Source organism: Pyrococcus horikoshii OT3 (assembly GCF_000011105.1).
In the GTDB taxonomy this organism is placed as follows: Archaea; Methanobacteriota_B; Thermococci; order Thermococcales; family Thermococcaceae; genus Pyrococcus; species Pyrococcus horikoshii.
Genome location: NC_000961.1, coordinates 1,414,846 through 1,636,262, shown reverse-complemented (window position 1 = coordinate 1,636,262; position 221,417 = coordinate 1,414,846). Strand labels below are relative to the sequence as shown.

At 40.9% G+C, this 221,417-nt stretch carries 266 protein-coding genes, 6 tRNA genes, 1 rRNA gene, 2 other RNA genes and 2 pseudogenes (2 of these 277 only partly in view); 175 read left to right on the top strand and 102 right to left on the bottom strand.

What is annotated here, in order from left to right; genetic code table 11:
• Nucleotides 1-120 carry the 5' portion of a Gfo/Idh/MocA family protein gene (locus tag PH_RS08875; protein WP_048053503.1) on the bottom strand. Its footprint begins 906 nt before the window's first position, so only the first 120 of its 1,026 coding nucleotides appear in the window; its start codon is at nt 118-120; its stop codon lies beyond the left edge, outside the window.
• A gap of 166 nt (nt 121-286) precedes the next feature.
• Here PH_RS08875 and PH_RS08870 point away from each other — a divergent pair, with 166 nt between their 5' ends.
• Complete coding sequence (locus PH_RS08870) at nt 287-1,435, top strand: glycosyltransferase (protein ID WP_010885941.1); 1,149 nt, start codon at nt 287-289, stop codon at nt 1,433-1,435.
• Here PH_RS08870 and PH_RS08865 read toward each other — a convergent pair whose 3' ends face one another.
• From PH_RS08865 to PH_RS08850, 4 genes are read right to left on the bottom strand one after another with little or no spacing between them, the layout of a single operon-like run.
• Entirely contained in the window at nt 1,436-2,629 is a 1,194-nt protein-coding gene (locus PH_RS08865; protein ID WP_010885940.1) for a hypothetical protein, read from the bottom strand.
• 45 nt (nt 2,630-2,674) lie between these two features.
• Nucleotides 2,675-3,313, bottom strand: coding sequence for a Ribonuclease P protein component 3 (locus tag PH_RS08860; RefSeq protein WP_010885939.1), 639 nt, complete (start codon nt 3,311-3,313; stop codon nt 2,675-2,677).
• Nucleotides 3,292-3,756, bottom strand: coding sequence for an RNA-binding protein (locus tag PH_RS08855; RefSeq protein ID WP_010885938.1), 465 nt, complete (start codon nt 3,754-3,756; stop codon nt 3,292-3,294). Before PH_RS08855 ends, PH_RS08860 begins: the two co-directional genes overlap by 22 nt.
• Before the next feature lie 42 nt (nt 3,757-3,798).
• Entirely contained in the window at nt 3,799-5,076 is a 1,278-nt protein-coding gene (locus PH_RS08850; protein WP_048053502.1) for a tRNA (N(6)-L-threonylcarbamoyladenosine(37)-C(2))-methylthiotransferase, read from the bottom strand.
• 128 nt (nt 5,077-5,204) lie between these two features.
• Here PH_RS08850 and PH_RS08845 point away from each other — a divergent pair, with 128 nt between their 5' ends.
• The 3 genes from PH_RS08845 (at nt 5,205) to PH_RS08835 (ending at nt 7,899) form a co-directional block, all read left to right on the top strand.
• Entirely contained in the window at nt 5,205-6,074 is an 870-nt protein-coding gene (locus PH_RS08845; RefSeq protein WP_010885936.1) for a sulfide/dihydroorotate dehydrogenase-like FAD/NAD-binding protein, read from the top strand.
• The gene (gltA, locus tag PH_RS08840; RefSeq protein WP_010885935.1) at nt 6,075-7,505 is read left to right on the top strand and encodes an NADPH-dependent glutamate synthase; all 1,431 of its coding nucleotides are present in this window, start codon (nt 6,075-6,077) and stop codon (nt 7,503-7,505) included.
• A gap of 190 nt (nt 7,506-7,695) precedes the next feature.
• Entirely contained in the window at nt 7,696-7,899 is a 204-nt protein-coding gene (locus PH_RS08835; RefSeq protein ID WP_048053501.1) for a ferredoxin, read from the top strand.
• 66 nt (nt 7,900-7,965) lie between these two features.
• Here the strand turns inward: PH_RS08835 and PH_RS08830 are convergent, their stop codons facing one another.
• From PH_RS08830 to PH_RS08810, 6 genes are all read right to left on the bottom strand, one after another.
• On the bottom strand, nt 7,966-8,823 hold the full coding sequence (locus PH_RS08830) for a hypothetical protein (protein WP_048053500.1): 858 nt from the start codon (nt 8,821-8,823) through the stop codon (nt 7,966-7,968).
• Nucleotides 8,824-8,836: 13 nt separating this feature from the next.
• Nucleotides 8,837-9,361 carry a hypothetical protein gene (locus tag PH_RS08825; RefSeq protein WP_010885931.1) on the bottom strand — a complete coding sequence of 175 codons (525 nt, stop codon included), beginning with the start codon at nt 9,359-9,361 and terminating at the stop codon, nt 8,837-8,839.
• A gap of 715 nt (nt 9,362-10,076) precedes the next feature.
• Nucleotides 10,077-10,295 (bottom strand): hypothetical protein, encoded by a 219-nt coding sequence (locus PH_RS10045; RefSeq protein ID WP_231833701.1) that lies wholly within the window; start codon nt 10,293-10,295, stop codon nt 10,077-10,079.
• A gap of 13 nt (nt 10,296-10,308) precedes the next feature.
• Nucleotides 10,309-10,824 carry a hypothetical protein gene (locus tag PH_RS10040; protein ID WP_010885929.1) on the bottom strand — a complete coding sequence of 172 codons (516 nt, stop codon included), beginning with the start codon at nt 10,822-10,824 and terminating at the stop codon, nt 10,309-10,311.
• Between the two features lie 691 nt (nt 10,825-11,515).
• Nucleotides 11,516-11,752, bottom strand: a complete 237-nt coding sequence (locus PH_RS10035) for a hypothetical protein (protein WP_231833700.1) — start codon at nt 11,750-11,752, stop codon at nt 11,516-11,518.
• A gap of 195 nt (nt 11,753-11,947) precedes the next feature.
• Entirely contained in the window at nt 11,948-13,117 is a 1,170-nt protein-coding gene (locus PH_RS08810) for a nicotinate phosphoribosyltransferase (RefSeq protein ID WP_048053499.1), read from the bottom strand.
• Nucleotides 13,118-13,333: 216 nt separating this feature from the next.
• Here PH_RS08810 and PH_RS08805 point away from each other — a divergent pair, with 216 nt between their 5' ends.
• The 3 genes from PH_RS08805 to PH_RS08795 all read left to right on the top strand — a co-directional run bounded on the left by PH_RS08805 (nt 13,334) and on the right by PH_RS08795 (nt 16,522).
• A complete protein-coding gene (locus PH_RS08805; protein ID WP_143522670.1) occupies nt 13,334-15,094 on the top strand; it encodes a tRNA uridine(34) 5-carboxymethylaminomethyl modification radical SAM/GNAT enzyme Elp3 in 1,761 nt (586 codons plus the stop codon).
• Nucleotides 15,095-15,262: 168 nt separating this feature from the next.
• Nucleotides 15,263-15,976, top strand: coding sequence for a DUF257 family protein (locus PH_RS08800; protein WP_010885924.1), 714 nt, complete (start codon nt 15,263-15,265; stop codon nt 15,974-15,976).
• A 42-nt stretch (nt 15,977-16,018) separates the two neighbouring features.
• The gene (locus tag PH_RS08795; protein WP_048053498.1) at nt 16,019-16,522 is read left to right on the top strand and encodes a YkgJ family cysteine cluster protein; all 504 of its coding nucleotides are present in this window, start codon (nt 16,019-16,021) and stop codon (nt 16,520-16,522) included.
• On the opposite strand, the gene PH_RS09725 is transcribed toward PH_RS08795, so the two are convergent.
• Nucleotides 16,475-16,663: a winged helix-turn-helix transcriptional regulator gene (locus PH_RS09725; protein WP_231833699.1), complete on the bottom strand. Its 189-nt coding sequence runs from the start codon at nt 16,661-16,663 to the stop codon at nt 16,475-16,477. The two genes, PH_RS08795 and PH_RS09725, sit on opposite strands and share 48 nt — an antisense overlap.
• A gap of 178 nt (nt 16,664-16,841) precedes the next feature.
• Here PH_RS09725 and PH_RS08790 point away from each other — a divergent pair, with 178 nt between their 5' ends.
• From PH_RS08790 to PH_RS08780, 3 genes are all read left to right on the top strand, one after another.
• Entirely contained in the window at nt 16,842-17,849 is a 1,008-nt protein-coding gene (locus tag PH_RS08790) for an integrase (RefSeq protein ID WP_010885922.1), read from the top strand.
• A gap of 129 nt (nt 17,850-17,978) precedes the next feature.
• Entirely contained in the window at nt 17,979-19,169 is a 1,191-nt protein-coding gene (locus tag PH_RS08785) for a hypothetical protein (RefSeq protein WP_143522669.1), read from the top strand.
• Between the two features lie 850 nt (nt 19,170-20,019).
• Nucleotides 20,020-20,556, top strand: coding sequence for a hypothetical protein (locus tag PH_RS08780; protein WP_010885919.1), 537 nt, complete (start codon nt 20,020-20,022; stop codon nt 20,554-20,556).
• A gap of 297 nt (nt 20,557-20,853) precedes the next feature.
• On the opposite strand, the gene PH_RS08775 is transcribed toward PH_RS08780, so the two are convergent.
• From PH_RS08775 to PH_RS08765, 3 genes are all read right to left on the bottom strand, one after another.
• Nucleotides 20,854-20,930, bottom strand: a tRNA-Val gene (locus tag PH_RS08775).
• A gap of 117 nt (nt 20,931-21,047) precedes the next feature.
• Nucleotides 21,048-21,809, bottom strand: a complete 762-nt coding sequence (locus PH_RS08770; protein WP_010885917.1) for a tRNA (adenine-N1)-methyltransferase — start codon at nt 21,807-21,809, stop codon at nt 21,048-21,050.
• The gene (locus tag PH_RS08765; RefSeq protein ID WP_010885916.1) at nt 21,806-22,420 is read right to left on the bottom strand and encodes a DUF257 family protein; all 615 of its coding nucleotides are present in this window, start codon (nt 22,418-22,420) and stop codon (nt 21,806-21,808) included. The genes PH_RS08770 and PH_RS08765 overlap by 4 nt, the downstream gene beginning before the upstream one ends.
• Nucleotides 22,421-22,482: 62 nt before the next feature.
• Between PH_RS08765 and PH_RS08760 the strand changes: the two genes are divergently transcribed.
• Nucleotides 22,483-22,782, top strand: a complete 300-nt coding sequence (locus PH_RS08760) for a signal recognition particle protein Srp19 (RefSeq protein ID WP_010885915.1) — start codon at nt 22,483-22,485, stop codon at nt 22,780-22,782.
• Here the strand turns inward: PH_RS08760 and PH_RS08755 are convergent.
• The gene (locus PH_RS08755; protein ID WP_010885914.1) at nt 22,779-23,021 is read right to left on the bottom strand and encodes an Lrp/AsnC family transcriptional regulator; all 243 of its coding nucleotides are present in this window, start codon (nt 23,019-23,021) and stop codon (nt 22,779-22,781) included. The two genes, PH_RS08760 and PH_RS08755, sit on opposite strands and share 4 nt — an antisense overlap.
• Nucleotides 23,022-23,137: 116 nt before the next feature.
• Between PH_RS08755 and PH_RS08750 the strand changes: the two genes are divergently transcribed.
• The 9 genes from PH_RS08750 to PH_RS08710 all read left to right on the top strand — a co-directional run bounded on the left by PH_RS08750 (nt 23,138) and on the right by PH_RS08710 (nt 31,435).
• A complete protein-coding gene (locus tag PH_RS08750) occupies nt 23,138-24,367 on the top strand; it encodes an Nre family DNA repair protein (RefSeq protein ID WP_010885913.1) in 1,230 nt (409 codons plus the stop codon).
• A complete protein-coding gene (locus PH_RS08745; RefSeq protein WP_010885912.1) occupies nt 24,364-24,882 on the top strand; it encodes a CBS domain-containing protein in 519 nt (172 codons plus the stop codon). Before PH_RS08750 ends, PH_RS08745 begins: the two co-directional genes overlap by 4 nt.
• A gap of 296 nt (nt 24,883-25,178) precedes the next feature.
• Nucleotides 25,179-25,601 (top strand): IS1/IS1595 family N-terminal zinc-binding domain-containing protein, encoded by a 423-nt coding sequence (locus tag PH_RS08740; protein WP_010885911.1) that lies wholly within the window; start codon nt 25,179-25,181, stop codon nt 25,599-25,601.
• Nucleotides 25,602-25,857: 256 nt separating this feature from the next.
• Entirely contained in the window at nt 25,858-26,508 is a 651-nt protein-coding gene (locus PH_RS08735) for a DUF257 family protein (protein WP_048053614.1), read from the top strand.
• A gap of 10 nt (nt 26,509-26,518) precedes the next feature.
• Nucleotides 26,519-28,033, top strand: a complete 1,515-nt coding sequence (locus PH_RS08730) for a methyl-accepting chemotaxis protein (RefSeq protein ID WP_048053497.1) — start codon at nt 26,519-26,521, stop codon at nt 28,031-28,033.
• Nucleotides 28,034-28,041: 8 nt separating this feature from the next.
• Nucleotides 28,042-28,836 (top strand): RAD55 family ATPase, encoded by a 795-nt coding sequence (locus PH_RS08725; protein WP_010885908.1) that lies wholly within the window; start codon nt 28,042-28,044, stop codon nt 28,834-28,836.
• 34 nt (nt 28,837-28,870) lie between these two features.
• Complete coding sequence (locus PH_RS08720; protein ID WP_010885907.1) at nt 28,871-29,827, top strand: daunorubicin resistance protein DrrA family ABC transporter ATP-binding protein; 957 nt, start codon at nt 28,871-28,873, stop codon at nt 29,825-29,827.
• Between the two features lie 32 nt (nt 29,828-29,859).
• On the top strand, nt 29,860-30,627 hold the full coding sequence (locus PH_RS08715) for an ABC transporter permease (protein ID WP_010885906.1): 768 nt from the start codon (nt 29,860-29,862) through the stop codon (nt 30,625-30,627).
• Nucleotides 30,614-31,435, top strand: a complete 822-nt coding sequence (locus PH_RS08710) for an ABC transporter permease (protein WP_010885905.1) — start codon at nt 30,614-30,616, stop codon at nt 31,433-31,435. Before PH_RS08715 ends, PH_RS08710 begins: the two co-directional genes overlap by 14 nt.
• Here PH_RS08710 and PH_RS08705 read toward each other — a convergent pair.
• From PH_RS08705 to PH_RS08695, 3 genes are read right to left on the bottom strand one after another with little or no spacing between them, the layout of a single operon-like run.
• The gene (locus PH_RS08705) at nt 31,422-32,312 is read right to left on the bottom strand and encodes an ADP-dependent ribose-1-phosphate kinase (RefSeq protein WP_010885904.1); all 891 of its coding nucleotides are present in this window, start codon (nt 32,310-32,312) and stop codon (nt 31,422-31,424) included. The two genes, PH_RS08710 and PH_RS08705, sit on opposite strands and share 14 nt — an antisense overlap.
• Before the next feature lie 31 nt (nt 32,313-32,343).
• Nucleotides 32,344-33,480 carry a glycosyltransferase family 4 protein gene (locus PH_RS08700; protein ID WP_048053496.1) on the bottom strand — a complete coding sequence of 379 codons (1,137 nt, stop codon included), beginning with the start codon at nt 33,478-33,480 and terminating at the stop codon, nt 32,344-32,346.
• On the bottom strand, nt 33,461-34,384 hold the full coding sequence (locus tag PH_RS08695; protein ID WP_048053495.1) for a lysylphosphatidylglycerol synthase domain-containing protein: 924 nt from the start codon (nt 34,382-34,384) through the stop codon (nt 33,461-33,463). The genes PH_RS08700 and PH_RS08695 overlap by 20 nt, the downstream gene beginning before the upstream one ends.
• A gap of 210 nt (nt 34,385-34,594) precedes the next feature.
• On the opposite strand from PH_RS08695, the gene PH_RS08690 reads away from it, so the two are divergent.
• The 3 genes from PH_RS08690 to albA all read left to right on the top strand — a co-directional run bounded on the left by PH_RS08690 (nt 34,595) and on the right by albA (nt 37,988).
• A complete protein-coding gene (locus tag PH_RS08690; RefSeq protein ID WP_048053494.1) occupies nt 34,595-35,095 on the top strand; it encodes an Hsp20/alpha crystallin family protein in 501 nt (166 codons plus the stop codon).
• Between the two features lie 91 nt (nt 35,096-35,186).
• Nucleotides 35,187-37,574, top strand: a complete 2,388-nt coding sequence (locus tag PH_RS08685) for a CDC48 family AAA ATPase (protein WP_048053493.1) — start codon at nt 35,187-35,189, stop codon at nt 37,572-37,574.
• Between the two features lie 132 nt (nt 37,575-37,706).
• A complete protein-coding gene (gene albA / locus PH_RS08680) occupies nt 37,707-37,988 on the top strand; it encodes a DNA-binding protein Alba (protein ID WP_010885899.1) in 282 nt (93 codons plus the stop codon).
• 3 nt (nt 37,989-37,991) lie between these two features.
• Here albA and PH_RS08675 read toward each other — a convergent pair whose 3' ends face one another.
• A complete protein-coding gene (locus PH_RS08675; RefSeq protein ID WP_048053492.1) occupies nt 37,992-38,606 on the bottom strand; it encodes an RNA ligase partner protein in 615 nt (204 codons plus the stop codon).
• 346 nt (nt 38,607-38,952) lie between these two features.
• On the opposite strand from PH_RS08675, the gene PH_RS08670 reads away from it, so the two are divergent.
• Entirely contained in the window at nt 38,953-39,489 is a 537-nt protein-coding gene (locus tag PH_RS08670) for a hypothetical protein (RefSeq protein WP_010885897.1), read from the top strand.
• Nucleotides 39,490-39,494: 5 nt separating this feature from the next.
• Nucleotides 39,495-40,364, top strand: a complete 870-nt coding sequence (locus tag PH_RS08665; protein ID WP_048053491.1) for a hypothetical protein — start codon at nt 39,495-39,497, stop codon at nt 40,362-40,364.
• On the opposite strand, the gene PH_RS08660 is transcribed toward PH_RS08665, so the two are convergent.
• The 3 genes from PH_RS08660 to PH_RS08650 are packed head-to-tail and all read right to left on the bottom strand — an operon-like array spanning nt 40,361 to nt 42,790.
• Nucleotides 40,361-41,377: a tetratricopeptide repeat protein gene (locus PH_RS08660; protein WP_010885895.1), complete on the bottom strand. Its 1,017-nt coding sequence runs from the start codon at nt 41,375-41,377 to the stop codon at nt 40,361-40,363. The genes PH_RS08665 and PH_RS08660 overlap by 4 nt on opposite strands.
• On the bottom strand, nt 41,365-41,883 hold the full coding sequence (otg, locus tag PH_RS08655; protein WP_048053490.1) for a methylated-DNA--protein-cysteine methyltransferase: 519 nt from the start codon (nt 41,881-41,883) through the stop codon (nt 41,365-41,367). Before otg ends, PH_RS08660 begins: the two co-directional genes overlap by 13 nt.
• Nucleotides 41,870-42,790, bottom strand: coding sequence for a thiamine-phosphate kinase (locus tag PH_RS08650; protein WP_048053489.1), 921 nt, complete (start codon nt 42,788-42,790; stop codon nt 41,870-41,872). Before PH_RS08650 ends, otg begins: the two co-directional genes overlap by 14 nt.
• Nucleotides 42,791-42,860: 70 nt before the next feature.
• Here PH_RS08650 and PH_RS08645 point away from each other — a divergent pair, with 70 nt between their 5' ends.
• A complete protein-coding gene (locus PH_RS08645) occupies nt 42,861-43,460 on the top strand; it encodes an ECF transporter S component (RefSeq protein WP_048053488.1) in 600 nt (199 codons plus the stop codon).
• On the opposite strand, the gene PH_RS08640 is transcribed toward PH_RS08645, so the two are convergent.
• Nucleotides 43,452-43,778: a family 4B encapsulin nanocompartment shell protein gene (locus PH_RS08640; RefSeq protein WP_010885891.1), complete on the bottom strand. Its 327-nt coding sequence runs from the start codon at nt 43,776-43,778 to the stop codon at nt 43,452-43,454. The genes PH_RS08645 and PH_RS08640 overlap by 9 nt on opposite strands.
• Before the next feature lie 64 nt (nt 43,779-43,842).
• A complete protein-coding gene (locus tag PH_RS08635) occupies nt 43,843-44,847 on the bottom strand; it encodes a phosphorylating glyceraldehyde-3-phosphate dehydrogenase (RefSeq protein ID WP_010885890.1) in 1,005 nt (334 codons plus the stop codon).
• Nucleotides 44,848-44,947: 100 nt separating this feature from the next.
• On the opposite strand from PH_RS08635, the gene PH_RS08630 reads away from it, so the two are divergent.
• The gene (locus PH_RS08630; protein ID WP_010885889.1) at nt 44,948-45,211 is read left to right on the top strand and encodes a 50S ribosomal protein L35ae; all 264 of its coding nucleotides are present in this window, start codon (nt 44,948-44,950) and stop codon (nt 45,209-45,211) included.
• A gap of 27 nt (nt 45,212-45,238) precedes the next feature.
• Nucleotides 45,239-46,375 (top strand): tRNA (guanine(10)-N(2))-dimethyltransferase, encoded by a 1,137-nt coding sequence (locus PH_RS08625; protein ID WP_048053487.1) that lies wholly within the window; start codon nt 45,239-45,241, stop codon nt 46,373-46,375.
• On the opposite strand, the gene PH_RS08620 is transcribed toward PH_RS08625, so the two are convergent.
• Genes PH_RS08620 through PH_RS08605 form a run of 4 tightly spaced genes read right to left on the bottom strand, consistent with a single transcriptional unit; the run spans nt 46,372 to nt 49,195 of the window.
• The gene (locus PH_RS08620) at nt 46,372-46,590 is read right to left on the bottom strand and encodes a hypothetical protein (RefSeq protein WP_010885887.1); all 219 of its coding nucleotides are present in this window, start codon (nt 46,588-46,590) and stop codon (nt 46,372-46,374) included. The genes PH_RS08625 and PH_RS08620 overlap by 4 nt on opposite strands.
• On the bottom strand, nt 46,583-47,488 hold the full coding sequence (locus tag PH_RS08615) for a pantoate kinase (RefSeq protein ID WP_010885886.1): 906 nt from the start codon (nt 47,486-47,488) through the stop codon (nt 46,583-46,585). Before PH_RS08615 ends, PH_RS08620 begins: the two co-directional genes overlap by 8 nt.
• A gap of 5 nt (nt 47,489-47,493) precedes the next feature.
• Nucleotides 47,494-48,351, bottom strand: coding sequence for a site-specific tyrosine recombinase/integron integrase (gene xerA / locus PH_RS08610; protein WP_010885885.1), 858 nt, complete (start codon nt 48,349-48,351; stop codon nt 47,494-47,496).
• Nucleotides 48,320-49,195: a toprim domain-containing protein gene (locus PH_RS08605; protein ID WP_010885884.1), complete on the bottom strand. Its 876-nt coding sequence runs from the start codon at nt 49,193-49,195 to the stop codon at nt 48,320-48,322. The genes xerA and PH_RS08605 overlap by 32 nt, the downstream gene beginning before the upstream one ends.
• A 137-nt stretch (nt 49,196-49,332) precedes the next feature.
• Here PH_RS08605 and PH_RS08600 point away from each other — a divergent pair, with 137 nt between their 5' ends.
• Nucleotides 49,333-50,538, top strand: coding sequence for a methionine adenosyltransferase (locus PH_RS08600; protein WP_048053486.1), 1,206 nt, complete (start codon nt 49,333-49,335; stop codon nt 50,536-50,538).
• Here PH_RS08600 and rsmA read toward each other — a convergent pair.
• Entirely contained in the window at nt 50,535-51,341 is an 807-nt protein-coding gene (rsmA, locus tag PH_RS08595) for a 16S rRNA (adenine(1518)-N(6)/adenine(1519)-N(6))-dimethyltransferase RsmA (protein WP_048053485.1), read from the bottom strand. The two genes, PH_RS08600 and rsmA, sit on opposite strands and share 4 nt — an antisense overlap.
• A 1-nt stretch (nt 51,342) precedes the next feature.
• Complete coding sequence (locus PH_RS08590) at nt 51,343-51,960, bottom strand: DUF655 domain-containing protein (RefSeq protein ID WP_010885881.1); 618 nt, start codon at nt 51,958-51,960, stop codon at nt 51,343-51,345.
• A gap of 118 nt (nt 51,961-52,078) precedes the next feature.
• On the opposite strand from PH_RS08590, the gene PH_RS08585 reads away from it, so the two are divergent.
• The 3 genes and pseudogenes from PH_RS08585 (at nt 52,079) to cyaB (ending at nt 54,226) form a co-directional block, all read left to right on the top strand.
• Nucleotides 52,079-53,119, top strand: coding sequence for a lysyl aminopeptidase (locus PH_RS08585; protein ID WP_048053484.1), 1,041 nt, complete (start codon nt 52,079-52,081; stop codon nt 53,117-53,119).
• A 6-nt stretch (nt 53,120-53,125) separates the two neighbouring features.
• Nucleotides 53,126-53,682, top strand: a pseudogene (locus PH_RS08580) (archaemetzincin family Zn-dependent metalloprotease).
• Nucleotides 53,675-54,226 carry a class IV adenylate cyclase gene (gene cyaB / locus PH_RS08575; protein WP_010885878.1) on the top strand — a complete coding sequence of 184 codons (552 nt, stop codon included), beginning with the start codon at nt 53,675-53,677 and terminating at the stop codon, nt 54,224-54,226. Before PH_RS08580 ends, cyaB begins: the two are co-directional and overlap by 8 nt.
• 10 nt (nt 54,227-54,236) lie before the next feature.
• Here cyaB and PH_RS08570 read toward each other — a convergent pair whose 3' ends face one another.
• From PH_RS08570 to tiaS, 6 genes are read right to left on the bottom strand one after another with little or no spacing between them, the layout of a single operon-like run.
• Entirely contained in the window at nt 54,237-54,431 is a 195-nt protein-coding gene (locus PH_RS08570) for a hypothetical protein (protein ID WP_010885877.1), read from the bottom strand.
• A 6-nt stretch (nt 54,432-54,437) separates the two neighbouring features.
• Nucleotides 54,438-55,634 (bottom strand): ABC transporter permease, encoded by a 1,197-nt coding sequence (locus PH_RS08565; protein ID WP_010885876.1) that lies wholly within the window; start codon nt 55,632-55,634, stop codon nt 54,438-54,440.
• Nucleotide 55,635: 1 nt separating this feature from the next.
• Complete coding sequence (locus tag PH_RS08560) at nt 55,636-56,625, bottom strand: ABC transporter permease subunit (protein WP_010885875.1); 990 nt, start codon at nt 56,623-56,625, stop codon at nt 55,636-55,638.
• Nucleotides 56,598-57,452 carry an energy-coupling factor ABC transporter ATP-binding protein gene (locus tag PH_RS08555; protein ID WP_010885874.1) on the bottom strand — a complete coding sequence of 285 codons (855 nt, stop codon included), beginning with the start codon at nt 57,450-57,452 and terminating at the stop codon, nt 56,598-56,600. The genes PH_RS08560 and PH_RS08555 overlap by 28 nt, the downstream gene beginning before the upstream one ends.
• Complete coding sequence (locus PH_RS08550; protein ID WP_048053483.1) at nt 57,452-58,930, bottom strand: TrkH family potassium uptake protein; 1,479 nt, start codon at nt 58,928-58,930, stop codon at nt 57,452-57,454. Before PH_RS08550 ends, PH_RS08555 begins: the two co-directional genes overlap by 1 nt.
• Before the next feature lie 45 nt (nt 58,931-58,975).
• On the bottom strand, nt 58,976-60,250 hold the full coding sequence (gene tiaS, locus PH_RS08545) for a tRNA(Ile2) 2-agmatinylcytidine synthetase TiaS (protein ID WP_010885872.1): 1,275 nt from the start codon (nt 60,248-60,250) through the stop codon (nt 58,976-58,978).
• A gap of 84 nt (nt 60,251-60,334) precedes the next feature.
• Between tiaS and moaC the strand changes: the two genes are divergently transcribed.
• A complete protein-coding gene (gene moaC / locus PH_RS08540; protein ID WP_010885871.1) occupies nt 60,335-60,814 on the top strand; it encodes a cyclic pyranopterin monophosphate synthase MoaC in 480 nt (159 codons plus the stop codon).
• Here moaC and PH_RS08535 read toward each other — a convergent pair.
• Nucleotides 60,792-61,268 carry a hypothetical protein gene (locus PH_RS08535; RefSeq protein ID WP_010885870.1) on the bottom strand — a complete coding sequence of 159 codons (477 nt, stop codon included), beginning with the start codon at nt 61,266-61,268 and terminating at the stop codon, nt 60,792-60,794. The genes moaC and PH_RS08535 overlap by 23 nt on opposite strands.
• Nucleotides 61,265-62,044, bottom strand: a complete 780-nt coding sequence (locus PH_RS08530; protein WP_048053482.1) for an SDR family oxidoreductase — start codon at nt 62,042-62,044, stop codon at nt 61,265-61,267. Before PH_RS08530 ends, PH_RS08535 begins: the two co-directional genes overlap by 4 nt.
• A gap of 85 nt (nt 62,045-62,129) precedes the next feature.
• Between PH_RS08530 and PH_RS08525 the strand changes: the two genes are divergently transcribed.
• Nucleotides 62,130-63,077, top strand: coding sequence for a transcriptional regulator (locus tag PH_RS08525; protein ID WP_048053613.1), 948 nt, complete (start codon nt 62,130-62,132; stop codon nt 63,075-63,077).
• Here the strand turns inward: PH_RS08525 and PH_RS08520 are convergent.
• Nucleotides 63,067-64,458, bottom strand: a complete 1,392-nt coding sequence (locus tag PH_RS08520) for an MATE family efflux transporter (protein WP_010885867.1) — start codon at nt 64,456-64,458, stop codon at nt 63,067-63,069. The two genes, PH_RS08525 and PH_RS08520, sit on opposite strands and share 11 nt — an antisense overlap.
• A 164-nt stretch (nt 64,459-64,622) precedes the next feature.
• Between PH_RS08520 and PH_RS08515 the strand changes: the two genes are divergently transcribed.
• The 3 genes from PH_RS08515 to PH_RS08505 all read left to right on the top strand — a co-directional run bounded on the left by PH_RS08515 (nt 64,623) and on the right by PH_RS08505 (nt 68,028).
• Nucleotides 64,623-65,381, top strand: coding sequence for a MinD/ParA family ATP-binding protein (locus PH_RS08515; RefSeq protein ID WP_010885866.1), 759 nt, complete (start codon nt 64,623-64,625; stop codon nt 65,379-65,381).
• Between the two features lie 11 nt (nt 65,382-65,392).
• Nucleotides 65,393-66,619 (top strand): hydroxymethylglutaryl-CoA reductase (NADPH), encoded by a 1,227-nt coding sequence (gene hmgA, locus PH_RS08510; protein WP_010885865.1) that lies wholly within the window; start codon nt 65,393-65,395, stop codon nt 66,617-66,619.
• Nucleotides 66,620-66,702: 83 nt separating this feature from the next.
• Nucleotides 66,703-68,028 carry a RuvB-like helicase gene (locus PH_RS08505; RefSeq protein ID WP_010885864.1) on the top strand — a complete coding sequence of 442 codons (1,326 nt, stop codon included), beginning with the start codon at nt 66,703-66,705 and terminating at the stop codon, nt 68,026-68,028.
• Here PH_RS08505 and mrtA read toward each other — a convergent pair.
• From mrtA to PH_RS08490, 3 genes are read right to left on the bottom strand one after another with little or no spacing between them, the layout of a single operon-like run.
• Nucleotides 68,021-68,605, bottom strand: coding sequence for a CPBP family archaeomyxosortase MrtA (mrtA, locus tag PH_RS08500; protein WP_048053481.1), 585 nt, complete (start codon nt 68,603-68,605; stop codon nt 68,021-68,023). The genes PH_RS08505 and mrtA overlap by 8 nt on opposite strands.
• Entirely contained in the window at nt 68,602-69,276 is a 675-nt protein-coding gene (locus PH_RS08495) for a CidB/LrgB family autolysis modulator (RefSeq protein ID WP_010885862.1), read from the bottom strand. Before PH_RS08495 ends, mrtA begins: the two co-directional genes overlap by 4 nt.
• The gene (locus PH_RS08490; RefSeq protein WP_010885861.1) at nt 69,273-69,602 is read right to left on the bottom strand and encodes a CidA/LrgA family protein; all 330 of its coding nucleotides are present in this window, start codon (nt 69,600-69,602) and stop codon (nt 69,273-69,275) included. Before PH_RS08490 ends, PH_RS08495 begins: the two co-directional genes overlap by 4 nt.
• Nucleotides 69,603-69,664: 62 nt before the next feature.
• On the opposite strand from PH_RS08490, the gene smc reads away from it, so the two are divergent.
• From smc to PH_RS08475, 4 genes are all read left to right on the top strand, one after another.
• Nucleotides 69,665-73,204, top strand: a complete 3,540-nt coding sequence (gene smc / locus PH_RS08485) for a chromosome segregation protein SMC (RefSeq protein WP_010885860.1) — start codon at nt 69,665-69,667, stop codon at nt 73,202-73,204.
• On the top strand, nt 73,182-73,817 hold the full coding sequence (locus PH_RS08480) for a segregation and condensation protein A (protein WP_048053480.1): 636 nt from the start codon (nt 73,182-73,184) through the stop codon (nt 73,815-73,817). Before smc ends, PH_RS08480 begins: the two co-directional genes overlap by 23 nt.
• 70 nt (nt 73,818-73,887) lie before the next feature.
• A complete protein-coding gene (locus tag PH_RS09775) occupies nt 73,888-74,493 on the top strand; it encodes a hypothetical protein (RefSeq protein WP_010885858.1) in 606 nt (201 codons plus the stop codon).
• Nucleotides 74,494-74,511: 18 nt separating this feature from the next.
• Nucleotides 74,512-74,883, top strand: coding sequence for a hypothetical protein (locus PH_RS08475; protein WP_010885857.1), 372 nt, complete (start codon nt 74,512-74,514; stop codon nt 74,881-74,883).
• On the opposite strand, the gene PH_RS08470 is transcribed toward PH_RS08475, so the two are convergent.
• Both PH_RS08470 and pyrG read right to left on the bottom strand, forming a co-directional pair.
• The gene (locus tag PH_RS08470) at nt 74,866-75,300 is read right to left on the bottom strand and encodes a hypothetical protein (RefSeq protein ID WP_010885856.1); all 435 of its coding nucleotides are present in this window, start codon (nt 75,298-75,300) and stop codon (nt 74,866-74,868) included. The two genes, PH_RS08475 and PH_RS08470, sit on opposite strands and share 18 nt — an antisense overlap.
• The gene (gene pyrG / locus PH_RS08465; RefSeq protein ID WP_010885855.1) at nt 75,287-76,900 is read right to left on the bottom strand and encodes a glutamine hydrolyzing CTP synthase; all 1,614 of its coding nucleotides are present in this window, start codon (nt 76,898-76,900) and stop codon (nt 75,287-75,289) included. Before pyrG ends, PH_RS08470 begins: the two co-directional genes overlap by 14 nt.
• A gap of 134 nt (nt 76,901-77,034) precedes the next feature.
• Here pyrG and PH_RS08460 point away from each other — a divergent pair, with 134 nt between their 5' ends.
• Together PH_RS08460 and PH_RS08455 are read left to right on the top strand one after the other, a co-directional pair.
• Nucleotides 77,035-78,453, top strand: coding sequence for an acetate--CoA ligase family protein (locus PH_RS08460; protein ID WP_010885854.1), 1,419 nt, complete (start codon nt 77,035-77,037; stop codon nt 78,451-78,453).
• Entirely contained in the window at nt 78,450-79,166 is a 717-nt protein-coding gene (locus PH_RS08455) for an acetate--CoA ligase family protein (protein ID WP_010885853.1), read from the top strand. Before PH_RS08460 ends, PH_RS08455 begins: the two co-directional genes overlap by 4 nt.
• On the opposite strand, the gene PH_RS08450 is transcribed toward PH_RS08455, so the two are convergent.
• The 3 genes from PH_RS08450 to PH_RS08440 are packed head-to-tail and all read right to left on the bottom strand — an operon-like array spanning nt 79,156 to nt 80,538.
• Entirely contained in the window at nt 79,156-79,467 is a 312-nt protein-coding gene (locus tag PH_RS08450; RefSeq protein ID WP_010885852.1) for a hypothetical protein, read from the bottom strand. The genes PH_RS08455 and PH_RS08450 overlap by 11 nt on opposite strands.
• A 7-nt stretch (nt 79,468-79,474) precedes the next feature.
• A complete protein-coding gene (locus PH_RS08445) occupies nt 79,475-80,071 on the bottom strand; it encodes a 7-cyano-7-deazaguanine synthase (RefSeq protein ID WP_048053479.1) in 597 nt (198 codons plus the stop codon).
• Nucleotides 80,068-80,538: a DUF998 domain-containing protein gene (locus tag PH_RS08440; RefSeq protein WP_010885850.1), complete on the bottom strand. Its 471-nt coding sequence runs from the start codon at nt 80,536-80,538 to the stop codon at nt 80,068-80,070. The genes PH_RS08445 and PH_RS08440 overlap by 4 nt, the downstream gene beginning before the upstream one ends.
• A gap of 57 nt (nt 80,539-80,595) precedes the next feature.
• On the opposite strand from PH_RS08440, the gene PH_RS08435 reads away from it, so the two are divergent.
• On the top strand, nt 80,596-81,234 hold the full coding sequence (locus PH_RS08435; RefSeq protein WP_010885849.1) for a peptidase: 639 nt from the start codon (nt 80,596-80,598) through the stop codon (nt 81,232-81,234).
• Here PH_RS08435 and PH_RS08430 read toward each other — a convergent pair.
• Nucleotides 81,182-81,982: a GTP cyclohydrolase IV gene (locus tag PH_RS08430; protein WP_173026600.1), complete on the bottom strand. Its 801-nt coding sequence runs from the start codon at nt 81,980-81,982 to the stop codon at nt 81,182-81,184. The two genes, PH_RS08435 and PH_RS08430, sit on opposite strands and share 53 nt — an antisense overlap.
• Nucleotides 81,983-82,060: 78 nt before the next feature.
• Nucleotides 82,061-82,264 carry an archaeal histone A gene (locus PH_RS08425; protein ID WP_048053612.1) on the bottom strand — a complete coding sequence of 68 codons (204 nt, stop codon included), beginning with the start codon at nt 82,262-82,264 and terminating at the stop codon, nt 82,061-82,063.
• A gap of 348 nt (nt 82,265-82,612) precedes the next feature.
• On the opposite strand from PH_RS08425, the gene PH_RS08420 reads away from it, so the two are divergent.
• The 31 genes from PH_RS08420 (at nt 82,613) to PH_RS08270 (ending at nt 100,669) form a co-directional block, all read left to right on the top strand.
• Entirely contained in the window at nt 82,613-83,812 is a 1,200-nt protein-coding gene (locus PH_RS08420; protein WP_010885846.1) for an HD domain-containing protein, read from the top strand.
• A 54-nt stretch (nt 83,813-83,866) separates the two neighbouring features.
• Nucleotides 83,867-84,271 (top strand): cell division protein SepF, encoded by a 405-nt coding sequence (sepF, locus tag PH_RS08415; protein WP_010885845.1) that lies wholly within the window; start codon nt 83,867-83,869, stop codon nt 84,269-84,271.
• Nucleotides 84,272-84,395: 124 nt separating this feature from the next.
• Nucleotides 84,396-85,244 (top strand): CBS domain-containing protein, encoded by an 849-nt coding sequence (locus PH_RS08410; protein ID WP_048053476.1) that lies wholly within the window; start codon nt 84,396-84,398, stop codon nt 85,242-85,244.
• Between the two features lie 139 nt (nt 85,245-85,383).
• Entirely contained in the window at nt 85,384-86,160 is a 777-nt protein-coding gene (locus PH_RS08405; protein ID WP_010885843.1) for a putative RNA uridine N3 methyltransferase, read from the top strand.
• Between the two features lies 1 nt (nt 86,161).
• Nucleotides 86,162-87,250, top strand: coding sequence for a 50S ribosomal protein L3 (locus PH_RS08400; protein ID WP_010885842.1), 1,089 nt, complete (start codon nt 86,162-86,164; stop codon nt 87,248-87,250).
• Between the two features lie 10 nt (nt 87,251-87,260).
• Nucleotides 87,261-88,028, top strand: coding sequence for a 50S ribosomal protein L4 (gene rpl4p, locus PH_RS08395; RefSeq protein ID WP_010885841.1), 768 nt, complete (start codon nt 87,261-87,263; stop codon nt 88,026-88,028).
• Between the two features lie 6 nt (nt 88,029-88,034).
• Entirely contained in the window at nt 88,035-88,295 is a 261-nt protein-coding gene (locus tag PH_RS08390) for a 50S ribosomal protein L23 (RefSeq protein WP_010885839.1), read from the top strand.
• A gap of 11 nt (nt 88,296-88,306) precedes the next feature.
• Entirely contained in the window at nt 88,307-89,026 is a 720-nt protein-coding gene (locus PH_RS08385) for a 50S ribosomal protein L2 (RefSeq protein ID WP_010885838.1), read from the top strand.
• Nucleotides 89,027-89,036: 10 nt separating this feature from the next.
• Nucleotides 89,037-89,435, top strand: coding sequence for a 30S ribosomal protein S19 (rpsS, locus tag PH_RS08380; protein ID WP_010885837.1), 399 nt, complete (start codon nt 89,037-89,039; stop codon nt 89,433-89,435).
• 10 nt (nt 89,436-89,445) lie between these two features.
• Nucleotides 89,446-89,913: a 50S ribosomal protein L22 gene (gene rplV / locus PH_RS08375; RefSeq protein ID WP_010885836.1), complete on the top strand. Its 468-nt coding sequence runs from the start codon at nt 89,446-89,448 to the stop codon at nt 89,911-89,913.
• A gap of 4 nt (nt 89,914-89,917) precedes the next feature.
• A complete protein-coding gene (rpsC, locus tag PH_RS08370; protein ID WP_010885835.1) occupies nt 89,918-90,550 on the top strand; it encodes a 30S ribosomal protein S3 in 633 nt (210 codons plus the stop codon).
• Complete coding sequence (gene rpmC / locus PH_RS08365) at nt 90,537-90,743, top strand: 50S ribosomal protein L29 (RefSeq protein ID WP_010885834.1); 207 nt, start codon at nt 90,537-90,539, stop codon at nt 90,741-90,743. The genes rpsC and rpmC overlap by 14 nt, the downstream gene beginning before the upstream one ends.
• Before the next feature lie 9 nt (nt 90,744-90,752).
• Nucleotides 90,753-91,052, top strand: a complete 300-nt coding sequence (yciH, locus tag PH_RS08360; protein WP_010885833.1) for a stress response translation initiation inhibitor YciH — start codon at nt 90,753-90,755, stop codon at nt 91,050-91,052.
• Nucleotides 90,938-91,321, top strand: a complete 384-nt coding sequence (rnp1, locus tag PH_RS08355; RefSeq protein ID WP_010885832.1) for a ribonuclease P protein component 1 — start codon at nt 90,938-90,940, stop codon at nt 91,319-91,321. Before yciH ends, rnp1 begins: the two co-directional genes overlap by 115 nt.
• A complete protein-coding gene (locus PH_RS08350; protein WP_010885831.1) occupies nt 91,315-91,656 on the top strand; it encodes a 30S ribosomal protein S17 in 342 nt (113 codons plus the stop codon). Before rnp1 ends, PH_RS08350 begins: the two co-directional genes overlap by 7 nt.
• 5 nt (nt 91,657-91,661) lie before the next feature.
• Nucleotides 91,662-92,087, top strand: coding sequence for a 50S ribosomal protein L14 (locus tag PH_RS08345; protein ID WP_010885830.1), 426 nt, complete (start codon nt 91,662-91,664; stop codon nt 92,085-92,087).
• Nucleotides 92,088-92,097: 10 nt separating this feature from the next.
• Complete coding sequence (rplX, locus tag PH_RS08340; protein ID WP_048053474.1) at nt 92,098-92,463, top strand: 50S ribosomal protein L24; 366 nt, start codon at nt 92,098-92,100, stop codon at nt 92,461-92,463.
• Nucleotides 92,463-93,194, top strand: a complete 732-nt coding sequence (locus PH_RS08335) for a 30S ribosomal protein S4e (protein WP_010885828.1) — start codon at nt 92,463-92,465, stop codon at nt 93,192-93,194. Before rplX ends, PH_RS08335 begins: the two co-directional genes overlap by 1 nt.
• A gap of 10 nt (nt 93,195-93,204) precedes the next feature.
• On the top strand, nt 93,205-93,771 hold the full coding sequence (locus tag PH_RS08330) for a 50S ribosomal protein L5 (protein WP_010885827.1): 567 nt from the start codon (nt 93,205-93,207) through the stop codon (nt 93,769-93,771).
• Between the two features lie 5 nt (nt 93,772-93,776).
• Nucleotides 93,777-93,947 (top strand): 30S ribosomal protein S14, encoded by a 171-nt coding sequence (locus PH_RS08325; RefSeq protein WP_010867449.1) that lies wholly within the window; start codon nt 93,777-93,779, stop codon nt 93,945-93,947.
• 9 nt (nt 93,948-93,956) lie between these two features.
• Nucleotides 93,957-94,349, top strand: a complete 393-nt coding sequence (locus PH_RS08320; protein ID WP_010885826.1) for a 30S ribosomal protein S8 — start codon at nt 93,957-93,959, stop codon at nt 94,347-94,349.
• Nucleotides 94,350-94,359: 10 nt separating this feature from the next.
• Nucleotides 94,360-94,914: a 50S ribosomal protein L6 gene (locus tag PH_RS08315; RefSeq protein ID WP_010885825.1), complete on the top strand. Its 555-nt coding sequence runs from the start codon at nt 94,360-94,362 to the stop codon at nt 94,912-94,914.
• Nucleotides 94,915-94,924: 10 nt separating this feature from the next.
• Nucleotides 94,925-95,317, top strand: a complete 393-nt coding sequence (locus tag PH_RS08310; protein WP_010885824.1) for a 50S ribosomal protein L32e — start codon at nt 94,925-94,927, stop codon at nt 95,315-95,317.
• Nucleotides 95,318-95,326: 9 nt separating this feature from the next.
• The gene (locus PH_RS08305) at nt 95,327-95,779 is read left to right on the top strand and encodes a 50S ribosomal protein L19e (protein ID WP_010885823.1); all 453 of its coding nucleotides are present in this window, start codon (nt 95,327-95,329) and stop codon (nt 95,777-95,779) included.
• 10 nt (nt 95,780-95,789) lie between these two features.
• Nucleotides 95,790-96,401: a 50S ribosomal protein L18 gene (locus PH_RS08300; RefSeq protein ID WP_010885822.1), complete on the top strand. Its 612-nt coding sequence runs from the start codon at nt 95,790-95,792 to the stop codon at nt 96,399-96,401.
• Entirely contained in the window at nt 96,398-97,108 is a 711-nt protein-coding gene (gene rpsE / locus PH_RS08295; protein WP_010885821.1) for a 30S ribosomal protein S5, read from the top strand. The genes PH_RS08300 and rpsE overlap by 4 nt, the downstream gene beginning before the upstream one ends.
• Before the next feature lie 11 nt (nt 97,109-97,119).
• Nucleotides 97,120-97,587 (top strand): 50S ribosomal protein L30, encoded by a 468-nt coding sequence (locus PH_RS08290; RefSeq protein ID WP_010885820.1) that lies wholly within the window; start codon nt 97,120-97,122, stop codon nt 97,585-97,587.
• 10 nt (nt 97,588-97,597) lie between these two features.
• Nucleotides 97,598-98,041, top strand: coding sequence for an uL15m family ribosomal protein (locus PH_RS08285; protein ID WP_010885819.1), 444 nt, complete (start codon nt 97,598-97,600; stop codon nt 98,039-98,041).
• Nucleotides 98,042-98,074: 33 nt separating this feature from the next.
• Nucleotides 98,075-99,481, top strand: a complete 1,407-nt coding sequence (gene secY, locus PH_RS08280; RefSeq protein WP_010885818.1) for a preprotein translocase subunit SecY — start codon at nt 98,075-98,077, stop codon at nt 99,479-99,481.
• Between the two features lie 77 nt (nt 99,482-99,558).
• Nucleotides 99,559-100,149 (top strand): adenylate kinase, encoded by a 591-nt coding sequence (locus PH_RS08275; RefSeq protein ID WP_010885817.1) that lies wholly within the window; start codon nt 99,559-99,561, stop codon nt 100,147-100,149.
• Nucleotides 100,142-100,669 (top strand): EMC3/TMCO1 family protein, encoded by a 528-nt coding sequence (locus PH_RS08270; RefSeq protein WP_010885816.1) that lies wholly within the window; start codon nt 100,142-100,144, stop codon nt 100,667-100,669. The genes PH_RS08275 and PH_RS08270 overlap by 8 nt, the downstream gene beginning before the upstream one ends.
• 4 nt (nt 100,670-100,673) lie before the next feature.
• On the opposite strand, the gene PH_RS08265 is transcribed toward PH_RS08270, so the two are convergent.
• From PH_RS08265 to PH_RS08245, 5 genes are read right to left on the bottom strand one after another with little or no spacing between them, the layout of a single operon-like run.
• A complete protein-coding gene (locus PH_RS08265) occupies nt 100,674-101,807 on the bottom strand; it encodes an NAD(P)/FAD-dependent oxidoreductase (RefSeq protein WP_010885815.1) in 1,134 nt (377 codons plus the stop codon).
• The gene (locus tag PH_RS08260) at nt 101,804-102,070 is read right to left on the bottom strand and encodes a (2Fe-2S)-binding protein (RefSeq protein WP_010885814.1); all 267 of its coding nucleotides are present in this window, start codon (nt 102,068-102,070) and stop codon (nt 101,804-101,806) included. The genes PH_RS08265 and PH_RS08260 overlap by 4 nt, the downstream gene beginning before the upstream one ends.
• Nucleotides 102,067-102,573: a 4Fe-4S dicluster domain-containing protein gene (locus tag PH_RS08255; protein WP_010885813.1), complete on the bottom strand. Its 507-nt coding sequence runs from the start codon at nt 102,571-102,573 to the stop codon at nt 102,067-102,069. Before PH_RS08255 ends, PH_RS08260 begins: the two co-directional genes overlap by 4 nt.
• Nucleotides 102,570-104,009, bottom strand: a complete 1,440-nt coding sequence (locus PH_RS08250) for an FAD-dependent oxidoreductase (protein ID WP_048053473.1) — start codon at nt 104,007-104,009, stop codon at nt 102,570-102,572. Before PH_RS08250 ends, PH_RS08255 begins: the two co-directional genes overlap by 4 nt.
• 59 nt (nt 104,010-104,068) lie before the next feature.
• Nucleotides 104,069-104,647, bottom strand: coding sequence for a helix-turn-helix domain-containing protein (locus PH_RS08245; protein WP_010885811.1), 579 nt, complete (start codon nt 104,645-104,647; stop codon nt 104,069-104,071).
• 241 nt (nt 104,648-104,888) lie between these two features.
• Here PH_RS08245 and PH_RS09625 point away from each other — a divergent pair.
• Both PH_RS09625 and cas4 read left to right on the top strand, forming a co-directional pair.
• An RNA gene (locus PH_RS09625) (C/D box small nucleolar RNA) lies at nt 104,889-104,944 on the top strand.
• Nucleotides 104,945-104,963: 19 nt separating this feature from the next.
• Nucleotides 104,964-105,572: a CRISPR-associated protein Cas4 gene (gene cas4 / locus PH_RS08240; RefSeq protein WP_048053472.1), complete on the top strand. Its 609-nt coding sequence runs from the start codon at nt 104,964-104,966 to the stop codon at nt 105,570-105,572.
• Here cas4 and PH_RS08235 read toward each other — a convergent pair.
• From PH_RS08235 to PH_RS08225, 3 genes are read right to left on the bottom strand one after another with little or no spacing between them, the layout of a single operon-like run.
• Nucleotides 105,569-106,060, bottom strand: a complete 492-nt coding sequence (locus tag PH_RS08235; RefSeq protein WP_010885809.1) for a metallophosphoesterase — start codon at nt 106,058-106,060, stop codon at nt 105,569-105,571. The two genes, cas4 and PH_RS08235, sit on opposite strands and share 4 nt — an antisense overlap.
• Before the next feature lie 25 nt (nt 106,061-106,085).
• Nucleotides 106,086-106,364 (bottom strand): Gar1/Naf1 family protein, encoded by a 279-nt coding sequence (locus PH_RS08230; RefSeq protein ID WP_048053471.1) that lies wholly within the window; start codon nt 106,362-106,364, stop codon nt 106,086-106,088.
• A gap of 20 nt (nt 106,365-106,384) precedes the next feature.
• Entirely contained in the window at nt 106,385-106,990 is a 606-nt protein-coding gene (locus PH_RS08225; protein ID WP_048053470.1) for an ArsR/SmtB family transcription factor, read from the bottom strand.
• 88 nt (nt 106,991-107,078) lie between these two features.
• Here PH_RS08225 and PH_RS08220 point away from each other — a divergent pair, with 88 nt between their 5' ends.
• Nucleotides 107,079-107,348, top strand: a complete 270-nt coding sequence (locus PH_RS08220) for a hypothetical protein (protein ID WP_048053469.1) — start codon at nt 107,079-107,081, stop codon at nt 107,346-107,348.
• Here PH_RS08220 and PH_RS08215 read toward each other — a convergent pair.
• Complete coding sequence (locus tag PH_RS08215; RefSeq protein ID WP_010885805.1) at nt 107,329-107,985, bottom strand: HAD family hydrolase; 657 nt, start codon at nt 107,983-107,985, stop codon at nt 107,329-107,331. The genes PH_RS08220 and PH_RS08215 overlap by 20 nt on opposite strands.
• Before the next feature lie 55 nt (nt 107,986-108,040).
• On the opposite strand from PH_RS08215, the gene PH_RS08210 reads away from it, so the two are divergent.
• Nucleotides 108,041-108,961: an SDR family oxidoreductase gene (locus PH_RS08210; RefSeq protein ID WP_010885804.1), complete on the top strand. Its 921-nt coding sequence runs from the start codon at nt 108,041-108,043 to the stop codon at nt 108,959-108,961.
• Here PH_RS08210 and PH_RS08205 read toward each other — a convergent pair.
• Nucleotides 108,942-110,189, bottom strand: a complete 1,248-nt coding sequence (locus tag PH_RS08205) for a hypothetical protein (RefSeq protein ID WP_010885802.1) — start codon at nt 110,187-110,189, stop codon at nt 108,942-108,944. The genes PH_RS08210 and PH_RS08205 overlap by 20 nt on opposite strands.
• Nucleotides 110,190-110,302: 113 nt before the next feature.
• Between PH_RS08205 and PH_RS08200 the strand changes: the two are divergent.
• The 5 genes and pseudogenes from PH_RS08200 (at nt 110,303) to PH_RS08180 (ending at nt 115,813) form a co-directional block, all read left to right on the top strand.
• A pseudogene (locus PH_RS08200) lies at nt 110,303-111,000 on the top strand (acetate--CoA ligase family protein).
• 84 nt (nt 111,001-111,084) lie between these two features.
• A complete protein-coding gene (locus PH_RS08195; RefSeq protein WP_010885800.1) occupies nt 111,085-111,420 on the top strand; it encodes a hypothetical protein in 336 nt (111 codons plus the stop codon).
• A gap of 92 nt (nt 111,421-111,512) precedes the next feature.
• The gene (locus PH_RS08190) at nt 111,513-112,271 is read left to right on the top strand and encodes a DUF835 domain-containing protein (RefSeq protein ID WP_231833698.1); all 759 of its coding nucleotides are present in this window, start codon (nt 111,513-111,515) and stop codon (nt 112,269-112,271) included.
• Nucleotides 112,272-112,341: 70 nt separating this feature from the next.
• The gene (locus tag PH_RS08185; RefSeq protein ID WP_010885798.1) at nt 112,342-114,084 is read left to right on the top strand and encodes an ABC transporter ATP-binding protein; all 1,743 of its coding nucleotides are present in this window, start codon (nt 112,342-112,344) and stop codon (nt 114,082-114,084) included.
• Nucleotides 114,074-115,813 (top strand): ABC transporter ATP-binding protein, encoded by a 1,740-nt coding sequence (locus tag PH_RS08180; protein ID WP_048053468.1) that lies wholly within the window; start codon nt 114,074-114,076, stop codon nt 115,811-115,813. The genes PH_RS08185 and PH_RS08180 overlap by 11 nt, the downstream gene beginning before the upstream one ends.
• A gap of 14 nt (nt 115,814-115,827) precedes the next feature.
• On the opposite strand, the gene PH_RS08175 is transcribed toward PH_RS08180, so the two are convergent.
• The 3 genes from PH_RS08175 to PH_RS08170 form a co-directional block, all read right to left on the bottom strand.
• Nucleotides 115,828-116,133 (bottom strand): ferritin family protein, encoded by a 306-nt coding sequence (locus PH_RS08175; protein WP_010885796.1) that lies wholly within the window; start codon nt 116,131-116,133, stop codon nt 115,828-115,830.
• A gap of 24 nt (nt 116,134-116,157) precedes the next feature.
• Nucleotides 116,158-116,213: C/D box small nucleolar RNA (locus PH_RS09620), an RNA gene on the bottom strand.
• On the bottom strand, nt 116,206-116,886 hold the full coding sequence (locus PH_RS08170) for an aspartate/glutamate racemase family protein (protein ID WP_010885795.1): 681 nt from the start codon (nt 116,884-116,886) through the stop codon (nt 116,206-116,208). The genes PH_RS09620 and PH_RS08170 overlap by 8 nt, the downstream gene beginning before the upstream one ends.
• A gap of 71 nt (nt 116,887-116,957) precedes the next feature.
• Here PH_RS08170 and PH_RS08165 point away from each other — a divergent pair, with 71 nt between their 5' ends.
• The 4 genes from PH_RS08165 (at nt 116,958) to PH_RS08150 (ending at nt 118,303) form a co-directional block, all read left to right on the top strand.
• Nucleotides 116,958-117,398 carry a protein-tyrosine phosphatase family protein gene (locus tag PH_RS08165; RefSeq protein WP_010885794.1) on the top strand — a complete coding sequence of 147 codons (441 nt, stop codon included), beginning with the start codon at nt 116,958-116,960 and terminating at the stop codon, nt 117,396-117,398.
• Between the two features lie 69 nt (nt 117,399-117,467).
• A 5S ribosomal RNA gene (gene rrf, locus PH_RS08160) occupies nt 117,468-117,589 on the top strand.
• Nucleotides 117,590-117,601: 12 nt separating this feature from the next.
• Nucleotides 117,602-117,679, top strand: a tRNA-Asp gene (locus PH_RS08155).
• A 27-nt stretch (nt 117,680-117,706) separates the two neighbouring features.
• On the top strand, nt 117,707-118,303 hold the full coding sequence (locus PH_RS08150; protein ID WP_010885793.1) for a HemK2/MTQ2 family protein methyltransferase: 597 nt from the start codon (nt 117,707-117,709) through the stop codon (nt 118,301-118,303).
• Here the strand turns inward: PH_RS08150 and PH_RS09840 are convergent.
• Nucleotides 118,272-118,409 carry a hypothetical protein gene (locus tag PH_RS09840; protein ID WP_158298165.1) on the bottom strand — a complete coding sequence of 46 codons (138 nt, stop codon included), beginning with the start codon at nt 118,407-118,409 and terminating at the stop codon, nt 118,272-118,274. The genes PH_RS08150 and PH_RS09840 overlap by 32 nt on opposite strands.
• A gap of 20 nt (nt 118,410-118,429) precedes the next feature.
• Nucleotides 118,430-119,089 (bottom strand): DUF434 domain-containing protein, encoded by a 660-nt coding sequence (locus PH_RS08145; protein ID WP_010885792.1) that lies wholly within the window; start codon nt 119,087-119,089, stop codon nt 118,430-118,432.
• 49 nt (nt 119,090-119,138) lie between these two features.
• Between PH_RS08145 and PH_RS08140 the strand changes: the two genes are divergently transcribed.
• From PH_RS08140 to PH_RS08065, 16 genes are all read left to right on the top strand, one after another.
• A complete protein-coding gene (locus PH_RS08140) occupies nt 119,139-120,002 on the top strand; it encodes a DMT family transporter (protein ID WP_048053467.1) in 864 nt (287 codons plus the stop codon).
• A 215-nt stretch (nt 120,003-120,217) separates the two neighbouring features.
• Nucleotides 120,218-121,303: a homocitrate synthase gene (gene lysS / locus PH_RS08135; RefSeq protein ID WP_010885790.1), complete on the top strand. Its 1,086-nt coding sequence runs from the start codon at nt 120,218-120,220 to the stop codon at nt 121,301-121,303.
• Nucleotides 121,300-122,442: a 3-isopropylmalate dehydratase large subunit gene (locus PH_RS08130; RefSeq protein ID WP_010885789.1), complete on the top strand. Its 1,143-nt coding sequence runs from the start codon at nt 121,300-121,302 to the stop codon at nt 122,440-122,442. Before lysS ends, PH_RS08130 begins: the two co-directional genes overlap by 4 nt.
• A complete protein-coding gene (locus tag PH_RS08125) occupies nt 122,439-122,930 on the top strand; it encodes a 3-isopropylmalate dehydratase small subunit (RefSeq protein ID WP_010885788.1) in 492 nt (163 codons plus the stop codon). Before PH_RS08130 ends, PH_RS08125 begins: the two co-directional genes overlap by 4 nt.
• Nucleotides 122,918-123,955 (top strand): isocitrate--homoisocitrate dehydrogenase, encoded by a 1,038-nt coding sequence (locus tag PH_RS08120; protein WP_010885787.1) that lies wholly within the window; start codon nt 122,918-122,920, stop codon nt 123,953-123,955. Before PH_RS08125 ends, PH_RS08120 begins: the two co-directional genes overlap by 13 nt.
• Nucleotides 123,956-123,971: 16 nt before the next feature.
• The gene (gene lysW / locus PH_RS08115; protein ID WP_010885786.1) at nt 123,972-124,136 is read left to right on the top strand and encodes a lysine biosynthesis protein LysW; all 165 of its coding nucleotides are present in this window, start codon (nt 123,972-123,974) and stop codon (nt 124,134-124,136) included.
• A 34-nt stretch (nt 124,137-124,170) separates the two neighbouring features.
• The gene (lysX, locus tag PH_RS08110; protein WP_010885785.1) at nt 124,171-124,992 is read left to right on the top strand and encodes a lysine biosynthesis protein LysX; all 822 of its coding nucleotides are present in this window, start codon (nt 124,171-124,173) and stop codon (nt 124,990-124,992) included.
• Entirely contained in the window at nt 124,989-125,981 is a 993-nt protein-coding gene (gene argC, locus PH_RS08105; protein WP_010885784.1) for an N-acetyl-gamma-glutamyl-phosphate reductase, read from the top strand. The genes lysX and argC overlap by 4 nt, the downstream gene beginning before the upstream one ends.
• 11 nt (nt 125,982-125,992) lie before the next feature.
• Nucleotides 125,993-126,727, top strand: coding sequence for a [LysW]-aminoadipate/[LysW]-glutamate kinase (locus PH_RS08100; RefSeq protein ID WP_048053466.1), 735 nt, complete (start codon nt 125,993-125,995; stop codon nt 126,725-126,727).
• 5 nt (nt 126,728-126,732) lie between these two features.
• Nucleotides 126,733-127,833 carry an acetylornithine/succinylornithine family transaminase gene (locus PH_RS08095; RefSeq protein ID WP_010885782.1) on the top strand — a complete coding sequence of 367 codons (1,101 nt, stop codon included), beginning with the start codon at nt 126,733-126,735 and terminating at the stop codon, nt 127,831-127,833.
• Nucleotides 127,808-128,785 carry a [LysW]-lysine hydrolase gene (locus tag PH_RS08090; RefSeq protein ID WP_010885781.1) on the top strand — a complete coding sequence of 326 codons (978 nt, stop codon included), beginning with the start codon at nt 127,808-127,810 and terminating at the stop codon, nt 128,783-128,785. Before PH_RS08095 ends, PH_RS08090 begins: the two co-directional genes overlap by 26 nt.
• A gap of 14 nt (nt 128,786-128,799) precedes the next feature.
• Nucleotides 128,800-129,087, top strand: coding sequence for a hypothetical protein (locus PH_RS08085; protein WP_010885780.1), 288 nt, complete (start codon nt 128,800-128,802; stop codon nt 129,085-129,087).
• A 51-nt stretch (nt 129,088-129,138) separates the two neighbouring features.
• On the top strand, nt 129,139-130,356 hold the full coding sequence (locus tag PH_RS08080) for a BMP family lipoprotein (protein ID WP_010885779.1): 1,218 nt from the start codon (nt 129,139-129,141) through the stop codon (nt 130,354-130,356).
• A gap of 45 nt (nt 130,357-130,401) precedes the next feature.
• A complete protein-coding gene (locus PH_RS08075) occupies nt 130,402-131,898 on the top strand; it encodes an ABC transporter ATP-binding protein (protein ID WP_010885778.1) in 1,497 nt (498 codons plus the stop codon).
• On the top strand, nt 131,891-132,904 hold the full coding sequence (locus tag PH_RS08070; RefSeq protein WP_010885777.1) for an ABC transporter permease: 1,014 nt from the start codon (nt 131,891-131,893) through the stop codon (nt 132,902-132,904). The genes PH_RS08075 and PH_RS08070 overlap by 8 nt, the downstream gene beginning before the upstream one ends.
• Nucleotides 132,901-133,809, top strand: coding sequence for an ABC transporter permease (locus PH_RS08065; RefSeq protein WP_010885776.1), 909 nt, complete (start codon nt 132,901-132,903; stop codon nt 133,807-133,809). Before PH_RS08070 ends, PH_RS08065 begins: the two co-directional genes overlap by 4 nt.
• Before the next feature lies 1 nt (nt 133,810).
• Here PH_RS08065 and PH_RS08060 read toward each other — a convergent pair whose 3' ends face one another.
• The 4 genes from PH_RS08060 to twy1 form a co-directional block, all read right to left on the bottom strand.
• Nucleotides 133,811-134,227 (bottom strand): PIN domain-containing protein, encoded by a 417-nt coding sequence (locus PH_RS08060; protein WP_010885775.1) that lies wholly within the window; start codon nt 134,225-134,227, stop codon nt 133,811-133,813.
• A gap of 46 nt (nt 134,228-134,273) precedes the next feature.
• On the bottom strand, nt 134,274-135,377 hold the full coding sequence (locus tag PH_RS08055; protein ID WP_010885773.1) for a hypothetical protein: 1,104 nt from the start codon (nt 135,375-135,377) through the stop codon (nt 134,274-134,276).
• 90 nt (nt 135,378-135,467) lie between these two features.
• Complete coding sequence (gene eif2g, locus PH_RS08050) at nt 135,468-136,703, bottom strand: translation initiation factor IF-2 subunit gamma (protein ID WP_010885772.1); 1,236 nt, start codon at nt 136,701-136,703, stop codon at nt 135,468-135,470.
• 76 nt (nt 136,704-136,779) lie between these two features.
• A complete protein-coding gene (twy1, locus tag PH_RS08045; protein ID WP_173026584.1) occupies nt 136,780-137,799 on the bottom strand; it encodes a 4-demethylwyosine synthase TYW1 in 1,020 nt (339 codons plus the stop codon).
• Between the two features lie 473 nt (nt 137,800-138,272).
• On the opposite strand from twy1, the gene pfpI reads away from it, so the two are divergent.
• The 14 genes from pfpI (at nt 138,273) to PH_RS07975 (ending at nt 149,032) form a co-directional block, all read left to right on the top strand.
• Nucleotides 138,273-138,773: a deglycase PfpI gene (gene pfpI / locus PH_RS08040; protein ID WP_010885770.1), complete on the top strand. Its 501-nt coding sequence runs from the start codon at nt 138,273-138,275 to the stop codon at nt 138,771-138,773.
• 51 nt (nt 138,774-138,824) lie between these two features.
• Complete coding sequence (locus tag PH_RS08035; RefSeq protein ID WP_048053462.1) at nt 138,825-139,523, top strand: hypothetical protein; 699 nt, start codon at nt 138,825-138,827, stop codon at nt 139,521-139,523.
• Complete coding sequence (locus PH_RS08030) at nt 139,516-140,427, top strand: triphosphoribosyl-dephospho-CoA synthase (protein ID WP_010885768.1); 912 nt, start codon at nt 139,516-139,518, stop codon at nt 140,425-140,427. Before PH_RS08035 ends, PH_RS08030 begins: the two co-directional genes overlap by 8 nt.
• A 233-nt stretch (nt 140,428-140,660) precedes the next feature.
• Complete coding sequence (gene hpkB, locus PH_RS08025; protein ID WP_048053461.1) at nt 140,661-140,864, top strand: archaeal histone HpkB; 204 nt, start codon at nt 140,661-140,663, stop codon at nt 140,862-140,864.
• A gap of 55 nt (nt 140,865-140,919) precedes the next feature.
• Complete coding sequence (locus PH_RS08020) at nt 140,920-142,191, top strand: TIGR04013 family B12-binding domain/radical SAM domain-containing protein (RefSeq protein ID WP_143522667.1); 1,272 nt, start codon at nt 140,920-140,922, stop codon at nt 142,189-142,191.
• A 70-nt stretch (nt 142,192-142,261) separates the two neighbouring features.
• Nucleotides 142,262-142,660 carry a toprim domain-containing protein gene (locus PH_RS08015; RefSeq protein ID WP_010885765.1) on the top strand — a complete coding sequence of 133 codons (399 nt, stop codon included), beginning with the start codon at nt 142,262-142,264 and terminating at the stop codon, nt 142,658-142,660.
• Entirely contained in the window at nt 142,660-144,003 is a 1,344-nt protein-coding gene (dnaG, locus tag PH_RS08010) for a DNA primase DnaG (protein WP_010885764.1), read from the top strand. Before PH_RS08015 ends, dnaG begins: the two co-directional genes overlap by 1 nt.
• 59 nt (nt 144,004-144,062) lie before the next feature.
• Nucleotides 144,063-145,148, top strand: coding sequence for a sugar phosphate nucleotidyltransferase (locus PH_RS08005; protein WP_010885762.1), 1,086 nt, complete (start codon nt 144,063-144,065; stop codon nt 145,146-145,148).
• Nucleotides 145,149-145,160: 12 nt separating this feature from the next.
• Nucleotides 145,161-145,874, top strand: a complete 714-nt coding sequence (locus PH_RS08000; protein WP_048053460.1) for a phospho-sugar mutase — start codon at nt 145,161-145,163, stop codon at nt 145,872-145,874.
• 4 nt (nt 145,875-145,878) lie between these two features.
• The gene (tmk, locus tag PH_RS07995) at nt 145,879-146,496 is read left to right on the top strand and encodes a dTMP kinase (RefSeq protein ID WP_010885760.1); all 618 of its coding nucleotides are present in this window, start codon (nt 145,879-145,881) and stop codon (nt 146,494-146,496) included.
• 37 nt (nt 146,497-146,533) lie between these two features.
• The gene (locus PH_RS07990) at nt 146,534-147,865 is read left to right on the top strand and encodes a signal recognition particle protein Srp54 (RefSeq protein ID WP_048053459.1); all 1,332 of its coding nucleotides are present in this window, start codon (nt 146,534-146,536) and stop codon (nt 147,863-147,865) included.
• Nucleotides 147,865-148,095 (top strand): Lrp/AsnC family transcriptional regulator, encoded by a 231-nt coding sequence (locus PH_RS07985; RefSeq protein WP_048053458.1) that lies wholly within the window; start codon nt 147,865-147,867, stop codon nt 148,093-148,095. The genes PH_RS07990 and PH_RS07985 overlap by 1 nt, the downstream gene beginning before the upstream one ends.
• A 12-nt stretch (nt 148,096-148,107) precedes the next feature.
• The gene (locus PH_RS07980) at nt 148,108-148,533 is read left to right on the top strand and encodes a YkgJ family cysteine cluster protein (protein ID WP_010885757.1); all 426 of its coding nucleotides are present in this window, start codon (nt 148,108-148,110) and stop codon (nt 148,531-148,533) included.
• 52 nt (nt 148,534-148,585) lie between these two features.
• Nucleotides 148,586-149,032 carry an Lrp/AsnC family transcriptional regulator gene (locus PH_RS07975; RefSeq protein ID WP_048053457.1) on the top strand — a complete coding sequence of 149 codons (447 nt, stop codon included), beginning with the start codon at nt 148,586-148,588 and terminating at the stop codon, nt 149,030-149,032.
• Here PH_RS07975 and PH_RS07970 read toward each other — a convergent pair.
• On the bottom strand, nt 149,029-149,742 hold the full coding sequence (locus PH_RS07970) for a phosphoribosyltransferase family protein (RefSeq protein ID WP_048053456.1): 714 nt from the start codon (nt 149,740-149,742) through the stop codon (nt 149,029-149,031). The two genes, PH_RS07975 and PH_RS07970, sit on opposite strands and share 4 nt — an antisense overlap.
• 146 nt (nt 149,743-149,888) lie before the next feature.
• Between PH_RS07970 and PH_RS07965 the strand changes: the two genes are divergently transcribed.
• The 4 genes from PH_RS07965 (at nt 149,889) to PH_RS07950 (ending at nt 153,237) form a co-directional block, all read left to right on the top strand.
• Nucleotides 149,889-149,966 (top strand) — tRNA-Val (locus PH_RS07965).
• Between the two features lie 52 nt (nt 149,967-150,018).
• Nucleotides 150,019-151,068: a saccharopine dehydrogenase family protein gene (locus tag PH_RS07960; RefSeq protein ID WP_048053455.1), complete on the top strand. Its 1,050-nt coding sequence runs from the start codon at nt 150,019-150,021 to the stop codon at nt 151,066-151,068.
• 10 nt (nt 151,069-151,078) lie between these two features.
• The gene (locus PH_RS07955) at nt 151,079-151,348 is read left to right on the top strand and encodes a hypothetical protein (protein ID WP_010885752.1); all 270 of its coding nucleotides are present in this window, start codon (nt 151,079-151,081) and stop codon (nt 151,346-151,348) included.
• Between the two features lie 176 nt (nt 151,349-151,524).
• Nucleotides 151,525-153,237, top strand: a complete 1,713-nt coding sequence (locus PH_RS07950; protein WP_010885751.1) for a glutamate--tRNA ligase — start codon at nt 151,525-151,527, stop codon at nt 153,235-153,237.
• A 29-nt stretch (nt 153,238-153,266) separates the two neighbouring features.
• On the opposite strand, the gene PH_RS07945 is transcribed toward PH_RS07950, so the two are convergent.
• From PH_RS07945 to PH_RS07930, 4 genes are read right to left on the bottom strand one after another with little or no spacing between them, the layout of a single operon-like run.
• Complete coding sequence (locus PH_RS07945; RefSeq protein WP_231833697.1) at nt 153,267-154,091, bottom strand: hypothetical protein; 825 nt, start codon at nt 154,089-154,091, stop codon at nt 153,267-153,269.
• On the bottom strand, nt 154,078-154,578 hold the full coding sequence (locus PH_RS07940) for a FumA C-terminus/TtdB family hydratase beta subunit (RefSeq protein ID WP_010885749.1): 501 nt from the start codon (nt 154,576-154,578) through the stop codon (nt 154,078-154,080). Before PH_RS07940 ends, PH_RS07945 begins: the two co-directional genes overlap by 14 nt.
• The gene (locus PH_RS07935) at nt 154,569-155,387 is read right to left on the bottom strand and encodes a fumarate hydratase (protein WP_010885748.1); all 819 of its coding nucleotides are present in this window, start codon (nt 155,385-155,387) and stop codon (nt 154,569-154,571) included. The genes PH_RS07940 and PH_RS07935 overlap by 10 nt, the downstream gene beginning before the upstream one ends.
• A gap of 50 nt (nt 155,388-155,437) precedes the next feature.
• Nucleotides 155,438-155,632: a TIGR04140 family protein gene (locus PH_RS07930; RefSeq protein ID WP_010885747.1), complete on the bottom strand. Its 195-nt coding sequence runs from the start codon at nt 155,630-155,632 to the stop codon at nt 155,438-155,440.
• Between the two features lie 67 nt (nt 155,633-155,699).
• On the opposite strand from PH_RS07930, the gene PH_RS07925 reads away from it, so the two are divergent.
• Nucleotides 155,700-156,044, top strand: a complete 345-nt coding sequence (locus PH_RS07925; RefSeq protein ID WP_048053454.1) for a YbjQ family protein — start codon at nt 155,700-155,702, stop codon at nt 156,042-156,044.
• The gene (locus tag PH_RS07920; RefSeq protein WP_010885745.1) at nt 156,041-156,682 is read left to right on the top strand and encodes a hypothetical protein; all 642 of its coding nucleotides are present in this window, start codon (nt 156,041-156,043) and stop codon (nt 156,680-156,682) included. The genes PH_RS07925 and PH_RS07920 overlap by 4 nt, the downstream gene beginning before the upstream one ends.
• Before the next feature lie 31 nt (nt 156,683-156,713).
• On the opposite strand, the gene PH_RS07915 is transcribed toward PH_RS07920, so the two are convergent.
• Nucleotides 156,714-157,676 (bottom strand): TIGR00269 family protein, encoded by a 963-nt coding sequence (locus PH_RS07915; RefSeq protein WP_010885744.1) that lies wholly within the window; start codon nt 157,674-157,676, stop codon nt 156,714-156,716.
• A gap of 149 nt (nt 157,677-157,825) precedes the next feature.
• Here PH_RS07915 and PH_RS07910 point away from each other — a divergent pair, with 149 nt between their 5' ends.
• The 5 genes from PH_RS07910 to PH_RS07890 all read left to right on the top strand — a co-directional run bounded on the left by PH_RS07910 (nt 157,826) and on the right by PH_RS07890 (nt 163,504).
• The gene (locus PH_RS07910; RefSeq protein ID WP_010885743.1) at nt 157,826-158,605 is read left to right on the top strand and encodes a TrkA C-terminal domain-containing protein; all 780 of its coding nucleotides are present in this window, start codon (nt 157,826-157,828) and stop codon (nt 158,603-158,605) included.
• Nucleotides 158,598-160,043, top strand: a complete 1,446-nt coding sequence (locus tag PH_RS07905; protein WP_010885742.1) for a potassium channel family protein — start codon at nt 158,598-158,600, stop codon at nt 160,041-160,043. Before PH_RS07910 ends, PH_RS07905 begins: the two co-directional genes overlap by 8 nt.
• 6 nt (nt 160,044-160,049) lie before the next feature.
• Nucleotides 160,050-161,183 carry an ATP-NAD kinase family protein gene (locus tag PH_RS07900; protein ID WP_010885741.1) on the top strand — a complete coding sequence of 378 codons (1,134 nt, stop codon included), beginning with the start codon at nt 160,050-160,052 and terminating at the stop codon, nt 161,181-161,183.
• Between the two features lie 115 nt (nt 161,184-161,298).
• A complete protein-coding gene (locus PH_RS07895; RefSeq protein WP_010885740.1) occupies nt 161,299-162,402 on the top strand; it encodes a cell wall-binding repeat-containing protein in 1,104 nt (367 codons plus the stop codon).
• Nucleotides 162,403-162,406: 4 nt separating this feature from the next.
• On the top strand, nt 162,407-163,504 hold the full coding sequence (locus PH_RS07890) for a cell wall-binding repeat-containing protein (protein WP_010885739.1): 1,098 nt from the start codon (nt 162,407-162,409) through the stop codon (nt 163,502-163,504).
• On the opposite strand, the gene PH_RS07885 is transcribed toward PH_RS07890, so the two are convergent.
• Nucleotides 163,505-164,668, bottom strand: a complete 1,164-nt coding sequence (locus tag PH_RS07885; protein WP_010885738.1) for an OBG GTPase family GTP-binding protein — start codon at nt 164,666-164,668, stop codon at nt 163,505-163,507.
• Nucleotides 164,669-164,759: 91 nt separating this feature from the next.
• On the opposite strand from PH_RS07885, the gene PH_RS07880 reads away from it, so the two are divergent.
• Entirely contained in the window at nt 164,760-165,437 is a 678-nt protein-coding gene (locus PH_RS07880) for a metal-dependent hydrolase (protein WP_048053453.1), read from the top strand.
• Here PH_RS07880 and PH_RS07875 read toward each other — a convergent pair.
• Both PH_RS07875 and ftsY read right to left on the bottom strand, forming a co-directional pair.
• Nucleotides 165,426-165,704 carry a DUF167 domain-containing protein gene (locus tag PH_RS07875; protein WP_048053452.1) on the bottom strand — a complete coding sequence of 93 codons (279 nt, stop codon included), beginning with the start codon at nt 165,702-165,704 and terminating at the stop codon, nt 165,426-165,428. The two genes, PH_RS07880 and PH_RS07875, sit on opposite strands and share 12 nt — an antisense overlap.
• Complete coding sequence (gene ftsY / locus PH_RS07870; RefSeq protein ID WP_048053451.1) at nt 165,697-166,665, bottom strand: signal recognition particle-docking protein FtsY; 969 nt, start codon at nt 166,663-166,665, stop codon at nt 165,697-165,699. The genes PH_RS07875 and ftsY overlap by 8 nt, the downstream gene beginning before the upstream one ends.
• A gap of 194 nt (nt 166,666-166,859) precedes the next feature.
• Between ftsY and PH_RS07865 the strand changes: the two genes are divergently transcribed.
• The 8 genes from PH_RS07865 to PH_RS07830 all read left to right on the top strand — a co-directional run bounded on the left by PH_RS07865 (nt 166,860) and on the right by PH_RS07830 (nt 173,346).
• Complete coding sequence (locus PH_RS07865; protein WP_010885733.1) at nt 166,860-167,129, top strand: 2-oxoglutarate ferredoxin oxidoreductase subunit delta; 270 nt, start codon at nt 166,860-166,862, stop codon at nt 167,127-167,129.
• Between the two features lie 2 nt (nt 167,130-167,131).
• Nucleotides 167,132-168,322, top strand: coding sequence for a 2-oxoacid:acceptor oxidoreductase subunit alpha (locus tag PH_RS07860; RefSeq protein WP_010885732.1), 1,191 nt, complete (start codon nt 167,132-167,134; stop codon nt 168,320-168,322).
• The gene (locus tag PH_RS07855; protein ID WP_010885731.1) at nt 168,319-169,173 is read left to right on the top strand and encodes a 2-oxoacid:ferredoxin oxidoreductase subunit beta; all 855 of its coding nucleotides are present in this window, start codon (nt 168,319-168,321) and stop codon (nt 169,171-169,173) included. Before PH_RS07860 ends, PH_RS07855 begins: the two co-directional genes overlap by 4 nt.
• 3 nt (nt 169,174-169,176) lie before the next feature.
• Entirely contained in the window at nt 169,177-169,689 is a 513-nt protein-coding gene (locus PH_RS07850) for a 2-oxoacid:ferredoxin oxidoreductase subunit gamma (protein WP_010885730.1), read from the top strand.
• Nucleotides 169,686-170,843 carry a 2-oxoacid:acceptor oxidoreductase subunit alpha gene (locus PH_RS07845; RefSeq protein WP_010885729.1) on the top strand — a complete coding sequence of 386 codons (1,158 nt, stop codon included), beginning with the start codon at nt 169,686-169,688 and terminating at the stop codon, nt 170,841-170,843. The genes PH_RS07850 and PH_RS07845 overlap by 4 nt, the downstream gene beginning before the upstream one ends.
• Entirely contained in the window at nt 170,840-171,685 is an 846-nt protein-coding gene (locus tag PH_RS07840) for a 2-oxoacid:ferredoxin oxidoreductase subunit beta (protein WP_010885728.1), read from the top strand. Before PH_RS07845 ends, PH_RS07840 begins: the two co-directional genes overlap by 4 nt.
• The gene (locus PH_RS07835) at nt 171,682-172,230 is read left to right on the top strand and encodes a 2-oxoacid:ferredoxin oxidoreductase subunit gamma (RefSeq protein ID WP_048053450.1); all 549 of its coding nucleotides are present in this window, start codon (nt 171,682-171,684) and stop codon (nt 172,228-172,230) included. Before PH_RS07840 ends, PH_RS07835 begins: the two co-directional genes overlap by 4 nt.
• Before the next feature lie 78 nt (nt 172,231-172,308).
• Entirely contained in the window at nt 172,309-173,346 is a 1,038-nt protein-coding gene (locus tag PH_RS07830) for an ABC transporter substrate-binding protein (RefSeq protein ID WP_010885726.1), read from the top strand.
• A 2-nt stretch (nt 173,347-173,348) separates the two neighbouring features.
• Here the strand turns inward: PH_RS07830 and PH_RS07825 are convergent, their stop codons facing one another.
• From PH_RS07825 to glyA, 5 genes are read right to left on the bottom strand one after another with little or no spacing between them, the layout of a single operon-like run.
• Nucleotides 173,349-173,810 (bottom strand): COG2426 family protein, encoded by a 462-nt coding sequence (locus tag PH_RS07825; RefSeq protein WP_048053449.1) that lies wholly within the window; start codon nt 173,808-173,810, stop codon nt 173,349-173,351.
• A complete protein-coding gene (locus PH_RS07820; protein WP_010885724.1) occupies nt 173,807-174,361 on the bottom strand; it encodes a phosphatase PAP2 family protein in 555 nt (184 codons plus the stop codon). Before PH_RS07820 ends, PH_RS07825 begins: the two co-directional genes overlap by 4 nt.
• Nucleotides 174,358-174,933: an ASCH domain-containing protein gene (locus tag PH_RS07815; protein WP_010885723.1), complete on the bottom strand. Its 576-nt coding sequence runs from the start codon at nt 174,931-174,933 to the stop codon at nt 174,358-174,360. The genes PH_RS07820 and PH_RS07815 overlap by 4 nt, the downstream gene beginning before the upstream one ends.
• Nucleotides 174,884-175,609 carry a TIGR02253 family HAD-type hydrolase gene (locus PH_RS07810; RefSeq protein ID WP_010885722.1) on the bottom strand — a complete coding sequence of 242 codons (726 nt, stop codon included), beginning with the start codon at nt 175,607-175,609 and terminating at the stop codon, nt 174,884-174,886. Before PH_RS07810 ends, PH_RS07815 begins: the two co-directional genes overlap by 50 nt.
• A gap of 60 nt (nt 175,610-175,669) precedes the next feature.
• Nucleotides 175,670-176,953: a serine hydroxymethyltransferase gene (gene glyA, locus PH_RS07805; protein ID WP_010885721.1), complete on the bottom strand. Its 1,284-nt coding sequence runs from the start codon at nt 176,951-176,953 to the stop codon at nt 175,670-175,672.
• Nucleotides 176,954-177,138: 185 nt separating this feature from the next.
• Here glyA and PH_RS07800 point away from each other — a divergent pair, with 185 nt between their 5' ends.
• Genes PH_RS07800 through rnhB form a run of 3 tightly spaced genes read left to right on the top strand, consistent with a single transcriptional unit; the run spans nt 177,139 to nt 179,411 of the window.
• Entirely contained in the window at nt 177,139-177,921 is a 783-nt protein-coding gene (locus tag PH_RS07800) for a metal ABC transporter ATP-binding protein (RefSeq protein WP_010885720.1), read from the top strand.
• Nucleotides 177,922-178,752 (top strand): metal ABC transporter permease, encoded by an 831-nt coding sequence (locus tag PH_RS07795; protein WP_010885719.1) that lies wholly within the window; start codon nt 177,922-177,924, stop codon nt 178,750-178,752.
• Complete coding sequence (gene rnhB, locus PH_RS07790; protein ID WP_010885718.1) at nt 178,749-179,411, top strand: ribonuclease HII; 663 nt, start codon at nt 178,749-178,751, stop codon at nt 179,409-179,411. Before PH_RS07795 ends, rnhB begins: the two co-directional genes overlap by 4 nt.
• Here rnhB and PH_RS07785 read toward each other — a convergent pair.
• The 3 genes from PH_RS07785 to pfkC all read right to left on the bottom strand — a co-directional run bounded on the left by PH_RS07785 (nt 179,385) and on the right by pfkC (nt 183,453).
• Nucleotides 179,385-180,806 carry a hypothetical protein gene (locus PH_RS07785; protein ID WP_010885716.1) on the bottom strand — a complete coding sequence of 474 codons (1,422 nt, stop codon included), beginning with the start codon at nt 180,804-180,806 and terminating at the stop codon, nt 179,385-179,387. The two genes, rnhB and PH_RS07785, sit on opposite strands and share 27 nt — an antisense overlap.
• 68 nt (nt 180,807-180,874) lie before the next feature.
• Nucleotides 180,875-182,062 (bottom strand): molybdopterin molybdotransferase MoeA, encoded by a 1,188-nt coding sequence (glp, locus tag PH_RS07780; RefSeq protein WP_048053447.1) that lies wholly within the window; start codon nt 182,060-182,062, stop codon nt 180,875-180,877.
• A gap of 38 nt (nt 182,063-182,100) precedes the next feature.
• Nucleotides 182,101-183,453 carry an ADP-specific phosphofructokinase gene (pfkC, locus tag PH_RS07775; RefSeq protein ID WP_010885713.1) on the bottom strand — a complete coding sequence of 451 codons (1,353 nt, stop codon included), beginning with the start codon at nt 183,451-183,453 and terminating at the stop codon, nt 182,101-182,103.
• Nucleotides 183,454-183,565: 112 nt separating this feature from the next.
• Here pfkC and PH_RS07770 point away from each other — a divergent pair, with 112 nt between their 5' ends.
• A complete protein-coding gene (locus tag PH_RS07770) occupies nt 183,566-184,570 on the top strand; it encodes an RNA-guided pseudouridylation complex pseudouridine synthase subunit Cbf5 (RefSeq protein WP_010885712.1) in 1,005 nt (334 codons plus the stop codon).
• 59 nt (nt 184,571-184,629) lie between these two features.
• Here the strand turns inward: PH_RS07770 and PH_RS07765 are convergent, their stop codons facing one another.
• A complete protein-coding gene (locus PH_RS07765; protein WP_010885711.1) occupies nt 184,630-185,115 on the bottom strand; it encodes a hypothetical protein in 486 nt (161 codons plus the stop codon).
• 63 nt (nt 185,116-185,178) lie between these two features.
• Between PH_RS07765 and PH_RS09615 the strand changes: the two genes are divergently transcribed.
• The 19 genes from PH_RS09615 to PH_RS07675 all read left to right on the top strand — a co-directional run bounded on the left by PH_RS09615 (nt 185,179) and on the right by PH_RS07675 (nt 195,434).
• Nucleotides 185,179-185,766 (top strand): class I SAM-dependent methyltransferase, encoded by a 588-nt coding sequence (locus PH_RS09615; RefSeq protein ID WP_070099042.1) that lies wholly within the window; start codon nt 185,179-185,181, stop codon nt 185,764-185,766.
• A tRNA-Ser gene (locus tag PH_RS07760) sits at nt 185,752-185,838 on the top strand. The genes PH_RS09615 and PH_RS07760 overlap by 15 nt, the downstream gene beginning before the upstream one ends.
• A gap of 29 nt (nt 185,839-185,867) precedes the next feature.
• Nucleotides 185,868-186,314, top strand: coding sequence for a 30S ribosomal protein S13 (locus PH_RS07755; RefSeq protein WP_010885709.1), 447 nt, complete (start codon nt 185,868-185,870; stop codon nt 186,312-186,314).
• Nucleotides 186,315-186,324: 10 nt separating this feature from the next.
• Nucleotides 186,325-186,867, top strand: a complete 543-nt coding sequence (locus PH_RS07750; protein WP_010885708.1) for a 30S ribosomal protein S4 — start codon at nt 186,325-186,327, stop codon at nt 186,865-186,867.
• Nucleotides 186,864-187,277, top strand: a complete 414-nt coding sequence (locus tag PH_RS07745; RefSeq protein ID WP_010867653.1) for a 30S ribosomal protein S11 — start codon at nt 186,864-186,866, stop codon at nt 187,275-187,277. Before PH_RS07750 ends, PH_RS07745 begins: the two co-directional genes overlap by 4 nt.
• A gap of 32 nt (nt 187,278-187,309) precedes the next feature.
• Nucleotides 187,310-188,089 (top strand): DNA-directed RNA polymerase subunit D, encoded by a 780-nt coding sequence (locus tag PH_RS07740; protein ID WP_394295099.1) that lies wholly within the window; start codon nt 187,310-187,312, stop codon nt 188,087-188,089.
• A 5-nt stretch (nt 188,090-188,094) separates the two neighbouring features.
• A tRNA-Leu gene (locus tag PH_RS07735) sits at nt 188,095-188,182 on the top strand.
• Between the two features lie 62 nt (nt 188,183-188,244).
• Complete coding sequence (locus tag PH_RS07730; RefSeq protein ID WP_010885706.1) at nt 188,245-188,607, top strand: 50S ribosomal protein L18e; 363 nt, start codon at nt 188,245-188,247, stop codon at nt 188,605-188,607.
• A 6-nt stretch (nt 188,608-188,613) separates the two neighbouring features.
• Complete coding sequence (gene rplM / locus PH_RS07725) at nt 188,614-189,042, top strand: 50S ribosomal protein L13 (protein WP_010885705.1); 429 nt, start codon at nt 188,614-188,616, stop codon at nt 189,040-189,042.
• A gap of 10 nt (nt 189,043-189,052) precedes the next feature.
• Nucleotides 189,053-189,460, top strand: a complete 408-nt coding sequence (locus PH_RS07720; protein WP_010885704.1) for a 30S ribosomal protein S9 — start codon at nt 189,053-189,055, stop codon at nt 189,458-189,460.
• A 58-nt stretch (nt 189,461-189,518) separates the two neighbouring features.
• A complete protein-coding gene (locus tag PH_RS07715) occupies nt 189,519-189,716 on the top strand; it encodes a DNA-directed RNA polymerase subunit N (RefSeq protein ID WP_048053446.1) in 198 nt (65 codons plus the stop codon).
• A gap of 23 nt (nt 189,717-189,739) precedes the next feature.
• Nucleotides 189,740-189,816, top strand: a tRNA-Pro gene (locus tag PH_RS07710).
• 21 nt (nt 189,817-189,837) lie between these two features.
• Nucleotides 189,838-190,011 (top strand): DNA-directed RNA polymerase subunit K, encoded by a 174-nt coding sequence (locus tag PH_RS07705; RefSeq protein ID WP_010867659.1) that lies wholly within the window; start codon nt 189,838-189,840, stop codon nt 190,009-190,011.
• Nucleotides 190,012-190,017: 6 nt separating this feature from the next.
• The gene (locus tag PH_RS07700; protein WP_010885702.1) at nt 190,018-191,043 is read left to right on the top strand and encodes a hypothetical protein; all 1,026 of its coding nucleotides are present in this window, start codon (nt 190,018-190,020) and stop codon (nt 191,041-191,043) included.
• A 12-nt stretch (nt 191,044-191,055) separates the two neighbouring features.
• Nucleotides 191,056-191,664: a 30S ribosomal protein S2 gene (gene rpsB, locus PH_RS07695; protein WP_048053445.1), complete on the top strand. Its 609-nt coding sequence runs from the start codon at nt 191,056-191,058 to the stop codon at nt 191,662-191,664.
• A 31-nt stretch (nt 191,665-191,695) separates the two neighbouring features.
• The gene (locus PH_RS07690) at nt 191,696-192,727 is read left to right on the top strand and encodes a pyridoxal-phosphate dependent enzyme (RefSeq protein WP_048053444.1); all 1,032 of its coding nucleotides are present in this window, start codon (nt 191,696-191,698) and stop codon (nt 192,725-192,727) included.
• Between the two features lie 32 nt (nt 192,728-192,759).
• On the top strand, nt 192,760-193,635 hold the full coding sequence (locus PH_RS07685) for an MEMO1 family protein (RefSeq protein WP_048053443.1): 876 nt from the start codon (nt 192,760-192,762) through the stop codon (nt 193,633-193,635).
• A gap of 30 nt (nt 193,636-193,665) precedes the next feature.
• A complete protein-coding gene (locus tag PH_RS07680; RefSeq protein ID WP_010885698.1) occupies nt 193,666-194,673 on the top strand; it encodes a mevalonate kinase in 1,008 nt (335 codons plus the stop codon).
• Nucleotides 194,670-195,434, top strand: coding sequence for an isopentenyl phosphate kinase (locus PH_RS07675; protein ID WP_010885697.1), 765 nt, complete (start codon nt 194,670-194,672; stop codon nt 195,432-195,434). The genes PH_RS07680 and PH_RS07675 overlap by 4 nt, the downstream gene beginning before the upstream one ends.
• Here PH_RS07675 and PH_RS07670 read toward each other — a convergent pair.
• Together PH_RS07670 and PH_RS07665 are read right to left on the bottom strand one after the other, a co-directional pair.
• On the bottom strand, nt 195,431-197,110 hold the full coding sequence (locus PH_RS07670) for an ATP-dependent DNA ligase (RefSeq protein ID WP_010885696.1): 1,680 nt from the start codon (nt 197,108-197,110) through the stop codon (nt 195,431-195,433). The genes PH_RS07675 and PH_RS07670 overlap by 4 nt on opposite strands.
• Nucleotides 197,111-197,158: 48 nt before the next feature.
• Nucleotides 197,159-197,590, bottom strand: a complete 432-nt coding sequence (locus PH_RS07665) for an OsmC family protein (protein ID WP_010885695.1) — start codon at nt 197,588-197,590, stop codon at nt 197,159-197,161.
• Nucleotides 197,591-197,712: 122 nt separating this feature from the next.
• On the opposite strand from PH_RS07665, the gene PH_RS07660 reads away from it, so the two are divergent.
• Both PH_RS07660 and PH_RS09720 read left to right on the top strand, forming a co-directional pair.
• A complete protein-coding gene (locus PH_RS07660; protein ID WP_010885694.1) occupies nt 197,713-197,994 on the top strand; it encodes a lipoate protein ligase C-terminal domain-containing protein in 282 nt (93 codons plus the stop codon).
• Entirely contained in the window at nt 197,991-198,548 is a 558-nt protein-coding gene (locus PH_RS09720; RefSeq protein WP_010885693.1) for a stage II sporulation protein M, read from the top strand. The genes PH_RS07660 and PH_RS09720 overlap by 4 nt, the downstream gene beginning before the upstream one ends.
• Here the strand turns inward: PH_RS09720 and PH_RS07655 are convergent.
• Nucleotides 198,459-199,571: a DUF354 domain-containing protein gene (locus PH_RS07655; RefSeq protein ID WP_010885692.1), complete on the bottom strand. Its 1,113-nt coding sequence runs from the start codon at nt 199,569-199,571 to the stop codon at nt 198,459-198,461. The two genes, PH_RS09720 and PH_RS07655, sit on opposite strands and share 90 nt — an antisense overlap.
• 246 nt (nt 199,572-199,817) lie before the next feature.
• Between PH_RS07655 and PH_RS07650 the strand changes: the two genes are divergently transcribed.
• Together PH_RS07650 and wecB are read left to right on the top strand one after the other, a co-directional pair.
• Complete coding sequence (locus PH_RS07650; protein ID WP_010885691.1) at nt 199,818-201,074, top strand: UDP-N-acetyl-D-mannosamine dehydrogenase; 1,257 nt, start codon at nt 199,818-199,820, stop codon at nt 201,072-201,074.
• A complete protein-coding gene (wecB, locus tag PH_RS07645; RefSeq protein ID WP_048053442.1) occupies nt 201,071-202,207 on the top strand; it encodes a non-hydrolyzing UDP-N-acetylglucosamine 2-epimerase in 1,137 nt (378 codons plus the stop codon). The genes PH_RS07650 and wecB overlap by 4 nt, the downstream gene beginning before the upstream one ends.
• On the opposite strand, the gene PH_RS07640 is transcribed toward wecB, so the two are convergent.
• Both PH_RS07640 and PH_RS07635 read right to left on the bottom strand, forming a co-directional pair.
• Nucleotides 202,202-202,894: a metallophosphoesterase family protein gene (locus tag PH_RS07640; protein WP_048053441.1), complete on the bottom strand. Its 693-nt coding sequence runs from the start codon at nt 202,892-202,894 to the stop codon at nt 202,202-202,204. The genes wecB and PH_RS07640 overlap by 6 nt on opposite strands.
• Before the next feature lie 116 nt (nt 202,895-203,010).
• Nucleotides 203,011-204,273, bottom strand: a complete 1,263-nt coding sequence (locus PH_RS07635; RefSeq protein ID WP_010885688.1) for a radical SAM protein — start codon at nt 204,271-204,273, stop codon at nt 203,011-203,013.
• A 61-nt stretch (nt 204,274-204,334) separates the two neighbouring features.
• On the opposite strand from PH_RS07635, the gene glyS reads away from it, so the two are divergent.
• Both glyS and PH_RS07625 read left to right on the top strand, forming a co-directional pair.
• Nucleotides 204,335-206,047: a glycine--tRNA ligase gene (glyS, locus tag PH_RS07630; RefSeq protein ID WP_010885687.1), complete on the top strand. Its 1,713-nt coding sequence runs from the start codon at nt 204,335-204,337 to the stop codon at nt 206,045-206,047.
• A gap of 6 nt (nt 206,048-206,053) precedes the next feature.
• Entirely contained in the window at nt 206,054-206,554 is a 501-nt protein-coding gene (locus PH_RS07625; protein WP_010885686.1) for a DUF402 domain-containing protein, read from the top strand.
• Here PH_RS07625 and PH_RS07620 read toward each other — a convergent pair.
• Nucleotides 206,546-206,932 carry a DUF356 domain-containing protein gene (locus tag PH_RS07620; RefSeq protein ID WP_010885685.1) on the bottom strand — a complete coding sequence of 129 codons (387 nt, stop codon included), beginning with the start codon at nt 206,930-206,932 and terminating at the stop codon, nt 206,546-206,548. The two genes, PH_RS07625 and PH_RS07620, sit on opposite strands and share 9 nt — an antisense overlap.
• A 172-nt stretch (nt 206,933-207,104) precedes the next feature.
• On the opposite strand from PH_RS07620, the gene PH_RS07615 reads away from it, so the two are divergent.
• Nucleotides 207,105-208,082: a hypothetical protein gene (locus tag PH_RS07615; RefSeq protein WP_010885684.1), complete on the top strand. Its 978-nt coding sequence runs from the start codon at nt 207,105-207,107 to the stop codon at nt 208,080-208,082.
• On the opposite strand, the gene PH_RS07610 is transcribed toward PH_RS07615, so the two are convergent.
• Nucleotides 208,054-208,605: a DUF998 domain-containing protein gene (locus PH_RS07610; protein ID WP_010885683.1), complete on the bottom strand. Its 552-nt coding sequence runs from the start codon at nt 208,603-208,605 to the stop codon at nt 208,054-208,056. The two genes, PH_RS07615 and PH_RS07610, sit on opposite strands and share 29 nt — an antisense overlap.
• A gap of 103 nt (nt 208,606-208,708) precedes the next feature.
• Here PH_RS07610 and PH_RS07605 point away from each other — a divergent pair, with 103 nt between their 5' ends.
• The gene (locus PH_RS07605) at nt 208,709-209,185 is read left to right on the top strand and encodes a pyruvoyl-dependent arginine decarboxylase (protein ID WP_010885682.1); all 477 of its coding nucleotides are present in this window, start codon (nt 208,709-208,711) and stop codon (nt 209,183-209,185) included.
• Here PH_RS07605 and PH_RS07600 read toward each other — a convergent pair.
• The 4 genes from PH_RS07600 to PH_RS07585 all read right to left on the bottom strand — a co-directional run bounded on the left by PH_RS07600 (nt 209,166) and on the right by PH_RS07585 (nt 213,411).
• Nucleotides 209,166-209,951, bottom strand: coding sequence for a 7-cyano-7-deazaguanine synthase (locus PH_RS07600; protein WP_048053440.1), 786 nt, complete (start codon nt 209,949-209,951; stop codon nt 209,166-209,168). The two genes, PH_RS07605 and PH_RS07600, sit on opposite strands and share 20 nt — an antisense overlap.
• Nucleotides 209,952-210,097: 146 nt before the next feature.
• Nucleotides 210,098-210,847: an MBL fold metallo-hydrolase gene (locus PH_RS07595; RefSeq protein ID WP_010885680.1), complete on the bottom strand. Its 750-nt coding sequence runs from the start codon at nt 210,845-210,847 to the stop codon at nt 210,098-210,100.
• A gap of 25 nt (nt 210,848-210,872) precedes the next feature.
• Nucleotides 210,873-212,216, bottom strand: coding sequence for a DUF2079 domain-containing protein (locus PH_RS07590; protein ID WP_010885679.1), 1,344 nt, complete (start codon nt 212,214-212,216; stop codon nt 210,873-210,875).
• Nucleotides 212,217-212,259: 43 nt separating this feature from the next.
• Nucleotides 212,260-213,411 (bottom strand): inositol-3-phosphate synthase, encoded by a 1,152-nt coding sequence (locus tag PH_RS07585; RefSeq protein WP_048053439.1) that lies wholly within the window; start codon nt 213,409-213,411, stop codon nt 212,260-212,262.
• A gap of 266 nt (nt 213,412-213,677) precedes the next feature.
• On the opposite strand from PH_RS07585, the gene PH_RS07580 reads away from it, so the two are divergent.
• Together PH_RS07580 and PH_RS07575 are read left to right on the top strand one after the other, a co-directional pair.
• A complete protein-coding gene (locus tag PH_RS07580) occupies nt 213,678-216,293 on the top strand; it encodes an RtcB family protein (RefSeq protein WP_010885677.1) in 2,616 nt (871 codons plus the stop codon).
• Nucleotides 216,294-216,318: 25 nt separating this feature from the next.
• Nucleotides 216,319-216,681 carry a ribonuclease P protein component 4 gene (locus PH_RS07575; protein WP_010885676.1) on the top strand — a complete coding sequence of 121 codons (363 nt, stop codon included), beginning with the start codon at nt 216,319-216,321 and terminating at the stop codon, nt 216,679-216,681.
• Here PH_RS07575 and PH_RS07570 read toward each other — a convergent pair.
• Both PH_RS07570 and minD read right to left on the bottom strand, forming a co-directional pair.
• The gene (locus tag PH_RS07570; RefSeq protein WP_010885675.1) at nt 216,674-216,922 is read right to left on the bottom strand and encodes a hypothetical protein; all 249 of its coding nucleotides are present in this window, start codon (nt 216,920-216,922) and stop codon (nt 216,674-216,676) included. The genes PH_RS07575 and PH_RS07570 overlap by 8 nt on opposite strands.
• Complete coding sequence (minD, locus tag PH_RS07565; protein ID WP_048053438.1) at nt 216,919-217,701, bottom strand: cell division ATPase MinD; 783 nt, start codon at nt 217,699-217,701, stop codon at nt 216,919-216,921. The genes PH_RS07570 and minD overlap by 4 nt, the downstream gene beginning before the upstream one ends.
• 161 nt (nt 217,702-217,862) lie before the next feature.
• Here minD and PH_RS07560 point away from each other — a divergent pair, with 161 nt between their 5' ends.
• On the top strand, nt 217,863-218,258 hold the full coding sequence (locus PH_RS07560; RefSeq protein WP_048053607.1) for a DUF2095 family protein: 396 nt from the start codon (nt 217,863-217,865) through the stop codon (nt 218,256-218,258).
• On the opposite strand, the gene PH_RS07555 is transcribed toward PH_RS07560, so the two are convergent.
• Together PH_RS07555 and PH_RS07550 are read right to left on the bottom strand one after the other, a co-directional pair.
• Complete coding sequence (locus PH_RS07555) at nt 218,255-219,766, bottom strand: AMP phosphorylase (protein ID WP_010885672.1); 1,512 nt, start codon at nt 219,764-219,766, stop codon at nt 218,255-218,257. The two genes, PH_RS07560 and PH_RS07555, sit on opposite strands and share 4 nt — an antisense overlap.
• Before the next feature lie 12 nt (nt 219,767-219,778).
• Nucleotides 219,779-220,426, bottom strand: coding sequence for a glycosyltransferase family 2 protein (locus PH_RS07550; RefSeq protein WP_010885671.1), 648 nt, complete (start codon nt 220,424-220,426; stop codon nt 219,779-219,781).
• Between the two features lie 48 nt (nt 220,427-220,474).
• On the opposite strand from PH_RS07550, the gene PH_RS07545 reads away from it, so the two are divergent.
• The 3 genes in view from PH_RS07545 to PH_RS07535 are tightly spaced (at most 5 nt apart) and all read left to right on the top strand, a layout consistent with a single transcriptional unit that may run on beyond the window.
• Nucleotides 220,475-220,702: a MoaD/ThiS family protein gene (locus PH_RS07545; RefSeq protein WP_010885670.1), complete on the top strand. Its 228-nt coding sequence runs from the start codon at nt 220,475-220,477 to the stop codon at nt 220,700-220,702.
• A 5-nt stretch (nt 220,703-220,707) separates the two neighbouring features.
• Nucleotides 220,708-221,217, top strand: a complete 510-nt coding sequence (locus PH_RS07540; protein ID WP_048053437.1) for a CBS domain-containing protein — start codon at nt 220,708-220,710, stop codon at nt 221,215-221,217.
• Nucleotides 221,187-221,417 carry the 5' end (the start) of a cation:proton antiporter gene (locus PH_RS07535; RefSeq protein WP_010885668.1) on the top strand. 1,047 nt of this gene lie beyond the right edge of the window, so 231 of the gene's 1,278 nt are visible here — the first part of the coding sequence; the start codon lies at nt 221,187-221,189; its stop codon lies beyond the right edge, outside the window. The genes PH_RS07540 and PH_RS07535 overlap by 31 nt, the downstream gene beginning before the upstream one ends.

Sequence of the window (221,417 nt, the reverse complement as noted above, 5' to 3'; positions counted from 1 at the left end):
GTTGATATCCATAACTGCTACTACCTTTGCTATCGTCCGTAGAGATCGTAGGGCCGGCTTATGTGCTAAGTTGAAGATGTTACCGCAACCGATAACGCCTACCTTTAATCTCTCGGACATGTTACCCTCACCTGGGTTTATCTTAGGGCTAAAACTATTAAAAAAGTGACGGTGTAGGTTTAAATTCTGAGAATGTAAACATTTGCCCACAACTTAGGTTTATTTCCATTTTCTAGAACCTTATCTTTAAAAAAGGTTCCCTTAGATTTTTGATTGGGGGTGTAAGATGAAGGTTGTGGTGGGAATCCCTAGTTATAACAATGCTGATACGATAGGTTACGTGGTTAAGCAGGTTGCTGAGGGCTTAAAAAAATATTTTGGAGGAGGAATAATAGTTAACTCAGATGGTGGTAGTACCGATGGAACAAGAGATGTTGTGCTATCAACGAAGGTTCCAGAGGGAGTTGAAGTCTATAGCTTCGTTTATAAATGGCCAATTCCTGGAAAGGGAAGTGCAATGAAGGAAGTAATGGAGTTCGCAAAGGAAAAAGATGCAGATGTAATAGTTTTCGTTGATAGTGACTTGAGGAGCATAACCCCTGAGTGGATATACAAGTTTGCGAAGCCGATTGAAGAGGGTTATGATTTCGTAGCTCCACTTTATCTTAGACATAAGTGGGATGGTACGATAACTAACAATATAGCCTATCCTATGACTGCTTCCCTTTATGGTCTGGATATAAGGCAACCAATTGGGGGAGACTTCGGAATAAGTGCTAAGATGATTGATATTTACCTCGAGGATGAAGAAGTTTGGAAGACAGATGTTGCTAGGTTTGGTGTTGATATCTTCCTTACAACGACTGCAATAGCAAATAAGAAAAGGGTAATCCAAGTAAGCCTTGGAATGAAGATTCACAATCCAAAAGATCCAGCAGCATCCTTGGGTCCAATGTTCAATCAGGTCGTTGGAACTCTATTTATGTTAATGGATAAGTACGAAAACGTATGGAAGGATGTTAAAGAGATAAAACCCGTAAAGACTTGGGGAGAAGAAGTAGAGGGAGAGCCTGAGGAAGTTAAAGTTAATCTTGAATTATTAAAGCAAAGATCCCAGGAACTTTTTAAGAAAGAAGAAGAAACGCTAAAGCGGGTATTAAGTAGGGAAGTTTTTGATGATGTGAAGGAAGCTCTGAAGACGTTTGACTTCCCGGATGAGCTGTGGGCTAAGGTACTATTTGATGGGGCAATAGCCTACAGGAATGGGATAATAAAGAATGCGGAGTCATTGATCCCACTATACTTTGCAAAAACCGCTGACTTTGTGATCAAAACGTTAGATCTACCAACGGTTGAGGCCGAGAAGCTCGTTAGAAAAAGGGCTAAGGTATTTCTCCAGGAGAAGGATTACCTAATCGAGAGGTGGTTTGGTTGACTATTCTTCAGGAAATACTATACCCTCTGCTTTGTAGATCTCCCTTAGTATTTCCTCTCCTCCTTCATATTTCCTTATAGCATTCTCAGCTAGCTCTATAGCATCTAAGAATTTTGCATTCCTTATCAAAAATTGGATCGTGTCAAGGGCTCTTAACATGTTCAAATCCTGCTCTTTTGCGGCTAAGTACTTTATCACACTGATCCTAATCCTGGCCCTAAGATCGATCAGCCCCCCGCTTTCATCAAGGGCCTCCTTGTAAACTTTCATTGCATTTTCTATTTTTCCTAAAGCGATCAGCGCTTCTGCAAATTCCATTAATTTTTCTCCAACTTTATCGAAAAGTCCCTCGCTTCTTAAATTATTTACCACCTGGTTGAGCATCTTAATCAAATTCAAACCAATGAGATTTGCTCTATTAAAGTTTCTAGCTAGTAAATACGAATATTGAGCTTTAAGGAGTAACCTTGTCAAATTTTCAAGATCACCTTCAGCGTATGCCAATTTGCTTGCCTTTTCATAGTGTTTTCCAGCGGTTTCCATTAACTCTTTGTACTTTTCATCGTATCCGAATATTGTCTTCACGTAATTTGCAACCTTTTCAAATGCCTCTCCGCTGTCTTCATACCTCTCCTCTGAGATGGCTTCTTCAGCTATTCTACCAAATATCTCGATTAACTTACCTGCTATTTTCTTAATCCCCTCTTTATCTCCTATTAGGTCATAGTACCTATATGCAGATTCGTAGGATACAATTGCTGAGTCAACTTCGTTGGCCTCTAAATAATTCGTTCCCAAATCTTCAAACATCTTTGCAAATTCTCTTGCATATTTCTTGAGGTTATTGTCATCTTCGAGGAGTGTGAAAGCCTCTATTACGGAAAGACAAGAATTGGTAAGCTTCACAAGGTTTACCTCATTCTTATCAACTTCTCTCTCTATTAACTTAATATGAAGGTATGCAACCCTCCTTATTAGGGGTTTTGCTTGCTCATGTAGTCTTAACCTATCTTTAAGTAGAAGGCCGGCTTCCTTGTATAGACTAGCAGCTTTTTTTAATTCACCGGACTCCTCATATTTCTTCGCAGCCCTCACGAGCATCTTTATTCCATCTTTGAGGTTACCTTCCTTGATATTCTTGTATCCTTCCCCTTCGAGTTCTTCAGGGGAAGACAAAAGCATATCAATGTCCAATCTTCTACCCCCTCCTTAGTTTAACTTGGTAATGATAACTTTTTCTTAATATTTAAGCCTTTTTAGAATGATCTCTGGGTACATAGAAATGGAAGCCTTAGCTTGAGGGATTTCCATTCCTATTACTACCCCTAAACTTATTAAGTCCCTTGGGTATCTTACATCCCATTTTTCCTGGGCCGAGCTCGTTAGAAATCTTCTGACTTTATATTTTTCGACCAATTTCCATGCCTTCATCATGAATCTCAATAAATTTGCTCTCTCATAAGGGTTTGAGTATAACAGGGGTCTTAATGAGAATCCCAAGGCTACGTTCTTCTTAACCATTAGCTTTGCAAGAACATGATCTATCCCGGGATCCTTCCTATTTACCCAGGGGGAAATTATTGCGTCAACTCCCTTCTCAATTGAGTACCTTATTACCCTAAGGTCGTTGCTTTCAACGTATATTAGATAGCTTTTAAACTTCTGAACTGTATCCCTCACAAGTGAAGGCTTGGGGTTGGAAAGTAGTATCGCAACTTTTCCATATTCCTTCCTGGCTTCTCTTAGCTTTTCTTTATCTACTTCCTCGTTAAATTTTATTGAGACCACAACTTCATCAAACCACTCCTTTGCGAGTTCGTAAGCCTCCTTATCCCTGATATCCATTTCAATGAACTTCACTCCTCCCCCTCCAACCACTTCTTTACCGCGTTCACGACGGCTTCTTTTCTCATTGGAAAGGCTTTAACTTTGATTCTAACGTGAATAACATCCTGCCCTTCACTTACCTTTATTTCTCCCAAGTAAGCTTTTTGTTTATCAAATCTTATGTAAAACGTTCCAGTTTCATCAACTTTTTCCTCTGCATGCTCTAAGAGATACTTTCTGTCTTCTTCACTAAGTGAATTCCTTAGATTCTCCAGGAATTTTCTTACATTCCGTGAGTGTCTTATTTCGGCATCGACGACAAGTATTGGATTTCCAAAGTATCCCTCAGTTTCTATTACTTCAAAGTCTACATCCTTGGGCGATATATCCTCAGGAAATAAAGTTTCCAGGGCTTCTAATACCTTTTCTGGATCTTCAGTAGCATGAATAAACGTTCTAATTTTCACATTATGAGCCTGAAGTCTCTTTCCCATGATTACCCCCTAGTTAAGATTGGAATTGTTATTTAAAAAATATTACGTGATAATTTCGCCGAGTAGATAGGTTGAGGCTGCGTTTTTAACTCTAGCTTCTCTAAATTCACCTTTTCTACCTTCCGGTAGGATTATGTGCTTGTAGTTCATAGTTACGGCATCCACATTTCCTTTTTTCCCCTCTCCATGAATGAGGACTTTGACTTTCTTACCTATGTATTTTCTGTTTATCTCGTAACTTATCTGTAGTCTGATTCTATGTAAGAGTCTCGATCTCTCTTTAACTACCCAACCAGGTAGCTGTTTCCACTTTGCTGCTATTGTTCCCGGCCTGGGGGAGTATCTAGAAACGTTAACTTTGTCAGGTCTTATCCTCTTTATGAGCTCAACACTTCTTTGAAACGCTTCCTCGCTCTCACCCGGAAATCCAACTATTATGTCAGTGTGAAGATTTAATTCTGGAAATTCCCTCCTAAATGCTTTAACTATCTCTTCAAACTCTTCAACCGTATACATCCTTCCCATTTTCCTAAGTATCTCGTTGTCCCCACTTTGAACTGGTAGGTGAAGAAACTTATACACTTTCTCATCTTTGTAGGCATCTATAAGTTCATCTAAAAATTTGAGAACATGATTAGGATTCATCATCCCAACTCTTATCCTAAATTCACCCTCTATAGCAGTTATCTCATCAATTAGTTTCGCTAAATTGGTCCCAATGTCAAAACCATAACATCCCGTATCTTCTGCGGATAACCAGATCTCCTTGTATCCCTGCTTAATGGCCCATTTTACCCATCCAATGATTTTCTCTGGGGAGTAACTCTTTAAGACCCCTCTAGCTAGCCGCGTGGCACAATATGTACATGCATTCAGACACCCTTCGGCTATGGGGAGTATGAAGTATACATTCCTGGGGGACAGTCTGGGAAAATCTAATTTATCAAGGTTTCTCTTTTTCCAATCTGGAACAGAGATTAGTTTTTCCCCTCTCATAGCATATTCAACGGCCTGAACTATCCTATCTATGCTTTTAACGCCTAAAATTGCTGAAACCCTTTCATCTATAACGTCTGGATTAACGTGTGGAAGGCAACCAGTAACTATGACCTTTTTCCCATTGTCAAGTAATTCCCTAATCCTTCTCGCTATCTTCCTCTCTGTCGGGTCTTTTACTGCACAACTATTTACAACAACAATCTCACTCTCCTCTGGACTCTCAACTATCTCGTGGCCGGATAGGTAAAGTAGGGCCGCCATTATCTCTCCATCGGCCCTATTTCTTGCGCAACCGTAATTTTCAATGTAGACCTTGACCATCACTCGATACACTCCTCGCATCCTTTTATTTATTATCCAACCAATAGTTTACAATAAGTTTATAAAAACAAAATGTTCAGAACCTAGTGTAATGTCCAAAAATGTTCACGAACTCGGGGGTGTTCATTATGTACAAGATCCTTGAGAAAAAAGAGATTGCAATGAGAAACACCTGGTATAAAATTTACGCCCCTCATGTAGCTAAAAAAGTCCAGCCAGGCCAGTTTGTAATAGTTAGGGCATTTCCAAATGGTGAGAGGATTCCCTTGACTCCAATAATGTGGGACAGGGAAGAGGGATGGATAGTTCTAGTTGCATTCACGAAGGGAAAAACGACAATGAAAATGGCCATGGAGCTGAAAGAGGGTGATGAAATATTAAATGTTGCAGGACCTCTAGGAAATCCAGCTCCAATGGAGAAATTCGGTAAAATATTGGCGATAGGTGCTTATGTGGGAATCGCGGAGGTATATCCGATAGCTAAGGCCTGGCAGGAGATTGGAAATGACGTGACGACGCTACACGTGACCTTTGAGCCAATGGTAATACTAAAGGATTACTTTGAAAAGGCCGTTTCAAGGCATATTGTGGAGCCCGTTAAAATAGATCAAGAGAAGAGCTTTCAAGAAAATACAAAAAACGTTACAAAGGCCTTAACGGCCAAAGTGAAGGAGTTGCTCGACAATGAGAACTGGGATCTAGTTTTTATGGTAGGTCCTCCAGGAGATCAAAAAGCTGTTTTCGAAGTTGTGAAGAAATATGGAATTCCAATGAAGGTTGATCTTCATCCGATCATGGTTGATGGTACAGGGATGTGTGGGGCCTGTAGAGTTACCGTTGGGGGTGAGGTAAAATTTGCATGCGTAGATGGCCCAGAATTCGATGCATACCTTGTAGATTGGGATGAGTTGATTCATAGGGTTGGCTTCTATTCTAAGCTTGAGAAGCTGGCGTTGGAGAAATATATGGAAGAGCTGAAGGCTAAGGGGGTGATTTGAATGCCTAAGCTTATTAAGGAGAGAGTTCCAACTCCCGAGAGGCCCGTTGAGGAGAGAATAAAAGATTTTGATGAAGTTAATCTTGGTTACACCTGGGAGCTAGCTTTAAAGGAGGCCGAGCGTTGCCTCCAATGTCCGGTTGAGTACGCTCCCTGTATTAAGGGGTGCCCCGTAAATATTAACATTCCTGGGTTTATCAAAGCCTTGAGGGAGAACAAAGATAATCCAAGAAAGGCCGTGAAGGAAGCCTTAAGAGTTATTTGGGCTTGCAATTCTCTTCCTGCTATTACTGGTAGGGTTTGTCCGCAGGAGGATCAGTGTGAGGGTGCTTGTGTAGTTGGTAAGGTTGGTGATCCCGTAAACATCGGAAAACTAGAGAGGTTCGTAGCAGACTACGCAAGACAACATGGGATTGATGATGAACTGTTAATGGAGGAGATTAAGAATATCAAGAAGAATGGAAAGAAAGTTGCCGTTATTGGGGCCGGGCCCGCTGGCTTAACATGTGCCGCTGAATTGGCTAAAATGGGTTACGATGTTACCATTTATGAAGCCCTTCATGAACCAGGAGGAGTTTTAGCATATGGAATTCCAGAATTCAGGTTACCAAAAGAAATACTAAGAAAAGAACTCAAGAAGCTTAGCATTTTGGGAGTTAAAATAAAGACCGATCATATAGTGGGTAGAACTGTCACGATTCCTGAGTTATTAAAGGAGTACGATGCCATTTTCATAGGAACTGGAGCAGGAACACCAAAGCTATTAAAGATACCCGGTATAAACTTGAATGGAATTTATTCAGCAAATGAATTTCTGACCAGAATTAATCTAATGAAAGCTTACAAGTTCCCAGAGTACGATACCCCAATAATCGTAGGTAAGAGAGTTATTGTGATAGGGGCTGGAAACACTGCAATGGATGCCGCTAGATCAGCATTAAGGCTTGGAGCAGAGGTTATAATCGCATATAGAAGAGGAGAAGAAGACATGACAGCAAGAATAGAGGAGGTTCAGCATGCCAAGGAGGAAGGAGTGAAGTTCATGTTCTTTGTGAATCCCGTCGAATTCATTGGGGATGAGAACGGAAGGGTCAAAGCTGTAAAGTTCGAAAAGATGAAGCCATTAGAAGAGCGTGATAGCAGAGGAAAGAGGAAGATAATCGGAACTGGTGAATATGTAACGGTTGAGACGGATACCGTTGTCATAGCTATAGGTCAGACCCCCAACAGGATAATCTGGAAAACCACCCCAGGACTCAAGGTAAGGGAGAACGGTACTATCGTTGTTGATGAAAATCTTATGACTTCTATTCCTGGGGTTTTTGCTGGTGGTGATGCAATTAGGGGAGAAGCCACGGTAATCCTAGCAATGGGAGACGGAAGGAAAGCAGCTAAAGCAATCCATGAATACCTAAGCAAAAAGAGTGCCTGATTATTCCTTTAATTTTTTTATATTGCAAGGAATTTTATATAACTAGAAAAGTTTTCTAATTATTTAAGTTCGAATAAGTAACCATTTTCTGAGCTTTTTACCACCCTAAGAGTTTCCAACTTTAGGGATATCTAAAAAATGAGACGAAAGATTTATATCTATTCATGAAAAGGTAAAGGCGGTGATGCCCATGGCGTGGAAGGTTTCTGTTGACCAGGACACCTGTATTGGAGACGCTATCTGTGCAAGCCTCTGTCCAGACATCTTCGAAATGAACGACGAAGGAAAGGCCCAACCAAAGGTCGAGATCATCGAGGACGAGGAGCTCTACAACTGTGCAAAGGAAGCTATGGAATCCTGTCCAGTTGGTGCTATTACGGTTGAAGAGGCCTGATTTCTTTTTCCCATATATTTTTATACATTGGCTTGGCATAAAGAAGAGAAAGAAAGTTAAATACACTCATTCTTTAAGTTGCTCTGGAGTCGGAATCGGCACAATCTCGTAAGTGTACAATAGTGGGATTGAATAGACTTTGTCTCCTGTTTTGTATAATATCTTTAATCTAATTGCCGCTGGCTTTTTTGGATACCTAAAATCCCCCTCTTTAAAGTGGACTATTATAACTTTACTTTCGTTAGGTTCAAGCAGTAGACCTTCTGCTGGGAATATAGCCTCTTCTTTATCCTTTCCAACTTCGTCTAAATTCGATGAATTAACATATGATATCTTGCCAATTTGAAGATTAGAGACGTTGTATTGAACTCCTAGTATAATTAGTGGTTGCTCTCCTATATTTTTCACTGCAAACATACACTCGGGAGAAACATTTCTCCCAAAAAAGCCCACTTCTAGTTCAATCATATCAGTTATCTTTAGAGAATGATTCTGCTTAGGAGAAACTTCAAAGATCCATTTCGCACTGAGTTCTTTATGATACCTTTCTTTTTTATTCTCTATTATCAGGGTTACATTTCTCTCATGGATGCCCATTTTATTTAATGTAAGGTATATTCCAAATGTTAACTCTCTTATCATTGGATCATGGTACTTTAGTGTCTCCTTTATCCCTACTTTTTTAAGTGTCGCAAAGCCATCTAAACCTATAATGCTTAAATTAGAGTTCTTTATAATGTTATATTCTTTGGAATCTGTTCCAATCCAGTAGACCCTAATTAGCACTGTGTCATTGAGTTCACCATAAATATAAGTATCAGGAACTAGAAATATACTTTTATTTGGAATGTAATAGTGAACGTAACCCGCTCCAATAAGGAAAACAGAGAGGAGCAGAAAGATACTTATTCCTTTTGTCTTCATAACATTCACCTTTTTAATTTAAAGGTTTAGCTCGTACTTGATAGAGTAAGAACTTTTTAACCCATGCTTTTTCTCTTTCTTCAGTTGGATAATCTTGTCCATCAATATGAATGTATTTTCTTTGGGTGACCTCATATTCCTCATACTTTGGTCTTATTTGGAAAGCTATAACCTGTCCATCATGCTCAAACTTTCCGCTAATAGTCACTTTAACAACTCCTGTAGCAGTTACATCAAAGCCAAGAGTTGCAGAAAGCATGCTGTATGCTACCATTACACTACCACTAATTTTATGTGACCATGCTATCCAACTGCTAAAGGAATATTCTTGACCGGCATACCCATAAACTTCCTTTAGAGTTTTCCAGGGTCCATAAGTTACTCCAAGATATTTCACATTTTCTACTTTCCAGAACTCCCAATATCCGGCTGCATCTTGTGGAGCAACTTTTCTACTACTTATTGTTTGGGCAACTACCACTTGTGTTATTGTCCCAACAACTAACAATACAACAAATAATATGTATAACTTTTTCATATTCTATGCCTCCTACTAAATTATTGTGTTAATTATTTTTAACATTATTTTATTTATGTTTTTTTAATTTATACTTGTCAATATTATGAGACATAAATCAAAAATAAAGACAAAATCTGACATATTGTCAAAATCTTGATTCTATTTTTTAAACTTAGGCAAATAAGTTGAGGTTATGAATAGGCCTTACTAAATAATGACCTCGATCTCATTCCACTCAACTTCACCGTTTCCGTCTAAATCTTCCCATTTAAGTAGTGTAATCTTTCTTGGCTTTCTTACTTTATATAATAAAGTAGACAAGCCTCGGTTCCAAACCTATGTGTTCCTAGCATGAATATTCTCCTATCTTTAGGCTGAATTAGACAATAGTCTTTCTTCGCCAAATGCTTTTGTAAATGGTTCCATTAAACTTCATTGTATCTCTAGTGAATGTTGCGTTAACAAATTTTGTTGCGGCTTTTCCAAGCACAATCTGGAGATCTAGCGTTTTGTTGGCAAATATTTTTCCTCGCTATATTCTTGTCAACATCCGTAATAGTCACAGATGGTTCGAAGGTGAAGAAATATATTATTTTAGAATCAGTTATCACTGCGTTTAAGTTGGAAACTCTAGCATGCTTAGCATTAATTAAATAGCTTCCTGGAACTCCATCTTTTGAGATAAAATATACCCTATTGGAAGTTATTGCAATGGCTAGGAAATTAGAGGTTACTAGTTTTGTAATATTTCCACTAGTTTAAAACTCCATAATAGAGTTCCATTGATATCGTACAGCATAATCTTGTTGTCTATAGCAACTAGCAACTTATCTCCTAAAAATCCCAAATCAGCATATAGGGGTGAGAGATACATTGCATAAGCGCATTCATACCTCCTAGCCCAATTAAATTCAATGTTCCTGCTCCAAATTTCCTTTATGCCATTCATCATGAGTAATGTTCTATTATTTAGCAAGACTGCAGTAAAAATTATTGTATACATCAAAACTTCGTGGGAAAATGCATATTGGGAAATCGATCATCCATTTTCGCTTTTCTCTGAATTTGTAAATATTGTTAAAACTCCACACATAAATTGACTTATTCTTGACCCTTATTTCTTTTACAGCCATAGCATATCTCAATTTCCATGCTATCCCATGCTTGTCGAGTATATAAAAGGTGGGATTTCCCATGGGTTCAAAATCAAGAACCACTACGTATTTCTCTCCTTTTGCGATAATCCATGGAGGAAAGTTCTTAATCTTTATAGTGTATGAGGTTGATGATTTATTCACCAGGTTTATCCAAGTGACATGAATGGTCTTACTAACATTTTTGAGTATTACTAGATTTTTATGTATAAGTCCAGCCCACAGAGGGGCTGGCATTTCTAGGATTCTATTTCCGACCTTATCGAATAAATATAGGGCGTCTGAGATTACCAGGACATAATCTTTAGAAACATCAATGCTTTTCACTTGGGTGTTTAGGCTCCATAGGGGATTTACTGGGGCATATGCTACAACTAGCTCAGGAGAAAGGAGAATAAAAACATGAAAGTGACTTTAGAAATTCTTCTCATACTTCTTCACCTCACCCGGTTATTAACTCTACTCCGAGATTATTAAGGACGTCATCAATGGATAGATACGTGGACGTTCCTTCATTAGGATCCCCCTATAGAGTAGTTCGTAGATTTGTACATATTTATAGGCCTGTCCTTGCCACCAATAGAATACTGGAGAGCCACTATCTCCAGGAGCTACCTCCATGGTTGTACGGATTTCTAAACTGTTCGAGATATCGAGTATAATGCCACCAGGTAGTCCTGTAGTTCTTCCGCTCTTCAAAACAGTGGAGCCAACATACTAATATTTATAAGATTTGTATCCTTTAATAATGAAGTAAGGATAAACTTTAGGAGTGACTTCCACTGTTGTTTTTATCCACGCCATGTCTCCTTTGGCTGGAGACCAAAGTTTTTATCTCAACATTTCCGATATAGTAACTTGGGTCGGAAGTGTCTGACCGATACACGGAACCTACCTTCATCGGTACAATGGCCTGGAGTGACCATTCCGGTTATTCCATTTCTTTCTCCAGGAAAACCTAAAGTACAATAATTATGACCTAGAACTTGGAACTGTGTCCCTCTCATTAGAGGCCGTATCACATCATTCCTAGAAAGAGGTTGTATTGATGATTCTTAGATAATTTTCCGTGAAGCTCGTTAATTCCTACTAAATCAGTTAACTCCCTTGCAGCCTGATGTAATATCATTGGATCTGGTTTCTTGAATAATTCGTAGGGTTTTTCTTTGAATGCGAATCCTTCAAAATTCTTAATTTTCTCGGGTTCTTGACAGTACCACCACTCTGGGCCCGCTCTTCTCAACTCACTATCCACCCTCAAAAACCCAGTAATTCACGGGCTGACAAGCCTTATCATTACTCGCACTACCAAAAGAACCCAAAATTAACAAACCAAGTAACAAATAATATATAATATTAAACAAAGAAGAAAGTATGTAGCTCATTTTCGTTGCAAACAAAGATTACACAGGGGTATTTTAGCCGTGAATATGTGGAAAAATAAAGAAAGTCAAATCTCAAGGTTAAATTTCTTAGCTTGCTCGAGCACATATTCCCTAATATCTCTAGCCTTCGGAAACTCAACCACAATCTCTCCGTTCTCTATAATTGGCTTTAATAATGGTTCAACCTTTGCATTACAAACTGGACATCTCTCGAGCTTTTTATCAGCAGGTACTACATGGTAGTGTCCGTTTTCACATCTATACACTTGCTTCCTACCACTTAGCTTCCCTCTCTTTGCAATTGGTTTTCCTTCAACTTCTACAATGTCTAAAGCGAAATCTATTGGCTTTGCACTTGCTATGGCACTTCCAACTCCAAAAGCATCTGCTACATCAACTATCTCCTTAATTTTCTCTTCATCTAGACCTCCGGAGATAAGTATCTTTACCCAATCATATCCCCTAATCTTTAGCTCCCACTTAACCTCCTCGATTATCCTTCTGAAGTTACCTCTCCTTGAGCTTGGGGTGTCTAACCTTACAGCAGATAACTTCTTACCAAGAGCTTCAGCTGCCATTACCGCTTCAATTTTTTCATCGTAGAAGGTGTCTACTAGAGCTATCCTGGGAACTTCCTTCTCAATTACCTCGTCAAAGTACTTCCAGGCCTTGACTTGGTCACCTACGGTTATTATCAATGCGTGGGGCATAGTTCCAACGGCCTTTTCTCCCATCATCTCTGCTCCCAGCACTCCGGAAACTCCATCGCACCCTCCAATGAATGCGGCCCTATCAATCATTGGAGCTATTGCGGGATGCATATGTCTAATTCCAAAGGAATAAACCGGTTTAAACTTGGCCGCTATCTTGATCCTCAACGCTGCAGTGGCTATCCCACTAGCTTGACTTAGCATTCCAAGTAAAGCTGTTTCATAAATTCCGAAGTCTGCGTAATCTCCTTCTATCTGCAGTACCGGCTCGTAGGGATGGAATATTGTCCCTTCTGGCATGGCATAGACGTTAACTGGAATTCCCTCTAGGAGTTTTGCTACCTCCTCAACACCGACCAGAACTCCCCATTTCCAGTTTTCAGGGAGAGAAGTAGTTGTTACATCTGCTAGCACTTTTTTTCTTATGTTTTTTGTTTCTAGGATTTTCCTAGTCCTTAGAAAATATATATCAGTAGTTTTCCCTGTTTTTATTTCCTCTTCACTAGCTATGTAAAATCTTTTCATTTTCCTCACCTTTTATTTATGTAAACTCCAAGATAGAAAAATGTTAGCGTTATTGAATCAGTTTACCTTCCAAGAGATAAAAGCTTAAGCTTAAAATGGTGTAGAATACTATACCTCTTTGACGTGATGAGGAATCGGGGAGCTGAAGCTATGATGAGATCCGCCAACGCTGATTTTCCAAATATTTATAAGCAAATTTATAGAGAGGCTGGGAAGATGAGAGAAGCAATAGTTGAGATTGTGGAAGCTCTGCTCTCTGGAAAGGTGAAAAGTAGGGAGGAGTTAAACAAATTAAAAATAGAGGTGGCCAGGAAGTATCATCTTCCTAAGCTCCCTAAGAATTCCGATATATGGAAGGCCCTACCAAAGGACAAGAGGGAAAAATTTAGAGATCTATTGAAGAAGAAGCCTGCTAGAACTATAAGTGGAGTTGCAGTCGTTGCAATGATGACGAAGCCTTTCCCTTGCCCTCATGGAAGGTGTATATATTGCCCAGGTGGCCCAAGCGTTGGTTCTCCACAGAGCTACACCGGAAAGGAACCCTCAGCGTTAAGGGCTTCCCAGTATGGTTACCATCCCTATATAATCATGATGGCCAGACTTAAGCAATTATACGACATAGGTCATCCAATAGATAAGGTTGAGGTTATAATCCAGGGAGGAACTTTTCCTGCGGTGGACTTGGATTATCAGGAGTGGTTCGTTAAGTGTGCATTCAAGGCCATGAACGACTTTCACTACTTTAAGGATATTGATAACTTGGAGGAAAAGCTCGTTAGACTGATATTAAAGGGTGATAAATCAGTTTTCAAAGAGGATCCTGAATTTAAAAGGGCCTGGGAGAGAACCCACAGGAAGCCTTATTACTACCTTGAAGATGAGCAAAGGAAAAATGAGAAAGCTAAAGTTAGGATGGTTGGATTAACAATAGAGACGAGACCGGATTGGGCCTTTGAAAGACAAATTGATAGGATGTTAAGCTTTGGAACAACAAGAGTGGAACTTGGGGTTCAAACAATATTCAACTTTATACACGAGAGAACCAAGCGTGGCCATGGAGTTGAGGAAATTATTAAGGCTACCCAGTTATTAAAAGACGCTGGACTTAAGGTGAATTATCATATAATGCCTGGCCTCCCTGGGAGCAACTTCGATAGGGATCTTTATACCTTTAGAACGATATTTGAAGATCCTAGGTTTAGGCCTGACATGCTTAAAATATACCCCACCCTAGTCACCAGGGATGCTCCCCTTTATGCCTGGTACAAGGCGGGTCTTTATAGGCCATACACAACTGAAGAAGCTCTTGAGCTTCTAGTTGAGGCTTATAAGATTTTTCCAAAGTGGGTTAGGGTTATGAGAATTCAAAGGGATATACCTGCTCACCTAATAGTCGCTGGAGTGAAGCACTCGAATCTTGGTCAGCTCGTTTTCAACGAGCTGGTGAGGCGGGGAATAAGGCCAAGGGAGATAAGGTTTAGGGAAGTTGGACATCAGATGCAGAAGTTCGGTAAAATCCCCGAGGTAGAGCATATAAAATTGCTAAGGGAGGACTATGAAGCTTCCGAGGGTCAAGAAATATTCTTAAGCTTTGAAGATGTCAAAAATGACATTTTAATAGGCTTTTTAAGGCTTAGGATTCCAAGTGAGAAGGCCCACAGAAAAGAGATAAACTGTTGTCCATCCGCTATAGTCAGAGAACTTCACGTTTATGGTCCCCTAGTTCCAATAGGGGAGAAGCCTAAGTATGAATGGCAACATAGAGGTTATGGGAGGGAGTTACTATCTGAGGCCGAAAGGATAGCTAGGGAGGAATTTGATGCAAAGAAGATCCTAGTTATTAGCGGAGTTGGCGTTAGGGAGTACTACAGGAAGTTTGGCTATAGGAAAGATGGACCTTATGTTAGTAAAAGGCTAGATAAAAGTTATGCCGACTACGAGAGGGTAAATAAGTTCGACGCTCACCTTAATACTTGACATACATCGCTATTAGTAATTCTACAGTCTACCCTTTATATTTCCAAAATTTATACAATAATACTAATGGTCATTGTATTTCTTGCATTGTCAACAATTATCATTTGTTATAATTCCAAAAGCTTTATATCCTCTTATGCAGTACTAAGGGCGTAAAGGTGAGGCACAATGGAAGCCGCTCAGAGATTTGAATCAGGATTATTTGAGTACCTAGGTGGTATTCATCCGGGAGAGCTATATTTAATAACCTATACGTCGGAAGAACCTGTTCATCTCGCATTCTATATTTTAGTTAAGAACCTTGCGGAGAGTAACATCCCCTTTGCAGTAATCGATGTCCTTGACCACTTACACCTCATTAAGGTTAACCTAAAGCTAGCTGGAATTGACACAAGCATTATAGATAAGGCCAAGGTCATTAAGGTAGGAGGGTTCATCGAGACTGGCGAGATTGTTAAGAGAATAAGCTTTGACTCGGAGATATTGGTATTTGGGAAGCAATTAAATGAAATGATAATGCGGTTGGGAGCTTCCAAGGGTAGGCCCATAATCATAATTGGAGTTGGGGCCGAGAAGATAGTGAGGATGTTTGAGGGATCTCCAAGTGAACTTGAAACCTTCTTTGCATTGTTGGGAAGAGCCCCTCTGGGGAATGAGAGCTTTTCCAGAATAGTTTTCCTAAACACATCACTATTGCAGAAGGAAGCATTATACGAGTTTATTGAACTTGCCACTAGAGTTTTTGAGCTGAAGTTGGAGGGTGAGGCAGGAATTGACAAGAGGCTTTCGTTCAAGATCGTTAAATCTATGAAGTTCGAGGAGTATGGGGAGGAGCTTAAGGTATCTGCAAGCACACTTCAAAACCACCTAAAAACTCTCTAATTCTTTAAAATTTTTAAGGTTAGCACTCAATAGGTGGAACAAATGAGATTTAAGCCAAGGCCCTTTGTTAAGCCGGTAAAGTTTAAATGCAAGTTTTGCCTCGACTGTTGTAAGGGTAGACATGTCTATTTAACTCTAAATGATATAAAAAGGCTAATTGATGCTGGTTACGATCCTCAAGATTTCTTAACGATATCGATTGAAGATGGGAAGATTAGATTCGTACTCTCGGTTAGGGAATGGGACTTAGGTTGCGTTTTTCAGGATCCTGAAACTGGGTTATGTAAAGTTCATCCTCATCGACCTTTAATTTGTAGAATATATCCTTTCATGGTTTCTAAGAAACCTTTGGGAATTAAGGGTGAGAAGAAATTCGAAATCAATGGTAAGAGCTTTTGGCTTTACTATGATGAGAATTGTCCTGGGATAAATGATGAAGATGGGGATACTATAACTCCTGAAGAGATTCTCAAGCTTGGTATAAAATTTGAGGAAGAGTTAGAAGCTACTGATCTCGATGGCTTTCTCAAGATCCTCAGATCTTAAATTCGTCGCATATACTCGTTTCCTTGCATCTTTGAGCAGAAATATCTCTTTTACGATCCCGTAACTCTTCAGGATCTTTAACGCATATCTCACGGTTCTTTCAGAAAGGTTGGTTACTTCCGCTATCTCTTTTGAGGACATTGGGCCATAGCTTAAAGCACTAAGAACGGAGATTGCTGATTTAGGAAGTTTAGCAAACTCGATCCCTCCCCATTTTTACCCCTCATAGAATATTTTTCTTACCTAATAAAAGTCTTTCTAAAGAGGCAACGATGGTGGGCCCGCGGGGATTCGAACCCCGGACCTCCGCCTCGTAAGGATGCCAAACGGATATATGGTCAGTCTAAATGAAAAATTTTACTCTATAAACTTCGAATTACCTAAAAGCAACTTTCTAACGATTTCTGATTATCATATATACAGTTCTCGTATATACGATAATAATGGACTCGGATTCTTTAATATAAGTAGAACAGGAATTATCGAAAGAATCGTATATAAAGAGATTAGAGGAGGCTTTGAAAGATGGATTAAGAGTAAAGTGAGTGCGAAGGTTGCCAAGGATTATCTGAGTTATTTGGACAGGTATATTGGGGATAGAGTAATAAGGAACTCAAGTGACGTTGCAGAGATAATGTTCAATATTAAACGGGGCAAAGACAAATTCGCGAAGGCATTTAGAAACCTGATCAATTATTGTGTTGAGTTTGGGATTATAAGTGAGGAGTTTGCGAATAGGCTAAGAAGGACAGTAAAGTTCGATTATTCGATAGGAGTGGATTTATATGTGCCAAGCGATGAAGAAGTCAGGGAATGGATCGAGAGGATCGATCGAGAAGATGCAAAGTTAGCCACTCTGCTTATCGCTTTTAGTGGATTGAGAATTAAAGAAGCTGTCAGGATTCTGCAGAATTTTGACGAAAAACGATTAAAGCTTGAAAAGATTAATGGAGTTGAAATAGCGTATTATGAGCTGGGATGGGCAAGAAAAACAAAGATGGCAAATTATGCATTTATGCCAGGATGGCTTGGGCGAAGATTTAGAAAGATGGACACGACATATTATAGGATTCAGGCATATGCTGTTAAACGGGGAGTAAAGTTAAAGTATCTGCGAAAATGGCTTATTAATAAGCTGGTGGAGTTTGGGGTTCCCGAAAGTGTTGTGAAATTCATAATCGGCCACAGTCAAGGACATAATATAATGGGAATCCACTATTTGGATTTATTGAAACAGGCAAAAAGGTATTATGGGAAGGTTCTTCATAGTCTTGAAGAGGCCCTTAGAATAAGAGAAGTAATAAGGAAAGGTGACTTTAATGGGTGAGAAGGAAAACGAAAAAATTGAAGAAGTGGGGAAAAAGTAGAGTTCAACCTAGATAATAATGATAGGGAAAAGAAAAGAGGAAGAAGAAAGAAGACTCCCTCCTGGCTTATTGATATGATTATGAAGGTGTTGCCTGAGGATGACATAGAGAGTATTGAAGATGAGATTAGGATGTTACTCATGGAATCTCTCATTAAGATAATTAAGGAAAGCAATTCTGTAGAGGAGACCAAGCAAAGGATTATCGAGTGGCTTGACTTAATCAAAGAGAGCTTTGGAATTCCAGGTGATTCTATTAATCAAATAAAAAAGGAAATAGAAGAGATGAAAAGCGAAACAATTAAAAAAAGGTTTATAGGAGCCATTAAAAGCGAAAGAGAAGTGGAAATTCATAAGATTGAAAAAGTAATAAGTGAACATATAGAAACGTCAAAAGAATATGAAGAATATGCAAGACTCGTAGGAAAAATTGCTGAGGATCTAGTATTAATGGCACTTGCATTTGAATTATATCGGAAAAGGAGGAGGTATATACTAATCCCGTATTTTAGAGCCCACAAGCAAAAGCGTGGGAAGAGAGGAAGACCAAGCAAAGGTAGTAAATATGTTGATGTAGGCTTAATTGACCTTGATAGGAGGAATATTGTGCTTATAGAAATAAAAAATTGGATAAGTGTCAATAGGGGATTTTATTCAATAAAAATGTATGAGGAAAATGATAGAAGGAAATGGTCTGAGAGCGAAAAAGATATCTTAACATTTTTAGAGGAAATAGGAAAAGTAGCTGGTGGCAAGAAAACTAAAAGAAGGAAGAAAAGGAAGAGTTTAGCGTTTAGGTTATTTGAGGAGACCATTGATTACATAAACTATAATTTTAAGACACTTGAGGAGTTAAACAAACATTCCAGCATAGGAATGGGTAAAATTGACATCTTAGAATTTTTAGTAGAATTCTGGGAGCAGGAAACAAGAGATTTTAACGAGAGAGATTATGAAGTCAATGAGAAGATAATGATAGAAATGTTAAATGGAGCACGGTTTTTGGAAGTTTCTCCTGATGTATACATAGAGTACATTGAACACGCGCATAGAGAGAAACCGGAAGAGAAGAGCTTATTTGATAACGGAGAGTTTAGAGTCCTGAGAGTATTTTTAGTGTTTAGTGAAATTGAAAGGATAAGTGAGGAATTGCAAAAACAGATGAGTGAGGATGAAGTTATTCCTTTGGAACAAAGCGGTGGATTGAAGAATCCGAAAAACGTAAAATATTGGAAAGAAGCGAAAGAAGCTGTTAACAAAATATTAGAGCTAATAAGTTAAAAATCACACTCAACAGTTGTTAAGACTGAAGGGGTAATTAGGTTTAAAGTATGTGCAAGTAAAAAAGGAACAATATAGTTTGAATAGCAAATCAGCGAATTTAGAAAGTAGAAATCAAGGAAAAAACGCATCTTAACATCTAAATGCACGAAAACTCCTTTTATTGAATTTTGGATTATCATATTAATTAAGTTTGAAGGGATGGAAGTTCTAATAAAAAGGGAGAGTAGAGGGAAGAAAGTAACAAGAGAGTAAAAAGATATAAGTGTGAAGAATATTGGGGTTGAAAAAGAATTAAAAGTGACCTTAGGGAAGAGGAAGTAAAGGATGTGCATTCATCAGGCATGAATGCGGGGATAATGTTCAATAGTTCAATAAGATAAATATAGTTGTGAACATAGTTTGAGTACCTTGGTTTTGGTTTTCAAGATGTTTGCAATATTATAATTTAATGAAGAATTATTTTAATGAAGAGGGGGATGGAGGTAGCCGACAAAGAAAGTGATAAATGTTATAGGATTGTAAGTGGTGATAAAGAAGGTGTGGTTTGAAAATTGTCAGCCTCCAGGTGGCGTATGGGAGATCTATCTTCATTAATGATAGGATTAAAAGTATAAAAAGCAGGAAATATTAGTGATTTAAATGCTAGAGTGTCCATATTGTGGAAGAGAAGAAGGGATTATTATACTTCAAGGGAGAAGGAGAATTATAATTAGGTAACTTAGGTTGGATAAAGGCTAAATTTACCTTGACTATGACCAGAACACGGTATATATGGAAAACAATGAAAAATATTAAGATTGGAAATTAAAAGATTTAGAGCGTTTCCAGAGTCTTACGGGGGGAAGGTATGAGGGAGAATGAAAAGGTGTTGCGTGAGAAGATAAAGGAATTTGGTCAAAAACTTGGATTTGAAGTCGAAGAAGAATGGACTCCAGAGGGGTTGAGGGAAGAGGACAGACGTGAAGTGTATATTCCCAAGATTGACGTAGTTTGGTACAAAAGAGCAGATCCAAGGTTTGTCAATTTTTTAATAATAGTTAATGAAAAAATGAAGAAAAAGGTAAATCTTAATGAGAAGGAAAACTTAGAAATTCTGCCAAAGTATAAGGATATAAACAAGGATATTGTCATTGGTTTTGAACTCGAATTAAGTGATAGACCGAGCAAATATATTCTGGGAGATATTGCGAATTTGTCAAGAATGTGCGATTATGGTTTTATCGTTATAAGAGATGTCGAAAATCTAGTTAAGAGGAGCATTAAGGCGTCGAGAGCGTTTAGTATATTGCATGGGGCTTCAAATGTTTTTGTGATAAGCCCGGAAGAGTTGGAAGAAATTATGGATACGTTAGGTGAGTATGATGAAAATGAAAAGACGGATTAGCCAAAGTAAGAGTAAGGACGGGTTTAAGTATCCGGTATTACGGTTGCCGAGACAATTCGAAGGGTTAATTGGGAAAGACGTGGAGATAGAGTTAAGAGAAGTTGACGGAAGAAGGGCCCTTGTTATATATGTAGAGGAAAATGATGGCTCCCAGGTTGTACAACCTAAGGAAAAAGTTGTACAACCGTTTAATGACTTAAACGATTTAAAGAGGCGTATTAACGAATTAGATGTAAGAATACAAATTTTAGAAGAGTTAATTTTCGGATTGGGTTCTATGAAAGATTTAGGAGCTTCTGGTGGGCCCGCGGGGATTCGAACCCCGGACCTCCGCCTCGTAAGGGCGGCGTCATGACCAACTAGACCACGGGCCCATTTCCCGATTAACAACCCTCTATTAACAATTATAAACCTTTCGGGATAGCTACTTTGTGATGATGATCTTCACGGTACCCTGAGAGGCGCTCGATGATGAGCCCCCTCTCAACTGATCATAGCTTTCTAGCAAAGGTTATATAACCTGTATGGGCTAAAACTGTCGTCTTGGGTCTCATACACTCCTTTTTGACTTCCTGATCGAATACTATCACCTCGATTGTTCTTGGCCTCATAAAGGTATCTCTAAACTCCGCAAGCTTATCATGAAGCCTCATTACCTGATTTGCACAGGGTGTATAAGCAATGAAAAACCCTCCAGGCTTCAAGGCCTTGATTGCATGCTCAACGACCCTCTCTGGCTGGGGTAAATCAAGTACTATATGGTCTACATTTTCCTCGTCGATGCCATCGTATATATTTTTGAGCTTTATCGTGACTCTATCCTCAAATCCTGCTAATTTTATATTCTCCCAAGCTAACTTTGCGAAATCTTCCCTAATCTCGTAGCTAACGATTTTTCCCTGAGGTCCGACTATATTAGCAAGGAATAAAGTTAGAGCACCACTTCCAACTCCCGCTTCAACAATGAAGTCTCCTGGGGAGATTCCAGCATAAGCAACTATTAATGCTGCATCTTTGGGATGAACTATCTGTGGGCCCCTCTTCATCTTATCTAAATAATCCACTATCCTGGGCTTTAGGATCTTAAACACGTGTCCTTTATGACTCTTAATGCTATCTCCGAAGTTCTTTCCTATAACATCTCCAAGCTTAATTATCCCCAGATCCGTGTGAAAATCCTTTGGAGTAGCGGTAACTAAGTACCTCTTACCCCTGGGATCTACCAAGATTATTTTATCCCCTTCCCTTATCATTCCTTTTTCACCAATGTCCCCTTTTCCGATAGGTACACTATAAAGGGGCTTATCTCTTCCAATGCAGCAACACTTCTCTCCGGGGCAAGATCCACATTTAATAGATATATTGACGTCCAATCTTCAATTGGGAGGATGCTTCTACTTAAGAGTACGGTCTTTAGAGCTTCATTTCCACCAAAATAGAGATATTCTGAAAGACCCACTGTTATGAAAATAACCCTTTTGGAGGACTTTGTTAGTATCTCCCTTATCCCAGGATAATATAGTTTTATGAACTCTGATAGATCGTACGTTAGGGGTATCTCCTCAATGGTTCCCGTGTAACTTATCTTCCCAGGACCTATCTTTATCGCCTTTATCTTCCCCATAATCTTTTCCATAACCTCTGGGTATCTTTTCGGAGGGATTCTCCTTAAGTAAGTCCTGAAAAGTACATCACCTAGTCCAAAGAAATCATCTATGACTATCTCAAAATTATCAATTAGGACTGGTATTAAGTCTCCCCATAGGAACTCGTGAATGGGAAATGTGCTTGGGTACTCAATTATTGCGACATCACCATTCCTAATTTTATCTATAACCATTTTATCAATATATTTTGGTTTCATAATGATCTTCCCTCCCAAAGCATTTTTAAAATATTCAATGTTTTTAAATCTTGGGGGAAAGGATGGGAAGATTCGTTGTCTGGCCTTGCGAGCTTGATTCAAGATTAAGTAGGAAATATGGGAGGATAATTCCAAAAAATTTAGCCATTGAAAAGCCTTCTCTTGATGAGATCATTGAAGTCGCTGAAACTTTAAATCTTAAAATTGTAGAAGTTGATAGGGAAAAGCTAAATCCAAGGCTTTCGGGTATAGATGAAGAACTAAGAACATATGGAAGAATAATAATTGAAAGCCCCTATGGAAAAGTAAAGACTCTAAGGCTTATAGCTCAGAAAATTAGGGAATTTAGAAGAAGACGTTAGCTTTCCTCTATTTCTACAACTATTGCAGTTGTCGTGTCGATAACTCCATCTATATTATGGATGTCATGGAGTATCTTCCTGGTCAACTCCCCGAGGTCATTGGCCTCTATGTGTACGATGGCATCGTAGGGCCCGGTAACTGCGTCGGCTTTGGTGACACCTGGTATCTTCTTAAGCTCTTCAATTACTTTTTCTACTTTCCCTATCTCAATAGTTAACAAAACATACGCCCTAACCATTTTTCATCCCCCTTTGGTTTTCGAAAGCTTACACTTGGAGTTTGACTCTTACCTCTTATATCATTTTCCATTTGACCTTAAAGGTTAAATCTTCCAAATCCCAATTTAGAGCAAGAATGATCAAGCTCAATTCGAATATATGTGCGATATGTAAGGGAAGGAAATTACTATGTGGAAGGCCTGTTTGCCCTATATTGGAAAAGATTAGGATAGCTAGGGAAGTTACTCCTCTAGTAAATAGAGAGGATATCTTTGGATCGTCTCCGCCAAGTGTTTTTGTCGGCGAATATGGATATCCAAAGGTTAGAATAGGCCCCTTAGTGCCACCCATTGAAGGGGACACTAGCTATTTAGATAATCCTCTGAAATGGGAAAATGCCAGGATTGAAGATGTAATTAAGTTTAGATCAATTTTAGTTCTAGGTCAAACTAGGGTTCATATCGATTTAAGAAGGAGTGATAGGATTATTGAAGAACTCCAGGAACTTGCAATGTCAATAAAACCTATTGATACAGAAATGCTCCTTAAAAGGAAACCAATTCTCAAAGTTATTCCAAGTGAGTTTGCACCTCCTCTTGGACCAAGTGGGGAGGTTAAGAATTTCGAGATTGCTGAGAATCCAAAGGTTCCTAAGAAAGTTGAGAGAGTTGTAGGGGATGAAATAAAAGCTAAAGATGCAGTAATAACCCTTTATGAGTCAGGCTTCGATGAATACTATATCATCAGGTTGCTATCTGTTGGTTTACTTGGTTTAAAACCCAGGATAGTTCCCACTAGGTGGAGCATTACTGCGGTTCAGGATACCTTGGGAAATTACCTAAGAAAGTCTATCCTCAATTTCGAGCCAATTGAGACTTACGAAGTTTATACATCTGAATTCTTGGGGAATAGGTATGTTATCCTTTTAATGCCTAGAAGGTACTCCTTTGAATTGCTGGAGGTCTGGCTTAAAGGTTCTCTGTTCGGGAGTGAGGATCCTGTCGTACTGCATGACTGTGAAGACTATAGAGGGATAAAGGGATATGCGGAAGAGACTACAGGCGCTTATTATGCAGCGAGACTAAGCGTTCTGGAACACCTTAGAAGAAGAAAAAGGCAGGCTAGTGCAATAGTTTTTAGGGAGGTTACTCCGGCATATTATACTCCGGTTGGGGTTTGGCAGATAAGGGTAGGGGTTAAAAAAGCTCTTGAAGGAATACCAGAAAAGTTTTATACCCTTGAAGATGCTTTAAATAGATTAAGAGTTAAATTGAAGCATCCCTTGGAGAGATATCTAGCTAGAAGTTGGATACTTAAACAGTTAAATCAGCGCTCTATAACTTCTTTCCTGGGGGTTAGATCATGAAAAAGAAAATTTTGAGGATAATTGGGAAGAGGAAGTTAGTTTTAATGAGCAGAAGAGAGGAGCTAAGCTACAACATCAAGTATATATCTAAGGTTCCAGTAAGGATAGTTATGGATAAAGATTTCTTGAAAGTCAGGCCCGAGACTCCCCTCTTCGATCTAATTTCCAGATTTAGTAGTGAAGAGACCTCTGCAGTAGTAGTCGATGACGAGGGAAAACTCATAGGGTTCATAACTATGAAGGACCTACTCCATTACTTCGTTCCCCCCAGGAGATATTCAATAGCGGGTTTTGGAATGCTAAAAAAGTATACCCTTAGTAGGGCTACTAGGGTTGAAGATATCATGATTAGGCGGCCGATAGTTATCAACGTTAACGATGACCTTGGTCAAGCGATAAAGCTTATGGTTGAAACGGGAAAGCACCATCTTCCAGTTATTGATAGGGAGAGAAGGGTTCATGGGCTTCTTGAAGTTAAGGATATCATAAGACTGATAAGAATAGTATCATCATAAAATTGAAACGTTACTTTTTAGGCAAAATTTACTTAGTCCTCTTGAATTTTGTGTGAATTTTTAAATTTTTAAAATGCACGAATACGAACTAATTTAATTTTATTGTACATATACTTTAGAAAATAATTAACAACATTTATAAATCAACAACTTTTGAATTGACGAAACATATGACACAACATGTGAAAGTTTTTGTTACTAAATGTTACTCCCATATTTAAATTAGGCCGTAGAAATGTTTTAAAATGTTAAATCTTATTGTACCTAGGTGAAATCAAATTTGCTTAACCTTGAAAATGAAGGGGAGGTTAAAGGAGATCACCGAAGAAATCAACAAGTTAACATCAATACCAAATGAAGATATCATAAGTGCAATTAGAAAAATTAACAAAAAGGTTACTTGTCCCTATTGTAATTCGGATCATGTTGTCAAGATTGGATTCATATATCGGAGGAATAATATCAAGATTCAAAGGTTTAAATGTCAAAAGTGTGGAAAAACTTTTAGTGAGCTAGATGGGACACCATTAAAGGGTGTTCACTCTCTCAAGGATATCATCCTTGTTGCATATCTAGTTTTAATGCTAGGTATGCCACCTTCATCGATAAGTAGGGTACTTGGAATCAATAGATCACGGGTATATAGAATGTATGAGAGGATCACTGGGCATAAAAAATTTTTCAGGGAATTACTCAATATATTACTAGATGATCAATAATCAAGCTATCTCTTTAAATATTGTGTATGTAACCTAGCACTAAGTTCTTACTCCGAACTATTGTCCCTCCAGCTTGAAAGTCTTCTGTACATGATCATACCTTAGATTTATAAATATACAATTTTTGAAACTTTGAAAAATATGGGGTAAAAATTGGATTATATGATACTAAATGTTATAGCTATATTTAAACAATAATGCCGAAATGTTTTAAAATGATAGATACGTTATAAAGTTTGGCGGAGGTGGAATGCTAATGGAAATATCAGAAGTGATAGGGAAAGAGAAGATAAGCGTGCTCGTTGAGTATACCTCGGATGATATAATTGGCCCTACTTTATTTGCAATGTTGAATAAAATTAGGGAGACTTATAGAGAGGATGCCCTAATTATAATAACTGACTTCTTAGATACGCTACCCATTTGCAGATATCATGCTGAACTCATTGGAGTGAGAACTGAAGTTATCGATAAATCGGCCATAATCAAGGTTGGTGGGAAGATAAACAGTGGGAACGTGCTCTATAAGATACCAATTTCAAGTTATCCAGTTTACAAGACATTATATGAGGAAACATTGGAGAAAGTTTTGGAGAGCGTTGACACACATAGAGGGTTCTTTGTAAACGTTCAAATTGGGATTGAAAATTTAATGAATATCTTTGAAAAGAAAGAGTTAATAGAACAGATTCACGATATAGGGGAGTATATTGTGACTAAAAACAAGGATATTAGAGATCTCGTCTTCATAAACGTTGAATCTTTGAGAAATACCTCGATTGAAGTGCTTTCATTGCTTCGTACAATCTTTCCAGTAGTAGTTAAGCTCATGAACAATGGGAGATCCTTTGTCGTTGAAAAGAGCGTATTACCTAGCTTGAGGGGGAGCGTTGGTACAATATGGTGAGGTGAGGGGGATGAAATTCAGTAGAAAATTAACGCTTTCAATATTCATTCCACTAGTTCTGGTGGTAATAACGGCTATAATAATCCAAAATATTGCAATATCCGATCTATACGACAATCTTGAGAAGACAATGGAAGCTGTAAGAGCTGGAGCAAGCATACAGACGGTTCAGAGTACAATAGAGTTTGCGAAGTCTCAGCTGAAGAAAACCCTATGGATGAGCATTGGTGTTATGACCATAGTCGCGGGGGTATCAGGGGTCATCGGTTTCAGGATAATGAACTCTGTTATGAAACCGGTAAGCGAAATGGCAAAAGTTGCCGAGGAGATCGCCGATGGAAAGCTTAGCCATGCTGGAGAATTGATATCGAGGATTAAATATAGAGAGAAAGATGAAATAGGGAAGTTACTTGAAGGATTCAGGGCAATATCTACCGAGGTTCTTCAGACGTTAGAGGTAATAACTGATAGAATGGAGAAGATCTCCAAGGGTGATGTTACTGAAGAGCTAACCCTTCATGCAAAGGGAGATTTTGAATCTATTTTGAACTCAATGAGGAAAACGATAGTTCAATTGAGGAACTTAATGAAGACCGTGAGGGATCTAGCGGTAACATTAGAGACGAGGGCCGACGATTTAGCTAGAATATCCTCTGAGATTACGGAAGCAGTTAACCAAGTTGCCGAGGCCATACAGCAGGTAAGCACCGAGGCCCAGAGGCAACAGGAGAACATAACTCAGATAATGGATGGTATGAACCTGACAGCTGATGTTACTCAGAGAACGGTTGAGGCTATGGAAGAGTTCAGTAGTGTCGTAAATGAGGTCATATCCATAGCCAGGGAGGGTAAGGAGAAGGGTGAGAAGGCGATATCTCAAGTTGGCGATATCCAAAATGCAATGAGGGTAATTAGTCAAGCAGTTCAAGAGGTTGCAGAGATGAGCAAGAACGTTGGCGAGATAATTAATGCAATAGCTGACATAGCTGAGCAAACTAACTTGCTAGCATTAAACGCTGCAATAGAAGCCGCTAGGGCCGGTGAACTTGGAAGGGGATTTGCGGTGGTTGCTCAAGAAGTTAGAAACCTTGCCGAAGAAAGTAAAGAAGCAGCAGAAAGGATAAGGGAAATACTCAACCAGATCCAGGATAAAGTAGAAAAAGCCGTTGAAGAAACTGAAAAGGGAGTTAAAATCGTTGATAATTCAGTGGACTTCCTTAGGGAGACGGTTGGTTACCTTATGAACGTTGGTGAGCTCCTTGATGATGTTGAAGATAAGTTACAGGCCGTTAAAAGCGAATTAGCGAACACCCAGGAGCATGTTGAAAATGCTAAGAAGGCCCTAGAAAACTTAGCCGCTAGCGCTGAAGAAACCACGGCCAGTGCAGAGGAAGTTAGTGCAAGCGCTGAAGAACAGGCCTCCTCGTTGGAAGAGGTTAGGAGGAACATAGTTGAACTTAGGGATATAGTTAAAAAGCTTAGGGAAGCCGTTGAGTTTATTAAGGTTGAAAAGGAGGAGAGGTGATTGGTTAAATGTATCAGGAATTTTTTACATTTATCCCTGTAGATATAGAGGAGTTGGATAAGGCATTTGGAGGTGGACTTATAAGAGGGGCCACGATCTCCATAATGTACGATGCCTTCTCGCTGGGGTGGGCCCTTGGCTTTGAGATGGTTAAAAATTTGATCCGTAGAAACTCCTTCGGAGTAATTCATAACTACAATCTACCAACAATTAAGCTAATATCAAGGGCTTCGTTCGTTGGCTTAAATATTCAAGAGCTAGCTAAAAGGAAGGAGATAATGATACTTGATGTCTTTGGCTCAAAGTACGATGTCCCACCCTATGCCGATTACGTCCTTCAGGTTCCAAATCCAACTCCAGAGACGTTAAATCCAAAGATCGAGAGCGTGTATGAGAATAAAATATTCCAAGTTGCTGGTGATAGGAGGATAGTAAAGTTGGTATATACCTTGGATGGAGTGGCAACAATGTTCGGAGAGGAAGTTGCAATTAAGCTCCTCAATGGTGAGCTAGCTTGGCTGGCCAAGATGTATGGAAAGAGGAATGTTATGACCATATTGCTTCTAAATGTTGATATGGTGTCAAAGAAGTTCATAGCTTGGACTTCTGGGGTTTCTGATATAGTTATAACTTTCCAGTCATTAACTGAGGAAAGGGAGGGTGAATTGGTCGAGAGGATGACAGTGATTAAGTCCCTAAATCCAGAATTTGAGCCAACAAGCTATGAATTTAGAGTCACAGCAACGGGCACGGGTTCTCATGCTTTAGACTTCCGGAAGATTGAGAATAAAAGGGATAAGTAACACTTTTTAAACTTTGTAAATTCCTTTCATATTGATGAACGTTATTGAGGTGAGGAATTTAAGGAAGTTGTACCCAAAGAAAATTCCCCTTCCTTTTAGGAAGGTTGAATGGTTTGAGGCTTTAAAGGGGATAACATTTAGGGTAAAGAAAGGTGAGTTATTTGGCCTTTTAGGTCCCAATGGAGCTGGGAAGACAACTACAATAAAAATTCTTACAACTTTATTGGAGCCAAGTTCTGGAGAGGCTAAAGTTCTCGGCCTTGATGTGGTTAAGGATGCTCGTGAGATTAGGAAGAGAATAAACCTTGTAGCTGAGGGGGAAAGAACGCTCTATTGGAGGTTAACTGCATATGAGAACTTAAGGTACTTTGCAAGCATATATTATATTCCAAGGAGGGAGGCCGAAAAAAGAATAGAGGAACTACTTAAGATGGTTGGGCTGTGGGATAGGAGGAACGATTTAGTTATGAATTACTCGAGGGGAATGAAGCAAAGATTGGCCATAGCAAAGGCCTTGATAAACGATCCTGAAGTTCTATTTCTAGATGAGCCTACCCTAGGTTTAGACGTTCAAAGTGCAGTTTTCGTTAGGGAACTCGTTAGGAGATTAGTGGATGAGGAAGGAAAAACCGTTCTCCTAACGACTCACTATATGAATGAAGCTGAAGAACTCTGTGACAGAATAGCAATAATTGACCATGGAAAAATAATAGCCCTTAACACTCCCGAAGGCTTGAAGAGGATGGTGAGGAATGATACAATAGTAGAGGTTAGGGTTAGGAATTATCCTGGGGTTAATCCCTTTGGATTGGTTAAAGTTGATGATAGGAATGGGGTTGTAATACTAAGGGGGAGCTTGGAGGAGGAAGAGATTCCTAAGCTGGTTGAGTTTCTGGTTAAAAGTAATGCAAAGGTTCTTTCGGTCGAAGTGAAGGAGCCAACCTTGGAGGACGTCTTCATAAAGCTTACTGGGAGGGGGCTTAGGGATTGAGCCTTTCAGCAATTATAGAGAAGGAGTTTAGGATGTTCTTTAGGTATCCTTTAAGGGTTATAAGCTCAGTTTTAGTTGGATTGGTTTTCCTACTCCAATTTGTTTATTTTGGTCAAGCCATCCTAGGGGGTAGGTTCTCCGGACTGCTAAAAAATGCTACAGGAATCGGTGACTATCCTACCTATGTACTAATAGGCTACGTTCTCTGGTGGATCTCTGCATCTCCGATGGAAGCTTCAGTTTGGGGTGTTAGAAGGGAGCTTCAGAGGGGAACTTTTGAAAGTAATGTTATCTCCCCTACCGGAATTCTAAAGATGGTTATAGGGCTCGCGGTATCTTGGATGATGATGGATTCGATTATAATGCTAATTGTATTTGGACTTGGGGTTATAATATTTAATATTAAAATTTCCGTGATTTACGTTATCAAGGTTATTCCAATTTTGTTGCTTGCCTTTGCAACTTTCCTTGGCTTTGGTATAGTTTTTGCCGGACTGGTGGTGATGCTTAAGAACATAGGGCCATTAGCTACTGTCTTTGAACTCATAATACTCTTTCTCTCAGGTGTTTTCTTTCCACTCTCAACGTTACCTGATTTTATAAGAAAAATTTCTTGGATTATCCCATTAACACACGCAGCTAGTGCGGTTAGAAAGCTCTTCCTTGGATTTAGCTACTCCTCTATAATTAGTGAGCTGAATGCAATGTTAATCCTTCTTCCAATTTACTGGATGATAAGTTTAGGGGTCTTCAAGTGGGCCGAGAGGATAACGAGGATGATGGGGTATGGGGGTTATTGAAGAGCTCGAAGCCCTAAAAGGTGTTGCAAGAAAGAATTGGAAGATACTCATAAGCTATAAGGCATGGTTTATTAGCGATATATTGATGGGTTTCTTCTTCGCTGGTAATGCCCTCTTGATTGGATTGGGACTTACGGGAAAAAGAACCTCGGAGGCCTTAGCTAAACTCTCAGGTTATTCTGATTATCTAACGTTTGCCATACTTGGGTTCATGGTATTAACTTTTGGAGTGACGTTTATGAGTGGCTTTGTGTGGAGTATCGTTGATGAGTTGTACGCTGGAACACTTGAAAGCTCTTTCGCGGCCCCTATGAGGAGGATAACGTTCTTCCTGGGAAGCATCATGGTTAGGTTGATTTTGAACCTTCTGTATATAGGGATATACATTCCCATATTTTGGATCACTTTCGGGTTGGAGGTTGATCTCATAAATTTACTCAAGGGAATTGTTGTATTAGTAATTGGGGCTTTTGGAATGATGGGCCTTGGACTCATAGCGGCTGGAATAGTTATCTACTTAAAGGATCCAGGACCTTTCATAGATATCTTGGAGATGTTAGTTTTTGCCCTAAGTGGGGCTATGTACCCAGTGAAAATTCTTCCTAAACCGTTGCAAATAATGGCCAACTTACTTCCCTATGCTCCAACGACGGAAGCCGTGAGAAAGGTTGCGTTGGTAGGACTATCAAAAAGTATAGAAGAGATACTGTACCTCCTTTTGATATCTGCTACTTATTCCCTTCTTGGAGTTATAAGTTATAGATGGGCAGAGAGAAGGGCTAGGGAAGTTGGACTTAAGAGCTATTAAATGGAAGATCTAGGTTTAATTCATTTGCTTTCTTTTTAACTTCCTCTAGGGGAATTACCGCACTTCTTGCTCCTACTTTTTGAACTGTAAGGTAAGCAAGTAGCATTCCTAATTTTGCTGAACTTACCACATCCCAGCCATTTAGAAAGCCATATATAAATCCAGCATTAAAAGAGTCTCCACCACCGGTGGTATCTACGGCCTTTGCCGACAGTCCCCTTACCTCGTAAACTTTTCCATTTTGATCTCTAACCAGAGCTCCTCCACCGTTTAGCGTTGCTATGGCTATTCTAGACTTAACTTTAGTTATATTTTTTAAGTCTCCATACTTCCTCTTGAACTCATCTTCGTTCATCATTAAGATGTCTACTTTTTCTTCAATATTCTTTGGGACTTCCATTTCTCCTGGATCAAAAGAAACAGTTAGGCCAAGATTTTTGGCCAAGGTTACAGCTTTTTCGACAAGTGAAAGGGGATTTGAAGAGAGGTGCAAATGCCTGGCAAGCTTCAAATAGTCCTCTCTTACCTCCTTAAACCTATTGGCCCCAGGGTACTTAACTATCCTTTTGTCTTCTCCGATCACCATCATTACGGCGACTCCCGTTGGTTCGTCTACGACTTTAATCCCTCTAGTATCTACTCCAATTTTCTTAAAGAATTCCAGATGCAACCTTCCAAAGTCGTCATTTCCCACAGAACCTATGAAACCAACCTTTAATCCTAGGAGAGACAACCAAGTCGCTGTATTTCCTGCGGAACCTCCTAATCCCGTATAAACTTCTTTAGCATTCACCTTTTCGTGGAACTCTGGAAATCTTTCAAGTATGAAAGTTATGTCATAGTTGAGGTTCCCCATACAAATTACATCCAGTCTCATGAATGAGAATTAAGCTCCTGGGGTATATAAGTTAAACTTCCTGAAGAACTTCGTTGTAAATCCTTTCTATCTTAACTACGATCTTATTCCAGGAATATTTTTCTTCAACGGATCTTCTTCCGTTGTTTCCGTACCATTTTCTAAGCTCTTCATTTTTTAAGAGCTTTTCAATTGCTTCTCTTAGCTTAAGTTCATTTCCGGGTGGAACTAAAAGCCCTGCACTGTTTTCCTTTATAACCTCAGGTATACCACCAACGTCTGTAGCTATAATGGGAACTCCGGAGGCCATGGCCTCAAGGATTACTATGCCGAACGCTTCCGATGATATCGAAGGTAAGACGAACACGTCGGCCATTCTGAAAACCTCTGGAAGAATATCATCAGGTACATATCCCATGAATACTACTTTATTTTCTATTCCCAGGAATTTAGTTTGAGCCTTTAAGAAGGGAAGCATCTCTCCGTTTCCAACCATTACGAGAGTTGCATCTTCTATTTTGGAGAATGCATTTAAAAGAACGTGGGGGCCTTTTCGATAACTCATTCTGCTCACGTAGAGTACCACATTCCCTTCAAGTCCAAATTTGGCCTTTATTTTCTCCTTATCCCTTGCAGGGAAGAAACGCTCATCATCGACTCCATTGGGTACTATTAAAACGGGAACCGAAGTGAAGTGTTCTATAAAGGATTTTGCAGCTTTACTTACTGCTATTATTCGATGTGAATATTTCAGGTAACTCTTAAAAAGGGGTATCGTAAACCCCAAAGTATCCCAGAGCTTTGATTCATGGGCAAAGGAAATGCTGTGAGTTGTTAGCAGGGTTCCCTTTTCCATATTCTTTCCAGCTTTTAAAGCCTTTAAGGAGAGAGGTGTGAATGCATGATGAGAATGAATTATGTCGAAGTCTTTCAAGAATTCGTTGAGCTCTTCTGAGGATTTCAATCCATAGGTTAAATTTACATCTAAAAAAGGACTTATAATTCCTGGGATCTTTATGAGCTCTATTCCATATCTCTTAAGCTCTTCTTCCTTTCCCGTGGGCCTGTTGTTTGTGACTATTCCCACTTCATGCCCTCTTTCTCTCAGCTTTATGGCTAAGTTGTGCATGTGAGTTGCGACTCCTCCTATTTTAGGATAATACCAGTCACTAACTAGAGCTATCTTCATCCCAACCACCAAGAAGCTTGTAAAATACTAGCGCACCAATTATTGAGTACTGATATTGAAACATAAATTTATAGAGGAACGCTGTTAAAGCGGTCTTCGTTGAGGAACCAATTCCTATCAGGATTCCGAGTTCATTGACTCCAACTCCAGAAGGGACTCCACTAAGTGAAGCAAAGACAACACTCATAAGGAAGGCATAGAATGCCTTTTTGGGTAGAATATTTAGTGAGAACGCTTTCCCCACGAAGATCAGACCAAAGACTTGGAAAACTATTACCGCTAGTGAAATTAAAAAAGTTATAAAAAACGTAATTTTATCCTCCTTTGCTTTCTTCCACCCTGAATAACCCCGCTGCCACCAGTTTTTGAGAACCTTTGAAATCTTCTTAATACCTATATTTTCCAATATTTCGAAGAAAGTGAGCATTATTTTGTGAAACGCCTTATCATAAATGAAACCTGTGAGGATTATTCCAATTCCGAAGAGGCCTAGCTTAGTGAATCCAAGGAATATCAGGCCAAGGGAAAGTATTATTATAACCTCCGTGGCAATTCCCAGCAAAAGGGAAGAAAAGGCTAAAAAGTAGTCCCCTCCTACAAGTTTTACCTTTGTTATATGTCCTATTGTGGGAGGTAAAATTGCCATAAGGTAATAACCACTAACAAAGGCCTGAAGGGTTCTCTTAAAGCTAGCCTTTTGAACTCTCCTTAAAATCAGGTACCATCTTAATGCACTTAATAATACCGTGAGGATTGATAAAAGAAGGGAGATCACTAAGGGAACGTAGTTTGCTTCCCTTATTACATAGGGGAGCTCCCTTACATCGATACTCTTGTATAGATAGACGAGGGAAATTAAAAAGGCTATGGGACTAAGGGCTCTTCTTAAGCTGCTTCTTTTCATTTTAAACACCTACTGTACCCTCCTGTATGGAAAGTTGGGATAAATTATAGCTCTTTTAGAGATTTCCCCTTCGATGTAAATTTATGAGAGTATGAATAAAAACTTTCCAAAGAGGTAAGTTCGGGGTTGAATTAATCAAACATCGAAATCTTTATAAAGGGAAAATAATTTAGTAACTAATGGTAACCAAAAGTGAGAGGGGGTGAGAGGATGGTGAGGAGGAGAAGGTGGGATATATGGGATCCATTCGATTTAATTAGGGAGATACAAGAAGAAATCGATGCAATGTTTGATGAATTCTTCAGCAGACCAAGGCTCTGGACTTACAGAAGGTGGAAGGAGCCAGAACTTTACGAAGAGGGAACAGGGGAAGTCTGGAGGGAGCCATTCGTTGACATATTTGACAGGGGAGATGAGCTAGTTGTCATAGCCGAGTTACCAGGAGTAAGGAAGGAGGATATAAAGGTCAGGGTCACTGAAGACAGCGTTTACATCGAAGCCATAGTAAGGAGAGAGAAAGAGCTCGAGGAGGAAGGAGCAGTTAGAGTTGAGAGATACTACAGCGGTTATAGGAGAGTAATTAGGCTTCCAGAGGAGGTTATACCAGAAAAGGCAAAGGCTAAATACAACAATGGTGTACTTGAGATAAGAATTCCAAAGAAGAACCCAACAAAGAAGGAAGGAGAGGGATTTGAAGTTAAGATCGAGTGACCTTACTTCTCTTCTCCAATTCTTGATCCGAAAATTTTATAAATCATGCAATTTTAGTAACCATTAGTAAAAAAATTAAGAGGTGATGCTAATGGTGGAGAAAAAGGAGATAAAGCTGAAGGTTGCTTCCGCTTATCAAAGGGATGTTGGTAGAGGGATTGTAAGAATTGATAGGAGAAGTATGAGAGAATTAGGAGTATCGCCAGGGGATGTTGTAGAGATTATCGGAACCAAGAATACCGCTGCTATCGTTTGGCCCGCTTATCCTGAGGATGAGGGCCTCGGAATAATCAGGATGGATGGTACCATTAGAAAGAATGCAGGGGTTGGCCTTGGGGATGAAGTTACCATAAGAAAAGCTGACGTTAAGGAAGCCAGAAAGGTAGTACTAGCCCCAACGGAGCCTATTAGGTTTGGAAGGGACTTCGTTGAGTGGCTTCACGAGAGGCTGGTAGGAAGGCCTGTAGTGAGAGGTGACTATATTAAAATTGGAGTTCTTGGCCAGGAGCTAACCTTTGTAGTTACTACAACTCAACCGAGCGGAGTTGTTCAAATAACAGAGTACACGGACTTTGATATAAGTGAAAAGCCAGTGAAAGAAGTTGAAAAGAGAATGACAACTGGAGTGACCTACGAGGATATAGGTGGACTAAAGGATGTTATCGAGAAGATCAGAGAAATGATAGAGCTACCATTAAAGCATCCAGAATTATTCGAAAAGCTGGGTATTGAGCCTCCTAAGGGTGTTCTTCTTTATGGTCCTCCTGGGACTGGTAAGACTCTCTTAGCTAAGGCCGTTGCTAATGAGGCTAATGCTTACTTTATCGCAATAAACGGGCCAGAGATAATGAGCAAATACTACGGAGAAAGCGAAGAAAGATTAAGGGAGGTGTTCAAGGAGGCCGAAGAGAACGCACCATCGATAATCTTTATTGATGAGATTGATGCAATAGCTCCAAAGAGAAGTGAGGTTACTGGAGAAGTTGAGAAGAGAGTCGTAGCCCAGCTACTTGCCTTGATGGATGGTTTGAAGGGTAGGGGTAAGGTTATTGTTATTGGGGCTACTAATAGGCCTGATGCTTTGGATCCTGCTTTGAGGAGGCCTGGGCGTTTTGATAGGGAGATTGAGGTTGGAGTGCCAGACAAGCAAGGAAGAAAAGAAATACTACAAATCCACACAAGAGGAATGCCAATAGAACCAGACTTCAGAAAAGAGGATGTACTTAAGATCCTTGAGGGGCTTAAAAAGGAAGGGAAGTTCAGGGATGTCATTGATAAGGCCATTGATAGGGTTATGAAGGTTAGCGAGGATGATATTCCTAAAGTGCTTAAGGAACTTAATGGTGAGCTATACGAGGAAGTTAGAACCAGATTAGTTGATCTATTACTTGAGGAATTGGCTGAGGTTACTCATGGTTTCGTTGGCGCTGACCTAGCAGCACTAGCCAGAGAAGCAGCAATGGCCGCACTTAGAAGGTTAATCAAGGAAGGAAAGATAGACTTTGAGGCCGAGACAATACCAAGAGAAGTCCTAGATGAACTTAAGGTAACTAGAAAGGACTTCTATGAGGCTTTGAAGATGGTTGAGCCTTCTGCTTTGAGGGAGGTCCTCATCGAAGTCCCAAACGTCCACTGGGATGACATAGGCGGATTAGAAGAAGTAAAACAAGAACTAAGAGAAGCAGTAGAATGGCCACTAAAATACCCAGAGGCCTTCAGGGCTTACGGGATCACACCTCCTAAGGGTGTTTTGTTGTATGGTCCTCCTGGGACTGGTAAGACTCTCTTAGCTAAGGCCGTTGCTACTGAGAGTGAAGCCAACTTCATAGCCGTTAGAGGCCCAGAAGTATTAAGCAAGTGGGTTGGCGAAAGCGAGAAGAACATAAGGGAAATCTTTAGGAAAGCAAGACAAGCTGCTCCAACCGTGATATTCATAGACGAAATTGATGCAATAGCCCCGAGGAGGGGAACAGATGTAAACAGAGTTACTGATAGGCTTATCAATCAATTACTCACAGAGATGGACGGAATCCAGGAGAATACGGGAGTTGTCGTTATTGCTGCTACTAATAGGCCTGATATTTTGGATCCTGCTTTGTTGAGGCCTGGGCGTTTTGATAGGCTTATTTTAGTTCCTGCTCCTGATGAGGAGGCTAGGTTTGAGATTTTCAAGGTTCACACTAGAAGCATGCCATTAGCCGATGACGTTGATTTAAGAGAATTAGCAAGGAGAACAGAAGGATACACAGGAGCAGACATAGCAGCAGTATGCAGAGAAGCAGCTATGATAGCTATGAGGAAGGCCCTTGAGAAGGGGATAATTAAGCCTGGGATGAAAGCTGACGAGATAAAGCAGAAGGCTAAAGTTACCATGAAAGACTTCGAAGAGGCACTGAAGAAGATAGGACCCTCAGTAAGCAAGGAGACCATGGAGTATTACAGAAAGATCCAAGAGCAGTTCAAGCAGGCTAGAGGATGAAGAACTAGAAGTTTTGTCAACCCTTTTCTAAAATTTTTAAGTTTTGGATTTAAGTTTGAGTTTAAAAGACCGAAAAGTATTTAACTTAGCCTAAGCATTCAGTCATGACAAAACTCCAGGAGGTGTCAAGAGATGACTGAGGAGCACGTTGTTTACATTGGAAAGAAGCCGGTTATGAACTATGTATTGGCCGTAATTACTCAGTTCCATGAGGGAGCCAAAGAGGTTAGCATCAAGGCACGTGGTAGGGCCATCAGCAGGGCCGTTGATGTAGCAGAAATAGTCAGGAACAGGTTCCTCAAGGATGATGTTGACGTTAAGGAAATCAAGATCGGAACTGAGGAGCTCCCAACAGCTGATGGGAGGACAACAAACACCTCAACCATTGAGATTGTTCTAGCTAGGAAAACTTGAATTTCATTTCCTTTCCTTTTCACTTTCACTTCTCTTAAACTTCTCAACTAGCTCGCTAAGAACTTCTTTAAATTTAAAAGCATCAACCCACTTTATCCCCATCTTCTCCGCCCATGTTAATATCCCAACATCTGCGGAGACTATTATCCCATCGATCTCTTTCGCGAGTAGTATAAGCTCGAAGTCTTCTTTACTGTCAAGAATACCCTCTCTCAAAGCTTTTCTATAATTTCTTCTAAGTTTTTGAATTATCTTGTCCACATTACTCGTGTCTATAACGCTCTCCCTCACGGCCTTTTCTGCAACCCTAAGCCCTTTATCTACCCTCCTCCTTATATCCTCTATAAGCTCATAAACTACAAATGCAGGTATTTTTATGTCGTGAACGTTGGGAGGCTTTTTTATTATGTACAACTCTATGTCTGGTGATACCTCTTCCTCCTCAACGAAATGCATAAGCTCGCGATATATCCCAGGAGGCATATAAAATTCAACTTTTCCAAACAGGTTTTCAGCGTAATGGAGGAAGGTCTTCATGGCTTCTGTTGGTGTTTCTCCAAATTTTTTCCTCACATCTGGATTTACGAATATGCTGGTATCTAGAACAAATTTAATCATAGTAATCACCTTCGTTATTATCTGTGGCCCGCCCGTAACACCCGCCCTCATCTAAGCCCTCGGCAAAATTGGGCGGGCTAACCCAGACGGGCCTGTGCCCGGCCAGGGTTACCCCCGGTCACGGCACTCCGTGACGCGGAAGGCGCCTCCCGAGGGGACCTCGCTAAGGCCGGGCTGTCGCCCCCGCGTCGCACCTGGCCTCATTAAGCTCGGCCAAGCCCTCGCTTGCGGGGGCATTGTAAAATTACATCTTAAGCATTTATAATGTTGACCTCAGGTAATTATCACTTGAAGTTATAGAAAATTTTATATAAAATAATGACTAAATTACGTACGGTGTTGCTCAGTGACAAGGCTACGGATGGTAATAGTACTAGTTACATTATGGATAGCAATGTCAGCTAACCTTGCAGTAGCAAATGAAAAGGTATTAATAGAAAGAGTAACTCCCGGAGTAAAGACCGAGTACTGGACCTTGGAAAAGATAGAGCTGCAAACGATTCACTATGGTCCGTGGCAAATAGCGGCAATTAATCATTGTCAAGGTTCATCTGCAACTTGTTCTGTCTCAAAGGAAGTCCAATATTGTACATCTGTATCAATATCTGGGAGTGTAAAAGTTGGCATTGAAGTAATAGAGTCCGAATTAGGCTTTGAAATTGGAAGAAGAACATATTGCGAATCAACGGAATGCAGTGTTACATGTCCCGGCAATACCGATGCAGTTCTAGAGTGGAGGTATGTAAAACCTGTAAAAGCGATAATTCAAAGGAAACACATTGTATACCCTGATGGACATGAGGAGTTAGGGGAAAGAACCTATGCTTATGTGGTGTTACCTATGGCTCCAGAATGTAGATCATACTGTAAACAGGTTGGGTGAAGAGAATGAAGAAGGTATTAATGGCTTTGTTCTTACTACCTTTTATCCTCCTATTATTAATTGGTGATCAAGAGGTTCCGCAGAAGCGATCAACAATTTCAGAACCAACAGATTGGGGAAAATTTGTAGCTCCTATGATGGGTTACGTTTACGGGACGCCGGAAAAAGATGAGACTCTTTACGTCATGATATACTGGTGCTATCCGAAGAAGTACGTAAACGGATCACTGGCCATAGGACTATCCTCTCTAATGGAAATATTTTCCTCCGCATCTTACAATGGAAGGCACGTTCCGGTATTTTACAGGGGGTATTTAGGACTAGCCGTCCCGATAAACGTCTCTCGCTTTCCCGTACTTTTGGATGCTAAGTACATAGATGCCACAGTATCTGTTCATTTAATGAGGAACTATAATGAGAGCATAGTTAAGGTGTACATGGGAAACTGGACGCTAGAAACCGGGAAGCTTCCCAAGATGATGCCAAACATAACATCGTACACCCTTGAGAGTATCGAGTTTACAAGGAATTGGATAGTTACTTACAAATTCGGCCTATATAACCCGTATAATGTAACTATTAAGTTCCTCAATATATCGTTTGAGCTTCCTGGAATTAAAGTTCTCAACATCACCGTTTACAATGCTTCAACTTTTTATGGTGTAAATGAGACGACAAAGGTTAATGATTTCTCAATTCCTCCAGGAGAGTCGAGATATTTTGTCATTACCCTCTTAAATGACCCGGAAGTTAACTTCTTCCTAAGGCCTAAGATCGAATATCTAGTCGGTTCAGAAAAGTATATAATGCCGGGACCACCATTTCAGCTAACGTATCTAAAAAAAGAATGTTGGGTTAATATGAAGAAGAATTAAGAGGGAAAGTTTGATGTTTCCTCGTTGCTTTTCATTATCTTCTTCCTGTACTCCTCGTACTTCTTTCTAGCTTCTTCGGCCTTTTCCTTATCTCCGAGGTATTCATAAGCTTCGGCCACATGCTTCCACCACATCGGGTCTTCTTCGGCCTCCTTTAGGCAATATTCAAGGAACTTTTGATAAGCTTCTTTGGCCAAATCTTCCTTTCCTAACTTCTTTGCTATGTTTCCTACATCCTCCCAGAAGACGCCTTCTTCCTGGGCTTCGCCCATATAGTACTCAAGGGCCTTTTCCCAAGCTTCTCTGGCTTTCTCCTCATCTCCGAGCTCTTCATAGAGCTTAGCAACATCCTCCCAGAACCAAGGTTCTTCCTGGGCGTACCTCTCTAGGGCTTTTGCCGCTCTCTCCATATCTCCGGCTTTCTTCCAATACTCGTGGGCCTCCTTTAGGTAGTAAGTATCTTTTTCTTTCTCGTAGAGCTTTTCATAAAGCTCAGCGGCCTTAGCGTAATCTCCAGCTTTTTCATAGGCCCATGCTGCACTTTCAAGCCATCCAAGCTTTAAGTACATTTCTGCTGCTTTCCGATAATTTCCTTCTTTCTCGTATTTCCTAGCTGCTTGCTTGTACCTACCCATCATTTCTAACTTTTCAGCACTCCTGAACCTATCGGCGATCGTTAAGTCTGGTTCGCTTATATACCATATTCCAAAAGCAGCAACTATTATAAAGAATACTATTATTCCACCGACAATTCCAAGCTTCTGCCATGTAATGGAGAGGTAAGTTCCGTAGGCCGAGATGGCCGTGAAGGGAAGGAGCAAAAGAGCGTACTTCCAGCTTTCCGCGTATATAGTTAGTGCCAGGAAGAACCCTAACATTAAAGTTAACCCTAGAAATCCTAGACTGAGCACAATTCTTACAAGCATGGTAAGTCCCCATTTCCAGATTATAAACCCTGCAATTCCAAGTATTATCACTATGAAAAGGCCTATGTAGAGCTTCAACTTATCCATCCTTCCACCTCCAACAGGAACTTTTTATAGGAAGGCTTTGGTGTATAAAGCCAGGGATTATTTTTTCCAACGACTCTATGGCATGGAACTATAATTGGGTAGGGATTCCTTTTCATCGCTCCTCCAACAGCTATTGGGGACGTTTTTAGAGCTTTTGCCACCTTGCCATACGTTATTACCTCCCCCCTTTTAACATTTTTCACGAGCCAGGAGTACACCTTAATTTCGAACCTCGTTAATCCTTCTAACGAAAGTTCCTCAAATCCCTTTTCGTTACCAATTTTACCTTTTAAAACATCAAAAACTAAGTCAGGGTATCGTGACTTCTCTTCAAGTAGGTTCACTTTTACACCTCTTGATTTGAGATGTGATGTAACCCTAGATAGCTGATCCTTAAGAAACTCGAGACCATCTAAAGAGTAAGCAATTCCCTGAATTTTTTCTTCCCATACCACTCCAATTAGTATTTCCCGGCCAAGGATCTTGAACGTTTTATAAGTTAACATAATCTCCACCCTTTAAATGCTCCCATCCGAGGATTGGTAACCTCTCCATTTTATCTTCCCTTTTAATATACACTCCCTCACCCTCCTCAACTCTCCCTATGATCGTAAAGTCGAAGCTTATATTACCTAGGTTTTCCTTCGGGATTGTAAATACTAGCTCAAACTCTTCGCCGCTTGCGAGGGCTATTTTAATGGGATCTTTAACGATTTCCCTTACTTCTTCATTTACTGGTATTTTATCCTCATCTATAACTATTCTGACGTTGCTACTCCTTGCTATTTCCCAAAGCTCCTTTGAAAGCCCGTCGCTTATGTCTATAGCGGAGTTCGCATAGTTTGAGAGCTCAATACCTTCCCTTTCTCTGGCCTTAGGATTTTTAGCTTTCTCTAAAATTTTTGGTGGGATTTCTTCTCCCTTTAACCAAAGTAAAAGGGCCGTTAATGGCCTTCCCAATTCTCCCGTTACGCATACTAAGTCTCCTGGCTTGGCATTACTTCTGAGGAGTAACCTACTCCCTCTTCCTATGGCCCCTCCATCGATTATGATTTCTCTAGCTTCATTCGTATCTCCACTTACTATCTTCACTCCATACTCCTTTGCTCCCTTGTTGATACCTTTAGCTATTCCTCTTAATGTCTTCTCATCTGTATTTTCAGGAACGCCAAGAGAAAAGAAGAACGCTAGTGGTAATCCTCCCATAGCAGCTATGTCACTAACATTCATCGTGACAACTTTTTTCCCTGCTTCTTCTGGTGTCATAAAATCGGGCACGTCGGTTCTCCATACTAGCATGTCGGATGTGACTAACAACCAAGAATCGTTGAATCTTACAAAGCCAGCATCGTCTCCTAAAGCATGATTATCAAACTCCTCAATGAACATCCTTATTATTTCCGATTCTCTCATCTTTGTCACCTGTATCTAAAGCTTAACCTTTATATTCTTAATCAAGTGTCAGTTTTAATTGGTGGGGAGGATGAATGAGGCCACGTTAGAGGCATACGTTCCATACTTTAAGGCTATTGTTATTGGAATAGCAATAATTTACTTCGTCTACATACTATTAAACAGGGAGAAGTTTAAGGTTGCTAAGACAGTAGCGATCTCAGCAGTTATGGCCGCGTTGGTTACCGCGATGACAATGGTAATAAGGATCCCTATCCCTGCATCTCAGGGTTACCTTAACTTTGGAGATATAATGATAATGCTTACATCTGTTCTCTTCGGGCCGCTTGTTGGTGGATTTGCTGGAGGTGTTGGATCGGCATTTGCTGATCTGTTAGGTTATCCATCTTGGGCCCTATTTACACTTGTAATAAAGGGAACTGAGGGGATAATAGTTGGATACTTCTCCAAAGGAGAGGCAAATTATGGTAAAATTCTCCTGGGAACAGTCCTTGGTGGTAGTGTTATGGTAATAGGGTACGTAAGCGTAGCTTATGTACTGTATGGGCCAGCCGGAGCGATTGGCGAGTTATACAATGACATAGTCCAGGCCGTTTCAGGTATAGTTATCGGAGGGGGGCTTGGATATATACTTAAGAAGAGGCTCGGGAATATGTTGGCCCTATTCTAATTCCTCTTTTATTTCGGGTAGTTCTTTTAGCACCTTTTCCCACTCCAGCTCCTTTAGAAGTGGTTCTATTGATATCCTCTTTGATGCTTTCTTTAGTTGTCCTAAATATTTTGAATCAGCTATTATTGCGTCGCTTCCTAACTCTTCTATATAGTATACCTTCATCTTAAGCATTCCTATCATTTCTTCTGACAGATACTTCTTGAACTCAGGCCCGACTAATATTAAATCAGGCTCGAACCCTTCTTCCTTCAACTCACTTATTGTGGAAGTTAACAAATCTATTATGTGCAGAGAGACATTATTTTTGTTCGACATTCTTTTTCCTCATGATTTAATTACTCGCTAAAACTTATATAAATTTGGGAAGAGAAAAAGGAAACTACTTGAGAATTCCTAAGCTCTTATTTGTCTTCTTTATGCTATCCCACTTATCTGCTAGTTCAAACATGGCCCTTATTGCATCTATGTTCTCAGGAATTACGTCGCTCTCCTGGTGAACGGCCTGGATGTAGAATAATCTATTCCCTTTTATGTTTATGCTTTCCTTCCAAACGGCTATCTCGTATAGGTTATTCCATTCCCTGTGCAGATCTCTTGCGAACTCTATTATTTGGGCCGTGCTATCGAAGCCCTTCTCCTTCTCAAAGAGCAGGACCCTTGTCGTGTTCTCAAATATGTCAATTACATCATCCTTAGTTAGAGGTTTCTTCAGCTCTACCATAACTGAGTGAACATGCATAAGGGTTGTTGGAACTACAAATGCCATAGTTTCTATGTTTATTGGAATTACAGTTTGAACATCAGGTCCGTGGTGTGAGGGAACTTCAACTGTTGGTTTTATAGCATTTATCGGACCTCTCTTTGTATCATTTGGATCAGCAGCTCTCCTTATCATAACCGCGTAGACGTAATCAGCGTACTCTCTGATTGCGCTCAGGGTTCTAACTAATCCCGTGGTGTTACATGAGACAACTCTAACGTAGTTCTTTCCAAGTGCTGCCTCATAATTTGCTTGAGCAACGAAGGATACCTCTGCGACATCAGCTTTTTCTCCCCCTTGAAATATCGCCTTTACACCGGCTTTTTCATAAAGGGGCTTATTTTTAGCTCCTATTCCTCCCGGGGTTGCATCCACTATTATATCAACTTTCTCAAGCAAATCATTAAGCGTTCCGGCAACTTCGAATCCTTCCTTTTCAAACCTTGGGATGAATTCTTCACTAGCTGCGTATACGGGAATTCCGAGTTCTTTAGCCCTGTAAGCTTCAAAATCAGGCTTAGTTTTTGTAATACCGATTAACTCCATGTCATCTTGCTTTGTCACTGCATAAGCAACTCTCTTTCCTATCGTTCCATACCCATTCACTCCAACCTTTACCTTCATGTTCCCACCGAATTCTATCTTTTTTGGAGGTATCTCTTAACTATTTTGTCGGGATAATTTTTAAAAGCCCAGGAAGATAGGTAAGGGCGGTGGGGGGAAGATGAGAATAAAGGGGGTTGTTCTGAGCTATAGGAGAAGTAAAGAAAATCAACATACAAATGTCATGATAATTAAGCCTCTCGACATAAACAGTAGAGAAGAGGCCTCAAAGCTAATTGGAAGGCTAGTCGTTTGGAAGAGTCCTAGCGGAAAAGTTCTAAAGGGTAAAATAGTTAGGGTTCATGGAACAAGAGGGGCCGTAAGGGCTAGATTTGAAAAGGGGCTTCCTGGACAGGCCCTGGGAGATTACGTTGAGATAATCTGATCATTCTCTTTTCTTTCGGTGGTTAATTTGGAATTGATCGAAGTTCAAGAAGGGAAGGCTAAAATTTTGATCCCTAAAGCCGAGAGTATATATGATTCTCCAGTATTTTACAATCCGAGAATGGCGTTAAATAGAGACATAGTCGTTGTTCTTTTGAATATCTTGAATCCCAAGATAGTTCTGGATGCGTTATCAGCTACTGGGATTAGAGGAATCAGGTTTGCCCTGGAAACTCCCGCGGAAGAAGTTTGGCTAAATGACATAAGTGAGGATGCCTACGAGTTAATGAAGAGGAATGTTATGTTAAATTTTGATGGAGAACTTAGGGAGAGTAAAGGAAGGGCAATTCTGAAGGGAGAAAAAACTATAGTAATAAATCATGATGATGCAAATCGCTTAATGGCCGAAAGACATAGGTATTTCCATTTTATAGACTTAGATCCTTTCGGTTCTCCCATGGAATTCCTGGATACTGCTTTAAGAAGTGCAAAAAGAAGGGGTATCCTTGGAGTTACAGCTACGGATGGCGCTCCGCTCTGTGGAGCCCATCCAAGGGCCTGTCTGAGAAAATACTTAGCCGTTCCACTCCGTGGGGAACTATGCCATGAGGTTGGTACAAGGATACTAGTAGGGGTAATAGCTAGATACGCCGCTAAATATGACCTTGGAATAGACGTTATCTTGGCTTACTATAAGGATCATTACTTTAGAGCTTTCGTTAAATTAAAAGATGGGGCCAGGAAAGGAGATGAAACCCTAGAAAAATTAGGTTATATTTACTTCGATGATAAAACTGGAAAGTTCGAGCTGGAGCAAGGGTTTTTACCTACAAGGCCGAATGCATATGGTCCCGTTTGGCTAGGGCCCTTAAAAGACGAGAAGATAGTTAGTAAAATGGTTAAAGAGGCCGAAAGTTTAAGCTTAGCCAGGAAGAAACAGGCCCTAAAATTGCTCAAAATGATAGATCAAGAACTTGATATTCCCCTATTTTATGATACTCATGCAATAGGGAGAAGGCTAAAAATTGAAACAAAGAAGGTTGAGGAGATAATAAGCGCATTAAGAGAGCAGGGATATGAAGCTACAAGAACTCACTTTTCTCCAACAGGAATAAAAACTAGTGCCCCCTATGAAGTCTTTATCGAGACCATAAAGAGAATCTAACGATTTCGGCTCCATTCAAATAGTGTCGTCGCTAGGAACCCTATGAGAAAACTCAATATTATTGGAATCTTATCGTATAAGGCAAATGCTAACGCAAATCCTCCCGCAAGTCCTGCTATTAACGCTGCTTCTTTTTTCATATTTCTAAATCCAAAGTAGCCCGATATAAAAACGAAAATTATAGTTAATAAAAAGAGGATATCTCTGCTATTCACTCTCTAGCCACCTCCCAACTACCGGTTTACCCCAATATATATAGCTTATATCATACTGTAGATCTAGGTCTTTTACGATTTCCTTAACCTTCTCGACTTCTTCTTCCCTAACCAAGGCGAAGATACCCTTTCCAAGCATTATCATTGAAGATGGTAGGGAGATTTCTCTGTCTATTTCATTCGCTATCTCGATCAAATCCTCACTCATGAGTCCAGTTTCAACTGCAAAACTTCGTGCCTCCTTCATTAATGTTTCTGGTCTTGGATCTCTGAGTAAATTCTCAAGTGCCTGCTTTCCAGCGATCTTTATTTTTTCAACGACTTCACTGTCTAAGACTTTTCTTGTTTCCAGTTTTCCAATTGAGATCGTTAGAACTTTGAATCCCTCCACAAGTATATTATCAACAACGGCTACCCCAGGGCCTCCCTCCTTTATCCTTATCTCGATCCCACCAGCTAACTGGGCAACGATATCTCCTAGTCCTCCCTTATGGATTACCTCTGCTTCATGGGCTATCCTTGAAGCTGAAAGAAGGGTACCTCCAAATTTGTAGGATAACCCAAGGGCCGTTCCTAGGGCTCCTCCTGCACTGTTTCCATAGCCATGACCTGTTGGATAATCAAAGTATTGCCAAACCTCTACTTCACCTATGTAATCCTCTGGCAATATTTTTTCAATTACATGATATGTTATTCTAGCATCTTCTTTTTTAACGGGCTCTCCGTTGAATGCTACATGTACATGCTTCTCTAGGCTTTCTTCAAAGCTTATAAATACATTTGTTCCCTTACTTAAGTTGATTCCAGCTCCGAGAGATCCAGAATTCTGGGGATCTTCTCGTATTATTGGAACGAAAAATGCAGTTATATGCGCTGGTACGAACGCTCGAATTAGCATTCTCCTTACCCCCCTAGTATTGTCTCGATGAGCTTTGCCTTTTCAATGGCTTCCCTTAGATGTTTAGTTGTTACTTTGGTATATATTTGAGTCGTTGAGAGGTTTGCATGGCCCAGGAGTTCCTGAATTATCCTTATATCTACTCCCCTTTCCAGCATGTGAGTTGCGAAGCTATGCCTTAGTTGATGGGGTGTTACGTTAAGTCCGACCTTCTTTCCGTACTTCTTTACTAGCATCCACACAGTTTTAGGGGATAGTTTATCTTTTCTGTTTCTTCTTTTTTCAACGAAAAGGTATGGACTGTTATCTTTTCTCGTTTTTAGATACCTTTCTATCTCAAATAATAGAGTCTTTGAAATCGGTATCACCCTATCTTTTCCTCCCTTTCCTCCTCTCACTATTAAAAAGCTCTTTTCGAAGTTTACATCTTCGATCTTTAAATTGCAAAGCTCTGAAACTCTTAAGCCTGCTCCATATAGCAATAGGAGGATTAATTTGTCCCTAAGGTTATCTGCTACACTTACAATTTTCTTAACTTCATCCTCGGTTAGACTTTTTGGCAAGCTCTTTGGTATTTTTGGATTTTTGAGTTTTTCTGCTTCAGAATCTAGTCCCTCAAACTTGAAATAAGACTTTAAAGCCTGAATAACGAGATTTAAGCTTCTTATTGAGTATCCACTTTTCCTGAGCTTTGCAAGGAATTTTAACGCATCTCTTGCCGTTGGTGAGTAACCCTCTTCAAAAAATTTTGAGAGATAGTAGGTGTACATGCGTATCGTGTTTTTGCTTTTCCCTTCAAGTTCTAGGTATGTTGCAAATTCCTCTAGTATATCACTGTTCACTATCTCCTCCCTCTCCTTCACTATCTATTTCTGGAATTATCTCCTCTATGCTTTCGATTACTTCTTCTTTCTCTTCCTTTATCTCCTCTTCTTTCATTTGGCTCTCCGTTAATTTAAGTGATAGATAAACCGTTCTAAGTAACTCCTCTATGAGCTTTTCATCCTCTGCATATATGTACCCTTGCCCTACTATAACTTTTCCTGCTAAATTTAGCGTTTTGACAGCTTTGCTAAACAGTTCTTCCTCTGGTAGTTTTACTCCAGGGAACAGCTCTTCCCATTTCTTTTTTAGATTGTAGACTTTTGGTCTTTTCTTTAATGTGTCTGTAAGTCTTGAATTTTCGGCCTCTAATCTTTTGATCTCATTCTGAAGTTCCAAATACTTACTCTCAGCTTCTTCCAGTTTTTTCAAAAGTTCGTTCCTTTCTTTTTCAACTTCTTCGAATTTACCCTTTAGATCTAAGTAGTCCTTTCTAAGTTCCATGTACTCTGGAAGCCTTTGTAACGTCTTAAGCCCCGCCCTTACTAAAGCGTTCTTTAACTCTTTCCTTACGAGCTCTACATCTATATGCTCTAAATCATGACCAAGGGGAAGTTTCATCCTCTCTATGTGCCCTACCATTTCACTTAATTCATTGAAGAGCTTCTCCGCTAATTCCCTTCCAACCCTATCGGCATCGGTTGCTATGATAAGCAAGTCAGCCCCAGCTGCTGCACTTTTTGCTATCTCTATGTTTGTAGTCGGGATTATGGAGGAAATCGTTATATTATATTCACTTCCCAATGCTAATCCTTGAAGGGCTTTACTAATTACTTCAACATCGCTAGCCCCTTCTACGAGGATCCTAACGTCGACGATCGTCATGTCTTTTCCCTCCTATTACGCTTCGATTTTTCCTAATTAAAGGTTGCTGGGAAATAACTGAAGGTAATATCCATAATTGAATATATGCCGAAAATTATATAAGCATAGCTGAGGGCTGGATTAGCGAGGTGACGATCATGCCGAGGAACATTGTAGTTGAAGAAATCGTTAGAACTCCTGTAGAGATGCAGAAGGTTGAGCTGGTAGAAAGAAAGGGGGTAGGACACCCCGATAGTATAGCTGACGGTATAGCTGAGGCCGTTAGTAGGGCCCTCAGCAAGGAGTACATTAAAAGGTATGGGATTATATTGCATCATAATACTGATCAAGTGGAGGTCGTCGGTGGGAGAGCTTACCCAAGGTTTGGGGGAGGAGAGGTCGTTAAACCTATTTATATTCTCTTATCTGGTAGAGCTGTTGAACTCGTCGATCAGGAGCTGTTTCCCGTCCACGAGGTTGCAATAAGGGCCGCTAAAGATTACTTGAATAATACAATAAGACATTTGGATGTTGAGAATCATGTTGTAATAGATTCAAGGATAGGCCAAGGGAGCGTCGATCTAGTTAGCGTTTTTAATAAAGCTAAGGAGAATCCAATACCACTAGCTAATGATACCTCGTTTGGAGTGGGTTTTGCTCCATTGACCGAAACTGAAAGGTTGGTTTTGGAAACGGAGAGATTGCTGAACAGCGAGAAGTTTAAGAAGGAGCTTCCTGCCGTTGGAGAAGATGTTAAAGTCATGGGCCTTAGAAAAGGGGATGAGATAGACCTTACTATAGCCGCTGCAATAGTTGACAGTGAGGTTTCTGGACCGAAAGAGTACTTAGAAGTTAAAGATAAGATAAGAGAGGCCGTTGAGGAGCTTGCTAGTGATGTTACATCGAGAAAGGTGAACGTTTACGTTAACACAGCTGATGATCCTGACTCTGGTATATTTTATATAACTGTAACTGGGACGAGTGCTGAAGCGGGTGATGATGGCTCCGTTGGAAGGGGTAACAGGGTTAATGGCTTAATAACTCCAAATAGGCACATGAGCCTTGAAGCGGCCGCTGGTAAGAATCCAGTTAGTCACGTTGGTAAGATATACAATTTACTTGCGATGTTCATAGCGAACGAGATAGCTGAAACCCTCCCAGTTGAAGAAGTCTACGTTAGGATATTAAGTCAGATAGGAAAGCCGATAGATCAGCCGTTAATTGCTAGCATTCAAATAATTCCAAAACAGGGACATAGCGTTAAGGAGTTTGAAAAGGATGCATACGCCATAGCCGACAATTGGCTTGCAAACATAACTAAGATACAGAAGATGATCTTGGAGGGTAAGGTTAGCGTGTTCTAGCTTATTATTCCATGCTTTTTTAAGTACTCTTCTATGTCTTTCACTTCTTCCGGATAAAGCTGGAAGACCCTTTTATTGGAGTGGGGAACGTTATTTATTATTCCTCTTATTTCATCCTTGCTTACTCCGAGCATATGAATTGAATCCTTAAGAGCCCTGGGGACTGTTTTCCTCCTATGTTGAAAGAGGGCTTTAACGAGATTCTCATTTAGGACTATCTTGTCTTTCCTGGGTTCAATTAGAACTAAGGCCGAATCAACTTTTGGCCTTGGATAGAATGCTCCCTTCCCTATTTTCATTACTATCTCAACGTTTCCCAGGGCTTGGGCCATCAATGATAGTCTTGAATAGTTCCTGCTCCCTGGCTTTGCCACCATTCTTAAGGCAAATTCAAGTTGGTACATCACGACGGCCCTTTCGAAGTCCGTTTTCAGCAACTTAAATGTGAACGGCGATGATATCTTATATGGAATATTGGAGACAACCTTGTTAAATTTCGGCCATTCTACTCTCACGGCATCTCCTTGAATTATTTTAACATTGTTCCAGCTGTATTCTTTTTTTAGGATTTCTATGATCTTTTGATCAATCTCTATCGTATAGACCTTCTTAGCTCTCTTAGCAAGCTCATCCGTTAGAAAGCCCAAACCCGGACCAACTTCTAAGATGACATCATTCTCATTAACGTTGGCCGTCTCAATGGCCTTTTCAATAACATCTTCAATAATCAAGAAATGTTGTCCTATTGAATCTCTTGGCCTTATTCCATATTTAGAAAGAAGGAAAAATAAACGATCCCTCATTTTACTCCCTGAATATCCTGGTTGGACCAACAAAGATTTTGTATTTATCCTTATCCTGGAGCTCATCCAATATTCTCCTTGCTATCATTTTAACGGGATCTGGCAACCCTTTTACCCTCTTTTTTAGGTCTTCAAAGTTTTCAAAGGGTTTTTTCTCCCTCTCTTCAATTATGCTCCACATGTGCTTTTTTCCTATCCCTGGAAGTAACTCTAAGCTATGTAACCTATTAGTTATCGGAGGGGCCACATTAAAGAACTTCACAAACCTCTCCTCGTTCTTTTTAATTATCTCTTCCAATATATAAGGTAATTCTGCTTTAGCGGTGTCTGTTAAATCGTCGTAACTAAGTTTTCTATTGATCATGCTAATTTTATCTCTTTCCCCTTTCCCTATGAAAATCCTCTCATAAAGCATTAAATCAGTTTTTGGCGTAACCTCCAGTAGTGTGAATGCCTTTTCTCCAATGACTTGAGCTACAGGTTTACCCAAATATTGGCCAGTTTCCAAATCGGGATAACCATTTGGAAGGTAATCTAACACGTAAGCATACTCCTCGTACTCAGCATGTCTCTTTTTTCTCATACTTGGATGATAAGGATGTCTGCGGTAATAATTCATAATTCACCCCCCAGATTTTATAGCTCCCAGGGTTTTAATACTTTTAACCTCCTCCTTTTCCGAAGTATTTAAATATAAGTAGTCGCACTTAGATATGGATTTAAAAGGGGGTGAAAGCATGGTCGACTGGAAACTCATGCAGGAAATTATCGAAGCTCCTGGAGTTTCCGGATATGAACATTTGGGGATAAGGGATATCGTCGTTGATGTACTAAAGGAAGTTGCAGACGAGGTCAAAGTTGACAAATTGGGAAACGTGATAGCACACTTTAAAGGCTCCTCTCCCAGGATAATGGTTGCGGCCCATATGGATAAAATAGGGGTTATGGTAAACCATATAGACAAAGATGGCTACCTCCACATAGTTCCAATTGGGGGTGTCTTACCTGAAACTTTAGTGGCTCAGAGAATAAGATTCTTCACGGAGAAGGGCGAAAGGTATGGAGTAGTGGGAGTTTTGCCCCCTCACCTGAGAAGGGGGCAGGAAGATAAGGGAAGTAAAATAGATTGGGATCAAATAGTCGTCGATGTAGGGGCCTCCAGTAAAGAAGAAGCTGAAGAAATGGGGTTCAGAGTTGGAACCGTTGGAGAATTCGCTCCAAACTTTACTAGGTTAAATGAGCACCGCTTTGCAACCCCTTATTTAGATGATAGGATATGTCTCTATGCGATGATAGAGGCCGCTAGACAACTCGGGGATCATGAAGCAGATATCTACATAGTTGGTTCAGTCCAGGAAGAAGTTGGACTTAGAGGAGCGAGGGTTGCAAGCTATGCGATAAATCCAGAGGTTGGAATTGCTATGGATGTTACCTTTGCAAAGCAACCACATGACAAGGGTAAGATAGTTCCAGAGCTAGGGAAAGGCCCAGTCATGGACGTTGGCCCTAACATAAACCCGAAGCTTAGGGCGTTTGCGGATGAGGTCGCTAAAAAGTATGAGATACCCCTCCAAGTTGAACCTTCTCCAAGACCTACTGGGACGGATGCTAACGTGATGCAGATAAATAGGGAGGGAGTTGCAACGGCCGTCTTAAGTATTCCAATAAGGTACATGCACAGTCAGGTTGAGTTAGCGGATGCAAGGGATGTGGACAATACAATAAAGCTAGCTAAGGCCCTCTTGGAGGAGCTTAAGCCAATGGACTTCACTCCGTGATGGGAAATGATAGTTATAGTTCCAATAGGGGAAGTTCCCGGGATGTTTTATCTTTTCTTCAAAATTTTTTAGGTGGATTTTACGCCAAATATGGAATAGAGGTTAAGCTCGTTGGGGGATTATCGCTTTCAAAGTTCTATTATGCATTTGATGCCGAGAGGAATCAGTTCTTAGCTAGGCATTTTCTACCAGTTCTATCTTATATAAAGAAGGATTTTAACGCTAGAGCAGCCTTAGGAATAGTCAACGTCGATATTTATGAGCCTGGTTTTAATTTTATCTTTGGATTAGCTCATCCTGGGTTGAAAGTAGCGGTAGTATCCCTCTATCGTCTTTATCCCGAATTCTATGGTAATCCTCCGGATAGGAAGTTACTAAAAGAGAGGGCCCTCAAAGAGGTCATGCATGAGCTTGGTCATGTATTTGGCCTAGGTCACTGTCCCAATCCAAAATGCGTTATGCACTTCTCTAACTCTATAATAGATACTGACATAAAGTCCTGGATGTACTGCGAAAGTTGTTTAAGAAAACTTGAGAAAAATCTAGCGAGGAGCCATGTATGAAGTTGAGCTAAAGGGATATGCAAATGATGAGATATTTGAAAAAGTTAGGGAGACCTTTGAGTTCATGAGGAAGGAGATCCATGAAGATATCTACTATCAGCATCCCTGCAGGGATTTTTCAAAAACGGATGAGGCCCTTAGGATTAGGATAAAAAGGTTTAACGGCCATAATGAGGTATTCTTAACTTACAAAGGGCCTAAGATCGATGAAAAATCAAAGACAAGGCTTGAAATTGAGGTGGAAATTCAGGAGGATGTTGATAAGTATTTTGAGCTTCTTGATCGTCTAGGATTCAAGGAAGTCCTTAAGGTAGTCAAAACGAGGGAGAAGTACTACGTTGAGAAGGGAGTTACAATAACGTTAGATGAGGTTGAAGGCCTAGGGAAATTTATTGAGATCGAGACCCTAGTAAAAGAAAAGGATGAGATACCTGAGGCCGTTGAGAAACTAGAAAAAATACTTAGGGAACTTGGGGTTGAAAAGTTCGAAAGGAGGTCTTACTTGGAGCTTCTCCTCGAAAAGCGTACTGAATTAAATATATAGTGTTCTGGTTTCATTTTCCTTGACCATTTTTAATTTCCCAATTGCTGAATGGATTAAGCTTAGCAATATGCATGAGCTTTCCGAAGTTTAAGCCCGAATGCTTGAAGAGGAAGTTACCGTTTCTCAGAAAGTCACCACTACTTTTAGTGTCAGGGTAGTTAAAATTCCTCCATAGAGCTTTAAGTGTACTTAGAGACACGTTCATTTTCTATTACCCATACGATTCTGGCAATCTCTCAGAGATGAGGGCTAAAGATAGGCTTAGCACTCCCATCATGAGAACTAGAGTTAGAACTATCCACCAATAGTTTCCGTAGAGTACACCTTCTCTCATGAGTTCTATCATGTAGCTCCCCCAGTTAACTCCTGGGGAGAGTCCGAAAAATCCCAGGATTGATACTAAACTTATCGTCTTGGCAATAATAAATGTGACATGCCTCAAAGAGAATTCTAGAACAGGTTTCAAAATATGCCTCCTAATTATCCAGTTTTCATCAGCTCCCAGGGATATGCTTGCTTTAGTGTATTCCATCGCTCTTTCTTTCAGCGTTATGCTCTTGATCGATTTTGCAAACCTACCGACGCTAAGTATGGTTAAGATAAGAACGAAGTCTATGGTTGAAATATTAACATTATATCCAATTCCCTGAGTTGATACAAGCCACACGAGGATCATGAAGAATGGTAGCATTGGTGTGGAGGCAATAACCTCTAAAATAAAGTCGATTAGCTTATTATATGCTGAGGCAATCCCAATTATAATTCCAAATATGAGCATTGACCCGCCTATTAGAAGTGTTAGGAGTATCGTGTTATTCGTTCCAGCGATAAACCCTACCCACATATCCCTTCCATATTTGTCGGTTCCGAATATGCCATAGCAGTTTCCCTTGATTACTATCCTAATAGTTTTATTGGTACCATTAATTTTGAAGATGTACTTACCTTTCAGAACCTCCAAATCTTTGTATGATGAAAATAACAGAAAGGTTGCCGTTTTGAGTGCTGCTTTTTGTGGAGGGATGTTCAGTTGAGAAACTATTGAGTACTTTCCGTATATGTTTAGGGAGATTTCCTCTTTTTTTGGAAGTCTGAGCTTTATAATCCTACCATCTGGCCTTACTATAGTAACAACTGCACCTGAAGCATTATAAAAGATGACATCGTTGGGCCTATCCTCAAATTTATGTACATATATTATGTTTCCCTCTCCGATAAGTTCTGTCGTTCTAGTTTTATCGGTAATGTAACAAAACCATATAGGATATGCAGATTTAGGATTTTCACTCCAATAATTTGCATTGTTCCAATTCTTAATGTCTTCGCTCTTGATGGAGATGTTTGCGATAGTGATGAATGCTATTAGGAATGCTAGGGTTATTAGTCCAGCTTTCCTTTTAACCTTCATTTTAGCTCACCCTTGGATCAAGCATTCCTTTGATGAGCTCTAGAAATATAGAAACCGCCAGCTGAATCGTTAAGATCGTTATTGCAACGACAAAAAATAGGTGGTAGTTGAACTGGACTATTACTCCATACGGTGGGACTATCTTCCTGATAAAGCTCTGCTTTAATAGCGATCCTAGTCCTCCAAGGCCGAACAGGACGTCAATCACCATGAAGTCCGTGAATAGCTCTCCAAATTTATAGAAACTGAAGGAGCTGAGCGTTATTGAAATATTTCTTAAAGCGTGTTTCCACAAAATAACCCTATCCGGCAATCCTTTTCCTTTATCTGCCCATATATATGGCTTATTCATCTCTTTTGAGATTTCGTGAGATATCAAGTCTGCAATCTCCCAAATGTAAATAAGCGTTAGGGTCGTTATGGGGAGGATGTAGCGCTTAATTGAGAAGCCAGTTGCAATGTCTGAGACAGAAAGGATGTTTAACTTTGTCACGAATATCAATATTAGCAGGACTCCAAGCCACCAGGAGGGAACACCATTAAAGAATCTAGATAGAATATCAAGCTTTTTGTCTCCTCTAAATTTTAGTCCTATTAACGTTCCAATGAGTAGGGCCATTGCAAAGGAGAATGCCATTATTCCAAGGGTTAGCCCTATTGCCCTCATCAAGTTTAAATTAGGGGTAGTTTTTAAGTACAGCTTTGACATTTTTAACATTCCAAGTCCGACTAGCACTACGTTGTCACTTTTGCTGATCCTGGATAGTAGCAATTTGTAGTAATATTCCTCAACAGGAATACCCATTCTGCTTGCGTTCTTTTGAAGCTCTTGATAAAGTTCCGGGCTGTTTATCCTTATGTAACTGATGCTCTCGTAAGCGTATATTTTGCTAATTTTGATTCCAGCCATTCCAGCAATTATTATGGTGAGCATTAGCAGGGAAGCATAAATTAGTGCTATCCTTAAGATTTGCCTCGTAGGTATGCCCATTTTAGAACCTCCACAACTTCATCGCGTGTTAAAACCGCTCTTTCAACGAGGCCTCTTTTTTTGAGCTCGTATCCTATCTTGACCCTAGTTGGAAGTTTAACCCCAATTGTTCTAAGGAATTCTACGTTCTCGAAGACATCTTCAGGCTTACCCTCAAGCACGATCCTACCCTTGTCAAAGACAACTATTCTGTCAGCATGCTCGAGTAAAAAATCTGTATTATGCTCAACTAGGATTATTGTAATTTTCTCTTCCTTGTTAAGTAGCTTTATTAGCCCTAGAACTTCTTCCCTTCCTAAAGGGTCAAGTTGAGAAGTTGGCTCGTCAAGAACGAGAACCTTGGGCTTCATAACGAGGACGCTGGCAATAGCTAATCTCTGTTTTTCTCCTCCGCTGAGGTTTGGTGGAAACTCCTCCCTCTTATCCCACAGCCTTACCAGCTTTAGGGCCCATCTAATCCTTCTCCACATTTCATCTCTTTCGATTCCAAGGTTCTCAAGGGCGAATGCAACCTCTTCAAGAACCGTCATGTTGAAAAGCTGGGAATCTGGATTCTGAAAGACGAGACCAACTTTAGTTGATAGCTCTGAAACTGAGTGTTCTCTCGTATTTAGTCCATCTACTATAACGTTACCATGGAATTCTCCAGCTATTGAGTGGGGTATTAACCCATTTAAGGTTAAGCAGAACGTGGACTTTCCACTCCCACTTGGCCCTATGATTCCTAAGAATTCACCCTTTCTAATTTCAAGGTTGATATGACGCAGGGAATATTCTCTTGAATTTCCATATCTAAAGCTTACATCTTCAACCTCTATTACGTTCATTACTCCCCTCTCCTTGGGAGCATCATGAGAACTCCAACTATGAAGACTATCGTTGGGAATATTTCAAGTCTACCGACCCACATGAGGGTGATAAGGAGGATCTTTATATCTGGAGGAAGGAGGGGAGAAGTTATTCCAACGCTTAACCCTACGTTTCCTATTGCTGATGCGCTCTCAAACAAGGCATCGGCGAACCTTGCTCCTATCCTCAGCATCATATACATGGTACCGAAGAGCAAGAATGCAAAGTACGTCATTGTGAAACCTAATACTTCCTGGATTTCATCTTCCGAGAATTCATATTCTCCAACCTTTCTCCTTATGACAGCTCCCTTTGGTAGTATTGCCTGTTGAATCGTCCATTTAAGGCTTTCAAATGTCAATGCTATTCTTATGAGCTTTATGCCACCAGCGGTACTCCCGGCCCCTCCGCCCACAATCATGAGTAACGTTAAGAGTACTTTATCGGCCTCTGGGTAGTTACCTAAGTTCGAGATACTGAATCCGGTACAGCTTATTGCCGAAACTGCGTGGAATATTGATTCTCTAAGGGCCCTTATTGGATTAAAATGACCGAAAGATACGAGGGAGAGTGCTATTAAAGGGATTGTAATACCGAGGAGGTATAACATGGTCTTAACTTGGATATCCATGAAGAAGCTTCTAATGGAGCGATTCTTGAAAAGTTTATAGTGCACGGTGAAGTTGGTAGCACCCATAATCATTAGGAAGACGGTTATCGTTTCTATGGCAAGAGAATTGAAGTATCCTATGCTTAAGTCATGACTACTCATACCACCGGTACCCAGTCCCGTCATAGAGTGAATAAATGCATCAAAGAGGCTCATCCCATTTATATAATAAAGGTATGCTCCAAGGATCGTTAATCCCGTGTAGATCTGCACTATTATCTTTGCGGTATTCACGAAGTTCGGGAGTATCCTCTCGGTTCTGGCTTCGGCCCTGTAGAGTCTTGCTGCGGCAACTCCAGGTCTTATGAGGACAGTTAGTGCAACTAAGACTATTCCTATACCTCCGAGCCACTGCATCCAAGCTCTCCAGAATAGTAATATCTTTGGATAACTCTCTAGGTGGCTCATCATTGTGAGTCCAGTCCCAGTCCAGGCACTCATTGTTTCGAAAAGGGAGTCAATAAAGCTCATCTTCGCTATAGCCATGAAAGGGATAACGCTTAATAGTGAAGCAAAGAGCCAGATAAAAGCCGATGCCATCATAGCCTGCCTTAAATTCACATCTTCAATATGCTCTATATGCCTAGACAGTAAAGCTCCCAGAAGTATGCTTGCCGCTCCAGGAATCGCAAAATAAATTACAAATTTTATCTCTTCTGGATAAAACCAGGCGAGGAGAACTGGTACTAGATATGCCAATCCTATACCTTGAAGTATAGCACCAATTAAGTTCCTTATAACGAATATATCCTCTGAAACGTTTATAAATCTCCGAAGTTTCGGCATATCCCTCGCCACACTCTTTGAAAATCACGATAAAAGGTTTTTGCTCTATAGAGGGCCAATGAACTTATCCTCCGATTTTGGCAGGACTAGTGGCCTCGATAAGTGCTTCCTGGCATCTGGTGGAACCTCGTAGATCTTCCTCTCGAGATCCCTTGGTAACTTTACTGGTATCAGAACCTTTGGCATTTTATAGCCACATCTCTTGCACTTCAAATAATCCCCCTTGCTCTTCATAGTTCCTCCACATTTCGGGCACTTAGGCTTCCTATATTCAACCTTTGGAACCAACTTTATTGGGTAGAATTTCTCCAAATTTATCGTCAAGACTCCCTCATGCTCTTTAACTCCTCCGGCTACTATCACCTCATCTCCTGGGAGTAGTTTCCTAACGTAATTTCTAAACTTTTTTGTAGGTTCAAAGGCCGCTACCCTTATTTTTCCAGTTTCATCTTCAATTTCAAAGAATACGTGCCTCCCTCTTTCCCAGTACTTCGAAGCTACCTTCCCCTTAACTATGACGTTGTCATAGAGCTTTATATCTCCAATCTTTTTCCACACTAAGTGATCATCTGTGCTTTGATTTGTTTTAAAAAGCTGGATCATCTCAACGTTCTCGTTAATTATTACGTTCTCATAAGCCAGGAGGACTTTACCCTTGTCTATTCCCCTAATCCCAACTAAGACAGGATCCTTTCCGTGGGGCGTGATTAGGATAGTTTTCTTAAAAGGATCAACGTTGTCATACGTGAAGGGATAAAATTTTCTGTCCATTTCAAATACAGAGTCTCTATCGACCCTTCTTACCTTCTCCCTATTTTCAAGCTTCCTATATGCGAGTAACTCGTAAGTGTAGTTATTCAGCGGATAGCCTATCGAGGCTAAAGCTCCGATTATTCCCCTTCCAAGCTTTAATTTAACAATTTCTGCCCCAGCTTTCTTAGCAATTTTCTCAGCTTCATCAATTGTAACGTGCTCTCTAAGGGCCTTTATGGCAAATCTCCTTAAGATCTCGGGAACTTCACCCTCTAAAAAGGCTATTCCTGGGTTAGTATTCTCGTGTTCAACTTCTGCAAGCTTCTTAACGGTTTTAACTACGAGCTCCTTTGCTTCATTGAGGTAATCTTCCAGGATATCAAAAGTTAGCGATACAGCACCGTTCCCTCTCGTCTTGTATGGGATATTTGGGTTTAGACGTATTAACTTGGGAAGGTCCACTGGCTCTCCGAATCTTGAGAGCTCTCTATACAGTAGAGCTCCTAAATAAGTTGTGCACATTCCGTTTGGCGAATCCGTGTCGTCGAGTCCTATGTGTAAGAGCATGGTTAAAAGAAAAGTTTAGAACTTAAAAACTTTCAAGTAAATACTAAAAGTCTTTAATCCTTTACTGTACTCTTGGGGATTCTTATGGTTGGAGGTTTGACTCATGTAGATGAAAAGGGAGTTAAGATGGTTGAGATAGGGTATAAGGATGTTGTTTTCAGAAAGGCCGTTGCAAAGGGAAGAATTAAACTTAAACCGGAAACTGTAAAGCTAATAAAGGAGGGCAAGATAGAGAAGGGGAACGTCTTGGCAACCGCTCAGATAGCTGGAATTCTTGCCGTGAAGAGGACGCCCGAGTTAATTCCCCTCTGTCATCCAATACCAATAACGGGGGTTGACATAACCTTTGACTTTGGTGAGGATTACATAGAGGTTACCTGCGAGGTTAGGGCTTACTACAAAACGGGAGTTGAGATGGAGGCATTAACGGGGGTTACCGTAGCTCTCCTGGCTATTTGGGATATGGTAAAAGCCGTTGAAAAGGATGAGAAAGGTCAGTATCCATATACTAGGATCGAGAACGTTCACGTTGTTGAGAAAGTTAAGACTCACAATAGCCAATAAGATAATAGCTGGCTATATCCTCCAGGAATTTACCCATTATTCCAAAGATAGCCGCTATTAATATCACGTACTCTTGGAGGTTTGCCATATATGACAGTAACACTCCAATAATTGTTGCCAGAATAAAGTTTATCCCTTTGGTACCTACCTTTTTGGACTTGCTGATCTCGGAGAGCAGTAGCCTCTTTAGCCCCTTTTTGTCTTTAACTAAGAATTTCTTTTCTCCCTTTGTATTTATTTTTTCGCTGCTCCTAGCTACGAGAATTGAGTCCTCTGATCTTGCTATATAAATGAACCTTTCAAACGTTGAATCAACGAAGTATTCAACGGTTGCTTCTATTTCATAGCTTTCTCCTCTTGGAATTTCAATCGTTTGGGCTTTCTCCTTCTTTAATTTCTCCCTCTCCTTAATAATGAAAGCTATGTACTCAGGTTTTAGAATATCCTCCATCATAAGTTGACCCCTCTCGTCATGGCACCGTCGAAGAGAATCGTTGAACCCATCATATACTCTGCATTCTCACTTAGAAGGAAATCTATCAAAGCTCCGAGTTCACTCCATTTCCCAGTTCTTTTGAGAGGTGTTCTCTCTATAACCTCTTTCCTCCAGATCTCTTCAAGACTCATACCTCTTTCTTCGGCTATCTTTGCGAGGTTCTCTCTTGCCCCTGGGGTATCAAAGCTCCCTAATAATACTACGTAAGCTCTAATTCCCTTTCCTCCATATGCCCTAGTTATGCCCTTCGTCAATTGAACGAGTCCCGCCCTAGCAGTATCAGCTAAGAGAAGTGGAGGCATTGGTTCCAAAACTGAAGCGGAGCTTAAATATATCAGAACGCCTTTTATCTTCTTTTCAAGCCACGCTTGGATGAGAAGTGTTGTTATATAACCTGGTGAGACTAGATGCAGGAGGGCCGCTTCGAGCCAATCCCTGTACCTTGCCTCATGAACCATGCAAGGTTCGCACTTTACATTTGGAGCATTCCATATTAGGGCCTCTATTCTTCCCATTGCATCCCATGCATCTTTTACCATCCTCTTTATATCCTCTTTAGATGAAAGATCAGCTTGAAAATAGTGAACGGTACCTAGTTCCCTTAATTCCTTGTACGCGTTTTCTATGTTCCTGATATTGCTGGAAGTTATCGTTACCTCATGCCCCTTATTAAGTAGCTCTTTTGCAAGGTTGAACCCTATCCCCCTGGATGATGCTGTGATCAGAACTTTCATGTTCATAATTTTGCATTGTAAGGATAAAAGTATTGCTAACCCTGGAGCAATTATTTATAAACCTTTCTATCCTAAATTTAGAGTGATGGAGAGAAACGAGCTCGTGAATTTTGTGGAGGGAATACTGAAGAGGATAGGTTTCAGGACCATGAAGTTAGAGTTTAGAGGTGGATGTTTCGACTTAGTTGCGACTAGGCAACTTCTCCTGTTATTTATAAAAGCCCTTGCAAATATCGACAAGTTTAGCGAAGAGCAGGCGGAGGATTTAAAGAAGTTAGCTAAACTATTCAAGGCCTCCCCTCTTCTCGTTGGATTAAGAAGCAAGAATGCCGAGCTTGAGGACGGTGTTGTTTACGAGAGGTTTGGGATATACGCCATAACCCCAGGAACTTTGTACTCTATGTTCGCTGAGGGGGAGCCTCCGCTTATAATTGCTGAGAGAGGCGGGTTTTACGTGAGAATCGATGGAAAAAAGCTGAAAGCGTTGAGGGAGGAACATGGGTACAGTATAACTGAGTTAGCTGGCATCTTGGGGATTTCTAGAAAGAGCCTTCAGAGGTATGAAAAGGGAGAATCAGTTGTTAGTCTTGAAGTTGCATTGAGGCTTGAGGAAGTTTTTGATGAACCCCTGGTTAAACCTATAGATGTTTTGAGAGCGAGATTGAAAGACGTTACATTGACCTCCGAGCCTGATAACATCCTTGAGAAGGAGGTATTTGAAAAGCTAAGGAAGCTGGGCATGAGCGTTGTGAAAATAAAAACGGCCCCCTTCAATGCAATAACAAAGGAGGAGGAAGATGATATTGAACTGCTAACTGGCATAGATGAAAGAAAGACTGGGAGGACATTGAAGAGGGCTGAACTTGTCAGCCAAATGGCCGAAGTCGTGGGAAGTGATGGGGTATTCGTTGTAAAAAAAGCTAGAATGGAAGTTGTGAGAAACGTTCCAATACTCCCAAAGAAGTTACTTGAAGAGATTAAGGATGCCGATGAACTGTTAGAATTAATAAGAGACCTTAAATTTAAATCTTAATTGTCTTCCATTTACCTCTTCTAAACACGATCCAAAATAGTCCAGCCGTTATGAATGTTTCTAAACTCATACCTATCCAAGCAGCAATTACTCCTAGGCCCTCGAATTTAAATCCTGGGAACGTTAAAGATCCTATGGTGAAGCTTGGAACCGTGAACCCGAATCCTAAAAGGTAAGCTGGTATGATTCTGAACAGCAACTTACTTACTGATGTTACATACAGGGGACTTTTAGTATCTCCGGCCCCTCTCAAGGCCCCACTTAGCACGAAGGTCATACCTAATGGTATTTCGCTTATCCCAACTATTATTAAGTATATCACGGCAAGGCTCTTAACTGCGGAATAGTTGGGATCGTTATGGGAAAGAAAAGGTTCCGTTAGGTATCCTGGGAAGGCCACAAGGATGAATGCCATCGTACTCATAAATGCGGTTGTCATCTTAAGGGCTTCCTTAACCGTAAGTTCGGCTTCATCAGGTTTTCTAGCTCCAAGTTTTTGACCTACTAGTGCCGAAGTGGCAATGCTAAACCCAAAGGCCGGCATGTAGGCGATGCTCTCAACCCTTAATCCGATATAGTGGGCTGATAGTGCTATCTCTCCGAATCTTGCAACTATGCTGACGTATAGAAAGTTGTAGAAGCTGAAAAGTCCTCTCTCCAACATGGTAGGCGTCCCTATCCTCAAGATTTTCTCTATTATGTTGAATCTTAGCTTAAACTCTAATACTGGCTTCAAAATAAGCTTATGGGCTAAGAAAAGGTACAATCCCACGAGGAAGGAGGATGATATTCCAATTCCTGAGGCCCATGCGGCCCCAACTGGCCCCAGCTTTGGAAATCCAAGCTTTCCAAAGACGAGAAGATAGTCAAGAATTCCATTAATGACGTTCATTAGTATATTAAGCTTCATTGGGGTTTTTGTATCTCCGGCCCCTCTTAGAGCTGAGAAGAACGCAAAGCCCATGAACCTTATTGGGTAAAATAGAAAGAGAATCTTAAGATATGAGTAAGCTATGTCAAGGACCTCCCCTTTAGCTCCCATTATCCTTAGGACTTCATCTCCCAGGAAGATACCAAAAAGCATTACCGGTATTCCAATGAGAAAAGCTATATACATGCTTTGTTCGGTTATTCTTGAAGCCTCTCTATAATTTCCTTCTCCAACCCTCCTCGCAACTAACGCTAATGTTCCCGTCGAGATTGCCATCATTATTGGAAACATGAACCAGCTAACTTGTCCTCCAAGTCCAACAGCTCCCAATGCTACTGCACTAACGTGGCCAACTATCATAGTGTCAACTAAGTTTAAGAGGGTCTGGCTTATGTTTCCCATTATTGCGGGCCATGCTAATTCCCAGAGCCTTCGTCTTAGCTCGCTCATAGGTACTCACTACAATTTTGGTCTAAGCGAGTAAAGAAGGATAATAACTTAAAAGGTTTTTGAGGAGATAGGCAATATTCCAAACGAACAAAAATCTTATAATCAAATTATATATGAAAAATCAAATAGTTTGGAGAACTTATCAGGGCTAGGGGCTGACAAATATGGCGGTTATCGTGGTCACAGGGAGAGGAGGGGCCGGAAAAACAACAACTACGGCAAATTTAAGCACATATTTTGCTCAGTCCGGCTATAGAGTTCTCGCAATAGATGGTGATTTGTATTTACCAAACTTAGGTCTTCACTTTGCTCTGGATAACGTTAAATATACGCTACATTCCATTGTAAAGAATCCGAACATGGATCCTGAGTGGGCTATCTATAGACATGAACAGACTGGAGTTTACGTCATGCCGGGAAGTCCTAGGCTTGAAGATGTCTTGGGAGTCTCCGGTCAAAGACTTAAGGATATAATAGAGCATCTCAAATATAAATATCCCCTTATATTCGTTGATTCTCCGACCGGTATCCCATTTGATACCCTCCCAGCTTTTGAAAGCTTTAATTATCAAATCATAGTTGTGGAAGTTGAGAGATCTCCCATTTACTCTTTCGAAACTATGGTGGAGAACGAGGTTCTCAAGCTCAAAGCCCTCGGCGATAAATTCAAACTTGAAGTTGGGGTTGTGATAAATAAAGTTAGGGAAGCTGCTGATGTAATGGATAAGATCGTCGAAGTTATTGAAGAGGACATTGGAGTTCCCGTTTTGGGAGTGATACCATTCGATGATTCCGTTCCAGAATCTATAAATATTGGGATTCCCGTTCTAGTTTACAAGCCAAGAAGCGATGCTGCTTTAGCGTTTAAGGAGGCCGGCCAGTTAACCGAGGAATGGATATTTGGCTCTTCTGGTAGGAAGTAGGGGGTGGTAATTTGAATATTGAAGAAATAATAGAGAAAGTAGCTAATGGGGAGATTAAGTTTTATCAGGTTGAAAAGTACGTTAATGGGGACAAAAGGCTAGCTACAGAAATAAGGAGGAAGGCCCTGGAGAAAAGGCTCGGAATAAAGTTGCATCACATAGGGTATTATTCAATAGATCCCAACGAGCTCATTGGAAGGAATATAGAGAACATGATTGGTGTAGTTCAAATACCAATGGGAGTTGCTGGCCCATTAAAAATCAATGGGGAGTACGCTAAGGGTGAATTCTACATCCCATTAGCTACTACTGAGGGGGCCTTAGTGGCCTCTGTGAACAGGGGATGCTCGGCCTTAACGGAAGCTGGTGGAGTTGTTACAACATTGATAGATGACAAAATGACGAGGGCCCCATTGATAAGGTGTCCAAATGCAAGAAGGGCTAGAGAAGTTGCTAAGTGGGTAGAGGAAAATCTAGATTACCTCCAGGAGAAGGCCGTTTCAAAGGTCACTAGACACGGAAAGCTTAGGGGAGTTAAGCCTTTCATCGTCGGTAATAACCTTTACCTCCGCTTTGAGTTCGAGACTGGAGATGCCATGGGAATGAACATGGTGACTATAGCGAGCGAGGAGATAATGAAGGTCATCGAGGAGGAGTTCCCAGATGTTAGATATCTAGCCCTCTCTGGAAATTTATGTGTAGATAAAAAGCCAAATGCTGTAAATTTCATCCTGGGAAGGGGAAAGACGGTTATAGCTGAAGCTGTGGTTCCCAGAAAAATTGTTGAAAAGAAGCTTAAGACAACGCCGGAACTTATAGCTGAGGTTAACTACTTTAAGAACCTCGTTGGTTCCGCACAAGCTGGGAGTTACGGATTTAATGCTCACTTTGCTAACATTGTAGGGGCAATATTCCTGGCTACGGGTCAGGATGAAGCTCAGATTACCGAGGGAGCCCACGGGATAACGATAGCTGAGGTAACCCCCGACGGGGATCTTTACATAAGCATAACGATGCCAAGTCTTGAAATAGGAACTGTGGGAGGTGGAACGAGGGTTCCAAGTCAAAGGGAAGCCCTGGAGATAATGGGCGTTGCAGGTGGAGGGGATCCTCCAGGTATTAACGCTAAGAAGTTTGCTGAAATAGTTGCTGGGGCCGTTTTAGCTGGAGAACTTTCACTACTTGCAGCGATAGCCGCTAAGCATCTTGCAAGGGCTCATAAAATGCTTGGAAGATGACCTTTTATCAACTTTTTTCAACCGTCAAAATTTTAAGATCATAATTTTAATTACTAAATGGAAATAAAGTTGGGGGTGATTAAATGGCCGTGATAGAGGAGCTTCCAGCTATTAAATTTGAAAGAGTTGGTGCTCACTCCCACATAAAAGGACTTGGGCTTGATGAAAACGGAAAAGCAAAGTTCATTGGAGATGGAATGGTTGGACAGGTTAAGGCTAGAGAGGCCGCTGGAATAGCCGTTAAGTTGATAAAACAGGGAAAACTAGCTGGAAAAGGAATTTTACTAGTTGGGCCAACTGGAAGCGGTAAAACAGCAATAGCAATGGGAATTGCCAGGGAATTAGGAGAGGATGTCCCATTTGTTCAGATAAGCGGAAGTGAGATTTACTCTGCTGAGGTTAAGAAAACGGAGTTTCTTAAGCAGGCCTTAAGGAGGGCAATAGGGGTTAGGATAAGCGAGGAGAGGAAGGTTTACGAGGGAATGGTAGAGAAGATGGAGATCAGAAAGACTAGACACCCATTCAACCCTTACATTGAAATTCCGGAGAGTATTAGAATCACCCTAAAAACAAAGGATGATAAGAAGACGATAAGGGCTGGTAGGGAGATAGCTTACCAGCTCCTTGACATGGGGGTAGAAGAGGGGGATGTTATTCAGATAGATGCGGAAACTGGTAGGGTTTCAAAAATTGGGACAACGAAAGAAGAGGAGGGATTATTCTTCAAGAAGAAGGTTGAGCTTCCAACAGGTCCCGTTCTCAAGATTAAGGAATTCACTTACACTGTAACCCTTCATGACCTAGATGTAGTTAATGCCAGAGCCGGAGGAATATTTAGCCTGATCTTTGGAGGAGGCATGGAAATAAATGATGAGATAAGGGAGAGGGTTGATCAGACGGTTAAGCAGTGGATAGAGGAAGGTAAAGCTACACTAGTTCCTGGGGTTCTATTCATCGATGAGTGTCACATGCTTGACATTGAGGCTTTCTCCTTCTTGGCTAGGGCAATGGAGAATGAGCTTGCTCCAATACTAATCCTGGCGACGAACAGGGGAATGACCAAGATAAGGGGAACGGATATAGAGGCCCCGCATGGAATTCCAGTTGATATGCTGGATAGGCTCCTAATAATTAACACTGAACCGTACAAGAAGGATGAAATTAGAGAGATAATAAAGATCAGGGCCAAGGAAGAGAAAGTTGAACTCAGCGAGGAAGCTTTAGAGTACTTAGCTGACTTGGGAGAGAAGACAAGCCTAAGATACGCAGTTCAGCTTCTTGCTCCTGCAAGCATAATAGCGGGAGGAAAGAGGGTTGAGAAGGAGCACGTTGAAAAAGCTAGGGAGTACTTCGCTGACATCAAGAGGAGTATATCCTTCGTGGAGAAGTTGGAGGGAATGCTTAAGTGATTATGCAGAGGAAGTCAAAGAACGCCGAGCCTATCCAGTGAACTAGGAAGCTTGGTATCACACTTTCCTCCTTTAAATCTATTATTGCGAAAACTATTCCAGCTATAAAAGCATAGGGAATCTCTACAAAAGGCTTTCCAACGTGTAGGATTGTGTAGGGAATATCCTGGGCTACAATTGCAATGATATTACTCCTTTTTGCGAGCGGAAAAAGCATGAATCCCCTAAACATAAGCTCATGTGAAAGCATTACTATTCCAAAGAGGGCTTCATAGAGGATGAAATCGAGGGGCCCATGATAGGGATACCTCGGATAATAACTCTTCATTTCTGGAGAGAGCAGGCCGATAAAACTTAATACCACTGCGGCCCCCAGGAGAATAAGTGTTGATTTAAAGCTTTTAGGTTTTCTAATACCAACGCTCTGGAGGGGAATCTTGAGTGCTTTTAAGATTAATATTGGTGTTAAAACATAGAATACAAGGAGCAGGAAAACCCATTCTTTAAGATCATGACTTACTAGGGCTGGAGTAAAGGATAGGAATGCTAATATGATAGTCACTATTACCTCCCTCAAACTATCACCTCTATTAAGGCCGGAAGTATAAATGCCGTGAATATTCCATTTAGGGCCATTCCAAGGCCACTTACTGCTCCTGCAAGTTCGTCTTCAAGTATTATCCTAGCTGTCCCAAGGCCGTGAGATGACACTCCAGTTCCGAGTCCTCTAGCTACTCTATCTTTGACCTTAAATAAGTCTAGGAGTTCTGGAGCGAATGCATTTCCCAATATTCCTGTCAATATCACTAAAACAGCTGTGAGTTGTGGAATCCCCCTTATCTTTTCACTTATACCCATCGCTATAGCGGTTGTTACACTTTTAGGAGCGAAACTTCTTTGAAGGATTTCAGGTGCATGAAATGCTTTCAGCATCAATATCGTTGAAAATATTGCGGTTACCCCTCCTACGATGATACCAATTGTTATTTCCTTTGAATATTCTTTCACTATTTTAGCTTGCTTATATAGTGGAATGGCCAAGCTAACTACTGCAGGTCCCAGGAAGAAGCTTATAACCCTAGCGGATTCCATGTAACTCTCATAACTTATTCCAAAAGCCTTTAGAATAACTCCGATCGTTAATATCGACAGGAGCACTGGATTAAGAAATGGATTTCTCTTTCTAGAATACAGATATGAAAAAAATGCATAGAGGGCTATGGTTATGAATGCTCCAAAAGTCTTCATTTTCTCAGCACCTCCACGGTTTTTGCCGTTACAAATAGTGTAATGATAAAGCTAATTACTAGGGTTGTGGCAATGGCCAAGGCGTTCTCTTTGAGAATACCTGTATACAGCACTATCCCGACTCCAGGAGGGATGAACATAATGCTCATATTCTTTACTAAGAATTCGGCCTCCCTTTCCACATCTTCAAGCTTTACAACTTTGAAAATAAGGGCTAGTGTGAGTAAAACCATTCCAAGCACGCTTCCTGGTACTGGAATTCCAAGGGACTCTATAATCTCCCCAAGGAATAGGAATCCAAATATTATTGCGAGCCCCCTGTACATGTTATGTTAATAGCAGGATAATTTATATAAGAATTCCTGGGTTCACTAAAGTGGTGTAATAAATGCCATACATTGAAAGGCTTGAACTCAAAGGGTTCAAATCTTATGGTAACAAGAAGGTAGTTATTCTGTTCTCGAGGGGCTTTACGGCTATAGTCGGGGCTAACGGTTCTGGGAAGAGCAATATCGGTGATGCGATACTTTTTGTTCTTGGTGGATTATCCGCTAAGGCCATGAGGGCTAGTAGGATAAGTGACCTAATATTTGCCGGTAGCAAGAGGGAACCTCCCGCTAAATATGCCGAAGTTACAATATACTTCAATAATGAGGATAGGGGATTCCCTATAGATGAAGATGAAGTCATCATAAAAAGACGAGTTTATCCAGACGGAAGGAGTCATTACTGGCTAAACGGTAGAAGGGCAACTAGAAGTGAAATACTAGATCTACTCAGCGCGGCCATGATATCTCCGGAAGGGTACAATATAATTCTTCAGGGAGATATAACTAAGTTCATTAAGATGTCTCCCCTGGAGAGGAGATTGATAATAGATGATATCTCTGGGATAGCGGAGTACGATGCGAAGAAAGAGAGAGCCCTTCAAGAATTGAAGCAAGCTGAGGAAAACTTAGCTAAGGTTGATATACTTATAGGAGAAGTAAAGAAACAGTTAGATAAGCTAGAAAAGGAAAGAAATGATGCGCTAAGATATTTAGACCTTAAGGAGAAGCTTGAAAAGGCTAGAGTTGGTCTCGTGCTTGGTGAAATAAGAAAGATCGAGTCTGAAATAAGGAATAATGATGAGAGAATTGGAAATATCGAGAGAGAAATAGAAAGGATGGAAAAAAGGTTAGAGGAAATAGCCAAGGAAATCGTTGAGAAAGAGAATGAACTTAGGAGAATTGAAGAGATGATAGAGAGGGAAAGTAGCAGTGAAGCCTTAAGGCTGACGCGTGAAATTGGAGAGGTAAACTCCAAAATAAATCTCGCTAGAAGGAACATAGAGATCGCAAGGAGGGAGCTTGACGAATCCCAATTAAGGTTAGCCAAGGTGAAGGATGAGTTAAAGAAAGTTATGAGCGAAATAGAGAAGTCTAAAGGAGCGATAATTAGGTGGGGGAGGAGAAGAGAAGCCCTAATTAAGCAGATATCTGAGAAAGAGGAAGAGAGAAACCATTTAGTGGTTAGGTTGGGAGAGATCGATAGGACATTTGCCGTCGCTAGAGAGGAGTTTGATAGTGTTGTTAAAGAGCTCGAAAATGCTAGAAGGCTAATGTACGAGGGAGAAGCCGAGATAAAAAGGCTTGATGCTGAAAAAGAGAAGTTACGTTCCAGAATAGCAGTTCTTAAGGCCAAACTTCCTGGTATTAGGGATGAAATTTTGAAGCTTAGAGATACCTTAGATGAGAAAAAAGCTGAACTAAGCGAGATTGAAAATAAACTATCATCGGTATCTAATAAAAGAATGAAAGTTGAGGAGGAGGTTGAGAAGAAAACATTAGAGCTTCAAAAGGTTTCCAAGGAGCTTGAGGATGCCGAAAGAGAACTAATAAGGATTGAAGCTCAAAATGAAACTAAGAGCAACAGGGCCGTTGAAGAGCTTAAGAGATCTGGAATACCCGGCATATATGGGACTTTACTTGAATTAATTAGGGTTAGAGATGAGAAGTACTCCATAGCTGTTGAGGTAGCCTTAGGTAATAGGGCTGATAACGTTGTAGTTGAAGATGAAATCGTTGCCGAGAAAGCGATTGAGTTTTTAAAGAGGAATAAGCTCGGAAGGTTAACTTTCCTTCCGCTTAACAAAATAAAGGCACGACACGTAAATGGGGATGTAGGGATTCCAGTAGTTAGTGTCATAGAGTACGATCCCAAGATCGAGAATGCCGTAAGCTTTGCCCTTGGGGATACCGTCATAGTGTCTTCTATGGAGGAGGCCAGATCTTACATCGGTAAGGTTAGAATGGTAACCCTAAAAGGGGAGCTCTACGAGAGGAGTGGTGCGATAACCGGTGGGCATTACAGGCCGAGGGGTTTACTTTTGGATACCAAGGAACTTAAGGAAAAAGTTGAGAACCTTAGAATAATGAAGGAATCTTTAGAAGGGGAAGTTAACTCGCTGAGGGTCAAGCTAAAGGCATTAGAAAATCAAAGCTTTGAGCTCAGGATAAGGATGAGTGATGTCGAGAAGGAGATAAGCTTGATCAGCAAGGATTTAGAGAAGCTTATCAAGGAAGAGGAGTCGTTGAGATCAGAAATTGAAGATTCCGAGAGGAAGATAGCTGAAATTGATGAGACAATCAGTAAAAAGAAGGATGAAGTAGCGAAGCTCAAAGGAAGAATAGAGAGGCTTGAAAAGAGGAGGGACAAGCTGAAGAAGGCCCTAGAAAATCCTGAAGCGAGGGAAGTAACCGAGAAGATCAGGGAGGTTGAGAGGGAAATAGCCAAACTAAGAGAAGAGCTCAGTAGAGTTGAGGGTAAATTGGAATCCTTAAATTCAAGGCTAAATGATGAGTTAATTCCCAGGAAAGCTTCTCTTGAGGAGGAGATAGAGGGTCTTGTAAATAAGATAAACGCGTTGAAAGCTAATATAAACGAAAATGAAGAGGCCCTTAAGTCCCTAACGGAAAAACTTGAAAAACTAAAAAAAGAGGAGGGCGAAATTTACTCTAGGATAGAGGAGCAGAAAAAGAAAAAAGAGGAACTTGAAAGAAAGGTTGCGGAGTTAAGAGAGGAAAAAGAGAAGATCTCTAGAAGGATACAGGAGCTTAGAATAGAGGTTAACACCCTCAAGGTAAGGAATTCTCAACTAAAATCTCTCCTCATGGAAAAGAACTCTCAGCTGAAACACTTCTCTAAGGAAGTTATCAAATCAATAAGGGATATCCCTTCGGATCTTGAGGGATTAAAGAAGGAAATTGAGAAGATGGAGGAAGAAATAAAAGCGTTAGAGCCAGTGAACATGAAGGCCATAGAGGATTTTGAAGTTGTCGAGAGGAGGTACCTAGAGCTTAAGAGTAAGAGGGAAAGACTAGAGGCCGAGAAGGATAGCATAATAGAATTCATAAATGAAATAGAGAAGGAGAAGAAGAATGTGTTCATGAAAACATTTGATGCTATTGCAAAGAATTTCTCAGAGCTCTTTGCTAGACTATCTCCTGGGGGAAGTGCTAGGTTAATCCTTGAGAACCCAGATGATCCATTCTCTGGAGGGCTTGAAATTGAAGCTAAGCCAGCTGGAAAGGATGTAAAGAGAATAGAAGCTATGAGTGGTGGAGAAAAAGCTTTAACGGCTTTGGCATTTATCTTTGCTATTCAAAAATTCAAGCCGGCTCCCTTCTATCTCTTCGATGAGATAGATGCACACCTTGACGATGCTAACGTCAAGAGGGTTGCAGACTTGATAAAGGAATCTTCCAAGGAGAGCCAATTTATAGTGATAACCCTCAGAGACGTTATGATGGCCAATGCTGAGAAGATAATAGGTGTAAGCATGAGAGATGGTGTAAGTAAGGTTGTCTCTCTGAGCTTAGAGAAGGCCATGAGAATACTAGAAGACATTAGGAGAAGGGGTGAATATGGAGGAAATTACCCCAGTTGATATACTTCTTCAACTCGTTAAGATGGGTAAAGTCGATCCATGGAATATAGATATAGTTGACCTAACGGAGAAATACATAAAGATGCTTAGGGAAATGCAGGAACTTGACCTTAGGATTTCAGCAAGAGCAATTCTAGCAGCATCAATTCTAGTTAGAATGAAGAGTGAAGCCCTTCTCAGAGGAGAGGAAGAAGAGAATAAAAGAGGAGAAGAGGAAAAAATTAAAGTTGACGTGGATCCTCTTGTTCCTCCCCTAAGGAGAGTTGAACGTTATTATACCCTGGATGACCTAATAGAAGCGCTTATGGATGCTTTGGAGGAAGCAGAAAAGAGAAAGCCAAAGAAAAAGAAGAAGGTTGAGATTGATGAGGAGATATTTGTTGTTGATGACTTTAGAGTGGATATAGAAAAATACGTTGAAGAGCTTTACAAGGTTGTTAAGAAAATCTACGAAAAAACAAAGACGCCAATAAAGTTTTGGGATCTAGTTCCTGACGTTGAGCCGAAGATAATAGCGAGAACTTTCCTCTATCTTTTATTCCTTGAGAATATGGGAAGGGTTGAGATGATTCAGGAAGAACCCTTTGGCGAAATCTTAGTAGTTCCAGTTTAAAACATACTAGCAGTAATTTTTTATACGAATTTTTCTAAACTTTTTTAACACAAAAATTTATAAACGTTAAATGAAGAAAGTATTTATTGAGGTGAGATCTATTGCTATAGTTCAGGAAAACTTGTCTAAAATCAATACATTTTTTGAACTTACCACAAGCAGGGATTTCTGGAAGCTGGCTAGGCCTTGGAATGTTGAATACTCTAGAGCTATTATAATGAAGCATTTACTAGAGTATGATGAAAATGTTACATTACTAGCATTTGGAGTTCCACTTGGGGATGGCAGATTTGTAGTGCTATATGAATTTTCAAAACCGATTCAAGGAGTTAAGACAGTTGCATATGAGTTTACTGTGAATAACTCAAAGGTTAAAATAACAAGATTTGGAATTAATGGAAATTTCAAAACGCTATCCTCTTGTACTCATGAATGTCAGAAAAACGAAGATTGTCCACCGTTGACCTATTGTAGTGAGTATTGTTGTTCTGTAAGTACCACTTGTGTTATAAGATGCTGTGCAACTCCTGGCAATGGTGCATGTTCAATTCCTTGTATGCTAGGTCCTGGCCCTTGTATACTCTGTGCTTTAGTAGCTTGTCCATTCTGTGGTGAGAGCTGTTGTACTGAAAAAGGAAGCAAATGCGAGTCCATTTTCCCTGAACCAAAACCTTAATGACATGGAGGTGTTAATATGAAGGAAATTGGAAAAAAGTACATTTCGGCTATTTCCTTTATATTTCTGATAGGGATAAGCATTTCATTAGCTGAAAATTATTCTCTGCCAATAGCAGTAGCTTTAGCTTTAGTGAGCACTGTGCTAGCTATTTTAGTTCCTTGGATCATTATTTTCAGGGTTTCAAAAAGGAAATTTAGGCATTCTATCTTCTTAGCGTTTTTGCTAGCATCTCTCTGGGAGTTTTTCTGCTCTTACTTAACCCTAATGTTGGGTTATCCACTTTGGAAGATCTTCTTTAATGCTGGGATAGGTGGAATCGTCGTTACGGCTATTATTGCGATAGGGGGTATGATTAAAGCTAAGGGTGTTTCAGCTGAAGTAAAATAGAGCCCTCTCCCATCTTTTTGCGGGTCTAAAAGTTAAAGCTAGCAAAGGCTCATGGGAGCCAATGTAAAGAACCTTCTTCTCCTTATTTATGTAAAAATAGTACTTTCCTGGGGGAACTTCCTGAAGGAATTTTCTTGGTTTTGTTATTTTCACAATTTTCTTATCCCAGAACACGCATTCGTAGCTCTCCTCAATACCTCTAACTCTCCTTATAATATCTTCAAGATCTAAAAGTTTACCATCAAGCTTAGTTGCAACTAGCGTTTTGCTGCCATCCGTAAAGAATATCGTACCTTCTATCTCAATCCTAATTGAATTTTTTAGAAAGGAAAATAGAGCAGAGTATATCTTATCTATCTTCCTCTTCTTTGCTAATCTCTTAGCTATCCTTTCTTTAGCGTGTTTAGTTAGTAGCATTTTTCTCCTGCTTGTATTCTTTTGCCGCCCTAACGAGTCCATGAAAGACTGGAGCAGGCCTCATTGGTCTCGACTTAAATTCTGGGTGGAACTGAGTTGCTATGAAGTACCTCTTATCTGGTAGCTCTAGAATTTCCATTCTCCTTTCATCATCTCCTGCAACTCCACTAAACACTAATCCAGCTTTTTCAAAAGCTTCAATGTAGTCTGGATTTACCTCCCATCTGTGTCTATGTCTCTCGTAGACGAGTTCTTTTTTGTATAACCTATACGCAAGGGTTCCCTTTTTTATCTTTACTGGGTATGCTCCGAGCCTCATGGTTCCTCCCAGCTTTTCCAAGTTTCTCTGCTCTGGCATCAGATCAACAACGGGATAAGGGGTTTGGGGATCTATCTCTGTCGAATGGGCCCCTTTCATCCCGAGGACATTCCTTGCAAACTCGACAACGGTAAGTTGGAAACCAAAGCATATGCCTAAGAATGGGATATCGTTCTCCCTTGCATACTTAATCGTCATTATTTTCCCTTCAGCCCCTCTAGCTCCAAACCCCCCAGGAACTATTATCCCATCAACACCTTCAAGTAACTTAGTTCCATGCTCTTCTATGTCTTCTGCTTCTATCCACCTTATCTTAACCTTAACGTCATTGCTAACGCTTGCATGCTTTAAGGCTTCTTTTATGCTTAGATATGAATCTGTTAGTTTGACGTACTTTCCGACTATGGCAATTTCGACAGTTTCCTTTAAGGCTTTGTACTTAGCAACCATCTTTTCCCATTCCCTTAGATCCGGTTCCCTATCTTCTAACTTCAACCTCTTTATTAGGTACTTTCCTAACCCTTCCCTCTCAAGGAGTAGGGGTACTTCATACGTATCCTCTACATCGTAGGCACTTACTACGGCTTCCCTTGGAACGTTCGTGAAGAGGCTAATTTTTTTCCTGGCCTCCTCTTCTAAGGGATCTTCACTCCTTGCAACTATTGCATCCGGTTGTATTCCAAGGCTCCTAAGCTCTTTAACGCTGTGTTGAGTTGGTTTTGTTTTCTGCTCACCAACTACCTTCAGCTTTGGTACGTAAGTTACATGAACGAAGGCTACGTTCTCTCTTCCCTCCTCAAGTTGCATTTGCCTCGCTGCTTCAAGGAAAGGCATGCTCTCTATATCCCCAACCGTTCCACCTATTTCAACAACCACTATGTCATAGTCCTTTGCGATCTCCCTAATTCTCCTCTTTATCTCATCAGTAATATGGGGAATCACCTGTACTGTGGCCCCGAGATATTCCCCTCTTCTCTCCTTCTCTATGACCGTTGAGTACACTTTTCCCGTTGTGATGTTGTGTTCAAAGGTTAAGTTCGTATCTAGAAATCTTTCATAGTTCCCTAGGTCTAGGTCTACTTCCCCTCCATCATCAAGAACGAAGACCTCCCCATGCTGATAGGGGTTCATCGTTCCGGCATCGTAGTTTATGTAGGGATCTATTTTTATATTTGTAGTTTTATACCCTCTTGCTTTCATTAAGAGTCCTATTGAAGCACTAGTAATACCCTTTCCAAGCCCACTTACAACCCCACCGGTTACAAAGATGAACTTTGTCATAGTTGAGAGGTGGATTGGAGAATTTAAAACCTTTTGTTTCTTTGATAATTTAAATTTCATAAAACTTTTAAGTGAGATATCGAAATTAATAGCGAAGATCTCCAGGCAAAAAGAAACGCTAGAGGTGAATATTTATGGTTAATTCTGATATTAGGGAACAATTAAGACCATTCTTTGAACCAAAAGCCGTTGCAATTATAGGGGCGACTAATAAGAAGGGAAAAGTTGGAAATGTCATCTTTGAGAACTTTAAGAAGAACAAGGAGAAAGGCATATTTAAGGGTAACATATACCCGGTTAATCCAAAACTAGATGAAATTGAAGGTTACAAGGTTTATCATGACGTTTCTGAGCTTCCAGATGATACAGATCTTGCAGTAATTGCAATTCCAGCTCCCGCAGTTCCAGAGACCATGAGAAAAATAGGTGAGAAGGGAATAAAATCCGTGATAATAATTACAGGAGGATTTGGAGAGCTTGGAGAAGAAGGTAAAAGAATGGAACAAGAAATCCTTGAGATTGCCAGGGCTAATGGGATTAGGGTGATAGGACCCAATTGTGTTGGAGTGTATGTCCCAGATACTGGGGTTGATACAGTATTCCTTCCAGATGAGAAGATGGACAGGCCTCCAAGTGGCCCAATAGCTTTCATAAGCCAAAGTGGGGCTTTTGCAGCTGCAATGCTTGATTGGGCAGCGATGGCTGGCATTGGAATAGGAAAGATGGTTAGCTACGGAAACAAAATTGACGTTGATGATGCTGACCTAATGGAATACTTTGCTCATGATGATGAGATAAAGGTTATGACCTTCTACATTGAGGGAGTAAAGGATGGAAGAAAGTTCATGGAGACTGCGAAGAGGGTTACTAAGATAAAACCAATTATAGCCCTTAAGAGTGGAAGGACGGAGTATGGAGCTAAAGCTGCTTCATCTCACACAGGCTCATTAGCCGGCCAAGATGTTATCTATGATGCCGTCTTTAAGCAAACAGGAATAATAAGAGCTGAGGACTTTGAGCACATGTTTGATTTAGCCAAAGCTTTCGCCAAGTGTAAGTTACCTAAGGGAGATAGAATTGGAATAATTACAGACGGCGGTGGCGCTGGAGTTATGGCCAGTGATGCAGTCGCAAAGTTTGGATTAAAGCTAGCGGAGCTTAGTGAAGAGACTATAAAATTCTTAAGAGAGAGATTTCCACCACATGCAGTTGTTGGAAATCCAACTGATGTTGTGGGGGATACAGATGCTGAGAGGTATAGATTAGCCTTGGAGGCCTTTACAAAAGATCCGAATGTCGATGCAATTCTCCTGATAGTTCTCTTCCAGGTTCCGTTGCTCGATGAAGAGGAAGTAATTAACATAATCACCGACTATGCAAAAAAGAGCGATAAGCCAATAGTTGTGGTCTCTATGGGAGGTTACAAGACAGATAAATATGCGAGGATGCTTGAGGAGAGAGGTATTCCCGTTTATCCAACTCCCGAAAGGGGAGTTAGAGCCCTTGCAGGTTTAGTTAGATATGCTAAATATATTAGGGGGAATGGGGAATGAAGGAGGAGGCCGTTAGGGTTATTGAGGAAGTTTTAAAGCAGGGTAGGACTGCGATGGTGGAATATGAAGCAAAGCAAGTTTTAAAGGCTTACGGTTTGCCAGTTCCTGAAGAGAAGCTGGCTAAGACTCTAGATGAAGCCCTGGAATATGCCAAGGAGATTGGTTATCCAGTAGTTCTAAAACTTATGTCACCACAGATACTTCACAAGAGCGATGCAAAAGTCGTTATGTTGAATATAAAGAACGAAGAAGAGCTGAAGAAGAAATGGGAAGAGATTCATGAAAATGCTAAAAAATATAGGCCAGATGCCGAGATTTTAGGAGTTTTAGTAGCCCCAATGCTTAAGCCTGGGAGGGAAGTTATTATTGGAGTTACTGAGGATCCCCAGTTTGGCCACGCTATAATGTTCGGACTTGGTGGAATATTCGTGGAAATATTGAAGGATGTAACATTTAGACTAGTTCCGATAACAGAAAAAGATGCCAGAAAGATGATTCAAGAAATCAAAGCTTACCCAATTCTAGCCGGTGCTAGAGGGGAAGAACCTGCGGATATCGATGCAATTGTGGATATGCTCCTAAAGGTTTCAAAACTTGTGGATGATCTAAAGGACTACATTAAGGAGATGGATCTTAATCCAGTGTTTGTCTACAATAAGGGAGAAGGTGCAGTTATAGTTGATTCTAGAATAATTCTGAAGCCTAAGGATTGACTTCCTTTCCATATTTTCTTTGGGCATACCCAATTATATCGTGAAGTATGAGTAAGGATATAATGGCATCTATACTAGAGGTTATATTTCCAGCCATTAATAGGAGAAGTGCTAAGAAAAATTCAATGCCAGAATATACTAGGGTTATTTTTATCGCAAGTCTAATCTCATTTTTAATCCCTAAGGCTAGCATAAAGCTGAATATTGAAAATGCCAAGTATACGTATGAGCTGTTTATGTAGTAATAAGCCAGTAGGAGTATTCCATTGAGCAGTAAGGAATAAGTTGCGATCCTCAGCATTGTGACTTCACTTTGGGAGTACTTCTCTTATCTCCTCAAGAATTTTCCTAAATTGGCTAAATCCAGCCCTTACCACTGGGAACTTTGGAAGGAATGGACAGGGAGGCTCATTCTCTATGCTTATCTCGAAGGTCCCTATTTCTTTGGCTATTCTTACTATTTCTTCCTTGTCTAGAGCTATAAGTGGTCTTATTATTGGCAAATTTGTTGCAGTGCTTATTACCATGAGGTTGTCTAATGTCTGAGAAGCAACCTGCCCTAGGGAGTCTCCAGTAACTATAGCCTCCGCTCCTACTTCTCTTGCATACTTCTCCGCAACCATATACATCGTGTACTTGCAAAATATGCAGATCCATTTCTCCCTCTTTAACTCTCTAAGCTTTTCAAAAACCGGCCCTTGAACTTTAAGTGCATCCACTACTTTAAGGTCCTTAACTTTTTCACCGTGAATCTCTTTAAGTCTACTAACAAGCTTCCTAGCTTTTTTCTCTTTTATTTCATCCTGTCTAAAGTGTAAGGGATAGACCTCTGCTCCCCTACTTGCCATTAAGTGAATTGCAACTGGGGAATCTATTCCAGAGCTTAATAGACCTATCACCCTCATCTCTTCCACCCTAGGTATAAAATGTAAGATAAGATTGCCGCTGCCCCGATCAATTCGGGAATTGCAAGCCCAATTTTAAAGCTTACTAGTATCACCATTATCGTGAATGTTATAGTTGCTATTATCCTCCAAGTTCTGCTGTATAATCCCATATCTATAAAGGACAGTAAATACATAAGGATCGCTGACGGTGTGTGAGGTGGCTCTTCTTCTGGGAATATTCCAACAAGAATTAGTAGTATCATTGAGATTTTTAGCAGGTTCCTGTTCAATAAGTTTGCAACTATGATTCCAATAATTCCGAGCCCTATTATGTAAAGATTGAACATCCAACCTTTTGGATTTTTAGCGGAACCCATGTCACTGAGAGCGTTTTTAGTAAATGAAAACCATGGGTTTTGACTTATAACTAAGGCTAGTCCAATTATAAAGTAAATTACCATGACTATTGTGACCTCTCTTTTCATCGTAAGAATCCTCCAAAGGTAATTTTTATATATTTAAATTGAGTTTTTAGTTCTTCGATGGAGAGGATAGCCTTCGTTTACATGGGTGGGGATGAATTTAAATGGTTGTTCTTTGAAGTTTACGATAGGGTAAGAAGGTTTATGAAGGATGTTAACCTTGGGATAATTCCCATTTATGCTGGAAAAATAAAACTTCCCCCAGGAATGCTTGTTAGGGTTAATGCGGGGAACGGATACATAAAGATGTATCCCTTCGAGGCCGTTGTTGAAGCTCTGTATGGGAAGCTTGTGGAGATGAGGGATGATGTGAAGGATGACACGCTCACAAAAATCTTTGGGATAACCACGTTTCCAATAGGTTCAAGAAAGCAATATTTTGACATATATAAAAAATATCTTGGAATTCAGGTTTCAATAGGAAATTATAATGTCCTAGCTTTATCTATAAAACCTTTCTATACAGAAAATAGAGAATTATTTGTTGAAAGAGTTTTTAAAGGGGTTTTACACGAAATTGGGCATCTTTACGGGTTATCGCATTGTAAAAACGACTGTGTTATGAATCCCCCCAATGACCTAAAAGATTGGGATAGAAGGGCTCCCTCCTATTGTAATTCATGTCTGAGGGAGTTAAAAAGGAAAGTTAAGCCCATGCCTCTGCTATTACATCGTGCTTATGAATGCTTTCATTGCTGACCACTTTCACATGAATTTTTCCTGGGAATTTTTTCTTTGCCTTAATTAGAATTTCTCTTGCTACATCTTCTACGAATTTTGGATTTTCGTACATTCTCCTCACAACGGAATTTTCGTCTGGTGTTTTTAAGAGTGTATAAGTCGGTGAGCTGAAGGAGCTCTCAACGACTTCTATCATATCTTCTAGGGTGACATATTCATTAAAGTCTGTAGTTACTTCAAGCTCTCCTATTGCTCTTTGAATGTGCGTTTTTCCTTCATTGTTGGCCATTGCATGTGGACAAGCAGTGTTTCCAATGACTTTAACCTTTAATGTCTTCTTAATTTTGTCACCCTCTTTTATCACTCCTACTTCAACATCATATGGCTCGTAACTAAGTTTATTGCTGGCCGGTGTCATCTTTTCAAGTATTAAGGTTGTTCTTATCCATACTTCTGCTCTTTTATGTCTGTGTTTTTCTTCTAATCTCTGAATTACTGCTAATGCTAGCTCTTCCAGGGATGTATGTATTTTTTTCACTTCTTCTTCTATTGCTTCACTCATGGCATCCGTAATGCTCTCAACCAATCTGCTCATGTGGATTCCTTTTTTCTCTCTAGGGAGGTCTATTGTAATCTCAAAGGTTGGTATAAAAGTATAAACTCTACCCTTCCAGTTTATTTTTGCTATTGTTCTGAGGTTCGTTATCCCAACTCTTGGAAGAGGAATCTTTATTTCGGGCTCTTTCTCTTGTGTTTCGATAAACAATTCTCTCACCAAGACTCTAAAGAAATGTGCTATTTTAAAAGATAATGCTCAAAATTAAAAAAGACCAAAGAGAAGAGTTCAGCTCTTAATAGCGAGCTTAATGTCCTCAACCTTGACGGTCTTTCTTCCAGCGTGCCTTGCAAACTCAACGGCCTTCTTTGCAATCTCGATTGCGTACTCTTCAAGGTACTCGGCGAGAACCTTTGCAGCTTGCTCGCTGACCCTCTCGGCACCTGCCTTTCTAATAAGTCTGTCAACTGGGGCAATTGGTAATTCTCCCATCATCCACACCTCCAGATTTTGTTATTTGTGGGGTATTTGCAATCTGTTTTTTGAAAATAGAGATATATAAACTTTTCGGAATTTGAGCCTTCTGGTAATTTATTCACATTGATAATTCAACATGGTTAACTAATTGTCTTAACAGCGTGAAATTTCTGGGGCTTAGCTGAATTGAGGCAACTTGAAATAATTACTCACAAATTAAGTATAAGTAAAACTATACTAGATAGGTTTAAGATCGCGAGAAGTTCATTCATAGAGAAAAGGAATTAAAGACCTTCAAAAATTTTATTTGGGGGAGAGAATTTGAGTGATGGGAAAATAATACATGATGCTGTTCATGGAAGTATGAGGATCCCTGAAGAAATAATAAAACTTGTAGATACCCCCGAATTTCAGAGACTTCGTGGTGTAAAACAGCTTGGATTGGCAAATCTTGTATATCCAGGAGCAAATCATACGAGATTCGAACATTCTCTAGGAACATGGTATTTGGCAAGGAAATTATCCCTAGAGCTTCAACTTCCTAGGGAAGATAGTCTACTAATTCAGCTGGCGGCCCTCCTTCATGATATAGGTCATGGCCCCTTTAGTCATACTTTCGAGAGGATATACAGGGATAGATTGGACTTTCACGATCATATGGAGGTCAGCAGGAGAATAGTCGAGGGGAAGATTCAGATATGTGAGGATGGGGGAGAATTACCGGATATTATCTCCTCATTAGGTTACGAACCTAGGGAAGTGGGGGAGTTAATAGTTGGGAAACATAAGAAAAGGTATTTGAGGATGATAATTCATGGAGATATTGACGTCGATCAGCTCGATTATCTAACTAGAGATGCCCATTATACTGGAGTTGCCCACGGTATAATAGACCTAGAGAGGTTACTTACCGTGATGAGGGTTTTTAATGGAGAACTAGTCATTGATGAGAAGGGTATCGAAGCCGTTGAGGGAATGTTAGTTGCTAGATCCTTGATGTACTCCCGGGTGTATTTCCATAGAACGGTGAAAATAGCGGAGGGGATGCTGATAAGGGCCGTTGAATTCGCGTTAGATGAAGGTGAGCTTGAAGATTTTTGGAAAATGACCGATGACAGGCTCGTGATAGAGTTAGAGGATCTGGGAGATTTTCCTGGAGATATAATTAGGAGAATTAGAAGGAGAAAATTATTCAAGGCTGCTGTGATAATAGGGCCGGAAGATTTGACGGCTGAAGAAAAGAAATCGTTAACTACTTTATATAGAAGTCAAAAAAAGAGGAAGAAAATTGAAAGTGAGTTAGCTGAAATTGTGGGAGCAAGAGAGGGGGAAGTCATGGTTGAGCTCTCCATTCCAGAGTTGATATTGAGCGAACCGAGGCTTAAGCAGGTTGAGGTCAATGTTTTATTATCTGGAGGTAAGGTTGAACCAATAGGAAAGGTAACTCCGTTGGCCTCTGCTATAAAAAGACGTCAGACACCTAGGTGGATTTTATTAGTGGCGACGTTACCCGAATATATGGAAGGGGTTAAGAGAGTCTGGAGGGAAGTGATATTGGAATAAAGGTTATAAGCATTTGGCTGGAAATGAATTCGATAGTCTATTACGAGGACAGAGGTGGTGAAGGTGGGTCTCTTTGACAAGCTTAAAAAGAGCGACACTCAAAGAAAAGCTCTTCCATCACTAAAGGAGAAAGTAAAAGAGGAGCCTTCTGAAGTAGAGCTAGTGCCTGTTGAAGAAGATAAGCTTGTTAAAGAAATAATAAAGCCAAAAGTCACTTATATAAAGAAGGTTTCAATTTCAACTTATGCTGATCTGAAGAATGTCTCAGAAGAAATTAGTGCAGGTAATATTGTTATAGCAGATTTAACTCCCTTGGAATCTAAGCCTGAACTATTGACGAAGGTGGCCGAACAGCTAAGAATGACGGCTGAAACATTTGGTTGGGACATTGCAAAGCTATGTAAAAATGAATCAAAAGTAATAATTACTCCCCCTAACATAAGGATTTTCAGGGAGTGACAATTTTACTACCTTTTCTATCTTCATTACATGAGGATTAATTACAAAGTGGGCATCTTACCCAACATTTTTCAATAAGATTTAAATATGGTTCTCTGTGCCTAAATGCTATTAGGTGATATGGGTGAGAGTAAAGACCATAATGACCCAAAACCCTGTTACGATAACATTGCCTGCAACAAGGAATTATGCCCTTGAGCTATTTAAAAAGTATAAGGTTAGAAGCTTTCCCGTAGTTAATAAGGAAGGTAAGCTTGTGGGAATAATAAGTGTGAAGAGAATTCTAGTTAATCCAGATGAAGAGCAACTAGCAATGCTTGTTAAGAGAGATGTTCCAGTTGTAAAAGAGAATGATACTCTAAAGAAAGCGGCTAAACTAATGCTTGAATATGACTATAGGCGTGTTGTGGTTGTTGATAGTAAAGGGAAACCCGTTGGAATACTTACAGTTGGCGATATTATAAGGAGATATTTTGCAAAGAGTGAAAAGTACAAGGGAGTCGAGATAGAGCCCTATTATCAGAGGTATGTGAGCATAGTATGGGAAGGAACTCCACTCAAGGCAGCTTTAAAGGCGTTGCTACTCTCTAACTCAATGGCCCTCCCAGTTGTTGATAGTGAAGGTAACTTGGTTGGGATAGTTGATGAGACGGATCTACTGAGGGATAGTGAGATAGTAAGAATAATGAAGAGTACGGAACTAGCGGCCTCTAGTGAGGAAGAATGGATTCTCGAAAGTCATCCAACGTTGTTATTTGAGAAGTTTGAACTTCAACTTCCGAACAAGCCAGTGGCCGAGATAATGACTAGAGATGTAATAGTCGCTACTCCCCACATGACGGTGCATGAAGTGGCCCTAAAAATGGCCAAGTATAGTATAGAACAACTACCCGTAATAAGGGGAGAGGGAGATTTAATTGGTTTAATAAGAGATTTCGACTTATTAAAGGTTCTCGTTAAGTCTAAAGCATGAATCTGTTCTCTTATGGCTTTTGCAAAAATTTTTTAAGAATTATCAATCTTCGAGGGTGGAAACCTTCGAAAGCCTTTTAAATCTTTTATAAAAACACCACAACAGTCTTTGGTCTAAGAAAATCTCTCGGAGGGCAACAATGAGCTGGCATGTCTTCATTCCAGATTCCCTGCTTGAAGAAACTAGCGACCTAAAACTCAAGGCGTATAAAGTAGGACAAATTGCAAGGGCATGTGCAATATTCGGAGTCGAGCACATATGGATATATAAAGCAGGGGGCAGGGATGGAAGACTCATTAAAACATTGCTCGAGTACGTTGAGACTCCCCAGTACCTTAGGAAGAGAATATTCCCTATAATGCCCGAACTCAGGTATGCTGGTGTAATGCCTCCTCTCCAGATACCAAGCCATAAGGAAAAAACAAGTCCCAGGATTGGAGAGATAAGGGAAGGGTTTGCATTCAGAAGGGGCAAGAAAATCTTTGCAGATATTGGCTTGGATAGGCCTGCTTTAGTAAAGGGGATTGCTGAGGAGGGCCGGGGAACATTTAAGATAATCTCAGTAAAGCCTTTAAGGGTCGTTCCGGCCGAGCCTCCTGGGTATTGGGGGTATAAGGTTCATTGGAGTAAAAAAAGTTTGGCAAAAACACTTAAAAATGCTGACCTTGACGTAGTCATCGCAACTTCCCGTAGGGGAGTTGATGTGAGAGATGCCGAAGTGCCCCTCGAGGGCGAGGTAGGTATAGTGTTTGGATCACCTCGAAAAGGTGTGTTTGAGATATTGGAAGAGTTTAAGGAAAAATATGAATTTGATCTCGTGCTCAATACAATCCCTAATCAAAAAACAAGGACTGTAAGGACTGAGGAAGCCGTGTTGGCGACTCTTGCGATATTTAATATCATGAGGAGGGATTGAAATGGGAAAGATTCATAGGCCAAGGAAAGGATCACTTGCTTTCAGTCCAAGGAAAAGGGCAAAGAGTATAGTTCCAAGGATCAGGAGCTGGCCAAAGGAGACCGAAGTTAGAATGCTAGGCTTTGCAGGATATAAAGCGGGGATGACTCATATATTAATGATCGATGACGAACCAGGGCTTACCAACGGAAAGGAGATATTCATGCCAGTCACTATAATTGAAACTCCTCCGTTGAGAGTCTTCGGAATAAGGGCATACAGGCAAGGTTATTTAGGGCTAGAGACGGCGGGTGAAGTCATAGTTCCAGACTTTGAGCTTGATAATTACACTCCAAGTAAGAAGGGTAAGGGGAGGAAGTTCACATTCTATCAATTCCTGGGAAGGAGGATAGCAACCCTACCTAAAGATTACACTCAGGAAGAGTTCGAGCAGAAGTTAGGAGCACTTGAGGATATGATAAAAGAGGGAGAAATAGTCGAGGTAAGAGCGCTAGTATCGACTCAACCCTGGGTTATAAAGCTAAAGAAGAAGCCTGAAGTAATGGAATACGCAATTGGTGGAACGAGCGTTGAAGAGAAATTTAACTACATAAAGGAGAAGCTTGGAAAGGAAATTAGGGTTGGAGAAGTCCTCAAGGAAGGGGAACTTCTTGATGTTATAGCGGTAACGAAGGGTAAGGGTACTCAGGGGCCGGTGAAGAGATGGGGAATTAAGCTTAGGGCTCATAAGGATAGTAAGGGAAGAAGGAAGGTAGGTTCCATAGGCCCATGGCATCCAGCTAGAGTAATGTGGACGGTTCCAATGGCTGGACAAATGGGCTTCCACCACAGAACTGAACTTAATAAGAGGTTAATAGCCATAGGAGAGAACGGAAAGCTTGTTATTGATGGTAATGAAATTGAAATAACGCCAAAGGGTGGCTTTCCACACTATGGAATCGTCAGGGGCGATTTCATGATGATAGCAGGTTCAGTTCCTGGGGCGATAAAGAGGATAATTAGGGTTAGGCCCGCGATAAGACCTCCAAAGAAGAAGCCTCCTGTTCAGAGGCCTCAGATAACCTATGTTAGTGTTGAGTCAAAGCAGTGAGGTGAGATAAATGAAGGTAAAGGTCTTTGACCTTAACGGTCAACCAGTTGATGAGATAGAACTTCCTAGGGTATTCCTTACTCCATTTAGGCCAGATCTAATTAGGAGGGCCGTTATTGCTTCCTGGACGCATAGAATACAACCTCAAGGTAGGGATCCAATGGCCGGTAAGAGGAGGGTTACCGAGAACATAGGAAAGGGTCATGGAATGGCAAGGGTTGAGAGGCTGAAGACCCCACCAAGGTATGCAGCTTTCGTCCCATTCGCTAGGGGTGGAAGAAGGGCACATCCACCAAAGGTTGAGAAGATAATTTGGGAGGGCATAAATAAGAAGGAAAGGAGATTAGCTATAATGAGCGCAATAGCGGCAACGGCTAATTATGACATAGTTAAATCCAGAGGCCATATAGTTGATAATGTTCCTCAGTTACCTTTGATAGTCGTTGATGACCTTCAGAAGGTTAGCAAAACTAGGGAAACTAGGGAGATATTCAAGAAGCTTGGAATATGGGAGGACATAGAGAGGGCCAAGGAGAAAAGTGGAGTAAGAGCAGGTAAGGGTAAGATGAGGGGTAGAAGGTACAAGAAGGCGAAAGGCCCATTGATCGTGGTCGGTAAGAATGAGGGGATAGTATTTGGTGCCAGGAATCATCCGGGAGTTGATGTAGTGGTAGTTGATAACCTTGGAGTTGAGCATCTCGCTCCTGGAACGCACCCAGGAAGGTTAACGGTTTGGACTGTTAGTGCTATAGAGAGGCTTAGGGAAATATACGGGTGATGAAGTATGGATCCTTATAAAGTTATAATTAGACCTGTGGTAACAGAAAAAGCAATCTCCTTGATAGAAAAGGAGAACAAACTAACCTTTATCGTTGATAGGAGAGCAACCAAAACAGACATCAAAAAGGCCATTGAAGAGATATTCAACGTTAAGGTTGAGAAAGTTAACACGCTAATCACGCCAAAGGGAGAAAAGAAGGCTTACGTTAAGTTGAAGCCTGAATATAGCGCGAGTGAAATAGCCGCCAGATTGGGATTATTCTGAGGTGATGTGAGATGGGTAAGAGTCTAATCCAACAAAGGAGAGGTAAGGGGAGTCCCACATTTAGATCCCCCTCTCACAGATTCAGGGGAGCTGTTAAGTATATTCCTCTTAACTATACCCAAGACAAAACGATAAGGGGAGTTGTTGAGGAGATAATGCACGATCCAGGAAGGACGGCCCCGGTTGCAAGGGTTAAATTTGAGAATGGTATGGAGAAGCTGATAATAGCTCCGGAGGGGTTGCTAGTCGGCCAAGAAATATATATAGGGCCAGATGCTCCAGTTGAAATAGGAAATACCCTTCCCCTTGCAAAGATCCCTGAGGGAACTTATATCTATAACATTGAGGGAGTTCCTGGAGACGGAGGTAAGTACGTGAGGGCCGGGGGGACTTACGCTCTCGTAGTTTCTAGAGAGAAGGATAAGGTTATAGTTCAACTTCCAAGCGGTGAGCTCAAGGCGTTTGACCCTAATTGCAGGGCTACGATTGGTGTAGTTGCTGGCGGTGGAAGATTGGAGAAGCCATTAGTTAAGGCTGGTAAGGCTTACTACAAGTACAAAGCCAGGAATAAGTTCTGGCCAACTCCAAGAGGTGTTAAGATGAACGCCGTTAACCATCCATTCGGTGGTAAGGAGCACCACCCAGGTAAACCAACGACAACTTCAAGAAGGGCCCCACCAGGAAGAAAGGTTGGTCATATCGCTGCGAGGAGGACTGGTAGAAGGAAGTGAGGTGGTGTAGATGGCGAGGAAGGAGTTTAGATATCGCGGTTATACCCTTGAGCAGTTGATGAACATGTCCCTTGAAGAATTAGCTAGGCTATTGCCAGCTAGACAGAGGAGAAGCCTTAGAAGAGGGCTTACTCCGGAGCAGAAGAAGCTTTTGAGGAAGATAAGACTCGCAAAGAAAGGGAAGTATAACAAGCCAATAAGAACCCACTGTAGAGATATGATAATCCTTCCAGAGATGGTGGGATTGACGATATACGTGCACAATGGAAAAGAGTTCGTTCCTGTAGAAATAAAGCCTGAGATGATCGGCCATTACCTTGGAGAGTTCGCTCCAACTAGAAAGAGGGTACAGCATGGAGCTCCTGGTATTGGAGCTACAAGATCTTCAATGTTCGTTGCAGTCAAGTGAGGTGGTTTAGATGGGCAAGCGCTTTGGCTACTCTTTCCAAAATTTTGATCCTGAAAGGATGGCGAGGGCGAGTGGTAGAGATCTTAGAATTTCACCAAAACTTGCAGTTGAAGTATGCAGAGAGCTGAGGGGAATGATGCTAAATGATGCACTAAGATATCTGGATGAAGTCATAGCCCTAAAGAGGCCCGTTCCGCTTAGGCGTTACAACGATAGCCAAGGACACAAGCCAGGAAAAGGGTTTGGTCCGGGAAGATATCCTGTTAAAGTTGCAAAGGCCATAAAGAAAGTTCTATTGAATGCGAAGAATAACGCTGAGCAAAAGGGTCTTGATCCTGATAAGTTGAAGATAATTCATATCGCTGCTCACAGAGGACCCGTACTTAGGGGATGGTATCCGAGGGCATTTGGAAGGGCAACTCCATTCAACGAGCAGACGACTCACATAGAGGTAGTAGTTGAGGAAATTAGGAGGTGAACTCATGGCAATTGAGAGGTACTTCATTCGCGAAGCTGTTAAAGAGATGCTCATCGACGAATTTTTAGAAAAAGAGCTTAGAAGAGCAGGTTATGGTGGATTGGACATAAAGAAGACTCCCCTTGGAACTAAGGTAATAATATTTGCTGCTAATCCCGGTTACGTCATAGGTAGGGGTGGAAGGAGAATAAGAGAACTTACTAGAATCTTAGAGAGACAGTTTGGCTTAGAAAATCCACAGATCGATGTTCAGGAGATAAAGAACCCCTACCTTAATGCAAAGGTTCAGGCAGTTAGAATAGCCCAGGCCCTTGAGAGGGGAATACATTTTAGAAGGGCCGCCTATTCTGCAATGAGGGCTATAATGAACAATGGAGCGAGAGGCGTAGAGATAAGACTCAGCGGAAAGCTAACTGGAGAGAGGGCTAAGAGCGTAAGGTTTTACCAGGGATACTTAGCAAAGGTCGGTAACCCTGCTGAAACTCTAGTGAGCAAGGGATATGCCCAAGCCCTGCTGAAACTGGGAGTTATCGGAGTTAAGGTTGCCATAATGCCTCCAGATGCAAGGCTACCGGATGAGATCGAAATCGTAGAGAAGCCAGCAGAGGAAGAGGTGAGCACCAATGAAGCCGAGTGAGATTAGGGAGATGAGTATTGAGGAGATAGATGCTAAAATTAGGGAGTTGAGGCTTCAACTTGCTAAGGAAAGGGGAATGCTTACTATGGGTACCTCCCTTGAAAATCCGATGGTTATTAGGAACTTGAGAAGGGATATAGCCCGCCTCCTGACAATAAAGAAGGAAAAATTGAGGGAAATGGGGAAAAAGTGAAGGTGGTGTTTGGTGCCTAGGATAGTAAATCCGTTGGATGAAATGCTCTTTAAAGAAGTCCTAAAGGAGCAACAGAGAATTAAGGTATACATAGAAAGGGCAAGGTACGGAAAAGTCAAGACAATAATCGAGGGGATCGATGAGAAAGAGTTTGATCTGGAGGAAATAGCAAAGAAGCTCAAGGCGAAGTTGGCATGCGGCGGAACAGCAAAGAACGGAAGAATAGAGCTACAAGGAGATCACAGGGATCGTATCAAGAAATTATTGGCAGAACTTGGATTTTCAGAGGAGCTCATAGAGGTAGAGTAACGAGAAGAAATATAATTTGGCATGAGCTCATAGGATTGAGGGTCAGGATAGTTGGCTCTACGCATCCAGCATTCGTAGGGATTGAAGGTTACGTAATTGATGAGACCAGAAACATGTTAGTGATAGCTGGAGACAGAATTTGGAAAGTCCCTAAGGATGTATGTATATTTGAGTTCGAGGCTGATGATGGGACAAAGATTAAAATACCCGGGGAAAGATTGGTTGGCAGACCTGAGATGAGACTGAAAAAGAGGTGGAAAAAATGGTGAGAGATATCGGTTTAAGAATCCAACCTCCTGCTGAAAAGTGTGATGATCCAAAGTGTCCCTGGCATGGGCACCTTAAGATACATGGTAGAGTATTCGAGGGAATAGTTATTAGTGACAAGCCGAGGAAAACAGTAACCGTTGAAAGACAATACTACCACTACTTGAAAAAATATGAAAGGTATGAGCTTAGAAGGAGCAGGATCCATGCTCACAACCCACCGTGCATCAATGCTAAGGTTGGAGATAGAGTTTTGATAGCGGAGACAAGGCCTTTGAGCAAGACCAAGCACTTTGTCGTAGTTGCCGTTCTAGAGAGAGCTGAGGAGAGGAGGTGATTTCAATGGCCAAGAAGGGTGCGGGTGCTACAAGGGGAATATCACCTGTAAGGCCAACTAGAGCAATACCAATTGGAGCTTATTTAACGGTTGCAGACAATAGTGGGGCCAAGGTAATTCAGGTCATTGGTGTTGTTGAGTACCATGGAACTAGAAGGAGGTTAGCTTCAGCTGGAGTTGGAGACATGGTGGTTGCGACGGTTAAAAAAGGTAGGCCAGACATGAGACACCAAGTGGTTAGGGCCGTGATAATCAGACAAAGAAAGGAATATAGAAGGCTTGACGGCATGAGGGTTAAGTTTGAGGATAATGCAGCGGTAATTGTAACCCCTGAGGGTGTTCCCAGGGGAACTGAAATAAGGGGTCCCGTAGCTAGAGAAGCCGCTGAGAAATGGGTTAGGATTGGTAGCATTGCGAGCATAATAGTTTGAGGTGAGGATTATGAAAATGAATTCAAAGCAACCAAGAAAGCAGAGGAAATTCCTGTACAATGCTCCTCTCCATGTTAGACAGAAGATGATGTCCGCTCCACTAAGTAAGGAACTTAGGGAGAAATATAAGGTGAGGAACCTTCCGGTAAGGGTTGGGGACAAAGTGAGGATAATGAGGGGCGACTTTAAGGGCTATGAGGGAAAGGTTGTCGAAGTTGACTTGAAGAGGTATAGGATCTACGTGGAAGGAGTAACATTGAGGAAGGTTAATGGAACTGAGGTATTCTATCCAATTCACCCCTCAAATGTCATGATAATTGAGTTGAACCTTGATGATGAGAAGAGAAAGAAAATAATTGAAAGGAGGGCTGGATAATGGCGAGAAAAGGTCCCAAGAGGCATCTTAAGAGGCTTGCCGCTCCTTCATCTTGGTATATTGAGAGGAAAGCTTACAAGTGGGCCGTAAGGCCGAGACCAGGACCACACAACATGAGAACGTCAATTCCCCTGCTATATATAGTTAGGGATTACCTTGGCTATGCTAAGACCGCTAGAGAAGCTAGAAAGATCCTTAATGAGGGTAAGTTCCTTGTGGATGGTAAGGTAAGAAAGGATTACAAGTTCCCAGTTGGAATTATGGATGTAGTTTCAATTCCCGAAACGGGAGAGCATTATAGAGTTCTACCAAACAGGATTGGAAAGCTAGTCCTTCACCCAATAAGTGAAGAAGAAGCGAACATCAAACCTCTAAGGATTAGGAATAAGAGAATGGTGAAAGGGGCCAAGGTGCAGTTAAACTTTCATGATGGAACTAATCACTTGATACCACTTACTGAGAAAGATAACTACTTCACATCCTATACTGTTCTCATGAAAGTTCCAGAGAGGGAGATAATGGAGGTTCTACCATTTGAAAAGGGTGCTTACGTTTTCGTAACCCAGGGTAAGAACGTTGCCAGGAAGGGAAGGATAGTCGAGATCAAGAAGTTCCCAATGGGATGGCCAGATGTTGTGACCATTGAAGACGAAGAGGGTGAGCTGTTCGATACGCTAAAAGAGTACGCTTTCGTCGTTGGCAAGGATAAGCCAAAGATATCGCTTCCATGAGGTGATCTAAATGCCAGTATCAATACCGAATAGGGAAGAAATTTTAGCCGACTGGGAAGCTCATCCAATGAGAAGGCCAAGAATCCAGAAGGTGACGATCAATATAGGTGTTGGGGAGAGTGGTGAGAGACTTACAAAGGCTGAAATAATGTTGCAGAGATTAACTGGGCAAAAACCAATCAGGAGAAAGGCAAAGAAGACCAATAGGGACTTCGGAATTAGAAGAGGCGAGCCAATAGCAGTTAAAGTTACATTGAGAGGGCCAAAGGCTTATGAGATGCTAAAAAGGTTACTGGCAGCTGTAGATTACAAACTTAAGGCTTCAAGCTTTGATGAACATGGCAATGTTTGTTTCGGAATTGAGGAGCATATAAACATACCTGGAGTTGAATACGATCCTGAGATTGGCATCTTTGGGATGGATGTGTGCGTAACTCTAGAAAGACCTGGATTCAGGGTTGCAAGAAGGAAAAGAAAGAGGGCTAGAATACCAACTAGACACAAGTTAACGAAGGAAGAGGGAATGCTTTATATGATGGAGGAATTTGGAGTTGAGATAGTTGAGGAGGAGGGGTGAGGTAGATGGCGAAAGCTGATTATAATAAGAGAAAACCTAGAAAGTTTGGTAAGGGTGCGAGAAGATGTATTAGGTGCGGTCAATATGGTCCTATTATTAGGATTCATGGTTTAATGTTGTGCAGGCACTGCTTCAGAGAGGTAGCACCCAAGCTTGGCTTCAGAAAGTATGAGTGAGGTGATAAGATGACGCTACTAGATCCACTTGCGAATGCCCTTTCCCACATAACAAATAGTGAGAGGGTTGGAAAGAGAGAGATATACATAAAGCCAGCTTCAAAGCTCATCGGAGAAGTGCTAAGAGTGATGCAAAAGTACGGATATATCGGGGAATTCGAGTTCATAGACGACGGAAGGGCTGGCGTTTATAGGGTTCAGCTATTAGGTAGGATAAACAAGGCGGGGGCTATAAAACCAAGATTCCCAGTTAAAGCCACTGAATACGAGAAGTGGGAAAAGAGATTCCTCCCAGCATTCGAGTTTGGAATCCTAATAGTTTCAACTTCCCAGGGAGTTATGAGCCACAAAGAGGCTAGAGATAGGGGAATTGGTGGAAGGTTAATAGCATACGTCTACTGAGGTGAGAGAAATGCCAGTTGATGCATGGATTAGGGAGGAAATTGAAATTCCAGAGGGCGTCGAGGTTAGTGTTCAGGATTATAATGTTAAAGTTAAAGGACCAAAGGGAGAAGTTGAAAAGAAGCTATTTTGGCCTGGAGTAAAGATATTCGTGGAAGATGGGAAAGTGGTAATATACAAGGATTTCCCCAGGAGAAAAGACGTAGCTATAGTTAGGACGTTCAAGGCCCATATAAACAACATGATAAAGGGAGTCACAGAAGGCTTTACGTACAAGCTTAAGGTTGTCTACAGCCACTTCCCAATAACGGTGAAAGTTCAGGGTGATGAAGTTATAATAGAGAACTTCCTGGGCGAGAAAGCTCCAAGAAGGGCTAAGATACTACCTGGGGTCACCGTGAAGGTCAAGGGTCAGGAAATAATAGTTGAGGGGATTGATAAAGAAGCTACCGGTCAAACCGCTGCAAATATAGAGCAGGCCACTAGGATCACAAAATGGGATAGAAGAGTATTCCAGGATGGAATTTACATAGTTGAGAAAGCCGGAAAGCCAATAACTTTCTGAGGTGAGATAAATGAATGAGAGGGAGTTTAAGAGGCTCTTAAAGGTGAGGGCGAGGCTCAAGAGAAAGAAGCCTAGATTCCTGAGGCAAGAGTGGTGGAGGTATCCCAAGTTTAAGAACGATCCTAAATGGAGGAGGCCCAAGGGTATTGACAGTAAGATGAGGCTTAAGCTTAAGGGTAAGCCAAGATCCCCTAGCATAGGTTGGAGCTCTCCGAGGTTAGTCAGGGGATTGCATCCAAGTGGTTATGAAGAAGTTCTCATTCACAATGTCAAGGAGCTTGAAAGACTAGATCCCAGAAGGCAAGCGGCAAGGATAGCTCACACAGTTGGCAAGAAGAAGAGAATTGAGATATTGAAGAGAGCTGAAGAATTGGGAATCAAAGTCCTTAATCCTAGGTTGTGAGGTGGGAGTATGAATACCTTGAAAATGCAGAGGAGGATAGCTGCTGAGCTCCTGAAGTGTGGCGAGAATAGGGTGTGGATCGATCCTGAGAAGGTTGATGAAGTTGCTTCCGCGATAACGAGGGAAGATATTAGGAGGCTTATTAAGGAAGGGGTCATAAGGAAAAAACCCATAGAGGGGCAGAGCAGATATAGGGCTAGGATAAGGCATGAACAGAAGAAGAAAGGGAGACACAGAGGTCCTGGAAGTAGGAAAGGTAAGAAGACGGCAAGAATGGGTAAGAAGGAGCTTTGGATTAAGACGATAAGGGCCCTTAGAAGAGAACTTAGGAAGCTCAAGGAGCAAAAGAAAATCGATAGGAAGACGTATAGAATGCTCTACATAAGGGCTAAGGGAGGTCAATTTAAGAACAAACACCAGCTCTATCTATTCCTTGAGGAGCATGGTTTATTGAAGAAGTGAGGTGAGAAAAATGGCTCACGGTCCTAGGTATAGGGTTCCCTTCAGGAGAAGGAGAGAAGGGAAAACTAACTATAGAAAGAGGCTGAAGCTACTTAAATCAGGTAAGCCTAGGTTAGTTGTCAGAAAAAGCCTCAATCATCATATTGCTCAAATAATAGTTTACGACCCAAAGGGAGATAGAACCTTAGTTTCAGCCCATACTAGGGAGCTAATAAGAGATTTTGGATGGAAGGGGCATTGCGGAAATACTCCATCGGCTTACCTCCTGGGTTTACTGATCGGTTATAAAGCGAAGAAGGCAGGTATCGAAGAAGCAATCCTTGATATAGGGTTGCACCCTCCAGTTAGGGGGAGCTCAATATTCGCTGTACTTAAAGGTGCCATAGATGCCGGTCTTAACGTTCCTCACAGTCCAGAGATATTTCCAGAGGATTACAGAATAAGAGGAGAGCATATAGCTGAATACGCTAGGATGCTTAAGGAACAGGATGAAGATAGATTTAGAAGGCAGTTTGGTGGTTACCTTGAGAAGGGTCTCGATCCTGAAAAGCTTCCTGAACATTTTGAAGAGGTTAAGGCGAGAATAATTGAGAAGTTTGAAAGTGAGGGGGCGAGAGAATGAGCCAAGATTGGAAAGAATATGCAAAGAGGGTTTTAGATGAGTGGCAACCGAGAACAAAGCTTGGCATGCTCGTTAAGGAGGGCCAGATAACTGACATTCATGAGATATTCAGAAGGGGTTACCAGATCAAGGAACCTGAAATAATTGACGTCTTGTTACCTGAAGTAAACGCTAGGGAGAACCAGGAGATCATAGATATTGCATTAACGGTTAGAATGACTGACAGTGGTAGAAGGGTAAGATTTAGGGTTCTCGCGGCCGTTGGGAACAGGGATGGTTACGTTGGCTTAGGAATAGGACACGGAAGGGAAGTCGGAATTGCAATAAGGAAGGCCATAAATTACGCTAAACTGAACATAATCGAGATAAAGAGAGGTTGTGGTTCCTGGGAGTGCAGATGTAGAAGGCCTCACTCGGTACCATTTGCAGTGGAGGGTAAGGAGGGAAGTGTAAGAGTTAGGCTAATTCCTGGGCCTAGAGGTCTCGGTCTCGTTATAGGTGACGTCGGGAAGAAGATCTTAAGATTGGCTGGAATTCAAGATGTCTGGTCTCAAACATTTGGTGAAACAAGAACTACAGTAAACTTTGCAAAGGCGGTATTCAATGCACTTTATAATACCAATAGAGTAGTTGTTACACCTGAGATGATCGAGAGATACGGAATAGTCGTTGGTAGGGCAATGCCCACCAGCTTCACCTTAGAGTGAGGTGATAAATAATGGCAAAACTCGCAGTGATAAGAATAAGGGGTAGAGTCAATGTTAAGAGGCCAGTCAGAGATACCTTGGCAATGCTGAGACTTCACAGGGTTAATCATTGTGTTATAGTCGATGACACGCCTAGTTACCTTGGTATGCTTCAAAAGGCTAAGGACTACATTACATGGGGTGAAATAAACGCTGAAACTCTCGCAAAGTTAATCAGAAAGAGGGGTAAATTAATAGGGAACAAGCCAGTGACCGATGAATACGTTAAGGAGAAGCTTGGTATGACCATAGAGGAGTTTGCTCAGAAGGTAATAAATGGGGAGATGAGCCTTAAAGACCTACCGAATCTAAAACCTGTCTTTAGGCTTCATCCACCAAGGGGAGGATTTAAGGGAAGTAAGAAGAGATCATTCCAGGAAGGAGGGGCCCTCGGTTATAGGGGCGAGAAAATAAATGAATTAATTGAGAGAATGCTCTGAGGTGGCGAGAATGATAAGGAGGAGAAAGAAAGTTAGAAAGCTTCGTGGAAGTCACACTCATGGATGGGGATGTAAGAAGAAACACAGAGGAGGAGGTAGTAAAGGCGGCAGAGGGATGGCAGGAACGGGGAAGAGAAACAAAAGTAAATGGACGTGGACAATAAAGTATGCTCCTGACCATCTGGGGAAGAGAGGGTTTTCAAGACCTCCAGAAGTTCAGAGAGATGTGAGGATCGTTACCCTGAAGTTCATCGATGAGCATTTGGAGGATCTGTTGCAGATGGGAATTGCATACGAGGAGGAAGGTAAAATAGTCGTTGATACAACGCAATTTGCAGACAAGGTCCTGGGGACTGGAAGGCTTACGAGACCTCTAACCATTAAGGCTAAGGCTTTCTCGGCTAAAGCAGAAGAAAAAATTAAAGCAGCTGGAGGGGAAGTAATACTAGCTTAACCTCCTAAAATTTATTTTTTAGGGTGTTGAGTCATGGGAGCAAGGGATGTAATTTACGCGATGGAAAAATGGTTTCCAGAAGTCGAAAGACCAAAAAAGCATGTTCCCCTAAAGGAGAAGTTTGTTTGGACTGGACTTGCCCTTGTGTTATACTATGTACTCGCCGAAATTCCAGTTTATGGCATCCCTAAAAAGATCCAAGATTACTTCCAATTTTTAAGAGTAGTTCTTGCAGGTAGGAATGGATCAATTTTGACCCTGGGAATAGGTCCAATAGTTACCGCGGGTATAATCCTTCAGCTTTTAGTCGGTTCTGAGTTAATAAGGCTTGATCTGGCGAATCCTGAAGATAGAAGATTTTATCAAGCGTTGCAAAGGGTATTTTCTGTGTTCATGTGTTTCTTCGAGGCCGCTATCTGGGTGTTAGGTGGAGCATTTGGTAGGGTAGGTGTCGATGTAACCTATACGATTGCTACATTGATGATAATACAATTAGCTCTTGGTGGTATAATACTTATAGTGTTAGATGAGCTCGTAAGTAAATGGGGAATAGGTAGTGGAATAAGTTTATTTATAGCCGCTGGAGTTTCTCAGAGAATATTGACAAGAAGTTTAAACCCCCTGACAGATCCTAATATAATAGATCCTCTAACAGGTAAGCCGGCAATAGTTGGAGCTATCCCATACTTCATCCAGCACATTTTGGATGGCGATCTCAAGGGAGCACTTTACAGAGGTGGTTCTGCTCCAGACATGATAGCTGTCACGGCAACCATAATCGTGTTCCTCGTGGTAGTGTACTTTGAGAGCATGCGTGTTGAAATACCTCTTGGATATAGAGGGGTCACCATAAGGGGCAGATATCCAATTAAATTCCTCTATGTTAGTAACATTCCGATAATATTAACTTTCGCTTTGTATGCAAATATACAGCTTTGGGCTAGGGTGTTAGATAGATTTGGACATCCCTGGTTAGGTAGATTCGATCCAGTAACGGGTAATCCTATAGGAGGATTCGTGCTGTATGTAATTCCACCGAGGAACATATTCACGGTTATAGATAATCCAGTAAGGGCAATAATTTACCTGATACTAACTATAATATTCAGCCTGCTCTTTGGATTTCTGTGGGTAGAATTAACGGGTCTTGATGCAAGAACGATAGCAAGGCAGTTGCAGAGAGCAGGTTTGCAAATCCCAGGATTCAGGAGGGATCCAAGAACTTTGGAGAGGGTGTTGCAAAAATACATTCCTTATGTAACGTTTTGGGGATCTCTAACAGTTGCCCTGATATCAGTCTTGGCTGATTTCCTGGGAGCTTTGGGAACTGGAACAGGAATCTTACTGACGGTAGGTATCCTCTACAGGTTCTATGAAGAAATTGCAAGAGAACAGATAACGGAAATGTTCCCAGCCTTGCGGAGGCTATTCAAAGGATGAATTTTCTTCCTTTTTATTAAAATTCTGAAGGATAATAATTTTAAACACTTTCAGGGTTGTAAGATTAGGGGTGAAGAATGCCCTTTGTAGTCATTATTACGGGCATTCCAGGAGTCGGGAAAAGCACTATCACTAAATTAGCATTACAGAGGACTAGGGCAAAATTTAAACTCATAAATTTTGGTGATCTCATGTTCGAGGAGGCTTTAAAATTAAAATTAGTTAAGCATAGGGATGAGATGAGAAAATTACCATTAGAGGTTCAAAGGGAGCTTCAGATGAATGCTGCCAAAAAAATAGCTGAAATGGCTAAAAATTATCCGATTCTCCTTGATACGCATGCAACGATAAAGACCCCTCACGGTTATTTATTGGGACTTCCGTATGAGGTTATAAAGATTTTAAATCCAAATTTCATCGTTATAATCGAAGCTACTCCTTCCGAGATCCTTGGAAGGCGACTTAGAGATCTTAAGAGGGATAGAGATGTTGAAACAGAAGAGCAAATTCAAAGGCATCAAGATTTAAATAGGGCCGCTGCGATAACTTATGCAATGCATTCAAATGCACTAATTAAGATAATAGAGAACCATGAGGATAAAGGTTTAGAGGAGGCTGTTAACGAACTCGTGAAAATACTAGATTTGGCGGTGAAGGAATATGCTTGAAGGTATATACCTTGCACTCGATAAGATGTTTGGACCAATGCTCAGGAACACTCATCCCATGTGGGTAGTCACGGTATCTGGGGTGATTTTAGGAGCTTTCTTCGTTTTGCTTAATTACTTCTTGGTTGACCAGGAAAAGATGAAGAGACTTCAAAAGATGGCGAAAGAGCTCCAGGAGGAGTTTAAAAAGGCTAGGGAGAGTGGTGATGAGAAGAAGTTGAGAAAGTTGCAACAGAAGCAACTTGAGTTGCTAAGACTTCAAAATGAATTAATGAAGGATGCATTCCTCAAGCCTATGCTAATAACCTGGCCGATAATAATAATATTTTGGGGTTGGCTGAAGAGATGGTATTTTGAAACAGCCATAGTAAAGTATCCATTCAACTTCTTCCTGTTCGATATATTTCACAAGATGTATCACTCAGCGCTAAAGCCGGATGAACTGGGATACTTTGGCTGGTACTTCCTAACTAGTTACGTTGTAGGTACCATATTAAGGAAAGTCTTAGACATGGCATGACTGATCATCCAATCTGGAAAGCCGAGGATCTGAGTTCCCCTCTTTCAAATCTATACGGATCGAACCACTCCCAGTCAAGAGGAACCTTTGTTTTCCCCTTTACTATCTTCTCGGCGAGCGCTTGTGAAACTGCTGGGGCCATCATAAAGCCATGACCTGAGAAGCCTATCGCCACGTAGAAGTCCTCTTCAAGTTCTCCTATCGCTGGATTGTTATCTGGAGTTTTTGCATAGTATCCGGCCCACTGTCTTATGATGTGAACATGCTTTAAGGCTGGCACTATCTTCACGGCCCACTTCAGCGCTTCCTTAACGAAGTCGTAAGTTGGAGTTACATCGTCTGGATTACCTTTGTATTCCAATGCAGTTCCGCATATCACTCCCCCATCTTCTCCATCTTGGATCACATAACTGTCACTCCAAGCTGGAGGGCAGACAAGGGGTTCTATTTGTCCTCTTTCTATTGGTTCTGTTTTGACAAGCTGGTGCTTGAATGGTTTTATCGGAACTATATCCTTGCCTATCATTGAGTTTATCCTTCTTCCCCAGGCATTAGTTGCATTAACAATTACATCTACCCTGAACTCTCCTCTCGTCGTTTTTATGATCCATTTGTCATTTTTCTTGATTCCAATAACTTCCGTATACGGATAAAACCTAACCCCTAGCTTTTCTCCAGCCCTCTTATACCCATAGAGAGTATGAAATGGGCTGGCCTTTCCATCTTCTGGGTTCCAAGCTCCCGCTAAGAATGCGTCTGCATTTAATGGAGGAACTATTTCCTTGGCTTCCTCTGGAGTTATTAGCTTTGTTGGAACACCGAATTTATTTTGAAGCTTTATATTCCTCTTAAACGCTTTAACTTCCTCCTCGCTAGTTGCTAAAAACAGATAACCCGTTTGTTGGAACATTACTTCATATTCTAGCTCCTCACTTAATTTTTTCCATTTATCTATAGAGTACTTCATGAGTCTTATGTTTGCTTCATCCGTGAACTGGGCTCTTATTCCGCTCGCACATCTGAATGTGGAACCTGAGCCGAAATATCTCTTTTCAAAGACTATTACTTCTTCTCCAAGCTTTGCAAGCTCATAAGCCGTTGCAATTCCAATGATTCCTCCTCCAATTATACCTATCATTTTTCATCTTCCTCCTCAATGAAAGCTTCAATCCTAACAGGCCTGATCGGAAATCTAGCATTTGGCAAACTAATTTCTTCCGGCTTCTTTCCGGTCTTTCTGGCTAAGATTGAAATTACTATAGGTATGCAAGTTCTACCTTGACAAGGGCCCATTCCAATCCTGAGGAGTCTTCTCAATTCCTCTAGATCAGTGACTCCTTCATCTATGAGCTTTTCAATTTCCTCTAGGGTTACATCGTTACATCTACAAACTATCTTCATTCTCTCACGACCTTAATAGCTCTAACATCCCATGCAAGTTCAAGTGGTACCTCTACGGTAACTATCGGGGTGTCTCCCTTTGTCTTTTCCCTGGGAACGACCGTGATGACTCTCCCCCTTCCAACCTCCTCTCCTTTCCTGTTGAGGAGAATAACTTCTTCTCCTCTTTCTGGTAGGGGGAGCAACTCATGGGGTAAGGTTATTCTGGCTTTATCCCCTACGTAATGAATCATGAAGAACGCTAGTCCGGGGCATACTTGGACACAGAGAGAACAGCCAATGCACTTTTCGTAATCAACTATAGGAATATCATTCGGGTTATCCATCTTTATGGCATTCGTTGGGCAGACCTCTTTACAGGGAGTGCAGGGAATCCTTTGAGGACATTCAGGGACTGCAACAGGCCTTTCTCTTAGTCTCTTTTCACTTGGTTTTGGAATTATTGAAAATAGCTCTTCGGGAGTTATGTATCCATACTTCAAGTAATTGGGTATCTCACTCATTTAGAACCCTCCAGGAGCTTTTTTATACCTTCAATAACACGCCTCCCAAAAGGTCCGGAACGGAATTCCTCCAACTCTTTTTCGGTTTTTTCTATTTCCTTTACCCACTCCTCCCCGGCTATTCCGAGTCTTAATGCTGCGGCTAATCCTGCTATTTTCCCTTCGAGCATTGCAGTTGTTGCTTCCTCAATTCCTGCCGTATCTCCAGCAACGAAAATTCCTTTGACAGTTGTTTCCATCCATCTGTCTCTAACTGGTACGTGACCTCCAAGTTCTCTTACGTACTTTATTTGACAGCCAGCTTGCTGAAGTAACTCTATGCTCGGTCTAAGACCTACGGCTATGGCTATTAAATCAACATCAAAAATTTTCTCAGTTCCTGGGATAGGGTTCCAGTTCTCATCTATCTCGGCAACAATGGCTCTTTCAACTTTCTCTTCTCCCTCAGCTTTTAGAATGGTATGCCTTGTTAGAATTGGAACACCTAATCTTCTAACTTTTGCTGCGTGAACGAAGTATCCACCAATTTTAGGCATAGCTTCAACTATAGCTTGTACTTGAACGTTCGCCTGAAGGAGTTGATATGCTAAAATTAATCCGACGTTTCCGGCCCCAACAATGAGTGCTTTTTCTCCAGGCTTAATTCCATAAGTGTTCATAAGCGTTTGAATGGCCCCAGCTCCGTAGATTCCGGGTAAATCATTATTTTCAAATGGTATTGTTTTCTCCATTGCCCCAGTTGCGACAATAACGGCCTTTCCCTTAAATTCTATTAATTCATTTTCTTTTCTAACTCCAATTACAAGCTTTTCCTCTCCATCTTGGAATATTCCAACGGCCGAAGTCCGCAAGTATGCCTTTATATTTTCCCTTTTCTCTATTTCTCGTCTTAGGATTTCTGCTATTTTAATTCCCCTTATGCCTGCAAATTGATCTCTCTTCCCGAAAAATTTGTGAGTTTGCTTTACTAGTTGACCCCCGAGCATTGGGCTTTCATCAATGAGAATAACCTTTGCTCCGGTATCACTGGCGCTTATTGCTGCCATCATCCCAGCAGGGCCACCTCCCACTACTATTATATCTCCCTTGACAATTTTTGCCCTTTTCTTCTTGTCTTTTTTATTTATATTAGCGGGAAGAATGGGTTTATTTTCCTCTATCTTCATCCCATCTTCGACCAAAGTTATGCATGTCCTTACATTTGGAATGCCATTAACTGTCATTAAGCATGAGGAGCACTTCCCGATAGCGCAGAATAGTCCTCTTGGCCTCTTTCTAACCCTCGAGTAATTTAGGACCCTAATTCCAGCAGCGTGAAGGGCCGCGGCTATTGTTTCCCCCTCGTACGCTTCTATTGGTTGTCCTTTATAGTAAATGGTGACCTTTCTTTTCCTCTTTTTCTCAAAATCTAAAATAGGATGCTCATTGATTCTCACAATTTCCACCTAAATATAGGTTAGGGAAAATGAAATTTGAAAATTTTTTAATAAAAAGGTTATTCACCTTTGGTTTCCCTGCTAAGTTTGAATATATCGAATCTAGTTATTATCCCTATTGGTTTTCCATTTCTCCCCTGAACTATTACCGCTTGGTGATCCTCTAAGAGGTATTTTATAACTTCAAGATCTTCATCCTCTGAAACCAATGGAAAGGGCTCTTCCATTATATCCTTAGCCTTCTTTGAATAAATATCCTCATCCTCCAAGCTTTTTCTTACAAGAAGTCTCTCCGTGATTGCCCCGACTATTTTATCCTTTTCCATAACGGGCACTTGGGAGATGTTATACTTCTCCATAAGTCTTACAACCTTTTCTATCTTATCTTCGGAGCTTACCGAGATTATTGGGGATGACATTATATTTTTTGCAGTTATTCTTGTTTTTTGGCACTCAAGAAGAGCTCTAAGAATTCTGTTGAAGGTTGAAAGCCTTGGATCAACTTTTCCAGCTTCCAACTTTGCAATATACGCCTGAGTAACCCCTGCTTTTCTAGCTAACTCCTCTTGGGTTATCCCTAAGGCTTTCCTTATTTTCTTAATGTCCCTGGGATCAACAGGCTTTGGTATTATTACCATAGATTAGCCTCCATCTATTAATTAAGAAGGGGATATTAAACTTTATTGTGGGCCGGCAACAGAGACCCAGCGGTCATTAATCCCGCGGGCGGATGCACCGGCCCTGTAGGCTCGGCGTGAGCACACCCCGCTCATCGACCCCGAAACCTTGCGGGGGCGGGTTGACCGAGCCCTTGCGAGGGTATTGTACCCTCGCTGTCGGCGATTAAAATTAATAAATTATAGCTTAAAATTCTTGTGGGCGGATGATGATCCTTGCCCAGCCTGAGGAGTGATGAAGTCGGTATTAGCTGACGCTGTGTTTGGGGGTGCATTAATGATAGAATTTTATGCTAGTGAAGCCTTAATATGCCCTAGAAGGGTATGGTTTAGGCTTAAAGGAATTCCAGAGAAATGGCCAGAAGTTGCTAAGCCAAGATTGGAGAAGGGAATGAAAATTCACGAAGTCCTGGGGAAAGTATTGAAGGATAGATTCGATGTCGAACTTGAGAAAAGTGTTATTATAAGGTTTCCTAAGCTTGGAATGGAGATACATGGGAAGATAGATGTGTACAAAGAATTCCCAATAGAAATTAAGGGAAAGTCCTATATTCCTAGTTCTCCGATTGATTATCACCTAGCTCAGCTTAATCTATATTTAAGGGGAGTAAATGCTGAGTATGGATACTTATACTATGTAAAGCTAACTGATGATCCATGGAGAGCGATAAGTGACATTGTATTTGATAGCTTCCCTCTAATAAAGGGAAATGGTCTTAAAATATTCGAAGTTCCCTACGATGAAGTTTTATTCAAAGAGACCGTTAAGTATTTTTACGAAATAAAGCTCTATTTAGAAAATGATGAGCTCCCTCCAGCTTGGAAAGGCCCCCATTGTAAGTTCTGTCCCTATAATTACATTTGTTTATCAGGGGAAGAATTTTAGAGCATCCATACGTTGTAAAATTTTACCTCAACGCTTTCCCCAATGTTAAGAATTGCAAATGTTGGCTCACTCATTCTAGGTAATGTTGGAGATCCGGGGTTTAATAACGTGATCTCCTTTCCCATATATTTAAGTTTGGCATAATAAGGTCTGTGAGTGTGACCAAAGATAACTATATCGGCCTCTTCCTCTAATCCCTTATAAAGCAGGTTTTGGGTGTCAAGGGTTAGGAAATTGTGTCCATGAATTACTAAAACTCTCTTATCTCGAATGTTGAGGATCTCTTCTTCGGGTAGTTTTAAGATATCTGCATTACCTTTAACCGCTATCACGGGGGCAACATTTTCTAACATATCAAGTAGGCTTCTCTCAGTAATGTCACCAGCATGAATTATATATGCCACATTTTTCTCCCTAAAAAATTCTAGAATCTTCTCTGGAAAATAAGCCTTTGGAAAATGTGTATCACTTAATACCCCAACTAGCATCGGTGAGGTCCCCTTTCATCATCTTTCAGCTTCTATGCCTTTTCCTCATCTTCTTCTTTTCTTTTTTCCTCTTTTTTCTTTTTTCATCTATATATAAGACCTGACCCACATATTTCTCGGGATTTTCCACCTTCGGCTTTATAGCAACGTAAGGCATCTTGACGGGCCCGAACACATCTTTAACTATTCCTACTAACTTTAAATCTTTATCAATCACTGGATCATTCAACGATGGAATCCAAGTTGATCGTACTATTAGCAATCCTTGCTTTGCATAGTGTAAAACTTTTCCAAGCCTTTTCATTTTCACACCATCCATTGGGTTTAAATATTCTCTATGAACTTTTCTTTAATCCTCTTTGCATATTCCGGTGGTAGTATCTCCTCTATATCTTTAAAAACCTTCTTAACTATCTCCTTGTTTTCTTCAGATATCCTCCTCATAACGTTCTCTATATATGTCTCGACTAATATCTTAACCTCCTCCAACTCCCTCTTCTCCTCTATTAACTCTTTTATCCTATCATCAAGTTCATGTAAAAACTCTGCAAGCTCTTTCATTTTGATATCTATCGGTTCTACGGACTTTATCAGTTCCCTGGCCTGTTCATATTCTGGGCTTTTTCTAATTTCCCTAGGTTCATACATCTCGGAACCAAAGAGGGTAGGTGTCAGAAGTATCTCTAACCTTAATCCCCTTTTAATCATATAATATTTCCTTGGCCTTCCCCTTGGTATCTTCTCAATTCTACTCTCTATTAATCCGGCCTCCTCTAAGATCCTTAAATGCTCTAAAACGGCTTTCTGACCAACTCCAAGCTCTTGACTCAACTCACTCACAAAGTATGGTCTTTTAGTTAGTAAAAATAAAATCCTCCTCCGAGTTTCGTTTCCCAGGACATCAAGGAGTTTGCTTAGTTCCTCGCCCATCTCTCGCTCACCTCCTTTAATTATTTCAGCATTTTCTAACATTGAGTTAGAAAAAGACTTAAAAACATTTTCTGTGAATTTGAGGATAATGAAAGTTAAGGAGCTCCTGAAGCTAATTAATGAAGCAGAAGTAAATGTTAGAATAGCCATAGTCACGTTTTCTATGAGGGCTAATGAAAGTCCATATACATCGTTTGAATTTATTCAGGAGAGTCTTAAGCTTCAAGATGTGTTGAATGATCTCACTAAGATTAAGGCTGAACTTAAAGGGATGGATCCTGAAGCGGATATTGAAGTCTCTGAGAATTTAATAAAGTGGTTGAAGGAACTAATAAACTTTAAAGCTCACCTGTTTTGAGCTTATCAACAAGTTCCCACAGGGAATTTATATAAACATCTGCTCCTTCAACTCTTTTTTCTCTTACTATTTGAACAACCCTTAATTTTGCTCTTTTCCCGGCTATTATATCAAGTTCACTATCCCCTACGAGTATGGCCTCTTTAGGTTCGACATTAAGCGCTTTTAGGGCCTTATTAATTAGGTAGGGATTCGGTTTTACCCCATCTAAATATGTATAATCTTTCCCGTAAACAACATCGAAATATTTTAACAAGTCAAATGCTCTCAATACGAGTTCTGTGTTATCTTGGGATGCATTGCTTACTGCTGCTAGTTTTATTCCAAGGTTCTTTATTTCTTTAAGGGCTTCTACGTCTTTAAAAGTATGAACTTTTCCTTCTTTGAGCAATTCCTCTCTATACTTCCTATTAGCCTCATCTAATGCTTTCCAAAATTTAACGTGATTTATCTGGAATTTTTCGACGTAACTTCTTGGTAGTTCTCCCCTTGCCATCTTTCGAAAGATTTCCCAATCAACTATAACCCCAAGTTCCTTCATAGCGGGTAACCCAACCTTTTCATACCACTCCCTTAGTGAGTATCCCTCATAGTATACTAAGGTTTCATCTACATCGAAGATTATTGCCTTAATCATTACCCTCCCCGAAATCGTTTAAATGCCTCAAATTTTTAATAATTAGGGGCCCCATATGAAAAACAAGCTCATAGTAATTACTGGAGGGGCTGGATTTATAGGTTCTCATTTGGCTGAAGCATTAAAAGATGAAAATGACGTGATTATAATAGACAATCTATATTCCGGTAGAATCGAGAACATTCCAGAAGGTGTCAAGTTCATAAGGGCTGATGTCAGGGATTATGAAAGCATAGCTGAAGTTATAAGTGAAGCCGATTATGTCTTTCATGAGGCCGCTCAAATTAGTGTCAAAGAAAGTATCGAAGACCCCGTATTTACGGAGGAGGTAAATGTTATAGGAACTATAAATGTTTTAAGGGCTTTATCCCAGGGAGATGGGAAATTAATATTTGCATCTTCTGCGGCCGTTTATGGTGAACCCAAGGAACTACCAATTACTGAAGATACGTTAACTAATCCTATTTCTCCTTATGGAATTACAAAGCTGGCTGCGGAACATTACTGCAGAGTATATCAAAGCTTATATGGAATTCCAGTAGTCATCCTAAGGTATTTTAACGTCTACGGCCCTAGGCAAAGTTCTGCTTATGCTGGAGTGATAAGTATCTTCTTAGAAAGGGCAATAAAAGGGGAACCTTTGATAATTTTTGGAGATGGGAAACAGACAAGAGATTTCATCTACGTTAAGGATGTTGTTGAGGCCAATATCCTTGTTGCTAAGAAAAGGAGTGCTAATGGAAGGATTTTTAATGTCGCGACTGGAAAGGAGACAACAATCCTCGAGCTTGCAATGAAAATAATAGATATGACTTCCTCTTCGTCTTCAATTTTATTTTATCCACCGAGACCTGGTGATATCAGGAGAAGTGTTGCCAAAATAGAAAGAATAAAGAAACTTGGCTTTAAGCCTAGGTATTCCCTTGAGGAGGGTCTCAAGGAGACTTTTAAATGGTTTACATCTCGTACTCAATGATTATTTTCTTTTCACTTTTAGGTTCCACTTTAACCTTCATAAGAACATAGTTAGCTGTCTCTTCAATTGGCTTTATCGTTGAATACAAAATAACGCCTGCTTTGTAATGCTTAATTAGTACTTCTCTTGGCTTATCACCTAAGTTTTCTAGGGATATCTCCACCTTATATCTCGTCTTTCCGTTAGATTTGAGAACTTGAAGCACCCTAGTTTTCCCTTTGAGTTCATACTCCCTACCAAGTTTTATCTCAACGAAGTCTCCAGCTGCTTTTTGTTCTATTCTATTTTGAGATATTAGGACTAGGCTCCCGTTATGCTCCCTAAATATCTTTACATTTCCTGGGGGTAAGGGCATTTCGGTTTTAAATCTAATAAACTCATATACGGGACCTTCTTCCCTATAGGGCCAACTTTCATACAAATAACCTCTTTCCCACTTCACGTTTTCTTCTACTATTTTTATCGTTGTCTTAGATTCCTTCTCTATTTCAATGCTCCCAAGAGGGAATAACGTTATATGCTCCTGTTTTATATAACTGGAAGGTTCTGCAACTTCGGGCTTTATAGTTACTTTCGACCCTTCATATTCTCCTATATCTCCGGTTACGAGGTATCCTTTACCTCTGAATTCAAGCTGAAGGGGATTCTCTATTGTGGCAAATCCCTGAACTTTGGCTTTGTTCTCTTTTAGAATTAGATAGTAGTTAACATCCCACTTTATTCCATTCACTCTACATATTAATGTTAAGTTATGTTCCCCCGATTTTTCTGTGTAAAGTATGATCTTCCTGGGGCTCTCCGGAATGCGAGATACCGAGATATATGCTATCTCATTTGGGTTTACGAGAACTAATGAATTTCCCCTTTGTACGAGTAAAAAACCCTCTTTATATCCTTTCAGTACTCCGGAGATTTGTAACTTGTTTTGGAGTGCTATATTTACCTCGCTCCCTAAGGGAACTCCAAAGATATCCTGCGAGTATACATCCTTAAGGCCAATAAAATCCACTTCCTTAGAGAGTACTAGTGGTGTTCCTAGATTACAGTTAATCGGTATTTCATTGTATCCAGCTTTAAGTTCGAGAGTAACGTTCTCTTCTATGACAGCAAATGGCTCATAAAATAAAATGATATTGTTTTCGATATCTGCTTGACCAAGAGGGTAATGTACGACCGCAAAACTAACAATGAGAATAGCTGCGATAAGTAATATGCCTGCTTTCTTCATTTTCTTCCCTAGTCCTTTTCTACCCTATCCTTCATAAAGGTTCCGGGTGGATGGAAATCCTTTTAACTAGTTAAAAATATTTGGTAAATGTCAAGCTAATTGGGGGGAGTGAAATGGATAGAATAGCAAGAGCTAGGGAAATTATTGAAAAAGCAAAGGCTGAGAATAGATCACTAGTTGAACCTGAGGCCAAGGAGATTCTCAAGCTTTATGGAATTCCAATTCCAGAATTTAAGGTTGCAAGGAACGAGGAAGAGGCCGTAAAATTCTCTAGGGAGATTGGATATCCGGTAGTTATGAAGATAGTTTCACCTCAAATAATTCATAAGAGCGATGCTGGTGGCGTTAAGATAAACATAAAGAACGATGAAGAAGCCAGGGAAGCCTTCAGAACAATAATGGAAAATGCAAGGAGGTACAAGCCAGATGCCGATCTTTGGGGTGTTATAATTTATAAGATGCTACCCCTAGGTAGAGAGGTCATAGTGGGAATGATAAGGGATCCACAGTTTGGACCCGCGGTAATGTTTGGATTAGGTGGAATATTCGTTGAAATATTAAAGGATGTTAGCTTTAGAGTCGCTCCTATATCTAAGGACGATGCTCTAGAAATGATCAAGGAGATTAAAGCCTATCCAATTTTAGCTGGAGCTAGAGGAGAAAAGCCTGTGAATATTGAGGCATTGGCAGATATAATCGTTAAGGTTGGAGAATTGGCCCTTGAGTTCCTGAAATTAGAGAACTCGATATAAACCCAATATTTGCATATGAGAACGATGCCGTGGCCGTTGATGCGAGAATGCTTCTCTGATTCTCAATTTTTTGGAAAAACTTTAAAAGTTATACCCCTATATTGTAACTTGGAAGAAAAAGTTTAAGGAGGTTATGAACGCCGATGGAGGATGAGGATTCGAATAGTTTTTGGTCGAAATTGTTTAGAAGGAAAAATGAGGAGGAAGTTCTTGAACAGGAAGTAACCGATGATGCATATGAGGAATTAAAAAGGCTTTTAATGAGGGCGAAGCCTGAAATAAAAGGAGAAAATATAATTGTCCATTTACCAAAGGCAGACATTGTACTTAAGCCTAGGAAATTAGTCATTAGAGCCCCTACCAGGAAAGATGCTGAAAAAGTGCTGAGAAATTTGCATTACTACTCTCAGCCTCCAGGTTTATGGCCGGCATATGGTTTGACGTACTCTATAAGAAAAGAGAGGGAAAGAGCTTCATAATTTGCCTTTTTTCAAACTTTTTCAAACAAAATATTTAAAAAATATATCTGAATGTTATGTGAAGAGGCAAAGTATATGGGAGGTGTACTTAGTTGGATCTCTATATTATTTATTCTGCAGTTATTTTAATCTCCTTGGTGTATCTACTTACTTTCATACTTATTAGGATTAACAAGTATTCGGATAAGGCTAAAAAAAGTGCAATACTTGTCCTTCTGTTTTTATCTCTTGGTGCTATACTCAAAATTTTGGAGATTGCTGATCCCTCGGTCAAAATGGATTATATCATACAGCTAGTATATTCCTTAACAGTATTTGGTGCTTTTGTTGCTTTGAGCTTCTACATAAAGTTTCTTGAAACACCACCCTCCTTAACGGTTCACCACTCGACGAAATTGCCAAAAAATGGAGGAAGTGAGCCAAAGCTCGTTGGAGCTTACTTAGTATCTGGCTCAAGGTCTAGGATCGTAGATTTAATTAACATGATTAGGGAGCTTAATGCTCCAATTCTCGTGTTTACTAGATATCCTACGTTCTATCAAGACTTAGGAGAGAATATTAAGGTAATTTGGATAACACAGGCTTCTGAAGATGGAATTCCACCTACAAAGCTTCATGTCATTCAAGATTATGCAATAAAGTTCGCAAAGGAAAATAAGTACGCCGTTGTAATTATAGATTGTGTGGAGTATCTCCTGCTTTACAATGAATTTGCGAGCGTATTTAAATTTCTCGCTAGTCTCAAAGATTACCTTATAATGATGAACTCAGCATTAGTCCTGGCCGTTGACGAAAAGGCTCTTGACGAGAAATATTACACCTTATTGCTTAATGAGTTTGAGCCTCTTTAATTTCTCTCCTTTTAGATTATTATCTTAACCGACAAATATTTATAGTAACTAAAAGTTTAATCCCTTTAGTATGGATGGTTCGCTAAGGCAACTGGAAAGACTGTTAAGCTATTTAAGAGAGTATAGATGGCATTTTATTGGTGGAATAGGGTTAGTTCTCTTGATGTCGTACACTAACGGGGTAATCCCCGTGTTAATTAGGAATGCTATAGATAAAGGGATCGTCACCAAAAAGTATTCAGTTGCCTTCAATTATGGCCTTTTGATTTTGCTTGTTGCAGTATTTAACGGAATATTTAGTTTCACGGGGAGATATTTACTTGTAAAATCCGCTCAGCATGCAGTATATTACATTAGAATGGATGCCTTTAAGGCTATACAGAGGCATAGAATGGAATTTTTTGATAAGACTTTTTCTGGTCAGCTAATAAGCAGAATAACGAATGACACAGAGAGGATAACGAGGTTCCTTTCTTTTCGAATAAGAATGTTCGTTTATTCAATATTCCTAATAGCTGTATCCTTGTATTATATGATTAGAATGAACGTCTTCCTTAGCTTAGTTGCTTTAGGGACTATAGCTGTTGTGGTTCTTTTAAATACAACTTATGCAACTAAAGTTAGGCCGATATATGATAAAATAAGACACCAAACTGGGGTGATAGCCTCAATAGCCACTGGAACAATAGCTGGAATAAAGACTATTAAATCACTTTCGGTTGAAGAAAATATCCAGGAAAAATTCTCTAAAGAAAATGAGAACCTTTATTCCCTAAATATTGATGCCATTAAAATAACTGCTCTTTATGGGAATGCTCCATTTTTGATTTTGGGATTAGCGATGAGTGCAATGCTCTACTATGGGGGGAAAGCTATAATTGCCAAAACCTTAACTGTTGGTGAACTCGTTGCATTTTTAACTTACATGCTTACAATGATGTGGCCCCTTCGTGCTTTGGGATTCACTATTGGTGATATACAGAGAAGTTTAGCTGCGGCGGCAAGATTGTTTGAGGTTATTGATTCGGCCCCCAAAGCAATTGACGCACCCGACGCTGTAGAGATTAATGATCCAAAGGGGGAGGTAGAATTTAGGGATGTTTGGCTTACTTATCATACTGGAAGAACTGTGCTTAGGGGTGTAAATCTCAAAGTATCTCCTGGAGAGAAGGTTCTCATAGTAGGTCCTCCTGGATCCGGGAAGAGTAGTATTCTAAAGCTTATTGCAAGGTTTTATGTGCCTGATAAGGGGGAAGTGTTAATAGATGGAGTTAATGTGAAGAAGATAAAGACAGAAAGCCTAAGGAGAATAGTGGCCTATGTTCCTCAGGAACCTTTCATTTTTAACAGGAGCATAAGGGAAAACATCGCACTCGCAAAGCCTGATGCTAAAATGGATGAAATAATAAGGGCTGCAAAAATAGCAAAGATACATGACTTTATATCCTCCCTTCCCAACGGGTATGACACTATAGTTGGTGAAAAAGGTGTAACGCTATCCGGGGGACAAAGACAGAGAATAGCCCTTGCAAGAGCTCTCCTTTTAGATCCCAAAATTATCCTCCTTGATGATCCCGTCTCTAATCTAGATGCTGAAACGGAGAAAAGATTGGTTGAAGACCTAAAAGAGATACTAAAGGGTAGAACTGCTCTAATAGTATCTCAGAGACTTTCCTTAGTTAAACTGACGGATAGGGTGATTGTAATAAAAGATGGAAGGATAATTGAGGAAGGAAAACCTAGCGAGCTCGTCAAGAAGGGTGGAGCATTTAGCGAAATGATTAGAGCTATAGGTGAGGAATATGAGAAATAACGAATCATCATTTTCACTTCTTATTAGGTTCATTAGGGAAGCACTCTCCGAAAAGAAGACTCTAGTAGTAGTTATAATTAGTATAGTAGGATCTGCCATTGCCAACTTGGCATCGCCCTACGTCCTTCATATTGCTATAGATAACTATATAGTTCCAGGGAAGTATGGAGAGTTATGGTTTGTGACACTTTTATATCTCCTATCCCTCATTGGCCAATGGTTCTTCATGACTCTTCAGACTTATTATACTGAAGTTTTTGGCCAAGGGGTTCTTAAGAGGTTGAGAAGCAAGCTTCATGAGAAGATATTAATTTCAAACCTAGATTTCTTTAAAGAGAAATCAACAGGGGATCTAGTTTCGAGGATAATTAACGATACAAACATAGTCAATGATGTTCTAGTTTCAGGACTCCTCGGGGGATTAGGAAGTTTGTTGAGCTTAGCGGGAATTATTATCGCAATGTTTCTCCTAGACGTTAAACTAACGCTAGTAACTCTAGCTAGCGTTCCTTTAATGGTGCTCGTGGCCTATTACTTTGGAGGTAAAATGAGGAGGGCATATCGTGAAACTAGGCAGAAAATAGCAAAGATATCGAGCGTTGTTGAAGAGAGTGTGGCCGGAATAGAGACAATTAGGGCATTTGGAAAAGAAAGGGACGTGGAAAGAGAATTTTCAAAAGTTTCCTTAGAGACAATAAAAGCATATCTAAGGGTTGCAGTTTACATGGGAGTTTTCTGGCCACTTATGAATATTACGAGCTTACTTTCCGTTATAGCCGTTATAGCATACGGAGGTTACCTGGCTTATAAAGGAGCTGTGAGCATTGGTGTTGTGGTCGCGTTCATTCAGTACGCTCAAAGGTTTAGAGGCCCCATAAATAATGTTGTAAGTATGTATGATAGTTTGCAATCAGCTTTAGCTGCTCTTGAAAGGATATATGAAATCTTGGACGATGAAAACGTTGAAGATTACAACGGAATAAACGTTGAGAGGCTTAATGGTGAAATAGAATTTAGAAATGTATGGTTTGAATATGAAAGGGGGAGACCTGTTCTTAAGGATATTAACTTATTAATACCTTCGGGATCTAAAGTAGCAATAGTAGGAAAGACAGGAGCTGGAAAGACAACTTTGGCTAATCTGATTATGCGCTTCTATGATCCAACTAAAGGGGATATTTTCTACGATGGAATAGAGGGGAGAAAGATAAGTAGGAAAAGCCTTAGAAGGAGAATAGGTTATGTTCCCCAGGAAACATACCTATTTCCAGGAACCATAATGGAAAACATCCTCATGGCAAACCCAGAAGCTAGAGAAGAAGATGTGATAAGGGTTTGCAAGGAGCTGGGAATTCACGAGTTCATAATGAAGTTACCAAATGGATATAAGACTAGTGCAGGTGAAGCGGGGAAGTTATTATCCCTAGGGGAGAGACAATTAATATCTTTGGCGAGGGCTTTGTTAAAGGATCCTGACATAGTCATTTTGGATGAAGCGCTTTCAAGCGTCGATCCTAAGACCGAGCAACTTGTACAGAATGCAATGCTAAAGTTAATGGAGGGGAGAACTAGTATAATTATCGCTCATAGATTGTCAATAACGAGGTTTGCTGATAAGGTAATCGTTGTTAAGGATGGAAGAATAATTGAGGAGGGTCCTCCAAAGCTTCTCTTAGAAAAGAAGGGCTACTTCTACAGGCTTTATACCTCTCAAGTTCAGGAAGTTTAAAAAGAAAAAGGAAGTCACTGTAGCTTAGCCTTGATTCCTGTTTCCTCTTCAACTTCCTTAAAGCCTTTCCTTATGAATTCTGCAAGTTCCTCATCTACTTCAAGCAGAACAGCTAGAAATTCTCCAACGTGCTCTTTCTCTTCATTGGCAACATCATAGAATACATGCCTTATTTTTTCATCCTCTATTAGTTCTGCTAATTGCTCGTAAAAGTTTATAGCATCCAGCTCAGCTTCTATGGCCCACCTTAGCGCTTGGGCGATCTCTTTCTTTGAGAGTGGTTTCTCTCTTTCAACCAGGTAGGGCTTTTCGGCGAGCATAGATATTACCCCATATGAGGTTAGAAGTCAGCACTTAAAATCTTCATCATCTATCAGCGCTGCGCGGGCTCATCACTCTGAAGCTAACTCTATTAGCTTCCTCATATGGATTTCGGCCGAGTCAAATACTTCAACGCTTACATCCCCCTGCTTTATTGCAAGTGGTAGCTCGGTACATCCTAGAATAACTCCTTCGATTCCCTCACTCTCTCTGTACTTTTCTATAAGTCTCACTATCCACTCTTTATTCTTTAGGTTTCCAAAGGCCAGTTCCTCAAATATTATCCTATTGAGCTCTTCCTTTTCTTCGTCATTTGGTACAACGACTTCTAAGCCTTTCTCCTCTAATGTTTTAATATAAAAGTCAGCGGTCATAGTCGTTTTTGTCCCTAGAAGGAGGACTTTTCTGACTCCTCTTTTAAGGATCTCCTCAGCGACTGCATCTATTATGCTTACCATTGGAACGTTAACTTCTCTTTGAACGTCGTCAAAAACCAAATGCGGAGTATTAGCGGCAAAGGCTATTAATTCTGCTCCTGCCCTTTCCAGGGCTTTAGCTGCATTAATAAGTATTTTCTTTCGTCCTTCCCAGCCTTCGGGGTTCTGGAAGAACTCCTTAAAGTTTATTGAGTAAATTATAAGCTCTGGGTAAAAGTACTTTTCAAATTTTTCTCTGCTTATCTCAATGTACTTTTTATAATAATACAGGGTAGATTCTGGAGTTGTCCCTCCGATAATTCCGATCTTCTTCATGTTGCTATCACCAGTAAAGCGTTAAGATCAATTCTTAAGAGGATTTTTATGAAAGAAATTTTGGTGATGATATGGAGAAGTTTATTGATGAAAACGTTGCATTTGGTAGGATGCCCTATGAGGATGAAATAGATGAGCTTGTTGAGAAATTTGACGCTTTTGTAGTTTTAGTGGAAGACTTCGAGCTGGTGTATGATATTGAGGAACTTAAAAAGAAAGTTGATGTCTTGCATTCTCCGATTCCGGATTTTACGGCCCCTTCTCTTAGTCAATTATATAAGATAGTTAAATGGATAGAGGAAAAGGTGAAGGAAGGGAAAAAGGTCTACATCCACTGCTATGGTGGTAGTGGGAGGAGTGGGACTGTAGCAGTTGCATGGCTTATGTATTCTCAGGGCCTCTCTCTTAGAGAAGGCCTCAGGAGGGTAAGACTCCTTAAACCAAGTGCTGTAGAGACGGAGGATCAGCTAGAGGTTCTCAGAGAGTTTGAGAGGTTCCTGGATACTCGGTGAACTAGGTGAGTTTCTTCATAGTAAATTGACCGTAAGGTTTATAAGGTTGGGGTTTGGAGGGTTTATCGGCACGGCGGCCATAGCGGGGGGGTTACACCCGGTCTCATTTCGAACCCGGAAGTTAAGCCCCCCAGCGATCCCGGTTGTACTGCCCTCCGAGAGGGGGCGGGAAGCCGGGGACGCCGCCGGCCATTAATATTTGCGCCCGGGTGGTGTAGCCCGGCCTATCATGCGGGACTGTCACTCCCGCGACCCGGGTTCAAATCCCGGCCCGGGCGCCATAATATTAAATTCTGAGGGGAATTTTAATGGCAATTTATTATAATGGGCTTAAAATTGAGAGTAATGAAGAAGTTTATGAGCCTGCTGAGGACACCTTTTTGCTTGCTGAGTCCCTCTTAGATGAGGTAAAAAGCGATGATATAGTCTTGGATGTTGGTACTGGTACCGGAATATTGGCACTACTAGCTGCTAGGAGGGCTAGATTTGTTGTTGGCTTGGATATCAATGAAAAGGCCATTAACTTAGCATGGAAAAATGCAAAGATCAATGGTATTAAAAACGTTGTTTTCATTCTTAGTGACCTCTTTGAAAATATAAGGGGAACTTTTGACTTGATAGTCTTTAATCCACCCTACTTACCTGGGGAAGAAATAAAAGATAAGGTGGACTTAGCCTTAATTGGAGGAAAGACTGGTGGGGAAGTTATATCAAGGTTCCTGGGAAGTGTTAAAGATTATCTATCATCGAGAGGTAGGATACTCCTCATTTATAGCTCATTAACAGGTTTAGATGTTGAAAAAGCCTTTAAAGAAAGGGGATTCTCAACTAGTATAGTTAAGAGAAGGAGATTCTTCTTCGAAGAACTTTATGTCATGAAAGCTGAACTCTCTTCACGTTTGTAATAAGCTTCACATTTACTAGCTCTTTCTTGTTTTCCTCCTGGCTTTCAATCTTTACTTCAACTTTCCTAAACTTTACTATCATGGGCTCGGGCTTTAGCTTGAGCATATCTTCGACTATTCACTTATCTATTTAAGTCTTTCGTCGAGAATGTCTAACATCTCTTTGAAGTCTATTGGATTTTTATTGAGTATCCTTGAGATATGGGAGAATATATTAACCAAATATGGTACACTCCTTATAATTCCAACGTCACCTGTTGAGACGTACTCAAATTTTTTGAGCTCAAAATCAGGGCTTTTCACCAGTCTAACCTTTCCTTTGATTTTGATCTCTTTAAGCTTTTTCTGGGTAGCAATCTTAATTTCAGCGCTCTTTGGGTTCGAACGTCCATAAAGTATTATCGTTTTTCTTGGATTTAACTCCTTTATTGCAAGTAGCATAACTTCTATTGCTTTCTCAGTTTTTTCATTGATTTTATATTTTCCCTGGTATTTAAGATCCCTTACTATTCCATCTTCGCATCTTATGGCCGTTCCTTCCATTAGGGATTCTACTGTTATTAAAATATTAAACCCATCTATTCCCAGTATTTTTTCTTCACAGCTGGAAATCTTTTCTCTAACCTCATTTATCCAATAATCTGAGAATACACATCTCGCGAGGAAATGTCTATATTGAAGGGGAAGCATGTAGTGATTGCATACAAATTCTAGAGCTAGTTTTTTCCTATACCCCCTATTGAGAAGGAACTTCAAGTCGAAGTATGCTTCCTTGAGCTTACCCATGATTGAAAGTTTGATTTAGTTTTTTAAATCTGCTATGGAAGTATATAGCATGAACTTTGCTCTAGGAGTGATCTTAGCCTTCAGTGCGGCTTTCACATGGGCCCTAACTTCGGTGTTATCCAAGGTATCAATGAGAAGGGTAAGTCCATTGACGTTGAACTTTCTTAGATTGGTAATTGCCTCTGGTTTTTACTTACCCCTTATTATTTACCTCAACTTAATTCCAAGTAAAGGGATAATGTGGTGGGTAATAGTTGTGTTTTCTGGGATCATAGGCTTCATGATAGGTGACTGGCTATTCCTAGAAGGTATGAAGCTTTTAGGTGTTTCTCGTGCAAACATGCTTACGACTTTACATCCAATAATAACCATGGTCTTAGCTCACTACCTTCTTGGGAGACCTTTAAATGCTTACCTATTTCTTGGTGCTGGTTTGATAATACTTGCGGTTCTCCTTCTCTTAAGTGAGAAGAGTGAGTCTGGGGGAATTAATGCCAGGGGGGTTCTACTAGTTGTCGTGGCGGAACTCTTGTGGACAATTGCCATATTGATAACTGATTGGCTCGTTAGCAATGAACCCCCAGTTTTGATAGCTGCTTTAAGAATAAGCTCAGGAATCCTTGGAGGTTTACCGTTTTTACCCAAAATGTGGAGAGAGATAAGGAAGTTAAGACTTGGGGATATGGGCCTTGTGTTTGTGATTTCTCTATTAGGGACAATAGTTGGGCAATACCTCTTCATAAAGTCAATAAGTTTAGTAAGTTCCACTGTGGCAACCCCTGTAACGGAATCCACTCCTATAATGGCTTCCCTCCTAGCGGTTGTTTTCCTTAGGGAGAAAATAACTTCCAAATTAGTTGCTTCAATGATGCTATCCTTTATTGGCATTTTGATAATAGGAGTTTTGGGATGATACACTTTACTTTTGTCCATAAATCTCTTGCTCTATTGTACTCCTATTTTATAATGTTCACAATTTTTTTCGAAAATCTTAGTATTATATAGAAAAATTTTCTAAAATTTTTAAGATCTTAAAATTTTATTCGATAATCCAAGATATTTCTCGAAAATTTTATATACCTAGGTTCAAGATGGAGGTGTGGGTGATGAATATTAAGGAAGGAAATAATGATATTAGACTCAACATTAAGAGAAGGAGAACAAACTCCAGGGGTTAACTACTCACCAGAACAGAGGTTAAGAATAGCTTTAGCGTTGGATGAAATTGGGGTAGATTTCATTGAAGTGGGGCATCCAGCAGTAAGCAAGGACGTATTTATAGGTATAAAGCTCATAGCAAGTCAAGACCTTAATGCAAATTTACTAGCCCACTCTAGGGCCTTACTAGAGGATATTGATTACGTTATTCAGGCAGATGTTGAGTGGGTGGGAATATTCTTCTGTCTATCTAATGCCTGCTTAAGAAAGAGGTTTAGGATGTCACTCTCTCAGGCCCTCGAGAGGATAAGTAAAGCTATAGAATACGCAAAAGATCACGGACTAAAAGTCCGATTTACTCCGGAGGATACAACTAGAACAGAATGGGAGAACTTGAGGAGGGCAATAGAGCTTGCAAAGGAGCTTAAGGTAGATAGGATAAGCGTCGCAGACACTACAGGAGGTACCCATCCACTTAGGTTCTATACTTTGGTTAAGAAGGTTGTGAACTTTGGGATCCCTGTAAACGTACATTGTCACAATGACTTAGGACTTGCACTTGCAAATGCTATAATGGGAATTGAGGGAGGAGCAACTGTCGTTGATGCGACAGTCAACGGACTTGGAGAGAGAGCTGGAATAGTTGACTTAGCTCAGATAGTAACGGTTCTTTACTATCACTATGGGGTCAAAAAGTACAGGCTTGATAAGCTCTATGAGATAAGCAGAATGGTAAGTGAAATTACGGGAATAGCTCTTCAACCAAACTATCCAATAGTGGGCGAAAATGCCTTCACACACAAGGCTGGTCTTCACGTTTCGGCCGTTCTAAAAGATCCAAGATTTTACGAGTTCCTGCCTGCAGAGGTATTTGGAAGGGAGAGAACGATTTACGTGGATAGATTTGCGGGAAAGGACACGATCAGGTACTATTTGCAGAAGCTTGGGATAAATGATGAGGAGTTTGTTAAGGTTCTTTTAAAGAGAGTTAAAAGCTCTAGAGAGCCGTTTACCTGGGATAAGTTTATTGAAGAAGTTAGGAGGCTCAAAACATGACTCTAGTAGAAGAGATACTGGATGCAAAGGCTGGTGAAGTCGTAATAAGGAATGTGGATTTAGTGTATGCCCATGATGGCACGATGCCCTTAATAATAGAGGCATTTAATAAGGTATTCAACTCAGTTAAGGCAAGAGCTTATGTATTCTTTGATCATGTATATCCAGCTCCAACGGTAAAAGTAGCCAATCTACAGAAGGAGATTAGAGAATTTGCCAGAAGACATGGGATTCCTGTTGTTGAGGGAAAGGGAATAAGTCATCAGCTCGTAGTTGAAATGGGTTTAGCAGAGAAATCAAGAATAGTTGTTGGAGGGGATTCACACACTCCAACTTTGGGAGCTTTGGGCGTATTTGCTGTAGGAATGGGGGCAACTGATGTTGCAGTTGTTCTAGGTCTTGGAAAGACATGGCTTAGAGTTCCAGAGAGTGTCGCTGTGATCTTTGAGGGAAAACCTTCAAGAACGACAATGGCTGCGGATGTTATGATACGACTTATAACTTCCCTTAGGAATTACGATATGAACTATAAGGCACTTGAATTTTTCAATGTTCCCTTTACTGCGGATGAAAGGTTGACTCTTACAAATTTCAGCGTTGAGGCTAATGCAAAGACTGCCCTTATTGGAGAAGAATACGATGGAAGAAACTACATCAAAGAAATTTCTTTTGAGTTATCCTCTTTAGGGCCAATGGTTGCAAAGCCATTCAGTCCCGCCAATGGTGTTGAGGTTGAAAAAGTTGAAGGAACAAAGATCGACCAGGTTTTCATTGGCTCTTGCACTAATGGGAGGTTTGAGCATATAAAGAGGGCTGCTGAGATTCTTAAGGGAGAAGAAGTTGCCGTTAGAACAATTATTGGACCAGCATCGGTTAATGTGTACAAGAGGATGGTAAGGGAGGGGATAGTTGATATTCTCCTGGATGCCGGTGCAACAATACTACCCCCAGGTTGTGGTCCATGTCTTGGGAGGCATATGGGAGTCTTGGGAGATAAAGAAGTAGTTTTGAGTACGACAAATAGGAATTTTAGAGGTAGAATGGGTTCTCCAACTGCTGAAATTTACTTGGCGAGTCCCTTAACGGCCGCTGTAAGTGCCCTTTATGGTGAGATAACGAGTCCGGGGGGAGAAGTATGATAACGACAGGAAAGGTTTGGAAATTCGGAGATGACATATCAACAGATGAGATAACACCTGGGAGATATAACTTAACGAAAGATCCAAAGGAACTTGCGAAGATAGCTTTTATAGAGGTAAGACCAGACTTCGCGAGGAATGTTAGACCTGGAGACGTCGTAGTTGCTGGTAAAAACTTTGGCATTGGCTCCTCGAGAGAGTCAGCGGCCCTGGCCTTGAAGGCCTTAGGCATAGCTGGGGTCATAGCTGAGTCTTTTGGTAGGATATTTTATAGAAATGCGATAAACATAGGCATACCCCTCTTACTCGGTAAAACTGAAGGGCTTAAGGATGGTGACTTAGTCACTGTAAACTGGGAAACGGGAGAGGTTAGGAAAGGAGATGAGATTCTAATGTTCGAGCCATTAGAAGATTTTCTACTTGAAATAGTTAGGGAAGGTGGAATACTTGAATACATCCGAAGGAGGGGAGACCTTTGTATAAGGTAGCGGTTATAAAAGGAGATGGGATAGGACCAGAGGTAATAGATGCTGCTATTCGGGTGGTAAAATCTGTGACAGATAAAATTAAATTTTATGAATTCGAAGGGGGTTTAAGTGTTTTTAAAAAATATGGGGTGCCAATCAGGGAGGAGGATCTCGAGGAAATTAGGAAGATGGATGCTATATTATTTGGAGCAACGACGACACCCTTTGATGTTCCTAGATATAAGAGCTTAATTATAACGTTGAGGAAGGAACTTGACTTGTACGCAAATCTAAGGATAATTCCAAACTTTAAGTTGAGAAAAGAGATAATTATAGTTAGAGAAAATAGTGAAGGGCTATACAGTGGAGAAGGAGCATACGATAGTAACAAGGTAGTTGACTTTAGGATAATAACAAGGAAAGGTGCGGAGAGGATAGCTAAATTTGCAGTAAAACTTGCAAAAGATAGGAGCACCTTCTTAACCTTTGTTCATAAGGCAAACATACTTGAGAGTGATAGATTCTTCAGAAAAATTGTCCTAGACATTGCTAGGAAGGAAGATGTTAAAGTTAGAGAAGAAATAGTTGACTCTTTTACAATAAAGTTAGTGAAAGACCCTTGGAACTTGGGAATAATCCTTTCTGAAAATATGTTTGGTGACATCCTTTCAGATCTGGCAACGATACATGCTGGTAGCATCGGGATCGTTCCCAGCGGAAACTATGGGGAGGATATAGCATTGTTTGAGCCAATACATGGCTCTGCTCCGGATATAGCTGGCAAGGGAATAGCAAATCCAATAGGGGCAATACTGAGTGCTGCAATGATGCTGGATTACCTTGGTTTAGATGGTTCTATCATCTGGAAAGCTGTTGGGAGGTATGTGAGGAGAGGAAACCTAACACCGGATATGGAGGGGAGAGCAACAACTCTGGAGGTTACTAATGGGATAATCTCGGAGATATATCGCTTGGATGAGTACGAAATAGATGAGGTTTGGAGGGATGAAGTTAGACTTGGGAGGATACTGCTCGAGATAAGTTAATTACGGGGGGATAGAGATGAAAGCGGAGTGTCCTGTATGTGGAGCTGAGATAGAGCTTGAGAACGTTGAGCTACACCAGATCGTTGAGTGTCCTGTATGTGGAGCTGAGCTTGAAGTGGTTAGTCTAAACCCATTGGTGTTGGAGGAGGTTCCAGAGGTCGAGGAGGATTGGGGGGAGTAGCCCTTTTTAATTTTTAATTTTTGGAGGGAGGTGAATGAAGATAGGAATAACATACACAATACTCAGAAAAGAAGAACTAATGATTAGGGAGAATGCGGAGAGATTTGGCGAAACTGTGATGTTGCATGAGGATAATGTGAGATTTCCTTATAAGTATGACCTTGACGTTGTCATAATAAGAAATGTCAGCTACTTTAAGGCCCTTTACCTTGCTAAACTATTTGAAGAACATGGAGTTCCAACTGTTAATCCTTTTTCCATAATGTTAGAAGCTGGAGATAAAGTATTTTCGACGCTAAAGCTCTCAAAGAAAGTTCCAGTTCCTAGGTGGGGGGTGAGCTTTTCCGAAAATTCGGCTAAGAAAATTGCTGAGGAATTAGGGTATCCAATAGTGTCAAAGCCTGTCTTCGGAAGTTGGGGGAGGTTACTTGCTAAGATAAATGACAAGGACTCTTTGGAAGGACTACTAGAGCACAAAAAGTGGATGAAAAATCCCCTGTATAATATCCACTATTTTCAGGAATTCATTCAGAAGCCCGGAAGGGATATAAGGAGCTACGTAATAGGGGGAGAATTCATTACGGCAATTTATCGTTACTCAGATCACTGGATAACCAATACAGCTAGAGGAGGAAGGGCGGAACCATGTGACAATAGCGAAGTAGAGGAGATATCGATTAAAGCATGGGAAGCCTTTGGAGATGGAGCACTTGCAATTGACATATTTGAATCGCCAAATGGTCTTCTAGTAAATGAAGTGAATCCTAACATGGAGTTCAAGAATGCGACGAGGGTTACTGGAGTTAATATAGCTGAAAAGCTTGTTGAATATGCGGTAGAGGTGGCAAAAAGATGATTAAGGTAGCTATTGTTGGAGGAAGTGGATACATTGGAGGTGAGCTGATAAGGTTACTTGCCATGCATCCTGAAGTTGAAATTGTGGCTGTAACATCTAGAGAATATGCTGGAAAGAAAGTTCATAAAGTTCATCCGAACCTGAGAGGTCTTAACCTTAGATTTACCTCAGACTATAATTTTGATGCTGATGTGATATTTCTCGCCGTTCCTCATGGGGTTTCAATGAAACTCATTAACGAGTTCCTGGGAAGTGCAAAGATAATTGATTTGAGTGCAGATTTCAGGGTTAGAAAGGAGCTATACGAGAAGTACTATGGAAAGCATGAAAGACCGGAACTCATAGAAGATTTTGTCTATGGTCTTCCTGAAATCCACAGGAAGGAAATAAAGAAGGCCGAACTCGTTGCCAATCCTGGGTGCAATGCAACTGCGGTAATCCTAGCCCTTTATCCGTTCAAAGACCTGACAAAAGAAGTATTAGTTGATTTAAAGGTTAGCTCTTCTGCTGGAGGAAGGAGAGAGAACTTACCAAGCATACATCCTGAGAGGAGCAACGTTGTAAGGGTCTATAAACCTTATCATCATAGACATGAGGCCGAAGTTTTACAGGAAACTGGAGTTAGGGCAATGTTTACGGTTCATTCTGTAGACATTGTGAGAGGGCTTCTCGCCACTATATACTTTACGTTTGAGGGAAACGAAAAGGATCTTCTAAAGAGAATGCTAATTTACAAGGATGAACCTTTTATAAGGCTTGTAGTGGACAAAGGTGGCCTTCAGAGATATCCAGATCCAAAATACGTTTTGGGGAGTAATTTCGTTGATCTTGGATTGGCTTATGATGAGGAGAATTCCAGGGTGATAGTGTTCTCAGCACTTGATAACTTGATAAAGGGTGGTGCAGGTCAGGCGGTTCAGAATATGAACATAATGTTTGGCCTTGATGAAACCCTTGGCCTTGGATATTATCCCCTTTATCCGGTGTGAGGTGGGTTTCCATGAGAGTTATTAAAGTCGGAGGTTCAGTTTTGGAGAACCTTGAAAAAGTGTTTAAACCTGAAATATTCAGAGATGCTGTCGTTGTTCACGGTGGTTCTAGATATGTGGATGAACTTGCAAAAAAGCTTGGATTAAATGTGGAAAAGCTAACGAGTCCCTCTGGTGTAACATTTAGAAGAACAACTAGGAAAGTTTTAGACGTTTATATAGCTGCAGTTATGAAGGCAAACAGAGAGCTTGTCTCCTTCCTGCGAAGGCAGGGTATAGAAGCGATAGGAGTTAGCGGGGTCAAGGAAGTTATAATTGGAAGAAGAAAGAAGCTCATTAAGGCAGTGATAAATGGAAAGATCATGGCGATAAGGGATGATTACTCGGGGATAATAAAGGAGGTTAACGTCGAGATGATAAGGAACTATATGAAGGTGGGAGTTCCTGTAATAGCTCCAATAGCGTACGATCCAGTTGAAAACGTTCCTCTTAATGTTGATGGAGATAAGGTAGCTTATCACGTTGCGTTAGCACTCAAAAGTAGAGAGCTATACTTTCTCTCTGATACCGCATTTTTGATTAATGGTGAAGTAATTGATAAGATTCCCAGGAATAGAATAGAAGAGTATTTCCCCTATTCAAGTGGTGGAATGAGGAAAAAATTGCTCATGGCAAAAAAAGCGATTGAAAGTGGGGTTGAAAGAGTGATCATAGAGGGATTAAATGGAAGGACGGTGATATCTTGAGGGAGATGAGCCTCTATAGGAAGAGACTTAAGATCATAAAGGGAGAAGGGATATACGTATGGGATGATCAGGGGCGAAGGTACGTCGATCTTATTGCTGGAATAGGAGTCGCAATACTTGGACATAATCATCCTGAGTGGGTAGAAGGAATTAGGGAGCAGTTGAACAAGCTCGTCATTGCAGGTCCAATGTTTAATCACGAAGAGAAGGAAGAAATGCTTGAAGAACTCTCAAAGTTTGTAAACTTCGAATACCTCTACATGGGGAATTCTGGCACCGAAGCTGTTGAAGCTGCACTGAAGTTTGCGAGACTCTATACAGGTAGGAAAGAAATAATAGCAATGGTAAATGCCTTTCATGGAAGAACCATGGGAGCTTTAAGTGCAACCTGGAAACCAAAGTATAAAAAAGATTTTGAGCCTTTGGTTCCTGGATTCAAGCATATTCCCTTTAACGACGTTGAAGCAGCAAAGGAAGCAATATCTAAGGAGACTGCTGCAGTTATTGTTGAGCCAATCCAGGGAGAAAGTGGAGTTATACCGGCAAAAAAGGAATTCATGAAAGCACTTAGGGACTTAACTGAGGATGTCGGTGCATTGCTGATAGTTGATGAAGTTCAGACGGGTTTAAGAACTGGAAAGTTTTTAGCAGTAGAACACTATAAAATCGAGCCTGACATAGTGACTATGGGAAAAGGAATAGGAAATGGAATTCCGGTAGGCTTAACGCTGACTAACTTCGACGTTGAAAGAGGAAAGCATGGATCTACATTTGGAGGAAATCCTCTAGCTTGTAAGGCCGTTGCTATAACACTTAGGATCCTTAGAAAGGAAAGACTAATAGAGAAGGCAAAGAACAAGTTCATTCAAATTGATGCTGATGAAGTAGTTACAACGAGAGGAAAAGGCCTTATGATAGGTATTGTGTTTAAAACCACCATAGGAAAATACGTTGAAGAGCTCCAAAATAGAGGGTATTTAGTTCATACTGCTGGACAAAGAGTTATGAGACTTCTTCCACCTTTAATAATTTCAAAAGAGACGATGCAAGATGTAAAATTGGCAATAGAGGGTGTGATAAATGATCTCAGAGGAGGAGAAAATTAAGTTTCTAAAGGAGCTCGTTGAAATATATAGTCCAACTGGACGTGAAGAAGAAGCGGCAAAGTTCATTAAGGAAAAATTTGAAGAATATGGAATTGAAGCATACGTCGATAATGTCGGTAATGTGATAGCAAGAAAGAGTGGAGAAGGACCTCTTGTACTTTTAGCTGGCCATATAGATACGGTTCCAGGATATATACCGGTAAGAATCGAAGGGGAAGTACTATGGGGGAGGGGAAGTGTTGATGCTAAGGGACCTTTAGCGACTTTATTCTTTTCAACGATTGAAGGAAATGCGAACGTAATATTTGCAGGTCTTGTCGATGAAGAAGGATTTTCAAAGGGGGCGAGGAATTTAAAAATTCCAAGGCCTGATTACATAATTGTGGGAGAGCCTAGTGGAACGAATGGCGTAACAATAGGCTACAAAGGAAGCCTCACCGTTAGATTCGTTGAAAGGGTTGAAAAAGTTCACAGTAGCCTTGGAGTAGGGGCAGCTGAAAGGCTAATTGAGAAGTGGCTTGAGATATCAAAAGATTTTAGTGATGGTTTTAATGGCCTCAACGGTAGAATAGTTAGGTTCCTAGCTTATGACAGGGAATTCGAGTTTTATGGAGAGATGATAATAAATTTGAGGACGCCACCAGGCTACGTTCCACCTCTTGAATGGGATATTATAGACTTCGTTCCTGCCTATGAAGTAGATAGGAGGTCTCCATTAGTTAGGGCCTTTGTTAAAAGCATAAGAGAGGCCGGATTAAAGCCCAAACTAAAAAAGAAGAGCGGCACTGCCGATACGAATATTCTTGGCCCGAAATTTGGTGTAGATGCTGTGGCTTATGGGCCAGGCGACTCTAAACTTGATCACACACCTTATGAAAGGATAAACTTGAGGGAATATCTTAAAAGTATAGAGATTCTTAAAGCTGTTCTGAGGAAACTTAAGGGGGGATAGGTGATGTCCTGCCAATGGAAGTACCTTCCTTAAAGGTTCTCAAGAAACTTCTTTTTAGGGCACTTAACGAGAATCAAAGACTTATATTGAGGAATATAAACGGAAATTACAGATCTTTAAACGTTTTTCTTGAGGATCTCAGTAGGAGGACAAGCAAACCGATTTCAACACTAAAACTCAACGCTAGAATACTTAAAGAGTTAGGACTCATAGATTATGGTACCAGAGATAGGCCAAAGCCTGTAAAGTTAACTGAAGAGGGAAAGGTCATTCTCATGCTCCTGGAGGGGGATGAAATTTGAGGAGGTAATCGTTAAATATCCCACGATTCTTTTTAAATTAGGTGGATACTAATGAAGGCTAAGCTTGCACTTTCAATAATTGGATTAGTGTTAGCATCCTTAGTTGCAGGTTGCATAGGGGGAGGAACGCAGACTCAGACACAGACCCAGGGAAAGAGCATCAAGGTTGCAATTCTATTTGACGTTGGTGGAAGAGGAGATCTAAGCTTTAACGATATGGCATATCTTGGTGCAGAGAGGGCTAAAAAAGAGTTGGGAGTCAAAATAGAGTACATGACGCCAAAGTCAAAGGAAGACATGGTTCCTTTGCTTGAGCAGTTAGCGAAAAGCAAGGAGTATGACCTTCTGGTTTTAGTAGGTTTCCTTTGGACTACTCCCCTTAACGAGGTTGCCGATAAGTATCCAGATCAAAAGTTCGCATTAATAGATTCAACGACTGGAAAAGTTAGGCCTAATGAAGTTGATATCTTATTTAGAGAACAGGAAGTCGCAGCCCTAATGGGAGTTATAGCTTCAGGAATGGCTTACGAGCTTGGTGGTGATACTATAGGTGCTGTCGCTGGAATGGATATACCTCCTCTCTGGAAGTTCCACATTGGTTACCTCTTTGGGGCTAAGTACTTTGAAAAGAAAACAGGGAAACATGTAAAGCTTCTATGGCAATATACAGGAACTTTCGGAGATACTCAGGTTGGGTATAATACGGCGATGCAACTCCTTCAGCAGGGGGCCAAGGTTCTTTATGGCTTGGCGGGTTTGACTCACGTTGGAATGTTTGATGCCGTGAAGGATTGGAATGAACAGGGAAGAGGAAAAGCCCTTGCTATGGGTCAAGATGCCAGTCAGGAGTGGTATGCTCCCAAGTACATACCAATAAGCGGTGCAAAGAGGGTTGATGTAGCTGTATATGATGCGATAAAGATGGTGGTGGATGGAACTTGGAAGGGAGGAATAATAACCCTGGGTCTTAAAGAGAATGGAGTAGGGTACTGGGATCTGGATGGTGTGAAGCAGTTTGCTGAGTTTGCAAAGGAGGCTGGTAAGCTTAAGGACATGACACCTGATGAGGTTGTTGAGATAGTAAAGCAGCAAAGGGAGAAGTACATAAAACCATACGTTTGGGAAATAGTCAACGAGTTAGCAGAGAAGATAAAGAATGGAGAGATAGTCTTCAAAACGCCCAAATCCCATGATGAATATGAACAAATAATTAATGAGCTTGAAAAAGGAAACTTAAATGCAGCCCTTAAGAAGGGATCCGTAGAGTGAAGTTTTTATTCCTTTTTCCTTTTCTACCTTTAAGGTGTGTTTTAAATGTTGGCCGTTGAAATGAGGAGAATATACAAGGTTTATCCTGATGGAGTAGTAGCACTGAAGGGAGTGGACTTTACTGTTGAAGAGGGCGAAATTCATGGTTTGCTAGGAGAAAATGGGGCCGGAAAGTCAACATTAATGAGGATCCTTTATGGGGAAATAAAACCTACAAAGGGAGAAGTAAAGGTTTTTGGGGATAAAGTAGAATTTAACGGACCTTGGGATGCAATAAGGAAGGGAATAGCAATGGTTTATCAGCACTTCACGCTAATCCCCACGTTTACAGTCTTAGAGAATTTATACCTTTCTATGCTTACCATAAATCCAAATATAACGATCAATGAAGTTAGAAAGCTGGCCAAAGAAAAAATGAAGGATATAGGTTTCTCAGTCCCTTTAGATGACGTTGTGGAGGATCTTCCCATTGGTATTCAACAGAGGGTTGAGATAATAAAGGCCCTAATGGCAAACGCAAAGATCTTAATTTTGGATGAGCCTACCTCTGTATTAACTCCTTTGGAAGTTGAAGAGCTCTTTAAAACGCTTAGAAAGCTCAAAGAAAACGGAATAACTGTGATATTTATCACCCATAAGCTTAAGGAGGTTAAGGAAATTACCGATAGGGTAACCGTCCTAAGAAGGGGAGAGGTCGTTGGAGTTGCAAAAACTAAGGAAGTTTCCGAAAGGGATCTTGCTAAGATGATGGTTCAAAGGGAAATCGTTATGGAGATAAAGAAAAGTCCGGCATCGCCTGGAAATACCGTTCTTAGGGTTGAAGATCTCTGGGTTAAAGATGATAGGGGTTTAGATGCCGTTAAAGGTGTATCTTTTGAGCTTAAAGAAGGAGAAATACTTGGAATAGCTGGAGTCCAAGGGAATGGTCAGAAGGAACTAGCTGAAGCATTGGCCGGGATTAGAAGGATTGAGAAAGGTAGGATAGAACTCTTGGGTCGAGATGTTACTGAATTATCGGCGGATAAAAGATATAAGGCGGGATTAGCTTACGTTCCTGATTCCAGAAAGGTAGGCCTTGTTTTAGATATGAGCGTCGTTGAGAATGTTATACTTACGAACCTTCCAAGTGTCATGCGTGGAAGAAGGATTTCCTGGGAAAAAGCAAATAAAATTGGAAAGGAAATAGTTGAGAGGTTTGACGTTTTGGTCTCTTCCCTCTCAACTCCCATAAAGCATCTTAGTGGAGGAAATCAGCAGAAGGTTATGGTAGGTAGAGAGATCATTAGAGAACCTAAAGTTGTTATAGTGTCTGAACCTACCCAAGGGCTTGATATTGGAGCGACGGAGTTTATAAGAAAAACTTTAGTGAGCCTTAGGGATCAGGGGAAGGGAATACTCTTGATATCCACTGATCTTGATGAAATACTCCAGCTGAGCGATAGGATAGCCGTGATGTATGAAGGTAAGATAATGGCCATTGGGAAAGTTGAGGAGTTTACCTTGGAAAAGCTAGGGCTTTTAATGGGTGGTGTAAATGCTTAAAGGGGAGGAGAAGATATCAAAAGTCACAGAAGTCCTTCTCTCAGTTTTCATGGCGTTTACGGTTGGAGCTGTAGCTTTGCTTATCCTGGGCTATCACCCAGGAGAGGTATACTATATATTGTTCAAGTATGGGTATAGCAATCTAAATTACCTCCTAAATAAGAGCACTCCCCTAATTATGACTGGATTAGCATTTTCAATTCCGGCAATAGCGGGAGTGTTCAACATAGGGGGAGAAAGCCAGCTTTACATTGGGGCTTTCCTCGGCCTATTGACGGCTTATTATACTGGAAACTCAATACTAGCCCTCATCGTTGGAGCTTTAAGTGGAGGTTTACTGGGATTATTTGTTGGGGCCCTTAGAGTTTATAGGGGAATAAACGAAGTGATAACTGCAATCATGGTGAACTGGATCTTTTATTACTTAATCGCCTACCTGATAGCGGCAAAGTTTTACAATCCTGAGGTCTCCCATGAATCAATACCCGTTCCTCCTGAGGCTAGAATTGGAAGCATTGGTGGGGTAAGTTTAATATTCCTACTTGCGGTTCTCTTTGCGATATTCTATTATTACCTATTATACTTCACCGATGTTGGGTATAAGCTTAGAGTTTCCGGACTATCGCCCGCTTCAGCTAAATATGCAGGTTTTGATCCTTCTAAGGCCATCGTCATCTCCATGTTCCTTGGCGGCGTTGCTGCTGGCTTGGGAGGAGTACTTTTAATCCTGGGTATAACCTATAGTATTGACGACACTTTGACTGCGATATATGGCCTGGGATTTACGGGGATTGGAATAGGATTACTAGGAAGAAACAATCCTATCGGGATTATATTTTCTTCTATATTCTTGTCGGGTTTATTAATTGGGGGTCAGTGGGTTGAACTTAAAACGAGAGCTCCACCTGAGCTGGCCGATACGCTGATAGGAGTTATAGTGCTAGCCCTGGCTATTCCTTATGCGTATAAAATGCTCATTAAGAAGTTCACGGAGGGAAGGAAATGATAGCAGACCTCTTAAATATACTTTCCAACACGCTAGTTTCAATGGTTCCCTTGACACTTGCTGCTGTTGGTGAGATAATAACGGAGAAATCTGGCGTAGTGAACATAGGACTTGAGGGAATATTCATTTTGTCAGCATTTACCTCAACAGTTGTAACGTTTCACACGGGAAATCCATACCTTGGACTGATTATTGGATTGCTCGTTGGGGCCCTTTCAGGAGTGCTACATGGAATTATAAGCGTCTACTTAAAGGGAGATCAGATAATAGCAGGAGTCGGCTTTAATTCCCTAGCATATGGAATAAGCATACTCTCCTTAGTTAGCATCTGGCATAGTCACGGTTCTTCACCCTCCGTTGATAAGATACCAATGATCGGTAAGGGATCCTTTTTCGTCTCTCCTCTAACCCCAATTGCGATAATAATAGGTATTGTCGTATGGTGGTGGCTCGAGAGAACCCCTAGTGGATTAAAGCTTAGGGCCTGTGGGGAGGATCCCAGGGCCGCTGAAGCTATGGGAGTTAACGTTTATAGGGTGAGGTTTTACGCTACCGTACTTGGTGCTTCATTAACGGGACTTGGAGGAGCTTACTTGGTAGTTGGATGGATAGGTCAGTTTACTAAGTTTATATCAGCCGGAAGGGGATTTATAGCTCTGGCAAACGTTGCTTTTAGTAACTGGAATCCGTTAATGGCCATAATCGGCGGTTTTATATTTGGTTTCTTTGATGCATTAGCGATATATTTGCCAATAAAGATACAGCAGATGAGTGGAAGGGTTATTACTGCGGAATCAAACCTATTTAGAACGATTCCATATTTGGCAACATTAATTATTGTTGCCTTAATCATGAAGAAAGTTAGAATGCCAAGGGCACTTGGAAAACCTTATATAAAGGAATAGTTCAATCTAGCATTCCTTCGATTTCAAGTTTCTTTTTTTGCCTAAGGAATATAACAGGGACTCCAGCTTCTCTGAGCCTTTTCCTTAGCGTTCTATCATTAGTACATATTATCACGTTATCATGTGTTATTGCATATTCATAGAGAAGCTCATCCGTAGACTTTGACAAGAATTCTCCTATGTAAATCTTTGGAAATCTCTCCGCTATCTTCAATGCTATCCTTGCTGCCAATAAGTCCCTTCCCTTTACCTTTCCTTCTCTTATTATTGTATTTATCTCATCAATTACCACGTTAGGGATTGCTATTTGGTACTTAACATCAAGTATCCTGGATAGTTCAGATATTATGTCAACGCCGAACTGTCCGGGAATGAACAGGAAGTTTGTGTCTGGTATTACAAGCCAAACTTTCCTCATTTTAATTCCCTAAAAGTTAAAATAAAAGCGAAAAATAAAAATGTTCTCAAATTTCCTCTAGTTTTATATCTTGAAGTTCATAAGCTCCATATATCTCGATGTTCTCTCCAGTTTTTGGATCCTTAGACGAAAACCACCCTTCAACGCTTAGGGGAATAAATATTTCAGGTGCAAATTTCCCGTTTCCACTGAGCTTTATACCCTCTGGTTCTCCAGAATACTTCCATTCAGCGTTTATAACTCTGAATGTCACTCCCGAAAAGGTAATCTCTCCATCTGGTCTAGTTTCCCATTCCCAGCTGTGTGTACCGTCGCTCCATGTTCCCTGTTGGGGCACTAGAACGTTTTTATCACTCCATGCACTCCATAAAGCTAAGTTAACCATGGCGGCCCAGCCCATGTAAAGGTTATTCAAGTCATCGTTTAACTCTTTCATCCATTCGCTATTCCCGTTAATGTATGGAAATAATCCTTTTTTATATGGAGTTGGGTTGATTACTGTAAATTTCTTACCCCTGTACTCAAATTCAACTCCAACGAACCTTTCCTCTCCACCCATTGGAGAGAAAATTCCTGACCATCCAATATCCCAGGGGTAGATGAACATATCTTGGGATTCATTTGTCAACCAGAACCTAAATATTAACTTATCCTCCATGTTAACTGAATTAATGGGAGTAACTGTAGTCTCGTATTCATAGACGTTTTTCTTCCCTAAATCTACTTTTTCTCCGCTTAGTCCTATCCCAAATACTTGAATCTTAGTTCTTTTCACATTCTTTTCTATCGTATATTCGTAAGTCTCAGAATCCGATGAAGGTCTTACTTTATAGCTGAGTCTGTACCCTATTATCTTGTACTCTGCTCCATTCTTCCTTACTGTGCTGTACTCCCAGGGTTTCCAATAAGCCTCTTCAATAGAGGTTTGAGTTTCTGGAGAAGTTGGGGCTGGAGTTTCCGTTGCAGTTTCTGTGGGGGATGTTTGCTCTTGAGTTTGCGTCTCTAAGGGGGTTTGTGTAGTTGTCGGAGAATTCTTAGAGGATGTTGGGCTTTCTCCTCCGATACATCCTACAATGGCAACTCCTAAGAGAAGGAGAGCCATCGTAAATGCAAGGAATTTTTTCATTCTAATTTCCTCCACGTTCTCCACAATAAAAGAAAGGTTGGCCGTTATTGTATATAAAGCTTGCCAATTTAAAATTCTTCATATATTCCAAAGGAAAGGAGGGAGAGATCATAGTTACTCCTTGATAATACCATAACCTATCAATCTCCACCTTGATCCTATCTGTCTACTTATTGCTACCCTGTCTCCAGGTTCTGCACATACGGGAATCTGAAGCTTAACCTCAATTTCATCTTTCCCTAGGTTTGTAACTAGTCCCATGGTTCTAGCGGTTCCGACGTTCAGCAGGAGTACCTCTTTCCTTTTTATGGGTTCAACTCTAAGTTCCTGCTCGGTCCCGACGACTCTCTCAAGTAGGTGTACCTCTAATCTTAGGCTATCCCAAACTGGTGGTAATTTTCCAGGCTTACCCACGACGTTTCCTGCCATGAGATCGCCCTTAGTTAAATACGGATCTAGCTTTGTTCCAACTCCAACAAGTCCTCCTGGATATGCTTCTTCTACGAACTGTCCTCCAGCCTGTAGGGAAACTATTTCAGTTGTTATTGGTTCGTACCTTATCCTTCCATGTTCCTCATATGGAATTCCTGGTCTAATCTCTATCTCATCCCCGACCTTTAACTTTCCCTGAACTATGGAACCTCCTAAAACGCCACCTACAAGCTTTTCTGGGGGAGTTCCTGGTTTGTTTACATCAAAACTCCTCAAAACTAGCATTTTTGGTGGCTTATTAGGATCCCTCTTCGGCGTCGGAATAAAATCCTCAATGGCTTTGACTAGAACGTCTATGTTGGCCCCGTGCAGGGCTGAAATTGGAATTATGGGTGCATTCTCAGCTACAGTTCCCTTTATAAACTCTTTTATTTGCCTATAATTTTCAAGGGCTTTCTCCTTATCGACAAGCTCTATTTTGTTTTGGGCTATTATTATGTTCTTTTGCCCAATTATTTGAAGTGCCATTAAATGCTCCCTAGTCTGGGGCCTTGGACAGGGTTCATTTGCTGCGATAACTAAAATAGCTCCATCCATGAGTGATGCTCCTGCAAGCATCGTCGTCATCAAAGCTTCATGCCCAGGAGCATCTATGAAGGAAACCCTCCTTACAAATTCTGTTTCATGCCCGCAGTATGGACAAACTGGGGAGGTAGAGTACCTCCCACAATTCGGACACCTTCTTATCTCTGCATCTGCAAATCCTATCTTTATCGTAATTCCTCTCCTCAGCTCTTCACTATGGGTATCTGTCCAAACGCCTGTTAAGGCCTTAGTTAGTGTTGTTTTACCGTGGTCAACGTGACCAACCATTCCAATATTTACCTCAGCTTGCCTTGTTTTTCTCCTCTCTCCCATACCTCCTCGCCTCCAGAAGTGTTTGTTGATCCGTAGTTTAAAGAGTTTATTGTAAATTGAAGGGAAGAAAAGGAGGTCAATGCTTTATAAATCTTCCCTCAACTCCCGTCCCCTGGGGATCTACATCATCCCTCATGATGAGTACTACCCTGCTGGGCTCATATTCATCTTCTATGTGGTAACCTGGGAGATGCTTAACCAATGCTTCAGCGAACTCCCTTATATCTTGATGACTTGGCATATTGTTTATTGTAAGCCTGTTCCTAGAGTATCCAACGAACATGTAAGCCTTAGCCTCAACGAACATTGGTCTTGCCTTGAGTATTAATTTTGCATATTTCTCTGGACTGTGCATATTTTCCCCCTTGACGAGGGTTAGCCTTACCACCGTTCTTGTGGGTAAATCCCTCATAAGTTCCAGGAATCTCAGTATTCTCTCCCACCCATCCGGTATCATGGGAATATTAACTGAGTTGTACGTCTCTATATCTGGAGCAGTTATCGAAACATAAAGCTGAGTTGGTAACTTGTCCTCCTTTATCATCTCCTCCAATCTTTCGGGGATTGTTCCATTTGTGACTATAAAGGTTGTAAATCCTCTCTTATGGAATTCCTCTACGAGATCTCCCATGTAGGGATAAAGCATTGGTTCCCCCGAGAGGCTTATCGCCGCGTGGGTTGGATTCCAGGCCTCTTCAAACTTCTTCTTGTCAACCTTTGGATTTCCCTTGTATCCTATTAGGAGTTTCCTCTGGGCCTTTATGCTCTCCTCAACTATGAACGCTGGGTCATCCCATGGCTGTGGAAGCTCCGTTCCTAGGAAGTTCTCCATAGGTCTCCAGCAGAATATACAGTTGTGAGTGCACCATGCAAGAACAGGGGTCATTTGTAAGCATCTGTGGGAGTGTATCCCATAGAATTTCTGCTTGTAGCAGAACCTCCCTTCGGTTAGGCTCTTCTTTAGCCAGTGACATAGCTTAACTCCACTATGCCTTCCGACTATTTCATAATGCTGTTTTCTGAAGAGTTCAGCAACTTCTTTTGGCATGTTTGGATTAGCTTGAACCGTAATCTTACCAGGCTTTATAGTTATCATCTCCATCACCCCTACTTTCGGCTCGCCTAACGTGAATTGCTTAAAAGATTTTAAAAAGTTATTTGATGAAGAAAAATTTGAGAACTCGCCTCTTAAAGCATTTAAGAATTTTTCTGGAGTTCTATAATCCTCACAATTTGTTAAAATCCAGCTTTTTGGCAAATTCTGTCAATTGCCTCTTCTCATAATTTAATAAGCCTTTTTAAGTTCTGTTTTTGGTTTCTCATTTAAGTTGTTACAAATTTCGTTGAACTTTATCCCCATGTTTAATGATTCCAAACAATCTTCTCCCATTCCTCAAATTTCAAAAATGAGTATGGAATTTTGAGCATATATTTCTTCAGCTAAGAAATTAATTTTACACCTCCTGTTGGGTTCTACAAGAATGTTGTTTAATCATGGAGATTAAAACCTTATTACTTACATCAAAACCCTTTAAAGAAAATTATGTAATAACCTTTTGGTGATGCACGGTGAAGGTACTATTCTTAACAGCGAACGAGTTTGAGGATGTGGAACTAATTTACCCTTACCATAGGCTTAAAGAAGAGGGACATGAAGTTTACATAGCAAGCTTTGAAAGGGGAACAATTACAGGGAAACATGGATATTCAGTTAAGGTTGACTTGACTTTCGATAAAGTTAATCCCGAGGAGTTTGATGCATTAGTCCTTCCAGGAGGAAGGGCACCGGAAAGGGTAAGATTAAATGAGAAAGCTGTGAGCATAGCCAGAAAGATGTTCAGTGAAGGAAAGCCCGTTGCTAGCATATGCCATGGTCCTCAAATCTTGATTTCTGCTGGAGTTCTAAGGGGTAGAAAGGGAACAAGCTATCCTGGGATTAAGGATGACATGATAAATGCAGGGGTTGAATGGGTTGATGCAGAGGTAGTTGTTGATGGGAACTGGGTTAGCTCCAGGGTTCCAGCTGATCTTTATGCCTGGATGAGGGAATTTGTAAAGTTACTTAAATGATTTATCAAAAACTTTATATTATTTTGATTTCTACTATTACTGGTGTTAGTAATGAGGAAAGGAGGATTATTAGGTTTTGCTCTCTTCCTACTTGTCCTATTTATAGTTGGATTAGTAGGCTTAACATTATTAGGCCTTGGATTCCTTAGTTTTCACCATCTATGTAATTGTCACTGTGAAAGCTCGTTGATTGAGGCCGGGGAGGTTAGGGAAATAGGAACATACAATGCAAGCATTGTCAAGATAGCAAGGATCTATGGGAGGTTAGTAGTAGAGGGAGGAAATTCTTCTCCAGTAGCTATCTATAGTAATCTTCCGATCAACGTCTCTCAAAAGGGAGACAAAGTGATAATATTATGCAAAGAGTGCAGTAAGTACAGGAATGGAGAAATAATAATAAGGGGTAATCTGAGTGAATTAGAGTTAGGAGACGTTCTTGGAAAGATAGAAATTAGGACTCCATTGAAAATTCTAAAGACTGAAGATATCCTGGGAGAAGTTGAAACTTATTCTCCTGTTGAGATCTTTGAAAGCGATGACATAATGGGAAAAGTTATCATCAAAGTTGTAGGGAGGGTTGAAGTTGGGGACATTCTGGGAGAGCTAAAAGTTATCGTGCCTAGTGGCTATGGTGTTAATTTGGAGATCGATGAAGTCCTTGGAAAAGTTAGGAACAAGGCAAAGGGTGAGAAGAAAATTGATATAAAGATTTCAGATGTTATTGGGAGGGTGGAAGTAGTTAATGATTAGGAAGGAAGAAATAGTGCAGGCGTTTATATTAGGTCCTTTAATAGAGGTCACCGTTCCAAAACCTGGAAACGTATCAAGGATTAGGGATTTTGAGGACTTAACCATTTACCATTTCCTATTTGCAAATACCTCCCTAATATTTCCCTACTTAAAGGCCGTTGAGAGAGGTATTCTCTTAAAGGAAGGTAAGATTATAGAGGGGGATGTTGGGCTTGGAAAGCTAATTAGAGATTCCGTTTTTTGGGCAAAGAAGCATCAAGATTCAAATCCAAACTTTGGTATAATAGTTCTGAGCATACCCCTTTTAGTTGCTCTTGGTGAGGGATATGAAGTTAAAAGATGTGGAAAAAGGGGAAATGAATTAATTTCAAAGTCAACTCCTTTAGACTCTGTAGAATTGTACAAGGCAATAAGAATAGCCAACCCTAAAGGTGTGAAGAGGGGGGTTAAATACGACGTTTATGATGACTCTTCGTTTAAGGAACTTGTCAGGGATAATATTAACTTGGCAAAACTGGCTGAAATAAGTTGTGAAAGGGAGCTAATATTCTGCGAGTGGATTAATGGATACTCAAAAGTTTATGAAGCGTTTAGAATTCTTAAAAAGAACTTAACTGAGTACTCCTTGGAAGAGGGAGTGATTATAACATTCTTATGGATGCTTGCTAAATATAGAGATACCCTTATAGAAAGAAAAGCTGGTTTATATGAGGCCGAACTTGTTAGGGAAAAAGCGAGGGAAGTTTTAAATGGAGAAGCTAGTTTAGACGAGTTTTATGCATTTATGCACGAACGAGGCGATCTTAGGAACCCTGGTAGTATAGCTGATATATTGGCAGTTTCCCTATCGTTATTGCTTCTTGAAGGATATAGCTTAAGAGGGAAAAAGTTAACTAAAAAATAAGACCATAAATTGGCAAATTCTTCCATTTCTCTTCTTACCTGGATAGCATCTTTACTGGTTAAATGGATGCTTATGAACCTTTACAATAAAGAACATGCTCAAATACTCCAATTATTTATAATTCATTGAATCCTTATTTGGCCATAATCTCTATGCAGGCATGAGAAATCCGAAAAATTTATATAGTTTTTCCGCCCATTTTGAAATGAAAAGACTGATAGGAGGTGTTGGTAATGGCTGAGTTACCAATTGCACCAGTTGACAGGCTTATAAGGAAGGCAGGTGCTCAGAGAGTTAGCGAGAAGGCTGCAAAGTTACTCGCAGAGCACCTTGAGGAGAAGGCTCTCGAGATTGCAAGGAAGGCCGTTGATCTTGCAAAGCACGCCGGAAGAAAGACCGTTAAAGTTGAGGATATTAAGCTTGCAATTAGGAGCTGATGTTTCTTTCTTTTTTAGTATTATTTTTAAGTAGATTTCCATGAGCTATTCTTCGATGGAAGTTGCTGTTAGGCTTACAAGGAGGAATCATAATGCATTCGTCCACTTATTAGCTGCATTAGAAAGTCAGGGGTATGACTTATCTAATATTTTAGTCACAAAGGATTTGAATGAAATAGTTAAGGCTAAGCCAAAAGTTGTTTTGTACTCCTTTTATTCCCAGGAGGTCGATGAAGTTAAAAAGGAGGTTGAGATTCTAAAAGAAAAGATAAATCCTATCTTAGTCGCTGGCGGTTATCATGCAATAGCGATGCCTAAGCATACGTTAAACGTTCTTGGTTTTGATATAGCCGTTATTGGAGAGGGAGAAGAAACATTGTACAGGTTACTAACCTCATTAAAGAAATCGAATTATAAGATAACGAAAGAGTTAACGGATATTAAAGGACTTGCTTTTTACCTGGGAGAGAGGTTCTTCTTTACTGGGTTTGCAAAAGTGGAAGATTTCTGGAAATTTCCTCCCTATCCAGAGGGATTGAAGCTAATATCTCCGATGGAAATTAGCAGGGGGTGTCCCTTCGGTTGCTATTACTGTCAGACTCCATATGCAAAGGGATTTAGAATGAGGCATAGGCCTATAGATCAGATAGTTAAGTATTCCCGTAGAATGAAGGATATGCGTTATATAACCCCAAATGCCTTTGCATACGGTAGTCCTGGGGGAATATTGAAAGTAGAGAAAGTTGAAGCTCTTTTAAGAGCTCTTCAGCCACTGCGAAAAGAGGGGAGAAGATTATTTTATGGGACTTTCCCCAGTGAGGTTAGACCAGATTTTGTTACCAGGGAGACGCTCGAGTTACTAGTTAAGTATACCGACACTAAGAGAATAGCAATAGGTGCTCAAAGTGGAGATAATGCCATGCTTAAAGCCATGCATAGGCTCCATAAAGTTGAACATGTGATTAATGCCGTTGAGCTATCCTTAGAGTATGGACTTGAGCCTGTGGTAGATTTCATTGTTGGATTACCAAATGAATCTCCTGAGAGCCAGAAGAAGAGTATTGAGCTAATGAAATGGATAATGAGGAAGGGGGGAAAGGTTAGGGCCCATTACTTTATGCCCCTTCCTGGCACGCCCTGGGCGAGATGTAAGCCTTCTCCCCTAAGCAATGAAATGAAAAAATTCTTAGGAAGAATGGCGGCCGAAGGAAAGATAGAGGGATCATGGGGAGTGCAAATTAATATCTCAAGAAGACTGCAGAAACTTATGGAAGAATTCTATGAGGAGCCTATGAGTTACCATGGTAAGGTGAAAATGTTGTGTTAGGTTGAAATTTCTTCAAGCTATTTCTCCGCAAAAGATTTATAATTCCTGGAACTATCAACTCCACGTCAAAATGTACCTCGAAAACTATAAGAGATTTGAAGCTATCATAGATAAATTACGAGAGTTTGAAGGTGCTATCATCGTAGAAGGAGCGCGAGATGAAGCTTCCTTAAGAAAATTGGGGGTCAGAGCGGAGATAATAAAGCTTTCCCGTTTACCTCTACCTGAAGTCGCTTTAATTGCATCAGAATATGATGAGGTAATGATCCTTACAGATCTGGACAGGAAAGGGGAAGAGCTTGCAAGGAAGCTGGCTTGGTATCTGGAAGGGTATGGATGCAAGGTAGATACAGAGACAAGAAGGGAGCTAAAAATGATAGCAAAAAAGGATATTAAAGGAATAGAGGATCTTTATAGTCTATATCTTAGGGTTAGTCTCCGTTTCTGGCCCCCAGAGGAGGGAATTTGATGAAAAGGGAGAAGGCAATAATTCGTCAGCTTATTTCAGAAAAGAAAAGATTTGAAAAAATAAAAGAGGGTGATGTTATGGCAGGTAAGGATGACTTTGGAACAACAAAGTACATAATTCATGCTGAATTCGAAGCAAATGGTGTTGTTGAGAGGCCTGATGTTGTTGGTGCTATTTTCGGTCAAACTGAGGGCTTGCTTGGGGATGATTTGGACTTGAGAGAACTTCAAAAGACTGGAAGAATTGGGAGAATAAAAGTTGAAGTTCACACTAAGGCTGGGAAGAGTTATGGGACAATTTTAGTCCCTTCAAGCTTGGACAGAGTTGAAACTGCAATAATAGCTGCAGCTTTGGAAACCATCGATAGGGTAGGACCATGTGAAGCCAAGATAAGGGTTGTAAAGATAGAAGATGTGAGGGCTAGTAAGAGGAAGTACATAATAGAGAGAGCAAAGGAGATCCTTGAAACACTAATCGAGGAAGAAATACCGGAAACCCAGGAACTTGTTGAAGAAGTTAGAAAAGCCGTTAGAGAAATGGAACTAATAGAATATGGTCCAGAGAAGCTACCAGCAGGACCACATGTACCCTTCTCCGATTCAATAATAGTTGTTGAAGGAAGGGCCGATGTTCTAAACTTATTGAGGCACGGAATTAAAAATGCGATAGCAGTTGAAGGAACATCTATTCCCGAGACGATAATAAAGTTAAGCAAGGAGAGAATAGTTACGGCCTTTACGGATGGCGACAGGGGTGGAGAACTTATATTGAAGGAGTTACTTCAAGTTGCTGATATAGATTACGTGGCAAGGGCCCCGGAAGGTAAGGAGGTAGAGGAACTTACAAAGAAGGAAATAATCAAGGCGTTGAGAAGTAAGGTTCCAGCAGAAGAGGTCTATAATGAGCTCTTTAATAAGGGCAAGAGCTTCTATGAGATAGTACGAGAGAGAGAAGGGAAAGTAAAGGAAGAACCACAAGAAAAAGCAGAAACACAGCCAAAGCAACAAGTTAAGGTTAATGAAAAGATAGTCAAGCCACTACCTGTGATAAAGCAGGATTATAAAGGATTTGAGGAATTCGTTGAGAGGGTAAAGAATAGTCCGGATCCTGTTGCATTGCTGTTAGATGAGAACAAAAATATAATTGCCGAAGTTCACACCAGAGACTTATTAAACGCAATTGAGGAAAATGATGGTGTGTACGCGATAGTATTTAATGGTATAATAACTCAAAGGTTAATTGACGTGGTAAGCGAGAAGGGGGTTAGATACCTTATAGGCGCCAAAAAGGCTAACGTTGTTAGAAGGCCAATAACGCTTAAGGTTATAACGTTTGCCGACTAGTTTTCCTTTTTACAAAAATTTAATATCTTATAAAGGTAATAAAAACTCTGGGAGTTACTATGCAAGCGGTATTATTGGCAGGTGGAAAGGGAACAAGATTGTTACCTCTAACGGTGTATAGGCCAAAGCCAATGATTCCCTTTTTTAATAAGCCTCTAATGGAATATATGTTGATGAACCTTATTGGGATAGGAGTTGAGGAAATAATAGTTCTCGTTGGATATCTAAAGGAGAAGATAATTGAATACTTTGGAAGGGGAGATAAATTTGGAGTTGAGATTAAGTATTCCAATGGTGAGAATATAAAGCTTGGTACTGCTGGCGCACTAAAGAAGGCCGAGAAATTTATAGACGACACATTCATTGTAGCCTCTAGCGATGTACTTACGAACCTTAGCTTTGACTCATTTATAAGATTTCACAGAGAAAAGGGTGGAATAGCAACAATGGCCTTGACTAAAGTTGAAGATCCAACACCCTATGGAGTTGCGGTTCTCGATAATGAAAATAGAATTCTATACTTTAAGGAGAAGCCAAAAAGAGAGGAAGCGCCAAGTAACTTAGTAAATGCGGGGATTTACATCTTTGAGCCTGAGATCTTGGACTTAATTCCTAGAGGTAAAGCTTTTGATTTCTCGCTAGACCTCTTTCCCAAGATGCTAGAGGAAGGGATTCCAATATATGGATTTCCTTTTGATGAGTACTGGAATGACGTTGGTAGACCTTCAACGTATCTTCAGGCAACGGAAGATGTTTTCCTGGGTAAACTTAGGTTACCTCAGATTAATGTGGGAAGGGATAAGGGAAATATTGAGAGAGGTGGTAGCCTGTTTACAGGGAGCAAATGCTTGATTAGGAATCCCAAGATAGTTGGCTTTGCAGTCTTGGGGAATAATGTTAAAGTTGGAAGAGATGTTAAGATAGAGAGATCAGTTATATTTTCAAACGTCACGATTGAGGATGAAGTTGAGATAAGGGAAGCTATAATAGGGGAAAATGTGTATATAGGAAGAGGGGCCGTCATTGAACCCGGAAGTGTTATAGGGGATAATTCCGTAATAGAAGAATACAGTAAGATTGGGGCAAACGTTAAGATTTGGACTGACTCAAAGGTTGGAAGAGAGAGTATCGTGCTTCCAGATTAGGGGGTGTATTGGATGGAATTGTATAGCTCAGAGAAATTTAATCCTGAGGAACTTGCATTACTTGGTAGAGCGATAGGGACAGTATCCCAGGGAACGATAGTTATTGGTAGGGATGGAAGGGCGATTTCGCGATATGGTAAGAGAGCTCTAGCGGTAGGAATCGTGAGCACGGGCTCGACCATAATGGATGTGAGGTTAATTCCATTGGTAGCATTAAAGGATTTTGGCAAGAAAAAGGATTATCCATTCGTTTATGTTTATTATCATGGTGGAGTAAAAGTTGAGATTAGTGGAATAGATGCTGAAGAAGTTGAAACTATCCTCGAGAAGAGAACGTTTGTTGAGGCCGCACCCAGCGATATTGGAGCGACTGTTTATTATCCGAATGCCCTTGAGGATATCCTTCACGATGTTATAAAGCACTATAATTTTAAGTTAGATATGAAGGCCCTTGTAGATTGCATGAATACTCCTGCTGTTCTATTATTCCCCAGGATAAGTGAGAAGTTTAGTATAAATGTCGACTTAATAAATGACATGATGACAAGCTATCTACCACCAAAGCCCAAAGAAGTATTCCTTCAGAAACTTGCAAAGGGAAGTTATGATTTTGGCTTGAGGTTCAGGCCGGATGGAATCATTGAGTTTTATAAAGATGGAGATGTAAAAAAATTTGACAGCCTGTGGTCTCTGATGGATTATCTAAGCTCCCTAATAACTTGGTGATCGTATGAGGGGGTATTTCATAGTACTTGAAGGTATTGATGGATCAGGAAAAACTACCCAAGCTAAGCTACTTGCTGAATGGTTCGAGGACAAAGGATATGAAGTTTTGCTAACTAAGGAACCAACCGATAGCGAACTCGGAAAACTTATAAGAAGGATTATTCTTGAAGAAAGCGTTATAGATGGTTCTAAAATAAGTTATGAAGCAGAGGCTTTACTATTTGCAGCCGATCGAGCTGAACACGTAAAGAAAATAATTCTACCAGCCTTAAGCGAGGGTAAGGTTGTAATTTGTGATCGGTATTTTTATTCTTCCCTCGCATATCAATGGGCTAGGGGGCTCGATCTAAACTGGCTAATTCAAGTAAATTCTTTTGCACCAAGACCTGATCTAGCTATCCTCTTGGATTTACCTGTAAAGGAGAGTTTAAGAAGGATTAAACTTAGGGGAACCCTAACAGAGTTCGATAAAATAGTCGAACTTCAAAGGAAGGTTAGACATAACTATTTAAAACTCGCTGAAATGTTCCCTGAAATGAGGATAGTTAATGCCCTATCAAGCATTGAGGATATTCACTCGGATATAGTTGCCCTGGTTAAGCATGAGCTCCTGGGTTTATAAGGGTCTTAAAGTAAGATTAACTTGAAGGTGAGTGGTAATGGTTCTAGATTCACTAGGTAGGGCCCTCAGTAATGCACTAAAAAAGATAGCAAGAGCTGGTAGTGTTGATGAAGCTCTAGTTAAAGAGGTTGTTAGGGATATTCAGAGGGCCCTGCTTCAAGCTGACGTCAACGTTAGATTAGTTCTCAAGTTGACTAAGGAGATTCAGAGGAGGGCCCTGGAGGAAAAACCTCCTGCGGGAATATCAAAGAAGGAGCATATAATAAAGATAGTTTATGAGGAACTTACAAAGTTTCTAGGGACTGAAGCTAAGCCGATAGAGATTAAGGAGAAGCCGACTGTACTTCTTACGGTTGGCGTTCAGGGAAGTGGTAAGACAACAACCGTTGCTAAGCTAGCGAGGTACTTCCAGAAAAGGGGATATAAAGTCGGAGTGGTGTGCTCAGATACCTGGAGGCCCGGGGCCTATCACCAATTGAAACAGCTCTTAGATCCGTATCACATTGAAGTCTTCGGCGACCCCAACGAGAAAGATGCCGTAAAATTGGCCAAAGAGGGCGTTGAATACTTTAAGACAAGAGATGTTGATTTAATAATAGTGGATACGGCGGGGAGGCATAAGGAAGAGAAAGATCTTATCGAGGAAATGAGGATGATAAGTGAAGAGATTAGACCTCATGAAGTAATCCTCGTCATAGATGGAACCATAGGGCAACAAGCATACAATCAGGCCCTGGCCTTTAAGGAGGCGACGCCAATAGGGTCAATTATTGTGACAAAGCTTGACAGTTCAGCAAAAGGTGGAGGGGCATTATCCGCTGTAGCTGCTACTGGGGCCCCAATAAAGTTCATAGGAGTTGGAGAAAAGATAGATGACTTGGAGCCCTTTGATCCAGCTAGGTTTGTCTCTAGATTGCTTGGCCTTGGAGATATTCAAGGGTTACTTGAAAAGTTTAAAGAACTTGAAAAAGAGGTTGAATTCACCGAGGAAGATATAGACAGGTTCCTGAGGGGTAAGTTTACCCTGAAGGATATGTATGCTCAGCTTGAAGCGATGAGAAAGATGGGCCCCCTTAAGCAGATACTTAGAATGATCCCTGGTTTGGGATACTCCCTTCCAGATGAGCTCATATCCGTCGGTGAGGAAAGACTTAGAAAGTTCAAGGTAATAATGGACTCAATGACAGAGGAAGAGCTTATGAACCCTGAAATAATAAATTACTCCAGGATAAAGAGAATCGCTAGAGGATCTGGGACATCGATAAAGGATGTTAAAGAATTGCTAACTCAATATAATCAGATGAAGAAGTTCTTTAAGAGTATGAATAAGAGACAATTGTCAAGACTGGCAAGGAGGTTTGGGATGTGATGGAGGTGTTCATATTACTTGTAGTAAGGCCAGGACTAGAAAACGAGGTTTATGAAAAATTGAAGGATAGGCCAGAGGTCAAGGAAATCTATAGATTGTATGGGGACTATGATATAATTATTAGACTTTCCGTTGAGGGAATAAAGGCTTTAGACGAGTTTCACGATAAGGTTCTAAGAAAACTTCGAGGAATAGAGATTAGTGAAACCTTAATAGCAAGTTCCTATTGAAGGGTGTAAGGGATGGAAGGAGAGTTAATAGCCAAGATTAATTTAAAAACGGGGGAATTGGAGGTTATTAAGGAAGATTTTAGGTTTAAATGTTTAGATAACTGTGGAAAGTGCTGTATTGAAAACGATATTCCCCTTAGAGAGGAAGACATTGAAAGGATAAAGAAGTTAGGTTACGATGAGGATTACTTCGTCGACTTTACGAAGATGGTTTATAGGGGGCCTAAATTCTTAGGCTACACATTAAAGAAGAGGCCGTTTGACAATGCATGTGTATTCCTTGATCCTGAGACCAAAAAATGTAGAATATATGAGCATAGGCCATTAGCGTGCAGACTTTATCCCTTTGCCTTAGTTAGACATGGGGACGAGCTTGAGATTTACGTTAGAAATGTTGACTGTCCAGGAATAAATCATCCGGAAGGTGTTACTATATAGGAAATAATTGAATCTTACTTCGGTGAAGTACTCAAGGAGTTAGGTGTTAAAAATGGAGTTAGACGCATTAGATAGAAAGATATTGGAGATTCTCTTGAAAGACTCAAGAACATCTTATAGAGAAATAGCCAAGGACTTAAACGTTGCGGTTGGAACAATCTACAATAGGATTAAGAAGCTTGAGGACTCTGGCGTAATTCAGGCTTTTACGGTTAAGCTAAACTATGAAAGCATAGGATATGATTTGACGGCAATAATAGGGATAAAAGCACAGGGAAAGAAGATAAGGGAAATTGAGAGGATAATAGCTAAGGATAAAAGAGTAACGTGTGTTTATGATGTAACGGGAGAATATGACATAATAGTAATTGCAAAGTTCAGGAACAGGGAGGATATGAATAGGTTTGTAAAGGGAGTCTTAAGTATAGATGGTGTTGAAAAGACGAACACTCATGTAGTGTTAGAAATAGTAAAGGAAGATTTTCGGCTGGAGCCCTAAAGCTTTACAAGAGCATCAACAGGTATGTTGTACTCTTCCTGGAGTTTATCTATTACATCACCAACGCTTATTAGGAAGAACATTCCCACTAGAGTAGCATCTGCTTGATGGCAGAGCTCCACCAATGCCCTCTGAGTTTCACCGCTTCTCACGACGTCATCTACAATGAGCACTCTTTCTCCTCTTTTGATAGCCCACATGGGTAGGTAAAGTGTCGTTATACTCCCAGAGGCGCTAGGGACATAATTTACCTCATAGAATTTTTCGATTCCAACCTCCTTCTTCTTCTTGGCGTAGACAACGTCTATGCCAAGTTCATTTGCTATCTGAACTGCTAATGGTATCCCGTCGGTAGCGGCCGTTAAAACTTTACTGACCCCAGTTCTTAGGTATTTTAATGCAACCTCTTCCGCTATCAAGGCTAATAAGTTAGTATCACTAAGGACACTCATCGTATCAAAAAAGCCGAATGAATCAAATTTAAGTCTCCTCTTCACTTCTTCCTCTAGGTTTAAGTATGGCTTAAGTTTTTCTTCTAGCTCTTTAGCCCTTTCAATGCTCGGTAAAACCTTTCCCCTAACATATCGGTTTAGTACTGTTATTGGAAGTCCTGTGATTTTTGATAGATCCTCATATGTGTACGTTTTCTTCAATATCCTCAGCATTCTGATTACTTTGATTTTCTCTTTAATGGCTTCGTATTGATTCATTCCCTTTCCCCAATGGACATTGACAAGAATATGTATAAATGACTTTCGGCTTGTCATGTCATTAGTCAGGGATAATTCTGGATCTATATATATTAGCTTTCTCCGAAATTTTTAAATATTCTATGTAAGCGGAGTTTAGTGGAAAGGGGCCCGTGGTCTAGACTGGTTATGACGCCGCCCTCACAAGGCGGAGGTCCGGGGTTCGAATCCCCGCGGGCCCACCATTTCTAATAAAAATTATAACAGGCGTAAGAGAAATAAATCTGGGTGAATCCTATGAAAGTCCTTATTTTAGGGGCTGGGAATATTGGAAGGGCTATAGCATGGGATCTTAAGGATGAATTCGACGTGTACATTGGAGATGTAAATAACGAGAATCTTGAGAAAGTAAAGGAATTTGCAACACCTTTAAAAGTCGATGCAAGCAATTTTGATAAGCTCGTTGAGGTTATGAAAGAATTTGAGTTAGTTATAGGAGCTTTACCAGGGTTCCTGGGATTTAAAAGCATTAAAGCTGCGATAAAATCTAAGGTTGACATGGTCGATGTCTCTTTTATGCCTGAAAACCCATTGGAACTAAGGGATGAAGCTGAAAAGGCCCAGGTTACTATAGTATTCGATGCTGGCTTTGCTCCTGGTCTTAGCAACATTCTAATGGGTAGAATCTTTCAGGAATTGGATCTAAAGGAAGGATACATATACGTAGGTGGGCTACCCAAGGATCCAAAACCACCCCTTTATTATAAGATAACATGGTCCCCCAGGGATCTAATAGAGGAGTACACAAGGCCTGCTAGAGTTATCAGGAATGGAAAGGTCTCGAAGGTTGATCCACTCTCTGAAGTTAAGAAAGTTAAGATCGGGAAGTTCGAGTTTGAAGCGTTTATTAGCGATGGATTGAGGAGCATGTTAGAAACTATAAATTCTGAGAGACTAGAGGAATGGACGCTACGTTGGCCTGGACATCTAGAGAAGATTAAGGTTCTAAGGGAGCTTGGCTTCTTTAAGCCTGAGAACTTGGACTTCACGCTCAGGGTTATTGAACCCCTCATGAGATATGAGACCAAGGACTTTTCAATTATGAAAGTGGTAGGGAAAGGAGAAGAAGGTGAAATGGAGTTTTTCCTGTACGATGAGGAAGATAGCATGTTTTCCTCAATGTCGAGGGTTACGGGATTCACTGCAGCGATAATCTCTAGGATAGTCGCTGAAAATACCTGCACCTTTGGAGTAATCCCCCCAGAAATCTTGGGAATGAGGGAGGATACGTTTAGGAGGATAATTGATGAATTAAAAGAGAGGGGAATATCTATAGAAGGAACTTAATCGATTAACTTTGAAATTCCCCAAACTACTAATTAGGAGAGAAGCAAATGTTACGGCTAAGCTTGGCTATAAGATATGTTCTCTGGAGGAGCACCTTCCGTGTGTAGTTCGATTGGAAGGAGGGAAGCTGGATAATGTAGGCGAAGATAAGCCCAACTCCTATATAGCCGATAAAACTAATGAGAAACCCAGTAACTATAAACTTCTTCCCCTCTTTTCATTTTACAATGAATTAACGATGAGGGCTGAGATCAGGAATGGGAGAGACCTAAGGAAGTAAGAGTGAAGGATTGAACCATTCTCCATGTAATCACCTAAAGGATTTAATAAAGGAGAGTCAAAAATACTTAGGAATGATGACCGGTTTCGGGACTGAACGATGATGACACCAGCTATCGCTGACCTTGTCTAAATCTTTATCAATCCTTAACACCTGCAAGGAGTGGTGAGGGAGGTATGGATGTGGAAAAGATAGCTCTCAAACATGCCCTTATTAATGCAATTGAGCATGGAGGTAAGGCTAATCTTAAGGCCGTCATCGGTAAAGTGCTCGGCGAGAACCCTGAGCTTAGGCCCAGGGCCAAGGAGATAATTCCCATAATTAATAAGGTAGTGGAAGAGGTCAACTCACTAGCAAGGGATGAGCAGCTGGAAAAGCTTAAGGATATATATCCAGAGTACTTTGAAAAGAAGGAAGAGAAGAAGGAAAAGAAGGGACTACCTCTTCTTCCTAAAGCAGAGAAAGGCAAGGTCGTTACTCGCTTTGCTCCAAATCCAGATGGTGCTTTTCACCTGGGTAATGCAAGGGCCGCAATACTTAGTTATGAATACGCCAAGATGTACGGTGGGAAGTTTATACTCCGCTTTGATGATACCGATCCAAAAGTCAAGAGGCCTGAACCCATATTCTACAAGATGATAATTGAAGATCTAGAGTGGCTTGGAATAAAGCCAGATGAAATAGTGTACGCTAGTGATAGACTCGAAATTTACTACAAGTACGCTGAGGAACTAATAAAAATGGGTAAAGCATATGTCTGCACTTGTCCTCCAGAGAAGTTCAGAGAGCTTAGAGATAAGGGAATTCCATGTCCGCATAGAGATGAGCCTGTGGAAGTTCAGCTCGAGCGCTGGAAGAAGATGTTAAACGGCGAATATAAAGAAGGAGAAGCTGTTGTAAGGATAAAGACTGACTTAAATCACCCAAATCCTGCGGTTAGGGATTGGCCCGCACTTAGAATAATTGATAACCCAAACCATCCGAGAACCGGAAATAAGTACAGGGTATGGCCTCTCTACAATTTTGCCTCAGCGATTGATGATCACGAGCTTGGAGTTACCCATATCTTCCGTGGACAGGAGCACGCCGAGAACGAGACTAGACAGAGGTATATCTACGAGTACTTTGGTTGGGAGTATCCCGTCACGATCCATCACGGGAGGCTTAGCATAGAGGGAGTTGTTTTAAGCAAATCCAAGACAAGGAAAGGAATAGAAGAAGGTAAGTATCTCGGTTGGGATGATCCTAGGCTTGGAACGATAAGAGCTTTGAGGAGGAGGGGAATTCTTCCTGAAGCCATAAAAGAATTGATCATAGAAGTTGGATTGAAGAAAAGTGACGCGACGATCAGTTGGGAGAATCTGGCAGCGATAAACAGAAAACTTGTTGATCCAATTGCCAATAGATATTTCTTTGTTGCAGATCCAATTCCGATGGAAGTCGAAGGGGCTCCTGAATTTATAGCAGAGATACCGCTTCATCCTGACCATCCTGAAAGGGGCGTTAGAAGGCTTAAGTTCACTCCAGAAAGACCTGTTTACGTTTCGAAAGACGATTTGAATCTCTTAAAACCAGGCAATTTTGTGAGGTTAAAGGATCTCTTCAATGTTGAAATACTTGAAGTTGGAGACAAAATAAGAGCTAGGTTCTACAGCTTTGAATATGAAATTGCAAAGAAGAACAGGTGGAAGATGGTTCACTGGGTTACCGAAGGTAGACCCTGTGAGGTTATAATTCCTGAAGGAGACGAGCTTGTAGTGAGGAAGGGATTGCTCGAGAAGGATGCCAAAGTTCAAGTTAACGAAATAGTCCAGTTTGAACGTTTCGGTTTTGTAAGGATAGACAGAATTGAGGGGGATAAAGTTATCGCAATATATGCTCACAAGTAAGCCTTCTTTTTAATCCTTTTTCTTTTGTATTATGACAACAATATCTTTCTAATTTCCCCTTCTGGCATATAATCCCCTGTTGTAACCTTAATCTTCATTGAATCTATTACATCCTTTTTGAAAGGAATGTCGAGGATTAGGATAATGTAGAATTCTCCATGTCCATATATGAACGGCTTTTCCAGTTTTCTGAGCTTTTTAAGATCAATGGCCTTCATGTTCGTTATTAGGATTAGCTTATTCTTTAGGGGCTCGTATTTAAATTCTCCTTCCTTCCCCTTAAATAGCTGAACACTTACCTTTGGGTTCTCTGTTCTAATCTCAACCCTAGCTTGCCTTGCCTTGTTTATATTTCCCCCTACGATTCCTGAAATGTTACCGTTAACTCTAAGAACTGCACTTACAAAGTCGCTTTCCCAGGATACTTCTAAGTTACTCCTCTCAAGAGAGAACTCATACGATGGAATTATGGGAATTATAACATTCTCATCTTCCAGGAGGTATGCTTCCCCCTCCAGAAGGGTTTTCTCATCTTTTGACATTATTAGCTTAAACCTCGTTGGTCTTAGCTCAATAAACTCTCCTTCAAATTCGTCTTTTTCTTTAAATTCCTTAGAGATGTGGTAGTAGCGTCCTCCCCTACTTGTGCGTTTCCATTCTCCTTGAAGCTTTATTCTTCCCTTTTTAATTCTCATTTTCCTGGGAAGTACTATTTTATCATCTTCAACCCTTATTAAATTGAAGAGCTTTTTTGCCTTCTCTCTCCCTCTTCTCTCAGCTATAACTGCCATTACTATCCAAATCATGATTCCCAAGATTATTATGGTACCAATGACATCTCTAATGTCTATCATAAAGGCTTCTCCCCTTAGCATCTATCGCCACTAGGAGAGGTAACTCTTTAGCTTCGAGCTCCCAAACGGCATCTGTCATTCCTAATTCCTCCCAGTAAACGTTTTTTATTGTAAGATGCTTCGCTGCTAAGCTACCAGCTCCCCCAGGAAATGCGAAGTATACAGCTTTCCCCTTAAAAGGTTCTGGATTCATGCCTCCTTTTCCTATTATCCCTCGAATTCCCTTAGAGAATAGAAAGTCTAAGTAGGGGTTCATTCTTGTGCTCGTCGTTGGTCCAGCTGAGACTATCCTTTTATCTTTCACGAGGGGACCAGAGTGGTAAATCACGGCCCCTTCTGGATTAAAGGGAAATCCCTGGGAGAGAAATCTCTTGTGAGCTAGATCCCTTGCCGTGTATATTACACCTGAGAGATAAACTAAGTCACCGACGTTAAGCTTGAGGATTTCCTCAAGTGAAAGTGGGGTTTTAAGTTTTATTACTGCCATATTTTAACTCCTCCCTCACTTACTTTGATGAAAGCTCTCCTATGGGCCCAACATTGAATTACAACCCCAACTATATAACTTGCAGGGTGCCTAGTTTCGACTTCCACCTTTACGTCTAAAGCAGTTGTCCTTCCTCCGAGCCCCATGGGGCCTATTCCCAAGGAATTTATTTCCTCCAAAAGTTCCCTCTCAAATTTTGCAAGCTTTTCATTTGGATGTCTCTCGCTGATTCTTCTAAGTAGCGCTTTCTTTGCTAGGATAATTGCCTTCTCGGCTGGACTCGCTATTCCTATCCCCACTATTATTGGTGGGCATGGCTTTCCTCCACAGCTTTGAACATGTTCTATTACCTTATTTTTAACACCCTCAAGTCCTTCCGCTGGGGTTAGGGGAAAGAGGGCCGTGCAATTCTCACTTCCTCCGCCTTTCATAAGTATTGAGATTAAAGTTTCCTTTCCCGGTTCAAAATGAACTTCTGGAACATTTCCAATGACTTTTCCATCAAGAACGTGAAGGGCATTGGGCCTCAATGGGACTTCTCTTGTTGCAATCTCGACACCCTTGACTATTTCATCATATATTTTATTTATTGGGCCATTAGTCCTGACGAAGAATATTGGGGTTCCTGTATCCTGGCATACTGGAATTCCTTCCTTTCTACTTATATCTATGGCTTTTAGGATCATTTCTAAATTGTATTTAGCTATCTTACTTTCTTCTCTCTCTAGTGCCTCTCTTATTGCTGATACGACATCTTCTGGTATATTCGTTACGGCCAGCTTAATTCCCTCTTTTATGTACTCCCTCATAGTTCCTCGTTGATACTTTGCACTTAAAAGCTCTTGTTAAATTAACTTAGTCAACCTCCCGCTCTTGCCATTCTTAACTTTTTCATAAAAGCTTTTATTTTCCTTTCTTCACCCTCAATTTCGATCTTCCACAACGTGATTATCCTTATCTCTTCCTTTCCTAGGATTTTGATACTGAGGTTTAATCCCTTTGCAATGTCTTTAATTTCTTGAGGAGAGATAGAAGTCTTAATAATGGCTCTCATGGATTTGCATAAGGTTCGATAACTTATTAAAACCTTTGTAGATCAAAAATGAATTTAGGTGAAAGATATGAAGACTATAGAGGGAATTATAGTAGTAACAACTCCAGAGATTCCAGGATATAAAGTTGTGGAAGTCAAAGGCGTTGCTAGGGGTGGTACTGTTAGGGCTACTCATATAGGTAGGGATATAATGGCTTTACTGAGAAATCTAAAGGGTGGAGAAGTGAAGGAGTATACTGAGATGATGGCCGAGGCGAGGGAGGAAGCCTTAAGGAGAATGGCCCTTCACGCTAAAGAGCTTGGAGCTAATGCTGTGGTAAACTTTAGATTTGCTACTTCGAATCTCGGTGGAAGCATGGCCGAGATATATGCATATGGAACTGCAGTCGTCGTTGAGAGGGTTGAAAAATGAACTCTGCACCTTTTCTTATTTTTGGTGGCATCTTAGCTTGGCTCTTTGTATATTTTTTAAGGTTAAGGAGATTTTATGCTGGGGAGTTTCTCCTTGGGTTATTTATATTTGGGATCGCCATTACGATCCAAAGCATCATTCAGAAAGCTTCCCTGGTTTGGTTTAACGTTCATGCTAAGTTGTTAATCAGCCTATGGTTAGGATTTTTGGCCGGCTTTATTCAGGAAGGGATTAAGTACATCTTCGTCAAGGGTATGACACCTTACAAGGGAGCAATGGTAGGGCTTGGTTTTGGGATTGCTGAGGTTATACTTCTTGCGGTGGTTGCAACTTTAGCTGGATCATCAAATGTTCCCCTGTATTTATTAGTGGCTTCGGCCACTGAAAGATTCTTTGCTGTGGTATTTCATGTCGCTAGTACGTCACTCTTGGCTAGTTCTAATTTAAGAATTTTCCTTGGAGTTTTTACTGTTCATGGCTTGGTCGATACTTTAGCTTCGTATTCTCAGCTTTCGAGAGTTTTAAATACTCCTAAGGTGTTTCTAATAGAAGCCGTATTTGGAGTCTTTGCTCTCTTTCTGCTGTTAATATCTTTACCAAGGATTAGAGTTGAGAAAGAGGAGGGGCCTAAATGGTAGAGCTTAGGATGAGGAAATTTCTTAACAAGGCTCACCTTTGGGAAAGACTAAACTTAAGCTTCTCTGCTCTTTCCTTGACTTGTAGCCTGAATTGACAAGCCTTACATATTTCTCCACTTGTTGGTTGACCGCATATTTTGCAACGGTTGAGTTTTACTTTTTTGGCATAGGTTTTAGCTAGGAGTGGGAATATCTTATCGTAGCTCCTTAAAAGCTGGTACTTAGTTCCAGGATGCTTTTCCTCCATTTCATTCAACCAATCCCTTATTTCTGCCCTGAAAGCTTCAACCGCATAAGGACATTCGCTTAAATCAACCTCTATGTTATTCAGAACTGCGTATAGGACTATTTCCTTTTCAGGAACTTCCCTTAGAGGTTTTATCCTTGGAACTAATCCTTCATGAATTACCTCATAGTAAGGTCCAGTTCTTCCAAGTCTCGCAACGTCCCCCCTCATAAGATTCATTAGGAACATTTGAACCTCGTCATCTAGGTTTAACCCTAAGGCTAACTTATCCACTTTAAGTTCTTCTGCTGCTTTATTTAGTAGCCATCTTCTCCATACTCCGCAGTATGAGCAAGCTCCTAACCTCTCTCCTCTTGCACCCATGATTTCAACGGTCTCATCAAGGGTGAACCCTATGTAATCCTTGAATCTATAGATGTGATGCTCCACCCCTAAAAGCTCGGCATTCTTCTTTGCAACTTTAATGCTCTTGTCTCTATATCCTTTTATACCTTCATCAATCGTTATGGCGACTATTTCGAAGGGGAACTTCTTCCTTAGCTTTGCTAGAAGGTGTAAAAGTACGACGCTATCTTTGCCACCACTCACGGCGACTCCAATTCTTTCGCCCTTCTTTATCATCCTATACTTCCTTATAGTCCTCTTTACCTTTGACTCGACCATTTCATTGAAGTGCTTGTGGCAGTAGTATTTTCCCTCATATTTAGCAAAGTATACCGCTTCCCTTCCACATTTGGAGCATTTCATCTCTATCTCCGCCCCTTAGAAAGGTCAGCCCATGCGAGTCTCCTCACCACTCGGCCGAAATCTCCCTCATCATCCCAACTCGGGGAAGCTTAATTATGATAAAAATGTTTTGGTCAAACTTATAAGTTCGGACTCTAACATACCAAAATGTGATCACGATAATAACGTTGCTCCTGGTTGTCCTAATATCTGCTATAATAGTTAGGATAGGGGCTGTAGCACTTGAAATGACTGGGCTCTCTAGGGATGTTGCTGCTTTTCAAGCCCAGTCAGCATTCTCTGGTGTTGGCTTCACGACTAGTGAGAGTGAATACGTGGTTTCCCATCCCGTTAGAAGGAGGATAATAAGGATACTAATGCTGCTAGGTAGCGCGGGTGTAACCTCTGCAATAGCAACTCTCGTTTTAAGCTTCGTTGGTACAACTAAGGAGGAAGCAGGGTATAGGATGGTTGTCCTACTCATTGGGCTATTGGCCCTTTATTTGTTCTTTAGGTCGAAATTCATTGAGAGGGTGATGAGAAAGGCCATAAAGAAAGGTCTTTCAAGGTTGGCCCCTTCACTTAGGGTTATAGATTATTCTCAGCTTTTAGGGATAACTAGAGGTTACTCAATAGTTCAAATAAAAGTTAAGAGGAGGAGCTGGCTTGCAGATAAGACTCTAAGAGATCTTCAGCTTGATAAGGAAGGAGTTTTAGTACTTGGAATATATAGGAAAGTTAACGGAAGAAGGGTTTACCTTGGTGCTCCTCATGGAAGTACGAAGGTACTTCCTGGGGATGAACTTATACTTTATGGTCCTGAAGATGTTCTAATGTCCCTCTCTAAAAGGTTAAAGGGAGCTAAGGGTGAGAAGGAGCATGTAGAAGCTATGGAAATGGCCAAGGCTAGAAGAGTCCAGGAAGAAAGGGAGGCTGGAATAAGTGTGTGAATATACCTACTCTAATGGAAAGAAGTGTCGAAGGAAGCCCTTGAAAGGTTCCAAGTACTGCTCTCTTCATATCCCATTCGAGGAAGGAGAGCTTCTGTATGGGGATAGGATAAAGTACATAAAAAAGAGGGCTTTTGAGAGGGCATTGGAAAGGGGGATTAGGAATTTCGAAGGGGTTAAACTTTATGATGTCATAATTGTAGGAAAGGAGATCAATGAGGCATTGATTTTTAGGAACTCAATAATAAAGAGGCTAGTCATAGTAACCTCCAAGATTAAAAGTTTAAGCTTGATAGATACGACAATTGATACACTCGTAATAGTTAATTCAGAAGTTGATTTTTTCTATGTAAATGGGGGAAGTATTTATGGAGTTAGCATATGTTCGGTCAAATTTAGCTCTTCGATTCTATTTAGGGATTCAAGCATAAGATATGTTATGATAAACTCCACTGAATTCTCCCCAAAAGAAGTCACTACAGAAGAGGAATTTGGGGAAAAAGTTAGAATCGCAGGTAGGATAGAACTTGCAAATCTTAAAGACGTTAGGAGGATAGCTTTGAACTCTAAGTATCCATTGATGGCAAAAATTATGGAGGAATTTGGAATAAAACTTTCCTTAGATAGAAAGAAGCCTGTAAGGGTTCATACTCTAACTATTACTGGAGTGGAGTTTGATGAGAGTCCTAGATTTAGGAAACAGGTTCGAATATTCATCAATAGGTTCTCGGGTCAACTGATATTTGAGAATCTCTCAGTTCCAGGACACGTTGAGATTGTGAATAGTAGAGTTCGCTATCCTGAATTTGTTCATGTAATAATTCACAATAACCTGGTTCTCAGAAATACGAGGCTATATAGTGATGAAAATTGGAACTTGGCGTATCTTCCTAATCTCCTTGCAGAACTCAATGTTTATGGCTTTATCGTCATAGATAATTGTCAGTTCAATAATCCTTACTTAGCTGAAGTATTCTATAGGATAGCGAGAACGACATGGGAGGGGAGTGGGGATAAGGAGAATGCTGACGAGTATTACTATCTTGAAATGTTAGCTAGGAGGAAAAAAGTTATACAGCATTATAGAAAAGGTCCCAGGACGTTAAAGAAGATGGTTAAATTGTTAGAAGTGTTGTTTGAGTTTTTGTTTGCGGATTTAACTTGTAAGTATGGTACAGATTGGAAAAGACCCGTTTTTCTATGGATGGGGCTTGTAATCTTTGTCTTCCCAGTATTCTATGCACTTACTAAAAGTGTCGTTCCGACTAGTTCTCTCTTTGATTACGTGTACTTTAGCATCGTTACAGCAACGACCCTTGGATATGGGGACTTGCATCCAATAGGTGTGGGAAAGGTCATAGCCTCAATAGAAGCAATCTTTGGAATGTTCATGTGGGCGGTCTTCTTAACAGTGTTTGCGAGGAAATATATGAGGTGATTAATTATGAAAGTTGGATTGATAATTAATCCGATTGCTGGAATGGGAGGTAGGGTTGCTTTAAAAGGTACGGATGGCGTAGTTGAAGAAGCAGTGAAAAGAGGGGCTCGTCCTATTAGTCAGAAATTAGTTGAATTATTCCTAAAGGAACTAGAAAGTTACAACGTTGCCGTTGAATTCCTTACGGGACCGGGACCTCTTGGTGAAGATGCCCTCAAGAAGTTTGAATTTCCCTACGAAGTTATTAAGCATAGGGAGATTGGATACAGAGATATTATGGGCGTTAAAATCCCGGACACTTCAGCTGAAGATACCAAAGTGCTTGCTAAAGAAATTGTAAAGAACGGGGCTGAGCTATTATTATTCGCTGGTGGCGATGGAACCGCAAGGGATGTTACCGAGGCTGTTGACAAAGATATTCCAATTCTTGGTATTCCTACTGGTGTTAAGATGTTTTCAGGCGTCTTTGCAACATCTCCGGAAGATGCCGCTAGAATTCTCGTTGAGTTTTTGAAAGGAAACGCTAAGCTTGAGGAGAGGCCTGTCATGGATTTAGACGAAAATGCTTACAGGAGAGATAGGGTTAAGGCAAAGAAATTTTCTGAAGCCATAACCCCAATTGTTGAAATGCTTGTCCAAGGTAGTAAAGAAGCCACAACTATTGATGAAAGTGCTGAATTAGAGGCACTTGCTGACGCTGTTGCCGAGGAAATTCTTAGTAGCGATGGGATATACTTTCTCGGTGCAGGATCCACGATAAAAAGGATAAAGGATAAGATCGGAATTGAGGGAACTCTGCTCGGCGTGGATGTAGTCAGAGTTGAAAATGGGAAAGCTAAGCTTCTAGTTAAAGATGCCAGCGAAAAGGATCTCTTAAAGTTTCTTGATAAGAAACCTAAGATAGTAGTCACGATAATAGGCGGACTTAACTTCCTATTCGGAAGGGGCAATCAGCAGTTCTCTCCTGAAGTCCTTAAAAAGGTTGGAAAGGAAGGAGTTATTGTCGTTGCAACACCTTCAAAGGTCAAAGATGGCTTCGTTAGAGTGTACACGGGAGATGAAGATGTCGATGAAAAATTCAAGGGATACATTAGAGTTAGGGTTTCTCCCTGGATGGAAAAGTTAGTTAAAGTCATTTAAAGTGCTTTGGAATACTTTTTATCCAAATGGGAGGATTTGAAACATTCAGGGACGATATAGGAACGTGAAATTCCTCTTATAGATCCTGAGGTTTTGTTATAATTGGTGACGTAGAATGAGGAGGCTACTTGGTATATTTGTGGCATTAGTTGTGGCATTTAGCATAGCCGCTATCCCTGCAGTAAGTGCTCAGGATCAGGGAACAAGTACCATAGTGATACTAAGTAGTGACAATGAAGCTGACATGACCCTAGCCCAAAAGATAGCAGAGATTCTAAATGCAACTCTAGTTACAACCCCATGGGGTGTGTACAATGAAACAGTGCTTGATGAGATAGTAAACCTTACTCCAGATTTAGTAATTATAATAGGAGGCCCAATAGCAGTGCCACCTATATATGAAGAAGCTCTGAAGGACTTTAACGTCACAGTTCTTAGGGCAGGTGGTGTGGATAGGGCGGAAACATGCAAGAAGGCCTTTGAAATAATAAGGGAGAGATTTCCAAGGGCATTTGAGAATGTTACTGTTGTAGTAGTGTACGGCTGGGACTATCCAGCATTAATGGAAGCATTGAAGGAGAGGGGTATTGTTCCACTAATAATTAAGAACACTACAATAGAGGATCTCAGGAAGTTCAGGAAAATAAAGATAATTAGGAGCAGATACGCCGAAAGGGTAATGAGAGAGCTTAAGAAAAAGCTTGGAAACAACACAAAAGAGGTAACTGTCAACGTTACGGCCGAAATTGCTAAGAGGGCTATTAAATTAGCTGAGGATAGATTAAAAGTCGCCAAAGAGGTTGCTAAAAACTCTAGCAAACCGAATGTTGACGTACTACTTGTAAATGCCGAAAGAGACCTTGAATTAGCAAAGAAGGCCTATGAAGAAGGAAAATATGGAAGGGCATTTGGACTTGCAACAGCTGCTAGAAATATTTCAGAAGCGATAATAAAGTCAGCTACAGAGAACAGTCAAAAGAAGCTTAACATTGGAGTTATTAGGCTGAAAATAGAAATAAGGGTTCTAGAAAGAGTGCTAAATAAGCTCAAGGAAAGGGGAGTTGACGTTTCAATTGAAGAAGGACTATTGCTACAAGCAAAGAGTGCTCTAAGTAAGGGTGATTTCAGGCTTGCAAAGACATTAATAGTACTTATTCATAGGGAATTATGGAGGGATATAAGAGAACTCCATAAAGCTAAGCATAAAACGAGGGGGTGAATAAATGAAAAAATTTCTTCCTCTCCTTCTATCTTTTATTATTCTAGGTACAGCAGTCCCAACTCTGGCCCAGGTACAGAATACCTTAATACTTGTAAGCGACAATGAAGCTGATCTGGCTTTAGCTCAGAAAGTAGGCGAGCTTCTTAATGCGGAGGTAGTTGTAACTCCGTGGGGAGTTTATAATGAATCGATAAGCGTGGAGATAATAGAGAAAAACCCATCTCTAGTTTTGATAATAGGTGGGCCTAAGGCCGTTAGTCCTCAATATGAAGTTGACCTCCAGTCAGTTGGAATTCCGTATGTAAGGCGTTGGGGAGCTACAAGGGTTGAGACGGCAACTAGTGTGATAAACTTCATAAGAAAAGATTATCCTCACCTCTTCAAGGGCGTGAAGCTGGTAGTAGTTTATGGTTGGGATCTGGCTGGGTTATCAAAGCTAAGAGAATTAATGAGGGAAAACAACGTAATTCCAGTCTATATCTCGAATAACTCAACCAATGTTCCCGTAAATTGGAGTGGAAAACTTATCGTCATTGAAACCCCATTTTCTAAGAACATCATTAGGAGGCTCCATTTATATGGGCCAATAATAGTAAAGGCTAACGTAACCAGGGAAGTTGCAGAAGAAGCAATAGAGAAAGCAGAAAGGGCCATTAAAAGGGCCGAAGTTATATCAAGGTTAAGTGGTCTTAGCCTTGGGCTTGAAAGTGCTTATAAATTCCTAGGCATTGCTAAGGAGGCATATTCTCAGGGGGATTATTTAAAGGCTTATAACTTTGCCAATCTTGCTAGGGCTAAAGCTGAAAGGATAATCGCTACTGGGATTTTTGCAAAACCTAGAGTTAAGATGCCTCCCAAGCTTGAGCTTCAAATTCAAATTAAATTTTTAAAGCTACTCACCATGAGACTGGAAGCTCAAGGAGTAGATGTTAGAGGGGTTAAGGAGTTAATAGCGAAAGCTGAAGATGCGTTAAACCAGGGGAATATTTCACTTGCAATTAAGTACGTAAACGAGGCCAGAGAATTGTTGAGGTATATTCATAGAGGAAGGGAAGGCTGGAAGGGTAAGAAGCGGGGAAGTAAGAGAGTGGGAAGTTAACTACTTTGCATGTATCTCAACTATATCCCCATCTTCCAAAACATGGTCTGGGCCAACTCTCTGTCCTGGGAATTTTACGCTTTTTCCCCAAACTCTAGCATATCTAAAGTTCTTTACAAGATCCTTATGAATCCTTTCTGCAACATCCATTACCGTTGCTCCCCTCTTTAGGGCTATTGGTGGATATGCAGGCTCTTCTCCTGGACTCTTGGTAAATACCCTTATTATTTCGGCAACGTCGTAAATAGCCTCTTTCACTGCTTCTAGGTTTATTCTCTTCTTTGCTGAAACTGGAACGATCTTAAATTTCTCCCCATATTTATTTATCAATTTGTGGTAATTCTCTTTACTTCCTGGGCTGTCCCCTTTATTTGCTATTATTATAGCTTTTTTCCAGACTAGGCTATCGTCTAAAGCATCTGCAAACTCCTCAAGTGTTACGGGTTCTTTTACCGTAATCTCTGCTGAGTGTATCTTCTCTTCTCTAAGCATTCTCATTACCTCACTTAGATCACCCTTTATGTTCTCCGCCCCGTTTATAACTATCCCACCACTTGGTGTTTTTCTGATCTCTACCCTAGGTCTTCGTTTATTCACTTTAATTCCAGCCCTCTCAAATTCTCTAAGCAGGATTTCCATCTGCTTTATCGGGTCCTCACTTAGGTCTATAACTATAGCTATTGCATCAGCATTCCTTATAACGGCTAGAAGTTGAGGGCCCATACCTTTTCCAAGAGCTGCCCCTTCTAAGAGCCCAGGAACTTCAACAAGTTGTATCTGAACATCTTTGTAGTTCATCATCGCTGGAACGGGTTCCGTGGTCGTAAAAGGATAATCTGCACTTTCAACGTCCACTCCAGTTAACGCTCTCAAAAGTTCAGACTTTCCAACGTTAGGCAATCCTACCAGGACTATTTGAGCTGCACCTTCTTTTTTAACCGCTAAAGAATAACCTCCTCCCTTTCTCTGTTGTCTCTGCTTTTCTAATTCCCTCCTAAGCTCTGCAAGTCTCCTCTTTATTTGTAATCGTAATTTTTCGGTTCCTTTATGTTTCGGAACTAAGGCGTACATCTTCTCAAGTGCTCTTATCTTCTCTGGAATTGTCTTTGCATTTCTATACTCCTCTTCCGCTGCTAGGTATTCTGCTGTTACATTGGTTGGCATAGAACTCCCTCCTGTTTAATTTAATAATCCGGTTTTTTAAAAGGTAAGGTTTTAAGTAATGTTTTGTTATTATACTCCTGGGTGGGCGAAGATGGTGAAGGTAAAGTTTTTAGGACATGCGGCCTTTTATATTGAGGGAAGCAAGAAGATCTTAATCGATCCATTTTTGACTGGAAATCCACAAGCCGCTGCAAGGCCGGAGGACTTCAAGGATGTTGACCTAATTCTCGTAACCCATGCGCATGGAGACCACTTGGGTGATGCTGGTGAAATAGCAAGGATAAGTGGGGCAAAGATAGTAGCTATGTACGATCTTGCAAACTACATTTCCGAGAAGTACAAGGATGTTGAAACCATTGGGATGAATTACGGCCCAACTGAGATCGATGGAGTATTTATAGTTCAAGTTCCTGCATGGCACTCAAGTAGCGATGGAAAGTACAGCATAGGAAATCCCTCTGGATACATAGTAAAGCTCGACGATGTTACCATCTATCATGCTGGGGATACTTATGTTTTCAAAGATATGGAGCTGTTCGCTGAACTTTACGGCCCCATAGACGTTGCCCTCCTTCCAATAGGAGGGCACTTCACCATGGGTGTTAGGGAAGCTGCAAAGGCCGTGGAGCTACTCAAGCCGAGGAAGGTTGTTCCAATGCATTACAACACATGGCCACCAATATCCGCGGATCCTGAAGAGTTCAAGAGGTTAGTTGGGGACAAAGCGGAGGTTGTAATACTAAAGCCAGGTGAAGAGCTAAAGCTTTAGTCTCTTTTTAACTTCCTCTAATTTTATCCCTTTTACCAGGAGATCCTTTTCTCTAGAGGTTTCTCCCCTAATTATCTCGACTTTTGCCCCAAGAATCTTTGAGAGGAACTTTATAAGTTCCTTATTTGCCTCCCCTTTAACTGGAGGAGCTTTTATGCTTATCCTTATTCTATTTTTCCAATTGTCAACTCCTTCAATCTTGTTCTCCTTGGAGTTTGGTCTGACTATTACTTGAATTATTGTTCCATCTTTGGTTTCCTTAAGCACTTTCCTCACCCAATATCTTTTCTACGAACCACCTTTCATCGAAGGGTATTAAATCTTCGTAGCCTTGGCCAATGCCAACAAATAGGATCGGAGCATTTATCACATGGCTTATACTTAAGGCGGCCCCTCCCCTTGCATCTGCGTCTAGCTTCGTCAATATAACTCCATCAATCTTCACTGCTTGGTTGAACTGTCTAGCCTGTTCAACTATTGCGTTCCCGGCTAAAGAATCCCCAACAAAGATTACTAGGTTAGGCTTTGTAACTCTTGCTATCTTCTTCATCTCATCCATAAGATTCCTATTAGTCTCACTTCTTCCAGCTGTATCGATTAAGACAACGTCTATCCCTCTAGCTTTAGCATGTTGGATTGCATCATAGGCTACTGCGGCGGGGTCTGCTCCATACTTATGCTTTATCACCTTTACACCTACTTTCTTAGCATGCTCCTCTAACTGCTCTATAGCTCCAGCTCTGAATGTATCACTTGCAGCTATGACAACGCTAAATCCATTTTTCTTAAGCCAATGTGCTAGTTTTGCAATTGTTGTCGTTTTACCGGAACCATTAAAGCCAACGAATAAAATTACGTAGGGCTTTTCAGCTTTTTTTATCTCTTCTAGCAGGTCCATTTTCTTTTCTGGTGTTAGAATTTCTAGGACAGCCTTTCTAACGGCTTCTTCAATGATCTTCTCTTTGTTAGTTCCAATTCTAACTTTCTTACCAACTAAGTTCCTCTTTATTCTATCTTTGAGTTCGTCGACGACCTCCAATGCAACATCGGCTTCAAGTAATTCAAGCTCTAAATCTTCCAATGCCTCTTCAATATCCTTTTCCTTTATCTCAATCATCAAAATCTTGTCAAGCAAACCCTTCTTTTTCGCTTCATCCTCTTCTTTTTCGACATTTTCTTCTACCCTCCTTATGAAAGATTGGAGCTTTTCTTTTAATTTCCCTAGCATTTCTACCACCATCCTAAGATTCTGGGTTCGTTAATTAACCTTTTTATCCAAATCATCTTCCATAAATGCTCGAAAATTTTGATAAACTTTCAAATATCCTCCCATTTTGCTCGTTGTTTCTTTTTTGAACATTAATGTCCATCTACAAAAGCTTTAAATGTTGACAAATGTAAACATCAGAGTGGGGATGATAAGTGACAGATTCGGAAGTTCAAACTGAGGTAAAAAAGGAAGGGTATCTAGTTATCGGAAAAACAAAGACCACAGAGATCAGTATAGATACTTTTCTATGCAAAGGTTGTGGTATATGCGTTGAAATGTGTCCAAGGAAGGTCTTTGAATGGAGCAAGGAGTTGAGCGAGAAAGGTGTCCACTATCCAGTCCCCGTGCATGTTGAGAAGTGCGTTAGGTGTAAGTTATGTGAACTCCTATGTCCAGACTTTGCAATAGCCGTAAGGTGGTAGTTATGATAATTAGAGGAGATGAGCCGGAACAAAAAGCCCTGTTAAGAAAACTCTACAGACCGGGTAACTATTTTATGATGGGAGATGAGGCCATAGCTTATGGTGCAATATTTGCTGGTTGCAGGTTTTATGCAGGTTACCCAATAACCCCCTCAAGTGAAATAGCCGAGACAATGGCCAGGGAACTGCCGAAAGTTGGAGGTTATTACCTGCAAATGGAGGATGAAATTGGAAGTATAGCTGCAATGATAGGAGCTTCTTGGACTGGGCTTAAAGCTATGACTGCTACTTCTGGTCCTGGGTTTAGTTTGATGCAGGAGAATATTGGTTATGCCGTCATGACCGAAACCCCAATAGTCGTAGTAAACGTCCAGAGGAGTGGACCCTCGACTGGACAGGCGACTAAGGGAGCACAGGGAGATTTCTTTCAGGCAAGGTGGGGCACGCATGGAGACCATCCGATGATAGCTGTCTCCCCTATAAGTGTCGAGGATGCCTTTTGGGAAACTATAAGGGCTTTTAACATAGCTGAAAAGCTTAGAACTCCAGTCATTGTTTTATTCGATGGAATTCTTGGACATACTAGGGAGCAGATAAGGATTCCAGATCCGGATGAAGTCGAAATCACTTATAGGAAGCTTCCTGGGAGTGAGGAGGAGGCTAAGCTTCCCTTTGGTGATCCTCATGGTGACGGAGTCCCACCAATGCCCCTATTTGGCCATGGGTACTTCACTCACGTGACGGGTTCTACTCACAAGGAGAATGGGCTTAGAGATGTTTACACCCAAGAAGTTCATGATAAACTTGTGAGGAGAATCCACAGGAAGATAGAGCAGAATAGAGATGTTTATGAGAAGTATGAAGAGTACTACACTGACGATGCTGAGATACTTGTGGTTAGCTGGGGAGTTTCTGCAAGGCCATCTCTCGGAGCAGTATTAAAGGCTAGAGAAGAAGGTATAAAAGCTGGCCTCTTCGTTCCTAAAACAGTTCATCCGTTCCCAGGAGAGAGAATGAGGGAATTAGGAAAGAAAGTTAGGGCAATTCTTGTTCCTGAAATGAATCTGGGTCAAATGGTACTTGAGGTTCAGAGGTTTGTGAACGACGATGTTATATTAAAAGGAGTGAATAAAATAGGGGGAGTTCCCTTAACGGTTGAGGAGATTCTAAAGGAAATTAGGGGTGTTGCATGATGCCGAAGATTTATTCTAAGTATCCAATGGTAAAGTATCTTCGTAAAGAAGCACTTCCTACTGCTCTCTGTCCGGGGTGTGGTGGTGGAACGGTTTTAAATGCATTTGCAAATGCTATAGATCAACTAAAAATAGATCCCAGGGATCTAGTTGTTGTTAGTGGTATCGGTTGCTCGGCTTGGATAGCCTCTCCCTACTTCTTAGCGGATACGCTCCACACAACACATGGAAGGGCGATAGCATTTGCAACTGGCGTTAAGGTTGGCCTTCCCGACAAGTACGTTGTCGTGATAAGTGGAGATGGGGATTTAGCAAGCATTGGAGGTAATCACTTAATTCATGCTGCAAGAAGAAACGTAGATATAACCGTCATCCTGGTTAACAACTTCATCTATGGAATGACCGGTGGTCAGGTTGCTCCAACAACGCCTTTTGGCGCAATAACAACGACAACACCTTATAGAAACATTGAACATCCCCTAAAGGTAGCCGAGACGGTTGCAGCTGCTGGTGCTTCCTACGTTGCAAGGTGGACTACTGCTCATGTTTATCAGCTGATAGAGAGTATAAAGAAGGCCTTAATGACTAAGGGATTCTCCCTAGTCGAAGTAATTTCCCAATGTCCGGTTCAGTTTGGAAGGAGAAATAAAATGAAAGAACCCGCTGAGATGCTTCGCTGGTTCTTGAAAAATTCTATCCCGATAAGCAAAGCTAAGAACATGAGTGAGGAAGAACTTGAGGGTAAATTTGTTGTGGGCGAATTTGTGAAGAGAAAGAGGCCAGAGTTTGTAACTGAACTTAACAAACTTATCGATGAGGTTCAAGAGAGGTTTGGACTTAAGGAGGAGTGAGATATGCAGATTAGATTCGCTGGAATTGGTGGTCAGGGTGTAGTCTTGGCTGGAGTAATCCTGGGGGAGGCCGCTGCTATAGAGGGACTTAGAGTTCTCCAGACTCAGGATTACAGTTCGGCGAGTAGGGGTGGACATTCAATAGCTGATGTAATAATCTCAGATGGGGAGATATATGATCTAATGGTTACCCATGCCGATGTTTTAGTGGCCTTGCATCAACTAGGCTATGAAACGGCTAAGTCAAAACTTAAGCCCGACGGATTGCTTATAATTGACACCGATTTGGTTAAGCCGGATAGAGATTTCGTAGGGGCACCATTTACGAGGATAGCCGAGGAAACTACGGGACTCGCACTCACGGTTAATATGGTGGCCCTGGGTTACCTTATAGCAAAAACAGGCATTGTCAAACCTGAGAGCGTTGAAGAGGCGATAAGGAGGAGGGTTCCGAAGGGAACAGAGGAAATTAACTTGAGGGCTTTTAGAAAAGGTCTGGAGGTGGGTAAAGAATGAGGCTTCCCTTTCCAGTTGGTAAAGCTGACTTTATCCAGGGAGATGAGGCCATAGCTAGGGCTGCCATCTTAGCGGGTTGTAGATTCTATGCTGGTTATCCAATAACCCCAGCAAGTGAGATATTTGAAGCTATGGCCCTCTACATGCCCCTCATTGATGGTGTTGTGATCCAGATGGAGGATGAAATAGGTAGCATAGCTGCGGTAATAGGGGCCTCCTGGGCCGGAGTTAAAGCTATGACTGCTACTTCTGGTCCTGGGTTTAGTTTGATGCAGGAGAATATTGGTTATGCCGTCATGACCGAAACCCCAATAGTCGTAGTAAACGTCCAGAGAGGAGGTCCTTCAACGGGACAACCTACATTACCTTCCCAGGGAGACATCATGCAGTCTATTTGGGGAACTCATGGAGATCACACCCTAATCGTTTTGAGCCCTTCAACAGTTCAAGAAGCTTTTGACTTTACAATAAGGGCCTTTAATTTAGCCGAGAAATATAGAACTCCCGTGATATTGCTCAGTGATGCTGAAGTCGGCCACATGAGAGAGAGGGTTTACATCCCGGAGCCTGATGAAATTGAAATAGTAAATAGGAAGCTTCCTGGGAGTGAGGAGGAGGCTAAGCTTCCCTTTGGTGATCCTCATGGTGACGGAGTCCCACCAATGCCCATCTTTGGTAAGGGTTACAGAACTTACGTTACTGGATTGACGCATGATGAAAAGGGAAGGCCTAGAACGGTTGAGAGGGAGGTTCATGAGAGACTCATTAGGAGAATTTTCGAAAAGATAGAGAAAAACAAGAAAGATATCTTTGATTACGAAGCTAGAGAGCTTGATGATGCAGAGATAGCTATAGTCACTACTGGTATAGTGGCTAGATCTGCCTTAAGGGCTATTAAAGAGCTAAGAAACCTTGGTATTAAGGCTGGATTGCTTAAGATAAATACGATCTGGCCATTCGATTTTGAGCTAATAGAAAAGGTCGCCGAAAAAGTTGAGAGGATATATGTCCCTGAAATGAACCTTGGTCAGCTCTATCATCTCGTTAAGGAGGGAGCTAATGGAAAGGCCGAAGTCAAATTGATAAGTAAGATAGGTGGCGAAGTTCACACTCCAATGGAGATCATTGACTTTATTAGGAGGGATCTCTCATGAAGCTAGTCTCAGCTTATGAAATTAGGGATAAGTACCTCAGAAAGGACATGCTTCCAACGATCTTCTGCCCTGGTTGTGGTATAGGTTCAGTTCTCCAGTTCACCCTTAGGGCTATAGATGAGTTGGGCTTAGATCCTGATAAGATAGTTTGGGTGAGTGGAATAGGTTGCTCATCTAGGGTGCCCGGCTTTGTAAACTTCGACGGCCTTCACACCACTCATGGAAGGGCTTTAGCCTTCGCTACCGGGATAAAGCTAGCAAACCCCGAGCTCAAGATAATAGCTTTTATGGGAGATGGAGATGCCGCTGCTATAGGGGGGAATCATCTAATCCATGCAATAAGAAGGAACCTCGATGTTACTGTAATACTCATTAATAACTTTACCTATGGAATGACAGGTGGTCAGGTTGCTCCAACTACACCTAAAGGATTAAGAGGCACTACAGCTCCCTATGGGCAATTTGAGAATCCCTTTGACATAGCCCAATTGGCCGTAGCTGCTGGGGCCAACTACGTGGCTAGATGGACTGTTTTCAATTATATCCAGGGAATTAACAGTATAAAGAAGGCCCTAACTAAAGAAGGATTTTCCCTTGTTGAGTTTCTCTCACCCTGTCCAATAAGCTTCGGAAGGAGGAATAAAATGAAGACAGCACCGGAGATAATTAGATGGTATCAAAAGATAACTGTTCCTATAAACAAAGCTAAGAAGATGAAGCCCGAGGAACTTGAGGGGAAAATAATCATTGGTGAATTCGTTGATAGGAATAGGCCTGGATTGGTTAGGGAGTACAGAGAGTACATAAAGAGGGCGAAGAAGATGATGGGGTGGGAAGATTGAGAAGGGAAATTTTGATAGGCGGCTTTGGAGGTCAGGGAGTAATATTAGCTAGTGTAATTCTGGGAAGGGCCGCTGCGGTATATGAAGGTTTTTATGCAGTTCAAACTCAGGCCTATGGGCCAGAATCTAGAGGTGGAGCAAGTAGAGCTGAGGTCGTAATAAGCGACGAACCTATTGATTACCCGAAAGTCATAGAACCCGACTATGCGATCTTACTTAGCCAGCAGGCCTACGATAAGTATCTTCCCCTTGTAAAAAATGGAGGATTGGTTATAATTGAGGAGGATCTAGTTCCAAATAGGAATGAAGAGCTTGAGAAAGGTAGAAAAGTTTATGCCTATCCATTAACGGAGATAGCTGAAGAAACCACTGGATTAAGCCTCACGATGAACATACTCACCCTGGGACTCTTCGTTGGATTAACGAAAATAGTGAAAAAAGAGAGCATTGAAAAGGCCGTTTTGGATGCTGTTCCGAAAGGAACTGAGCAAATAAACCTAAAAGCCCTCTATAAAGGCTTTGAGTTAGCTGAAAAATATCTCTAGTTACTTGGACTTTTTATCCATTAATTTTTTAAACAACGATCCTAATTATTTGGACGAATAATCCAAGGAGGTTCTAACATGAAGAGGTTAATTGTACCCCTATTCCTAGCTATAATAGTGCTAGTTAGTGGGTGCATAGGATCTTCTACTACCCCCACCACTACCACCACTCCCCAAACACAATCTACCCATACCATAACTAAGACTAAGGAGATGACCCGTACAATTACGGAAACTGTAACAATTACAATGACTCCAACGCATTATCCCCTTACAATAGTCGATTCCTTAGGGAGGAGAGTCACAATAGAAAAAGAACCTCAAAGGATAGTCTCTCTCGCCCCGAGCATAACTGAGACGCTTTACTTTATAGGGGCCCTTGACAAGGTTGTTGGAGTTACTAAGTTTGATGATTTCCCTCCTGGGGTTAAAAAGGGTAGAACTATTATTGGAGACTTTTCAAATCCAAATATAGAGGTTATTGCCTCTTTGAAGCCAGATTTAATTATCGGAACATCTCTACACATAAAATACCTAGATAAGCTTCAGGAGATAGCTCCAGTCGTTATCGTTGACCCAAAGAATATCGATGAGATCTATGATTGGATAATAAAGCTTGGAAAGATCGTTAACAGGGAAGAAGAAGCTAAAGGCGTTGTGAACTACATGAAGGCCATTGTTGAAGATATAAAAGCTAAAACGGAGAATGCAACAAAGGTAAAGGTGTTTTACCTAGTTAGCTACTATGAAGGTTACTGGACAGCTGGGAACGGTACCTTCATAGACAGCCTAATATCTCTTGCTGGTGGAGAGAATATATTCCATGACATTCAGGGGTGGAAGGTTGTAAGTGTGGAGGAGATCGTCGCTAGGGATCCGGAAGTCATAATACTCTCTCAACACCCAGGGGTAACACCAAAGGATCTATGTAATACCCCCCTTGCAAAGACTACCGCTTTTAAGAATGGAAGGATCTACATGATCAGTGACGATAACATAATATCTAGGCCTGGACCCAGGATAGTTCTTGGGCTTGAGGAGTTGGCATACTTCATACACCCTGAAGTGTTTAACTATGCATATCAATCGAAAGCTATCGCTTGCGCTTCTTCCTGATTTCAAATTTTTAGATAACCTATAGCTGGAAAGGCCGTTATCATGACGCTGAGCAGTCCTCCAATAAGTAGTGCTGGAATTGACGCTCTTTCACTAATTCCAAGGAGATAGGAAGCTAAGGCCCCTGTCCAAATTCCAGTTCCTGGGAGTGGGATCGCAACGAAGATCATTAATCCCAAGAAGCCCCATCTTTCGACATAAGGTTTTGCTTTTTTCCTTGTTCTTTCCAGGTAGGATGTGTATAAATCGGCAAAGGGTTTGAGTCCCGTTCCTTTTAATTTATCCATAATAACATCTATTACGGGAAGAAGCTTCGGAAGGGTGATCGATAATATGAGAACCCCCAATACCGAGGCAGAAAGTGTTTCTAACATCGGATAACCTTTTGCTAATCCATAGATTATAGCATATCTCCCTTCGAATGTAGGAACTAGAGAGAGCAGCAGGATCTCTACGAATTTCATACCCTCATCCTCCTCCATACTACCTTAACACTTTCATCTATAAAGGCCCCATAAAATAAGCTGAAAAGTACGTCACTGAACCAATGAACGTGAAGTAGTATTCTAGTTATTCCTATTGTCACTGGAAAGAGGTATATGAGAAATCTCGCTCTTGGCCATAAATCTCCCAAATAATTTGCAAGTGCTGAAGCCTTAGCAGTATGTCCTGAGGGAAATGCAAGAGACTCGATACCCTTTCCATAGGATATTGGCCTCGGAACATGGTAAATAATTTTAAGGATTCCAACGGTTGCTAAAACCAAAAAAATCGATACATAGGGTCTTATGGCATCTTTGGGTTTTATTTTTCCTCTTAGGGTCTCAACAATTACAACTAAAGTTAATATTCCCAATATTGAAGATGTATCTGCAAGCTTTGTGGTAGCGGATGTTAAATTCCCTCCATAGGGTAGTTCAGCGTTTATCACATTATTTATGCTATTAAAGGCTTCAAGGGCTTCCAGTAATCCTATGATAAGGGAAAGTATTCCCAGGAGTATCAGCTTTTTCATATAATGCCCTCCTCGTATAAGGAATGATATGCCTTTAAGAGTGCCTGCTGAAGCCTTTTTGGTCCAAATCTCTTTGCAGCTTCTCTTAATCCATTTTGAACAACTTTTGAAAGTATCAATTTAGTGTCCTCAGACAGGTTTAGCTCTTTGAAATTTTCCAGGGCGAGCTCTGCTATCCTATAAGGATCTCTGTAATTAAGGCCCTTCAGCAACTTCAGAGGAATTCCTTCTTTTAGAGGTTCCACGTCTTCAAACTCGATTATAGTAACTTCATCCTCTCCATGTAGTTCGCCGTAAATTCTGGATAATTCCCTAACTAGTTCTTTTACATCAGAGAATCCATCAAGCTTGGCATCTTCTATTGTTAATTCCTTTACCTTTTTAGTCCTTATTCCCTTTATTTTGGCCTTCGCTATTGCAGTATCGCTTGGAGTTATGACGATGTAAACCTCAGTCCCAGGCTTTGCCTCATATTTTCCAAATCTTATCGTGGTAACTTTCTTTCCGCTGATCACTTTTGATTTATATTTGTTGTCTAGGAGGATGAACTTTCTTATTTGAACTACTTTCACGAGCTAGCACCTCCAGGAGACTTTCTAGATTATCTATCTCATAATCAGCGTATTTCCTGTACTCTAGCTCTCGCTCTGAATGCTTTCCATATCTAAACCAGACTGTCTTCATCCCGACTCTCTTGGCCCCATAAATATCGGAATAGAGCCTGTCTCCAACCATTAAGGCTTCTTCTGGTTTCACGTTAAAGGCTTTTAATGCTTTTTTAAAGATCTTTGGATGAGGCTTTTTTACCCCTTCAAAATCTGAAATTATAACGTGCTCAAAAAAGTCATCTAGCTCTAATCTTAATATCTTCTCCCACTGTTTTACTGGGTTTCCATCGGTTATTATCCCGAGTTCATAACCAAGCTCTTTAAGCCTTATCAAAACTTTCCTCGCTCCGGGGACTTCCCTTAGATATGCGAATTTGGTGTTATGGTAAGCTATAACTCCAGCAGAAATCCACTTTGGGTTGTAGGGGAGATCAAGCCTCCTTAAAAGGTAATCAAAATGGTATGGGAAGTTACTTCCATACTCTTTTATCAACTCTATTAACTCGGAATATGCTGTCTCGAAGTCGACTGGAAGCCCATGTCTAATCATGTTCTCTATGGCATTTTTTCTCGCTATTTCCGCTAGCTTACTTGTATCAACTAAAGTATCATCTAAGTCAAAAAATATTACCTTGACCATCAGACCTTGTAGAAGGTAAAGGCTTATATAATTTATGAATATATAAAGAAAAGGAGAAGCTCACTCCTTCATTGGTAGTCCATAGTCGAAGGAGTAATAAACCTTCTGGTATTCAAGCCTGAAGTAATAAACGTCTTTTCTGACCTTCTTTGGATCCTCCTTGTCTATCAGGACTCTCTTCATGAAGTGGGCTATCTCCTTCATCTCATCTTCCATCATTCCAACTCTCGTCATTTCCTGGACTCCAATTCTTAATCCACTTGGTTCGTTGACCTTCTCAAGTGGATCCCATGGTAATAGATTCTTGTTGAGGATTATTCCGGCCTCTTCAAGAAGTGGAGCGGCCCATCCTCCACCTGCTGGGTGTAAGTCGCTTACATCCACTATAACTTGGTGACTCTTTGTATATCCTTGGTCTTCTCCGATAACCTTAAAGCCTTCCTCGGCTAAAGCCTCAGCTAGGGCCTTTGCATTCTTTACTATCTGCTTTGCGTAAGCTTCACCGTACTCCAACATCTCTGCTGCTGTAATTACTTTCCCGGCCATGTGGTGGAGGTGGTGGTTGCTCACTACTCCCGGGAATATTGCCCACTGAAGCTTTGCTATCGTCTCATCATCTGCGAACTTCTTGTAAAGTATTACTCCACCCTGGGGTCCTGGGAAGGTCTTGTGGGTTGAAGCTGTCATTATATCTGCTCCCTCTCTAAGTGGATCCTGGAACTCTCCTCCGGCTATCAATCCAAGGACGTGGGCTGCATCATAAACTACGAAGGCCCCAACCTCCTTAGCCACTGGGGCAAGTTCCTTTACTGGATGTGGGAATGGGAACAGTGAACCTCCAAAGACGACTATCTTTGGCTCTAACTCTCTTATCATCTTTTCAGCCTTATCTACATCGATGTTGAAGCTTTCAAAGTCAAATGGCCATGTGTGAACCTCTAAACCTCTCATTCCAGCAGCACCGAAGGGCATGTGGCTTATATGTCCTCCATGGCTTGTGTGAAGAACTATTACTTTGTCTCCTGGCTGACCTAAGCCAAAGAATACAGCTTGGTTAGCGTTCGTTCCAGAAACGGGCCTTAAATCAGCGTAATCACTCTTAAACAGCTTTGTGAATAGCTCTACACCTATAAGTTCTACCTCATCAACGTACTTACATCCCTGATAATATCTTTGCTTTGGCCATCCTTCGGCGTATTTGTGCATAAAACCTGAGGCCACGGCCCTATTGACACTTGGCGATGTTATGTTTTCACTTGCGATCAAATTTATCGTATGGCTTCTCCACTTCTCATGCTCCTCAATAAAGTGTAATACCTTGTCCCTATACTCTCTGTAGGTCATTAAGAATCACCATGCTAATATTTGCTTAACTTAAATTTAAACCTTGTGCATTTTTGGGCAATCCTTTTAGACGTTTTGAAAACTCACAGAGGATAAAACTCCACAATTTCTTGAATTATTGTCGAATGTTCAGTTACATAACCTTTTTAAGGAAGTATTAAGGCAACCAAATTTTGGCGAGGGATATGGAATACGTTATTGAGGCTAAAGACCTAACAATAATGTATAATGGTGTGAATGCCGTTGAAGATTTAACGTTTAAATTAAAGCGCGGAGAGACGCTACTATTATTGGGGCCGAATGGTGCAGGTAAGACAACGTTATTAAGAGTTCTTGCTGGCTTTCATACTGAATACAAGGGATATTTAAAGGTATTTGGTAAATCGCCGCTCGAGGTTAAGGATAGGGTTGCCTATGTACCTCAAACATTCTCCATAAACTCAAGGGTGCCTCTGAGCGTTCTTGACGTTGTGGCAATGGGTGCTATCTATAAAAGGGGAATTGTTCACTTTAATGTTCCCAGGGAGGTCATTAAAAAAGGAATTAAAGTACTCGAATTCTTGGGATTAAAAGATCTATCTAGTAGGTCATTTAGAGAGCTTAGTGGGGGGCAGAAACAAAGGGTTATAATTGCCAGAGCCTTAATGTCGGAGCCAGAGCTCCTTTTACTAGATGAACCTCTTTCTGCATTGGATCCAAAGGCGAGACTTGAAGTAACGTCGGTGCTATCTAGAATAAAAGAAAAATTTGGAATAAGCATGATAATAACAACCCATGATATCAACCCATTGGCGGAGATTGGGGATAAGGTAATGCTAATCAATAAGAAGCTTGTAGCTTTTGGGACTCCTGACGAAGTGTTGAGGGATGAGATAATAGGGAAGGTTTATGGGCCCGCTTCGAAGACAGTTAGAGTTGGAAAGAAGCTGTATTGTATAATAGGAGATGTGCATTTAATGGTGAGGTAGATGATTGAGGAGTATCTCCTTAGGGCCCTGTTAGCTAGCTTAATGGTGAGTACACTATTAGGGTTACTTAGTCCTCTAATTAACGTTAAAGGAGTAGCCTTCCTCACCCATGCCACGTTCCATGCTTTATTATTTGGTGCTGTTTTAGGAATGATTCTAGGATTAATCATGGGTGACCTCTCTTTAATATTCTGGATATCTCTCTTAATTGCCATAATAGTGGTCATTGGAATAGCTGAGATGGAGATTAGGGGTTATTCCTCCGATACGGCCGTTGGGACGATGGCGGGAATAATAGCTGGTTTGACGGTTTTAGGGTTTGGTATTCTGTATAAAGTTATGGCCTCTAGGCCATACTTCGCCCTCTCCGAAAGCATAGTAAGCTACTTAACGGGTGAGATTTTCTTAATTACTTTCGACGATCTGACTCTCCTGGTTATTGGGGGTTTTTTAGTATTTACAATAATGGTAATCTTCTATAGGGACTTCCTTTACTTGAGCTTCGACCCTGAGGGGTTAGAGAGTCACGGTGGAAATGTAAGGCTCTACTTAATGCTACTCTACTTCCTGGTTGGTGCTGTAGGAGGGTTGATCGTTAAGACCGTAGGATTAATCACCCTCCAAGTCTTAGCTGTTTTACCTGGGGCCATAGCTTTAACCATATCAAGGGGAATTAGAGAGTTCGTTGGTATAAGTTTGGGATTAACCTTGGCGATTCAAGTATCATCGACTTTTTTAGGTTACTACTTTAATATTCCCCCAAGTGGATTAGCTACAATATTCCTGGGAACAATATATGGAGTACTTGCCCTCAGGAGGAAAATAATATGAAGGTTGCTGGAGTTGATGAAGCGGGGAGGGGGCCGGTAATTGGCCCGTTAGTAATTGGAGTAGCCGTTATAGATGAGAAAAATATTGAGAGGTTACGTGACATTGGGGTTAAAGACTCCAAACAATTAACTCCTGGGCAACGTGAAAAACTATTTAGCAAATTAATAGATATCCTAGACGATTATTATGTTCTTCTCGTTACCCCCAAGGAAATAGATGAGAGGCATCATTCTATGAATGAACTAGAAGCTGAGAAATTCGTTGTAGCCTTGAATTCTTTAAGGATCAAGCCGCAGAAGATATATGTGGACTCTGCCGATGTAGATCCTAAGAGGTTTGCTAGTCTAATAAAGGCTGGGTTGAAATATGAAGCCACGGTTATCGCCGAGCATAAAGCCGATGCAAAGTATGAGATAGTATCGGCAGCATCAATAATTGCAAAGGTCACTAGGGATAGAGAGATAGAGAAGCTAAAGCAAAAGTATGGGGAATTTGGTTCTGGCTATCCGAGTGATCCGAGAACTAAGGAGTGGCTTGAAGAATATTACAAACAATATGGTGACTTTCCTCCAATAGTTAGGAGAACTTGGGAAACCGCTAGGAAGATAGAGGAAAGGTTTAGAAAAAATCAGCTAACGCTTGATAAATTCCTTAAGTGATCTTAGGTAGTTCATGTAAATTTTTACTGACCTCTCGAAATATTCCCATTTTATTATCTCATAGCTAATAACACCCAATGCAACTGCTCCTGGTGGGACGAGCGGAGTTGCGTAGAATATGAATTGTGTTTTTCCTCCTAAAATGTACTGTAAGGCAAAGAATCCTATTATCGACCAGAACATCCAGAATATCTCTCCTAATCCCTTTCTCCTAAGCGAAACATACGGTACTGCAAATATGAATGCTATCATGGATATCATGAGTATAGGATCCGTTACAGCGTAAACGTCTGGATTAAAGTGAAATGGGAAGGGTTTGAGGGATATGAACCATAGCCAGAATGGAGCTTCAGCGGGATGCTCCCCTTTAAAGCTGAGATGCCAGGAAAAGCTTCCCATAAATTCCTCAAGCCAAGGTATAAAGCCGATCGCTTTTATTATTGGAATCTCCGGAACTAGAAACGCAATTACCGGAAGTACTACTCCAGAAATTATGAACTCCTTGAGGTCCTCTTCTTTAAGTATCTTGGCCCAGAGTATTGGAAATACAAATGCTCCACTGAGCTTTGTCGCCGCTGCAAGTCCTAAGGAAATTCCACTTATTCTAAGCCTCCTTATCGTTAGGAATAGCATGAAGAGGGCAACAAAGAAGGCAACGTGAATGTCTAGCATTGCAACTATTCCCGTAGCAAAGAGCAAGGGATCTAGAGCTACAAACGTCGCTGATATTAAAGTAGCAAGGTAGCTTCTTGCTATCTTGTAGGATACGAAGGCAACTATTAAAACTATCAATGCATGTTCAATTATTCCTGGGAGCCTCCAGTAAAGAGGCTTATCATTTGCTAGCATCCCTAAGGCGATAAGATCTTTCCCCAAAAAAGGGTGTTCGGTGTTTAGGTACTTGTGAATATTTTCTTCATCGGGATATTTATAGCCGGGAACTACAACGATGTCGCTAAAGTTGCTCAGTTCTTTCATAAACCTTTCATAATTTTCTACTGGGATTACATAATAAACACCGGGAAATTTTGAATATGTTTCATACTCTAAAAACCCATTTCTTTCTGCTATCTCCCATATTTTTAGCTTTAGATTTTCCCAATAACTTTCATTTTTTGTATAGTTAAAGGGTAAATACTCAATGTTAATTCCTAGCTTTCTAACCAATTCTGGGATCTTGGGATACTCCCTTACAGACTTCTCTATTTTAATTCCATAAATGTTAATAACGACCTTCCCAACATAAAGGGGCTCCTTCAAAAATATATTAACGCCGGTGGAATTATTATCAATATAGTGCGTTCTTATCCCGAGCATGTTAAGCATGTTTCTTGTTGCAGGAACGTACCAGACCTCATCCCCCATATAATCGTTGAGTCTAGCTTCTTTAATCATGTAATAGGATGGAGCAATTACCAGGATCGATAGGTATAAAATGGAGAAAATCTTCTTCCACTCCCTTTTTAATATAGAGTAATCCAAACTTCTTCACCCCTCCTATAACCTTCGCTGTCCTCTGGGATCTCTAAGTATGCATTGCTAGCCAGAAGGGATGAAAGTATTCCACTTCCCTTTTTCTTGATAACTCTCGCTATCCCGTTTTCATAATAGATTTTTATGAACTCATATCTACCCAATTGACTTGGAATGTCATCCTGAAGGATGGCTTTTACCTTAACTTCATAATTTTGAGCTCCCACCATTTTAGCTAGTGCATGCTTAACGAATAGATTGAACTGGGCAAAAACGGATACTGGATAACCGCTCATTATGAAGACTTTCTCTCCGTATCCAAATGGTCTTCCTGGCTTTATCGTTGTTCCATGGAAGAGAAGATTTACAAACTTGTGAGCATAATCCTTATCTCCAAATGCGGAGCCTCCCGTTATTAGAACGATGTCGCATTCGTTCTTGGCTTTCTCTAAGGTTTCCTTTATAATTGACTCATCATCTGGCAATACTCCATAGAGAATTGGTTCCCCAAAGAACTTTTCGACAAGCCCCTGGAGCATTATTGAATTCGTCTCCACGATCTTACCCTCTTTAAATCCCTCCTCCGATGGCTCCTCTATGAGCTCGCTTCCCGTTATTATAATTCCAACTTTTGGTTTTACCTTTACTGGGACTTTCTTTATTCCAAGGGCCTTCAGCATTGCTACATCTTGAGGCCTTAAAATGGTTCCTTTTCTAAGAACCACTTCCCCTTTTTTTACGTCCTCCCCAGTGAAAGCTATGTTTTGTCCGGGAGCAACAGGCCTTAAAACGTAAATTTTATCTCCTTCTCTTTTTACCATTTCCTGCATTATAACTGCATTAGCGCCTTTTGGAATTCTGGTTCCGGTGAGAACTTTTATTGCCTTTCCGGTTGTTACCTCCTCTTTTGCAACGTTTCCAGCGGGAACTTCCTCTATAACCGTTAGCTCTATGGGATTGTACTCCCTAGCTTGGAATGTATCTTCCGCTCTGATAGCATATCCGTCTACGGCTGCCCTATCAAAAGGGGGAATGTCAAATTCAGTTACTATATCCTCAGCTAGAACACGTCCCACCGCCTCCCTCAAGGGAACTTTTTCGGTATCCTCAATTTCATTGATGTCATCTAGAAGAAGCTTCAAGGCTTCTCTATAGGGAACTAACTTCTTAAACTCCATCACACCACCAAGTTTGAATTGGAGATCTAATTAAAAAGCTAGTGCCTCTTGAGAAATTCAAGGTACGTTAAAAAGGCCCCTGCTGAGATTGTGTCTCCGAGACCTACGGTTAGCACTGGATTTTGAACTAGCCTTGTGGGAATAACAACCACCTTGTATTCTCTCATTCTAAGCCTCGATTTTGCTTCTTCAAATCTCAATTTTACGTACTCGCTTCTCTCATTGAATGGAACTTTAAGTCCAACCTTGTAGTCATCCGGGCCCCTTATATCCCCAAGTGATGCCCTTGCAGCAGCAAGTGTCGTTCCGAATTCAAGGCTCTTGGCAAGTTCTTCCTCGCTTAAGGGATTATCTCTATGGGTTATATACATCAGGTAGTAAGTCGTGTGTACTTGTAGGATTTCAAAGTTGAGTTCATCGAGTATTATCATCCCTCCTAGTATGGAATCTTCAAGCCTATTATAGGTGAATATTCTATCCGCTAACTCTCTGTATCCAAGAACACTTAAAATCTGGGCTATTTCCGCTTCGTCTATTCCAACGCTGTCGACAAATGGTAATATATTTGTAATTATCTTCTTTCTAAGCTTTCTATCCTGGACGGATGCAAATTCTACGTGAATTTTGACATCTTTTTCTTTAAACTCTATTATATCTTCCTTAGCCCTCCTTAAGTAATAGTTGGCATCTTTACCATCAGAATATTTGGTTCTTAAGCCTTGATATCCTGAAAATATCGCTCCATCAACCTCTTTCCCGATCTCTCCCAAAAACGGTTTGATGTCTTCCCTTGTTTCTATTCTACTTATGCTTTCGAATCTAGCTGAAACTATAAACCTCCCAGAGTTGGGAATCTCTATAGTTTCATCCCCAAGCTTAAATTTCAATCCCTTTCTAAACTCGAATATCCTGTTTATTTTTAAGGGATCTCCCTCTCTATATGCCTCCTGTATAGGTTTAAACTGTAATTCTCCATTTTCAACGACAGGATATAAGACGCCTTTCTTGAAAAGTTCTGCTAGTCTTTTTGGTAGGAATGGAGTGTATGCTATAACCTTCCTTATTTTAAGTCCAGCGAGGGTATTTGCGATAATCCCTGCTTGACCCCCCAATCTTTCCTCTTCATACCTGAAAGTTTTATCAAACCATTCGTTCATTTTCTCATTGACCAGGGGGACAGCTGCTGGCTTACCTAATTTAAGGGTATGAACTAGTCTCGCAACAAAGTCTATGGGCTCATTGATCTCTCTCGGATATTCTTCGATCCTTCTCTTAACTTCGTCTGGATCAAAGGCATTTATAAGATTTTGAATCGTTTCTTGATTTAATTTTACTATCGCGTCAATATTTGCATTATATGCAGTATAAATTGAGAGATGCTCAGGTATCATCTCCTATAACCCCCTTCTCACACTACATTAACTGAGAGATAATCTCTTAACTTATAAATTTTTCAACAAGAATTTATAAAACTAGACGGGAGATTTTCTCTGGTGAGGTGGTATGGCGAGAGATGAGGTAAGGAGGATGCTTCCCGCTGATATTAAAAGGGAAGTGTTAATAAAAGATGAAAATGCTGAAACGAACCCTAAATGGGGTTTTCCTCCTTACGAGAGGCCTATTGAGTTGCACATTCAATATGGAGTTATAAATTTGGATAAACCTCCTGGGCCTACCAGTCATGAGGTAGTTGCATGGATAAAGCGAATACTTAATCTAGAGAAAGCTGGCCATGGAGGAACTTTAGATCCTAAAGTTAGTGGAGTTTTACCAGTTGCTTTAGAGAAAGCAACTAGGGTAGTTCAAGCTTTACTTCCAGCTGGAAAGGAGTATGTAGCTTTAATGCATCTTCACGGAGATGTCCCGGAGAATAAAATAATTGACGTCATGAAAGAATTTGAGGGAGAGATAATTCAGAGACCACCCCTAAGAAGTGCCGTTAAGAGGAGACTTAGAACTAGGAAAGTTTATTATATAGAAATTCTGGAAATAGATGGTAGGGATGTTTTATTTAAAGTAGGAGTCGAGGCCGGAACGTATATAAGGTCTTTGATCCATCACATTGGCCTTGCCCTCGGCGTGGGTGCTCACATGGCGGAGTTGAGAAGGACTAGGAGCGGACCCTTTAAGGAGGATGAAACTTTAGTTACGCTTCATGATCTAGTTGATTATTATCACTTCTGGAAGGAGGATGGAATAGAAAAGTATCTCAGAAGGGCTATTCAGCCAATGGAGAAGGCCGTCGAGCACTTACCGAAGATCTGGATTAAGGATTCAGCAGTAGCTGCTGTAGCTCATGGTGCTAATTTAACGGTTCCTGGGATAGTTAAGCTTAACGTTGGGATTAAGAGAGGTGATCTAGTGGCCATAATGACGTTGAAGGATGAACTGGTAGCATTGGGAAAGGCTATGATGACCTCCCAGGAAATGATGCAGAGAAGCAAGGGGATAGCGGTAGACGTTGAAAAGGTATTTATGCCCAGGGATTGGTATCCAAAGCTTTGGTAGGCTTTGATGGAACTTTCCACTAAGTCTTTGCCAATGGAAGCATCCTCTCATCTTTTTGCTTAACATGTTTTATTAGCTGTAACGTTTTGCTTTACTTCAAATCTTACCCTAACGAAGTCAGTTCCCCTACTTTCTACGTTAATCGTATCGTAAATTACCGAAAGGGTGTATTTTCCCTTGCTCACGTTCCACCAACAGAGATCTACTAGATATTCTGTTTCCAACCCTTCTCCCGGTTTAAGAATTTTAGTCTGCTTCTCCGTTAATGGTAGGTAAGTCGGTACAGGGCCCTTGAATTTCAGCGTTTCATTTCCCTTATAAAGCTGGAACTTTAAGGTTACGAAGTATATGGGCATGGCCACCCTAACAGTTGAATTTCCAACGTTTTTTATAAATATCCTCACAAGGACTTTGTTATTTCCCCTTTCTTCTATTTTAGTTCCCATTCGAAGTTGTCCAAACTTTGATGCAGTTTTTTCCTCTTGGGCTAAACAGCCAAAGAGAATAGCAACCATTGTGATAACTAATATTAGTTTAAATTTCATATACTCACCTCAGTTTAACTTTTACGTCAAGCTTTTTAACTATTTTGGAGCTTGATGTTTTTGATGCCCCATTATTACTCAAGGGATCAATCAACGCCAATGAAGACTAAATTAATCGAAGTTTGCATTAGAGGTTATTGTTTTAAATTTATAACAGCTAGTGGCGTTTTCTCCTTTGGGAAGCTCGATAGAGGGACTGAACTCTTGATAAAAAACATGATTTTAAAACCCGGATGGAAGGTTCTCGATCTGGGCTGTGGATATGGTCCAATAGGTATCGTAGCTTCACGTTTTGTTGAGTATGTAGTTATGACGGATATAAACAAAAGGGCCGTAACAATAGCAAGGAAGAATATGAAGCTCAACAACGTGAGCAATGGGGAGGTTAGGCTTGGGAACCTTTATGAGCCCGTTGAAGGAGAAAAATTTAACTCAATAATAACTAATCCTCCCGTTCATGCTGGAAAGGATGTTCTGAGGGAAATAGTTATAAATGCTCCCAATTACCTTCACGATGACGGTATGCTACAGTTAGTTATTAAGACGAGGTTAGGGGCAAAGTTTATTAAAGAGTTAATGCAGGACACCTTCACCGAGGTAGTCGAGTTAGCTAAAGGTTCAGGGTATAGGGTGTATGCCGGGATAGCCTAGCCTGGTAGGGCGCGGGCCTTGAGAGCCCGTGGGCGTTTGCCCGCCGGGGTTCAAATCCCCGTCCCGGCGCCAGAATTTCACTCAATCTGGAGGGGGATAAAATGGTTGACTTTAGACACATAGTTCGTGTTGCGGGAGTTGATTTAGACGGAAATAAGCAATTAAGGTGGGCGCTCACTGCAATAAAAGGAGTTGGCATTAATTTCGCTACGATGGTATGCAGGGTAGCTGGATTGGATCCGTTCATGAAAGCCGGTTACTTAACTGACGAGCAGGTCAAGAAGATCGAGGAAATACTCCAGGATCCAGTGTCCCATGGAATTCCCAGATGGGCCGTGAACAGACCTAAAGATTATGAAACCGGTAAGGATCTACACCTCATTACGGCAAAGCTTGACATGGCTATAAGAGAAGATATAATGAGACTTAGGAGGATAAGGGCTTACAGAGGTATAAGGCATGAGCTTGGCCTACCTGTTAGGGGTCAGAGAACTAGATCCAACTTTAGGAGAGGTCAAACCGTTGGCGTGAGCAAGAAGAAGAAGTGAGGTGGTATGAATGGGCGATCCTAAGAGGCAGAGGAAGAAGTATGAAACCCCGCCACATCCCTGGATTAAGGAGAGACTTGATAGAGAAAGAGTTCTTATGGATAAGTATGAACTAAAGAACAAGAAGGAGCTCTGGAAGCATGAGACTCAGCTTAAGAACTTCAGGAGAAGGGCTAGAAGGTTGCTCGCTGCAAGAGGTAAGCAAGCTGAGATTGAGAGAGAGCAACTTTTGTCTAGACTAAAGAGACTTGGTCTGCTTCCAGAGGATGCTGTTCTTGACGATGTACTGTCTTTGACAGTTGAGGATATCCTTGAGAGGAGACTTCAAACTATAGTTTACAAGAAGGGCCTTGCAAGGACGATGAGGCAGGCTAGGCAGTTGATAGTTCACGGTCACATAGAAGTTAACGGTCAGATAATAAGGTCACCAAGTTATCTAGTTCTAAAGGAGGAGGAAGATAAGATAACCTATGCGAGAACATCGCCATTTGCTAATCCCCAACATCCAGAGAGGATGATGATCGAGAAGGCTAAGCAGGGTGGTGAGGCATGAGCGAGGAACAAGTTAACATAAAGAAAAAGGAGAAGTGGGGTATAGCCCATATATACTCAAGCTACAATAACACCATTATTCACATTACTGATATCACCGGTGCGGAAACGATAAGCAGATGGAGCGGTGGTATGGTAGTTAAAGCTGACAGGGATGAGCCTTCCCCCTATGCAGCAATGCTTGCTGCTAGGAGAGCAGCAGAAGAAGCATTGGAAAAGGGAATTGTCGGTGTTCACATTAGGGTGAGGGCCCCAGGAGGAAGCAAAAGCAAAACTCCTGGGCCAGGTGCACAGGCTGCAATTAGGGCCTTGGCTAGGGCAGGACTTAAAATAGGAAGGGTTGAGGACGTTACTCCAATTCCACACGATGGAACTAGGCCCAAGGGTGGAAGGAGAGGAAGGCGTGTTTGACTCTTCATTTTCCCATTTTGGAGGAAATGGAAATGGTTAAGATTAAAATTCTAAAAAAGACTGAGGATTCAATAACCTTTATCCTGGAAGGTGTTAGTGTCGCTTTTGCAAATGCTCTCAGGAGAACGATATTGGGTGAAGTTCCGACGTTTGCCGTTGATGAAGTCGAATTCTATGAAAATGACTCCGCATTGTTTGATGAAATAATTGCGCACAGGCTTGCAATGATCCCATTAAAGACACCTACAGATAGGTTTGAGTTAGATGCATTGGAGCTTGATGATTACACTGTGACACTTTCACTGGAGGCTGAAGGCCCTGGGATTGTGTATTCAGGAGATCTAAAAAGTGATGACCCCGATGTGAAGCCAGTCACTCCTGATATTCCAATCGTAAAATTAGCCAAGGGTCAAAGGCTGGTTTTTAATGCATATGCAAAACTTGGAAGGGGAAAGGATCATGCAAAATGGCAGCCTGGCTTCACATATTATAAATACTTTACGAGGGTTCATATAAGCAAAAAGATTAATGGGTGGGAAAAATTAGCAAAGCTAGCTAAAAAGAGGGGTCTACCTACTAAGGAGAATGAAGAGGAGGTAATAGTCGAAACTATAAAGCCATTTTATATTCCCAAGGAGTTTGAGGAATATGAAGGGAAGGAAATTTGGGAAGAAATAGTGCCAGATACTTACGTATTTGTTGTTGAGACTAATGGAGAGTTGCCCGTTGAGGAAATAGTCAAGATAGCGCTTAGAATACTAATGAGGAAGGCCGATAGATTTATAAATGAGCTTCAAAGATTAGCTGGTTGAATTGAGCGGGGGTTGCCGAGCCTGGTCAAAGGCGCGGGATTTAGGGTCCCGTCCCGTAGGGGTTCCGGGGTTCAAATCCCCGCCCCCGCACCAAAATTTACATTAATTATCTTGTCTCCAGCGAGAATTTAACTGCAAGAAGGGGGAATGCTTTCATGAAGAGGACTGGTCCAACTGATCCAAACCTTAGAAGGCTCATTCGTTTCCTTAAGAAAAAATCTAATGAAGAAGGCGTAAAGATCTGGAAAGACTTAGCTTGGAGGCTCGAAAGACCCAGAAGGCAGAGGGCAGAGGTGAACGTCAGTAAAATCAACAGATACGCTAAGGATGGAGATATGATAGTTGTCCCAGGAAGTGTTCTCGGAGCTGGCAAGTTAGAGAAGAAGGTCATCGTTGCAGCATGGAAATTCAGTGAAACTGCTAGGAAGAAGATAACCGAGGCTGGTGGAGAAGCAATAACGATTGAGGAACTCATTGAGAGGAATCCCAAAGGTAGTGGAGTGATTATAATGGAGTGATGAGTTATGAGGATTATTAATGCTGATGGACTCATACTTGGGAGGCTTGCTTCAAGAGTTGCAAAGATGCTTCTTGAAGGTGAGGAAGTCGTAATAGTAAATGCTGAAAAGGCAGTAATTACAGGGAATAGGGAGGTTATATTCAGCAAATATAAGCAAAGAACTGGACTTAGAACGCTAACTAATCCCAGGAGAGGTCCATTTTATCCCAAGAGAAGTGACGAAATAGTTAGAAGAACCATCAGAGGGATGCTTCCTTGGAAGACAGATCGCGGAAGGAAGGCCTTCAGGAGACTGAAGGTTTACGTTGGCATTCCTAAAGAGTTTCAAGATAAGCAACTTGAAACAATTGTAGAGGCTCACGTTTCAAGGTTATCGAGACCTAAGTATGTAACCGTTGGTGAGGTTGCTAAGTTCTTAGGAGGGAAGTTCTGAGGTGATATAGATGAGGATCATTCAAACTACTGGAAAGAGAAAAACTGCAATCGCTAGGGCCGTCATTAGGGAAGGAAGGGGAAGGGTTAGAATCAATGGAAAGCCGGTGGAGATAATAGAGCCAGAGATAGCAAGATTTACGATCCTCGAACCTCTCATCTTGGCCGGGGAGGAAATTTGGAATAGCGTTGACATTGATGTGAAGGTTCAAGGAGGAGGCTTCATGGGTCAAGCGGAGGCCGCAAGGATAGCGATAGCAAGAGCGTTAGTAGAATGGACTGGAGACATGAACCTTAAGGAAAAGTTCATCAAGTATGATAGAACAATGTTGGTCGGAGATCCAAGAAGAACAGAGCCCCACAAGCCAAATAGGTCAACTAAGGGTCCAAGGGCTAAGAGACAAAAGAGTTATCGTTGAATATATTCCGTTAATTTTAAAAACTTTTTTATTATCGAAGACAAGTGGGGTGGGTCCCTTGATAATTCCAGTCAGATGTTTCACATGTGGGAAAGTCATTGGGGATAAGTATTATGAGTTTAAGAGAAGGGTAGAGGCCGGGGAAGATCCAGAAAAGGTGTTGGATGATCTTGGTTTAGAGAGGTATTGCTGCAGAAGAATGTTACTTAGTCACGTTGAGCTTATTGATGACATAATGCATTATAAGGTCTATTAAAAACATCCTTTCTCTGTTTAAGTGGGGCCGTGGGGTAGCTTGGCTATCCTCCCGGCCTGGGGCGCCGGAGACCCGGGTTCAAATCCCGGCGGCCCCACCAAAATACTTGAGGTGGTGCTGAGTGTTTAAGTACACGAGGTTTGAGAAGGCTAGAATTATAGGTGCAAGGGCCCTTCAAATTGCCATGGGCGCTCCAGTGCTTATAGATGTTCCCGAAGGAATAACCCCTCTTGAAGCAGCTATAATGGAATTTGAAAAGGGAGTAATTCCAATAACAGTAATAAGGCCGAGCTGATGAATAATGAGTGTGATACAAAACATTATCGGCAGAATTGCCGTATTGAGAGGTGGAAAATATTCGGTTGAGGTAGATGTTGCAACAGACGAGGGTTTTGGTAGATTCACTTCCCCCATAGATGACAATCCAATGCTCCATATTGCCGAGGCTAGAAGGGCGGTAAGTGAAGTGGATGAAATAATAGGGCCAGAATTGATAGGATTTGATGCCTCGGAGCAGGAGTTAATAGATAGTTACCTTTGGGAGATAGATGGAACGGAAGATTTCAGCCACATAGGGGCTAATACAGCGTTGGCCGTTTCTACAGCGATAGCAAAGGCTGCTGCGAATTCAAGAGACATGCCCCTATATTCATACATTGGTGGGACATTTGCTACTGAATTGCCGGTTCCAGTTTTGAGCTTTGCCCAGGATGACATGTTTGATTATTATCTGGTAGTTAAAGACCTTCTAGAGGTTACCGATATAATAGATGCCACCAATAAGATCAGAGAGATTGTGAAGGAGATAAACCTTGAGAACTTATCGAAAGCTTCCGAAGATGTGGGGGTTGAACTTGGACTTGAGGTGGCCTTGGGAATTGGCATGAAAAAAGAAATGGATATTGAGAAGGTATTAAATTTGGTTGAAGATTATAATGTGGCATACATAAAACCGATAGGGCCACCTGAACTTTTTTTAGAGCTAATAGCTGGTACCCATGGAGTTTTCATTGATGGGGAATACCTCTTTAGAACTAACAGCGTACTTGATAGGAGGTACTATAATGCATTATCAATAAAGCCTATAAACCTTGGAACGCTCACCGATTTGTATAACTTCGTGAATGATGTAAAGGCCGAAAAAATAACACCAATTTTAGCCGAGGCGAAATACGAGCCCGCCGATGAAACATTTCCACACATTGCATTGGGTTTAAGGTGCCCTGCTATGTTAATAAGTTGGAGCTCAATTGAGAAGATAAACGAATTGAATAGAATTGCTGAGGAATTGGGGGAAAGGGGAAGAATAATAACGTTTGAAGAGTAGGAGGTGTGTGATATGGCTGATGAGTATTTGGTACCCCTTGATCAATACCTGGCGGCCGGAGTGCATATAGGGACTCAGCAGAAAACCAAGGATATGAAGAAGTTCATTTACAGGGTAAGGCAGGATGGCCTCTACGTCCTGGATGTTAGGAAGACTGATGAAAGGTTGAAAGTTGCAGGGAAATTCTTAGCCAGATTCGAGCCTCAGAGCATATTGGCCGTAAGCGTTAGGCTTTATGGTCAGAAGCCAGTTAAGAAGTTTGGGGAAGTTACGGGAGCAAGGGCGATACCAGGTAGATTCCTTCCGGGGACAATGACAAATCCAGCCGTTAAAAACTTCTTTGAGCCGGAGGTTATAATAATAACCGACCCAAGGGCCGACCACCAGGCAATGAAAGAAGCAATAGAGATTGGGATTCCAATAGTTGCTCTAGTTGATACCGAGAACCTCTTAAGCTACGTTGACCTTGCAATACCGACTAACAATAAGGGTAGAAAGGCGTTAGCCCTTATATATTGGATTTTGGCAAGGGAGATACTTTATAACAGGGGAGAAATATCTAGCAGGGAAGAGTTCAAGATTCCAGTTGAAGAATTTGAAATGAAAATCGTTAGGAGGTAGATTTGTTTTCTTTTTTCTTTCGGTGATTTTAATGTTAATTTGCTCTAAATGCGGGAGGAAATTTGAAGAAAAATTTATACTAAGATGCACTTGTGGTGGGACTTTACTCGTTAAAAGGAAGTACGATAGCTTTGCTCCAAGAAAGTTTCTGGATATTAGAAGGTACATTGATTACTTACCTGTTGATGAGAAGTTTTTACCATCATTAACTCCAGGTATCACTCCCATAAGTAAGATCTCTGACGAAGTGTATTTGAAGCTTGACTATCTACAACCGACTGGCTCCTTTAAGGATAGGGGGACTTATGTTACAGTTGCAAAGATAAAAGAAGAAGGAATTGATGAAGTAGTCATTGATAGCTCTGGAAACGCCGGATTGAGTTTAGCCACTTATGGCATGGCCGAAGGAATAAAGGTTCATGTGTTCTTATCTTACAATGCAAAACCAGAGAAGATAGCAAGATTAAATTCTGTAAACGCTAGATTGCACTTCGTTGAGGGGGATAGAATGAGAGTCCATGAGGAGGCCGTGAAGTTCTCAGAGAGGACAGGTATTCCTTATGCATCTCATTGGTTAAACCCCTACTTCCTGGAAGGGACTAAGACTATAGCCTTTGAAATATATGAGCAGATTGGAATCCCTAGGTATATATTCGTTCCAGTTGGGAGTGGAACGGCATTCTTAGGGATATGGAAAGGGTTCAAAGAGTTACTTGAAATGGGGGAAATCAATAAAATGCCATCCCTCGTTGCAGTCCAGGCCGAGGGATATGAAAGCTTATGCAAGAGATCTAAGAGTGTTAACAAACTTGCAGACGGAATAGCAATTCCCAATCCTCCGAGAATTGAGGAAATGAAAGTTGCTCTGAGGGAGACCTCTGGTTTTTGCATTAGTGTTGGTGAAGAAGAAACGCTGGCAGGATATCATTGGCTTAGGAGAAATGGTTTCTTTATTGAAGAAACATCGGCAACCGCTCTTGCTGGTTACTGGAAGGCAAGGGAAAAAGGATTAGTAAAAGGTTCTTCATTATTACTATTAACGGGTTCGGCTAAGAGTTTTTAGCTATATGTTTAATCCTATATGAGGTGGCAAAGATGAGAAGGTATCCCGCCGTTGCTGGACAGTTTTATCCTGAGGGAGATGCCCTAATTGAGATGCTTAGTAGCTTCTTTAAGGATCTAGGGGAAGAGGGAACAAAAAGAACAATTACAGCTGGAGTTGCGCCCCATGCAGGTTACGTATTTTCTGGCTTTACCGCTTCAAGAACTTATAAGGCAATATATGAAGATGGCCTCCCAGAGGTGTTCGTAATATTTGGCCCTAATCATACAGGACTAGGCTCACCAATAGCGCTGTATCCCGAGGGAGAATGGATAACGCCCATGGGTAGCATTAAGGTGGATTCTAAATTTGCTAAGGAAATAGTCAAACGCTCCGGTATTGCGGATTTAGATGATCTGGCTCATAAGTACGAGCATTCAATAGAGGTTCAGCTCCCCTTCATCCAATACATAGCTGAGAAAGCTGGCGTTGAAGTGAAGATAGTCCCTATCACTTTGGGAATTCAGGATGAAGAGGTTTCAAGATCCCTTGGGAGATCCATCTTTGAGGCTTCCACTTCCCTGGGGAGGGATACAATAATCATAGCTAGCACGGATTTCATGCATTATGGATCTTTTTACGGATACGTACCGTTTAGGGGGAGGCCCGAGGAATTGCCAAACATGGTGAGGGATTGGGATATGAGAATAATAAGAAGGATCCTGGATTTTGATCTAGATGGGATGTTCTCCGAGATAAGGGAAATGAATCACACCATGTGTGGTCCTGGAGGGGTAGGTGCTGGAATAATATATTCCAGGTTAATGAAAGCTAAGGAGGCGGAGCTCTTGCATTATACAACTAGCTTTGAGGTAAGCAGATCCCCTGACGCTATCGTTGGCTATGCGAGTATAATCATGAAGCGTTAGTCTTTGCTATTTTTTGCGGGGTGAGATCCTATGGTTAAGTACGTTTTAGCTTCAGCTCCTGCAAAGGTAATACTCTTCGGGGAACATAGCGTAGTCTATGGAAAACCGGCTATAGCTTCTGCTATAGAACTTAGAACATATGTTAGAGCTCAATTCAATGATTCGGGTAATATAAAAATAGAAGCTCATGATATAAAAACTCCTGGATTGATAGTCTCGTTTTCCGAGGATAAGATATACTTTGAAACAGACTATGGAAAGGCCGCTGAAGTTTTGAGCTATGTGAGGTATGCCATAGAACTTGCCCTGGAGGAGTCTGATAAGAGGGTTGGTATTGACGTTTCAATAACCTCTCAAATTCCAGTTGGGGCCGGATTGGGTTCCTCAGCAGCGGTTGCAGTTGCTACAATTGGTGCGGTCTCTAGGTTACTTGGCCTTGAATTGAGTAAGGAGGAAATAGCAAAGCTTGGGCATAAAGTTGAACTTCTAGTGCAGGGAGCTTCAAGTGGCATTGATCCTACAGTTTCTGCAGTGGGAGGCTTCCTCTATTATAAGCAAGGAAAGTTTGAGCCTCTCCCATTCATGGAGCTTCCCATAGTCGTTGGTTACACCGGCTCTACTGGTTCAACTAAAGAATTAGTGGCAATGGTAAGGAAAAGGTACGAGGAAATGCCCGAACTTGTGGAGCCTATATTGGAGGCAATGGGAAAATTAGTGGATAAGGCCAAGGAGATAATACTTTCAAAGCTCGATGAAGAGGAGAAGCTTACTAAGCTTGGAGAGTTAATGAACATAAATCATGGGCTTTTAGATGCTTTGGGGGTGTCTACGAAGAAGCTTGGTGAGTTAGTTTACGCTGCTAGAACGGCTGGTGCAATTGGGGCAAAACTTACGGGTGCTGGTGGTGGAGGGTGTATGTATGCCTTGGCCCCTGGGAGACAGAGGGAAGTCGCCACGGCAATAAAGATAGCTGGTGGAATTCCAATGATAACGAGGGTAAGTAGGGAAGGATTGAGAATAGAGGAGGTTTCAAGATGATAATAATAAAGATTGGAGGTAGCGTGCTTAGCGATAAGAAGAGGAAGTTTCACTTTAGAGAGACGGTGGTGAAAAGCATAGCCTATGAAATCTCTAGATTTTTCCCTGAGGAGAAGTTCATAGTTGTTCATGGAGGAGGGAGCTTTGGTCATCCACTAGCTAAGGAATTTGCAATCAGGGAAGGGCTTAGGGATTACTCAAGCAGACATGGATTTGTGCTAACACACCTTGCAATGCTTGAATTAACGAAAAAAGTCGCTCAGTCTTTCCTAGATAACATGCTTCCAGCGTTCCCTATATCGAGTTCTTCGATCTTCATAACTGAAAATGGGAGAATAGTTAAAGGATATATGGATGTGGTAAAAGAAGCTTTATCCCGGGAGTTTATCCCCCTTCTATTCGGGGATGTTTCTTTTGACGAGGCTAAGGGAATTGAAATAGTTTCTGGAGATGAAATAGTATTACATTTAGCTAAGGAGTTTAAGCCTGAGAAAGTTATCTTCCTTATGGATGTCGATGGAGTTTACGATAAGTTTCCAGGAGGTAGATTAATAGAATTCATGAAGGCCAAGGAGATCAGCGAGTTAACCCTAGAGGGATCTTCGGGTATAGACGTTACTGGAGGAATAAGGAAGAAGCTTGAAGTTGCTGGAGAGATAGTAAAATATTCGAAGGAGGTTTGGTTTGTCAATGGGTTAATAAAGGATAGATTGAGTAGGGCGATAGTGGGTAATGGAATTGGCACCGTTGTCGTTCCTTAAACTTTTCCCTTAATCCTTTCCTGCAGTTCATAGAGTTGGGCTATCCTTTCTATCGTGTCTGCATCCTCAGGTCCCTTGTCATCTCTTAGTGCAACATACCTTGGAAATCTTAAGGCAAATCCGCTCCTGTACTTAGGACTCTTTTGGATTTCCTGGTACGTTACTTCTATAACGATCTTTGGTTGTATAACCACTCTCTTTCCTTCTTCCTTAACTATTAAGGGCTTTAACATCTTTGTAAACTCAACTAAGTCGTCGTCTGTGAATCCACTTCCGACTTTTCCGACCTCAAGGAATTCCCCGGTCTCAGGATCGTAAGCTCCCAGGATAAACGACCCAAATAGGTGTGCTCTTCTCCCCTCCCCCCATTCAGCTCCAATTATCACGAGGTCAAGGTTTTCCATGGTTGGCTTGATTTTGAGCCATTTCTTTCCTCTGTTTCCAGGTTCATATACTGCATCAAGTCTCTTTGCCATAAGGCCTTCATGTCCCATCTCTAGTGCTCTCTTATAGAATTTCTCAGCTTCTTCAGCGTTCTTAGTTATGAGGTTCTCTGCTACTTTTATCTTTCCGTTTGGCTTAACGATCTCTTCAAGTTTCTTCCTTCTCTCTATAAACTTTGTATCTACAAAGCTCTTACCGTCGACATAGAGAACATCGAAGAGATTTAGCTCCAATGGTATCTTCTTCATCATCTCCTCTATATTGTGCTTCCTTCTGAACCTGCGAAGAACATACTGGAATGGTAAAGGTCTTCCCTCTTCTCCTATTGCTACAAGTTCCCCTTCAACTATAACTTTTTCTGGCTCAATAGCTTCCTTTATGGCTTCAACAATTTCTGGAATTGCCCTGGTTACATTTTCCAGTCTCCTTGAGTATATTATCACCTTCTCTCCATCTTTGTGAACTTGAACTCTTGCTCCATCGTACTTAATTTCGAACTCGGCCTCTCCCCCCATTTCTAAAAGGGCCTCCTTAATGTTAGCGGCTTGTTGAGCTAGCATTGGCTTTATAGGCTTCCCTAACTGGATTGTTACCTTCTCAAGTCCTTCATTTCCTTCGGCTTTTGCTATTTTTGCCACAAACCCAAAATCGCTCGTGAGCATGTAAGCCCTTTCAACTAGCTCTACCTTCACGTGGAATGCCAAAGCTATTGCATCTCTTAGCAATCCTTCTGCCACTCCCGTTCTCATGGTTCCTAGAACTGTTCTGGCGAGGTATTTCGCCTCTAAAGGCTCAGCATCCATAAATAGGTTGGCTAAATACTTCATTTTTTTCTCTTGACTTCCCTCTCCAGTAGTCTCAGCTATTTTAACTAGAGTTTGGTAGACCCTCTTAATTGTTAATGGTTGGGAGAAGAATGATTTCTGCTTTCTTCTCTTAATGGCGAGGGCAATACTTTCCCCAAGATCTCCAGTATCTTTGACCGAGTTCTCTATCTCCTTCGGGTCAACACCTGTTGCCATTGAGACTGCTTTTATCAACAGCTTCTCCCCAACTCCAAGCTCCCTTTCATCCCACTCTGGGAATACATCTCCCAGTATTAAGTATGGAATGAAGTCTAAATGATCTTCTGGAACCCTCTTCAAAAAATCAGCAACGAGTCTTGTTTTAATAAGTTTCATTGTTGTTTTTTCCAATTTTTGATAAAGTTGGGCAAGCTCGATATACTTCATACCAAATCCCCAATATAAAAAGAAAATGGAAAGGGTATAAAAGGTTGTCTAAGCTTTTTTGACGGTTATTTCAGTGGGAGTTTCATTGATCAGGTTGTCGCTAACTGGGCATCTCTCTTCAACTCTCTTTATCCATTCTTTTAAGGTCTCATCATCAACCCTTGCGTCAACCCTTATGGTGACCTCTATTGACTTAAATCCTGCTCTATCCCCATCAAACCCTTTAAACTTTGCCGGATTAAACGTTCCATTGACTTCAATTTCAAGAGAATTTATTTCGAATCCCATTTCTTTAGCAACCATATGACCTACTATGTTTATGCATCCCGCTAAGGCTGCAAGCGTATAGTCTAAGGGGCTGGGGTATTCTCCTCCAAGCTTGTCGATATAAATCTCGAAGTTTCCAGCTTTTATTAGAGTCTTTGTGGAAGAGACGGCTTTTCCAATGACTCTAATTTCCATATCTTTGAACTGGGGCATCTTGCATTCCCCAGTTGAGTCTTCTCGGTTTTACCTAAAACAATTTCTAAAACCAAATGTTTCCATATCTAGGTGGAGAAATATTTTTTAGATAGTCAAACTCTCTATTTTTGGGAGGGTTTATGAGACTAGTCGGAGAGCATAAGGCGAAGAAGGGTCTTATTAGGGTAGAGATTGAAGAGGAGAATGGTATTGCCAAGGATGTAAAAATTTCAGGTGACTTCTTTATTTACCCTGAGGATATTGTAAATGACCTTGAGAAAGCTCTAAGGGGTGGTGAAATCTCTAAACTTGAAGAAAAAGTAGAGGAATTTTTCTCGGGTAGGGATGACGTTGAGATGCCCTACCTTTCTGTTGAGGATTTCAAGATGGCAATCAGAAAAGCTCTGGTGAAACAGAAATGAGCAGAAATCTAAAGCTGTTCATAATTCTGCTTGGGGTCTTTATTTTCGGAACCCTTATCGGATGGATAGTGGGACTTCTAGATCCAAATCTTGCTGAACATGCTTACATGGTTCTCAGGAAATTGTTAGGAGGTAATAAACTACCGGAAGGATTTGAACTGTTCATCTTAATCTTCCTTAATAATGTGAGGGTTGCCACTATCATAGCCTTTGGTGGGATAATCCTGGGGATCGTACCCTTTTTAGTCTTACTATTCAACGGTATTGTAGTTGGAATCGTGATCTCATATACAGCATCAAGAGGAGTTCCTGGTTCTAAGATCCTCCTCTCAATAATTCCTCATGGAATAGTAGAAATACCCGCCTTTATTATAGCTGGAATTGGAGGTATTAACTGGTTTCTGGAGGTAGTAAAGGGAGAAGGAGAGCTTGAGAATAGGTTTAAGCGAGGGTTCAAAATAATGTTAAGGTTTTTGATACTGGCCATATCCCTTCTCTTTATAGCTGCTCTTATAGAAGCTTTCATAACTCCTAAATTGGCCGGGATAAGTTAAGTTTTCAACTTCCTCAATTATAGCTTCCACAGGATTTTCCATAGAACTCATAACTGTTCTTATGTTCCTCCTATAAACTGAATTCTTTCTAACTATCTCCCAAACCTTCATTCCAACTTCTATTGGATTTGTTGAGTGGTAAAGAACTCCTAGATCTATTAACCATTTTGTCACGGCCAGTAGTTTTCCAGGATATGTAGAGATCGCAGGTGTTCCTAGTGCAAGGGCTTCTCTGTTCATAGTTCCCCCTGCACCGACCATGAGCTTAGCGTAGAATAGAAGTGTTAATGTATCTACAGCTTTCTCGGGAATTATAATGTTGTCAAATTTCTCAAATATTTCCCTCTGTTCATCAGTCCTTGGAAACAGGATTATTGGAAGATCTGGAAGTAGTGGAATGATATCCTCAAGAATGCTCCTTTCTCTGTCTCCATTAAAGTATGTTGCTTTAATCGGTTCGGGCCTCATCACTATGTACGAGTATTTCTTAACCCCAAGTTCTTTGAGAACGGTATCCTCCGGCTTAAAACCATAAATGTTAGCTATTTCGGCGATTCCATTTACAGGCCTCAAAGAGTTAGGATCCGCCCCACACCTAAGCAATTCATATGCATCTATTGGCTTTGGATATAGTAACCTATTTGTAAATGGAAACATAAGCTTGTTTTGAGGAACTGCAGTTTCATTATCCACGAATCCAATTGAAGGTATTTTCAATCCAAATGCTATCCTTGGAGCTTCTGGATTATTCTTATAAATGGCTAAATCCGGTTTCTCCTCTATTATAAGTTTTGAAAGTTTATACACCCTTTCAGCACTTGCAAGTAACTTTCCTTCCAGTGTAGCTCCCCCATGCTTTCCTATGGATATATAGTCTATCCCCAACATATCTAATATTTGAGTTAACCCATCAAATTCTCGAGTTGTAACTAGTACTTCAAATCCCCTCTTCTCCAATTCCCTGATTATACCTTTGAAAAAGTGAGCGTGGGGGGAATTCATGATGTCTATCCAGACTTTCATTGTTATCTACCACAATTAAACTGTAATTTATCAAGTTATAAGGATTCTCACTTGGTCGCTTTCTTTGTTAATTTATATAAATTTCTCATCCTTTCAGATGCATTTTATGGCTATCTCCTTTTAATTTCAGGGTAAATAAGGAATTAGCAAGCATATTACAAGGATTAAGCTGAAAATCTTCCAGTTTATGGATAGGACAAGAAATCCTTAAAATTAAGCGTTAGTCTAATCTTGCCAGGTGGGAGAATGAGGATAGCAGTTTTAGGGTTGGGTTATATTGGCCTTCCAACCGCGATAATGTTTGCATCATCTGGATATGATGTCGTTGGCTATGACATAAGATCTGAGGTTATCAAAAAGATAAACTCTGGAGTTGCCCACATAATAGAGCCCGAAATAGATAGGAGGTTAAAGGAGGTATTATCACTTGGAAAGCTTAAGGTTACTGATAGGGTGGAAGACCTAAAGGGTTCTAATGTGTTCATAATCTGTGTTCAGACTCCACTTTCAGGAGATGACCCCGACTTAAGCTACTTGGAAAGAGCTATTAGAACCGTTGCGGAGGTTATGGATAGGGGAGCTCTAGTTATCATTGAAAGTACTATACCTCCAGGCACGACAGAGAAAATGGCCAGGCTTTTGGAAAACTTAACAGGATTAAGGGAAGGGGTTGACTTTTATGTTGCTCATGCCCCTGAGAGGGTGATGCCGGGTCGGATATTTAAGGAACTCGTTTATAACTCAAGGATCATCGGTGGGGTTAGTGAAAAAGCAGCGAACTTGGCCGAGAAGCTTTATAGATCATTCGTTAAGGGTAGGATATTCTTGACGAATGCAACGACCGCTGAAATGGTTAAGCTAATGGAAAATACGTTTAGGGATGTTAACATTGCATTGGCAAACGAATTTGCCCTGCTTGCTCATCAGTATGGAGTTAATGTCTATGAAGCTATAGAGCTAGCAAACACGCATCCAAGGGTTAAGATCCACACCCCGGGAATAGGAGTTGGAGGTCATTGTCTTCCAAAGGATCCTTATCTATTATTGTCTAACGCCAAAGAAGATTTTGGTTTGATAAGAATCGCGAGAAGAATAAATGAGAGAATGCCAGCATTTGCTGCTGGTTTACTTTTTGAAGCATTAGAGAAGGCGAATATAAAGCCTTCCGAGGCTATCATTGCTGTTCTTGGTCTCGCATATAAGGGAGGGACCGATGATACTAGGAATTCTCCAGCTCTTAAGTTTGTAGAGATAATTCGCAACTCCGTAAAGGAGGTTAGAACTTACGATCCATACGTTAGGGGAACTCATGATTCCCTGGAGAAAGTTGTTGAAGGAGCTGACGCAATTGTTATAGCAACGGATCATCCTGAGTTTAAGAGTGTAAATTGGGAAAGCATTGGAAAGTCGATGAGGCATAAAATAATAATTGATGGGAGGAACATTATTAAAGAGCCTCCAGTTGGCTTTATATTTAGGGGTATTGGGAGGGGGGACGTTTGAGGCCAATAGTAATATTTGGAACTAGGCCTGAAATAATAAAGCTCTCTCCAGTTATAAGGGCCTTCCTGGAGAAGGGTATTTCTCCAATTCTAGTCCACTCGGGTCAGCATTACGATTATGAGATGAGTAATATCTTCCTAGAAGAGCTGGAACTTCCAGAAATAGATTATCATTTGGAAGTTGGATCTGGAACTCAAGCTGAGCAGACTGGAATAGGAATGATAAAAATAGAGAAAGTTTTAATTGAAGAAAAACCTGATGTGAGCATAGTTCAAGGAGATACAAATACCGCTCTAGCTGGAGCTTTAGCCAGCGTGAAACTATTAATTCCGGTTGCTCACGTTGAGGCCGGATTGAGAAGCTTTGATAGAACGATGCCCGAGGAGATAAATAGGATTTTAACGGATCACAGTAGTGAAGTTTTGTTCGCCCCTACCTTGGAGGCCAAGGCTAATTTGGAAAGGGAAGGAATAAGGGAAAATGTATTCGTGGTTGGAAATACTATAGTTGATGCCGTCCTCCAGAACTCCAAGATCGCGGAGAAGAAGAGTAAAATTTTGACGAAGCTTGGGTTAAGCCCGAAGGAGTACATTCTAGTCACGGCCCATAGAAAGGAAAATGTTGACGACAAGGATAAGCTAAGGAAGCTTGTTGAGATATTGACCTCCCTCCCCATGCAAGTCGTTTATCCAGTTCATCCTAGAACTGAGAGTAGGCTAAGAGAATTTGGACTCTGGGATGCTTTAAAATCAGCACCAAATGTTATGCTGTTAAAACCCCTTGGTTATCTGGACTTTTTAAAGCTTGAAAAAAATGCTTTTATAATAATGACGGATTCGGGAGGAATCCAGGAAGAAGCGATAATCCTAAACGTTCCCTGCTTAACCCTCCGCTACAATACTGAAAGGCCGGAAACTCTTAAAGCTGGGGGTAACATTTTAGTTGGCCTTGAGAAGGATATAGCCTTGAGATACGTTAGGAAACTAATCGAAGATGAAGAGTTCTATAAGAGAATGTCCTCAGCTAAGAATCCTTTTGGGGATGGAAAATCAGGGGAAAGAATAGTTAACATTCTCATAACCCTATGGGAGAGCGGCAAGCTAAAAGTTAGGGCTTCGAACTTCCTATCATAATCCCTCGAAGAGTCTGTATGCCAAGAATTCTGGGAGTCCGGCCTTTAAGATTTTTTCTGCAGCGGTTTCAACGTCATATTCCACTCGGAAAAACTCAACTTTCCCATCCTCGTATAAGATAGCGTAGCTGGCCCTCCAATCTCCATCCCTAGGCTGTCCAACTGATCCTGGGTTTATGACCCTTCTTTTCCCGATAATTTTTAGCATTGGAACGTGAGTGTGCCCAACTATTAGATCATCCTCCCTAATATACCTTAGACAGTCGGCGAACTCCGAATCTGGGAGCCAGGGAAATAAATACTCATCTAAAGGGGCCCTGGGAGAACCATGGATAATGTGATAGCTTCTTTCTCCGTACTTAAAAAATAACCTTACTGGGAGGTTCCTTAAAAATTCTAAGTTTTCACTCTTCATCGTTCTCTGATGCCACCTAACTGCGTATCTAGCATAGGGATTGAAACCCCAGTCAGTTCCAAAGGCAACTGCATTGTCATGATTTCCCCTTATGCACAAGATTTCTCGCCTTTTCATTTCCTTTCTTATTAGTTCAACAACTGCATCAGGGCTTGCTCCATAGCCTACCAGATCTCCCAGGCATACTATCTTGTCTATGTCTTTTATTTCCTTCCAAACGGCTTTTAATGCCTCATAATTTGAATGAATATCCGAGATTAAAGCAATTGGCATAGATATCACCAAAATCAGCCCTGGCTGTATTCCTCATCGCCTAAGCTCGGGCCGTAGGGAAAGCTCATCACGAGCCCGCCAGAATTACTAAAATTTTGGAATTTAAAAGGCTAACGCTAACCATGAGGAGTGCCAATGTATATTCCATGTCTCGTCCTTACGATCCTAACTTTGATCTTATCTCCTACCTTGGCATTAGAATTTATCACCTGTATTAACCTGTTCCTGGCCTTAGCTATCATCTCACCCTCAATTCTCCCAGGAAGTACAACTTCAGCTTTCACGACTTCCCCCCTCTTGAAGGCTAGTGGTATAAACGGCCTTGGGTGCATTCCAAAGTGATGGGGCTTTAGAACCAAGGGTTTCATCCCCGTCTTCTCCTCTAGCTTCCTTAACCACTCGTAAAATTCCTTAAATGATATCGGTTTAGCTATAACTGGATTTCTTCCAAATTTGTAGGGGACATAATTCTGAAAGCCCAGTGCAGGCCATCTTTTCCCAGCTCCAATCTTCCTTGCGAACTCTATAAATGCTTCGGCTTCGTCATCGTTAATTCCGAAGATTATTACTGGAGCTATCAGAACGTCTATGCCTGCATTTACCAAAGCTTCGGCCATTTCTAATACATGACTCAGGTCGTAATCTTTAATTCCCATGAGCATCTTGGCTTTCTTCGGATCTAAAGAGTGAATTGACAAGTTTACCCTATCGAGCCCCGCTTCAGCAAGCTCTTCCACTAGTTTATCATCCAGGAGAACTCCATTGCTCTGCATGGAGATCACGGATACGTGGGGGTGATCTCTTAGTGCTTGAACTAGTTCCACTATAAAAGGATACATCAGGGGTTCTCCCTGGGCATCCAAGTGAGCTTCTAATCCCTTCCCTTTCTCCTTCGCAACCAAGTTAAACCACTTCATGAGATAATCAATATCAACGACAAAGTCAAGCTTCCTCGTTCTGGAGTATGGACCCTCATCAACTGAGCAGAATATGCAACTCATGTTACATCCAGTTGATCCTCTTACCTGGATCAGGTTGGTACCCCTGTCTATTAAACCAAAGGCGTTGTAGCCTAGAAGTGGTACTTCCATACCCTCATGTATGTAGATAACCCTCCTCTTTGTGTACTTATTTCTGAGTAATCCTCCTAAATTGCTTTGAATATAAAATGCAACGAACCTTTCAATATCCTCATTATCGGTTGTTATTAGTAGATATCCATCTTCGACCCTTACACTTGGAGAAACTCTAAACTTCCTCTTTATTGCAAGTTCAATATCCCTCTTCTTGAAGTCGGCAATCAGCGTTCTTCTCCACACTAACCTGATCATATCTCCATGATCCTCAAAGTGGGAGTTAGGTAACCTTAACTTGATCATCTCGCCCAGATGTAGAGACAAAGCTTTTTAGGTCTTAACCTTCTTCAGTAAGGGGTTTGACATGAATGGGAAGTTCGATAAGTATGAATATCTTCAGGATCTAATGAGGAGGCGAGGATTTGCATGGGGAAGTTTTGAGATATATGGAGGATCTAGGGGTTTCTATGATTATGGGCCTCTTGGAGCTACAATAAAAAGGAAAATTGAGAGAAAGATACGGGAAGCTTTTATAAGAGAGGGGTTTTTCGAAATTGAAACTCCCGACATAACACCGGAGCAAGTCTTCATTGCTAGCGGTCATGTGGAGAAATTCGTTGATCCCGTAGTTGAGTGTAAGAAGTGCGGAATGAGGTTTAGAGCGGATCATTTAATAGAGGAATTCCTGGGAATTGATGTTGAAGGTAAGTCCGCTGAGGAGATGAGTAGGATAATTAGGGAACATGGTTTGAAGTGCCCCGAATGTGGGGGGGAGCTAAGCGATGTCTTTTACTTTAACTTAATGTTCGAGACTTACATCGGCCCTTACAAGGATAAGAAGGCTTATCTAAGGCCTGAAACGGCCCAGGGAATATTCGTAAACTTCAAGCGCTTGAATGCCTTTGCAAGAAATAAACTTCCTTTCGGAGTTTTCCAGATAGGGAAGGCTTATAGAAACGAGATATCTCCCCGGCAGGGAATGATAAGGCTTAGAGAATTCACCCAGGCTGAAGCTGAGATATTCTTCAATCCTAACGAAACCGAGCATCCTCACTTTAATGAAGTTAAGCACGAAAAGCTTAAACTATACCCAATAGAAAACCAGCTTAAGGAGTTAGGGGAAGTTGAGGTAACAGCTGAAGAAGCAGTGAAGAGAGGCTACGTTATGAATTCGTTCTTTGCATATTATATGGTCATGATAAAGAAGATTTTACTCGATATAGGCATTCCAGAGGATAAGATACGATTCAGGCAACAATTACCCGAGGAGAGAGCTCACTACTCGGCAGATACGTGGGATGCCGAGGTGTACAGCGAGCGCTTCGGTTGGGTAGAATGTGTAGGATTAGCTTATAGAACTGATTACGATCTGAGTAGGCACATGAAAATGAGCGGGGCCGATTTGACGGTAATGATCCATTATGACAAACCGAAGGTCGTTAAGAGAATTCAAGTTTCCTTGAACATGAAGAAGGTTGGACCAAAGCTCAAGGCGGATGCAAAGAAAATAAATGAAATTATAAAGTCAATGGATCAAAAAGAGCTAGAAAAGCTTGTAAAGGATCTTAATGAGAAAGGAAAGGTCACGATTGAAGGTTATGAACTTTCTAAGGAAGATTTTATAGTTAAAGAAGTTGAAGAAAAGATTACTGGTGAGAAGATAGTTCCTCACGTTTTAGAGCCTAGCTTTGGAATTGACAGGCCCTTCTATTTACTCCTAGAGAACTCGCTAACAGTTGATGAAGATGGGAGGATCTACTTGAAAATAAAGAAGGATATGGCCCCAATTGAGGTTGCAGTCCTTCCATTGGTAGCTAAGGAACCCTTAACAACAATAGCCTATGAAATCTATAGAACGCTTCAGAAGGAGGGATTCATAGTAGTTTACGATGAAAAGGACAGCATAGGAAAGAGGTACATGCGCTACGATGAAATTGGAACACCTTACTGTGTAACCGTCGATAATCAAACGCCAGAGGATGGAACTGTAACCATAAGGGATAGAGATACCAGGGAGCAGATAAGGGTAAAGATAGAGGAACTTCCCAGGAAGCTTAAAGAACTAATATTTGGATGATTTAAAATGGTTGGGAGGATCACCTTAATCTATAAACGGATACCAAATCGCATCCTAAGGAGAGAGGATGAGGTAATAGCAGATTTAGGGGATTTAATAGTTGCAAGGTCAGAGTTCAGCGGCATGCTTGCACCTTTGAAGGTTAATGGGGTTGAGGTAATAAATAACGGCTATAAAATGGTTTATTTCGCTTTTATAGGAAAGGATTTTGATGTGTTGAAAATATACGACAGGAAAGGAACCTTCAAGGGTCTGTACATTGACGTCTTGGACTACACGAGGAGGAGCGGGAACACGATAGAGATGCTGGATCTCTTTCTTGACATATTTATATTTCCGAGTGGGGAGTACTTCCTTCTGGACGAGGATGAACTGGAGATGGCCTTAAACTATGGTTTAATCTCAAGAGAAAAGTTTCTAAAGGCATATAGAACAGCTGAGAGGATTATTAGTGAGATAGAAGGGGGAAAGTTCCCTCCTAAAGTTGTTTGGGAGTACTCACTCTAGCCCGTCTTCAGATGTCCTTTTCGTTTCCTTTGGTGGATGAAATCCCTTTAACTCTTTAAATGTTCCCCATAGCCTAAGGAGTTCCTTGTGGACGGGACTTCCGACTGGAATTACAATTATGTGGGCTGGAGGGTGAATGTCTCTTATCCTTCCTATTGCCTTCGATGCAGGTAGATCAACTTGGGCAACTACATGGGCTTTAACTCTTTTCCTGGGCTTTTCCCCTACTATCTGCTCAAATGCCCAGTCAGATAAAGCTGGAGGTATTATTCTGGGAGTTCCCCTTATTTTCATTCCTCCATACCTAACAAGGTCAGCTAGCGCTGTTAATGCCTTCTTAAAGTTATCCGTTCTAATCAGCACTATCGTGTTTAGCATTTTAATCCCTCCCTAAAAATATGTGCTCATTTTTAAAAGCTCTCTAAAGGGAAATATTTAAGGATGTATTATTAATTCAAATTGGAAAGATATAACAAAGGTGATTAAAATGGTAACTTTTTTCTTTATGGTGGAATGGAATACAAAATTTGTCCACTATGGTGAATGAAAAATGAAAAGAACAATGGTTCCCTTTTTGCTTGTATTATTTTTAGCCTCAGTAGTTAAAGCAGAGGAGTTTAGAGTTGGCCCAATAGAAGTCATTCCAGGGAAAGAAGATGCCTTCGTCATTGCTGAAGTGTGGCTTTATGATTATGAAGGAATGTGTCCAGGAAACTACCAGATAACGTGTCCTGAACTTTTGTATCCAATCTCAGGCCAGTTAGATATATACTATTTTGACGGGAAGAATTTGTTTTATGTTGGGAAGTCCGAGTACGTTAGGAATATTCCCGTGGCTTTCGTTCCTAAGAATATGTTAGGGCTTTACAATGATTCATGGATAGTGGTTGTGAACGACTCAAAGGTATTCTGGTTCAATAAGAGGTGGAAGTGCATAAAAACTCTGGGCTATCTGAATGCAAGTACAGTAAGAATTGTTGTTTCTCCTCCATACATATATTTAATCAACATAACTAGTGAAGAGCCCATAGAGATATATAAGGTTAACAAAACTGGAATGTTTAGGGTAAATGAGCCTTTACATTCTCCAATTAACTGGACACTCTCTGTGAGGGTAGAAGTAAAGGGAGAGTTCCTCGAAGTTACGGATGGTGTTAAAACGTTTAGGATACCTGTGGATAAGATCGCCAAGTATTACAAGGTTAGAGAGGACATTTATCATCTAAAAGCTGCAATAATCGGTAAAAATAAGGTTCTGCTTTATTATCCCTATAATCATCACTTTGATGAAAACAAGACCCAGATTAAGGAGTTCTCTGAAATTCCAATACTTTACTATGATGGGTGGCGCCTCAAAGCCTTAATTCCCTACAATCCGAAGTTCACTTGGGGAGTTAATGTTGATTATTCAAAGATGGACAGGGTGTTTGATTATCCAGGGTGCTCTGAAGGCAATCTTAACACAATTTTTCTTATCCTGGGAATGATCAGTGTTATAATTATCCTCTTACTGCTACGAAGAATGTGAACAACATTATCAAGACTATCTCGTAAGTTTCCTCTAATGCTACAGAGGGCCAAGGAATGAAAAGTCCTAGAAGGGCGAGAATGAATATTATAATGGAAGTTAAGCGTATAGCTGTTTTACTCCCTACTCCATAGATTAACATTCCAAGGAAGAACTGTATAAAGAAATACGTTGAGACGAAAACATGAGGTCTTGTTCCTGCGTGGAAAATTCCTATGAGAGCAAGAAACAATGAAGATATACTTATATATGCTCCTCCAACGGTCTGGATCTTATTTTTTGCGGCTATTATTAGGTATATAGAGAAGGCTAGGACAAATGGAGATGTCACTATCAACCCGTAATTATATATCCACGGATGGGAAGCTTTTGCTGGATCACCTAGATCGCTGAGAGCGTTTTTGAAGAATGAGAACCATGGATTATTAGAAATACTCCAATAGACAAAGAACCAATAGGCAAGTCCACCAACAGTTCCTGACCATTTAAGGTACTTCATACCCATTGCCTTGTTAAACTTCATTAAATCTTTATCCCTGCTCAGATTTAATATCCAATATTTACGAAAATTTTAAAAGATAATTGTTTTGTCATCCGTTTAGCGAGAAGTTATAGGAGGGATAAGAGTGACCTGGATAACGCCTAAAAAGGCCATAATGCTGGCCGCTGCTGCTGAAGGTGGAACAAAGCTTAATGCTTTTGATAATGCCCTATTAAAGATGGGAATTGGAAACGTAAATCTCGTGAAGCTTAGCAGCGTTATCCCAGCTCATATAGAATGGTTAGATGAATTGCCAAAGAATATCCCGATTGGAATGTTACTTCCAACTGTTTATGCGCATATAGAGAGTGATGAGCCAGGATCAACAATAAGCGCTGCTTTGGGCGTCGGAATTAGTGAGGGTAACGAGGGGGGATTGATATACGAATATGCAGGTTATTGTAAAAGGGAGGAAGCTGAGGACATGGTTAGGAAGATGGTTGAAGAGGGATTTAAAGTTAGAGGTTGGAAGCTTAAGGAGTTTAAAGTTGTATCAGCTGAGATAACTGTTAAAGAGAAGCCAGCTGCAGCGGTTGCGGCTGTTATAATGTTTCCTTATTAATTACTTTCTTCACTTCCTTAAGAGTTTCATTATCACAGTTCCAACACATTATCTCAAAGCTTGGAACCCTAACGCTTATTCTAACTTTTCTCTCCCTCGCTATTTTGCTCACTTTATAGTTAACCCTGAACGCTAGATCCATTAGTTCTTCTGTTATTCTGGTGTCTTCATCTATATACTGTAACGGGCACCCTTCTCTCCACTGTTTCCTCCTTCCATGCTCATACATCCTATAAGGCTTTATTCCCGCTTCATTGGTAAGCATTTCAATTTCCCTAGCCTTGTACTTTATTAGTGGCCTGAATATTGGGATTCCTATCTTAGGGATCTCGCATATCCTAATGTCTCCAGGGCATTGATCAAGGAGCGTTCCAATGATCTTATCATTTGCATTATCACCTTTTGCAATGAGTTCAAATCCATTGTTAACTGCAAACCATTTTGCATTCCACAGCATCACTTTCTTACAGTGAATGCATATTGGACCTTTTCTTCCTATCGCTTCTCTTTTTAGTCCTTCTGTTATATCTATCAAATAATGCGTAACTCCTAGCTTTTTTGTAAATTTCATTCCCCACCTTAATACTTCAGGCCAGCTCCATTTATGGAAGAATGTTAAGGCGGAAACGTTATACCCAGCTTCTTTAAGTAGATATAATGCTAAGCTGGAATCTTTTCCCCCAGAAAACATTAAAATTATCCTCTTGTTTATTATCTTAGTTTCTTCTCCAAACCTTTTAAGTTCCCTTATGACGTTATTAAGCATGAAAAAAGAACCGCCGGCGGGGTTAAAAAGTTTGGGGGCCATGTAAACTGTCGGCCCCCTGGGGGTCCCGACGTCATCGCAACCCAAATACTCGTCGGGCATTATTATCTTTTGAATGGACCTTTATCTCTTTTTCGCCTTAATGATTATACATAGAAAACCATTCCATCATAGGCCACAAGAACTTTCCCTCCCCACATTTTTCTCGTATAGTTGACGAGTTTCAGAAATGGTAAATTTTTATGGGAGATGTGGCTTAGAACTATTCTTTCAGCGATATCAATGGACATCTCAACGGCTTCATTAACGTTGTTATGGTAAGGATCTACAAATCCTGGGGGATACGTTGCATCAACAATCGCAACCCTAAGTGGGGATATATCTTCCAGGTACTCTCTCGTCTCGGGAGGTAAACCCTTGGTGTCATATAATATTGCAACCCTTTTTCCATCCTCTTCAATGATGTATCCAAGGGTCTCGATTTGATGATTTAATTTTACGCTTGTTACCTTTATATCTCCGATCCTTATTTTCTCTCCAGCTTTAATTATCTTTGGTCTCAAATTCTTGGGATCTTGGAGTATTAAAGCATCTGCATGCCCCTCTGGAGCGTAAAGGTTTGTTTCCCTTGCTATCCACCTGAGCTTATAGAGACCATAAATGTGATCGTGATGCCAATGGGTAAGGAAGATAGCGTCGAGGGGAACATTTAGGAATTCCCTAATATCCGTTCCAACATCAAAGAGAATTACTTCCCCATTTTCTCCAATTACAGCGAGGGTTGAAGGTCTTCTCTGAGCGAATCTGAATTTTCTAGCCTCATTACAAGTGTTACAGTCACAGAGGTGGACAGGTATTCCTTCACTTCCCCCAGTTCCTATAAAATATATGATCATGGATATTCACAGGACTCTTTCCTTTTTAATCCTTTCTAAGCATTATAATCACACCATCCTTTTCAAATATCTTCTTATACCTTGTTAGCTCTACCTTGAAGTCTCTAAGTCTCTTTAAGGCTCTCCTTCCGTAGTATGTGTTGAGATTTACCAGTATGACCCTAGGGTTTACGTTTTTAGGATATATGTAAACGTCGGATCTTATAGCTAGGGGAGGATAAAACTCTGGTTGGGTGTATATAGGACCCTTTAACCCTTTAACAATTTCTATAGCCTCCCAGGAGGCTTCTTTTCCTGGAACTGGGGTTATAACCGTGAGATAAATTAGGGGATTTGGTTTTTCTGGAGGGAGTTTTGCTATTGGTAAAGTTGCGAGTGAAGCTAAGATTCCAATGATTACTAGTTTTTTAACAATTCTCCATTTGAGTTGTCTCGCTACCTCCAAAGATGCAACAAAAGATAGAGGAACGAGCATGTATGGATAGTGAAAGCCGAACATTGTTTGGGTTTCTCTAGAGGCTAGTAAGCATTCGAGCCAAGGTGGTATTAAAGAAAGCATGCCAATGAAGTCCAACATTGGAAGTAAAGCGAAAGTTAAGTTAAAGAGCAGGAAATATAGGAGTTTCCTTCTATCTATGCTGAACTTCGTATACAAGCTACTGTATATATATTTGCCTCCAAATTTTGGTATTATCACCTTAATCGTTAATATTCCGTAAACTAGTGCAAGAAACGCAAAGAAAATTATCTTCTTGTTCTTCTTTAATATCTCAACGGAGAACCCCTCTTTAAGTATTTTCCATGCTATAATGCTGATTACCCCAAGAAAAGCATCCTCCTTTGTCAGCAATATTAGGGTTGAAATTATGTAAAACAGGGGACTTCCCCTCTTAAGGAACTTATATGCTAGTAGAAAGAGGGGGACAGCTAGAGATACTGGGTGAAACTCAAAAATATTTATGCCTATTAATGAGGAGTTGCAGGCGTAGAGTATAGTTAGTGCAACTCCCTTCTTCTCTCCAAGTTCCTCCGTAGCTAACCGATATGCTAAGTATACTGAAGTGCCCAAAGCAATCGTTTGGGACACTACTAGAGCATAGGTCGTTTTCTTTATTAGGAACAATAGAGGGAAAAGAAGAAAGAGGATTGGTTGGAAATGAACGCCAAAGTGAGTTTGAACATTATAAAGTTGAAATTCTACAGTGTTATAGAAGAGTTTACCTCCGCTTAGTGAGTGAAGTGATTGGGCAAATATTCCGAGATCTAAACTCCTGTACCTTAATCCATTATAAATCTTATAAGTTAAATATAGCATAATACAAGTGTATATTGCTGAAATAATTATACCGGATATCTTTATTTTCTTCACATTTTAGTAATAGCGATTTCGATTTAAAAATATAATGGAAAGGTCAAAGGTACCTTGGAGGTAACCCTACCCACTCCCTTAGTTTCTCATACGCTATTATCCTCGGAATATTCCTTGCATCCTTTGGCCCTGGGTTCTTCATATAGAATGCATTGACGGGGTATACGGTTCCAAATTCTTTCCTATCAATGGCGATCTTTCCTAACCTTGCCAAATCAACGAGCAATCCAGCTAAAGCTGGGCTATCGTTAATTCTTCCTGTAACTACTAGCTCATCTCTAGCTCCGTTGAAGCTTATGTATTCAATGTGCATTGCTATAAACTTCTTGTCTCCCAGGGGTTCCAAATAACCGGTGGGCTTTATGTAATGTGGAGCGTCATAACCTAGTATGTCTTCAACAATACTTGACTTCGTAGACTCTTTGCTCTTATTTCTATCCTTGTCGGTTAGTGCTAGGAAGTCGTTATTACCTCCAATGTTGAATTGTGCTATGTCCAAAACGTGCCTATTTCTTTGCGCTAGGTGACCCAGAATATCGGCCGTTAAAGGTGTAGCTCCTGTAGCTCCATCATCGCCAAAGATTACTAAGTTGCTTTCCTTTGCAAGCTCTACAAACGCTGGATCGTTTGCTATTGAAGTGGGTATTGCATTTACAAATGCTGCCCCTCCAACTTCCTTTGCATATTGGGCTGCAGCGTAAGCGTAAACCTGGGTCGCCGTTAATCTATCCCTATTATCCTCTTTTATAGCCTTCTCAAGATTCTCAAGCTTTTCAAATGGAACGAATGATTCAGTAGTTGGGACGTTTAATATCACCTCTACTTTAGCATCTTTCCATTCGCTGACTAGTTGTTCAACGGCTTCCTTCAGCGGCATCTCATCCTCGAGTCCACTAGCTTCTATTGGTAGGTTCCTTAAGCTCCTTAGGTGAATTCCCTTCTTTACGTAGATCTCCTGTAAACTTTCTGGAATGTGCCCTTCCCAGTATCTCTTGACAACCTCCGACAGAGGTAGCCCTATCTTACTCTTGTCAACATCATATGAGGTTACTATCTGAATATCCTCTATTTTTATTGGTAATTCATTGGCTAGTGGAACTCCATAGTAGTTTAATTCTCCGAGTTTTATCCTTTCGAGACCTATGGCAAAAATACTGGCTACGTACCCCTGGCCAATAATGCCTACCCTCACCATTTTCTCCACCTCCCTAGGACTTAGAAAGCCCTCTAAGTCCTGACAAGCTTGGGTACAAGAGACAAAGTAAGCCGATTTATTTATAAGACTGAAATGGTTATAAGTTTTTCGCAGGATATTTGACATAAATCTTGTTAATTCATGGATATATAATTGTAAAACTGTCAATTACTTGGTAAAGTAAAAATTTTGTGTAAATTTTTTCGATCAATCTGGGAGCTTAACCTTTAAAAGTTGCACATTAAAGTCTACAGTTGGGGATAGAAATGGTGGTTCCCCTAAAGAGGATAGATAAGATTCGGTGGGAGATTCCAAAGTTTGATAAGAGAATGAGAGTCCCAGGAAGGGTGTATGCTGATGAAGTACTTCTTGAAAAAATGAAAAACGATAGAACCCTTGAGCAAGCTACTAACGTTGCAATGCTTCCGGGGATATATAAGTATTCCATCGTAATGCCTGACGGTCATCAGGGTTATGGATTTCCAATAGGCGGTGTAGCGGCCTTTGATGTCAAAGAGGGAGTTATCAGCCCAGGAGGAATTGGTTACGACATTAACTGTCTTGCTCCAGGTACTAGAGTCTTAACAGAGCATGGTTACTGGTTAAAAATCGAAGAGATGCCTGAGAAGTTCAAACTTCAGAGATTGAGGGTTTATAATATTGAGGAAGGACATAACGACTTTTCAAAGGTAGTTTTTGTAGCTGAGAGGGAGGTTGGGAGTGAGGAGAAAGCTATTAGAATAGTTACCGAAAGCGGGAAAGTTATAGAGGGAAGCGAGGATCATCCCGTTTTAACCCCAGAGGGTTATGTTTATCTCAGAAATGTTAAAGAGGGAGACTATATTCTGGTGTATCCCTTTGAGGGTGTTCCATACGAGGAAAAGAAAGGTGTTATTCTAGATGAAAGTGCTTTTGAAGGTGAGGATCCTCAGGTTGTGAAGTTTCTTAGAGAGAGGAATCTTATTCCGCTTCAGTGGAAAGATCCAAAGGTTGGAATCCTTGCAAGGATCCTCGGGTTTGCTTTGGCCAATGGATACATTAGTGAAAATGATAACTTAACATTCCATGGTAAGGAAGAAGTACTTAGAGAGGTTAGGAAGGATCTCGAAGAGTTAGGTATTGAGGCTATAGTAGCTGAGGAGGATAAACTGAAAGTTACGTCGAGAGAATTTGCTTTCCTACTTGAGAAACTTGGGATGGCTCATGATAGTATCCCAGAATGGATAATTGAAGGTCCTCTCTGGATCAAAAGGAACTTTTTAGCTGGACTTTTTGGTGCGAATGGAAGCATAGTCGAATTTAAAGGTGATGTCCCGCTTCCAATAACCTTGACGCACTCTAGGGAATTATTAAATGATGTATCAAGGATCCTTGAGGGCTTCAAAGTAAGGGCAAAAATAAAGATGGGGAAAAATGGAAGCTATCAACTGGTCATTGAGGATGAGGACAGCATAAGGAACTTCCTGGGTAGAATTAACTATGAGTACGATCCTGAGAAAAAGGCCAGGGGACTTATCGCTTACGCTTACCTTAAGTTCAAGGAGCTCATGAAAGGGAATCTCATGACATTTGAAGAATTTGCAAGGGATAGAGGATACGAAGGTGGATTCGTTGCAGAAAAGGTCATTGAGGTTAAAAGCGTTAAACCTGAATACGATAAGTTCTACGACATCGGTGTTTACCATAGTGCCCATAATTTCATAGCCAACGGTATCGTCGTTCATAATTGTGGTGTGAGGTTAATAAGAACTAACCTCACCGAGAAGGAAGTAAGGCCCAGGATAAAGCAACTCGTTGATACACTCTTCAAGAATGTTCCATCCGGTGTGGGTAGTCAGGGAAGGATAAAACTCCATTGGACTCAAATTGATGACGTCCTTGTAGATGGAGCAAAATGGGCCGTTGATAACGGCTATGGATGGGAGAGAGACCTAGAGAGGCTTGAAGAAGGGGGAAGGATGGAAGGTGCTGATCCAGAGGCCGTAAGCCAAAGAGCGAAGCAGAGAGGTGCTCCTCAACTTGGTTCTCTAGGTTCCGGAAATCACTTCCTTGAGGTTCAAGTAGTTGATAAGATATTTGATCCTGAAGTGGCTAAAGCTTACGGGCTCTTCGAAGGTCAAGTTGTCGTCATGGTTCACACGGGATCTAGAGGGCTTGGACATCAAGTTGCAAGTGATTACCTTAGGATAATGGAGAGGGCCATAAGAAAGTATAGGATACCTTGGCCAGATAGGGAGTTGGTAAGCGTTCCCTTCCAGAGTGAAGAGGGGCAGAGGTACTTCAGTGCTATGAAAGCAGCTGCTAACTTTGCTTGGGCAAATAGGCAGATGATAACGCATTGGGTCAGGGAAAGCTTCCAAGAAGTGTTTAAACAGGATCCCGAGGGAGACTTGGGCATGGATATAGTTTACGATGTTGCTCACAATATTGGTAAGGTTGAAGAACACGAAGTGGATGGGAAGAGGGTTAAAGTTATAGTCCACAGGAAAGGTGCTACGAGGGCATTTCCACCGGGGCATGAAGCGGTTCCAAGGCTTTATAGAGATGTTGGGCAACCGGTTCTTATCCCAGGAAGCATGGGCACTGCAAGTTATATACTAGCGGGAACAGAAGGGGCCATGAAAGAAACTTTTGGAAGCACTTGTCATGGAGCTGGAAGAGTATTGAGCAGGAAAGCGGCAACGAGACAGTATAGGGGAGATAGGATTAGACAGGAACTTCTTAACAGGGGAATCTATGTTAGAGCGGCTTCAATGAGGGTTGTTGCTGAGGAAGCTCCAGGGGCTTATAAGAATGTTGATAATGTAGTTAAGGTAGTCAGTGAAGCTGGAATAGCTAAGCTAGTTGCTAGAATGAGGCCTATAGGTGTAGCGAAGGGTTGAGATATTTTTACTTTATTTTTTATGGATGGTGGATATTGTGAAGAGGAGGGATTGGGAGAAGAAAGAAAAAAAGAAAATTGCCATAGAAAGGATAGACACCCTTTTTACCCTTGCGGAGAGGGTTGCTAGATATTCGCCAGATTTGGCTAAAAGATACGTTGAACTTGCCCTTGAAATTCAAAAGAAAGCCAAGGTAAAAATACCAAGAAAATGGAAGAGAAGATATTGTAAGAGGTGTCACACTTTTCTAATTCCTGGGGTGAATGCTAGAGTTAGATTGAGAACAAAAAGAATGCCTCACGTAGTTATTACCTGCCTAGAGTGTGGTTACATCATGAGGTATCCCTACCTTAGGGAGGTTAAACAGAAAAGAAAAAAGGCTACTTGATATCCTTGATTTCCTCTTCTATGGATTTTTCTAGTTGCTTTTCCCACTCTGTTACGTCAAATTCCTCAAGCTCAGATTCTAAATCCTCTTTAAGGTTCATGACACGTCTCTTTAATTGGCTCTTTGTTTCTTCATCATATATAACATAATAGGGGTTTCTTCTAGCTGATAAGTATAACATTCCAATTATTATGTTCAGGATTATTGAAATTAATAAGGCGATGAGTATTAGGGAGTTCATCTTCTCCTCCCCCCAAATAAGGCTTTAAATATCCTTTTAACTGGGCTCTCTGGCTCGGGAGGCTTCCATTTAATCCCTGCGAGCTTCGCTGCTATTTGCTTGTAAGCTATAGCTGCTGGACTAGTTGGATTCTTAACCACCAGGGGAACTCCATATGCTGAAGCTCTCTTAACCTCTGGATCCTCCGGTACAATTCCCAGGACTGGAACCTCAAGAAGGGCTTCAATTTCCTCTCTGCTGAGTTCAGTCTTCTCATTGGTAACCCTATTAAGAATAGCGCCTAGAGGTAAAGTTCCTAACTTTTCAGCAACTAATTTGGTTTTTAATGAATCTGTAATCGCTGCAATCTCTGGATTTGTCACGATAATTAATTCCTTTCCAATTAGTAGGGCTGTAACAGATGTTAACTCGAGACCCGCAGGGGCATCTATTAATATAAAATCTCCCATCTGGCTTATTTCTCTAATTAACTCCCTAAGTCTCTCGGGCCTTGCCTTCTTCACTTTTTCTAGACTTAACCCTCCTGGAATTACCTTTACACCAGCGGGCCCTTCATAAATGGCATCTTTTAGCTCGGCTTCTCCCGCTAAAACATCATGAAGTGTTACTGGAATATCCTCCATTCCAAGGATTAAGCTTAGGTTTGCCATCGTTATATCTGCGTCAATTACTATTACTTCTTTCCCGAATTGAGCTAATGCAACGCCAATATTAGCGACAGTTGTGGTTTTACCTGTACCTCCTTTTCCAGATGCGAAGACTATTGATCTTCCTTCCAAGATCTATCACCCCTAGAGATTACGTTCCTTCTAAGCAAATTTCATTCCTAAAGTTAAATATCTTTCTACTTTCTATTTCATTAGAGAAGAGCTCAAAGAATAACTTTCTAATGTTAAGTTCCGAAAACTATTTTAGGCAGTTCGGTGTAATAATCAAAGCCATGACAAAAAAGAAAAAGAAGCCTATAGACGAGCTTCCATGGCAGGAGTACGATATTGAGGAGTTTAAAGAGAAATTCCCAGCTTTAGCTAAAGAGTTAGAGGAAAACTTTGGTGATTTAGAGATTACAGGGATAAGATTGGACGAGTATCAGGTGCTTGAGGAAGAAGAGGAGGAAAAAATAGATTTCTCAGGTTACAATCCAACAGTAATAGACTTTCTTCGTAGGTGTGACACCGAAGAGGAAGCTCTTGAAATAATAAACTGGTTAGAAAAGCAGGGTGAAATTACACCTGAAATGGCAAAGGCCCTTAGGGTAACCCTGGTTCACAAGGGAGTCAGGGCGTTTGGCCCGAAAAAAGAATGGGGATGGTATGAAAGGCATGGGAAGCATTAAATGTTTCCAATTACCTGAAGAACCATTCCTTCTATCTTTATAGGTTCAAGCCTTCTTGCCAGGACTATTGCTTTTTCCAGTCTGCTTTCACTTTCTGCATGTATTGTTATTAAGGGATCCCCTTCTTTGACTTTCTCCCCTACCTTTACATGTAACCTTACACCCGCTCCTTTATCCTCTGGTGCCCCTGCTTCCCTGGCTATAGCTGTTATGGCCCTATTATCTATTCCAGTTACATATCCTCCGGTCTGAGCGTGGATTGTATAGGTTTTATCTCCAATGGGAATATCTTCAGGCTTAATATTAGGATCTCCTCCCTGCTCTTCTATAATTTCCTTCATTTTCTCGTATGCTTTTCCGCTTTCCAGGATTTCTTTAGCCACTTTCTTTCCCATACCTTTTGGAGCAACTCCACCCATCTCCAGTAATATGCCCGCTAATCCAGTGGCTTTCTCAACTAGACTCCCTGGACCTTTTCCTGTCATTAGTGTTTCTAATGCCTCCTTAGCTTCTAGGGCGGGGCCTATAGCGTATCCTATTGGCTGACCTCCATATGTTATGGCAACTTCGACGTACTGTCCTAGTTTCTTTCCAAGCTCAATGAAATCCTTAGCCAGTGTTCTAGCTTCATCCATTGTTTCAACCTTTGCCCCTTTTCCTGTGGGAATGTCTATTAGGATATACTGACTGCCAATCGCATATTTCTTTGACATAATACTTGCCAGCATTAATCCCCTTGGATCTAGGCTTAGCCTCCTCTCAACATGAATAGTTAAATCATCTGCTGGGGCCAAATTTAAAGCCCCTCCCCATACGAGGCAGGCCCCTATCTTTTCAACGATCCTCTTAATCTCATCTAAACTTAGCTTAACATTTGTTAAGACCTCAACTACATCTGCTGTTCCTGCTGCACTTGTTATTGCCCTTGAACTTGTCTTTGGTATCGTTAGACCAGCTGCTGCTACAATAGGTACGACGAGGATGTTGGTCTTGTTCCCTGGTACCCCTCCAATACTATGAACATCCATAATGGGTTTCCTGTCTATGTCAAGCATGTCTCCCGTCTCGGCCATTGCGATTGTCAATGCTGCTATCTCATCCATGCTAAGCCCGTTAATTTCTATAGCTGTAATAAAAGCACTTATTTCAGTATTCCTAAGCTTTCTATCCACGATGTCTCTAATTATTGTCTCAATTTCTACTTTTCTTAATTTCTCTCCTTTCATCTTCTTTTTTATGTATTTTACACTTTCGGGGGTTCCACTAGGTGTTATTGAAACTACTTCACCCTCGGAAAATTGATAGCTTGATAGTATATCCTGGGATAGCCCAACTTCTCCATCCTCAATGAAATCACCAATAGCTACACTTGCATATATCGATCTTTTTCCACTTTCTATTTTTACTAAGTCGTTTGGATGAAGCTTCCATTCTTCAGCGTCTCTTGGGCTTATAAAAACGTTGAAGCTACCAGTCTTTATTTTCAGAATTTTTACTTTTGCCCTCATTCTTTCAACACCTCAATACTTAATTAATGCGAAGAGAAACCTAAAAATATCGATCATCTTAAAGTGTCCAGTTTCTACATCATATCTAGTTGATATGGGCACTTCTAAGATTCTTGCTCCCTTTTTTATTGCTTTTATGAGAACTTCCGTCTCTACCTCATATCTATCACTTTCTATTACGGGTACAAACTCTCTCCTAATTGCCCTAAAACCACTTTGGGTGTCTAGAATTTTCTTTCTAGTTTTGAGCGTGATTAACCTTGTTGTTATGAAATTGCTTATTTTTCTCGACATTGGCCTTTTTCCTCTTGTTATAATTCTCCTACCTATGACTAAATCTGCTCTACCCTCAACTATGGGTTTTACTAACCTGTATATCTCTTTAGGGTTATGTTGACCATCAGCATCCATAAAAACTATAATATCCCCAGTAGAGATTTTTAGCCCTTCCCTCATAGCGGCCCCCTTTCCAGAATTTTTATTTAATCGAATAACTGTAGCCCCCAATTCCATAGCAACTTTTGACGTTCCATCACTTGAGCCATCATCAACTACTATGACCTCATCGACAAAATCAGGTATTCCCTTCAATACATTCCCAATACGCCTCTCTTCATTATAGGCTGGAATTATCACCGAGATTTTATTGTGTCCCAACATAAAAATAAATTTAACTTAAGTAGTTAAATATCTTCCGGAGGTGGGGAGATGAAAATTAAGCTCATGGGAGTTTTCTCTCATTTAGCCGGTTCCCAGGAGATTGAGGTTAAAATTTCAGGAAAGAAGAGAGTTGGGGATATCCTTAGGGAAACTATACCTAGATTTGATGACATCAAAGGGAAGATAATTATTATAAATGGTAAGATAGCTACAGAAGATGCGGAGGTAACGGATAAAGATTTCGTTAAGGTAATGCCAGTAGTAAGCGGAGGATGAGAAAAATGGAGCTGGAAAGAGCTTTAAATGCTTTTCATTCAATGAAACTAACTCAGATAACTCCACCTTTGACTCAGATGCCCATTTTAGAGGAGAATTCCTCAATAATTAATGCTCTTAAAATACTCAGAACTAGGCATCACGTTTGGGTAGTTAATGACAGGAAAGAGATGAAGCTGGTTGGTGTGATAAGGTATTTTGATGTTTTCTATATCCTAATGCCGCCAAAAAGGGCAAGACTCGGGAGTATAAGCCCTCTATTTAAATCAATATTTGGCGGAGCAGAAAAAGTTGGAGAGATCATGGAAAGGAATGTTCTAACAATCGAGGAGGATGCCACCATTCTTGACGCGCTTGAAAAGATGAGAAGGTATAAAGTTGGAATATTGGCTGTAGTAGATGAAGAGGGGAGGCTCAAGGGAGAGGTCAGCTTGAGACTGCTAATAACTGAATTTCTAAGACTTTTGAGGGTGGGTGGTGAGGAATGGAGGCAACATGGATCCTCTTCACAATAGGTACTGCTATAATAATAGCGAAGATTGGAGATTCCATAGTTGAGAGGTTTGAACTTCCTGGGGTTCTTGGTGAGCTGTTAATGGGAATGGCACTTGGGAATCTCGTATATTTTGGGCTCATAAAGAGTGAATATTTACCCATAACTATGGGATCTAGTGAGGTCATAGACTTTTTGGCAAAATTAGGTATAATCCTCCTG

Bases quoted from the DNA above. Each gene is read 5' to 3' on its own strand.
- PH_RS08870 (WP_010885941.1), top strand. From the start codon at position 287: ATGAAGGTTGTGGTGGGAATCCCTAGTTATAACAATGCTGATACGATA.
- PH_RS08855 (WP_010885938.1), bottom strand. From the start codon at position 3,756: ATGGGAAAGAGACTTCAGGCTCATAATGTGAAAATTAGAACGTTTATT.
- PH_RS08850 (WP_048053502.1), bottom strand. From the start codon at position 5,076: ATGGTCAAGGTCTACATTGAAAATTACGGTTGCGCAAGAAATAGGGCC.
- PH_RS08845 (WP_010885936.1), top strand. From the start codon at position 5,205: ATGTACAAGATCCTTGAGAAAAAAGAGATTGCAATGAGAAACACCTGG.
- gltA (WP_010885935.1), top strand. From the start codon at position 6,075: ATGCCTAAGCTTATTAAGGAGAGAGTTCCAACTCCCGAGAGGCCCGTT.
- PH_RS08835 (WP_048053501.1), top strand. From the start codon at position 7,696: ATGGCGTGGAAGGTTTCTGTTGACCAGGACACCTGTATTGGAGACGCT.
- PH_RS08830 (WP_048053500.1), bottom strand. From the start codon at position 8,823: ATGAAGACAAAAGGAATAAGTATCTTTCTGCTCCTCTCTGTTTTCCTT.
- PH_RS08825 (WP_010885931.1), bottom strand. From the start codon at position 9,361: ATGAAAAAGTTATACATATTATTTGTTGTATTGTTAGTTGTTGGGACA.
- PH_RS10045 (WP_231833701.1), bottom strand. From the start codon at position 10,295: ATGATGAATGGCATAAAGGAAATTTGGAGCAGGAACATTGAATTTAAT.
- PH_RS08810 (WP_048053499.1), bottom strand. From the start codon at position 13,117: ATGAAAAGATTTTACATAGCTAGTGAAGAGGAAATAAAAACAGGGAAA.
- PH_RS08805 (WP_143522670.1), top strand. From the start codon at position 13,334: ATGAGAGAAGCAATAGTTGAGATTGTGGAAGCTCTGCTCTCTGGAAAG.
- PH_RS08800 (WP_010885924.1), top strand. From the start codon at position 15,263: ATGGAAGCCGCTCAGAGATTTGAATCAGGATTATTTGAGTACCTAGGT.
- PH_RS08795 (WP_048053498.1), top strand. From the start codon at position 16,019: ATGAGATTTAAGCCAAGGCCCTTTGTTAAGCCGGTAAAGTTTAAATGC.
- PH_RS09725 (WP_231833699.1), bottom strand. From the start codon at position 16,663: ATGTCCTCAAAAGAGATAGCGGAAGTAACCAACCTTTCTGAAAGAACC.
- PH_RS08790 (WP_010885922.1), top strand. From the start codon at position 16,842: ATGCCAAACGGATATATGGTCAGTCTAAATGAAAAATTTTACTCTATA.
- PH_RS08780 (WP_010885919.1), top strand. From the start codon at position 20,020: ATGAGGGAGAATGAAAAGGTGTTGCGTGAGAAGATAAAGGAATTTGGT.
- PH_RS08770 (WP_010885917.1), bottom strand. From the start codon at position 21,809: ATGATAAGGGAAGGGGATAAAATAATCTTGGTAGATCCCAGGGGTAAG.
- PH_RS08765 (WP_010885916.1), bottom strand. From the start codon at position 22,420: ATGAAACCAAAATATATTGATAAAATGGTTATAGATAAAATTAGGAAT.
- PH_RS08760 (WP_010885915.1), top strand. From the start codon at position 22,483: ATGGGAAGATTCGTTGTCTGGCCTTGCGAGCTTGATTCAAGATTAAGT.
- PH_RS08755 (WP_010885914.1), bottom strand. From the start codon at position 23,021: ATGGTTAGGGCGTATGTTTTGTTAACTATTGAGATAGGGAAAGTAGAA.
- PH_RS08750 (WP_010885913.1), top strand. From the start codon at position 23,138: ATGATCAAGCTCAATTCGAATATATGTGCGATATGTAAGGGAAGGAAA.
- PH_RS08745 (WP_010885912.1), top strand. From the start codon at position 24,364: ATGAAAAAGAAAATTTTGAGGATAATTGGGAAGAGGAAGTTAGTTTTA.
- PH_RS08740 (WP_010885911.1), top strand. From the start codon at position 25,179: ATGAAGGGGAGGTTAAAGGAGATCACCGAAGAAATCAACAAGTTAACA.
- PH_RS08735 (WP_048053614.1), top strand. From the start codon at position 25,858: ATGGAAATATCAGAAGTGATAGGGAAAGAGAAGATAAGCGTGCTCGTT.
- PH_RS08730 (WP_048053497.1), top strand. From the start codon at position 26,519: ATGAAATTCAGTAGAAAATTAACGCTTTCAATATTCATTCCACTAGTT.
- PH_RS08725 (WP_010885908.1), top strand. From the start codon at position 28,042: ATGTATCAGGAATTTTTTACATTTATCCCTGTAGATATAGAGGAGTTG.
- PH_RS08720 (WP_010885907.1), top strand. From the start codon at position 28,871: ATGAACGTTATTGAGGTGAGGAATTTAAGGAAGTTGTACCCAAAGAAA.
- PH_RS08715 (WP_010885906.1), top strand. From the start codon at position 29,860: ATGTTCTTTAGGTATCCTTTAAGGGTTATAAGCTCAGTTTTAGTTGGA.
- PH_RS08710 (WP_010885905.1), top strand. From the start codon at position 30,614: ATGGGGGTTATTGAAGAGCTCGAAGCCCTAAAAGGTGTTGCAAGAAAG.
- PH_RS08705 (WP_010885904.1), bottom strand. From the start codon at position 32,312: ATGAGACTGGATGTAATTTGTATGGGGAACCTCAACTATGACATAACT.
- PH_RS08700 (WP_048053496.1), bottom strand. From the start codon at position 33,480: ATGAAGATAGCTCTAGTTAGTGACTGGTATTATCCTAAAATAGGAGGA.
- PH_RS08695 (WP_048053495.1), bottom strand. From the start codon at position 34,384: ATGAAAAGAAGCAGCTTAAGAAGAGCCCTTAGTCCCATAGCCTTTTTA.
- PH_RS08690 (WP_048053494.1), top strand. From the start codon at position 34,595: ATGGTGAGGAGGAGAAGGTGGGATATATGGGATCCATTCGATTTAATT.
- PH_RS08685 (WP_048053493.1), top strand. From the start codon at position 35,187: ATGGTGGAGAAAAAGGAGATAAAGCTGAAGGTTGCTTCCGCTTATCAA.
- albA (WP_010885899.1), top strand. From the start codon at position 37,707: ATGACTGAGGAGCACGTTGTTTACATTGGAAAGAAGCCGGTTATGAAC.
- PH_RS08675 (WP_048053492.1), bottom strand. From the start codon at position 38,606: ATGATTAAATTTGTTCTAGATACCAGCATATTCGTAAATCCAGATGTG.
- PH_RS08665 (WP_048053491.1), top strand. From the start codon at position 39,495: ATGAAGAAGGTATTAATGGCTTTGTTCTTACTACCTTTTATCCTCCTA.
- PH_RS08660 (WP_010885895.1), bottom strand. From the start codon at position 41,377: ATGGATAAGTTGAAGCTCTACATAGGCCTTTTCATAGTGATAATACTT.
- otg (WP_048053490.1), bottom strand. From the start codon at position 41,883: ATGTTAACTTATAAAACGTTCAAGATCCTTGGCCGGGAAATACTAATT.
- PH_RS08650 (WP_048053489.1), bottom strand. From the start codon at position 42,790: ATGAGAGAATCGGAAATAATAAGGATGTTCATTGAGGAGTTTGATAAT.
- PH_RS08645 (WP_048053488.1), top strand. From the start codon at position 42,861: ATGAATGAGGCCACGTTAGAGGCATACGTTCCATACTTTAAGGCTATT.
- PH_RS08640 (WP_010885891.1), bottom strand. From the start codon at position 43,778: ATGTCGAACAAAAATAATGTCTCTCTGCACATAATAGATTTGTTAACT.
- PH_RS08635 (WP_010885890.1), bottom strand. From the start codon at position 44,847: ATGAAGGTAAAGGTTGGAGTGAATGGGTATGGAACGATAGGAAAGAGA.
- PH_RS08630 (WP_010885889.1), top strand. From the start codon at position 44,948: ATGAGAATAAAGGGGGTTGTTCTGAGCTATAGGAGAAGTAAAGAAAAT.
- PH_RS08615 (WP_010885886.1), bottom strand. From the start codon at position 47,488: ATGCTAATTCGAGCGTTCGTACCAGCGCATATAACTGCATTTTTCGTT.
- PH_RS08605 (WP_010885884.1), bottom strand. From the start codon at position 49,195: ATGACGATCGTCGACGTTAGGATCCTCGTAGAAGGGGCTAGCGATGTT.
- PH_RS08600 (WP_048053486.1), top strand. From the start codon at position 49,333: ATGCCGAGGAACATTGTAGTTGAAGAAATCGTTAGAACTCCTGTAGAG.
- rsmA (WP_048053485.1), bottom strand. From the start codon at position 51,341: ATGAGGGATCGTTTATTTTTCCTTCTTTCTAAATATGGAATAAGGCCA.
- PH_RS08590 (WP_010885881.1), bottom strand. From the start codon at position 51,960: ATGAATTATTACCGCAGACATCCTTATCATCCAAGTATGAGAAAAAAG.
- PH_RS08585 (WP_048053484.1), top strand. From the start codon at position 52,079: ATGGTCGACTGGAAACTCATGCAGGAAATTATCGAAGCTCCTGGAGTT.
- cyaB (WP_010885878.1), top strand. From the start codon at position 53,675: ATGTATGAAGTTGAGCTAAAGGGATATGCAAATGATGAGATATTTGAA.
- PH_RS08570 (WP_010885877.1), bottom strand. From the start codon at position 54,431: ATGAACGTGTCTCTAAGTACACTTAAAGCTCTATGGAGGAATTTTAAC.
- PH_RS08565 (WP_010885876.1), bottom strand. From the start codon at position 55,634: ATGAAGGTTAAAAGGAAAGCTGGACTAATAACCCTAGCATTCCTAATA.
- PH_RS08560 (WP_010885875.1), bottom strand. From the start codon at position 56,625: ATGGGCATACCTACGAGGCAAATCTTAAGGATAGCACTAATTTATGCT.
- PH_RS08555 (WP_010885874.1), bottom strand. From the start codon at position 57,452: ATGAACGTAATAGAGGTTGAAGATGTAAGCTTTAGATATGGAAATTCA.
- PH_RS08550 (WP_048053483.1), bottom strand. From the start codon at position 58,930: ATGCCGAAACTTCGGAGATTTATAAACGTTTCAGAGGATATATTCGTT.
- tiaS (WP_010885872.1), bottom strand. From the start codon at position 60,250: ATGCTCTTACACATAGGACTCGACGACACGGATTCGCCAAACGGAATG.
- moaC (WP_010885871.1), top strand. From the start codon at position 60,335: ATGGTTGGAGGTTTGACTCATGTAGATGAAAAGGGAGTTAAGATGGTT.
- PH_RS08535 (WP_010885870.1), bottom strand. From the start codon at position 61,268: ATGATGGAGGATATTCTAAAACCTGAGTACATAGCTTTCATTATTAAG.
- PH_RS08530 (WP_048053482.1), bottom strand. From the start codon at position 62,044: ATGAAAGTTCTGATCACAGCATCATCCAGGGGGATAGGGTTCAACCTT.
- PH_RS08525 (WP_048053613.1), top strand. From the start codon at position 62,130: ATGGAGAGAAACGAGCTCGTGAATTTTGTGGAGGGAATACTGAAGAGG.
- PH_RS08520 (WP_010885867.1), bottom strand. From the start codon at position 64,458: ATGAGCGAGCTAAGACGAAGGCTCTGGGAATTAGCATGGCCCGCAATA.
- PH_RS08515 (WP_010885866.1), top strand. From the start codon at position 64,623: ATGGCGGTTATCGTGGTCACAGGGAGAGGAGGGGCCGGAAAAACAACA.
- PH_RS08505 (WP_010885864.1), top strand. From the start codon at position 66,703: ATGGCCGTGATAGAGGAGCTTCCAGCTATTAAATTTGAAAGAGTTGGT.
- PH_RS08495 (WP_010885862.1), bottom strand. From the start codon at position 69,276: ATGAAGACTTTTGGAGCATTCATAACCATAGCCCTCTATGCATTTTTT.
- PH_RS08490 (WP_010885861.1), bottom strand. From the start codon at position 69,602: ATGTACAGGGGGCTCGCAATAATATTTGGATTCCTATTCCTTGGGGAG.
- smc (WP_010885860.1), top strand. From the start codon at position 69,665: ATGCCATACATTGAAAGGCTTGAACTCAAAGGGTTCAAATCTTATGGT.
- PH_RS08480 (WP_048053480.1), top strand. From the start codon at position 73,182: ATGGAGGAAATTACCCCAGTTGATATACTTCTTCAACTCGTTAAGATG.
- PH_RS09775 (WP_010885858.1), top strand. From the start codon at position 73,888: ATGAAGAAAGTATTTATTGAGGTGAGATCTATTGCTATAGTTCAGGAA.
- PH_RS08475 (WP_010885857.1), top strand. From the start codon at position 74,512: ATGAAGGAAATTGGAAAAAAGTACATTTCGGCTATTTCCTTTATATTT.
- PH_RS08470 (WP_010885856.1), bottom strand. From the start codon at position 75,300: ATGCTACTAACTAAACACGCTAAAGAAAGGATAGCTAAGAGATTAGCA.
- pyrG (WP_010885855.1), bottom strand. From the start codon at position 76,900: ATGACAAAGTTCATCTTTGTAACCGGTGGGGTTGTAAGTGGGCTTGGA.
- PH_RS08460 (WP_010885854.1), top strand. From the start codon at position 77,035: ATGGTTAATTCTGATATTAGGGAACAATTAAGACCATTCTTTGAACCA.
- PH_RS08455 (WP_010885853.1), top strand. From the start codon at position 78,450: ATGAAGGAGGAGGCCGTTAGGGTTATTGAGGAAGTTTTAAAGCAGGGT.
- PH_RS08450 (WP_010885852.1), bottom strand. From the start codon at position 79,467: ATGCTGAGGATCGCAACTTATTCCTTACTGCTCAATGGAATACTCCTA.
- PH_RS08445 (WP_048053479.1), bottom strand. From the start codon at position 80,071: ATGAGGGTGATAGGTCTATTAAGCTCTGGAATAGATTCCCCAGTTGCA.
- PH_RS08440 (WP_010885850.1), bottom strand. From the start codon at position 80,538: ATGAAAAGAGAGGTCACAATAGTCATGGTAATTTACTTTATAATTGGA.
- PH_RS08435 (WP_010885849.1), top strand. From the start codon at position 80,596: ATGGAGAGGATAGCCTTCGTTTACATGGGTGGGGATGAATTTAAATGG.
- PH_RS08425 (WP_048053612.1), bottom strand. From the start codon at position 82,264: ATGGGAGAATTACCAATTGCCCCAGTTGACAGACTTATTAGAAAGGCA.
- PH_RS08420 (WP_010885846.1), top strand. From the start codon at position 82,613: ATGAGGATCCCTGAAGAAATAATAAAACTTGTAGATACCCCCGAATTT.
- PH_RS08405 (WP_010885843.1), top strand. From the start codon at position 85,384: ATGAGCTGGCATGTCTTCATTCCAGATTCCCTGCTTGAAGAAACTAGC.
- PH_RS08400 (WP_010885842.1), top strand. From the start codon at position 86,162: ATGGGAAAGATTCATAGGCCAAGGAAAGGATCACTTGCTTTCAGTCCA.
- rpl4p (WP_010885841.1), top strand. From the start codon at position 87,261: ATGAAGGTAAAGGTCTTTGACCTTAACGGTCAACCAGTTGATGAGATA.
- PH_RS08390 (WP_010885839.1), top strand. From the start codon at position 88,035: ATGGATCCTTATAAAGTTATAATTAGACCTGTGGTAACAGAAAAAGCA.
- PH_RS08385 (WP_010885838.1), top strand. From the start codon at position 88,307: ATGGGTAAGAGTCTAATCCAACAAAGGAGAGGTAAGGGGAGTCCCACA.
- rpsS (WP_010885837.1), top strand. From the start codon at position 89,037: ATGGCGAGGAAGGAGTTTAGATATCGCGGTTATACCCTTGAGCAGTTG.
- rplV (WP_010885836.1), top strand. From the start codon at position 89,446: ATGGGCAAGCGCTTTGGCTACTCTTTCCAAAATTTTGATCCTGAAAGG.
- rpsC (WP_010885835.1), top strand. From the start codon at position 89,918: ATGGCAATTGAGAGGTACTTCATTCGCGAAGCTGTTAAAGAGATGCTC.
- rpmC (WP_010885834.1), top strand. From the start codon at position 90,537: ATGAAGCCGAGTGAGATTAGGGAGATGAGTATTGAGGAGATAGATGCT.
- rnp1 (WP_010885832.1), top strand. From the start codon at position 90,938: ATGCGGCGGAACAGCAAAGAACGGAAGAATAGAGCTACAAGGAGATCA.
- PH_RS08350 (WP_010885831.1), top strand. From the start codon at position 91,315: ATGGTGAGAGATATCGGTTTAAGAATCCAACCTCCTGCTGAAAAGTGT.
- PH_RS08345 (WP_010885830.1), top strand. From the start codon at position 91,662: ATGGCCAAGAAGGGTGCGGGTGCTACAAGGGGAATATCACCTGTAAGG.
- rplX (WP_048053474.1), top strand. From the start codon at position 92,098: ATGAAAATGAATTCAAAGCAACCAAGAAAGCAGAGGAAATTCCTGTAC.
- PH_RS08335 (WP_010885828.1), top strand. From the start codon at position 92,463: ATGGCGAGAAAAGGTCCCAAGAGGCATCTTAAGAGGCTTGCCGCTCCT.
- PH_RS08330 (WP_010885827.1), top strand. From the start codon at position 93,205: ATGCCAGTATCAATACCGAATAGGGAAGAAATTTTAGCCGACTGGGAA.
- PH_RS08325 (WP_010867449.1), top strand. From the start codon at position 93,777: ATGGCGAAAGCTGATTATAATAAGAGAAAACCTAGAAAGTTTGGTAAG.
- PH_RS08320 (WP_010885826.1), top strand. From the start codon at position 93,957: ATGACGCTACTAGATCCACTTGCGAATGCCCTTTCCCACATAACAAAT.
- PH_RS08315 (WP_010885825.1), top strand. From the start codon at position 94,360: ATGCCAGTTGATGCATGGATTAGGGAGGAAATTGAAATTCCAGAGGGC.
- PH_RS08310 (WP_010885824.1), top strand. From the start codon at position 94,925: ATGAATGAGAGGGAGTTTAAGAGGCTCTTAAAGGTGAGGGCGAGGCTC.
- PH_RS08305 (WP_010885823.1), top strand. From the start codon at position 95,327: ATGAATACCTTGAAAATGCAGAGGAGGATAGCTGCTGAGCTCCTGAAG.
- PH_RS08300 (WP_010885822.1), top strand. From the start codon at position 95,790: ATGGCTCACGGTCCTAGGTATAGGGTTCCCTTCAGGAGAAGGAGAGAA.
- rpsE (WP_010885821.1), top strand. From the start codon at position 96,398: ATGAGCCAAGATTGGAAAGAATATGCAAAGAGGGTTTTAGATGAGTGG.
- PH_RS08290 (WP_010885820.1), top strand. From the start codon at position 97,120: ATGGCAAAACTCGCAGTGATAAGAATAAGGGGTAGAGTCAATGTTAAG.
- PH_RS08285 (WP_010885819.1), top strand. From the start codon at position 97,598: ATGATAAGGAGGAGAAAGAAAGTTAGAAAGCTTCGTGGAAGTCACACT.
- secY (WP_010885818.1), top strand. From the start codon at position 98,075: ATGGGAGCAAGGGATGTAATTTACGCGATGGAAAAATGGTTTCCAGAA.
- PH_RS08275 (WP_010885817.1), top strand. From the start codon at position 99,559: ATGCCCTTTGTAGTCATTATTACGGGCATTCCAGGAGTCGGGAAAAGC.
- PH_RS08270 (WP_010885816.1), top strand. From the start codon at position 100,142: ATGCTTGAAGGTATATACCTTGCACTCGATAAGATGTTTGGACCAATG.
- PH_RS08265 (WP_010885815.1), bottom strand. From the start codon at position 101,807: ATGATAGGTATAATTGGAGGAGGAATCATTGGAATTGCAACGGCTTAT.
- PH_RS08260 (WP_010885814.1), bottom strand. From the start codon at position 102,070: ATGAAGATAGTTTGTAGATGTAACGATGTAACCCTAGAGGAAATTGAA.
- PH_RS08255 (WP_010885813.1), bottom strand. From the start codon at position 102,573: ATGAGTGAGATACCCAATTACTTGAAGTATGGATACATAACTCCCGAA.
- PH_RS08245 (WP_010885811.1), bottom strand. From the start codon at position 104,647: ATGGTAATAATACCAAAGCCTGTTGATCCCAGGGACATTAAGAAAATA.
- cas4 (WP_048053472.1), top strand. From the start codon at position 104,964: ATGATAGAATTTTATGCTAGTGAAGCCTTAATATGCCCTAGAAGGGTA.
- PH_RS08235 (WP_010885809.1), bottom strand. From the start codon at position 106,060: ATGCTAGTTGGGGTATTAAGTGATACACATTTTCCAAAGGCTTATTTT.
- PH_RS08230 (WP_048053471.1), bottom strand. From the start codon at position 106,364: ATGAAAAGGCTTGGAAAAGTTTTACACTATGCAAAGCAAGGATTGCTA.
- PH_RS08225 (WP_048053470.1), bottom strand. From the start codon at position 106,990: ATGGGCGAGGAACTAAGCAAACTCCTTGATGTCCTGGGAAACGAAACT.
- PH_RS08220 (WP_048053469.1), top strand. From the start codon at position 107,079: ATGAAAGTTAAGGAGCTCCTGAAGCTAATTAATGAAGCAGAAGTAAAT.
- PH_RS08215 (WP_010885805.1), bottom strand. From the start codon at position 107,985: ATGATTAAGGCAATAATCTTCGATGTAGATGAAACCTTAGTATACTAT.
- PH_RS08210 (WP_010885804.1), top strand. From the start codon at position 108,041: ATGAAAAACAAGCTCATAGTAATTACTGGAGGGGCTGGATTTATAGGT.
- PH_RS08205 (WP_010885802.1), bottom strand. From the start codon at position 110,189: ATGAAGAAAGCAGGCATATTACTTATCGCAGCTATTCTCATTGTTAGT.
- PH_RS08195 (WP_010885800.1), top strand. From the start codon at position 111,085: ATGGAGGATGAGGATTCGAATAGTTTTTGGTCGAAATTGTTTAGAAGG.
- PH_RS08185 (WP_010885798.1), top strand. From the start codon at position 112,342: ATGGATGGTTCGCTAAGGCAACTGGAAAGACTGTTAAGCTATTTAAGA.
- PH_RS08180 (WP_048053468.1), top strand. From the start codon at position 114,074: ATGAGAAATAACGAATCATCATTTTCACTTCTTATTAGGTTCATTAGG.
- PH_RS08175 (WP_010885796.1), bottom strand. From the start codon at position 116,133: ATGCTCGCCGAAAAGCCCTACCTGGTTGAAAGAGAGAAACCACTCTCA.
- PH_RS08170 (WP_010885795.1), bottom strand. From the start codon at position 116,886: ATGAAGAAGATCGGAATTATCGGAGGGACAACTCCAGAATCTACCCTG.
- PH_RS08165 (WP_010885794.1), top strand. From the start codon at position 116,958: ATGGAGAAGTTTATTGATGAAAACGTTGCATTTGGTAGGATGCCCTAT.
- PH_RS08150 (WP_010885793.1), top strand. From the start codon at position 117,707: ATGGCAATTTATTATAATGGGCTTAAAATTGAGAGTAATGAAGAAGTT.
- PH_RS09840 (WP_158298165.1), bottom strand. From the start codon at position 118,409: ATGCTCAAGCTAAAGCCCGAGCCCATGATAGTAAAGTTTAGGAAAGTT.
- PH_RS08145 (WP_010885792.1), bottom strand. From the start codon at position 119,089: ATGGGTAAGCTCAAGGAAGCATACTTCGACTTGAAGTTCCTTCTCAAT.
- PH_RS08140 (WP_048053467.1), top strand. From the start codon at position 119,139: ATGAACTTTGCTCTAGGAGTGATCTTAGCCTTCAGTGCGGCTTTCACA.
- lysS (WP_010885790.1), top strand. From the start codon at position 120,218: ATGATATTAGACTCAACATTAAGAGAAGGAGAACAAACTCCAGGGGTT.
- PH_RS08130 (WP_010885789.1), top strand. From the start codon at position 121,300: ATGACTCTAGTAGAAGAGATACTGGATGCAAAGGCTGGTGAAGTCGTA.
- PH_RS08125 (WP_010885788.1), top strand. From the start codon at position 122,439: ATGATAACGACAGGAAAGGTTTGGAAATTCGGAGATGACATATCAACA.
- lysW (WP_010885786.1), top strand. From the start codon at position 123,972: ATGAAAGCGGAGTGTCCTGTATGTGGAGCTGAGATAGAGCTTGAGAAC.
- lysX (WP_010885785.1), top strand. From the start codon at position 124,171: ATGAAGATAGGAATAACATACACAATACTCAGAAAAGAAGAACTAATG.
- argC (WP_010885784.1), top strand. From the start codon at position 124,989: ATGATTAAGGTAGCTATTGTTGGAGGAAGTGGATACATTGGAGGTGAG.
- PH_RS08100 (WP_048053466.1), top strand. From the start codon at position 125,993: ATGAGAGTTATTAAAGTCGGAGGTTCAGTTTTGGAGAACCTTGAAAAA.
- PH_RS08095 (WP_010885782.1), top strand. From the start codon at position 126,733: ATGAGCCTCTATAGGAAGAGACTTAAGATCATAAAGGGAGAAGGGATA.
- PH_RS08090 (WP_010885781.1), top strand. From the start codon at position 127,808: ATGATCTCAGAGGAGGAGAAAATTAAGTTTCTAAAGGAGCTCGTTGAA.
- PH_RS08085 (WP_010885780.1), top strand. From the start codon at position 128,800: ATGGAAGTACCTTCCTTAAAGGTTCTCAAGAAACTTCTTTTTAGGGCA.
- PH_RS08080 (WP_010885779.1), top strand. From the start codon at position 129,139: ATGAAGGCTAAGCTTGCACTTTCAATAATTGGATTAGTGTTAGCATCC.
- PH_RS08075 (WP_010885778.1), top strand. From the start codon at position 130,402: ATGTTGGCCGTTGAAATGAGGAGAATATACAAGGTTTATCCTGATGGA.
- PH_RS08070 (WP_010885777.1), top strand. From the start codon at position 131,891: ATGCTTAAAGGGGAGGAGAAGATATCAAAAGTCACAGAAGTCCTTCTC.
- PH_RS08065 (WP_010885776.1), top strand. From the start codon at position 132,901: ATGATAGCAGACCTCTTAAATATACTTTCCAACACGCTAGTTTCAATG.
- PH_RS08060 (WP_010885775.1), bottom strand. From the start codon at position 134,227: ATGAGGAAAGTTTGGCTTGTAATACCAGACACAAACTTCCTGTTCATT.
- eif2g (WP_010885772.1), bottom strand. From the start codon at position 136,703: ATGGGAGAGAGGAGAAAAACAAGGCAAGCTGAGGTAAATATTGGAATG.
- twy1 (WP_173026584.1), bottom strand. From the start codon at position 137,799: ATGATAACTATAAAGCCTGGTAAGATTACGGTTCAAGCTAATCCAAAC.
- PH_RS08035 (WP_048053462.1), top strand. From the start codon at position 138,825: ATGAGGAAAGGAGGATTATTAGGTTTTGCTCTCTTCCTACTTGTCCTA.
- PH_RS08030 (WP_010885768.1), top strand. From the start codon at position 139,516: ATGATTAGGAAGGAAGAAATAGTGCAGGCGTTTATATTAGGTCCTTTA.
- hpkB (WP_048053461.1), top strand. From the start codon at position 140,661: ATGGCTGAGTTACCAATTGCACCAGTTGACAGGCTTATAAGGAAGGCA.
- PH_RS08020 (WP_143522667.1), top strand. From the start codon at position 140,920: ATGGAAGTTGCTGTTAGGCTTACAAGGAGGAATCATAATGCATTCGTC.
- PH_RS08015 (WP_010885765.1), top strand. From the start codon at position 142,262: ATGTACCTCGAAAACTATAAGAGATTTGAAGCTATCATAGATAAATTA.
- dnaG (WP_010885764.1), top strand. From the start codon at position 142,660: ATGAAAAGGGAGAAGGCAATAATTCGTCAGCTTATTTCAGAAAAGAAA.
- PH_RS08005 (WP_010885762.1), top strand. From the start codon at position 144,063: ATGCAAGCGGTATTATTGGCAGGTGGAAAGGGAACAAGATTGTTACCT.
- PH_RS08000 (WP_048053460.1), top strand. From the start codon at position 145,161: ATGGAATTGTATAGCTCAGAGAAATTTAATCCTGAGGAACTTGCATTA.
- tmk (WP_010885760.1), top strand. From the start codon at position 145,879: ATGAGGGGGTATTTCATAGTACTTGAAGGTATTGATGGATCAGGAAAA.
- PH_RS07990 (WP_048053459.1), top strand. From the start codon at position 146,534: ATGGTTCTAGATTCACTAGGTAGGGCCCTCAGTAATGCACTAAAAAAG.
- PH_RS07985 (WP_048053458.1), top strand. From the start codon at position 147,865: ATGGAGGTGTTCATATTACTTGTAGTAAGGCCAGGACTAGAAAACGAG.
- PH_RS07980 (WP_010885757.1), top strand. From the start codon at position 148,108: ATGGAAGGAGAGTTAATAGCCAAGATTAATTTAAAAACGGGGGAATTG.
- PH_RS07975 (WP_048053457.1), top strand. From the start codon at position 148,586: ATGGAGTTAGACGCATTAGATAGAAAGATATTGGAGATTCTCTTGAAA.
- PH_RS07970 (WP_048053456.1), bottom strand. From the start codon at position 149,742: ATGAATCAATACGAAGCCATTAAAGAGAAAATCAAAGTAATCAGAATG.
- PH_RS07960 (WP_048053455.1), top strand. From the start codon at position 150,019: ATGAAAGTCCTTATTTTAGGGGCTGGGAATATTGGAAGGGCTATAGCA.
- PH_RS07950 (WP_010885751.1), top strand. From the start codon at position 151,525: ATGGATGTGGAAAAGATAGCTCTCAAACATGCCCTTATTAATGCAATT.
- PH_RS07945 (WP_231833697.1), bottom strand. From the start codon at position 154,091: ATGATAGACATTAGAGATGTCATTGGTACCATAATAATCTTGGGAATC.
- PH_RS07940 (WP_010885749.1), bottom strand. From the start codon at position 154,578: ATGGCAGTAATAAAACTTAAAACCCCACTTTCACTTGAGGAAATCCTC.
- PH_RS07935 (WP_010885748.1), bottom strand. From the start codon at position 155,387: ATGAGGGAGTACATAAAAGAGGGAATTAAGCTGGCCGTAACGAATATA.
- PH_RS07930 (WP_010885747.1), bottom strand. From the start codon at position 155,632: ATGAGAGCCATTATTAAGACTTCTATCTCTCCTCAAGAAATTAAAGAC.
- PH_RS07925 (WP_048053454.1), top strand. From the start codon at position 155,700: ATGAAGACTATAGAGGGAATTATAGTAGTAACAACTCCAGAGATTCCA.
- PH_RS07920 (WP_010885745.1), top strand. From the start codon at position 156,041: ATGAACTCTGCACCTTTTCTTATTTTTGGTGGCATCTTAGCTTGGCTC.
- PH_RS07915 (WP_010885744.1), bottom strand. From the start codon at position 157,676: ATGAAATGCTCCAAATGTGGAAGGGAAGCGGTATACTTTGCTAAATAT.
- PH_RS07900 (WP_010885741.1), top strand. From the start codon at position 160,050: ATGAAAGTTGGATTGATAATTAATCCGATTGCTGGAATGGGAGGTAGG.
- PH_RS07895 (WP_010885740.1), top strand. From the start codon at position 161,299: ATGAGGAGGCTACTTGGTATATTTGTGGCATTAGTTGTGGCATTTAGC.
- PH_RS07890 (WP_010885739.1), top strand. From the start codon at position 162,407: ATGAAAAAATTTCTTCCTCTCCTTCTATCTTTTATTATTCTAGGTACA.
- PH_RS07885 (WP_010885738.1), bottom strand. From the start codon at position 164,668: ATGCCAACCAATGTAACAGCAGAATACCTAGCAGCGGAAGAGGAGTAT.
- PH_RS07880 (WP_048053453.1), top strand. From the start codon at position 164,760: ATGGTGAAGGTAAAGTTTTTAGGACATGCGGCCTTTTATATTGAGGGA.
- ftsY (WP_048053451.1), bottom strand. From the start codon at position 166,665: ATGCTAGGGAAATTAAAAGAAAAGCTCCAATCTTTCATAAGGAGGGTA.
- PH_RS07860 (WP_010885732.1), top strand. From the start codon at position 167,132: ATGATAATTAGAGGAGATGAGCCGGAACAAAAAGCCCTGTTAAGAAAA.
- PH_RS07855 (WP_010885731.1), top strand. From the start codon at position 168,319: ATGATGCCGAAGATTTATTCTAAGTATCCAATGGTAAAGTATCTTCGT.
- PH_RS07850 (WP_010885730.1), top strand. From the start codon at position 169,177: ATGCAGATTAGATTCGCTGGAATTGGTGGTCAGGGTGTAGTCTTGGCT.
- PH_RS07845 (WP_010885729.1), top strand. From the start codon at position 169,686: ATGAGGCTTCCCTTTCCAGTTGGTAAAGCTGACTTTATCCAGGGAGAT.
- PH_RS07840 (WP_010885728.1), top strand. From the start codon at position 170,840: ATGAAGCTAGTCTCAGCTTATGAAATTAGGGATAAGTACCTCAGAAAG.
- PH_RS07830 (WP_010885726.1), top strand. From the start codon at position 172,309: ATGAAGAGGTTAATTGTACCCCTATTCCTAGCTATAATAGTGCTAGTT.
- PH_RS07825 (WP_048053449.1), bottom strand. From the start codon at position 173,810: ATGAAATTCGTAGAGATCCTGCTGCTCTCTCTAGTTCCTACATTCGAA.
- PH_RS07820 (WP_010885724.1), bottom strand. From the start codon at position 174,361: ATGAAAAAGCTGATACTCCTGGGAATACTTTCCCTTATCATAGGATTA.
- PH_RS07810 (WP_010885722.1), bottom strand. From the start codon at position 175,609: ATGGTCAAGGTAATATTTTTTGACTTAGATGATACTTTAGTTGATACA.
- glyA (WP_010885721.1), bottom strand. From the start codon at position 176,953: ATGACCTACAGAGAGTATAGGGACAAGGTATTACACTTTATTGAGGAG.
- PH_RS07800 (WP_010885720.1), top strand. From the start codon at position 177,139: ATGGAATACGTTATTGAGGCTAAAGACCTAACAATAATGTATAATGGT.
- PH_RS07795 (WP_010885719.1), top strand. From the start codon at position 177,922: ATGATTGAGGAGTATCTCCTTAGGGCCCTGTTAGCTAGCTTAATGGTG.
- rnhB (WP_010885718.1), top strand. From the start codon at position 178,749: ATGAAGGTTGCTGGAGTTGATGAAGCGGGGAGGGGGCCGGTAATTGGC.
- PH_RS07785 (WP_010885716.1), bottom strand. From the start codon at position 180,806: ATGATTAAAGAAGCTAGACTCAACGATTATATGGGGGATGAGGTCTGG.
- glp (WP_048053447.1), bottom strand. From the start codon at position 182,062: ATGGAGTTTAAGAAGTTAGTTCCCTATAGAGAAGCCTTGAAGCTTCTT.
- pfkC (WP_010885713.1), bottom strand. From the start codon at position 183,453: ATGATACCTGAGCATCTCTCAATTTATACTGCATATAATGCAAATATT.
- PH_RS07770 (WP_010885712.1), top strand. From the start codon at position 183,566: ATGGCGAGAGATGAGGTAAGGAGGATGCTTCCCGCTGATATTAAAAGG.
- PH_RS07765 (WP_010885711.1), bottom strand. From the start codon at position 185,115: ATGAAATTTAAACTAATATTAGTTATCACAATGGTTGCTATTCTCTTT.
- PH_RS09615 (WP_070099042.1), top strand. From the start codon at position 185,179: ATGCCCCATTATTACTCAAGGGATCAATCAACGCCAATGAAGACTAAA.
- PH_RS07755 (WP_010885709.1), top strand. From the start codon at position 185,868: ATGGTTGACTTTAGACACATAGTTCGTGTTGCGGGAGTTGATTTAGAC.
- PH_RS07750 (WP_010885708.1), top strand. From the start codon at position 186,325: ATGGGCGATCCTAAGAGGCAGAGGAAGAAGTATGAAACCCCGCCACAT.
- PH_RS07745 (WP_010867653.1), top strand. From the start codon at position 186,864: ATGAGCGAGGAACAAGTTAACATAAAGAAAAAGGAGAAGTGGGGTATA.
- PH_RS07740 (WP_394295099.1), top strand. From the start codon at position 187,310: ATGGTTAAGATTAAAATTCTAAAAAAGACTGAGGATTCAATAACCTTT.
- PH_RS07730 (WP_010885706.1), top strand. From the start codon at position 188,245: ATGAAGAGGACTGGTCCAACTGATCCAAACCTTAGAAGGCTCATTCGT.
- rplM (WP_010885705.1), top strand. From the start codon at position 188,614: ATGAGGATTATTAATGCTGATGGACTCATACTTGGGAGGCTTGCTTCA.
- PH_RS07720 (WP_010885704.1), top strand. From the start codon at position 189,053: ATGAGGATCATTCAAACTACTGGAAAGAGAAAAACTGCAATCGCTAGG.
- PH_RS07700 (WP_010885702.1), top strand. From the start codon at position 190,018: ATGAGTGTGATACAAAACATTATCGGCAGAATTGCCGTATTGAGAGGT.
- rpsB (WP_048053445.1), top strand. From the start codon at position 191,056: ATGGCTGATGAGTATTTGGTACCCCTTGATCAATACCTGGCGGCCGGA.
- PH_RS07690 (WP_048053444.1), top strand. From the start codon at position 191,696: ATGTTAATTTGCTCTAAATGCGGGAGGAAATTTGAAGAAAAATTTATA.
- PH_RS07685 (WP_048053443.1), top strand. From the start codon at position 192,760: ATGAGAAGGTATCCCGCCGTTGCTGGACAGTTTTATCCTGAGGGAGAT.
- PH_RS07680 (WP_010885698.1), top strand. From the start codon at position 193,666: ATGGTTAAGTACGTTTTAGCTTCAGCTCCTGCAAAGGTAATACTCTTC.
- PH_RS07675 (WP_010885697.1), top strand. From the start codon at position 194,670: ATGATAATAATAAAGATTGGAGGTAGCGTGCTTAGCGATAAGAAGAGG.
- PH_RS07670 (WP_010885696.1), bottom strand. From the start codon at position 197,110: ATGAAGTATATCGAGCTTGCCCAACTTTATCAAAAATTGGAAAAAACA.
- PH_RS07665 (WP_010885695.1), bottom strand. From the start codon at position 197,590: ATGCCCCAGTTCAAAGATATGGAAATTAGAGTCATTGGAAAAGCCGTC.
- PH_RS07660 (WP_010885694.1), top strand. From the start codon at position 197,713: ATGAGACTAGTCGGAGAGCATAAGGCGAAGAAGGGTCTTATTAGGGTA.
- PH_RS09720 (WP_010885693.1), top strand. From the start codon at position 197,991: ATGAGCAGAAATCTAAAGCTGTTCATAATTCTGCTTGGGGTCTTTATT.
- PH_RS07655 (WP_010885692.1), bottom strand. From the start codon at position 199,571: ATGAAAGTCTGGATAGACATCATGAATTCCCCCCACGCTCACTTTTTC.
- PH_RS07650 (WP_010885691.1), top strand. From the start codon at position 199,818: ATGAGGATAGCAGTTTTAGGGTTGGGTTATATTGGCCTTCCAACCGCG.
- PH_RS07640 (WP_048053441.1), bottom strand. From the start codon at position 202,894: ATGCCAATTGCTTTAATCTCGGATATTCATTCAAATTATGAGGCATTA.
- PH_RS07635 (WP_010885688.1), bottom strand. From the start codon at position 204,273: ATGATCAAGTTAAGGTTACCTAACTCCCACTTTGAGGATCATGGAGAT.
- glyS (WP_010885687.1), top strand. From the start codon at position 204,335: ATGAATGGGAAGTTCGATAAGTATGAATATCTTCAGGATCTAATGAGG.
- PH_RS07625 (WP_010885686.1), top strand. From the start codon at position 206,054: ATGGTTGGGAGGATCACCTTAATCTATAAACGGATACCAAATCGCATC.
- PH_RS07620 (WP_010885685.1), bottom strand. From the start codon at position 206,932: ATGCTAAACACGATAGTGCTGATTAGAACGGATAACTTTAAGAAGGCA.
- PH_RS07615 (WP_010885684.1), top strand. From the start codon at position 207,105: ATGAAAAGAACAATGGTTCCCTTTTTGCTTGTATTATTTTTAGCCTCA.
- PH_RS07610 (WP_010885683.1), bottom strand. From the start codon at position 208,605: ATGAAGTTTAACAAGGCAATGGGTATGAAGTACCTTAAATGGTCAGGA.
- PH_RS07600 (WP_048053440.1), bottom strand. From the start codon at position 209,951: ATGCTTAATAACGTCATAAGGGAACTTAAAAGGTTTGGAGAAGAAACT.
- PH_RS07595 (WP_010885680.1), bottom strand. From the start codon at position 210,847: ATGATCATATATTTTATAGGAACTGGGGGAAGTGAAGGAATACCTGTC.
- PH_RS07585 (WP_048053439.1), bottom strand. From the start codon at position 213,411: ATGGTGAGGGTAGGCATTATTGGCCAGGGGTACGTAGCCAGTATTTTT.
- PH_RS07580 (WP_010885677.1), top strand. From the start codon at position 213,678: ATGGTGGTTCCCCTAAAGAGGATAGATAAGATTCGGTGGGAGATTCCA.
- PH_RS07575 (WP_010885676.1), top strand. From the start codon at position 216,319: ATGGTGGATATTGTGAAGAGGAGGGATTGGGAGAAGAAAGAAAAAAAG.
- PH_RS07570 (WP_010885675.1), bottom strand. From the start codon at position 216,922: ATGAACTCCCTAATACTCATCGCCTTATTAATTTCAATAATCCTGAAC.
- PH_RS07560 (WP_048053607.1), top strand. From the start codon at position 217,863: ATGACAAAAAAGAAAAAGAAGCCTATAGACGAGCTTCCATGGCAGGAG.
- PH_RS07555 (WP_010885672.1), bottom strand. From the start codon at position 219,766: ATGAGGGCAAAAGTAAAAATTCTGAAAATAAAGACTGGTAGCTTCAAC.
- PH_RS07550 (WP_010885671.1), bottom strand. From the start codon at position 220,426: ATGTTGGGACACAATAAAATCTCGGTGATAATTCCAGCCTATAATGAA.
- PH_RS07545 (WP_010885670.1), top strand. From the start codon at position 220,475: ATGAAAATTAAGCTCATGGGAGTTTTCTCTCATTTAGCCGGTTCCCAG.
- PH_RS07540 (WP_048053437.1), top strand. From the start codon at position 220,708: ATGGAGCTGGAAAGAGCTTTAAATGCTTTTCATTCAATGAAACTAACT.